We start from the raw sequence: 228,189 nt of genomic DNA on the forward strand, positions 1-228,189 counted from the left end.
AATCGACAATTACTTCCGGATGTTTCAGAAGCGCCGACTGAATTTTCTGCTCAACATCTTGACTTTGTTTCTTTTCCTCGTCTACCAAACCGCGTACTCCTATAAAAATCAAACAACTTGCTCATGAGCGAATCCCATTTGCGTTTTAAATGCCCGTCGACATCCGACGGGCGCCAGTGCAAGCACCTGCTTGCCAGAGAATTACAACCGACTTCTGATAAAAACACCACTATTTTTTAAACTTTTTTGACAGGACACCAGGGCACCGTAGTTACGTAGTTACGTAGTTACGTAGTTACGTAGCTAAAGCGTTAAAGCGTTAAAGCGTTAAAGCGTTAAAGCGTTAAAGCGTTAAAGCGTTAAAGCGTTAAAGCGTTAAAGCGTTAAAGCGTTAAAGCGTTAAAGCGTTAAAAGGTTATTTCATTATTTCGTTACGACGCCATCCACTAATCCGAATCAGCAAAAAACTAACGAAATTAAAATAGCGATTTGCCAATGATCAGAAATCAGCACTAAAGAAAAAATCAGGAGGCAAAAGCACTTTTCCCCCTCCCGCCAACGGGCATTAGGTGTTTTTTTTGTGCAAAAGGTCGACTGATGAAATACGCGGGCAAGGGCACCGTGACTGCGGCCTACGCCCTCATCTGGGTCATTTCAACATTTGGGATATTTGGAAAGGACTGGAAAGTCAGCCAAGAGAGATACCCGTTAAAACCAGGTGTATCCGATGACGCCATAGCCTTATATACCGCTTCCTCAGATGCGAAAACTTGCATATGAGGGCGTTTTGGATGTTGGACGGAGCCTACTCATCTAAGGAGTAATGCCCCGTGGCTTGAACCAACTGGACCACTACCGGACATTTTGACCAAACCGCTCCCCTATCAGGGAGAGCGCCTTATGATAGGTGTCCAAAAAGTGTCCATTTTAGGCGGATATATTGGTGAACATCGCAGCTCTAATCATCCTGAAAGCCCTGATTATATTGACCGTATCCAGCAAACACACGACCATAATGTGGACTCATAATCCCTTGGTCGTAGGTTCGAGTCCTACTGGGCCCACCACACAAAAAAAGCCGCGCATTGCGCGGCTTTTGCGTATCTGGCATCACGGTTCTTTCAGCCAGGCCAAGCCTGTACCATGCTTGCTCATTGCCCCCGCACTGGAGCCCCCCCCTTGCCCGCCCTAGACGAAATCGACCGCCAACTGATCGCCGCCCTGCAGCTCAACGCCCGTGAAAGCGTGGCCATGCTCGCCAGGCAGTTGGGCATCGCGCGCACCACCGTCACGTCGCGTCTGGCCCGCCTGGAGAAAACCCAGGTCATCACCGGTTACGGCGTGCGCCTGGGCCAGCGCGTTGCGGATGGGGGGTTGCAAGCTTATGTGGGCATTACCGTGCAACCCCGTTCGGGCAAAGAGGTGTTGCGCAGGCTGAGCGCCATGGCGCAAGTGCAGCAGTTGTGCGCGGTAAGTGGAGAGTTCGATTACGTGGCTTGGCTGCGCACCGATTCGCCAGAGCAACTGGACCAATTGCTGGACCAGATCGGCAGTGTTGACGGCGTGGAAAAAACCACCACCTCGATCATCCTCAGTAACAAATTGGATCGCGGACAACCAATCTGATCACTACCTTCGTCATATTGACTAAAACCAGTACAATCCGACGACACATTGCGTCTTATTAACGAGCGCAACGCCCCCTAAACTGGCTGCCATCTTTTCCTATACTCAACGGGCCCTCCTCCCGCCGAGCCGTCAGTAAGGTCAGCCATGAGCATTCCGTCCAGCACCCTCAGCAAGCCCAATCGCCACCCGGGCGACGGTAAGAAACCCATCACCATTTTCGGCCCGGACTTCCCGTTTGCCTTTGATGACTGGATCGAACACCCCGCCGGGCTGGGCAGTATTCCTGCGGCCAATCATGGCGCCGAAGTGGCGATCGTCGGCGCCGGGATCGCGGGCCTGGTTGCGGCCTACGAGCTGATGAAACTCGGGCTCAAGCCCGTTGTGTATGAAGCCTCGAAGATGGGTGGCCGCTTGCGCTCGCAGGCCTTTGAAGGCGCCGAAGGCATCATCGCCGAGTTGGGCGGCATGCGGTTCCCGGTATCGTCCACGGCGTTCTACCATTACGTGGACAAACTTGGACTGGAGACCAAGCCCTTTCCCAACCCGCTGACACCGGCGTCCGGCAGCACCGTGATCGATCTGGAAGGCCAGACTCACTATGCGCAAAAACTCTCCGATTTACCGGCACTGTTCCAGGAAGTCGCCGATGCCTGGGCCGACGCCTTGGAGGCCGGTTCGCAGTTCGGCGATATCCAGCAGGCAATCCGCGACCGCGACGTGCCACGGCTCAAGGAACTGTGGAACAAGCTCGTGCCGCTGTGGGATGACCGTACCTTCTACGACTTCGTCGCCACCTCCAAAGCCTTCGCCAAATTGTCCTTCCACCACCGCGAGGTGTTTGGCCAGGTCGGTTTCGGCACCGGCGGTTGGGACTCTGACTTTCCCAACTCCATGCTGGAAATCTTCCGTGTGGTAATGACCAACTGCGATGATCATCAACACCTGATCGTCGGTGGCGTGGCACAAGTGCCCATGGGCATCTGGCGCCATGTGCCAGAGCGCTGCGCCCATTGGCCGGCCGGCACCAGCCTGAGCTCGTTGCATAGAGGCGCACCACGGGCAGGCGTGAAGCGCATTGCCCACGCCGCCGATGGCCGCTTTGCTGTTACCGACAACTATGGCGACACGCGCGAATACGCGGCGGTGCTGACCACCTGCCAAAGTTGGCTGCTGACCACACAAATCGAATGCGACGAAACCCTGTTCTCACAAAAAATGTGGATGGCCCTGGATCGCACTCGCTACATGCAGTCATCGAAAACCTTCGTGATGGTTGATCGCCCATTCTGGAAAGACAAAGACCCGCAAACCGGCCGCGACCTGATGAGCATGACCCTCACCGACCGCCTGACCCGGGGCACCTACCTGTTCGATAACGGTGACGACAAGCCGGGGGTGATCTGCCTGTCCTACTCGTGGATGAGCGACGCACTGAAGATGCTGCCCCAGCCTATCGACAAGCGGGTGAAACTGGCCCTCGATGCGCTGAAGAAGATCTACCCCAACGTTGATATCAAGGCGCGCATCATCGGCGACCCGATCACCGTGTCCTGGGAGGCCGATCCGCATTTCCTCGGGGCCTTCAAAGGCGCCTTGCCCGGTCACTATCGCTATAACCAGCGGATGTATGCGCACTTCATGCAGAAGGATATGCCCGCCGAACAACGCGGGATCTTCATCGCGGGTGATGATGTATCGTGGACGCCCGCCTGGGTCGAAGGCGCGGTACAAACCTCGCTCAACGCGGTATGGGGCATCATGAATCACTTCGGTGGCAGCACCCACCCGGAGAACCCAGGCCCAGGCGACGTATTCGATGAAATAGGGCCAATCGCCCTGGCAGAATAAGGAGTTGAGCATGCGTGTCGCCCTGTACCAATGCCCGCCGCTGCCGCTGGATGTGGCCGCTAACCTGCAGCGCCTGCACCAGTTGGCCCATGAAGCACACGGCGCCGATGTGCTGGTGCTGCCAGAGATGTTTCTCAGCGGCTATAACATTGGCGCCGAAGCCGTTGGCGCACTGGCCGAGGCACAGGATGGGCCATCGGCGCAGGCGATTGCCCAACTGGCGCAAAGTGCCGGGCTGGCGATCCTGTATGGCTACCCGGAGCGGGCCGAAGACGGCCAGGTCTACAACGCCGTGCAGTTGATCGATGCCCAGGGCACGCGCCTGTGCAATTACCGCAAGACCCACTTGTTTGGCGATCTTGACCACTCAATGTTCAGCGCCGGCCCCGATGATTTCCCGGTGGTGGAATTGAACGGGTGGAAGGTGGGCATGCTGATTTGCTACGACCTGGAGTTTCCGGAAAACACCCGGCGCCTGGCCCTCGCCGGTGCCGAACTGATTCTGGTGCCCACCGCCAATATGGTGCCGTTCGACTTCGTTGCCGACGTCACCGTGCGGGCGCGAGCCTTTGAAAACCAATGCTTCGTGGCCTATGCCAACTATTGCGGGCACGAAGGCGAGATTCACTACTGCGGGCAAAGCAGCATTGCCGCGCCGGACGGCCAGCGAATTGCCCAGGCCGGCCTGGATGAAGCCTTGATCGTCGGCACCCTGGATCGCCAATCTATTGTCGACGCCCGCGCCGCCAACCACTACCTGCAAGACCGTCGCGCCGAACTCTACGGCGCACTGCACAAGCCCTGACCCATTGGGTTTGCTAGCATAGGCACTTCCCACGCCTCGGAAGTGCCCATGCCTGCGCCGGTTCACCCTCATCCCCTTCACCTGACTCTCGCTAATGGCCTGCGGGTTTGCCTGCGCCATGCGCCACGCTTGAAGCGCTGCGCCGCCGTTTTACACGTGGCTGCCGGCAGCCATGACGTGCCATTGGCCTGGCCTGGCCTGGCGCATTTTCTTGAGCACTTGTTGTTTCTCGGTACCGAACGTTTCCCAGTCGGCGAAGGGCTGATGGCCTACGTGCAGCGCCACGGTGGGCAGGTCAACGCCAGCACCCGTGAGCGCACCACCGAGTTCTTCTTTGAACTGCCGGTGCCGGCTTTTGCAGACGGGCTGGCGCGTTTGGCGGATATGCTGGCTCACCCGCGCCTGGCCCTCGACGATCAACAACGTGAACGCGAAGTGCTGGAGGCGGAGTTCATCGCCTGGTCCCAGGATGCCAAGGCCCAACAGCAAGTGGCGCTGCTGCAAGGCTTGGCGGCGGATCATCCTCTACGAGGTTTTCATGCCGGCAACCGCGACAGCCTGCCGGTGGAAAGCGACGAGTTTCAGCACGCCTTGCGAGGGTTCCACGCACGCTTTTATCAAAGCGGGCAGATGACCCTGAGCCTCGCCGGTCCACAATCGCTGGCCGACCTGCAGGCCTTGGCCCAGCAGTTCAGTGACCAACTGACGCCCGGCCCATTGCACCCGCAGGCCGCTCCACCGGCCTTGATGCATGGCCCGGCGCGCCGTTATCAGCACGTAGCCGGCCAACACCTGCATCAGGTCATTACGTGTAACGCGCCACGGGAAGCGCTGGCGTTTCTCTGCACCTGGCTCAACGCCTCGGCCCCCGGCGGGTTGCTCGCTGAACTGCAAGCGCGACGACTGGCCACCGCGCTGCAGGCGTCCGTGCTGTACCAATTCGCGGATCAAGCCGTGCTGGATATAGACTTCACCCTCGCCAGCGAACGCGAACCGGCTACGCAGATTGAAGAGTTGCTGCACGACTGGCTGGGTTTCTTCGCACACAGCGACTGGACAGCGTTACGCGAAGAGTTCGCCTTGCTCAATGCTCGCCAGCAACAGGTCCAAGGCGCCCTGGCGTTGGCGCGCAACGATGCCCAAGACCTGTCGGAACAAGGCGTCGTTGCCCTCAAGGCCATACTCGATTCACTGCACCTGCCCGCCTCCCGGCACCCTTGGCAACTGCCGCCCAATAACCCCTTGCTTCGTGCGCCCGCCAAGGAAGAACGCGCTGGCCTGATTCGTGGCCAAACCAGCGCCCACCGTGGCTTGCGCACCTTTGCCCAGGATCGCTCACGGGGCCGACGGGATCTGTCAGCGTTGACCTTCAGCCAGGCGTTGGCGGATGACACTGGCGAAGGCGCGCTGTACCTGCACTGGCGGTTTGACTCGGCGGTACCCAGCGGGCTGGAAAGTCTGTTGCGGCCGTTGCGCGAGCAGGCACGCCAGGCCGGCGTCGAGTTGTCTTGCGAAACCTGCGCCACGGATTGGCAGGTGAAGATGCACGGCCTCCACGAGCCCATGCCGGCGGTGCTCGAAGCGTTGGCGCGGTGTCTGAGTGACTCGGATGAACCTTTGCCACCGACCGCTCCCGTGCCGATGATCGCCATCCGGGAACTGCTCAAGGCGTTGCCCGCTTGCTGCGCGGGTGTTCAGCCCCAGCCTCAGGAGACGACAGCATCATGGGCTACCGCGCGCTGGCAGGCGCTGGGCGCAGGCCTGCCACCCGCCTGTGAAGCCGCGATCAAAGCCGCAGCGGCCCGGTTGCCTGGGCAACCGGCAACTATGCCTTTCACACTTAAGGCCCTTGACGGACAAAAGCGCTGGCACGCAGTCAGCACCGAATCCAGCGAAGCAGCGCTACTGCTATTTTGCCCAACGCCGACTCAATCTCTCGCCGATGAAGCCCACTGGCGGTTGCTCGGGCACGTGCTCCAGGGGCCGTTCTACCAGCGTTTGAGAGTCGAACTGCAAATCGGCTACGCCGTGTTCAGCGGCATCCGACAGATCAACGGCCAAACCGGCCTGCTGTTTGGGGTGCAATCGCCGAGCGCCTCCCTGGACGGCATCGTCCAACAGTTGCAGGCCTTCCTGGGGCAACTGCCGTCGTTGATCGAACGCAGCCCCGACTTGGGTAACCAGGCCCTCGCGCAGCAGTTCGCGGCCCAGACGCTGCCCATCAACGAAGCTGCCGACTTGCTGTGGCATGCGCACCTGGCAGGTCATTCGTCGGGTTATCTGGATCAGCTTCAACAGTTGATCCAAGCGTGCACACGCGAGGATGTGCAGCGCGCCGCGCAACAACTCAATGACGCGGCAGGCGGCTGGCAATGCGTGGCCAACGGGCCGCGTATCAGCGACGACTGGCAAGCAGCGCCGTGATCATTGCCAACCCTGCAACAGGCTTTCTCCACCGAGACAGCGCTAACTTGAATAAAATTGCGTAACATTGCGCAGCAATATCTGAACATCTCCAACAGGAGGTGGACTATATGTATTACTTGGTAGTGAACGTCCCATCCCTTGATAGGAGTAAGAATATGACCTGGTCCAAACCTGCTTACACTGATCTGCGTATTGGTTTCGAAGTCACCATGTACTTCGCCAGCCGTTGATTGGCTGAGTGATACAACGCCTCGGTTCGCCCGGGGCGTTTTTGTTTTGAGCTGTGCTTGATGGAGCGATCATGTTTGTCCAGATTCTAGGTTCCGCCGCCGGCGGTGGCTTCCCTCAGTGGAACTGCAACTGCGTGAACTGCGCAGGTTTTCGCGATGGCAGCCTGCGGGCCCACGCGCGTACCCAGTCGTCCATCGCGATCTCCGACGATGGCGTGAATTGGGTGCTCTGCAATGCCTCGCCGGATATCCGCGCGCAACTCCAGGGCTTTGCGCCCATGCAACCAGGCCGCGCCCTGCGCGATACCGGCATCAGCGCAATCATCCTGATGGACAGCCAGATCGACCACACCACTGGCCTGCTGAGCCTGCGCGAAGGCTGCCCGCACCAGGTGTGGTGCACCGACATGGTCCACGAAGACCTGAGCACCGGTTTCCCGTTGTTCACCATGCTGACCCACTGGAACGGTGGCCTGGCCTGGAACCGCATCGAGTTGGACGCTAGCTTCACCATCCCGGCCTGCCCCAACCTGCGCTTCACCCCGCTGCCGTTGCGCAGCGCCGCACCGCCCTATTCGCCGCACCGTTTCGACCCGCACCCCGGTGACAACATTGGCCTGATCGTCGAAGACCTGCGCACCGGCGGCAAATTGTTCTACGCCCCGGGCCTGGGCAAGGTCGACGCACCGCTGCTGGATATCATGGCCGGCAGTGACTGCCTGCTGGTGGACGGCACGATGTGGGACGACGATGAAATGCAGCGCCGTGGCGTCGGCACCCGCACCGGGCGTGAGATGGGCCACCTGGCACAGAACGGCCCCGGCGGCATGCTTGAAGTGCTCGAGCAACTGCCCAAACAGCGCAAAGTGCTTATCCACATCAACAACACCAACCCGATCCTCGATGAAGACTCCCCCGAGCGAGCGGAGCTGGTGCGGCGCAATGTCGAAGTGGCTTACGACGGCATGAGCATTGAATTGTAGGAGCGATCGAAATGACCGACACACCGTTGAGCAAGGCTGAGTTCGAAGCCGCCCTGCGCGCCAAGGGCGCCTTCTACCATATCCATCACCCCTACCATGTGGCGATGTACGAAGGCCGCGCCAGCCGTGAGCAGATCCAGGGCTGGGTCGCCAATCGCTTCTACTATCAAGTGAATATCCCGCTGAAAGACGCGGCGATCCTGGCCAACTGCCCAGACCGTGAAATCCGTCGCGAATGGATCCAGCGCCTGCTCGACCACGACGGCGCGCCCGGTGAAGACGGCGGTATCGAAGCCTGGCTGCGCCTGGGCCAGGCTGTGGGCCTGGACCCCGACCAACTGCGCTCCCAAGAGTTGGTGCTGCCCGGCGTACGCTTCGCCGTGGACGCCTATGTCAACTTCGCCCGCCGCGCCAGCTGGCAGGAAGCCGCCAGCAGCTCGCTGACCGAGCTGTTCGCGCCGCAAATCCACCAGTCGCGCCTCGATAGTTGGCCGCAGCACTACCCGTGGATCGACCCGGCCGGTTACGAGTACTTCCGCACCCGCCTGGGCCAGGCCCGGCGCGATGTGGAACACGGCTTGGCGATCACCCTGCAGCACTACACCACCCGCGAGGGGCAGGAGCGCATGCTGGACATTCTCCAGTTCAAACTGGACATCCTCTGGAGCATGCTGGACGCCATGAGCATGGCCTACGAACTCAAACGCCCGCCGTATCACAGCGTGACCGAACAGCGGGTATGGCATAAAGGGATTACCCTATGAGCTTTGATCGCAGCAAAAAACCGACCTGGCGCCAGGGCTATCGCTACCAGTACGAGCCTGCACAGAAAGGCCACGTGTTGCTCTACCCCGAAGGCATGATCAAGCTCAACGACAGCGCCGCATTGATCGGCGGCCTGATCGACGGCGAGCGCGACGTGGCGGCCATCATTGCCGAGCTGGACAAGCAGTTCCCCGGCGTACCGGAGCTGGGTGACGACATCGAGCAATTCATGGAGGTCGCCCGTGCTGAGCACTGGATCACCCTTGCCTGAAAAGCCAGCCATCGGCCTACCGCTGTGGCTGCTGGCCGAGCTGACCTATCGCTGCCCGTTGCAGTGCCCGTATTGCTCCAACCCGCTGGATTTCGCCGAGCAGGGCAAGGAGTTGAGCACCGAACAATGGATCAAGGTATTTCGCGAAGCCCGTGAAATGGGTGCTGCGCAGCTGGGGTTTTCCGGCGGTGAGCCGCTGGTGCGCCAGGACTTGGCCGAACTGATCGGCGAGGCTCGCAAGCTGGGTTTCTACACCAACCTGATCACCTCTGGCATCGGCCTCACCGAACAAAAAATCAGCGACTTCAAGAAAGCCGGCCTGGACCATATCCAGATCAGCTTCCAGGCCAGTGACGAACAGGTGAACAACCTGCTGGCCGGCTCCAAAAAAGCCTTCGCGCAAAAACTGGAAATGGCCCGAGCCGTGAAAGCCCACGGCTACCCGATGGTGCTGAACTTCGTCACCCATCGGCACAATATCGACAAGATCGACCGCATCATCGAGCTGTGCATTGCGCTGGAAGCAGATTTCGTCGAGCTCGCCACTTGCCAGTTCTACGGCTGGGCACAGCTCAATCGCGTGGGTTTGCTGCCCACACGCGAGCAGTTGGTGCGCGCCGAACGCATCACCAATGAGTACCGCGCCAAGCTGGAAGCCGAAGGCCACCCGTGCAAGCTGATCTTCGTGACACCGGATTATTACGAGGAGCGCCCCAAAGCGTGCATGAACGGCTGGGGCAGCATCTTCCTGACAGTCACACCCGACGGCACCGCCCTGCCTTGTCACGGCGCAAGGCAAATGCCCGTGCAGTTTCCCAATGTGCGCGACCACAGCATGCAGCACATCTGGTACGACTCGTTTGGCTTCAATCGCTTTCGTGGCTACGACTGGATGCCCGAGCCGTGCCGATCATGCGACGAAAAAGAAAAGGATTTCGGCGGCTGCCGTTGCCAGGCCTTCATGCTCACCGGTGACGCCAGCAACGCCGACCCGGTATGCAGCAAATCCGAGCAGCACGGCATCATCCTTCAGGCGCGGGAAGAAGCCGAACAGGCCACCCAGACCATCGAGCAACTGGCCTTTCGCAATGAGCGCAACTCAAGGCTCATTGCAAAAGGCTGAACGCCTCAACGCTTGGCGATGATGTACACCGCGTGGATGATGCCCGGGAAGTAACCGCACAGGGTCAGCAGGATATTCAGCCAGAAGGCACCGCCGAAACCTACTTGTAGGAACACACCCAATGGCGGCAGCAGAATGGCGATGATGATACGAATGATGTCCATGGGTCAGCTCCAGAAAATCGGCTCGTGTGAGCCGTGTAGCTAATCGACCTTGGCGGTTCGTGAGGGTTCAGTGGATTCTGGCATTGGGCCATCTCAGGCCAGAATCTGCAGGCCATGCTTTTGCACGATGCTCAATAATTTGAGCGCCATGCCGCTAGGCCGTTTCTCTCCCGACTCCCATTTTTTGACGGTGGACGCGCTGGTGTTCAGGTAGCGGGCGAACACAGGTTGGCTGACATGGCTGCTTTCACGTAGTTGCTTGATCTGTTCGGCAGGTATTTGGTCTGGCATGGATAAGCACGCCTCATCATATTCTCGCAGAGTGGTTTTGCTGATGGCGCCGACAGCATGAAGTGCCTTGGCTGACTGGTGAATGGACTCAAACGCCTCGCTTTTATACTTCTTGGTCATGATGTATCTCCACAAACTCCTTGAGATCCAGCATTTGCTGAATCTGTGCTTCGTTTAACCTTTCATAAGTTTTGGCCAGTGATCGAAACCAAACAAGTTCGCTCTGCGTAATGTTGCCTTGATCCTTCTTCGCGAACAGCAACTGATAAACCCAATAGTGCCTACCCTTGGCCAATATGATTGAACGATGTCGATTTTGATTGAGGCGTTTTTTCCAGACACCACCGCCCAGATTATCTGCCTGCCCCCTCAGCATTTCGCCAAACGCCTCCCTCAACTCCGAATCGCAGATCCAGGCTTTGTTGGCCGCCTCGGCAAATCGCCGTGTTTTAAACAACCTGAGCTTCATGGAGGTCCCTTCCCAAAAACATACCACCCAGTGGTATAGATTAAAAGTCGAGCACGCTGTGCCCCATCGGCGGTCCTTGCCGACGTCCGCTAAGAAACCACTGTTCCCAGGGAGGCTCAATCAACGTTTTCACACCAGAAATTACCCAGACAAAAAAACGCCCCCAGCCAAAAGAATCAGGCTGGAGGCGCCGCGTATGCCGCGAGACGGTTCAGGAAACTGGGGTCAAACGGCGATGCCCTTGCGGCATTGCACTTGAGCGGTGCGCACCCGAGAAAAGGCGCGGGCAAGCCGCAGCAGCATTTCGTCGATGTGGGTTTTGCTGATGTTCAGCGCAGGGGTAAAGCGCAGGCAGTCAGGTTGTGAGGCAGTGAGAATCAGGCCTTCGTGCAGCGCGGCCTTGACCACTGCTGCGGCGCAATCGTCCGACAGTGTCAGGCCCCAAAGCAGCCCGTTGCCGCGCAAGGGCCCATGGTCGTAACGGTAGGCCAGCCGGGCAAGGCCTTCTGCCAGGTACAAGCCAGATTCACGTAGGTGCTCGAGAAAGCCGTTCTCCAATAGAGCGTCGAGTACGGCGATACCCGCAGATGCCATCAGTGCATTGCCGTGATGTGTACCGTCCAGCTCGCCCGGTTCGAAGCAACAGGCATTACCACGCGCCACCAGCGCCGCCAAGGGCACACCGCCGCCCAGGCCTTTGCCCAGGGCAATGATGTCGGCGCGCACGCCGTATTGCTGTTCGGCGAGCAGGCTGCCGCAGCGGCCGATACCGGTTTGCACTTCGTCGAAGATCAGCAGGATCCCGAGCTCACGACACAGGCGTTCGACGCCTTTGAGGTAATGTTCTGTCGCAGGGACGACACCGCCGCCGCTTTGTATCGGCTCCAGCATGATGGCGACGGTCTGCGCATCGACCGCTGCATGCAGGGCCGGCAGATCGTTAAACGGCACCTGGCTGAAACCTGGCAGCTGCGGTTCGAACCGGTTTTCGCAGGCCATGGCCGACGCCGACATCGCCCCAAGGCTCCGGCCGTGGCAGCCATTGCTTACCGTGAGGATGTGGTAAGCGCCGCCACGATGCAGCTGGCCCCACTTGCGTGCCAACTTGATGGCCGCTTCACAGGCTTCGGCACCCGTGTTGAGCAAGTAGGCCTGATCACTGCCGGTGTGGTGGCACAGACGGTCGACGAGGTCCAGTTGCGCGCGGTTGTGCAAACCCAGGCCAGGGTTGATCACGGTGTGCATCTGTTCGGCAATGGCGTCGCGCACGGCCTGAGGACTGTGGCCCAGGCTGTTGGCGCCGCCGCCTTGACTGAAATCCAGATAGGCGCGGTCGTCAGCGTCCGAAAGCCAGGAGCCCTGCCCCTGCACAAACACCTGGGGCGGGCGCGCCACAGTGGGCATCAGGCACTGGCTGGAAACCTCTGCACGCGGGGCATGCACAAGCAGGTCATCCAGACTCGGCGCGAAGCGACGGAACAAGTTCACACTTCACCTCCGTTGGCAACCTGACCTTGGTCGATGCCGCCTGCCAATAAGGCCTTCAGATTTTTTGCGTTGCCTATGTAAACGCTATCAACAAAAACGCTGTTCATTGTCCGATCCGGCCCTGTAAGCCCTGCGAATAGGCGCTAGACTAGGCGCCTCGGGGGCCAGCGGCCATTTCGATTTTCCAGCTTTTTCGATAAGCAAACCTTATGGATTTCAAGCAGCTGCGTTATTTCGTCGCGGTGTATGAGGAAGGCCATGTAGGCCGTGCCGCGGAGCGTCTGTCGATCTCCCAGCCAGCGTTGTCGCAACAGATTCGCCAACTGGAACAGAACCTTGATGTAAGTCTGTTCGAACGTAGCAGCAAGCGTCTGCTGCCAACGCTGGCGGCGCACACTTTATACAACCACGCGTTGCCGCTCATTGATGGGATGCAGCAAGCCGTGGAGGCACTGCGCAACTTCAAGGGCCAGGCCATGCGCACCCTGGCCATCGGCGTGCTGCAAACCGTGCACACCAGCCTGGTACCGCAGATGCTTGAGCGCGTGCGCAAGGCCCAGCCCCATCTGGTGGTGCAGATCTACGAGCTGACCGGGCTTGAGATTGAGCGGCGGTTGCTCAATGGCTCACTCGATATCGGCATCAGCTACCTGCCACCCCGTCAGCCGGGCCTGCACGGCGTGTTGCTGTATGAAGACGAGCTGAAGGTGGTGATACCCGAAGATCATCCGTTGCGCGAGTTCAAGAAAGTCTCGCTCAAACAAGCCGCCGAATTACCGATGTTGCTGCTGGGGGAAGAGTTTCAGGTTCGGCAGATCTGGCAAGGCCAACTGTCCAACCTCGGGCGGCGTCCGCAAGTGCAGGCGGAACTCAATACCATGGTGGGCATTCTCGACAGCCTGCCTCACACCCGTTTGGCGACCGTGCTGCCTGGGCGGTCCCAGGATGAACACAACAGCAAGGCGCTGCTGTGGAAACCCTTGAGCGAGCCCAGGGTACCGCTGAAAGTAGGATTGGTATGCCGCGATGTGCAACGCCAGCAGGCGACGGTGGCGTTGCTGCGCACCCTGCTGGAAGACGTGATGAATGCCCCGTCGACAACCGCCTGACTTTTTCGCGGGCAAAAGAAAACCCCGCCGAAGCGGGGCTTTGCAGACTGTTTCCCTGACATCCATTTCACTCCGCCGTCCTGGCAGAATCCTACGTGTCCGTGTTGTTGCTTTGCGCTTCCTGCGCGACGTCCATGTGAAGTAGATTAGCCGTGGATCCAATGTGGCGATAGAGGACGATTAGCAGCACGTCATGTAAGAGAATGCTTACACGCCCTCCTCGCCCTTAAAACAGGGCTTCATCCATCAGGAACAGTGATTCGCTGCCGGCTTTTACCGATGCACTCAACGAGTGGATACGCGGCAACAGTCGGGCAAAGTAGAAACGCGCAGTTCCCAGTTTGCTGGCGTAGAAATCCTCTTCGCCTTCTTTGCCCAACGCCGCCTTGGCCATGCGCGCCCACATATAGGCATAGGCCATGTAGCCGAACGCATGCAGGTATTCCACCGAGGCCGCACCGATTTCATTGGCATTGCTCTTGGCGCGGTCCAGCACCCAGGCCGTCAACTCATCCAGGTTATCCACTGCCGCACTTAGCGGTTTGGTGAATTCGGCCAACTCAGGGCCCGATGCGGCGATGAACTGGCGGATCTCATCAGCGAACAAGGTATAGAACGCACCGCCGCTGCCAACGATCTTGCGGCCCATCAGATCCAGGGCCTGAATGCCGTTGGTGCCTTCGTAGATCTGAGTGATGCGCACGTCACGCACCAATTGCTCCTGGCCCCACTCGCGGATGTAACCGTGGCCACCAAACACCTGCTGGCCAAGTACGGTGGTTTCCAGGCCCAGGTCGGTGAGGAACGCCTTGGCCACCGGCGTCAGCAACGCCACCAGGTTATCGGCACGCTCGCGCGCCTGGGCATCGTCGCTGAACTTGGCGATGTCCAACTGCGTCGCCACGTAGGTGGAGAACGCCCGGCCGCCTTCGTTCGCCGCCTTCATGGTCAGCAACATGCGGCGGACATCCGGATGCACGATGATCGGGTCTGCCGGCTTGTCCTTGGCCTGCGCGCCCAGCGGGGAACGGCTCTGCAGACGGTCGCGGGCATATTCAATCGCGTTCTGATAGGACCGCTCACCAGAAGCCAAGCCCTGGATACCGACGCCCAGGCGCTCATAGTTCATCATGGTGAACATCGCAGCCAAGCCACGGTTGGGCTCACCGACCAGGTAACCCACGGCTTCGTCGAAGTTCATCACACAGGTAGCGGAGGCCTGGATGCCCATCTTGTGTTCAATGGAGCCGCAATTCACCGGGTTACGCGCGCCCAGGCTGCCATCGGCATTTACCAGGAACTTCGGCACCAGGAACAGCGAGATGCCCTTGGGCCCGGCCGGTGCGTCCGGCAGTTTGGCCAGCACCAGGTGGATGATATTTTCGGTGAGGTCGTGCTCGCCACCGGTGATGAAGATCTTGGTGCCGCTGACCTTGTAGGAGCCGTCCGCCTGAGGCTCGGCCTTGGTGCGGATCATGCCCAGGTCGGTACCGGCATGGGCTTCCGTCAGGCACATGGAACCGGCCCACTCACCGGAATACATCTTCGGCAGGTAGGTGGCCTTGAGTTCTTCACTGGCGTGGGTGTTGATCGATACACAGGCACCGGAGGTCAACATCGGGTACAGGCCGAAAGCCAGGCTCGACGAGTTGATCATCTCTTCAACCTGCGCCGACACCGCCTTGGGCATGCCCATGCCGCCGTAGGTCGGGTCGCCGCCCACGCCTACCCAGCCGCCTTCGGCGTAGGTGCTGTAGGCCTGGGGAAAACCGTCGGGAGTCGTCACGGCGCCGTCCGCCCAGTGGCAGCCTTGCTCATCGCCGCCGCGGCTGAGCGGGGCAATGGATTTGGCGGTGACTTTGCCGGCCTCTTCCAGGATCGCTTCGACGGTTTCGGCGTCAACGCTGTCTGCCAATGCCGGTAACTGGGCCCAAGTATCAGCGACCTCAAAAACTTCGTTGAGGACGAAGCGCATATCACGCAACGGCGCTTTGTAATCAGCCATGGCAAACCTCGTGAGAACGTGAAAAGTAATTCGATAGGATCGGTTTTACAGACCCCGAGTGTACCCGAACAACTTTTCAGACACATAGGGTCAGTTCATGACCGCTAAGTATTTATAAGTCACATAAACTCATTGTGGGAGCGGCCTTGGTCGCGAATGCGGCGTGCCAGTCGGTACATCTTTGACTGGATCAGCGCATTCGCGGGCAAGCCCGCTCCCACATTTTGCCCCGAGCAATCAGTGACCTCTAAAGTGCAAAGGCCTGCGCCGGTAAGCTCATCAGGCATTCGCTCCCCGCCTCCACCGCAGCACGGTGCATGGACGTACGCGGCAACAAGCGCTTGAAATAAAAGTCGCAGGTCGCAAGCTTCGCCTGGGCGAACCCTTCGTCATCCTGCGCGTGCGCCGCGATCGCCATGCGCAGCCACAGGTAGGCAAGGATGATGTAACCGCTGTACATCAGGTAATCCATCGCCGCCGCGCCCACTTCGTCAGGGTTTTTCATCGCTGCCGTGCCGACCTTCAGGGTCAGTTCGCCCCATTGCTGGTTCAGTTCATTGAGTTGCGCCACATGGGCCTTGAGTTGCGCATGCTCGGCATTGGCCGCGCAGAACTTATGCACAATCTTGGTAAACCCACGCAGCAACTTGCCCTGGCTGCCCAGGACCTTGCGCCCAAGCAGGTCGAGGGCCTGGATGCCGTTGGTGCCTTCATAGATCGGCGCAATCCGTGCGTCACGGGCCAGTTGCTCCATGCCCCACTCTCGAATATAGCCATGGCCACCGAATACCTGCATGCCGTGGTTGGTCACCTCCAGGCCGGTTTCGGTCATGAAGGCTTTACAGATCGGCGTGAGGAAGGCTAACAGGTCCTCGGCTTCCTGGCGTTGGCCAGCGTCGCTGCCCAGGTGCGCGGTATCGAGCAGTTGCGCGGTGAAATAGGTCAACGCGCGGTTGCCCTCGTTGAATGCTTTCATGGTCAGCAGCATGCGGCGTACATCGGCGTGCACGATGATCGGGTCGGCAGCTTTCTGCGGAGCCTTGGCGCCGGTGAGCGAACGCATTTGCAGGCGGTCGTTGGCATATTTGATCGCGCCCTGGAAGCTCGCCTCGCCGTTGCACAGGCCCTGCATGCCGGTGCCCAGGCGTGCGTGGTTCATCATGGTGAACATGCAGTTGAGGCCCTTGTTCGCCTCGCCAATCAAATAGCCTTTGGCGCCATCGAAGTTCAACACGCAGGTGGCCGAGGCCTTGATGCCCATCTTGTGTTCGATGGAGCCGCAGTGCACCGCATTGCGCTCGCCGGAGTCGGCATGGAACTTGGCCACGATAAACAACGAAATGCCCTTGGTGCCCGCCGGCGCATCCGGCAGTTTGGCCAGCACCAGGTGGATGATATTGGCGCTCATGTCGTGCTCGCCGGCCGAGATGAAGATCTTGCTGCCGGTGACCGCGTAACTGCCGTCTGCCTGCGGTACGGCGCGGGTCTTGATCAAGCCCAGGTCGGTGCCGCAGTGGGCTTCGGTCAGGCACATGGTGCCGGTCCATTCGCCGGCGGTGAGTTTGCTCAGGTAAGTGGCTTTCTGTTCGTCGGTGCCGTGGGCGTGGATGGCGGACATGGCACCGTGGGTCAGGCCAGGGTACATGCCCCAGGAGGTGTTGCTGGAACCGATCATCTCGCTCAGCACCAGGCCCAGGGAATGGGGCAGGCCCTGGCCACCGTAGGCTGGGTCTGCCGCCACGCCGTGCCAGCCGCCTTCCACATACTGGGCAAAGGCTTGCTTGAAGCCTTTGGGCGTGGTCACCACGCCATTATCGAAATGGCAGCCCTCTTCATCGCCGCTGCGATTGAGCGGCGCGAGTACGTTTTCGCAGAACCTGGCGCCTTCTTCGAGGATCGCACTGACCATGTCCGGGCTGGCATCCGTGGCGCCCAGGGCCGCGTAGTGGCCGTGGAAATCGAATACGTTGTCGATCAGAAAGCGCATGTCGCGCAGGGGAGCTTTGTACTCAGGCATGGCAATGTCTCCGGCAGCAGATAGGGTTAACCTACTGCCGGCCATGGCCGTGGACAATCACTGTAGCGCTGCTGAATACAGCGCCATTACTCAACCGGCAGCGCTCTCCATGCGCACCGCGCCACGGCGGGTTTGCCCGGCTGCGACCACACAGTTACGCCCCGCGCCCTTGGCGGTGTAAAGCGCCTGGTCGGCGGATTTGAGCACCTCGTCGGGGCTGCGTTGCTCGGCCTGGCGCTCGGCCACGCCGATGCTTACCGTCACCGACACACTGGACGCGCCGCTGCCCGCACGGCGCTGGCGGCCTTGATGATCGTCCTGGGGGCGGTCCGGGTTGCGCAACTTGATGTCGTAGCTGGCGATGATCTCGCGGATCTCCTCCAGGTGCGGCATGCACTCATCCAGGGTCTTGCCGGCAAACACCACGGCAAACTCTTCACCGCCGTAACGGTAGGCCCGCCCGCCTCCATTGACCTTGGACAACTTACTCGCCACCAGGCGCAGCACCTGGTCGCCCACGTCGTGGCCGTGGGTGTCATTGAAACGCTTGAAGTGATCGACGTCGCTCATCGCCAGCACATAGTTGCGACCTAGCCGCTGCATGCGCTCGTTGAGGGCACGGCGCCCCGGCAAGCCGGTGAGTTCATCACGGAACGCCATTTGATACGCCTCGTGCGCCACGCCCGCAGCGATCATCAGCATCACTTGGCTGCACATGATGTTGAGGGTGAACGGCAGGATGAAAGTTTGCGGCAACATCCAGAACATGCCCAGCAGCCCCACCAGTTGTGCGGCGTGCAGCGGGCGCGGCTGGTACCAGTATTGAGCGGCCAGGGTGAGAAAGCCGATCAGGAACATTGGGTACGAGAGTTGGATCAGGCTCATCCAGGCGCCATGCAGCATCGGCCAACGGATCTCCGCTAGCCAGCCCAGCAAGGCCTGGGGGAAGCTTTGTTCCAGGGCCAGCGCCACACTGCCCACCGCCAGCAGCACCGCGCAGCGGGCGACGAAGTCACGAAACAGATGGGTTTTTTCCTGCCACAGCGCATAAATGCTGAACAGCAAGGGCAACAGCAGGCAACACAGGTGGAACACCACCGCAGCGTCTTCACGCACGCGGCCATTGTCGCGGTAGAAGTCGGTCTGGGTGTCCAGCAGGAAATAGGCGACGTACACCGTGACCATCAGGAACAGTTCACGTTGGCGTCGATACACCGCGCAGTAAGCGCCACCGAGCAGCAGAACCAGGGTGGGCAGTACGTTGAACAGCGAGGTGAAGAAGACGCTGAGGTCCTTGACGTACGCAGCCGAGAGCCCGGCCAGCAACAGCAGCAGCGACGGTAGGAAATGGCTGAAACGTACAGCGGACACGCGTGACAAGGGTAAAACTCCGACCCGCAAACAAATAATGGCGCTGTGCTTCTAGGCGGTCAGTTAAGCACAACCGACCGGGCATGTATCACATTGCCATCACTGTAACGGCAGCTCATCGCAATCCCTGAGTGCATTGCTGTGGTTTTTTAGACTCGCGCCTACACACGTACAAAAAAACCGCCGCGTCCCGAAGGAGGCGGCGGTTTTCAGAAGGATCCGGTAAGGCTTAGTAAGCCAGGCCGAAATCTTCTTCTTTCATGTCCATCAGGTTGTTGGCGCCCGACAGCATGGTTGCCACGTGGGTGCGGGTACGCGGCAGGATGCGCTGGAAGTAGAAGCGCGCAGTCTGCAACTTGGCGGTGTAGAACGCCTCTTCGCTGGTGCCGGCGGCCAGTTTCTCGGCGGCCAGGCGTGCCATGTCGGCCCAGAAGTAAGCCAGGCAGGCGTAGCCGGAGTACATCAGGTAGTCCACCGAGGCAGCACCGACTTCTTCACGGTCTTTCATCGCGGCCATGCCGACCTTCATGGTCAACTCGCCCCACTCTTTGTTCAGTGCCGCCAGCGGTGCAACGAATTCTTTAACCGCGTCGTTACCTTCGTTGGCCTGGCAGAACTTGTGCACGATCTTGGTGAAGCCCTTGAGCGCTTCGCCTTGGGTCATCAGCACTTTACGGCCGAGCAGGTCCAGCGCCTGGATGCCGGTGGTGCCTTCGTACAGCATAGAAATGCGGCTGTCGCGAACGTTCTGCTCCATGCCCCACTCAGCGATAAAGCCGTGGCCACCGTAGATCTGCACGCCGTGGTTGGCCGATTCAAAACCGACTTCGGTCATGAACGCCTTGGCGATCGGGGTCATGAAGGCCAGCAGGGCATCTGCCTGTTTCTTGGCTTCGTCGTCGGTACCGTACTTGACGATGTCCACTTGCTTGGCAGTGAAGTACACCATCGCACGGTTACCTTCGGCGAAGGCTTTCATGGTCAGCAGCATGCGGCGTACGTCAGGGTGCACGATGATCGGGTCAGCAGCTTTATCTGGCGCTTTCGGGCCGGTCAGGGAGCGCATTTGCAGGCGATCACGCGCATATTTCAAGCCGCCCTGGAAGCCGATCTCGGCGTGAGCCAGGCCTTGCAGCGCGGTGCCCAGGCGAGCGGTGTTCATAAAGGTGAACATGCAGTTCAGGCCTTTGTTCGCCGGGCCGATCAGGAAACCGGTGGCCGCGTCGAAGTTCATCACGCAGGTGGCGTTGCCGTGGATGCCCATCTTGTGTTCCAGGGAACCACAGGTGACCGCGTTGCGCTCGCCCACCGAGCCATCGGCGTTGGGCAGGAACTTGGGCACGATAAACAGCGAGATGCCTTTGGTGCCAGCCGGTGCATCCGGCAGGCGGGCCAGTACGATGTGGACGATGTTGTCGGCCATGTCGTGTTCACCGGCCGAGATGAAGATCTTGGTACCGGAGACTTTGTAGGAACCGTCAGCCTGAGGCTCGGCCTTGGTGCGCAGCATGCCCAGGTCGGTGCCGCAGTGTGGCTCGGTCAGGCACATGGTGCCGGTCCATTCGCCCGACACCAGCTTGGTCAGGTAAGCGTCTTGCTGCTCGGGAGTGCCGTGCTCGGAAATGGTATTCATCGCGCCATGGGACAGGCCAGGGTACATGCCCCACGACCAGTTGGCCTCGCCGACCATTTCACTCACAGCCAGGCCCAGGGATTCCGGCAGGCCTTGGCCACCGTGCTCCACGTCGTGGGCCAGGCTTGGCCAGCCGCCTTCGACGAATTGTTTGTAGGCCTCTTTGAAACCCGCAGGGGTCTTAACGCCTGACTCACTCCAGGTACACCCTTCGATGTCGCCCACGCGGTTCAACGGTGCCAGTACTTGCTCACAGAACTTGGCGCCTTCTTCGAGGATGGCGTCGACCATGTCCGGGGTAGCGTCCTGGCAAGCCGGCAGGCTCTGATAGTGCGCTTCATAACCGAGCAGTTCGTCACGAACGAAGCGAATATCACGCAAGGGGGCCTTGTAGTCAGGCATAGCGATAAACCTCTGCTGATGTAACTGGGATGAACAACCGCGTGGATTTGTTATGGCGGTCAAACAGGTGTTTGAAACATACGTTTACCACCCAGGGTTGTCAAGCGTCGGCCAGATGCCGTTTGTCTTGACGCGGGTCAGCCAGGCACGGCGAGGCCTGCGGCGGGATGCCTCATGATTTAAGGAAAGCAGAATGTCGCGGAACGACTGTGGGAGCTGGCTTGCCTGCGATGCAGACGCCAGGGTGTATCTATCAGGCAGTATGCGTTGATGCTATCGCAGGCAAGCCAGCTCCCACAGAGAGGAGCGGGCAAGCGATAGAGAAGTTAAGCGTAGGTATCGATCAAGGTACCGAGCATTTCGTCCGAAGCCTTGGCGACTTTCGCCCCCAGCTCGACTTGAAACTTGCCCTGGGCCATTTCCACCATGTTGCTCGCCGAATTGGACGCTTGGGCGCGGTCATTGGCTTGCAGACGGTCGCTTTGCGCGGCCGATGGCTGGGTGGTTCCGGCGCTGGCAATCTTGCCGGCCGCCTGGTCGACACGGTTCTGCCCGGTCTGAATAGTGCTCAGGCCCGAATAAAACGCGCTGCTTCCAGAGATGTCCATGGCGTAAGCCTGCCTTTAGAGAATCGTGAAGCCCGATTGAACCAGACATCCTGGCAAAAGGCCCGTCAAAAACACTAATGGCATATTGCCTTAGCGATAGCCAAAATCAGTCAAGCAGATCCAGCTCCAAGTACTCGGCCACCGCGGCAGCCCCGGCATGCTTGAGTTTAGGCACTCGCCCCAGGCAAGGCGCGGGCAGGCGCTCAGCCAGGGTGGCGAGGTTTTCTTCCAGACGAGAGGTCTTGGGGTCGATGATATTTGCCACCCAGCCCACCAGCGGCAAGCCATCCCGTGCGATGGCTTCGGCGGTGAGCAACGCGTGGCTGATGCACCCAAGGCGCACGCCTACCACCAAGATCACCGGCAGCTTGAGCGCCATGGCCAGGTCCGACAGGTTGGCCTGGTCGGCCAAGGGCACGCGCCAACCGCCTGCCCCTTCGATCAAGGTGAAGTCCGCGCCCCGTGCCAGGATCTGCTGCATCGGCTTGAGCAGCGATTGCACCGTGAGCCCGACGCCCGCCTCGCGCGCTGCCAGATGCGGCGCGATAGCTGGCTCGAAGGCCACCGGGTTGACCTCGGCATAACTGAGCGGCACGGAACACTCGGCCAGCAACGCCAACGCATCGGCATTGCGCAGGCCCTGGGCCGTCAGTTGGCAGCCCGACGCCACCGGCTTTCCGGCGGCCGTGCTTTTGCCGCAAAGCCTGGCCGCATGCAACAGGCCGGCGGCGATGGTGGTCTTGCCAACATCGGTGTCTGTACCGGTGATGAAGTAAGCGGCGCTCATAACGGTTTCTCCAGTACGGCATACACCACCTGGTACGTGGCGGGCAGGCCCTGGGCCTGGCGGAACTGCTCGTAGGCCTCTACCAGCGCGACAATCCGCGCACGGCCCGTCAACCCTCCCGGGCGGCCTGGGTTGAGGTTATGGGCGCCCAGTGCCTTGAGTTCATGGGTCAGGCTGCGCACATCCGGGTAATGCAACACATGGGGCTTTCGCTCCAGGCTGATCACGCGCAAACCACTGGCCGCACACAGTTGCTGATAAGCCTCGAAGGTGCGGAAGCGATTGACGTGGACCAGGCCATCCGCCGCCCGCCAACTCTCGCGCAACTCATCCAGGGTGCCTACGCACAGGCTGGCAAAGGCCAGCACGCCACCTGGTCGCAGCACACGCGTGGCTTCACTGAGTACCGCATCAAAATGGGCACACCACTGCACCGCGAGGCTGGAGAAGAACAGCTCGAAGCTGTCAGCTGCAAGCGGCAAGCGTTCTGCATCGCCGGCTATAAAGTGCGCAGCGCCACCCAGCGGACGCGCGTGGTTGAGCATGCCCTCGGCAATGTCCAACGCCACACCTTGGCTGCCGGGCAAACGCTTGCCCAATACGCGGCTGAAGTAACCCGTGCCACAGCCCATGTCCAGCCAACGCTGGGGCACCAGGCCGTGCGGCAAGCGGCTGAGCAGTTCATGCCCGACCGCACGCTGCAACTCGGCCACGCTGTCGTAACTGGCCGCCGCACGGGAGAACGAGGCTGCGACCTGGCGCTTGTCCGGCAAGCCCCCAGGCAAGGGCGGGTGGGATAGGTCAGTCATCGACACACTCATGCAAAAAAGCCTGGATAGCCCCGGCCACTCCGTGAGGGTCTTCCAGAAGAAACGCGTGACCGGCCTGTTCAATCAGGCCGATTTCTACATCGGGGAGCAAGGCCAGCAGATCACTGGCGGCTTCGGCAGGCACCAACCCGTCCAGGCCGGCAAACAGGTGCAACTGCGGCCCGCGAAAAGCCTGCAAGGCCGCCCGCGTATCCAGTTGGGCCAGCAGCTCCAGGCCGGGCATCAAGACGCTGGGGGAGGTATTCGGCGCACCGCTGACCAACAACCGCGACAAGCCGCGCGGGTCTTCGGCACCCTTGGCGCACAACAGGCCAAAACGCTTGAGCGTGACCTGGGAGTCGGCGTGGCAGCCGGCCAGAAATGCATCGAAGGTTTCAGCAGGCATCCCATGGGGCCAGCCGTCATGGGCGACGAAACACGGGTTGCTCGCCAGGGTCAGCAAGCCGCAGCACCGCTCGCCACGGCGCGCCGCCAACTCGGACGCGAGCATGCCGCCCAGCGACCAGCCCCCGAGCCAGGCATTGTCCGGCAGCGTCGCATCGAGTTCATCGAGCCACTCACCGAGTTCGCTGGCTTGCAGCGCCGGCAAGGGTTCGATCTGTACCTGCAAATGCTCGTTCAGGCCGTGCAGCGCAGCGGCCAACGGCTCCAGCGGGGACACACCCAGGCCCCAGCCCGGTAGCAATATCAGTCGATTACGCATGGCCGGGCTCCGAGGCGTCTAACAAGCGAAAACACGCTTGCAACCCATCTAACAATAGCTGCACCTGCGCCTCGCTGTGGGCCGCCGTCAATGTCACCCGTAGACGGGCACTGCCGGCGGGCACGGTCGGTGGGCGAATGGCAGTCACCATCAAGCCACGCTCGCGCAGCATCTGCGACAGGCGCAGTGCCCGGGCGCTGTCGCCAATCAGGATCGGTTGGATCGGCGTAAAGCTGTCCATCAAGCCCAGGCCGATCTGCTCGGCGCCATGACGGAACTGGCGGATCAACGCGTTGAGGTGCTCGCGTCGCCAATGTTCGCTGCGCAGCAGTTCCAGGCTTTTGAGGGTGGCGCAGGCCAGTGCCGGTGGTTGGCTGGTGGTGTAGATATACGGGCGGGCGAATTGGATCAGGCTCTCGATCAAGTCCTCACTGCCGGCCACGAAGGCCCCGGCGGTGCCGAACGCTTTGCCCAAGGTGCCAACCAGCACGGGCACGTCGTCCTGGCTCAAGCCGAAATGCTCGACGATACCGCCGCCATTGGCGCCCAGCGGGCCGAAGCCATGGGCGTCATCCACCATCAGCCAGGCACCTTTGGCCCGGGTTTCACGGGCCAGCGCGGGCAGGTCGGCGAGGTCGCCATCCATGCTGAACACACCGTCGGTGACCACCAAGGTATTGCCGGTGGCTTTCTCCAGGCGCTTGGCCAGGCTGCCTGCGTCGTTATGCAGGTAGCGGTTGAAACGCGCACCGGACAGCAAACCAGCATCCAGCAAGGACGCGTGGTTAAGCCGGTCTTCCAATACCGTATCGCCCTGCCCCACCAGCGCCGTGACCGCGCCAAGGTTGGCCATGTAGCCGGTGGTGAACAGCAAGGCACGCGGGCGACCGGTCAAGTCAGCCAGACCTTCTTCCAGCTCATGGTGCGGTGTGGCGTGGCCCACCACCAAATGCGAAGCGCCACCGCCCACGCCCCAGCGGGACGCACCGGCGCGCCAGGCTTCGATCACTTGCGGGTGATTGGCAAGGCCCAGGTAATCGTTATTGCAGAAGGCCAACAACGGTTGCCCGTCCACCACCACATGCGGGCCTTGGGGGCTCTGCAGCAAGGGGCGCTGGCGGTAAAGATGGTCGGCACGGCGAACAGCGAGGCGCGCGGCGAGATCGAAAGACATGCTGGCCTCGATTTAACAGGTTCAACTCAATCCACTGGAGGAGCTGGAATGCATTCCAAAGGTGGTTACACCACAGCGTTGTAGAACTGCTCGCTGCTCTTTTGCTCCACCAACGCCTGCTCGATCGCCGCCTGGTGCACTTCATCGGCATGCTCTTCACGGGCTTCGGGCAGGATGCCCAGGCGTGCGAACAGTTGCATGTCCTTGTCAGCCTGGGGGTTAGCGGTGGTCAGCAGTTTGTCGCCGTAGAAGATCGAGTTGGCGCCGGCAAAAAACGCCAGGGCCTGCATCTGCTCGTTCATGGCTTCGCGGCCGGCCGACAGGCGCACATGGGACTGCGGCATCAGGATGCGCGCCACCGCCAGCATACGGATGAAATCGAAGGGGTCGATGTCATCGGCGTTTTCCAACGGCGTGCCCGCTACCTTCACCAGCATGTTGATCGGCACCGACTCCGGATGCTCCGGCAGGTTGGCCAGTTGGATCAGCAAGTTGGCACGGTCGTCGAGGGACTCGCCCATGCCGAGGATACCGCCCGAGCAGATCTTCATCCCCGAATCACGCACATAGGCCAGGGTTTGCAGGCGCTCGCTGTAGGTGCGGGTGGTGATGATCGAGCCGTAGAACTCCGGCGAGGTGTCGAGGTTGTGGTTGTAGTAGTCAAGGCCGGCCTGGGCCAGGGCTTCGGTCTGGTCCTGGTCGAGGCGACCGAGGGTCATGCAGGTTTCCAGGCCCATGGCCTTCACGCCTTTGACCATTTCCAGCACGTAGGGCATGTCTTTGGCCGACGGATGTTTCCATGCCGCACCCATGCAGAAACGCGTCGAACCGATGGCCTTGGCACGAGCGGCCTCCTCGAGGACCTTCTGCACCTCCATCAACTTCTCTTTTTCCAGGCCAGTGTTGTAGTGGCCCGACTGCGGACAATATTTGCAATCTTCCGGGCAGGCGCCGGTCTTGATCGACAGCAGGGTCGAGACCTGCACGCGGTTGGCGTCGAAATGCGCGCGGTGCACGGTCTGCGCCTGGAACAACAGGTCGTTGAAGGGCTGCACGAACAGGGCTTTGACTTCAGCTAAAGACCAATCGTGACGCAGGGTGGCAGAGGTGCTGGCGCTCATGGGCGATTCCTTGATTATGCTTTGGCAAGCGCTGTGGGAACGGCAATATCCACAGGCACGACACGGATGCTCGGCATATTTAAGGAAGATTCATGCACTGTCAACCTGAGCACAAACACCAAGTTTACATCTGGTTAAAAAGCATACAGGCCTGTTTGATTTGCGATGAGTGCACCGACTCGGCCGAGGACGTGTGCAACGCCTGCGAAACAGAATTGCCATGGCTGATGGAACAATGCGAGCGCTGCGCACTGCCCTTGCCCATGGATGGGTTGATCTGCGGCCAGTGCCAAAAACAGCCTCCGGCCTTTCACCAAGTGATCGCGCCATGGACCTATAGCTTTCCAGTGGACACCCTGATCAGCCGCTTCAAGCATCAGGCGCGTTGGCCGCTGGGGCATCTGTTGGCGCGCCTGCTGGGGCAGCATTTGCAGCATCGCTTCGATAACGCCGAACTGGAGCGCCCCGACTGCCTGCTGCCCGTGCCCATGGCGCGTAAACGCCTGCGCGAACGCGGCTTCAATCAAGCGTTGATGCTGGCCCGCTGGCTCAGTCACGCCCTTGACATTCCCTTTGATGAATACGCGCTATTACGCCCCCATGAAACCGTGGCGCAGCAAGACCTCGATGCCAAGACCCGCAAACGCAACCTGCTCAACGCCTTCGCACTGGCCCCCGGCATTCAGGTTGCCGGGCAACATCTGGCGCTGGTAGACGACGTCCTCACCACCGGCGCCACCGCCCACAGCCTGGCGCGCTTGTTGATAAACGCCGGCGCGCGCCAGGTGGACGTGTATTGCCTGGCCCGTACGCCCAAACCCGGCAGCTGACTTGACTCCCCTGCGCCAGCGCGGCAACGTCGGCGCATCTCACCCAAGCGTATCTGCCATGTCTGTGCCCAGCCCTCTCAGCCAACACATCATCCGCCGCCCCCAGCGTATTGCCTTGCTGGGGCATATCGCCGAGCAGGGCTCCATCACCCGTGCGGCCAAGAGTGCCGGGTTGAGTTACAAGGCCGCCTGGGACGCCATTGATGAGCTGAACAACCTGGCGCAAAAACCGCTGGTGCAACGCAGCGTCGGTGGCAAGGGCGGTGGCGGCGCCAAACTGACGCAGGAAGGGGAACGGGTCCTGCGCCTTTATCAGCGCCTGCAACTGCTTCAGGCCGAGATCCTTGGCTCGGACGAAGCGGCCAGCGACTTCAACCTGCTGGGCCGCTTGATGCTGCGCACCAGCGCGCGCAACCAATTGCACGGCCAGGTCAGCACCATAGAGAGCCATGGCCACAACGACATGATCCGCCTGCAATTGGCCGGCGGCCTGCACCTCGACGCACAGATCACCCACGACAGCACCCTGCGCCTGGAACTGCAGACCGGCGTGGAAGTAGTGGCCCTGATCAAGGCCGGGTGGCTTGAATTACTGGTGGACGGGCAAGCTGAAACACTTGGACACAATTGCCTGGAAGGCAGGATCGAGACCATTCTCGCCGCCGAAGACGGCCCCAGCGAGGTGCGTATTGCCCTGCCCAACGGCCAAGTGTTGTGCGCGCTGGCGCCGCCCGTCGCGCTCAAGGCCATTGATGCAGTGCAGGGCCAGCAGATCCGCGTGCAGTTTGCACCCAGCCATGTATTGCTTGGCACCCCGGTGTAACGGGCGCGCGTCTTCAAGCTGCAACAATTCGGTCACAAGCGCTGCTTAAGGTGTCTGCAAAAACCTTAAGGAGCCTGTGATGAGCCTATTAGAAGAAAACCAAGCCACCGACCTTGAACAGATGGTGGGCCTGACCCGCCGTCGCTTTATCGGCGCAGGCGCCCTGTGCGGCGCCGCGATGTTCCTCGGCGGCAACCTGCTGAGCCGCAGCGCCCTGGCCGTGAATGCCGCTACCGCCAGCCCGTTGCTGGGGTTCACCAGCATCGCCGCCGCCACCAGCGACACCATCACCCTGCCACCGGGCTACAGTGCTTCGGTGTTGATCAGTTGGGGCCAGCCCCTGCACAAGAACGCCCCGGCTTTCGACCCGTCCGGCCATGGCACCGCCAAGGCTCAGGAACAACAGTTCGGCGACAACAACGACGGCATGAGCCTGTTTCCATTCCCCGGTGACGACAACCGCGCGCTGATGGCGATCAACAACGAATACACCAACTATCGCTACCTCTACGCCCACGGCGGCGCGCCACAATCGGCCGAAGACGTGCGCAAGGCCCTGGCCAGCGAAGGCGTGTCGGTGATCGAAGTACGCCGCAAGGGCGACACCTGGCAATTCGTCCAGGATTCACGCTACAACCGGCGCATCCACGGCAATTCGCCGATCCGTTTGAGTGGCCCTGCCGCCGGCCATGACTGGCTGAAAACCACCGCCGACAAGACCGGCAAAAAAGTCCTCGGCACGTTCCAGAACTGCGCCAACGGCAAGACCCCGTGGGGCACCTACCTGACCTGCGAAGAAAACTTCACCGACTGCTTCGGCAGCAGCAACCCGCAGCAAACCTTCGACGCAGGGCAGAAGCGCTACGGCGTGGTGGCCGCGAGCAAGGACATCAACTGGCATCAGCACGACCCGCGCTTTGATATGGCCAAGAACCCCAACGAACTCAATCGCCATGGTTGGGTGGTGGAAATCGACCCGTTCGATCCGCAATCCACCCCGGTAAAACGCACGGCCTTGGGCCGCTTCAAGCACGAGAACGCGGCCCTCGCCGAAACCCGTGACGGCCGCGCCGTGGTGTACATGGGCGACGATGAACGCGGTGAATTCATCTACAAGTTCGTCAGCCGCGATCAGATCAACCACAACAACCCGAAGGCCAACAAAGACCTGCTCGACCACGGCACCTTGTACGTGGCGATCTTCGACGCGGGCGACGGCAACGCCGACCATCCCAAGGGCAAAGGCCAGTGGGTCGAACTCACCCATGGCAAAAACGGCATTGACGCCAGCAGCGGTTTCGCTAACCAGGCCGAGGTGCTGATTCATGCGCGCCTGGCCGCCAGCGTGGTGAAAGCCACACGCATGGACCGCCCGGAATGGATCGTGGTCAGCCCTACCGATGGCCAGGTCTATTGCACCCTGACCAACAACGCCAAGCGCGGCGAAGAGGGCCAGCCGGTGGGCGGCCCCAACCCACGGGAGAAAAACGTCTACGGCCAGATCCTGCGCTGGAAAGCCGACGCCGATAACCACGGTGCCACGGACTTCACCTGGGACCTGTTCGTGGTGGCCGGCAACCCCGGCGTGCATGCCGGTAACCCCAAGGGCGGCTCGTCCAACATCAACCCGCAAAACATGTTCAACAGCCCCGACGGCCTGGGCTTCGACAAAGCCGGGCGCCTGTGGATCCTGACCGATGGCGACTACAGCAACGCCGGCGACTTTGCGGGCATGGGCAATAACCAGATGCTGTGCGCCGACCCGAGCACGGGTGAAATCCGTCGCTTCATGGTGGGGCCGGTGGCGTGTGAAGTGACGGGGATCAGCTTTTCGCCGGACCAGAAAACCTTGTTCGTGGGCATTCAGCACCCAGGGGAAACCGGTGGTTCGACCTGGCCGGAACACCTGCCCAATGGCAAACCCCGGTCTTCGGTGATGGCGATTCGGCGGGATGATGGCGGGATCGTAGGCGCCTGATAGACCGCTATCGCAGGCAAGCCAGCACCCACATTTCGATGTGTAAATACATGCCACTGTGGGAGCTGGCTTGCCTGCGAAGGCGTCCGCACAACCACCGGCTATCTATGCTGTTACCATACCCGGCCGGACGCGGCGCCCTGCTGCGCGCAGGAGTTCGCATGGCCCACCCGTTTGAAACACTCACCCCAGACCTGGTGCTCGACGCCGTCGAAAGCATCGGTTTCCTCAGCGACGCGCGGGTTCTGGCGCTCAACAGCTACGAAAACCGCGTGTACCAAGTGGGCATCGAAGACGCCGAACCGCTGATCGCCAAGTTCTATCGCCCCCAGCGCTGGACCAACGAGGCGATCCTGGAAGAACACCGCTTCACCTTCGAACTGGCCGAGTGCGATGTACCGGTGGTCGCCCCCTTGGTCCACAACGGCGAGAGCCTGTTCGAACATGCAGGTTTCCGCTTCACCCTGTTCCCCCGCCGTGGCGGCCGGGCGCCGGAGCCAGGCAACCTCGATCAGCTTTACCGGCTCGGGCAACTGCTGGGGCGTTTGCACGCGGTGGGCTCCACCCGCCCGTTCGAACACCGCGAAGCCCTGGGGGTGAAGAATTTCGGTCACGACTCCCTCACCACCTTGCTTGAAGGCAACTTCATTCCCAAAAGCCTGTTGCCGGCCTACGAGTCCGTGGCCCGCGACCTGCTCAAGCGTGTGGAAGAGGTTTACAAGGCCACGCCGCACAAGAACATCCGTATGCACGGTGACTGCCACCCCGGCAACATGATGTGCCGCGACGAGATGTTCCATATCGTCGACCTGGATGACTGCCGCATGGGCCCAGCGGTGCAAGACCTGTGGATGATGCTGGCTGGTGACCGCCAGGAATGCCTCGGCCAGCTCTCGGAGCTGATGGACGGCTATCAGGAATTCCACGACTTCGACCCGCGCGAACTGGCGCTGATCGAGCCGCTGCGCGCCCTGCGCTTGATGCACTACAGTGCCTGGCTCGCACGACGCTGGGACGACCCGGCGTTTCCCCATAGCTTTCCGTGGTTTGGCAGCGAACGGTATTGGGGTGACCAGGTGCTGGCGTTGCGCGAGCAACTGTCGGCGCTCAATGAAGAACCGCTGAAGCTCTTCTGACCTGGCCCTGCCTCCTGTGGGAGCTGGCTGTCCATGCTCGCCCCCACGCTCTGCGTGGGCGCGCATCCTGTGACGCTCCGCGTCACGATTTAAGAGCAGACGCAGAGCGTCCAAGGCGGCGTTACCACGCAGAGCGTGGGAACGAGCGTTGTCTGACAAATATCCTTACAATTGCGCTTTGTTAGCTGCCTGAGCAAGGATTCTGCAATGCAAGCCGCCAACCCCCGCAAGGGGTACATCCTGGGCCTGAGCGCCTATGTCATCTGGGGTCTGTTCCCGCTCTACTTCAAAGCCATCGCCAGCGTGCCCGCCGCCGAGATCATCGTGCACCGCGTGTTGTGGTCGGCCCTGTTCGGTGGGCTGTTGCTGATGGTGTGGAAACATCCCGGCTGGTTTCGCGAACTGCGCGACAACCCCAAGCGCCTGGCGATCCTGGCCCTCAGCGGTTCGTTGATCGCCGCTAACTGGCTGACCTATGTGTGGTCGGTGAACACCGGGCGCATGCTTGAAGCGAGCCTGGGTTACTACATCAACCCGCTGGTGAATGTGCTGCTGGGCATGCTGATCCTCGGCGAGCGCTTGCGCCGTTTGCAATGGGTAGCGGTGGGGTTGGCAGCGATAGGTGTGGCGCAGCAGGTGTGGCAAGTCGGTAGCCTGCCGTGGGTGTCGCTGGCGCTGGCGCTGACGTTTGGCTTCTACGGTTTGATCCGCAAGCAGGCGCCGGTCAAGGCGCTGCCAGGGCTGGTGGTGGAAACCTGGATGCTGGTACCCGTTGCCGTCGCCTGGTTGTTGTTCAACCCGACCGCCCACAGCGCGCAACTGGCGTTCTGGAGCACCTCAGAGGCCTGGTGGCTGGTGGCCGCAGGCCCGGTGACGCTGATTCCCCTGGTGTGCTTCAACGCCGCTGCACGGCATTTGCCCTACACCGCCCTGGGCTTTTTGCAGTATGTGGCGCCGACGCTGGTGTTGCTCGAAGCCGTGCTGTTGTTCGGTGAACACCTGGCGCCGAGCACCTTGGTCGCCTTCGCCTTTATCTGGGCCGGGTTGGTGGTGTACAGCCTGGATGCCTGGCTGACCGTGCGTAAACGCTGATCAAATAACGTACAAACCTCTACAAGCCACGGCTTTCGTGGCTTGTAGCGTTCGACCCCAAGGTTATCCACAACCTGATCCCCGCCATTTGTGCACAAGCCCTTGAAACTGCTCGTTTTTTGCTCAACTTGCGCAGAAGGCCGGCGGACGTGGCCTGGCGTCGGGTCTCTACAGGTTATCCACAGGCCCATGCAAGATTTCCCTGCATAACCTTGCGGATCGTTATTCCTCCTGACGCAACTCCACCATCAAGTCATCGGCCAAGGTTTCCAAAGCCTCTTGCAGGGTTTCCAGCGATAGCGTGGCCGGCACTTGCAACAACGCCTCGGCGTTGAACAGCGGATCACCGCTCATGGGCGCCGGGCGCACATCGGTGCTCAGGCGTTCCAGGTTGACGCCCTGCTGGCTCAGCAGCGCGGTGATCTCACGCACGATGCCCGAGCGGTCATTGCCCACCAGGGTCATCAGGATCGGCTTGGACGCCGATGCCTGGCCGCTGCTGCCCTCACCCACCAACACGCGAATGCCATGGGTGGATAAATCCTCCAATGCCCCCACCAATGCCTGGCGCTGCTCGCTCGGCACGCTCACCCGCAGGATCCCGGCAAACTGCCCGGCCATGTGCGCCATGCGGCTTTCCAGCCAGTTACCACCATGACTGGCAATGTTCTGCGCGATGCGTTCAACCAGGCCGGGTTTGTCGGCGGCGATAATAGTGAGTACAAGATGGTCCATGGCGCAGTCCCTCGGTTGGTTGATCCTCGATTATAGACATGCCGCGTTTATCCAGAAGGGACGCGTGATCGTCAACGTCCATCGCAGGCAAGCCAGCTCCCCCAGACAAATCGTGTACCATTTTTATATTTATCTGGAACAATCCAATAGTTTTTTGAGAACATCTGGTTCTCCGCTGTGACCGTACGACCAAAGTGGGTCGCTAAACGACGTATTTAGTCTAATTTTCACAACCGCAAGTCATCATGTAGTATGCCCAACCGTGCACTACATAATGAAAATCTGATAAAGCGCATAAGCTCCGCAGAGTGAGGCAAGCAATGACTGAACACGTTCAAGTCGGTGGCCTGCAGGTCGCCAAAGTCCTGTTCGACTTCGTGAACAACGAAGCCATTCCCGGTACCGGCATCACTGCCGACCAGTTCTGGGCCGGTGCCGACAAGGTCATCCATGACCTGGCCCCGAAGAACAAAGCCCTACTCGCCAAACGCGACGACTTCCAGGCGCGGATCGATACCTGGCACCAGACCCACGCCGGCCAGGCCCATGACCCGGTGGCCTACAAAGCCTTCCTGCAAGACATCGGCTACCTGTTGCCAGAAGCCGCAGACTTTGAGGCCTCGACCCAAAACGTCGATGATGAGATCGCACGCATGGCCGGCCCACAGCTGGTCGTGCCGGTGATGAACGCCCGCTTCGCCCTCAATGCCTCGAATGCGCGCTGGGGCTCGCTGTACGACGCGCTCTATGGCACCGACGCCATCAGCGAAGCCAACGGCGCCGAGAAGGGCAAGGGCTATAACAAAGTGCGTGGCGACAAGGTGATTGCCTTCGCCCGCGCTTTCCTCGACGAGGCCGCACCGCTCAGCGCCGGCAGCCATGTCGATTCCACCGGCTACAAAATCGTCGATGGCAAGCTGATCGTCAGCCTCAAAGGCGGCAGCAACAGCGGCCTGCGTGACGATGCCCAGTTGATCGGTTTCCAGGGCCCTGCGGCCGAGCCGATTGCGATCCTGCTCAAGCACAATGGCCTGCACTTCGAAATCCAGATCGACGCCAGCACCCCAGTCGGCCAAACCGACGCCGCAGGCGTCAAAGACGTGCTGATGGAAGCCGCGCTGACCACCATCATGGACTGCGAAGACTCTGTGGCCGCCGTCGACGCCGATGACAAAGTGGTGATCTACCGCAACTGGCTCGGCCTGATGAAGGGCGACCTGGCCGAAGAAGTGGCCAAGGGCGGCCAGACCTTCACCCGCACCATGAACCCTGACCGCGTCTACACCGGCGTGGATGGCAGCGACGTGACCCTGCACGGCCGTTCGCTGTTGTTCGTGCGCAACGTTGGCCACTTGATGACCATCGACGCGATCCTCGATAAAGACGGCAACGAAGTACCCGAAGGCATCCTCGACGGCCTGATCACCAGCCTGGCGGCGATCCACAGCCTCAACGGCAACAACACCCGCAAGAACAGCCGTACCGGTTCTGTGTACATCGTGAAACCGAAGATGCACGGCCCGGAAGAAGCCGCGTTCACCAACGAACTGTTCGGTCGCATCGAAGAGGTGCTGAACCTGGCGCGCAATACCCTCAAGGTCGGGATCATGGACGAGGAGCGCCGCACCACGGTCAACCTCAAGGCCTGCATCAAGGCGGCCAGCGAGCGTGTGGTGTTTATCAACACCGGTTTCCTCGACCGTACCGGCGATGAAATCCACACCTCCATGGAAGCCGGCGCGATGGTGCGCAAGGCGGCCATGAAGGCGGAAAAATGGATCGGCGCCTATGAGAACTGGAACGTCGATATCGGCCTGAGCACCGGCCTGCAAGGTCGTGCACAGATCGGTAAAGGCATGTGGGCCATGCCCGACCTGATGGCTCTGATGCTTGAGCAGAAAATCGCCCATCCGTTGGCCGGTGCCAACACCGCCTGGGTACCGTCGCCGACCGCTGCGGCCCTGCATGCGTTGCACTACCACAAGGTTGATGTGTTTGCCCGCCAGGCCGAACTGGCCAAGCGCGAGCGCGCTTCGGTGGACGATATCCTCACCATTCCTCTGGCCAGCAACACCGATTGGTCCGAAGAAGAGATCCGCAACGAACTGGACAACAACGCCCAGGGCATCCTCGGCTATGTGGTGCGTTGGATCGACCAGGGTGTGGGCTGCTCCAAGGTGCCGGACATCAACGATGTCGGCCTGATGGAAGACCGCGCCACCCTGCGCATTTCCAGCCAGCACATCGCCAACTGGCTGCGCCACGGCATCGTCAACGAAGCTCAAGTGATGGACAGCCTCAAGCGCATGGCGCCGGTGGTGGACCGCCAGAATGCCGGGGATGCGTTGTACCGCCCACTGGCTCCGGACTTCGACAGCAACATCGCGTTCCAGGCAGCGGTGGAGTTGGTGATTGAAGGGACCAAGCAGCCCAATGGCTATACCGAGCCGGTGTTGCATCGCAGGCGTCGGGAGTTCAAGGCCAAGAACGGCCTGTAATGGAAAAAAGCCCTGATCGAAGATCGGGGCTTTTTTATCAGGTGTGTCAGTTAGACCGCGTTGCCTGAATCGCAGGCAAGCCAGCTCCCACAGGGGGATGCATTTCAAATGTGGGAGCCGGGCTTGCCCGCGAAGAGGCCAGGCCAGTCACCCCACACTCAGGGCACCATCCCCAACTCCCGCTTTACCAACTTCGCCAACTTCACGCTATCAATCGGCTTGAGCAAGAAATCCACCACGCTCAAATGCATCGCATCAATCACATCCGGCGCTTCCGCGTCTCCAGACATGATGATGATCGGCAACGCCGCACGGGTGGACTCACGCACCTGGCGGATCAATTCCAGGCCATTGCTGGGCGCCATGCGCAGGTCGGTGATCAGCAAACCGATGGAACTGCTCGTCTTCAACAAATCCCACGCAGCCTCGCCACTTTCGGCAGTCATGCAGCGAATACCATCGAGCCCAAGGATTTCCGCCAGCAATTCACGCGCGTCCTTGTCGTCGTCCACGATCAAAACGCGTTGGGGGGGTAAATCGGGCTCCAGCATCACGGCGCTCAGCGCCTCGCGCTCGGCATCACTCAAAATATCGTGGTCGGACATACGTTTCTCAGCAGTTCTCATCAATCTCCCAGCACACTCGTCAGACATCTGCGGAAGGGCGAACAATGTGCACTTCGTCGGAAAGTTTGCCTAGTGGGCTTTCTACGGGTTTTGGACGATTGTCATGTAAGGTTTTTCCCTAGTTTTGCGCGGTATTCCTCGACCTAGACTTACGTCCAATGGGCACCCACTGCGCAGGAGTCGACCATGCAGCACGATAACGACAAAAACACTGCGGTCACTGTTATGAGTAAAGCTGATGCATTCGCACAGGCGGGTAAAACCGCTGTGTTGCAGAACATCCACGGCACCCTGCAATTCCTGCAACGCTTCCCGCCGTTCAACCAGATGGAACAGGCGCACCTGGCTTTCCTGGTGGAACAGTGCCAACTGCGTTTCTACGGCCCCGGCGACAGCATCCTCAAACCGTCGGGCGGCCCGGTCGAGCACTTTTATATCGTCAAGCAGGGGCGGGTCGTGGGTGAGCGGCCAGACTCGGCAGACACCACCTTTGAAATCGCCACCGGCGAATGCTTCCCCCTCGCCGCCTTGCTGGGTGAGCGCGCGACCCGTACAGAACACAAAGCCGCTGAAGACACCTTTTGCCTGCAATTGAACAAACCGGCCTTTATCAAGCTGTTCGCCCTGTCCAGCCCGTTTCGTGATTTCGCCTTGCGCGGGGTCAGCAGCCTGCTCGACCAGGTCAACCAGCAGGTACAGCAAAAAGCCGTGGAAACCCTCGGCACCCAATATTCCTTGAATACCCGCCTGGGTGAATTGGCCATGCGCCACCCGGTCACCTGCAGCCCGCACACACCGTTGCGCGAAGCGGTGACCTTGATGCACGAACAGCAAGTCGGCAGCATTGTGATCGTCAACGAACACAAGGCGCCCCTGGGCATCTTCACCCTGCGCGATCTGCGCCAGGTGGTCGCCGATGGCACCAGCGACTTCAGCCAGAGCATTGCCGGGCACATGACCCAGGCGCCGTTTTACTTGAGCCCGGAGCACAGCGCGTTCGACGCGGCCATCGCCATGACCGAACGGCATATCGCCCATGTGTGCCTGGTGCAAGACCAGCGCCTGTGTGGCGTGGTCTCCGAGCGTGACTTGTTTTCCTTGCAGCGTGTGGACCTGGTGCACCTGGCCCGCACCATCCGCAACGCGCCCCGGGTGGAAAACCTGGTGGCGATTCGCGGTGAAATCGGCCAGTTGGTGGAGCGCATGCTCGCCCATGGCGCCTCATCCACCCAGATCACCCACATCATTACGCTGCTCAACGACCACACCGTGTGCCGGGTGATCGAGCTGACCCTCGCGGAAAAAGGCGACCCCGGCGTGCCCTTCAGTTGGCTGTGTTTTGGCAGCGAAGGCCGCCGCGAACAAACGCTGTACACCGACCAGGACAACGGCATCCTGTTCGAGGCCAAGGACGCCGTCGAAGCCGCCGACAGGCGTGAGCTCTTGCTACCGCTGGCGCAGCACATCAACCAAAGCCTGGCGCTGTGCGGCTTCAGCCTGTGCAAGGGCAATATCATGGCCGGCAACCCCGAGCTGTGCTTGTCCCGCGTGGAGTGGGCGCGGCGCTTCGGCGCGTTCATTCGTGAGGCGACGCCGGAAAACCTGCTGGGCTCAAGCATCTATTTTGACTTGCGCGTGGTGTGGGGCGAAGAGCGCGGTTGCGAGCAACTGCGCCAGGGCATTCTCGATCAGGTGGCGGATAACCGCTTGTTCCAACGCATGCTGGCCGAAAACGCGCTACTACGACGCCCGCCGGTAGGGCGTTTTCGCGAGTTCGTGCTGACCCGCAAAAATGGCGAAAAGGCCACCCTCGACCTCAAGGTGCAGGGCCTTACGCCTTTTGTAGATGGCGCGCGCCTGTTGGCCCTGGCCAATGGCATCCACGCCAACAACACCCTGGAACGCCTGCGCCAGTTGGTGGATAAGGCCGTGATCGAACCCCTGGATGGCGCCGCCTATGAAGAGGCCTACCACTTTATCCAGCAGACCCGCATGCAGCAGCACCAATTGCAGACCCGCGAGAACCTGCCCTATTCCAACCGCGTCGACCCCGACAGCCTCAACCACCTGGACCGGCGCATCCTGCGTGAGTCCCTGCGCCAGGCCCAACGCCTGCAAAGCAGCCTGAGCTTGCGGTATCAGCTATGAGTTTGTTTGGCTGGCTGCGCGCGAAAAAGCCCGGGCTCAACGCTGCGCAACAGCAGCGCCTGGAGCATTTACCCAAGCCCGCCGAACTGGGCAACGGCCCATTGCGCAGCCAGCGCTGGGTAGTGGTGGACCTGGAAACCAGCGGCCTGAACCTTCACCGCGACCAGGTGCTGTCCATCGGCGCCGTGGTCATCGAAGACGGTGCGGTGGATTTCTCCCAACTGTTCGAACGCACCCTGCAGCGCACCGACACCAAGCTCAGCCCCAGTGTGCTGATCCACGGGTTGGGGCCCAGTGCAATTGCCGCCGGCAGCGACCCGGCCGAGGCGTTGCTGGATTTCATGGCGTTCGTGGGCGACAGCCCTCTGCTGGCTTTTCATGCGCCGTTTGATCAACACATGCTGTGCCGGGCGCTCAAGGACAGCCTGGGGTATCGCCTGGCCCATCCATTCCTGGATGTGGCAGACCTGGCTCCGCTGTTGTGCCCTGAGGCGCATATCCGCGAGGCCGGGCTGGATGATTGGCTCAACCACTTCAGGCTACAGGCTGGCGAACGCCACCATGCCAGCGCCGATGCACTGGCGACGGCAGAGCTGATGCTGATCCTGTTCAGCCGTGCGCGGCAGCAACAGATAGACACGCCCCAGACGCTGCAAGAGCGTTTGGCCCAATGGAAACGGCGCAAACAGTCCCCTTCCCTTTAACGCTTCGCGCCCGACGCGGAGCATCGCGGGATGCATTCCCACGCCGAGCGTGGGAACGATCACCCGACAGACGCCAATTGCGCCCACCCCACGCCTCTGCGACAATCGCGAATAATTCTCGTTAGTTTAAACCTCTTGTTTATTCGGTGATGCCTTGTCGTCGGTCCAGACCCCACGCAGTGAGCTTGTTGGTGCGTTATATCGCGACCACCGTGGCTGGCTGTTGGCTTGGCTGCGACGCAACGTGGGGTGCCCAAGCCGCGCCGAAGACCTGAGCCAGGACACCTTCATGCGCCTGCTGGGCCGTGACGAGTTGCGCGAGCCCCGCGAACCGCGGGCGTTCCTGGTGGCCATCGCCAAGGGTTTGCTGTTCGACTATTTCCGACGTGCGGCCCTGGAACAGGCCTACCTCACCGAATTGATGCTGATCCCGGAAAGCGAACAGCCTTCGCCGGAAGCCCAGCAACTGATCCTCGAAGACCTCAAGGCCATCGACCGCCTGCTCGGCAAACTGTCGAGCAAGGCCCGCGCCGCGTTCCTCTATAACCGCCTCGACGGCCTGGGCCATGCCGAAATCGCCCAGCGCCTGGGCGTGTCGGTGCCCCGCGTGCGCCAATACCTGGCCCAGGGCATTCGCCAGTGCTACATCGCACTGTATGGCGAGCCGTCGTGACCGCGATCGGCTCCAAACCGGTGTCGTCGCGCGTGCTGGATGCCGCGATTGCCTGGCAGCTGTCCCTCGACTCGGGCGACGGCAGCGCGGTGGAACAGGAAGAGTTCAGCAAGTGGCTGGCCAGTGATGAGGAACACGCCCGCGCCTGGCGCCAGTTGGGCATGCTCGACCAGCGTTTCAGTGTGGCCTCGGGCCCGGCTCGGGCGGCGCTGCTGCAGTCGCGCCACGGCATTCGCCAGCGCGTGCGCAAACTGGGCCGGGGCTTGGCCAGTATCGTGCTGGTGTGCGGCCTGGCGCTGTTTGCCGGTGAGCGTTACGTGCCTATTCACTATTGGCTGGCCGACCAGCGCACCGCCACCGGTGAACAGCGCACGCTGAAGCTGGCGGATGGCACGCGGATCAACCTCAACACCCACAGCGCCATTGATGTGCGCTTCGACGAAACACGCCGCTTGATCGTGTTGCAGGCAGGCGAAATTCTTGTCGAAACCGGCCACGACGATTCACGCCCTTTCTACGTGCAAACCCGCGACGGCAGCCTGCGGGCGCTGGGTACTCGGTTTATCGTCAAGCGCGAAGACGACGCTACGCGCCTGAGTGTGCTGCAGTCAGCCGTGGCCGCCCAGCCCGAGGCGTTGCACCACGAACAGGTGTTCAAGGCGGGCCAGCAGGTGCTGATGCGCAGCGACGGCCTTGGCCCGTTGCTGGCCGTCACCCCGGCCACCGATGCCTGGACGCGCGGCATGCTGGTAGTGGACAACGCTCGGCTGGGGGATGTGATCGAGGAGTTGGCGCGCTATCGCACCGGCTACCTGGGGGTGGATAACAACGTGGCCGACCTGCGCATCACCGGCAGTTTCCCGCTGCATGACACCACGTTGGCATTAAATGCGCTGTTGCCGACTTTGCCGGTGCAGATCGAGCAGCACACGACGTGGTGGGTGACCGTCAAGGGTAAGCCTTAGGTCCTGCAGCGCCTGGGCGATTGCTATCGCAGGCAAGCCAGCTCCCACATTTCGAATTGCGAACACCTTCAACTGTGGGAGCTGGCTTGCCTGCGATGAGGCCCTCAAGCACACCTGCGAAAAATATTTTCACTCACCCCTATCACTTTTCGATTCTCGCTCGGCACCTAGGCAATTGAGAAATATTTCCATTCAGGAGCCGCCCTTATGTCCCGCACGCTAGACACCTTGTTGCGCCCCAGCCTGTTAGCCATGGCGATCGCCCTCAGCGCCCCGCTCGCCAGCACCCCGCTGATCGCCGCCGAACAAGCCTCCAGCGTGCGCGCCTATAACCTGCCCGCTGCGCCCCTGGCCACCACCCTGAACCAGATCGCCAGCCAGGCCGGCCTGGCGCTGACCCTCAACCCCGAACTCGCCGCCGGCAAGACCTCGGCACCGGTCAAAGGCCAGTTCGATGCGCAGGGCGCGTTGCGGGAAGCCTTGCGGGGGACGGGGTTGCAGTTGGAGCAGAGCAGTGCGGGCACTTACACCCTGATGCCGGTCCCGGAGGGCGTCGTTGCCTTGCCGACCACCAACATCACCGGCCAAGGCAGCTATGAAAGCGCTTGGGGGCCGGTGGAAGGATATGTAGCAAAGCGCACCGCCGCCGGCACCAAAACCGATACTGCGCTGGTCGAGGCACCACGCTCGATCTCGGTAGCCACCCGCGAGCAAATGCAGGACCGTAACGTGCAGAACCTCGACGATGCGGTCAAATACATGCCCGGTATTGTGTCTGCCAGCTACGGCAGCGACACCCGTTACGACTGGATGCGCGTACGCGGCTTCGAGCCGACGCAATTCCTCGATGGCCTGCCACTGCCCCGTGGCGTGTACGCCAACCCGAAAGCCGAAACCTGGAACCTCGACCGCCTCGCCCTGCTGCGCGGTCCGGCTTCATCGGTTTATGGTCAAACTCCACCTGGTGGCTTGCTGGACATGGTCAGCCGCCGTCCCAGCGCCGAACAGAGCAGTGCTATCCAGGTGCAATACGGCAGTGACAACCACCGCCAGATCAATTTCGAAAGCACTGGCAAGATCGATGATGAGGGCCAGTTTCTCTACAGCGTTGGCGGCGTGGTGCGCGATGCCGGTACCCAGGTCGATCACATCGACAACAAGCGGTACAACATCGCACCGAGCTTGACCTGGAATATCGACACCGATACCAAGCTGACCTTGCTGTCACAGTTCACCCGTGACGATACCGGGGCGACCAGCCAGTTCCTGCCGATAGTCGGCACCAAGATCAAATCGCCACTGGGTGACGTTTCGCATCATAAGAACCTGGGCGATCCGGACTACGAGTTCTACGACCGTACCTATTACGCACTCGGCTACGCATTCGAGCACCGCTTCAACGATACCTGGCAGTTCAAACAGAATCTGCGTTACACCAAATCAGAATTGTCGTTCCAACAATTGACCGTGGGCGCCTTTGGCTGGGCACCGGTCGACGCCGAAGGCAATATGGACCGTTCTTCGACCAATGTGGACGAGAACATCGGACAATTGGCGGTAGATAACAACTTTCAGGCCGACTTCTCCACCGGCGACGTCACCCACACCCTTCTACTCGGGCTTGACCACCAGCGTACCGATACCTCGTACTTGTCGATTTACGGGCAGGCCGGACGCGTCAACATCTTCAACCCGGTCAACACCACGCCAGTTGAACGCCCCGCCCGTTCCAGCGCTTTCTACGACTACAACCAGAAAACCATCCAGACCGGTCTCTACGTTCAGGACCAGATGGCTCTTGATAACTGGCGCCTGACCCTGGGGGGCCGTGAAGACTGGGTGCACCAGGGCACTACGTACTTCAACAAAAACGACGCGACCAATACTGACCGCAGCAAGAATTTCAGCGGTAACGCGGCACTGAGCTATGTGTTCGACTCGGGCTTCGTACCGTATATCTCCTACGCCGAATCTTTCCAGCCAGCGAGCAACGCCAGCGCCTCTCCTACAGAATCCTATAAACCCACCGAAGGCAAGCAGTGGGAATTGGGGATCAAGTACCAACCGCCGGGTTCGAACACGCTACTCAGTGCCGCGCTGTATGACCTGGCCCAGAAAAACGTTCTGGTCAGCAGCTTCCAGTCCGGTGGTGTGTCTGTCACCGACCAGACCGGCGAAGTGAAAGTCAAAGGCCTGGAGCTGGAAGCCGTATCTGACGTGACCGAAAACCTCAAAGTGATCGCCGCCTACACGTTGGCCAAATCCGAAGTGCAAAAAGGCGAATTCAAAGGCAACCGCCTGCAACTGATGCCTACCCAGCAAGCATCCTTGTGGACCGACTACACCTGGCACACCGGCGCCCTCGACGGTTTCGGTATCGGCTTCGGCGCCCGCTACACCGGCAACACCTACGGCGACCAGGCCAATACCTGGGCCGGCAAGGCCAACGCCTACACCGTCTTCGACGGCGCGGTGCACTACGACCTCGGCCGCCTGGACAACAGCCTCAAGGGCGCGTCGGTGAAAGTGAACGCGACCAACCTGTTTAACAAAGACTACATTTCCACCTGCGATGGCTCCTATTGCTACTTCGGCGACCAACGCAGCGTAGTCGCCAGCGCCACCTACCAGTGGTAATCAGCTGAGCTAACCACCAGGCCGCCCAACAGGGCGGCTTTGGTGCATCTGAAGGCTAGACAATGAAAAGCAAAACCATCCGCCGCTGGTCCTTCATCCACACCTGGACCAGCCTGATCTGCACCGTATTCCTGCTGCTGCTCGCCCTCACCGGCCTGCCGTTGGTGTTTCACCACGAGATCGACCACCTGCTGGGCAATGAACCCGAACTGGCGCAGATGCCTGCCGATACGCCCCGGCTCAACCTTGAGCAGCTTGTGGCTAAAGCCCAGGCCCATCGCCCCGGCGACGCCATGCAGTACCTTGCCTGGGACGAAGACGACAAGAACGGTGTGATCGCGATCATGGCCGCCACAGCCGGTACCGAGCCGAATTCGTCGCACACCTTCATGCTCGACGCCCGCACTGGCCAAGCCGTGGAAACCCCCGCAGCCAATGGCGGGCTGACCCTGTTCCTGCTGCGCCTGCATGTGGATATGTTTGCCGGGTTGCCGGGCAAGTTGTTGCTGGCGTTCATGGGCCTTCTGTTTGTGCTGGCGATTATCTCGGGCACGGTGTTGTACCTGCCGTTCATGCGTCGCTTGAAGTTCGCCACGGTGCGCCAGGACAAGTCCACTCGCCTGCGCTGGCTCGACCTGCACAACCTGATCGGCGTGGTCACTTTGACCTGGGCGTTGGTGGTGGGGGTAACCGGCGTGATCAGCGCCTGCGCCGACCTGATCATCGCCGCCTGGCGCCAGGACAGCCTCAGCGCCATGATCGAACCTTACAAGAACGCCCCGCCGCTGACCCAACGCGCGCCCGCCACCGAGTTGTTGAGCATTGCCGCCCAGGCCGCTCCGGGTATGGAGCCAGACTTTATCGCCTTCCCCGGCACGCGTTTTTCCAGCGAACATCACTACGCCGTGTTCATGAAGGGCAGCACCCACCTGACCTCCCATTTGCTGACCCCGGTCCTGATCGACGCCAGCACCCTGGCCGTCACCGCCATCGCCGAACGGCCTTGGTACATGGACGCCATGGGCATGTCCCAACCCCTGCATTTCGGTGATTACGGCGGCATGCCGATGAAGGTCCTGTGGGCGGTGCTGGATGTGTTGACCATCATCGTGCTGGTGAGCGGCATTTACTTATGGATCGTACGGCGCAAGGCGGCCAAGGTATGAAGCCGCGGCAGTCGAATGTCTGGAAGGTCTTTGCCATCCCGCTGGGGATCGGCCTGCTCAGTGCCGCCGGGTTGTTTGCGGCGTTGCTGGGCGATGGGTGGTGGGATTCGTTGAGTTGGATCGGGCTCGGGATACCGGCAATGATGGGGGTATGGGGGTTGGTTAAGCGGCGCGCCTGAGGTCGCTATCGCAGGCAGGCCAGCTCCCACATTTTGACCTGTGAACACAGTCCAATGTGGGAGCTGGCTTGCCTGCGATGAGGCCCGCAAAAACAACGCGGCCCCTCGCCAGGCACCGCACAACCCTCTAGGCTAGCCACACTTCACCTCGAGGAATGCCCATGTCCGCCCCCAGCATGACCTTGTTCCACAACCCCGCTTCGCCCTTCGTGCGTAAAGTGCGCGTGCTGCTGATCGAGACCGGCCAGCAGGATCGTGTGGCCCTGCACGCGTGCCTGCCCACTCCGGTCAACCCGGATGCCGAAGTGCTGCAAGGCAACCCCGTGGGCAAGATCCCGGCCCTGCGCCTGGCCGACGGCTCGGTATTGCACGACAGCCGGGTGATTCTCGATTACCTCGACCACCAGCATGTCGGCAACCCGCTGATCCCCCGCGACGGCTCGGCCCGCTGGCGGCGCCTGACCCTGGCCTCGATGGCTGACGGCATCATGGATGCCGCCGTGCTGGTACGTTACGAGACCGCCATGCGCCCGCCAGAAAAACACTGGGCTCCCTGGCTGGATGAACAGCGCAACAAGATCCGCCGCGCCCTCGCCGAGCTGGAGCGGGACGCCATTGCCGAACTGGCCAGCCACTTCGACGTCGCCGCCATCAGCGTGGCCTGTGCCCTGGGCTATATCGACTTTCGCCACCCGGATATTCAGTGGCGCTCGGACACTCCCAAGCTCGCCGCCTGGTACGCCGAAGTCAGCCAGCGGGCTTCGATGCAGCAGACCCAACCCCCGGTTTGACCAGCCCCCTGCAGGAGCGAGCTTGTTGTGGCGAGGGAGCTTGCTCCCGCTCGACAGCGCAGCTGGAGCCGGCTTTATCAGGGGCGCTTCGCACCCCAGCGCAAGCAAGCTTGCTCGCCACCACAAGCTCGCTCCTACAGTGAGAGGCGGTGTGATTGAGGAAGTTGACCATCCTCGCTTTCATCTGCTGATCTTCGCGCAGCCCGATCATTGCACTTCCCCCACCTTACGCTTGCCCACCCCATACCAATCCAGTTTGCGCGTCAGCACCATCACCGTACCCAGCAGGCCAAACAGCAGCAGCGAGCCCATCAACAGTGCGTAATCCTCGGCACTGAGCAAGCCGTACAGCAAGCCATACAACGCCGCCAACCCTGCCGAAAACCCCAGGCCGTGGGCGACGCTGCGCAGCACATGGCACACGTAGAAGCCGATCAACACCACACAGGCGCTGGCCGATATCAGATAGGCCAGGGCAAAGCCCAGATGCTCGGACAACGACAACAGCAACAGATAGAAGAACGCCAGCGCCACGCCCACCAAGGCGTACTGAATCGGGTGCACCGCCAGACTCTTGAGCACTTCGAACAGAAAGAAACCAGCGAAGGTCAGCGCGATAAACAACAGCGCGTATTTGATCGCCCGGTCGCTCTTGAGGTACTGGTCTACCGGGTCGATGAAGTTCACACCAAAGCTGCGGTTGCTGAAGTCCTCACAGCCTTGCCCGTCCAGGCAGTTCTGCAGGGCTTGTTCCAGGTTGGTGGAGAAGAAGGACGTCTGCCAGTTGGCGCTGAAGCCTTGGTCGGTAACTTCACGCTGAGCCGGCAGGAAGTTGCCGATAAAACTCGGGTGCGGCCAGTTGGACGCCAGTGATACCTGGCTGGTCTTGCCCACGGGCACCACTTGCAGTTGTTCGGTGCCTTGCAGGCGCAGGTCGAAGGCGAAGTCCAGCACGGCCGCTTTCTTGCCGTCTTGCGCAGGCAACGTCACATGTACGCCCTCACCCAGCCAGTCCACTTGCGAACCCGGCGAGAACTCCAGGCGCTGATCGCCCAGTTCCAGCTTCAACGCGTTTTCAATACCACGAATATCGCTGATCCCCACCGCCAGAAACGCTGGTTCAAAGCGGTAGTCGGCAAAGTCTTCGGTGATCCCCAACTGCGCCGGCAACTCGAAACGCCCGCTGATACGGTTGTCGGCATGGAACAGCCGCGCCTGGTAAATGCCCCGCGCACGCAGTTCGGTTTGCACTTTGCCGTCGAGCTCAAAACGGTCCGGCAGGAAATACAGACGGCCGCGTTCTTCACGGGTTTCTTCGTAGCGCTTGTTGAGCTTCTCATTGAGCTTCCACTCGCGCACCGTCTTGCGAAACGGCACCACCATCACCGGCCCGGTGAGGCGCTGGGCAAAGCTTGAGCTGCGGGCAATGTCCATCAGTACGCCGTCGCGCAGTTGCTGACGGTCGCTGATGATGCCGTTGATCATCAACAATGGAATCAGCAACAGCAGGATCAGCAGCGCAATCGCGCCCAATTTGAAAAGCAGGTTGCGGTTCATGGGTCTCTCCCTGTTTTGATGGGGAGAGTCTGCCCAGTCGGTATGGGGAATTTATGTGGGCAATGTGGAGACTGTGTGGAGATGCAGTACCGCTTGCACGCCGCCCGGTACGTTGCCGATCTGCAACGAGCCGCCGTGCAGCTTCATCACCTCCTCGACAAAGTTGAGCCCCAGGCCCGTACTTTTGCGCCCGCTGGCCGGGCGCGGCAGCGAGTAGAAACGCTCGCTCAGGCGCGGCAAGGCGTAGTCGGGAATCGCCTGCGCCTGGTTGAACAGGCTGACCTGCACCTCGTGATGCCGCACCAGCGCGCTGAACCTCAGCGTGCCGCCGGGTGGGGTGAAATCCAGAGCGTTGTCGAGCAGGTTGCCCAGGGCCTGGCGCAGCAGGAAAGGTTCGCCAAATACCCGCACATCGGCGGCGATGGCCTGCTCGACGTGCAAGCCGGCGCCTTCGACCCGCGCACATTGAGCCTTCAACACATCCTCAACCAGGGCTGCCAAAGAAATGCTCGACTGCTCTTCCAGACCTTGGCGCTGTTCCACCTGGGCCAGGTTCAACAGGCGCTCGATCAGCTGTTGCAGGCGCGCACTTTCGCTGTCGATATTGCCGACAAACCGCTGCTGCTGCTCACGGCTCATGTCGCCCTGCAACAGCTCCGCCGCACCTCGAATCGCCGCCAGCGGGCTCTTCAATTCATGGGTCAGCGTATGCACGTAGCGCTCTACGTAAGCCTTGCCTTCCAGCTGCGTGCGCATGTGTTCCACGGCGCTGGATAACTGCTTGAGCTCGCCGCCGCGATAATGCGGCAACTCGGCGCGGCGGCCCTCGCTCACGGCTTCGGCATAGGCGGTAAGGCGTCTGAGGGCCGCCGTCAGCCACCACGACAATAGCGCGCCCAACAGCAGCCCGAGGGTGACCAGCCCGGCGCCGTACCACAGCAGGCGCCGCTCGGTGCGATCCACGTAGGGTTGCAACGAGCTGTTGGGCTTGGCTACGGTGACCACGCCGATGATCTGCCCGTTGTCACGAATCGGCGCCCCCACGTGCATCACCGATGAGGTGGGGTCGTCTGCGTCGCTGCGGGTGGAGCGCGCACCGTATTCGCCGCGCAGGGTCAGGTACACGTCGTTCCATTTCGAATAGTCCTGGCCGACTGCTTCACCGCTGGAGTCGAGCAATACCCTGCCTGTGGCGTCGGTCACGTAGATGCGATGGTTGACCTGGTTTTTCGGCAGGCCCCAGATCGTCGCTCCTGGCTGGCGACTGCCATAAGCCTTGAGCAATTCGGGCCAATGGCTCTGGCCGAGGGTGCCGTTTTTAACGTCTGCACGCAGGATTTCAGCCAGCAGGTTGGCGGTGTCCACTAATGTTTCTTCGGTGGACTGGCGCACGCCGGGGCGGATTTCCTTCATCACGGTGTTGAGCACGAAGTAGCCGGTCAGGCCGATAAACAGCGCATACACCAGGAAAATCCGCAGCCCAAGGCGCATCAGCTGTGGCTCGGGCTGTAGCTGTAGCCGAGGCCGCGATGGGTCTGGATCGGCTCGGCATCCGCCGCCACACTCCTGAGCTTGCTGCGCAGGCTCTTGATATGGCTATCGATATTGCGCTCATAACCGGCATCAAAGGGTACGCCCACCGCATCCAGCAGTTGTTCGCGGCTGAACACGCGCTCGGGTTGGTCCAGCAGACTTTGCAGCAGGCGGAACTCATGACGCGTGAGGCTCAAGGGTTGGCCACGATAGAGAATCTGCATGCGTTCCAGATCCACTTGGAACAGGGTTGGCGCCACACCCGGGCCGACCCGCTTGAGTATCGCCCTGACCCGCGCCGCCACTTCCCGCGGGCTGAAAGGCTTGACCACATAATCGTCGGCACCGATCTCCAACCCCACCACCCGGTCGATCTCCGCATCCCGCGCACTGAGGAACATCACCGGCACTTCACTGAAGCGGCGCAATTGCTTGCAGGTTTCAAAGCCGGTGATGTCCGGCAGGCCGATGTCGAGAATGATCAGGTCAGCCGGGGTCTGGCGCTGATGCTCCAGCGCCGCCTGGCCGAGCGTCAGCCAGGTGGTGGTGAAGCCCTCGCCTTGCAGGGCAAAGATCAGCGTGTCGGCTATCGCCGCTTCGTCTTCGACAATCAGGATGTGCGGCATGGGTTCGATCAGCAGTCCGGTTTGTCGGCAGTGTAGCGACGTGCCGGGTTTACCGCAGCGCCAAATTCACGCAGGGCCTTGGCGCCGATCAGCAGCGGGTAGTTGAAGCTGCTGCGGTCGGTGAGGTTGACCTCGACGGTGCGCTTGACGTCGCCCAGGCACATCTCCAGATCGATCACCGGGCGCTTGGCCACGCTGGCTTCGTCCTTGTCATCGTCTTCGTCGGCGCGGCTCTTGATCTTGCTGATGCGCGACACCTTGTGCTCATAGACCTTGTTACCCGCGTCTTCACCGCCGAGGCGGAAGCGCACCCAGTCATCGCCGTCGCGCTGAAAGGTTTCGATGTCGCGCGCCGACAGCGAGGCGGTCAGCGCGCCGGTGTCCATCTTGGCCTTGAACGTCTGGCCGATCTCCGGCAACTGGATGTATTCGTAGCGACCGTAGAGGGTCGGTTCGGCGGCCATGACAGGCACAGCAACCAGGGCGAACGCGGCAAGGAGCAATTTCACGGCAGGATTTCCTCGAAAGAAGTGGGCGGAGTCTAGACCGCAAACACGGCACTTAGTTGGCTGAGCGAGCATATCGCGCACAGTGTGAAACATTCGTGCGGCATTTTGCGATTTGGCCTCTAGACTCACCTTGCTTATCATGGCCCGCCCACAGAATTCCAAGAGTTGCTTATGCGCCGCCTGCTCACCGGCTGTCTGGTTACACTGCTGCTGTTACTCAACACGCTGATCCTGATCGGCCCCTTGATGGTCTTCGCCTTGCTCAAGCTGGTGGCGCCGGGCCGCTCGCGTGACTATGCGTCCTGGGCGGTGATGTGGATCGCCGAGACCTGGGCCGAGATCGACAAGCTGATCTTCTCGCTGTGCATTCCAACCCAATGGGATATTCGCGGCGGTGAGGACCTGCGCAGGGACACCTCCTACCTCGTCATCAGCAACCATCAATCCTGGGTGGATATCCCGGCGCTGATCCAGGCGCTGAACCGGCGCACGCCGTTCTTCAAGTTCTTCCTGAAAAAAGAACTGATCTGGGTGCCCTTCCTCGGCCTGGCCTGGTGGGCGCTGGATTACCCCTTCATGAAGCGCTACACCAAGGCATTCCTGGCCAAGCACCCGGAGCTGGCGGGGCAGGATCTGAAAATCACCAAAGAGGCCTGCGAGCTGTTCAAGCGTCAGCCGGTGACGGTGGTCAATTACCTGGAAGGCACGCGGTTCAGCGAGGCCAAGCGTGCGCAGCAAAGTTCACCCTTTACTCGACTACTCAAGCCCAAGGCAGGCGGCGTGGCGTTTGTGCTGGCAGCAATGGGTGAACAGCTGGACGCGGTACTCGACGTGACCGTGGCCTACCCACAACAAAAGATTCCAGGGTTCTGGGACCTGATCAGCGGCGCGGTGCCGAAGGTGATCGTGGATATCCGCACCCGCGAGCTGGACCCGGCGTTGTGGCAAGGGGATTACGAGAACGATCCGGCGTTTCGCCAGACCCTCCAGAACTGGGTCAACCAGCTCTGGAGGGAAAAGGACCGTCGAATTCACGAACTGCTGGAAAACAGTGGGGAGCAACGATGACCGCCTGGCCCCGCAAGATGCTACGAAACCTGACTATAGACAGCGGAAAGCGTGCTTTCGGGCAAGGCCGTTGAACAGAGCTGTCGCTGACCAAGCATTATCAATTCCACCCAGCACAATAGAACGAAGCCCAGGCGACAGATCTTCGACATTTTTTTGAAGCGACTCGCCGATGCTGTGTAGCTGTCAGAGTGAATCCCCATCTCTTCCAGGCGCGAGCGCAACGCTTGATCATCAGCGCCACTGCGTGAAAGAGGAGGCGGACTGAAATAGTTTTTGATGTCTGGAGTTTGTGTCCCGTTGATATTCAAAACGCCACCACTCATAGGTCATTAATGAAACCTTCCAAGGTCGTCGTAAACGAGACCTTGGAAGGTACCTTTATTGTGGTGTCTTGCTTCTTACGGTTCCCTACAACCTTGTGATATTTACCGGTATGACATTTCAGTCTTGCTCGTTATAAAAACGACCTTTGCGCAGGTAACTAGCTACCGGTTCCCCAGGCTTGAGCCAATTTGCCCAATACGGAGCTGCTGGCGCCCTCGCCGCCGAGGTATTTCAGGATTACCGGGGCAAACTGGCCGATCATGCCGCTGTCCATGCCCAAGGCGCTGAAGGCGGTGTTCAAGTCATTGGTGCTTTTCACATTGCCCAATAGGCCGTCCAGGCCGCTGGTCTTGCTGCCGCCGGTTTGGCCGAGCATCCCGCTCAGGGCACCGAGGCTGCCCAATGCGTTATTACCTGACAACTTGTCGAGACCCGGCACAGTGCTGCTCAACTGCGAGAAGTCGTTGCCGCTGAGTTTGTTCTTGGCCAGGCCCAGCATGGCGCCCGTGCCGCCCACCGCTTGCTCGGGGGTGATGTTCAGTTGCGAGGTCAAGGCCGTCAGCAGGTCGGCCGTCTCCGACGTAGGCGCGGCGGCAGCGGCCTTGTTGTTGCCACCCTGCATGCCGGAAATGGCGTTGGCTGCATCGCCAAGGCTGAAACCTGCTGCGAACACCGGGCCAGCGGCCACGGTCAACAGGCAGGACAGGGCAAAACCGCGTGAAATCTTCATCGAAACAACCTCTGGGTATAGGGGTAAAAGCAGGCGTTGGACTGGGTAACCCGTCGGTTGTTCCGGAGCCCCTCAGGAACCCATCGAGGATAAGCGGGTCCATGAACTGACTATAGAATTTGTCGAGAAGAGACTTATGACTGCGATCCAACCCCCAGTGATTGAGCACAAGCCTGCGTTCTGGAGCCGCCCTCGCCTGTTCATCGGCGCCTGCGTGGTGGTGGTTGCCGGTATCGGCGGCGCGCTCTACACCCAGGACAGCGTCAAATCCGCGGCGACATTGGTGACCACGACCCAACAGCCGGCCGCACAGATCATGGCCCACAAGGACTACCTGGAAGTAGAACCGATTGCCTCCACGGCACCAGCACCGGACCAGAGCCTTGAACTCTGGGCGATTCCCAAAGACGGCACACCGGTGTCCCTTGGACTGTTGCCGGAGGATGGCAAAGGCATCATCGGCCTGAACCCACGCCAACAGGAAACCATCAGCAAGCCGGTGGAATTGATGGTGAGCTCGGAAACCAAGGGTGGTTCGGTGAGCAAGCAGCCAACAGGCCCGACCGTCTACCAGGGTGCATTGGCCACTCGCTGATCGGGCCGCACACTCGTTTCAAACTGTGGGAGCGGGCTTGCCCGCGATGGCGGTGGGTCAGCGACATAGGTGTCGACTGATTAGCCGCTATCGCAGACAAGCCCACATTCGCTCACCAGCGCATTGAAAATTGGCTCCCGGCAACGAATAAGGGCGACCCATGGGTCGCCCTTTTTCATTTGCCCAACGCTTTACGCCGCACTGAACAACTTGTGCGGATCAATCACAAACTTCTTCGGCACACCCGCATCGAACTCGCCATACCCGCGTGGCGCATCATCCAGGCTGATCACCTGCACACCGACGATTTCGGCGATGTTGATACGGTCCCACATGATCGCCTGCATCAGTTGACGGTTGTACTTCATCACGGGCGTCTGCCCGGTATGGAAGCTGTGGGATTTGGCCCAGCCCAGACCAAAGCGGATGCTCAGGCTGCCCATTTTCGCGGCGGCATCGACCGCACCTGGATCTTCAGTCACGTACAGACCTGGGATACCGATCTTGCCCGCCACGCGCACCACGCCCATCAGCGAGTTGAGCACCGTGGCCGGGGCTTCGGCCTTGACGCCGTCGTGGCCGTGGCCGCGTGCTTCAAAGCCCACGCAGTCCACGGCGCAGTCCACCTCCGGCTCGCCGAGCAACGCGGCGATCTGTTCGTGCAGCGGGGTGTCAGTGGACAGGTCGACCACTTCAAAACCCTGGGCCTTGGCGTGGGCCAGACGGATCGAGTTGACGTCGCCGATGATCACCACCGCTGCACCCAGCAAGCGAGCGGAGGCGGCAGCCGCCAGACCCACCGGGCCGGCACCGGCGATATAGACAGTGCTGCCTGGGCCGACGCCGGCAGTAACAGCGCCGTGGTAGCCGGTGGGCAGGATGTCGGAGAGGCAGGTCAGGTCACGGATTTTCTCCATGGCCTTGTCGCGATCCGGCAGTTTCAGCAGGTTGAAGTCGGCGTACGGCACCAGCACGTACTCGGCCTGGCCACCGGTCCAGTCGCCCATGTCGACGTAGCCATAGGCACCACCGGCACGGGCCGGGTTGACGGTCAGGCACACGCCGGTGTGTTGTTCCTTGCACGAGCGGCAGCGCCCGCAAGCAACGTTGAACGGCACGGAGACCAGGTCACCGATTTTCAGGTTCTCTACGTCGCTGCCCTTCTCGATCACTTCACCGGTGATTTCATGCCCCAGCACCAGGCCGGTCTGGGCCGTGGTGCGGCCGCGCACCATGTGTTGGTCGGAGCCGCAGATGTTGGTGGAGACCACGCGCAGGATGACGCCGTGCTCAATCTTCCTGCCGCGCGGGTCCTGCATTTTGGGATAGTCGATTTTCTGTACTTCGACCTTGCCGTTGCCGAGATACACGACACCACGATTACCAGACATGCTTTCACCTCGCTGTTGTTTTTATGGAACTGCGTTGCCCTTGGGGCAGCGCGTTAAGTGCTCGGGTACAGATGCTGTTTCTTGTGTTGCTTGTAAGGGCCTCATCGCAGGCAAGCCAGCTCCCACCGTGGATCGGGTTCACACATCCAGGAATGTGGGAGCTGGCTTGCCTGCGACAGCGATCTAGAGAACGACGGTGCGATTGGCATTCAGGAACACCCGCCGCTCGATGTGATACCCCACCGCCCGCGCCAATGTGAGCCCTTCGATATCCCGCCCCTTGGCAATCAAATCTTCGGGATAGTGGCTGTGATCCACCACCTCCACGCCTTGGGCGATGATCGGCCCTTCATCCAGATCGTTGTTGATGTAATGCGCCGTGGCGCCCACCAATTTCACGCCCTTGTTGTACGCCTGGTGATAGGGCTTGGCGCCCTTGAAGCCCGGCAGCAACGAGTGGTGAATGTTGATGGCCTTGCCGTCCAGCTTGCGGCACAGCTCTGGTGACAGCACTTGCATGTAGCGCGCAAGGATCACCAATTCGGCGCCGGTGTCTTCAATCACCTGCCACACCTGACGTTCCTGGGACGGTTTATCGTTGGGGTCCAGTGGGAAATGGTAGTAGGGAATCTGATGCCAGTCGGCCAACGGTTTGAGATCAGGGTGGTTGGACACCACCGCGACCACGTCCATCGACAATTGGCCGATGCGCTGGCGGTACAGCAGGTCGTTCAGGCAGTGATCGGCCTTGGAGACCATGATCACCACTTTGGGCCGGTAGTTCGGCGCCGTCAGTTCGAAGATCATGCCAAACGCTTCACCACGGGTCGCCAGACCTGCGCGAAAGGCTTGCTCGTCGAAACCGTCGGGCTGGCGGAACTCCACACGAATGAAAAACCGGCCAGAAAGGCGGTCATCGAACGAATGGTGCTCGGTGACGTAGCAGCCCTGCTCGAACAGGTAGCGGGTGACCGCGTCCACCGTGCCGAGCACGCTGGGGCAGTCGGCGGTCAAAATCCATGTATCGGGTGCGCGGCTCATGGGCGATTCCTCAGGCTTGAACGCTCAAACCGAATTCGGCCGAGGCATCCTGCAACCACAACCACCAGTAATCCGAGAAGCTGCGGCGGATCAGCAGTTCCCAGGTGTCTTCAGCCGTATGACGGATCACCAGTTGCGACTTGGCGAACACCGTACCCACGGCTTTGCCAACCGGAAAGTTGTTGGGGTGTACGTCGTAGCTGGTGGACTTCATCAGCACATCGCGCACGTTAGGGCCGCTCAGTTCAAGAATCTGCTGGCCGCCGCTGACGTTGACGATCTGGATATGCAGGTCGCCCAGGGCGGCACGCAGGTTCTGTTCGGCGGCGAATTCTTCACCGCTCGGCACGATCAACAGCCACTCGTCCGGGCCGAGCCACTGAAGGCTGGTTTCACCTTTGAAGACCACACTCAGCGGGCCGGGCAGTTCAATGCCGACGGCCTTGTGTACGCCAGCGGCGAAGGCGGCGTCGTGGCCATCGCCACGGATAGTCAGGTGGCCGAGGAGTTTCTTTTCACGCACGGTCACGCCGGCATTCTTGCGGCCCTTGCCGACCAGGCTGGCGAGATCGGCATGGTGCAGCGACGACTCGGCCTTGGCGCCGGTGGTGGGGCGTTGTTGGTAAACATTGGCTGCTGTCATAAAGCACCTGTTCTGAATTCTGTTGATCGTTCCCACGCTCTGCGTGGGAATGCCGCCATGGACGCTCTGCGTCCGCCCTTGGGGCGCAGAGCGCCCCGGAATGCATTCCCACGCAGAGCGTGGGAACGATCAGGTGTCAGACGTTCTGCCGATCACCTTTGGGGTCAAAGAACACCGAAGACACAATCTCGGCCTCGATCACGCTGCCATCCGCTTGCGGCGAGAACACCCGCTCACCGATGCGCTTCAAGCCGCCCTTCACCACACCCATGGCAAACGAATAGCCCAGGGAGTTATGCGCATAACTTGAGGTAACGTGACCCACCATCTTCATCGGAATCGTCTGCTTCGGATCGAACACCAACTGCGCGCCTTCCGGCAGCCACACGTTCGGGTCGATCGGCTTGAGCCCCACCAACTGCTTGCGCTCTTCACGCACGCAGTCTTCACGGTTCATCCCGCGCCAGCCGATCCACGAGAACGGCTTGGTCCGGCCAACGCACCAGCCCATGTTCAGGTCGTCCGGGGTCATCGAGCCGTCGGTGTCTTGCCCGACGATGATGAAGCCCTTCTCGGCGCGCAGTACGTGCATGGTCTCGGTGCCGTACGGGGTCAGGTTGTACTGTTTGCCGGCCTCGACGATTTTTTCCAGCACGCCCATGGCGTAGTCGGCCTGCACGTTGACCTCATACGACAACTCACCGGTAAACGAGATACGGAACACCCGTGCCGGCACGCCACCCACAAGGCCTTCCTTCCAGGTCATGAACGGGAAGCCGTCCTTGTCCAGGTCGATGTCGGTGACTTCACTGAGCAGCTTGCGGCTGTTGGGGCCCGACAGGGTCATGGTTGCCCAATGGTCGGTGACCGAGGTGAAGTACACCTTGAGGTCCGGCCATTCGGTCTGCTGGTAGATTTCCAGCCACTGCAGCACGCGGGCGGCGCCGCCGGTGGTGGTGGTCATCAGGAAGTGGTTGTCGGCCAGACAGGCAGTGACGCCGTCGTCGAAGACCATGCCGTCTTCCTTGCACATCAGGCCGTAGCGCGCCTTGCCCACGTCGAGCTTGGTCCAGGCGTTGGTGTAGATACGGTTGAGGAACTCGCGGGCATCCGGGCCCTGAATGTCAATCTTGCCGAGGGTGGACGCGTCCAGCAGGCCGACGCTGTCACGCACCGCCAGGCATTCGCGCTTCACCGCGGCGTGCAGGTCTTCACCGTTGCGTGGGAAATACCATGGGCGTTTCCACTGGCCGACGTCCTCAAACTCGGCGCCGTTCTTCACGTGCCAGGCCTGCAGGGCGGTGTAGCGTACCGGCTCGAAGATATGCCCACAGTGACGGCCCGCTACGGCGCCGAACGTCACCGGCGTGTAGTTGGGACGGAACATGGTGGTGCCCATCTGCGGGATAGTCACGTTCAACGAACGGGCCGCGATGGCCAGGCCGTTGACGTTACCCAGCTTGCCCTGGTCGGTGCCGAAGCCCAGCGCGGTGTAGCGTTTGACGTGTTCCACCGACTCGAAACCTTCGCGGGTCGCGAGTTCGATGGCGGCCGCGGTGACGTCATTCTGAAGGTCGACAAATTGCTTCGGCGCCCGTGCAGTGGCTTTTTCGTGGGGCACCTGGAACAGCGCCAGGGTCGGTTCTTCCAGACGGCTCAAGGCTTTTGGCAGCGTGCCTTCAACCGGGGCAAAACCGGCTTCGCTGGCTGCACGCACGCCGCCTTCAAAGCCATCGGCGAGGGAATCGCCAAGGCCGTAGACACCGTTGATGCCGCCCACGCACACCCGTTTTTGCGGTGCTTCACCGGGTACAAACCCGAGGATATCTTCACGCCAGGTCGGTTTGCCGCCCAGGTGCGAGGCCAGGTGCACCACCGGGCTGTAACCGCCGGAGCTGGCGACCAGGTCGCAGTCCAGCCACTCGCCGGGGCTGGTGACTTTATGCGCCTTGACGTCGATGGCTGCCACGCGGGCACCGGTCACGTGCTTACTGCCACGGGCCTCGATCACGGCGCTGCCGGTGAGGATGCGAATGCCTTTGGCGCGAGCTTCTTCAACCAGTGCCCCGCGTGGGTTGTGGCGCGCATCGGCCACCGCGACAACGGTGAGGCCCGCATCGAACCAATCCAGCGCAACGCGGTAGGCATGATCGTTGTTGGTCGACAGCAGCAGCTTTTTACCCGGTGCCACGCCGTAGCGACGCACGTAGGTAGACACCGCACCCGCGAGCATATTGCCCGGCACATCGTTGTTGCCATACACCAGCGGACGCTCGCACGCACCGGTGGCCAGCACCACACGCTTGGCACGCACACGGTGGATACGCTGACGCACCACGCCAATCGGCGCACGGTCCCCCAGGTGGTCGGTGAGACGCTCGTGAATGGTCAGAAAGTTGTGGTCGTGGTAACCGTTGACGGTGGCGCGGGGCAGCAGCACCACGTCCGGCAGGGCTTTCAATTCGGCAATGACGCCGGCAACCCATTCAGTGGCGGGCTTGCCGTCGAGGCTTTCGCGGGAATCGAGCAGCGAACCACCGAACTCTTCCTGCTCGTCGGCGATGATCACCCGAGCACCGCTGCGCGCAGCGGCCAGCGCAGCCGCAAGGCCCGCAGGGCCTGCGCCCACGACCAGCACGTCGCAATGACGGTTGAAGTTGTCGTAGGTGTCCGGGTCGTTCTCGGTAGGCGAGCGACCAAGGCCCGCCGCCTTGCGGATGTACTTCTCGTAGGTCATCCAGAACGATTGCGGGTACATGAAGGTTTTGTAGTAGAAACCCGGCGGCATCAGCTTGCCGCCGACCTTGCCGAGAATCCCCATCATGTCGTTGTTCACGCTCGGCCAGCCGTTGGTGCTGGTAGCAACCAAGCCCTGGTACAGCGCCTGTTGGGTGGCGCGCACGTTGGGGATCTGCGTGGCTTCGGTGGCGCCGATCTGCAGCACCGCGTTCGGCTCTTCGGCGCCCGCGGCAAAGATGCCCCGTGGGCGCGAATATTTGAAGCTGCGGCCAATGATGTCGACACCGTTGGCCAGCAGGGCTGCGGCCAGGGTGTCGCCTTCAAAGCCCTTGTAGCTCTGACCGTTGAACGTAAACGTCAGGACTTTATTACGGTCGATGCGGCCACCGTTGGACAGGCGATTGATCTGGCTCATACCTTCTCTCCAGAGGCCTTGGCGGTGAACTGAGGCTTCTCACCGATCTTGTAGGTTTCAAGAATTTCGTAGGTCACAGTGTCGCGGGTGGCGTTGAAATACTGGCGGCAACCGGCGGCATGGATCCACAGTTCGTGGTGCAGCCCACGCGGGTTATCGCGGAAGAACATGTAGTCGCCCCACTGCTCGTCGGTGCAGGCATTCGGGTCCAGCGGGCGCGGGATATGCGCTTGGCCGGACGCGTGGAATTCCTCTTCGGAGCGCAGTTCGCCACAGTGAGGACAGAAGATATGCAACATAGGGAATTTCTCCTGTTAGTGGGCGACGGCCGCAGCGCCGTGTTCGTCGATCAACGCACCGTTGTGGAAACGGTCGATGGAAAAAGGTGCGGCCAGTGGGTGCATTTCACCCTTGGCCAGGCTGGCGGCAAACACGTTGCCTGAGCCTGGGGTGGCCTTGAAGCCGCCTGTACCCCAACCGCAGTTGAAGAACATGTTCGGTACCGGGGTCTTGGAGATGATCGGGCAGGCATCCGGCGTGGTGTCGACGATGCCGCCCCACTGGCGGTTCATGCGCACCCGTGACAGCACCGGGAACATCTCGACGATGGCCTGGATGGTGTGCTCGATCACCGGGTACGAACCGCGCTGGCCGTAACCGTTGTAGCCGTCGATACCGGCGCCGATCACCAGGTCGCCCTTGTCGGATTGGCTGATGTAACCGTGCACGGCGTTGGACATGATCACGCTGTCGATAATCGGCTTGATCGGCTCCGACACCAGGGCTTGCAGCGGGTGGGATTCGATCGGCAGGCGGAAGCCCGCCAGCGAAGCCATGTGCCCGGAATTACCGGCAGTCACCACACCGACACGCTTGGCGCCGATAAAGCCCTTGTTGGTTTCCACGCCGATGCACACGCCGTTTTCCTTGCGGAACCCGATCACTTCGGTCTGCTGGATCAGGTCCACGCCCAAGGCATCGGCAGCACGGGCAAAGCCCCAGGCCACGGCATCGTGACGGGCCACGCCGCCGCGACGTTGCACGGTGGCGCCGAGCACCGGGTAGCGGGTGTTCTTCGAGCAATCCAGGTACGGAATCTCGTCGGCCACTTGCTGGGCATTCAGCAGCTCGCCGTCCACACCGTTGAGGCGGTTGGCACTCACGCGGCGCTCGGAATCACGGATGTCCTGCAGGGTGTGGCACAGGTTGTACACGCCACGCTGGGAGAACATCACGTTGTAGTTCAGGTCCTGGGACAAACCTTCCCAGAGTTTCATTGCATGTTCGTACAAGTGAGCCGACTCGTCCCACAGGTAGTTGGAACGCACGATGGTGGTGTTGCGCGCGGTGTTACCGCCGCCCAGCCAGCCTTTCTCGACCACCGCCACGTTGGTGATGCCGTGTTCCTTGGCCAGGTAGTAGGCGGTCGCCAGACCATGCCCGCCGCCGCCGACGATCACTACGTCGTAGACCTTTTTCGGGGTCGGCGTGCGCCACATCTTCTGCCAGTTTTCGTGATGGCTGAGGGAGTGCTTGAAGAGGCCGAAGCCTGAGTAGCGTTGCATAGTCATTACTCCAAAACCGCGCTCAGCGATAAACCGGGAAATCAGCGCACAGGGCAGACACGTGCTTGGCCACGTTGGCCTCGACATCGGCGTCGCCGAGGTTGTCGAGGATGTCGCAGATCCAGCCGGCCAGCTCGATGCATTGCGGCACTTTGAAGCCACGGGTGGTCACCGCCGGGGTGCCGATGCGCAGGCCCGAGGTCACGAACGGCGACTGCGGGTCATTGGGCACCGCATTTTTGTTGACGGTGATGTGGGCGCGACCCAGAGCGGCATCCGCCTCTTTGCCGGTGAGGCCTTGGCGGATCAGGCTGACCAGGAACAGGTGGTTGTCGGTGCCGCCGGAGACCACATCGTAGCCACGCTTGATGAACACTTCGGCCATGGCCTGAGCGTTATCGATCACTTGCTGCTGGTACGCCTTGAAGCCGGGCTCGAGCGCTTCCTTGAAGCACACGGCCTTGCCGGCGATCACGTGCATCAGCGGGCCGCCCTGGGCGCCGGGGAATACCGCAGCGTTGAGTTTCTTTTCGATTTCTTCGTTGGCCTTGGCCAGGATCAGGCCGCCCCGTGGACCGCGCAGGGTTTTGTGGGTGGTGGTGGTGACCACGTCGGCGTAAGGCAGCGGGTTCGGGTACAGGCCAGCGGCAACCAGGCCGGCGACGTGGGCCATGTCGACGAACAGCAGCGCGCCAACCTTGTCGGCGATCTGACGGAAGCGTGGGAAATCCAGGGTCTTGGAGTAGGCCGAAAACCCTGCCACGACCATCTTCGGCTTGTGTTCGACCGCCAGGCGCTCGACTTCGTCGTAGTCGATCAGGCCCGTGTCGGTATTGATGCCGTATTGCACCGCGTTGTACAGCTTGCCCGAGGACGACACTTTGGCGCCGTGGGTCAGGTGACCGCCGTGGGCCAGGCTCATGCCCAGGATGGTGTCGCCGGCATTGATCAGCGCCAGGTACACGGCGCTGTTGGCGGAGGAACCGGAGTGCGGTTGCACGTTGGCGTAATCGGCGCCGAACAGCTGCTTGGCGCGTTCGATGGCCAGGGCTTCGACCTTGTCCACATGTTCGCAGCCGCCGTAGTAGCGCTTGCCCGGGTAGCCTTCGGCGTATTTGTTGGTAAGGCCACTGCCTTGAGCTTCCATCACGCGCTTGCTGGTGTAGTTCTCCGACGCGATCAGCTCGATATGATCTTCCTGGCGCTGCTCCTCGGCATTCATCGCCGCCAGCAGTGCGTCGTCATATCCCTGGATCTGGTCTTGTTTGCTGAACATCGCGTCTCTCCCAGCCTTTCGTATTGTTGAGGCCCTCGCAGGGCCCTTTGATGCGATGGTAGGGCTGGCGCGTGCGGGCCAAATGCCTGCGCACGCCACGCAAAGGTGCGTTTACGACATGGACTGAAGAATGTGCAAACGCTTGTGTGGGAGCTGGCTTGCCTGCGATGGCATCGCTGCGGTGCAACTGGCAGACCAAGGTGTGTGCATCGCAGGCAAGCCAGCTCCCACAGGGGTTAGGCGATGATCTGGCGGATGAGTAGCAGCAGCAAGAAATGCAGTGGATATAAGGCATAGGCCCAACGCCGCATCGCTGGTGGCGAGACATTTTTGGCATGTCTCAACAAGACCAAACCCACCCATGGCGCAATCAGGCATGTTGCCAACCCCAACAGCGCTACCGGTGTGCCGCTATTCAGCAAAATCTGCCATTGGTTGGCGGCAACACAAACCAAGCCTGGAAGCACACTGAAATACCAAGGGCGACTGAACACCAGCAACATCGCCACAGGCAGCAACACACCGAAAAAACCGAACATCAAATGTGTCGCAAACGCCCCCGCGATACTGAGCGCTAACAGCGCTAATCCTCGATCAAAAAGCGCCTTTTGCTGCCAACCTCGGGCAACCAGCAAACCTAACACCAAAGTCGGCAGCACATTCAACGTATCGGCGTCCTCGATAAATAGCCGATACGGCACTTCGCTGATCACGCTGAACAACAGCAACCAACCCAGGTAGCGCCAATGGCCGGTCACTGGGACGTAACGGACACGATGCACATTGGCCGCAATCGCCAGGCAAAACCATGGAAACGCCAGACGCCCCGGCACGTATAGCCCATCCAGGCTCAGCCCCACATAGCGCAGGTGATCGAGCACCATACTCAACAGCGCCAGCCACTTGAGCAGATCCAAAGCGCCATCTCGGACAGGTCCGACAGGCAAGGTGTGAGTACCGTGCATAATTCCCCAACGACTTTGCATTTACAGTGCGTGCGTGCCCCCGGCAATCTTGGGTAAAGTGCGCACCAACATCGACCACAGGAACGGGCCATGACCGACAAGAGCCAACAATTTGCCAGCGACAACTATTCCGGCATCTGCCCGGAAGCCTGGGCCGCCATGGAACAAGCCAACCAGGGCCATCAACGCGCCTACGGCGATGATGAATGGACCCACCGCGCCGCCGACGGTTTCCGCAATCTGTTCGAGACCGACTGCGAGGTGTTCTTCGCCTTCAACGGTACGGCTGCCAACTCCCTGGCGCTGTCCTCGTTGTGCCAGAGCTACCATAGCGTGATTTGCTCGGAAACCGCCCACGTCGAAACCGACGAATGCGGCGCGCCGGAGTTTTTCTCCAACGGCTCCAAACTGCTGGTTGCCCGTACCGAGAACGGCAAGCTGACCCCGGAGTCGATCCGCGAAATCGCCCTCAAGCGCCAGGATATCCATTATCCCAAGCCGCGCGTCGTGACCCTGACCCAGGCCACCGAAGTCGGCAGCGTGTACACCCCGGAAGAAATCCGCGCCATCAGCGCCACCTGCAAGGAACTGGGACTGAACCTGCACATGGACGGCGCACGCTTCGCCAATGCTTGTGCATTCCTGGGCTGCTCACCGGCCGACCTGACCTGGAAAGCCGGCGTCGACGTGCTGTGCTTTGGTGGTACCAAAAACGGCATGGCGGTAGGTGAAGCCATCCTGTTCTTCAATCACAAACTGGCTGAAGACTTTGACTACCGCTGCAAACAGGCCGGTCAGTTGGCGTCGAAAATGCGCTTCCTTTCTGCGCCATGGGTGGGCCTGCTGGAAAATGACGCGTGGCTCAAGCATGCACGCCACGCCAACCATTGCGCGCAATTGCTCAGCAGCCTGGTGTCGGATATCCCCGGCGTGGAATTGATGTTCCCGGTACAGGCCAACGGCGTGTTCCTGCAACTCTCGGAACCCGCGATTGCAGCGCTGACCGCCAAGGGCTGGCGCTTCTACACCTTCATCGGCAAAGGCGGTGCGCGCTTCATGTGTGCGTGGGATACCGAGGAAGAGCGTGTGAGGGAATTGGCTGCCGATATTCGGGAAGTAATGAACGCTTAACGTACGAATTCGGCCAGTTGGTACTGGCCGATTGCCGAGACTGTTTTTTGATATTTCCGACCGCTACGTAGCTCGCTTTCATTGTCTAGCCTCTTGTTACCCGCAAGGAAAACGCAGCGATAACTGCCGCCTTTCGGGTTTCATCGCCAGCCGAATAATCGGCCGCAAAGGCACATCAATGGAGAGTTTTATCATGGAATATCAAAGTAATGGCAACACACTGCAAAGCGGCGGCGGCACTAGCACCACGGTCATAGACTGGGACGAGTTCAGGAAACACGCCAAGATCGGGGACACCATTCAGGAGCCCTCAAGGACGTTGACCATCTACGACAAAGCCTACGAATTGACAAACTCAGGCCAGCACTTCGTTGTTCATATCTATGCCCAATAACTGTTAACGCCTAAGCGCCGCGTCGCAGATTCATGGCCTGCGACGCGACGCTGAATCATGATCGTTCCCGCGCTCCGCGTGGGAATGCCTCCTCGGACGCTCCGCGTCCACCCGAAATCAAGGATGAACACGTGGGCAGAAGCCGCTATGTCATCACCGAACCCGAAAAACCCCACTTCCTCACCTGCACTGTCATGGAATGGCTCCCCCTCTTCACCTGCAACTACCTGGTGGACCATCTTCTGGATTGCTGGCGATATCAACAAAGCAACCACGCTTTAAACTTGTTTGGTTACGTCATCCTGGAAAATCACTTGCACTTTATTGCTCAAGCGCCAGATCTGGGAAAGTGCGTCAGCCAATTCAAATCCTTCACCGCCCGAACCATCATTGACGACCTGCAAAGCAAAGGCGCGGAGCGGGTATTGCAGCGCCTGCGTTTCTGCAAGCGTGCACACAAGACAGATCGTGTTTATCAACTGTGGCAGGAAGGTTCACATGCGGAGTTGGTTTACAGCGAGGCAGTCATGCGCCAGAAGCTTGATTACATCCATCACAACCCCATAAAGCGGGGCTATGTGGACCTGGCTGAACACTGGCGTTACTCCAGCGCGCGCAACTATGCAGGTATGCCAGGCCTGATCGACATCCAACCTTGGCTCTGAAGATCCGCGTGCCCCTTCCCTTACGACGGGACGCGGAGCGTCCCAGGTGGCGTTACCACGCAGAGCGTGGGAACGAGCATGTGCCTGCTGCCGGGAAGATCGCTCCCGCGCTCCGCGTGGGAATGCAGCCCGTGACGCTCCGCGTCACCCCTCAACTGCGGCGGGACGCGGAGCGTCCCAGGTGGCGTTACCACGCAGAGCGTGGGAACGAGCATGTGCCTGCTGCCGGGAAGATCGCTCCCGCGCTCCGCGTGGGAATGCAGCCCGTGACGCTCCGCGTCACACCCTCAACGCGGCCGGACGCGGAGCGTCCGGGCGGCGTTACCACGCAGAGCGTGGGAACGAGCATGTGCCTGCTGCCGGAAAGATCGTTCCCGCGCTCCGCGTGGGAATGCAGCCCGTGACGCTCCGCGTCACCCCTCAACTGCGGCGGGACGCGGAGCGTCCCAGGTGGCGTTACCACGCAGAGCGTGGAAACGAGCATGTGCCTGCTGCCGGGAAGATCGTTCCCGCGCTCCGCGTGGGAATGCAGCCCTTGACGCTCCGCGTCACACCCTCAACGCGCCCGGACGCGGAGCGTCCGGGCGGCGTTACCACGCAGAGCGTGGGAACGAGCATGTGCCTGCTGCCGGGAAGATCGCTCCCGCGCTCCGCGTGGGAATGCAGCCCGTGACGCTCCGCGTCACACCCTCAATGCGGCCGGACGCGGAGCGTCCTGGGCGGCGTTACCACGCAGAGCGTTGGGAACGAGCAGATCAGAATTCGATGCGTACATCACCCTTCGGCACACTGCAGCACGACAGGATGTAGCCTTCAGCCTCGTCTTCTTCGGTAATCCCGCCGTTGTGCTCCATCTCCACTTCGCCGCCCAGTTTCATCACCTTGCACGTACCGCAGATGCCCATGCCGCAGGCCTTGGGGATCAGCAGGCCGAGCTTGGCCGCTGCGGCATGCACCGTTTCCCCCGGTGCCACGCGAATGCTTTTGCCGGACGCGATAAATTCCACTTGATGCAGGTCTGCCAGATCGATCTCCGGCGCATCCGCCGCTTGCTCGGCCTGCTCCACCGCATCGGCACGGGCTTCGGGCGGCGTCGCGCCAAACGATTCCTCGTGATAACGCGTCATGTCGAAACCGGCAACTTCCAGCAAACGCTTCACCGCGTTCATGTACGGCGTAGGGCCGCAGCAGAACACTTCGCGCTCAAGGAAGTCCGGCACCATCAGCTCCAGCATCTTGTGGTTCAGATAGCCGCGATACCCGGCCCAGGGTTCGCCCAGGCCGTGTTTTTCGCAAATCAGGTGCAGGCTGAAGTTGTCGATCCGCGACGCCATGTGCTCCAGCTCGCGGTGATAGATGATGTCCTTGGGCGAGCGGGCGCTGTGGATAAACGTCATGTCGACGTTCGCGTTGGTGTCGTAAAACCAGCGCGCCATGGACATCACCGGCGTGATCCCAACGCCACCGCTGAGGTACAGCACTTTCGGGCTTGGGAAGTCGATGGCATTGAACAGCCCGACCGGGCCGTGCACCGCCAACTCCTGGCCTTCGTGCAAAGTGTCGTGCAGCCAATTGGAAACCCGGCCGCCCGGTACGCGCTTGATGGTCACCGAGAAGCTGTAAGGCACCGACGGTGAGCTGGAAATGGTGTACGAACGCATGATCGGCTGGCCTTCGATTTCCAGCTCCAGGGTGACGAACTGCCCCGGCTTGAAAAAGAACAGGATCGGCTGATCGGCCATAAAACAGAAGGTGCGCACATCCCAGGTTTCCTGGATGACTTTGACGCAGCGGACGATGTGCCGACCATTGGCCCAGGTCTGGGTGGTTACCGGATTCAGGAAATTATTGGACATGTTGTTCTCCACCGCCGACGTCGGCCTTATGGTGGCGATTCTGCGTAACGCGAGAACCACCCATTTACCTATCTGCGACATTCACATACTTACGGCGACCAGCCCCCAAAGACAGGGGCTTGCGCGTCGGGATCAGATTGGGCCATGTCGCCCATGGATAAGGTTCGACGTTACGCCGGGCCCACACTCGCTCCCAACAAAGACGCGTTCTTTACGCCTTGCACAGCACCAACCGTAGCCACTATTCGCCGGCCACACAGAATGGCCATGAGGACACACACGATGGACGTCACCGCAACCTTAAGCTTGGGCGATCCGCTGGAACCCGCACGCAAGGCCACCGCGCAAATGCTGCAAGAGCGCGAGCGCACTTTTTCGCTGCCGCAGCCGTTCTACTCTGATGAGCGGCTGTTCGATATCGACATGCAGGAGATCTTCCAGAAAGAGTGGTTGATCGCCGGCATGACCTGCGAAATTCCTACCAAGGGCAACTACCTGACCCTGCAAGTGGGCAAGAACCCAATCATCGTGATCCGGGGTGCCGATGGCGTGGTGCATGCGTTTCACAACGTGTGCCGCCACCGTGGTTCGCGCTTGTGCACCAGCGAAAAGGGCAAGGTCGCCAAGCTGGTTTGCCACTACCACCAGTGGACCTACGAGCTGGACGGCCGCCTGCTGTTCGCCGGCACCGAGATGGGCGCCGATTTCGACATGAAGCAGTACGGTTTGAAGCCGGTGAACGTGAAGACCGCTGGCGGCTATATCTTTATCAGCCTGGCCGAAAACCCGCCGGCCATCGATGACTTCCTGTCGACGCTCAGCCATTACATGGAGCCCTACGACATGGAGAACACCAAGGTGGCGATCCAGACCACCTTGTTCGAAAAAGCCAACTGGAAGCTGGTGCTGGAAAACAACCGCGAGTGCTACCACTGCAACGCCTCGCACCCGGAACTGCTGAAAACCCTGCTGGAATGGGACGACGTTACCGACCCACGTGCCGACCAGGCGTTCAAGGACCACGTAGCCGCCTCCGCCGCCGCCTGGGATGCCGAGAAGATCCCTTACGCCCACGCCAGCTTCGGCCTGCGTAACCGGATTGTGCGCATGCCGCTACTCAAGGGCACCGTGTCGATGACCCTGGATGGCAAACAAGGTTGTGCCAAGCTCATGGGCCGCATCAAGAACCCGGACCTGGGCTCGATGCGCATCCTGCACCTGCCGCACTCCTGGAACCACTGCATGGGCGACCACATCATTGTGTTCACCGTGTGGCCCATCAGCGCCCAGGAAACCATGGTTACCACCAAGTGGATCGTGCACAAGGACGCCGTGGAAGGCGTGGACTACGACGTGGAACGCATGCGCCAAGTGTGGGACGCCACCAACGACCAGGACCGCCGCCTGGCCGAAGAGAACCAGCGCGGGATCAACTCCACCGCTTACCAACCCGGCCCGTACTCCAAGACCTATGAATTTGGCGTGGTTAATTTTGTGGATTGGTACAGCGAGCGCATGCTGAGCAACCTGGGTGCGGCGCCGGCGCCTTATCTCAAAGGCGTAGCTGCTCACGAATAACGCTTGTTTGGGAGTGGGCTTGCCCGCGATGGCATGGTGTCTGTCAAAGTCTGTATTGGCTGATAGACCGCTATCGCAGGCAAGCCAGCTCCCACATTAGGACAGATTAGCTGTTCAAAATTCGATCAGCTCTGATACAGCCCTTTACCACCCTGCCCTCCAGCCTTTACCCAACAACTTATCCACAAAGCCACCCACAGCAATTGTGGGCAATTGCGTCGTGGACGAAAATTAAATCAAGAAAATCCGTGACTTATTCAAACTTCCGGGTTTCAGCTCAAGCTGATCATTTATTGATCAAACCTCCAAGAGCCTTGTTTGGCGTGGCTTGCAGCGGTAAGCGAACACCTTATCCACAGATGCGCCAACAGACTTTGGGGGCAACTTTGTCTGGGCTGTGGAAAACCACCTAAAGTCGCTATTTCCGCGGGTCATGAGACGTTTTAAGGGTTAAATACAGTGTTTTGGTGATTTTTTAACCAACCCTCTGTAGGCCTCGTATTACCTGGCCTACAACGGATAGCGAACATCTTATCCACAGATCCGCCAACAGACTTTGGGGGCAAGTTATAAAATCCGCTTAGCTTTATCCACAGCAAAACCCTAGAGAAAACCGCCACTTAGCCTGATCATTTTTCAGCCAATAGCGCACAGGCCCTTAAATACGTGCCCTGCGGACAAACACAAACACCTTATCCACAGGCACGTGCACAGCGATTGTGGGTAATTGCCCGCTTGTCCGTTCCTTGTGCGGAAACGCTCAAATTTAAACTTCATCTACACTCTTTCTTGCAGTTATATCCATTGGCCCAGGTGAGTACAGAAGTCCTTGGCGCAAAAGAGGAGATAGACCGGTGACGTGGCAGGGCAATCCCAGCCATCACCGCGCCAAAGGTTTTACGCTGATTGAATTACTACTGACGCTGGCCTCACTGGCCACGCTTTCGACAGTGGCTTATCCGCTGACGGCGCTGATGGGTCAACACATTCGGGAACTCGACTTGCAGCGTTCGCTGCGAGAAATTCGCTATGCCATCGATGCTTACAAAACGCTAACAACACACTGAGCGTTCCAGCAGTTCGGAACTTGTTTGTCTGAATTGAAGGTGGACTAGAGCATGAATAATTTACAGCAACATACGAACGTTCTCATCAAGTGGCTGCTGGCAGCGGTGCTTCTGGCCCCCCTGTTGGTCATGGCACACGGTGCCGTCGATGAGCCGGTATCACGCCAGGTTCATTGCAAAGCGCTTCCAGATTTCTGGTCGGGAAACCCCAGCGATCCAGGATGCGCGGCGTTAGCCAAAACAAGCGGACAGTATCCAGGCCAGCAATGGAATGAAGTTGCCCATTTAATTGCTGCCCCGGGGTATAACGACCCGGAAATCGTTAAAAAAGCAGTTCCAGATGGGCAGCTATGTTCAGCAGGTGACAAGAAGAAAGACGGCCTTAACTTGGTGTCAAATGATTGGTACCGGACGGACGTCACGCCTCACGACGGTAAAATGAACGTTCGCATCATCGGTACGGCCCCTCACGTCCCCAGTTTTGCAAAGGTATTCCTGACAAAACCTGGCTTTGATCCGACCACAGCACCGCTGACCTGGAATGATTTGGTCCTTATCCATACCGAGCAACTGACAGTCGCTCAAACCGACTGGGGCACCAGGCCGCCTGCCATTTCGTCTTCGGGGTACTTCAGATTTCCAGTGCCTATCCCTGCAGAACAATTCGGCAACGCGACCCTCTTCGTGCAATGGCAACGAATTGACCCGGCCGGGGAAGGATTCTACAACTGCAGTGATATCAATATTATCGGGGCAGGCGTTCCCGAGCGGTGGTTTGATCTGGGGCAATTCATCGATGCCGTCATGAAAGACCTCACCCCAGGAAACGCCGTTCACTTCCGTATTCTGGACAACACGCCACAAGCGAAAGAGGTCGTAGACATTACCATGCCCATTGACGCAAACAATCTGGACGCGAAGATATGGGGCCCGCAACTGGCCAATCAAATCCCTTCAAGCATCGCCAAAGTAGGGGAAAAAGACGGCAATGACATTGTGTTCAACACGGCTGATCCGCAGGTCAATTCGGTATTCGTACAGGTCAAGGGTTACTCCAAGGCCATGGCGATAGTCGAAGCGGGCGGTGGGGAATACCCCGCGTACGTGCCGAACAAGAGCCCCCCTTACAAGCCAGGTGACGTTGTATCTAACAAGGGCGCCAATTATGTGTGCAAACCCTACCCAAATAGCGGCTGGTGCTCGCAATCACCCAGCTATTACGAACCTGGTGTAGGCAGCCAATGGAACGATGCGTGGGATAAGAAAGACTGAGAAGTAAAATGTCTGTTGCGAGACAAACGCTGTGGTGTATACAGCGTTTGCCTCGCTATCTTTTCAGAAGAGCTTAGCGAACCACGCCTTCCTCTATCAGCAACTTGAGAATCGCCTGCGCGCCCTCTTCGGCGCTGACGCCCTTGAGCACCTGCCCCCCACCCCCACTGGCCTTGGCTGTGGCAGCTTTCATACGATCGGCGCCGCTCTTGGCCTTGATCACCTTGAGGCGCTTGGGCCGCGGTTTGGCCGGTTGCAGCAGTGCGTCTGTGAATAACTCATCCTGTTCAATCTCGACGTCATGGGCTGCCAACTCACCCCGTTGCGCCGGGCCGTAGGCGCTCTGGCGTGGTTTGGGCGCGGCGTTATCCACAGTGGCAAGAAACGGCAGGCGCACCTTCAAGCGCCGCCGCTGGCCGCGAGGCAGCGCCTGCAGCACCAGGGCTACGCCGGCGTCGATGGACTCCACCTGCGCCAGCCCCACAATCAGCGGCCAGCCCAGTTGTTCGGCCAACAGGAACGGCAGCATCCCCGAACCTTCGCCGGTTTCTGCCTGGCTTCCGGTCAGCACCACTTGGGCGCCCGCGTCGCGCAGATACTCGCTGAGCACCGGCAACGCATCGGCGCCCGCCGGCTGTTCGAGTACCTGCAGTTGCGGCAGGCCCATGCCCAGGTAGCTGCGCAGGGTCGGCTCGCTGACATCACCCGCGTGCAGCACCTGCAACTTATCCCCAGCCAGTTGCAGCCCCAACTCTACCGCGCGCGCGTCCTGCTCGGCACGGCGTGGGCGCCCGGAGGTGGGGTGAGCGCCGATGGACACCAGGCTGAATACAGTGTTGGTCATGGTCATATCCTCAGGCTGCATCGCGCTTGGCGCCGTTGCGGTAGGTCTCGACCGCCGCGATCAAGGCGTGCAGTATCGCGGCGCTTTCGCCGATCACCGACAGGTCGGCACGCTTGATCATGTCGCACCCTGGGTCGAGGTTGATCGCCACCACCTTGTCGCAGGCACCGATGCCTTGCAGGTGCTGGATCGCCCCGGAAATCCCGACGGCCACGTACACCCGCGCAGTGACCCAGGTGCCGCTGGCGCCGACCTGGCGATCGCGCGCCATGAAGCCATCGTCCACTGCCACCCGCGAGGCGCCTTCGGTGGCGCCCAGGGCCGCGGCGGTCTGGTGGAATAGCGCCCAGTCCTTTACGCCGTTGCCACCGGAGAAAATGAACTCTGCCTCGGCCATCGGAATCGCGGCCGGGTCGACCGCCACCGCGCCGAGATCTTCGATACGCGGCAAACTGCGCGCCAGGCCTGTGGATAACTCCACGGGCAAGACTTCGTGGCGGGTTTCGCTGACCGGATCGGCACATTCGGCGGCGGCGAGGATCAGACGGGGCAACGGTCGCGCCAGGTCTTCCTGGCCGGCACCGGCACGGCCGATGCACTCCTCGCCCTTGATCTGCCACACCCGCGTCGCCGGGCGTTCCTTGAGGCTGGCGGCAAAGCGTCGCCCCAGTTCGCCACCACCGCTGCGGCTATCTGGCAGCAACCAGTGGCGCGGGCTGAATTGGTTATCCACAGCGCGCAGGCCCTGCACCCGTTGCTCCGGTGCATAACCCTCGAACTCATGCCCTTCCAGCACCAGCAGACGGTCGACGCCGGCCGTGGCAAAGGCGCTTTCCTTGTGTTCACCGAATACCACCGCCAATACCGCGCCGTCACTGCCAGCCAACTGGCGCGCCAGGCCAAGCAGGTCACGGTCGTGGCTGCTCAGACGGCCACCAACCATGTCCGGCACCACGTTGATATAGAACGCCGGGGTCGGCACCTGATGCAGCGGCAATTGCACTTGCACTGCCGCGCTGCGCTTGGCCGCGCCGCCCTGCTGGGCACCGCTGCGGTCGATGCGCTTGATGCCGTTGGGCCCGATAAAACCGACACCATGCACGTTTTTGCGAATGATACCGTTGGGCCCCATCCAGCTGTGTTGCACCGGCTGCATCGCCGCGTGCAACGGGTGCAGGCGGTTACGGGCGATCCATTCGGCCCGGGGGTCGCGGCGGATAATATCGCTCATCAGTGCACCTCCGCAGGTTCACGCTTGAGGGGGACTTTGGCCGGCGCGGCGTCTTCAAGCAACGCGTCGGCTACCAGTTCGGCGATGTCTTTGATCAACGGGCGCGGTTCGACCACGCCTTCAAGCATCGCGGTGCATTGCGGGCAACCCACGGCCACCAGTTCGGCACCGGTCTCGCGGATGTCGTCCATGCGCATATCGGGGATACGTTGCTTGCCGGGGATGTCTGTGATCGGCGCGCCGCCACCGCCACCGCAGCAGCGTGAACGGAAGCCCGAGCGTTGCATTTCCTTGACCTCGATACCCAACGCCCGCAGCACTTGGCGCGGCGCCTCGTATTCACCGTTGTAGCGGCCCAGGTAGCAGGGGTCGTGGTAGGTCACGCTGTTGCCTTTGTGCTGGCCCAGGTTCAGCGCGCCCTCGCCAATCAGCTCGGCCATGAAGGTGCTGTGGTGCTGCACCCGGTAGTTGCCGTTGAAGGCACCGTATTCGTTTTTCAGCACATGGAAACTGTGCGGGTCGCAGGTGACGATGCGCTTGAAGCTGTACTTGGCCAGGGTCTGAATATTGCGCGTGGCCAGCAGCTGGAATGTCGCCTCATCGCCGAGGCGCCGCGCCACGTCACCGCTGTCGCGTTCTTCCAGGCCAAGCACGGCGAAGTCGACCTTGGCGGCCTTGAGCACTTTGACGAAGGCGCGCAGGGTACGTTGGTTACGCATGTCGAAGGCGCCATCGCCGACCCAGAACAGCACATCGCAACTGCCTTTGTCGCTGAGCAACGGCAAGTTCAGGTCTGCCGCCCAGTTCAGACGACCACCGGGTGCGAAACCGCCGGGGTTGTCGGTAGCGATCAGGTTTTCCAGGACTTCGGCGCCCTTGTTCGGCGTAGCGCCTTTTTCCAGGGTGAGATGACGGCGCATGTCGACGATGGCGTCCACGTGCTCGATCATCATCGGGCACTCTTCCACGCAGGCGCGGCAGGTGGTGCACGACCACAGGGTCTCGGCGTCCACCAGGCCGTTGACGATCGGCTGGTGCGGGTTGCCGCCGTGTTCGCCCACTGGTTTGCCGGGGTACGGGCTGCCGGCGAACTTGGCATCGGTGCCACCCGCCAGGCCGACCACCATGTCCTGGATGAGTTTTTTCGGGTTCAATGGCTGGCCGGCGGCAAACGCCGGGCACGCCGCTTCGCACTTGCCGCACTGCACGCAGGCGTCGAAGCCGAGCAGTTGGTTCCAGGTGAAGTCCTTGGGTTTTTCCACGCCCAGCGGTGCGGTTTTATCGCTCAGATCCAACGGTTTCAACCCGGTGGAGCGGCCACCGCCAAAGCGCTCGGCGCGACGGTGCCAGGCCAGATGCAGGGCACCGGCGAAGGCGTGTTTCATCGGCCCGCCCCAAGTCATGCCGAAGAACATTTCGGACACGCCCCACAGCACGCCCACGCTCAGCAAAGCCGCGAGCAGCCAGCCGCCGAAATCGGCGGGCAGAATCCCGGCCACCGGCAAGGTCACCAGGAAGAAGCTCACCGAGAACGCCATCAGGCTTTTCGGCAGGCGCATCCACGGGCCTTTGGACAAGCGGGCAGGCGGATTGCGGCGGCGCAGGTACATGAAGATCGCGCCGACAAACATCAATGTCGATGCCAGCAGCAGCGCATAGCCAAGAATGCGGCTCTGCAGGCCGAAGCCGTGCACCAGGATCGCCAGCAGCGCCGACAGCACAAAGCCGAGCGCCGTGGCTACGTGGGTGTTGGCGATGTATTTGTCACGGGCGACCACGTGGTGCAGGTCGACCATGTAGCGCTTGGGCATGGCCAAAAGGCCGCCCAGCAGGTCGACTTTGGACGAGCGGCCACGGCGCCACATGTTCACCCGGCGCAAGGCGCCGAGGACGGCGAGGCCCAGGGCGGCAAAAAGCAGGATGGGAAGAAGGGTATTCAGCATGGTGAAGCTCCCACTAAGATCGTTCCCACGCTCTGCGTGGGCATGCATCCTGTGACGCTCTGCGTCACGACCTTAAAAGCAGACGCGGAGCGTCCAGGGCGGCATTCCCACGCAGAGCGTGGGAACGATCAGGTGCGTCAGAAATCCTTGCACAAGCGCAGGGCGTCATAGATGGCGGCGTGGGTATTGCGCTGGGCCACACAGTCACCAATGCGGAACAGCAAGTACCCCTCGCCCGCCTCGCTCAAGCATGGCTGCGGCTTGATCGCAAACAGCGCTTCAACGTCGATCTGGCCCTTGTTGCGCGAACCTTCCTTGAGCCCGTAATAAATGGCCTCGTCCGGACGCACGCCGTTCTCCACCACCACCTGGTCGACCACCCGCTCCTCTTTGGCGCCGGTGTATTCGTTTTCCAGCACGGCCACCAGCTTGTCGCCCTCGCGGTAGACCTTTTCCAGCATCATGTCGCCGGTCATGATCACTTCCTTGGGGTACATGCTGCGGTAGTACGTGGGGAACGACGTACCGCCGATTGCCACGCCTGGCTTGATGTCGTCGGTGACGATCTCCACCTGGCTGCCTTTGTCGGCCAGGAAGTCGGCCACCGACATCCCGGTGAATTCACAGATGGTGTCGTACACCAGCACGTTCTTGCCCGGCGCAACCTTGCCGTCGAGCACGTCCCAACTGCTCACTACCAAGCCTTCGGCGGCGCCCCAGTGTTCGTTCTGCTCGATGAACGGGTGCCCGCCCACCGCCAGCACCACCACGTCCGGACGCACGTCCAGGATGGTCTCGGCATCGGCTGCAACACCCAGGCGCAGGTCGACTTTCAAACGCGCCAGCTCCAGTTGATACCAACGAGTGATACCGGCGATCTGGTCACGTTGCGGCGCTTTCGATGCCGTGGTGATTTGCCCGCCGATAAACTCCTTTTTCTCGAACAGCGTCACGTCGTGGCCACGTTCAGCCGCCACGCGCGCGGCTTCCATCCCGGCCGGGCCGGCCCCCACCACAACCACCTTGCGCTTGGGCCCGGTGGACTTCTCGATGATGTGCGGCACGCCCATGTATTCACGGGAGGTCGCAGCGTTCTGGATGCACAGCACATCCAGGCCCTGGTACTGGCGGTCGATGCAGTAGTTGGCGCCCACGCACTGCTTGATCTGGTCGATCTGGCCCATCTTGATCTTGGCGATCAGGTGCGGGTCGGCGATGTGCGCACGGGTCATGCCGACCATGTCCACATAGCCGCCTTCCAGAATACGCGTGGCCTGGTTCGGGTCCTTGATGTTCTGCGCGTGCAGCACCGGAACCTTGACCACTTCCTTGATGCCGGCCGCCAGGTGCAGGAACGGTTCCGGCGGGTAGCTCATGTTCGGGATGACGTTGGCCAGGGTGTTGTGGGTATCGCAACCCGAGCCCACCACGCCGATGAAATCGAGCATGCCGGTGTCATCGTAGTACTTGGCGATTTGCTTCATGTCCTCGTGGGACAAGCCGTCCGGGTGGAACTCGTCACCGCACAGGCGCATGCCCACGCAGAAGTCATCCCCCACTTCGGCACGCACGGCCTTCAACACTTCCAGGCCGAACTTCATGCGGCCCTCGAAGCTGCCGCCCCATTCGTCGGTACGCTTGTTGACCCGCGGGCTCCAGAACTGGTCGATCATGTGCTGGTGCACAGCCGACAACTCCACCCCGTCCAGGCCACCGGCCTTGGCCCGACGCGCAGCCTGGGCGTAGTTGCCAATCACACGCCAGATTTCTTCCGGCTCGATGGTCTTGCAGGTGGCACGGTGCACCGGCTCACGCACGCCGGACGGCGACATCAGGGTCGGCCAGTTGAAGCCGTCCCAACGCGAACGCCGGCCCATGTGGGTAATCTGGATCATGATCTTGGCGCCATGCTTGTGCATGGCATCGGCCAGATTCTGGAAGTGCGGGATGATGCGGTCGGTGGACAGGTTCACCGACGCCCACCATTCCTGCGGGCTGTCGATGGCCACCACGGAGGAGCCACCGCAGATCGCCAGGCCAATACCGCCCTTGGCTTTCTCTTCGTAGTACTTCACATAGCGGTCGGTGGTCATGCCGCCGTCGGTGGCATACACCTCGGCATGCGCAGTGCTGAGCACGCGGTTGCGGATGGTCAGTTTGCCGATCTGGATCGGCTGGAACATTGCTTCGAAAGCCATGGCACGGTCCTCGGCTTACAACGGTTTGACGGTGAACAGGCCATCGTCGTGGCCCTCTTCGGAGCCTCCGTAGACTTGTTCGGCGACAGTGCGGATCTTGCTGCCACGGGCCTCAAGAATCTGGTCCATGGCGCCGGCAAACCAGCCAGTGAACATGTAGTCCACCTTGCGGCCGACCTTGCCGTACACATAGACGAACGCCGAGTGTTCCAGCTTGACGCTGGCGGTGCCTTTGTCCAAGTCGATGTCCTGGATTTTGAACAGGCCCCAGCCGCGTTGCGACAGGCGTTTCATGTAGTGTTCGAACACCGCGACGCCTTCCAGGCCGTGGCATTCGGCTTCTTTTTCACACCAGTGCCAGGCGGATTTGTAGCCGGCCTTGTAAAGGATCTCGGCGTAGGCATCAGCGCCCAGCACTTCTTCGATACCCATGTGGTTGTTGACGAAGAAGTGGCGTGGCACATACAGCATCGGCAGGGCGTCGGAGGTCCAGACACCGGTTTCGCTGTCGACTTCAATTGGCAATTGCGGGGCGATCTTGGCCATGGAAACTTAACTCCAGAAAATTCGTTTTGATGCCCGCCACGCGGATGGCGGCGGGTGAAGGATTAAGCGAGCAGTGGCTTATTCGCCCCAGACGTCTTTCAAGACGTTGACCCAGTTCTCGCCCATGATCTTGCGCACCACGCGCTCGCTGTGGCCGCGCTTGAGCAGGGTCTCGGTGAGGTTGGGGAACTCACCCACGGTGCGGATGCCAAGCGGGTTGATGATCTTGCCGAAGCTGGTCAAGCGGCGGGCGTAGCCCTTGTCATGGGTGAGCATTTCGAAGAAATCCTGGCCATGGCCCTGGGTGAAGTCGGTGCCAATGCCGATGGCGTCTTCACCGACGATATTCATGGTGTATTCGATGGCTTCGGCGTAGTCGTCGATGGTCGAATCGATGCCCTTGGCCAGGAACGGCGCAAACATGGTCACGCCGACAAAACCGCCATGGTCGGCGATGAACTTCAGCTCTTCATCGGACTTGTTGCGCGGGTGCTCTTTAAGCCCGGACGGCAGGCAGTGCGAGTAGCACACTGGCTTTTTCGATTCGAGGATGACCTCTTCGCTGGTCTTGGAGCCCACGTGGGACAGGTCGCACATGATGCCGACGCGGTTCATCTCGCCGACAATCTCACGACCGAAACCCGACAGGCCGCCATCGCGCTCATAGCAACCGGTGCCCACCAGATTCTGGGTGTTGTAGCACATCTGCACCACGCCAACGCCGAGCTGCTTGAAGATCTCGACATAGCCGAGCTGGTCCTCAAAGGCATGGGCATTCTGGAAACCGAAGATGATGCCAGTCTTGCCCTGCTCCTTGGCGCGGCGGATGTCAGCGGTGGTTTTCACCGGGATCACCAGATCGCTGTTCTCACGGATCAGGGTCTGGCTGGCAACGATGTTATTGATCGTGGCCTGGAAGCCTTCCCACACCGACACCGTGCAGTTGGCGGCGGTGAGGCCACCTTTGCGCATGTCTTCGAACAGGTCGCGGTTCCACTTGGCAATAATCAGACCGTCGATAACGATGCTGTCGGCGTGCAACTCGGCTGGGCTCATCAGGCGTCCCCTTATTGGCGATTCATGCGCCGAATCGTCTGCCGGCGCTTTGGGGCCAGCATATGCCCAGGGACCGACGGAGCCGGGTGCAAAAACGACAGGGGAATTGCCGAAAGCGTCAATCCGCGACAAAGCCTGCGAAGACAGGCCCCACGGTCGGCTGTTCTTTGTCTTACGCTTGAGCCAGAATTGCGCATCACGTGATATGAGACGGCGCAATGAAATCGATTTTCCTGGCTTTGGCACTCATCGCAACCACCGCCCACGCGGCCGAAGACACCGACAGCACGCCGTGCGACGGCATCGAGAACGACCAGCAAACCCTGGAATGCGCCACCTATAACAAAACCACCGCCGAGCAATTGCTCAAGGATAACTATCAGGGGTTGCTGGAGCGCATGGGTTCGACCTACGGCAGCGACAAGACCAAACTGGCGGACATTACCGCCCGTCTGAAGGACGCGCAGCAGAAATGGGAAAAACTGCGTGACGCCGATTGTGCGGTGGACACCTTCCCGGCAGTGACCGGCACCAAGGCCTATGCGATTGCGCACAACGACTGCCTGGCGCGGATGAGTGATGAGCGGTCGGAGTTTTTGGAGTCGATTGGGCAGGAGTAAACACCCTTCACGCGACCAGGCCGCGCAAAGGGCTGCGCCACGCTCAAGCCATGAAAGGTGACTTGAACGGCCTTTTGGTCAAGGGTGAGGCTGGCTCGTAGGCATACCCCAGCTCGGTGATATCCATCACCTCACGGATACGACGAGTCCAGGGTTTGATCACATCATCGTAATTATGCCCGGTGGGGCCATCCTGCATCGGGCAGTAATGAGGCGCCAGTGCGGGCTTATCCAGCATCATTTGCGCCTGCCAGTCGGCCCAGATTTTGTCGATGAAACAATGATGCAGAAAAAATACTGGATCTTCGGGCGAGGTCATCGCCAGCATGTTGCCGCCAATCCATAAATGGACGCGGTTGTGCAATTGAGAACCAGGGGTGGTGACTTGCGGGTCGCCCTTCTGAGTGATCCAGCCTTCGAGTCGGTTTCTAAAGCCTCTATTGAACGGACTCGACGTGTAGTTCGGCTCGTCATACAGCTCTTCATTCATTGCCATCTGCAAGTCCGCGGCCGTCGGCAGCGAGTTGACCAAACGTGAGAACTGGCGCTTTAACCCCGCCCCCGGCAGCCCATCTTCCGGATAGGCAGGCACCGGCCAATTGCCGTATCGGTACGCGAAGGGTCCATCCTGCACCCTGAATTCATCGGCAGCGTCACCGTCACCCCCCAGCAGGCTTTGCTCCCACACCGGCGAATTCGTCGGGTCTGCCGCGTCCAATGTCCAATCCCAGTAAGGCAGCGTGATACCGGGCGTGATGGCCTGAAGGTCGGCTTCCAACTGCAACAACATTTCACGATGCCAGGGTAAAAAAGCCGGCCCCAAGTGGGCGCCATTACGATAGTCGGGATCTTGGGGTTCATCAGGGTGAACGGTAGGTACCATCACTGCGTGATGCCAATGCACATACTTGTCGTATCCGCCATTACCCTTAAGGGCCAACAGCGTATTGGTAAACGCTAGCCGTTCAGGCCCGCTCAGTTTTCGAATTTCCTTGCGAATATTCATTGCCCGCCCGCCTCGTCGCAAAAACATGGGACCGCGTACCGGCCCCTGCTGCGAATCTAGTTGGGGAACCCATCAAGATCTACTGTCAGATCTGACAGTATCAGCACTATCTCCGACGGATGGTCAGCTCCTCTCGAACGAACCGAGCCTGTTACCATCCGTGCCCTCTTTTCCTGCTCAAGGCAACGCCATGATTATTTGCGGCATCGAAATCAAAGGCAGCGAAGCCATCATCGCCCTCGCCGCCCTGGACAACCAGGCGCTGACCCACGTCGCCCTGGCGACCAAGAAAATCGCCCTCGACGATGACGATGAAGCGGCCAACGTCAAAGCCTTCGCCGCTCAGGTGAAAGCGTTTGTGCAGGACAACGCCATCACTCGCATCGCCATCAAGAAGCGCAGCAAAAAAGGTGAATTCGCCGGTGGCCCAACGACGTTCAAGATTGAAGGGGTGCTTCAACTGCTGGAGGGGGTGGAGGTGACGCTGTTGTCGCCGCAGACCATCAATGCGCAGAACAAAAAGCACACCTTTGATCTGCCAGCGACGCTTAACAAGTATCAGCATGAAGCCTACAAGGCGGCATGCTCGGCCCTGGTAAAGAAATAAACCACCTCCGCTCTCGTTAGAAGCCGGCCTTTTAGCGCGGTGTAAGGCTCTTGTGTTGCAGCCAGTCACCGAAGGTGTTGTCCTCCAGGGCATAGCCGCCTCGGCTCGACTTCCACACCAGTTCCTTGTCGCGCAGGGCATCGATGCAGGCTTGGATGGTCTGGGTACCCGGCACCACGTCGCTACCCATCTTTTCCAGCGCCTTGCTGACCGCCGTGAGGGTGCTATCGGTGAATGGCGCGAAGGGTTCGTTGTTTTGAGAACGCTCCACCATCACCTCCAGCACGGCGCGCTGCGGGATGGTCAGGGCGTTCCAGGCGCTTTCGAACTCGGTCCATACACCCGCGCGCAGCAATTCTGCGCGACTGTGCAGCAGTTGGCCAAGATTGCTCGCCTCGCCCAACTCCAATGCGACTTCACCGATGATCGTGCGCAACATCTCGGGACGCCGACCTACCCGCTCAAACGCCTCATCAATATCAGCCGCGTTGAATTGGTTGTTCTGGGCCAGGTGCGCGTTGAGGTGCACGGTGTAGGCCTGGGTGAACGCTTTGCCCAGCAGCGGAAACGGCGTGATGCTGGAACCGAAGAATGGCTGGCTTTTACCCAATACCAAATGGGCGAGTTTGTCGCGATTGGATCCGGTAAACACCAGGCGCAAACCGCTGCCCTCCTCGTCACGGCCTTGGTTGAGCTGATCCCGGGCAGCCTTCAACGCGAACATCGCATTGATACCTGACTCGGTGGTTAATGCGTGCTGTGCTTCGTCAATCACCAGTACAACGGGTTTTTCTGCAGCCCTATGGAGCAATTCCAACGCTTGGGTCAGCGTCGCACCGACAGGCAATTGTGGCTTGGTAAAGTCCCAGGAAAGCGTACGCAGAAAGCTTAGTTTCTCGATGCCAATGTTTTTTGCCAGTTTGCGAATACCCTTTTCAAACGGCACCAATGCCCCCGCAATGGCACTCGCGATCAGCTCGGCGGGGTCTTTTTCCTTGTCGGCCCACAGGTCGACATACACCGCCAGCCAGCCCCGCAGCTGACATTCCGGAATCAGGTCTTCGCGCAGAAAAGTGCTTTTGCCCGTGCGTCGGGGCGCCGCGAGAAACAGGCCGGAGGTGAAATCCTGAATACCGGCCCCCACCAGGCCATCGGCAATACTGCTTGCCAGGGTGGGGCGGCGAAACACAAAGCCGCTGTGCTTGGACATGGTTTTATACTCAATTATGGAAATGACTATAAATTATAGCCAAGAGTATAATTGACTATAATTGTCCGTCAAACCACCTCCCGTCGCCGATCCTCCCGCGGGCATTTGGCAAACCTTGCGCGATAGCTCCTGGTGAAATACGACGGTGACTCAAACCCGCACGCAATACTCACTTCCAGCACGCTCATGTCGCTCTGGCGCAGCAGTTTTCGGGCTTTTTCCAGGCGCAGGCCCAGGTAGAAATTACTGGGGGTGTCATTCAGGTGCAGGCGAAACAGCCGCTCCAGTTGGCGTCGGGTGACCTTGATCGTTTCGGCCAGGGCCAAGGTGCTCAGGGGCGGTTCGGTGTGCTGTTCCATTTCGCCGATCACCTGCACCAGTTTCTTGTTATTGATGCCGTAGCGCGTGGCGATCTGCATGCGCTGGTGGTCCTTGCGGGGGCGGATGCGGCCAAGTACGAATTGCTCGGAAACCTGGATCGCCAGCTCCGGGCCGTGGGCCTGGGCGATGAGATCGAGCATCAAGTCGATGGACGCGGTCCCGCCGGCGCAGGTGATGCGGCGCCGGTCGATTTCGAACAGTTCCTGGGTCACGCTCAGGTGCGGATAGGCCTCCTTGAAGGCGTCGATGGCTTCCCAGTGCAAGGTCAGGCGGTGGCCGTCAAGCAGGCCCGCTTCGGCCAACACGCAGGCGCCGGTGTCGATGGCACCAAGAGTCACACTCTCATGGTCGAGGCGGCGCAGCCAATGCTCCAGGGCGGGCGTGGCGAACTGCAGGGGTTCGAAGCCAGCCACCACCAGTAAAGTCGCGCCTTTTTTCAATGGTTCAAGCGCGGCGTCGGCGTTGACCGACATGCCGTTGCTCGCCAGTACCGCGCCGCCATCGGCACTCAAGATGTGCCAGCGGTACAGCTCGCCGCGAAAGCGATTGGCCACGCGTAACGGTTCCAGCGCGGAGATAAAACCGAGGGCCGAGAACCCCGGCATCAGCAAGAAATAGACATCCTGGGACATGGTGGCGCTCTCGTCGGACGGGCAGCGTGGTCACTGTGATACGCCAGTTCAACCGGCCATTCAAGAGCACAGGTCGCTGCAGTGCAAGAGCGGGTCGCCGCCGTGCGCTTTGCGGAGCGCCAAGCTGCGTAACGTGATCCCACGGCGCACAAAGACGCCGGCACCCACAATAACGACCTGCCGAGGGCTCCACCCATGAACCGACTGATCAGCCGCTGCGCACTCGCACTCAGCGCCAGCGCCATCTTGAGTAACACCGTCATGGCAGCGGACGCCGCTTCTTGCCAGAACGTGCGCATGGGCGTGGTGAACTGGACTGACGTCATCGCCACCAGCGCCATGGCTCAAGTACTGCTCGACGGCCTGGGCTACAAAACCAAACAAACCAGCGCGTCCCAGCAAATCATCTTTGCCGGTATACGTGATCAGCGCCTGGACCTGTTCCTTGGCTACTGGAACCCGCTGATGACCCAGACCATCACACCGTTCGTCGACGCCAAGCAAGTCAAGGTCCTCGAAAAACCCAGCCTGCAAGACGCCCGCGCCACCCTGGCAGTACCCACCTACCTGGCGGACAAGGGCCTGAAAACCTTTGCCGACATCGCCAAGTTCGAGAAAGAGCTGGGCGGCAAGATTTATGGCATCGAGCCGGGCTCGGGCGCCAATACGCAGATCAAGGCGATGATCGCCAAGAACCAGTTCGGCCTGGGCAAGTTCCAGTTGGTGGAGTCCAGCGAAGCCGGCATGTTGGCGGCCGTGGACCGTGCCGTGCGCCGCAAGGAAGCCGTGGTGTTCTTTGGTTGGGCGCCGCACCCGATGAACGTGAATGTGGCGATGACTTACCTCACCGGCAGCGAAGATGCCCTGGGCCCGAACGAAGGCATGGCCACCGTATGGACCGTGACCGCGCCGGCCTACGCCGAGCAGTGCCCCAACGTGCATAAGTTGCTGACCAACCTGACGTTCACCGCCGCCGACGAGAGCCGCATGATGCAACCGCTGCTGGATCACAAGGACGCCATCGAGTCCGCCAAGCAGTGGCTCAAGGATCACCCACAAGACCAGGCGCGCTGGCTGGAGGGTGTGACCACCTTCGACGGCAAGCCGGCTGCTGCCAACCTGCAACTGACCCGCAAATAACCCTATTTGGACCACCGTGTCGCAGCCGCTCCAGGCCGCGACACGGCGCCCTGCGCCTTGAAATCACCCGCCTGTAAGGAACCGCCTCATGAACCACGACGTCATCATCACCTGCGCACTCACCGGTGCTGGCGACACGACCGCCAGAAGCCCCCACGTGCCGGTCACACCCAAACAAATCGCAGCCGCTGCCGTGGAGGCCGCCAAGGCCGGCGCCACGGTCGTGCATTGCCACGTACGCGACCCCGAGACCGGCAAGTTCAGTCGCGACGTCGCGCTGTACCGCGAAGTGATGGAGCGCATCCGCGAGGCCGACATCGACATCATCGTCAACCTCACCGCCGGCATGGGTGGCGACCTGGAGATCGGTGGCGGCGAGAATCCCATGGAGTTCGGGCCCAATACCGACCTGGTCGGCCCGCTGACCCGCCTGGCCCATGTTGAAGAACTGCTGCCGGAAATCTGCACCCTGGACTGCGGCACGCTGAACTTCGGCGATGGCGACACCATTTACGTGTCCACCCCGGCGCAACTGCGGGCTGGCGCCAGACGTATCCAGGAATTGGGCGTAAAGGCTGAGCTGGAAATTTTCGATACCGGCCACCTGTGGTTCGCCAAGCAGATGATCAAGGAAGGACTGCTGGATAACCCGCTGTTCCAACTGTGCCTGGGCATTCCCTGGGGCGCACCGGCCGACACCACCACCATGAAAGCCATGGTCGACAACCTGCCCGCCGACGCGGTGTGGGCAGGGTTCGGGATTGGTCGCATGCAAATGCCAATGGCCGCGCAAGCCGTGCTGTTGGGGGGCAACGTACGGGTGGGCCTGGAGGATAACCTGTGGCTGGACAAGGGCGTGCTCGCCACCAATGGCCAACTGGTGGAACGCGCCAGTGAAATTCTCAGCCGGTTGGGCGCACGGGTCCTGACCCCAGCCGAAGGCCGCATCAAGATGGGCCTGACCCCACGCGGCTAACACAGACACCACACAACCCTGTGGGAGCAAGCCCGGCTCCCACAAGGAATTACCGAACTTTTCAGGAATGTCGCCATGCGCTTTATCACCGAAATCAAAACCTTTGCTGCGTTGGGCAGCGGTGTCATCGGCAGCGGCTGGGTATCCCGTGCTCTTGCCCATGGCCTGGATGTAGTGGCCTGGGACCCCGCCCCCGGTGCCGAGGCGGCCTTGCGTAAACGCGTCGCCAACGCCTGGGGCGCCCTTGAACAACAGGGCCTGGCGCCCGGCGCCTCCCAGGACCGCCTGAGCTTTGTCGCTACCATCGAAGACTGCGTAAAAGACGCCGACTTCATCCAGGAAAGCGCTCCCGAACGCCTGGAGTTGAAGCTGCAATTGCACAGCCAGATCAGCGCCGCGGCCAAGCCGAATGCCTTGATTGGTTCGAGCACCTCTGGGCTGTTGCCCAGCGAGTTCTATGAGGGCTCTACCCACCCGGAACGCTGCGTGGTCGGCCACCCCTTTAACCCGGTCTACCTGTTGCCGTTGGTAGAGGTAGTGGGCGGTAAAAACACCGCGCCAGAGGCGATCCAGGCAGCAATCAGCGTGTATGAATCCCTCGGCATGCGCCCGCTGCATGTACGCAAGGAAGTGCCTGGGTTTATTGCTGACCGCCTGCTGGAAGCGCTGTGGCGAGAGGCGCTGCACCTGGTCAATGACGGGGTGGCGACCACCGGCGAAATCGACGATGCCATTCGTTTTGGTGCCGGGTTGCGCTGGTCGTTCATGGGCACCTTCCTCACTTACACGCTGGCGGGCGGCGATGCTGGCATGCGCCACTTCATGGCCCAGTTCGGCCCGGCGTTGCAGTTGCCGTGGACTTATCTACCGGCGCCTGAATTGACTGAAAAGCTGATTGATGATGTGGTCGATGGCACCGCTGAGCAGTTGGGTAACCGCAGCATCTCGGCGCTGGAGCGCTATCGTGATGACTGCCTGCTGGCGGTGCTGGAAGCCGTAAAAACAACCAAGGCCAAGCACGGCATGAGCTTCGCCGAATAACCCTGTGGGAGCTGGCTTGCCTGCGATGGCGTTGGCCTCACCCTTGTTATCGCAGGCAAGCCAGCTCCCACATTTGACCGCATACCAAATTGGATTCATGCCATGCCCGCACTGACCACCTACACCACCAAAATCCTGCCCGACTGGGTTGACTACAACGGCCATCTGCGTGACGCGTTCTACCTGCTGATCTTCAGCTACGCCACCGATGCGCTGATGGACACCCTGGGGCTGGACAGCGAAAACCGCGAAGCCAGCGGCCACTCGCTGTTCACCCTGGAGTTGCACCTGAACTATCTGCATGAGGTAAAGCTCGGCGCCGAGGTTGAGGTGCATACCCAACTGATCGCCCACGACGCCAAGCGCCTGCACCTCTATCACAGCCTGCACCTTGTGGGCGAAGAGCGCGAGTTGGCGGGTAACGAACAGATGCTGCTGCATGTCGATCTGGCCGGGCCGCAGTCGGCGCCGTTTGCCGGCGCGACCCTGGAAAAACTCATCGCTCTCAGCCAGGCACACGCCGATCTACCCCGGCCAGCCCTACTCGGCCGGGTGATCGGGCTGCCCGCGCAAAAAAAAGCCCCGATCCAGCCGTGACGGGATCGGGGCAGAGTGCTTTGTGTGAGCCGTGCATTTCGAGGGTGACCAAACCTTCAAGCTGCGTGCCTGGGTTCAGTGTGCCCGTTACGGGCCGGGTCAAGCACCTCGAAAACGACCTGTTCATAGCCATCCGAGCCATCGGTGGATTCTGCCCTTGCCGCCAGTCCTGGGGCCTACCAGAATCCAAGTCATTCCCGCTCCCTACACCAGGATGACCGTCATGATGCACGCGGATTTGATTGACCAGGATGACCTGCTGAGCCAACTGCGCTCCCTGGGTTTTGACGTGTCCAGCGGCGCTACCGCCGAGCAGGCCTGCGAATGTGCGGTGCGCGGGTTGAGCGAAGCGCGGGCCAAGGCGCTCAAGGGCATGGTGGAACAGATGTACAGCGGCAGCGCGACGATTTTGCCAGCGGTGAGGCAGGCGATCGACAAGCAGTTGCTGCCGGCGCTGATGCAGTTCAAACAAAGCTCTGGCGCCTGAAATACCGCTATCGCAGGCAAGCCAGCTGCCACAGGGGAACGCATTCCAAGGTGGGAACTGGCTTGCCTGCGATGCAGACGGCTCGGTCTAGAGCCTTACACTGGCAAAGGTCGACTCATTGCGCGCCTGGCTCAACGCCGACATCGGCCCCGACAACGGTGACAACACCAGTGCCGGCGGAATCGGCATCATCGCCACTTGCTGGGTGGTGTTGGAGCCTACGCGTTCATCCCGTGGCGGAATGCCGAAGTATTCGCGGTAGCACTTGGAAAAGTGCGGCGTGGACACAAACCCGCACACCGACGCGACTTCGATGATCGACATGGGGGTCTGCTTGAGCAGCTGCCGTGCACGAATCAGGCGCAGCTTGAGGTAATAACGCGACGGCGAGCAGTGCAGGTATTTCTGGAACAGCCGCTCCAACTGCCGGCGCGACACGGCGACATACACCGCCAGTTCGTCCAGGTCGATCGGCTCTTCGAGGTTGGCTTCCATCAGCGCGACGATTTCCTGCAGCTTCGGCTGGTTGGTGCCAAGCATGTGCTTGAGCGGCACACGCTGGTGATCCTGTTCGTTGCGGATGCGTTCGTACACGAACATCTCGGAGATGGCGGCCGACAATTCACGGCCGTGGTCGCGGCTGATCAGGTGCAACATCATGTCCAGGGGCGCGGTGCCACCGGAGCTGGTGAAGCGGTTGCGATCGAGGGTGAACAGACGCGTGCTCATGGCCACCCGCGGGAAGGCTTCCTGCATCGACGCCAGGCATTCCCAGTGCACGCTGCAATCAAAGCCATCGAGCAAGCCGGCGCAGGCCAGGGCCCAGCTGCCGGTGCACACCGCGCCAAGGCGACGAGACTGGCGTGCCTGGCTTTGCAGCCACGACACATGTTCACGGGTGACGGTGCGCTGGATACCGACGCCGCCGCACACGATGACCGTGTCCAGGACGGGGGCTTTGTGCATGGAGGCATCGGGTGTGATTTGCAGGCCATCACTGGCCCACACCTGGTTGCCGTCGACACTCAGGGTTGTCCAGCGATACAGCTCGCGGCCGGACAGCTGGTTGGCCATGCGCAGTGGCTCCACGGCTGACGCCAGGGAAATCAGCGTGAAATTGTCCAGCAGCAAAAAGCCGATGGATTGAGGCGCACGGTTCTGGGGTTGGGCCCCGGAGTTGGTCGACGTCATCGCGGTATCTCCTCACATCACACAAAGCGGGTGGTGGCCTCAGGCGAGGCTCTTGTTATTGCACTCGTCCTGGAAAGGCGAGGCTTTGAAATTGATAGAGCAAATGCCATGCCTAAAATTGAATGGCTATTCAAGAACTCCTGAAAACGACCTGTTTATGCGTCTATATGAGCCCACGCGTGAAGTGCGGGATATGACGCATAACGGGCGGGGTTCAAGGGGTGTGAGCAGATCGGTAGCACTTGTGGGAAGGCGCTTTGCGGGCGTAGGAGAAGTCTGTCACCCAAAGCACATCAGGCGTGTGATCGTGGAGGAATTCGTTCGGAAGCTACTTATCTATTTGCGACGCGCTAAAAGGTGGCGATTTTGGCTGAGGGTGTTCACTTTGTGAGCAATTGTGTCAGCACTACGGCTCGTTCCCACGCTCTGCGTGGGCATGCATCCTGTGACGCTCTGCGTCACCCCTGGGACGCGGAGCGTCCGGGGCGGCATTCCCACGCGGAGCGTGGGAACGATCATGTCACTGACTCAACATTCAACCGCACTCACCGCCAACCCACCCCGCGATGTCTCTTTGTACTTGTCATGCATATCGGCCCCCGTGTCACGCATGGTGCGGATCACCCGGTCCAACGAGATGAAGTGCTGGCCATCGCCCCGCAACGCCATTTGCGCCGCATTGATCGCCTTCACCGCCGCAATTGCATTGCGCTCGATACACGGCACTTGCACCAGGCCGCCCACCGGGTCGCAGGTCAGGCCAAGGTTATGTTCCAAACCGATTTCAGCGGCGTTGCACAGTTGCTCCGGCGTGGCGCCGAGGATTTCAGCCAACCCGGCTGCTGCCATGGCGCACGCGGAACCGACCTCGCCCTGGCAACCGACTTCGGCACCGGAAATCGAGGCGTTCTTTTTACACAGGATGCCCACCGCCGCCGCGCCCAGCAGGTAGTCGACCACGTTGGCTTCGGTGACTTCTTCGCTGAACTTCATAAAGTAGTGCAGCACCGCCGGGATGATTCCCGCCGCGCCGTTGGTGGGCGCCGTGACCATGCGCCCACCGGCGGCGTTTTCTTCGTTGACCGCCAGGGCGAACAGGTTGACCCATTCCATGGCGCTCAAGGTCGAGCCGATCACATTGGGCTTGTTCAGCTCCTGCAAGCTGCGGTGTAACTTGGCAGCGCGACGGCGCACGTTCAAGCCGCCGGGCAGGATACCTTCGTGCTTGAGGCCCTGCTCCACGCAATCTTGCATGGCGCGCCAGAGTTTCATCAGGCCGCTGCGGATTTCTTCTTCGCTGCGCCAGGTTTTTTCATTCGCCAGCATCAGTTCGGCAACGCGCAGGTTGTGGGTCTTGCACAGCTGCAACAGCTCCACGGCACTGGAAAAATCATAGGGCAGCTCGGTACGGTCCATGTCCGCCACACCGCTTTGGGCCTGGGCTTCATCCACCACGAAACCGCCACCCACCGAGTAATAGGTGTCGCGGTGCAGCTCGCCGTTTTCGCCAAACACCACCAGGGTCATGGCGTTGGGATGGAACGGCAGGTTTTCGTCGAGCAAGCGCATGTCCCGCGCCCACACAAAGGGCACCGGCAAACGCCCGTCCAGCAGCAGCGTGTCGGTTTCGCGCAGGGTGTGAATGCGGGCGCCGATTTGCGTGGGGTCGATTGCGTCTGGCCATTCGCCCATCAGGCCCATGATGGTGGCGGTGTCGCTGCCGTGGCCGATGCCGGTGGCCGACAGCGAGCCGTACAGTTGCACTTCGACACGCTGCACCTGTTCCAGCCACCCACGCTCACGCAACCCTTGAACGAACAACGCCGCGGCGCGCATGGGCCCCACGGTGTGCGAACTCGAAGGCCCGATGCCGATCTTGAACAGGTCGAAAACGCTGATAGCCATTGACGTGAAACTCCTCGATAAGCACGGGCCGGGCTTGAACGAGGTGCTACGCTCAGATCGCCCAGATGGCGGCATCATCAAGCTTTTATTCGTCATCACGGCGTCTCACACCGACGCACTCATGCTCACCAGCGGCGCTCGCGTGCGAACGCCAGTTTTGGCCGTTTTTTGCGGTGCAGACGGGTAAAAACAGCAGTTTTACCTTAGGAAAAACCTGTAAGCGACGTCATCGGTACTGGATGCGACCCTCCCTGTACTGGATACGACGCCCCCTGTAGGCGTCAGATTTTCACTGGTACATGATCAGTCTCGACTCGTTTGCAAGGCACCGCGCCAGAGCTGTTGTCGCACGCTCCAACCGCAACACTTATAAAGCGCGGCGAATGCCGCCAGAAAAGACACAGGAGTCTACCCACATGAAAGGTTCACCCTCGTTGTTGTTGGCCGCCATGCTGAGTCTGCCAGTCGTGGCATACGCCGCAGAACCGGAACAGTGCAAGACCGTCAACTTCTCCGATGTCGGCTGGACCGACATCACCGTCACCACCGCGACCACCAGCGAGATCCTCAAGGGCCTGGGCTACAAGCCGCGCACCACGATGATTTCGGTACCTGTGACTTACAAGTCCCTGGCCGACGGCAAGAACATGGACATTTTCCTCGGCAACTGGATGCCGACCATGGAAAACGACATCAAGCAGTACCGTGATGCCGGCACCGTGGAAACCGTGCGCGCCAACCTGGAGAACGCCAAGTACACCCTGGCGGTCCCAGAGGCGCTGTATGAGAAGGGCCTGAAAGACTTCGCCGACATCGCCAAATTCAAGGATGAGCTGGGCGGCAAGATCTACGGCATCGAGCCGGGCAACGATGGCAACCGCACCATCCAGACACTGATCGACAAAGATGCCTTCGGCCTGAAAACCGCCGGCTTCAAGGTGGTCGAATCCAGCGAAGCCGGCATGCTCTCCCAGGTTGAACGCGCTTCCAAGCGCAACCAGGCCATCGTGTTCCTCGGCTGGGAACCGCACCCGATGAACACCCGCTTCAAGATGAAGTACCTGACCGGTGGTGACGACTCGTTCGGCCCCAATTACGGCCAGGCCACCATCTACACCAACACCCGCAAAGGCTACACCCAGGAATGCAGCAACGTCGGCCAGTTGCTGAAAAACCTGGTGTTCACCCTCGACATGGAAAGCACCCTGATGGGGAACGTCCTGGACGACAAGATGAAGGCCGACGCTGCCGCCAAGGCCTGGTTGCAGAAGAACCCGCAAGTGCTCGACACCTGGCTCGCCGGTGTCACCACCGTTGATGGCAAACCAGGGCTCGATGCCGTTAAAGCTTACCTCGCCAAATAGCACCCGCTGACCCCAGGCCGGTGCGCTGGCCTGGGATGTTTTCCCCTTCGCATGTGGACATTCACTACCATGCTGACTGAACAGAAAATCCCACTAGGCCAGTACATCGCTGCCTTCGTCGACTGGTTGACCCAACACGGTGCCAACTACTTCGACGCAATCGCATCGACACTGGAAACGATGATCCACGGCGTGACGTTTGCGCTGACCTGGTTCAATCCACTGGCATTGATCGGTCTGATTGCGCTGCTGGCTCACTTTATTCAACGTAAATGGGGACTGACTGTTTTTGTCATCGCCTCCTTCCTGCTGATCCTCAACCTGGGGTACTGGCAGGAAACCATGGAAACCCTCGCACAGGTGCTGTTCGCCACCCTGGTCTGCGTGGTCATCGGTGTGCCGCTGGGCATTGTTGCCGCGCATAAACCAATGTTCTACACCATGATGCGGCCGGTACTCGATCTGATGCAGACCGTGCCGACCTTCGTCTACCTCATCCCTACCCTGACCCTCTTCGGGCTGGGTGTGGTGCCTGGGTTGATTTCCACGGTGGTGTTCGCGATTGCCGCGCCGATCCGCCTGACCTACCTGGGTATCCGCGACGTCCCGCAAGAATTGATGGACGCCGGCAAGGCCTTTGGCTGCTCGCGCCGCCAGTTGCTCTCGCGCATTGAACTGCCCCACGCCATGCCGAGCATCGCCGCCGGCATTACCCAATGCATCATGCTGTCGTTGTCGATGGTGGTGATCGCGGCCCTGGTAGGCGCCGACGGCCTCGGCAAGCCGGTGGTCAACGCACTCAACACCGCCGATATTGCCCTGGGCTTTGAAGCGGGCCTGGCCATTGTGTTGCTCGCCATCATGCTCGACCGTATCTGCAAACAACCCGACGCTAAAGTAGGGGGTGATGCATGAGCATTATCCGATTCGACAAAGTCGACGTGATCTTTTCCAAAGACCCACGCGAAGCGCTCAAGCTGCTGGACCAGGGCATGAGCCGTAACGAAATCCTGAAGAAGACCGGGCAGATCGTCGGCGTCGAGAACGCCAGCCTGGATATCGAGAAAGGCGAGATCTGTGTGCTGATGGGCCTCTCGGGCTCAGGCAAATCCAGTTTGCTGCGCTGCATCAACGGCCTCAATACCGTCAGCCGTGGCCAGCTGTTTGTGGAGCATGAAGGGCGTCAGATCGACATCGCCTCCTGCACCCCCGCCGAACTGAAAATGATGCGCACCAAACGCATCGCCATGGTGTTCCAGAAGTTCGCCCTGATGCCTTGGTTGACGGTGCGCGAGAACATCAGCTTCGGCCTGGAAATGCAGGGCCGACCGGAGAAAGAACGGCGCACGCTGGTGGACGAGAAACTCGAACTGGTGGGCCTGAGCCAATGGCGCAACAAGAAGCCCGACGAGTTGTCCGGCGGCATGCAGCAGCGCGTCGGCCTGGCCCGCGCCCTGGCGATGGACGCCGATATCCTGCTGATGGACGAACCCTTCTCGGCCCTCGACCCGCTGATCCGCCAAGGCTTGCAAGATGAACTGCTGGAACTGCAACGCAAGTTGAGCAAGACCATCGTGTTCGTCAGCCACGACCTGGATGAAGCGCTGAAACTGGGCAGCCGTATCGCGATCATGAAAGACGGCAAGATCATCCAGTACAGCGTGCCGGAAGAAATCGTACTGAACCCGGCAGACGACTATGTGCGCACCTTCGTCGCGCATACCAACCCGCTGAACGTGCTGTGCGGACGCAGCCTGATGCGCACGCTGGACAACTGCAAGCGCGTGAACGGTTCGGTGTGTCTTGATCCGGGTGGCGACTCCTGGCTGGACCTGGCCGAAGGCAACACCATCCAGGGCGCACGCCAGAATGGCGTGGCGATGAACCTGCAAAACTGGGCGCCAGGGCAGGCTGTGGAAGGCTTGGGCCGCGTACCGACGCTGGTGGACTCGAACATCGGTATGCGCGATGCACTGCAGATTCGCTACCAGACAGGCAACAAGCTGGTGCTGCACGACAACAACAAGGTGGTGGGGATACTGGGGGACAGTGAGCTCTACCATGCCCTCTTAGGCAAGAACTTGGGCTAAGGCCCCAACTGAAGGAATGCGGTCAATGTGGGAGCTGGCTTGCCTGCGATAGCTATGCTGGATTCACCCTTGCTATCGCAGGCAAGCCAGCTCCCACATTCGACCGCATTCAATGCTTGCAACAGCGGCGCCAGTGAGGGCGCCGCCAGCTCAATTATCAGCTATAGACCCGGCCAAGGAGCTGCCGATGGCTTTCAAACTGATCGAGCACATCCCGGGTGATCTGTTCCTGGGTGAAGCCCATCAGGTCATACTCCTGCGGCCCGTTGTGCAGGTACACCTCGGCACGGTAGTAACGGGTGCGCTCTTCTTCAGGCAGGTCAGCCGGCGCCGCCGAGTAGCCATCCAGGCTCACTTCGTAGACAAACGGGTTACCCTCGTCCATCTCGATCCGCACGCCGATGCAGCGTTTGGATTTGCCCAGCAGGGTCTGCACTTCCAGGCCCTGATCACGCAACGCACTCGCGGCTTCTTCCAACGCCGGCGTTACGTGCTTGTCCATAAAGCGCTGCACGGTGGCCTGGCTCGGTTGCAGGTCCAGGGCGCTCAAGCGCTCGCTGAAACCACGACGCCCGCGTTCAGCCAATTGCGCCTGCTCCTGTTCGATGGCCACGTCCTGGCGCATGGCCTTGTGCAAACCGAACATAAAGAACACCAGCACCACCGAGAACGGCAGCCCCGCCAGCACCACCATGGTTTGCATGGCTTCGAAGTTACCGGCAAACAGCAGACCGATGGTCACCAGGGTGATCACCGCCGACCAGAAGATACGCAACCAGTGCGGCGCATCTTCATCCACGTTGCCGCCCTTGCAGGACAGGTTGGCCATCATCACCGCGCCGGAATCCGCCGGGGTCAGGAACAGCACAAAGCCCACGAAGATCGACACGCCGATCACCACTTTCGACGCCGGGTAATGCTCAAGCAGTTGGTAGATGGCCATGGACGGTTGTTCCAGCGCCGTCTTGCCCAACTCCACCGCCCCATGGTTCAACACCAGGTCCAGGGCCGAGTTGCCGAAGATCGACAGCCACGCCAGGGTAAAGCCCAGCGGGATCAGCAATACGCCAGCCACCAGCTCGCGCACGGTACGACCACGGGAAATACGCGCGATGAACATGCCCACAAATGGCGCCCAGGAAATCCACCAGGCCCAGTAGAACAGAGTCCACAGACCCATCCAGCGTTCGGTCTTGGCACCGTCGCCTTCGTACACATACAGGTCGAAGGTTTTCAGCACGATACCGTTGAGGTAATCACCGGTGTTCTGCACCAGGCCATTGAGCAGGTGCAAGGTAGGGCCGAACAACAGCACGAAGATCAGCAAACCGCTGAACAGCACGATGTTGAGGTTGGACAGGCGGCGAATACCGTTTTCCACACCCGACACGGCGGCAATGGTCGCCACGGTGCTCATCACGATGATCACGATCAGCAGGTTGGTATTGCTGTGCTCCATGCCGAACAGGTTTTCCAGCCCCGACGACACCTGCATCGAGCCGATCCCCAGGTTGGTCACCAGGCCCAGCAGGGTCACGAACATGCCGAAACCGTCTACCGCGTGGCCGGCCGCGCCCTTCACCCAACGCTCGCCCACCAGCGGGTACAGCGCCGAACGCAGTGCCAGCGGTTGGTTGTGACGGTACGCAAAGTACGCCACGGCCAGGCCGACCAGCGCATAGATCGCCCAGCCGTGCAGGCCCCAGTGCAGGAAGGTCAGTTGCAGCGCCTGGCGTGCCGCGCCATTGCTGGCGGCAGCGCCTTCGGGCGGGTTGAAGTAGTGGTCCAACGGCTCGGACGCACCGAAATACAACAGCGAGATGCCGATACCGGACGAGAACAACATGCCGGCCCAGGCGCCATAGCTGAAGTCTGGGGTATCGTCCTTCGCACCCAGCTTAAGTTTCCCATAGGACGAAAACGCCAGGCCGACCACAAACACCAGGTAGGCGGCGATGACCACCATGTAGTACCAGCCAAAGCTTTTCGACAGCCAGGCCTGTGCGACACCGAGCAGGCGCCCGGCCTCCTGCGGGGCGACGATCAGAATGGCGGTCAACAACAAAATCAGCGCGGTGGAGGTGTAGAACACCCAACCGTTGACCCGGACCTTTTCCGGTGGGGTCTTTATAAGAGAGGCAGAACTCATGGCGCAGATGCTCCAGGCAGTGCGAGAGAGAAACACAAGGCAACGGTTATCCCGGGACATCGATTTTTCGGCAGTCGACGGACGGGTGTTATAAAGACACCCCAAAATTCTTGAGCCCGCCTAAGCGGTGATCAGGCTCTGAAGTGGCCTGTTTCAAGGGTTTTTGCAGGTGTCGAAGGTTGCAGCTCGCAGGTAGGAAACATCTGTAGGCAGCGACCATTTGTCGCAGATCTTATTCTTTGTTGATTGAACGTTCAATCAAAACAAAATAGACTGGCCCTCAAGCCGACGGACGTGGATCGCCCATCGGCAGGCCTAAGGAGAGGTGCTACATGCCCAAGGTCGGTATGCAACCCATACGCCGCCAGCAGTTGATCGAAGCCACGTTGACGGCCATCGATCGGGTCGGGATGGGAGATGCCAGCATTGCGCTGATCGCCCGTCTGGCCGGCGTCTCGAACGGCATCATCAGCCACTACTTTCAGGACAAGAACGGCCTGATCGCAGCGACGATGCGCTACCTGATGAATGCGCTGATCGAGAACGTGCAAGAACGCAGGCGTGCCTTGAAGGATGACAGCCCACGGGCGCACCTTCAGGTGATCATCGAAGGCAACTTCGACGCCAGCCAGGTCAACGGCCCGGCAATGAAAACCTGGCTGGCCTTCTGGGCCACCAGCATGCACCACCCGTCATTGCACAGGTTGCAGCGGATCAACGATCAACGTCTGTATTCCAACCTGTGCTGCCAGTTCCGCCGAGTGCTGCCGCTGCCGCACGCACGCAAAGCAGCCCGAGGCCTGGCGGCCCTGATCGACGGTTTGTGGTTGCGCGGCGCCCTGTCGGGAGACGCTTTCGACACGGAGCAGGCGCAACGGATCGCTTACGAATACATGGATTTCCAATTGGCCAAGCAGGTGAGTTAGAGCACACATAACCGCTCAACCCCTGAACGTCCGCCGCTCAGTGTTGCCACACCCCCATGGCCCACTGTTCGGCGGGTAACGCCAACCACTTATGCACTTGCGAGGACTTTATGGCCCGTTTCGACCTGCAAAAACTCTACATTGACGGCGGCTACAGCGACGCTGGCAGCGATGCCACCTTCGAAGCCATCAACCCGGCTAACGGTGAAGTTCTCGCCCAAGTGCAACGCGCCACCAAAGATGACGTTGAACGTGCCGTGGTCAGCGCTGAAAAAGGCCAGAAAATCTGGGCCGCCATGACCGCCATGGAGCGTTCGCGCATCCTGCGTCGTGCCGTGGACATCCTGCGCGAGCGCAACGATGAACTGGCTGCCCTGGAAACCCTGGACACCGGTAAAGCCTTCTCGGAAACCAAGTACGTCGACATCGTCACTGGCGCTGACGTGCTGGAATACTACGCCGGCCTGGTACCTGCCATCGAAGGTGAGCAGATCCCACTGCGCGATACCTCGTTTGTCTACACCCGCCGCGAGCCACTGGGCGTGGTTGCCGGTATTGGCGCGTGGAACTACCCGATCCAGATCGCCCTGTGGAAATCCGCACCGGCCCTGGCCGCCGGTAACGCGATGATCTTCAAGCCAAGCGAAGTCACCTCGCTGACCACTCTGAAACTGGCCGAGATCTACACCGAGGCTGGCGTTCCAGCGGGCGTGTTCAACGTACTGACCGGCAGCGGCCGTGAAGTCGGCACCTGGCTGACCGAGCACCCACGCATCGAAAAAGTCTCCTTCACCGGCGGTACCGACACCGGCAAGAAAGTCATGGCCAGCGCGTCGAGTTCCTCGCTCAAGGACGTGACCATGGAGCTGGGCGGCAAGTCCCCGCTGATCATTTTCGACGATGCCGACCTCGACCGCGCCGCCGACACCGCCATGATGGCCAACTTCTACAGCTCCGGTCAGGTCTGCACCAACGGCACCCGCGTGTTCGTGCCCAAGCACCTGCAAGCCGCGTTCGAAGCCAAGATCGTCGAGCGTGTGGCGCGTATTCGCATCGGCAACCCGGAAGACGAAAACACCAACTTCGGCCCGCTGGTCAGCTTCGCCCACATGGAAAGCGTGCTGGGCTACATCGCCAAAGGCAAAGAGCAAGGCGCACGCCTGCTGTGCGGCGGCGACCGCCTCACCGAAGGCGACTTCGCCAAAGGCGCCTTCGTGGCCCCGACCGTGTTCACCGACTGCACCGATGACATGGTGATCGTGCGTGAAGAAATCTTCGGCCCGGTGATGAGCATCCTCACCTACGAAACCGAAGAAGAAGTGATCCGCCGCGCCAACGACACGGACTTCGGCCTGGCCGCTGGCCTGGTCACCAAGGACCTGAACCGCGCCCACCGCGTGATTCATCAACTGGAAGCCGGTATCTGCTGGATCAACGCCTGGGGCGAGTCCGACGCGAAAATGCCGGTCGGTGGCTACAAGCAGTCGGGTGTGGGCCGTGAGAACGGCATCAGCTCGCTGAACAACTTCACCCGCATCAAATCGGTACAGGTTGAATTGGGCGATTACGCCTCGGTGTTCTAACACCCGAGCCTTGTATTGCCCGTGAGGCCATCGCGGGCAAGCCCGGCTCCCACATTTGTTCTGTGTGAACCCGATCAAATGTGGGAGCTGGTTTGCCTGCGATCGAGTGCTAAGCACTCGCCAGACCTGACCACACTTCAAAGAGGGTACATTCATGTCCCAAGAATACGATTACATCATTGTGGGTGCCGGCTCTGCCGGTAACACCCTGGCGACCCGTCTGACCGAAGACGAAGGCGTCACCGTTTTGCTGCTGGAAGCCGGTGGCCCCGACTACCGCCTCGACTTCCGCACCCAGATGCCAGCCGCCCTGGCCTTCCCGCTGCAAGGCCGCCGCTACAACTGGGCCTACGAAACCGATCCAGAGCCACACATGGACGGCCGCCGGATGGAATGCGGGCGCGGCAAGGGCCTGGGTGGCTCTTCCCTGATCAACGGCATGTGCTACATCCGCGGCAACGCCATGGACTACGACAATTGGTCGAAGCTGCCGGGCCTGGAAGACTGGACCTACCTGGACTGCCTGCCGTATTTCCGCAAAGCCGAAACCCGCGACATCGGCCCCAACGATTGGCACGGTGGCGACGGCCCGGTCAGCGTGACCACGCCGAAAGCGGGCAACAACCCGCTGTTCCACGCCATGGTTGAAGCCGGCGTACAGGCCGGTTACCCACGTACCGAAGACTTGAACGGCTACCAGCAAGAAGGCTTCGGCCCGATGGACCGTACCGTTACGCCGAACGGCCGTCGCGCCAGCACCGCACGCGGTTACCTGGACACGGCTAAAAAGCGTTCGACCCTGACCATCGTCACCCATGCCCTCACCGACAAAGTGTTGTTCGAAGGCAAGCGTGCAGTGGGCGTGCGTTACCTGATCGGCGCCGCCGAAGAGCGTGTTGAAGCCCGTGCGCGCAAAGAAGTGCTGGTGTGCAGCGGCGCAATCGCTTCGCCGCAACTGCTGCAACGCTCCGGTGTCGGCCCGGCCAAACTGCTGGAAAGCCTCGATATCCCGGTGGTCCACGACCTGCCGGGCGTGGGTGAAAACCTGCAGGACCACCTTGAGCTGTACCTGCAATACGCGTGCACCCAGCCAGTGTCGCTGTACCCGTCGCTGCTCTGGTACAACCAGCCGGCAATTGGTGCCGAATGGCTGTTCAACGGCACCGGCATCGGCGCCAGCAACCAGTTCGAAGCGGGCGGTTTCATTCGTACCCGCGAAGAGTTCGAGTGGCCGAACATCCAGTACCACTTCCTGCCGGTGGCGATTAACTACAACGGCAGCAACGGTGTGAAAGAGCACGGTTTCCAGGCGCACATGGGCTCCATGCGTTCGCCAAGCCGTGGCCGTATCCAGCTGAAGTCGAAGAACCCACGGGACTACCCGAGCATCCTCTTCAACTACATGGCCACCGAGCAGGACTGGCAGGAGTTCCGCGACGGCATCCGCCTGACCCGTGAAATCATGCAGCAGCCGGCACTGGACCCGTACCGTGGCCGCGAAATCAGCCCGGGTATCGAAGTGCAAACCGATGAGCAGTTGGACAAGTTCATCCGCGAGCACGCCGAGACCGCGTTCCACCCGTCCTGCTCGTGCAAGATGGGCACCGACGAGATGGCCGTAGTCGATGGCGAAGGCCGCGTACATGGTATGCAGGGCTTGCGGGTGGTCGATGCCTCGATCATGCCGATCATCACCACCGGCAACCTGAACGCGCCAACGATCATGATCGCCGAGAAAATCGCCGACAAGATCCGTGGCCGCCAGCCACTGCCGCGCAGCACTGCGGATTACTACGTGGCAGGCGATGCGCCGGTGCGTGGCAAGCCGTTGCGTGAAGTGGGGCCGTTGGCGCAGTAACTCCAGCACCGCGGCGCCTGCATCGCAGGCAAGCCAGCTCCCACAGTTGACCGAGTTCGCCTGAACAACTCGGTCAACTGTGGGAGCCGGGCTTGCCCGCGATGAGGCCCGACCAGACACCGCAAAATTACCCGCCGACACTTTCCTTGATCAGCTCCTCGCCCAGGCCTACTCTGTTTGCCTGCCCGCGCGAGCCGCCCACAAGGAAGGCCCCATGTTCGAACACCACGCCACGCTCAAGAAACACTTCGGTGCCCTGCGCACCACCGCCGAATTTTTCTCCCTGCGCTACGTGCGCGAATCCGGCCAGTACCTGTCGGTACGCAAGAACGTCGCCGAGCCGCCTCACCTGGGCCATGATGAAGGCGCCATGCTCACCGTGCGTCTCAACGGCGTGGAAGCCTACGCCGCGACCAACGATATTTCCCTTGCCGGCCTGCAGGCCGCCCTTGAGCGCGCTGAGCAACAAGCCAGGCTTATCAAGCCCCACGCCCTGCTCGCCCTGCACCAGCAACCGGTGTCCAGCGACGTCGCCGACTACCTGTCGCCCGACCTCGACCAGCCCTTCCCGTCCCTGAGCGACTGCTACCAATTGCTCGGCGATGAGTCCGCCGCCGTGCCCAAGGATGAGCGCCTGGTGAGCTGGGAAGTCAGCCTGGGGACCACGCGGGTTGAACAGATCTACCTCAACAGCGCCGGCGCCCAATTGCGTCAGGCCCAGCGCTTTGTCTTTCCGGGCCTGAGTGTGACCGCCTTCGACGGCAACGACAGCCAGACCCGTACCCTAGGCGGTACCAACTTCGGCCAGCAAGGCAGTGCCGGGGTGATCCAGCGTTTTGGCCTGGTGGGCGCCGCCCACAAGGTGGCCGACGAAGCCCTGCAATTGCTGCTCGCACCGAATACGCCGCACGGCCCGCGTGACCTGCTGCTGATGCCCGACCAGATGATCCTGCAGATCCACGAGTCCATCGGCCATCCGCTGGAGCTGGATCGCATCCTCGGTGACGAGCGCAATTACGCCGGCACCAGTTTTGTGAAAGCCAGCGATTTCGGCCACCTGCAATATGGCTCGCCGCTGCTCAACGTCACCTTCGACCCGGACATCCCCGAACAGCTTGCCAGCTACGCTCATGACGACGACGGCACGCCTGCCAGCAAGCAATTTCTGATTCGCGAGGGCCTGCTGCTCAAGCCCTTGGGCGGGGCCTTATCGCAATTTCGCGCCAACCTGCCAGGCGTCGCCAACAGCCGCGCTTGCGGCTGGAACCGTGCACCCATCGACCGCATGGCCAACCTGAATATCGAGCCTGGGGATAAAAGCCTCGCGCAATTGGTGGGCGGCATTGAGAGCGGCATCCTGATGTCGACCAACCGCTCGTGGTCCATCGACGATGCGCGCAACAAGTTCCAGTTCGGCTGCGAGTGGGGCCAGTTGATCGAAAACGGCGAACTCAAGGGCGTGGTGAAGAACCCCAACTACCGGGCGATTTCCGCGCAGTTCTGGCGCAAGCTCAGCGCGGTGGGCGACGCCAGCACCTTCAAGGTCTTGGGCACACCGAACTGCGGCAAGGGCGAACCCAACCAGGTGATCCGTGTCGGCCATGCGTCGCCGGCCTGTGTATTCAGCAATGTGGATGTATTTGGGGGCGATGCCTGATGAACCATTTCAAGGCACTGGTGGACTGGCTCAAGCAGGCGGTCACCGATCAAGAACACTTTCACCTCGGCTACGCGGATGAAGCGTCCGAGTTCGTGCGCTTCAACCACGCGCAGGTACGCCAGGCCGGGCAGGTACAGCAGGCCAGCCTGAACCTCAAGCTGATCAACGATGGGCGCCACGCCGACCTGGGTATCACCCTGTCCGGCGAGGCGCAGCTGGATCGCCAGCGCCTGGCCGACGGCCTGCAACAACTGCGCGAAACCTTGCCGCTGTTGCCGCCTGATCCGTACCTGCTGCTGAACCCCGACGCCTGGCACAACCATAACGAACAGCTGCGCCCGCTGCCGGAACTGGCACAAGTGCTGGACGATATCAGCCGGGCCGCCGATGGCGTGGACCTGGTTGGCTTCTACGCCGCCGGCCCGATCAGCCGCGGTTTCGCCAGCTCATCGGGGGCGTTCGGCTGGCACCGGGCTAACAGCTTCAATTTCGACTTCAGCCTGTTCCACGCCAATGGCGAAGCGGTAAAAGCCAGCTACGCCGGGCACACCTGGAACAGCGCCGAATTCGCCGCCCGTTTCCAACAGGCCCGTGAGCAACTGGCGTTTCTCGGTCGCCCGCTCCACACCCTGGCACCCGGCCAATACCGCGCCTACCTGGCGCCGGCAGCGCTGGAAGAAATCATCAGCATCATCACCTGGGGTGGTTTTTCGGCCCAGGCCATCGCGAGCAAAGGCAGTTCGTTGCAACGCCTGTACGCGGGTGATCAGTCACTGAGCCCGCTGGTGACGGTGGATGAGCAGATCAGCGGCTCCCTGAGCCAGGCGTTTTCCACTGAAGGCTACCCGCGCAAGGATGTCACCCTGATCAACGCAGGCAAGGCCGAGGGCCAGTTGATCAACTCTCGCAGCGCCGCCGAATACGGCTTGAGCACCAACGGCGCCAGCAGCGACGAGTCGCCCAGCGCCTTGCAAATGGCCGCAGGCAACCTGGCCCAGGCCGATATTCTCAAGCAGTTGGGCACAGGGCTGTATATCAGCAACCTCTGGTACCTGAACTACTCCGACCTGCCGGCAGCGCGCCTGACCGGCATGACGCGCTTTGCGACCTTCTGGGTGGAGAATGGCGAAATCAAGGCACCGGTCAGCACCATGCGCTTTGATGACAGTGTTTACAGCCTGCTTGGCTCACAGCTTGAAGCGTTGACCACTGATCGAGAACTGCTGCTGTCGCCCAGTACCTACAGCCAGCGTAATACTGCCTCCAATCTATTGCCGGGAGCCTTGATCAAGCGTTTGACCCTGACCTTATAAATCTTGCCACCCGCCCACGTGCCTGCACGTGATGCATGACCTTGCCTGGACTGGGCAAGCTGGAGTCTTGAGATGAACCATGGAAGTTTCGTCATAGAAAAACTGTTCAAGCAATACAACGTTCACGTGGAGCAACTGGGTAACGCCCCACATAGAAAAACCGTACTGATGGTCAATGGCGCGTTATCCACCACGCGCTCCTTTGCCCGTACCAGCAAATGCCTGGCCGAGCACTTCAATGTGCTGCTGTTCGACTTGCCCTTCTCTGGCTTGTCACGCGGGCACAACACCGAACTCGACCTGGTCACCAAGGACGACGAGGTGCAAATCCTGCGTGCCTTGGTGGATCGCTTTGAGGTCAACCATCTAGTCTCGGCCTCCTGGGGCGGCATCTCCACGCTGTTGACCCTGGCGCATAACCCGCCCTCCATCGAAAGCTCGGTGGTGATGGCCCTGGCGCCCAACCTCAACCAGGCGATGCTGGAATATGTCGAGCGCGTGCGTGTGCTGATCGAGGCTGATGACAAGTCGGCGGTCGGCCATCTGCTCAACGAAACGGTGGGCAAATACCTGTCGCCGCGCCTCAAACGCAATAACCATCGGCACCTGTCGACCATGGCCACCACCGAGTACCGCCAGGCGCGCTTTCATATTCATCAGGTGCTGGGCTTGGGCGATGGCAACTACCTGCCGGCGCTCAAGCAGATTGAAACACCGGTGCACTTTCTCAACGGCGCACTGGACGAATACACGCCGGCTGACGAGGCCCAGCTGTTCAAACACTACGTAGGCCGCAGCAGCTTTGCGGTGGCCGAACACACCGGCCATCTGCTCGACCTGGAGTCCCGCGAATCCGCGCTGGCAGTGCATCGGGCGTTGCTGGATTTCCTGGTGGGCGAACATGTGACATTGTCAGCTATAGACGAACCGCCAGTGGGAAAAGGCGCGACGGATGGCGCATAATCGCCGACACATAGCCTGCTAATTAAAAGGGATCCCATGCCGAATCGTGCCCCTCTCGATGCCAAGACTGCCCGCTGGCTCCCCTGGGTGGTAGCGATTGCCTTCTTCATGCAGTCGCTGGACGGGACGATTCTCAACACCGCGCTGCCGGCCATGGCGCAGGACCTCGCGGAAAACCCGCTGCGCATGCAAGGGGTGGTGATCGCCTACATGCTCACCGTTGCCTTGCTGATTCCGGCATCGGGCTGGATCGCTGACCGCTTTGGCACCAAGAAGATTTTCTTTGGCGCGATCATGCTGTTCAGCATCGGGTCGCTGCTGTGTGCGCTGTCCAGTAGCTTGAGCATGCTGGTGGGCGCACGGGTGATCCAGGGCCTGGGCGGTGCGCTGATGCTGCCGGTCGGGCGGCTGGTGGTACTGCGCGCTTATCCGCGCTCCGAGCTGGTGCGGATCATGGGCTTCATCACCATTCCCGGCCTGCTCGGCCCCTTGCTTGGCCCGACCATGGGCGGCTGGATGGTGCAATACCTGACCTGGCACTGGATCTTCCTGATCAACCTGCCGGTGGGCATGATCGGCTGCTACGCCGTGTGGAAATTCATCCCCGACCTGCGCGGCAGCGAGCGCACGCGCTTCGACGGCCTGGGCTTTCTGCTGTTCGGCGCGGCGATGGTGTTGATCACCATCGCCATGGAAGGCCTGGGCGAACTGCACCTGCCGCATCTGCGCGTGATATTGCTGCTGTTCGGCGGGTTCGCCTGCCTGGCGGCGTACTGGCTGCGCGCCGGGCATATCGATAACCCGCTGTTCTCGCCGGTGCTGTTCAAGACGCGCACCTTTGCCGTGGGGATCCTGGGCAATCTGTTTGCGCGCCTGGGCAGCGGCGCACTGCCCTTCCTGGTGCCGCTGCTGTTGCAAGTGGCGCTGGGCTATTCGCCGTCGGAAGCCGGGATGAGCATGTTGCCGCTGGCGGCGGCGGCGATGTTCGCCAAGTCCATCGCACGCCCGCTTATCGAGCGCCTCGGCTACCGCATCGTCCTGACCGGCAACACCCTGGCCCTGGGCCTGATGCTGGCGAGCATGGGCCTGGTCAGCGAACAAACGCCCTACCCGCTGCTGTTGGCCATGCTGGCGGTACTGGGGGCCATCAACTCCCTGCAATTTACCGCGATGAACACCGTCACCCTGATCGACCTCGACGACGCCCAGGCCAGCAGCGGCAACAGCTTGCTGTCGGTGGTGGCGCAGCTGTCCCTCAGCCTCGGCGTGGCCTGTGCCGGCGCGTTGCTTGGCGGGTTTACTGCCGAGGCCGGCAATGACGGTGTGGAAAGTGTCCTCGGCGCGTTCCAGCTGACCTTCCTCACCGTGGGCATCATGGCGATGCTGGCGGCGGCGATCTTCCTGCAACTGTCGCCTAAAGACGGCAAACGGGTGGTCAGCCGCGAGCACGATATCGAGCACTAACGGGCGTCTCGTCGAGAACTTGCGAGGAAAATCCCACGAGACTGGTACACTGCGCGACATTTTGTTTTGCAGAGCCAGTCCCGTGACTACCATCGCCACCGCTTTTAATACTTTGCCCCTGTCCGCCGCCATGCTGGCTAACCTCGACTCGCTGGGTTACGTCGAGATGACGCAGATCCAGGCGCAAAGCTTGCCGGTGATCCTCAAAGGGCTGGACCTCATTGCCCAGGCCAAGACCGGCAGCGGCAAGACTGCCGCATTCGGCATCGGCCTGCTGAACCCGATCAACCCGCGCTACTTCGGTTGCCAGGCGCTGGTGATGTGCCCGACCCGTGAGCTGGCCGACCAGGTCGCCAAGGAAATCCGCCGCCTGGCCCGTGCCGAAGACAACATCAAGGTACTGACCCTGTGCGGCGGCGTGTCCCTCGGCCCGCAGATCGCCTCCCTGGAGCATGGCGCCCACGTTATCGTCGGCACCCCGGGACGCATCCAGCAGCACCTGCGTAAAGGTTCTCTGGTGCTGGACGGCTTGAACACCCTGATTCTCGACGAAGCCGACCGCATGCTCGACATGGGCTTCTACGACGCCATCGAAGACATCATCAGCAAGACCCCACCGCGCCGCCAGACCCTGCTGTTCTCGGCCACCTACCCGGTGAGCATCAAGCAACTGGCCTCCAAGTTCATGCGTGCGCCTCAGCAAGTGAAAGCCGAAGCGTTCCACTCCGACGACCAGATCGAACAACGCTTCTACGAGATCTCCCCGGAAGAGCGCATGGACGCCGTGACCAAGGTGCTGGCGCACTTCCGCCCGGCCTCCTGCGTGGCGTTCTGCTTTACCAAGCAGCAAGTGCAGGAAACCGTCGACCACCTGACGTCCAAGGGCATTTCCGCTGTTGGACTGCATGGTGACCTGGAACAGCGCGACCGTGACCAGGTACTGGCGATGTTTGCCAACCGCAGCACCTCGGTGCTGGTGGCCACCGACGTCGCCGCTCGAGGCCTGGACATCGACGCCCTGGACATGGTGATCAACGTCGAACTGGCCCGCGACTCGGAAATTCACATCCACCGTGTAGGCCGTACCGGCCGTGCCGGTGAGACCGGCATCGCCATCAGCCTGGTGGCGCCGTCCGAAGCCCACCGCGCCCAGGCCATCGAGCAACTGCAGAAGTCGCCGCTGAACTGGGACCAACTGGACAACCTCAAGCCGCAAAGCGGTGGCCCGCTGTTGCCGCAGATGAGCACCCTGTGCATCGCTGCCGGGCGTAAGGACAAGGTTCGCCCAGGCGACATCCTCGGCGCATTGACCGGTGAAGCCGGCATTCCGGGTGCCCAGGTCGGCAAGATCGCTATCTTTGATTTCCAGGCCTTCGTGGCCGTGGAACGCGGCATCGCCAAGCAGGCGTTGCAGCGTTTGAATGACGGCAAGATCAAAGGCCGTTCGCTGCGCGTGCGCATTTTGTAATAACACCGAGTTCCCATTACAGGAACCGAATGAATGTGGGAGCTGGCTTGCCTGCGATAGCGACGGTGAATCCACTACCGCTATCGCAGGCAAGCCAGCTCCCACAGGGTTGATGGCATTTCAAATCAATAGTTTTGTGAGGACATGGCTGTGCGCTCGACCGAAGTTGTGATCATTGGCGCCGGCGCCGCAGGCTTGATGTGCGCGCTGACCGCCGCCGGGCGTGGGCGCAAGGTGATGTTGATCGACCACGCCAACAAGGCCGGCAAGAAAATCCTGATGTCCGGTGGCGGCCGCTGCAACTTCACCAACATGTACACCGAGCCGGCCAACTTCCTCTCGCACAACGCGCACTTCTGCAAATCGGCCCTGGCCCGTTATACACAGTGGGATTTTATCGGGCTGGTGGCCAAGCACGGCGTGCCGTACCACGAGAAGAAACTCGGCCAGCTGTTCTGCGACAACAAGTCCAGCGACATCCTCGGCATGCTGCTCGACGAGTGCATCCAGACCGGCGTGAGCCTACACCTGGACACCTCCATCGAGGCAATCGCCAAGCTCGAAAGCGGCTATCAACTGCAAACCACCCTGGGTGAACTGCGCTGTGAATCCCTGGTGATCGCCACGGGCGGTTTGTCGATCCCGACGCTGGGCGCCACCGGTTTCGGTTACCAAGTGGCCAGGCAATTCGGCCATGAACTGCTGCCGACCCGCGCCGGGCTCGTGCCGTTCACCATCACCGACCAGCTCAAGGAGTTGTGCGGCGAGTTGTCCGGCACCTCGGTCGACTGCCTGGTGAGCTGCAACGGCCAGAGTTTTCGCGAGAACATCCTGTTCACCCATCGCGGCCTGAGCGGGCCGGCGATCTTGCAGATTTCCTCGTATTGGCACCCCGGCGACACGGTGGAAATCAACCTGCTGCCCGACCACGACGCCCATGCCTGGCTGCAACAGCAACAGGCCGAACACCCCAACAGCGAGTTGAAAACCCTGCTGGGCGAGATCTTCACCAAGAAGATGGCCAACCTGCTGGCCCAAAGCTGGTTCGAATCCAAGCCGATGAAGCAGTACACCCACGCTGAAATGGCCGATATCGCGCAAAAGCTGGGGAGCTGGCAACTGGTACCGGCCGGCACCGAGGGTTATCGCACTGCCGAGGTGACATTGGGCGGGGTGGATACGCGGGAAGTGTCGTCCAAGACCATGGAATCGCTGAAAAGCCCCGGCCTGTACTTTATCGGCGAAGTGCTGGATGTGACCGGCCACCTGGGCGGGTTCAATTTCCAGTGGGCCTGGGCCTCGGGTTACGCGGCCGCGCAATACGCCTGATGTGCACCTTGAGATGCAATCCCCCTGTGGGAGCTGGCTTGCCTGCGATAGCGGCAGTGAATCCCACATCGTTATCGCAGGCAAGCCAGCTCCCACATTGGTTTTGCAGTGATCCTGAAAATTTTGCTGTCCGATGTGATCGCCACGCTTGCCGTGGCGTCATTACTGGCTCAATTTAGCGACAACGTCCCGGAAGACTCCAGACTTCATGTCATCGACCTCGTTCAAGCAGTCCATGCGGCGCCTGTGGGCGCTGGATAAATTCAGCTACAGCGTACGGGTGTTCATCGCCCTCACCGGCAGCATGGCATTGTGTTGGTACCAGGATGAAATGACGCTGCTGATCCCGCTGTTCCTGGGGATTATCGCCAGCGCCCTGGCCGAGACCGATGACAGCTGGCAAGGCCGCCTCAACGCGCTGGCGGTGACACTGGTGTGTTTCAGCATCGCCGCGCTGTCGGTAGAACTGCTGTTCCCCTACCCCTGGATATTTGCCGTCGCCCTGGCCGTGGCCAGTTTCGGCCTGACCATGCTCGGCGCACTGGGCGAACGCTATGGCGCGATTGCCTCGGCCACCTTGATTCTGTCGGTCTACACCATGATCGGCGTGGACCAGCGCGGCGGCGCCGTCACGGATTTCTGGCATGAGCCGTTGCTGCTGGTCGCCGGTGCCGCCTGGTACGGCGTGCTGTCCGTGCTGTGGCAGGCGCTGTTTTCCAACCAGCCGGTGCAGCAGAGCCTGGCGCGGTTGTTCCGCGAGCTGGGGCGTTACCTCAAGCTCAAGTCATCGTTGTTCGAACCGATCCGGCAGTTGGATGTGGAAGCGCGACGCCTGGAATTGGCCCAGCAAAATGGCCGAGTAGTGGCTGCACTGAATGCCGCGAAGGAAATCATCCTGCACCGCGTCGGCAATGGCCGACCGGGCTCGAAGGTCAGCCGCTACCTGAAACTGTACTTCCTGGCCCAGGACATCCACGAGCGCGCCAGTTCCTCCCACTACCCCTACAACGCCCTCACTGAAGCCTTCTTCCATAGCGATGTGCTGTTTCGCTGCCAGCGCTTGCTGCGCCAGCAAGGCAAGGCCTGCCAGACCCTGGCTGAGTCGATCCAACTGCGCCAACCGTTCATCTATGACGACAGCTTTGCCCAAGCCCTGGGCGACCTCAACGCGTCCTTGGAGCACCTGCGCATCCAGAGCAACCCAGCCTGGCGTGGCCTGCTGCGTTCACTTCGAGCCTTGGCGGCCAACCTGTCCACCCTCGACCGCCTGCTGGGCGACGCCAGCAACCCCGATGCCCTGGCGGACGCCACCGACAGTAACCTGCTGGACCGCGCCCCGCGCAACCTCAAGGAAATGTGGACGCGCCTGCGCACCCAACTGACGCCCACCTCGCTGCTGTTTCGCCACGCCCTGCGCCTGTCCCTGGCGTTGACCGTCGGCTACGCCACCCTGCACGCCATTCACGCGTCTCAGGGTTACTGGATCATCCTCACCACCCTGTTCGTGTGCCAACCGAGCTACGGCGCCACCCGGCGCAAGCTCGGCCAGCGGATTATCGGCACCGCCATCGGCCTCACCGTGGCCTGGGCGCTGTTTGATCTGTTCCCCAACCCGGTGGTGCAGTCGATGTTCGCTATCGCCGCGGGCCTGGTGTTCTTTATCAACCGCACCACCCGCTACACACTGGCGACGGCGGCGATCACCCTGATGGTGCTGTTCTGCTTCAACCAGGTGGGCGATGGCTACGGGCTGTTCCTGCCGCGCCTGTTCGATACCTTGCTCGGCAGCCTGATCGCGGGCCTGGCGGTGTTCCTGTTTTTGCCGGACTGGCAAGGCCGACGCTTGAACAAAGTGCTGGCCAACACCCTGACCTGCAACAGCATCTACCTGCGCCAGATCATGCAGCAATACGCCGCCGGCAAGAGTGACGACCTGGCTTACCGCCTGGCCCGCCGCAACGCCCACAACGCCGATGCCGCGTTGTCCACCACCCTGGCGAATATGCTGATGGAGCCGGGGCACTTCCGTAAGGAAGCCGACGTGGGCTTCCGCTTCCTGGTGCTGTCTCACACCTTGCTCAGCTACTTATCCGGATTGGGTGCACACCGCGATACTCAGCTACCGACCGACGTACGCGAGCACTTGATCGAAGGCGCGGGCAACAGCCTGGCGACGAGCATCGATGAGATCGCCACCGGCCTGGCCAATAAACAGCCGATTGCGATCCAGAGTGATGCCGAGGAAGGGTTGGCGGCCGAGCTGGAGCAAATGCCCGATGAGATCGATGAGGCGCAGCGGTTGGTGCAGACGCAGTTGGCGTTGATTTGCCGGCAGTTGGGGCCGTTGCGTACGTTGGCGGCGCATCTGATCAAGGAGACCGGCGCGGCTTAGACCGCTATCGCAGGCAAGCCAGCTCCCACATTTGACCGAGTTCCAATATAAGAAGGCGGGCAAAATGTGGGAGCCGGGCTGGCCCGGGATGAGGCCCGCAAGCACGCTACATCCCATGCGCCTTCATCAAGCGCGCATAACTGCCATCAGCCTTCATCCTGGCAATCTCCCGATCAAAGCTGGCAACGATTTGCGCATGCTCGGGGTTCTTCAAACTGACCAGAATATGCAGGCTGTTCTCGCTCAACGGCTTGCCCACAAACGCCACGGCATTGCGCACCCGCGGCGACTCCCGAGCCAGGTAATAGCGCGCTACGTATTCGTCTTCCAGCGTCAACCGCACACGCCGCGCCGCGAGCATGCGCACCGCCATGGCGAAGTTGTGCACCGGTACTTTCTGTAGCTGGGTGTCTTGATCGAACGCAGCCGAGTAAGCGTAACCGCGTACCACGGCGATGGTCTCGTCGTGCAGTCGGGCCAGGTTCTGATAAACGATGTCATCGTCGCTGCGCTTGAGAAAGCGCACACGGTTAAGCAGGTACTCAGCAGAAAATTGGCCAAACTGCGTGCGGGCCTCGTCGTACCAGGCGTTGATCAGCACATCGTAGCGCCCATCGCCCACGCCCTTGAGCGCACGAGCCCAAGGCACCTGTTCAAAATCACTCGCGTACCCCGCACGGGCCAGGGCCGTGCTGACGATATCCGTGGCCAAGCCGCCATTGATCAAGGTGGCATCGGTGAATGGCGGCCAGCCATCCGCCACCAGACGCAGACGCTGTGCCAGCACTGGTTGGGCCAGTAGCAGCACTGCGATCAAAGCAACGGCACGAGTCAATCGCGGCATGCTCAAAGTCCTTGGCGGGCAGGCGGTGGCCTGATAACAGTAGCTCATCAATAAGCTTGCATTGCAGATTACACAAAGAAGCCAACGGCGCACGCACTGAATGATGGCAAATTGACGCCATTCACACATTTGTCAATTTTAGACAGCGGCGCCCGTCACGCTTACTATCCAGGCACGTCTTTATAAGAGCACACATCATGACGGTTGATTGGGTTTGCAAACATCACGACGACTTGGGCAAGGACCAGCTGTATGCCGTCCTGCGCTTGCGCAGCGAGGTATTCGTCGTCGAGCAGAAATGCGCGTATCAGGACATCGACGGGCAGGACCTGGCGGGGGACACCCACCACCTGATGGCCTGGAATGATAACGAGCTGGTGGCTTACCTGCGGCTGCTGGACCCGGAGACCCAGGGCGGCGATGTGGTGATTGGCCGCGTCATCGTTTCGCCAGCGGCACGGGGCACCGGGCTGGGGCATCAAATGCTGGAAGAGGCGCTTGAGCGTATTGAGGATATCTGGCCGCAAACGCCGATTTTTCTCTCGGCCCAGGCGCACTTGCAGGGGTATTACGGGCGGTATGGGTTTGTGGTGGCGGGTGAGGAATACCTGGAAGATGATATTCCACATATTGGTATGCGGCGCCTCTGAGCGCGCCATCGCAGGCAAGCCAGCTCCCACATTGGAACGCATTCAACTGTGGGAGCCGGGCTTGCCCGCGATAGCGTCAGTCCTGCCAAAGCCGACCTTCAGGGATAGCCCAACACCTGCTTGATCGACGCCAGATTAGCCTCGATCCACCCCCGATCAATCGCCCCCCAATCCCGAATCCGATAGCGCCCGGCATGGTGACGCGCACCGTCCTCCTGCTCGAACTCACACACAATATCCAGGTCGGCCAACGCCGCAATGGTGTCTTGGGCGGTACGCCGAGGCATGCCGGTGGCCTCGGTCAGCGCCGGGACGCTGCTGGCCAGTTGGCTGTCGATCAAGTACGCCACGTACAGGCGGCGGTAGAAGCTGCTTTTGGTCTTGCTCACATCCATGGTCAGTCGCCTTGGGGTTAGGGCTTGCCCTGCAAATCGCGCCAGGTGAGGTACACACGCAGGTCGAACTCCACCTGATGGTAGCCCGGCATCATGTATTGACAGAGTTTATAGAACGCCTTGTTGTGGTCCGACTCCTTGAAGTGCGCCAACTCGTGTACCACGATCATGCGCAGAAACTCCGGAGCCGCCTCCTTGAACAGCGAAGCGATGCGAATCTCTTTCTTGGATTTGAGATTACCGCCCTGCACCCGGGAAATCGTGGTGTGCAAACCCAAGGCACGATGGGTCAGGTCCAGGCGGTTGTCGAACAGCACCTTGTCGATAGACGGCGCGTTACGCAGGTGCTCCTGCTTCAAGGCCAGGGCATAGGCGTACAGGGCCTTGTCGCTCTGCACCCCATGGCGTTCGGGGTAGCGCTGTTCCAGGTAAGCCCCCAACTGGTCCTTGGCGATCAGTTGGCGCACTTGCTCCTGGAGCGCGGCGGGATAGGCCTGGAGGTATTTCAACGCGGTCATGGGCTCTGCAACGCAATTGGGACGGGCGCCAGTGTAGCGAATTCAAAGCGCGCGAGGGTAAGACCAGCCGGCAACGTCTTCGGCCATCAACGGCAGCGCCGCCCACGGCCCCTGGATATACGCGCAGCCATTGGCCTTTAGCCACTGTGTTTGCTCAAGGGTCTCCACGCCTTCGGCGATCACCAGCACACCAAAATGCTCACACAGTTGGATGATGCTGCGCGCCATCGCCCCATCCCGCGCCGAGCCAGGCAGGCGCGCCACTAATTGAGGGTCAAGCTTGAGGGTATCGAATGCCAGGTCGCGCAAATGGGCCAGGGAGCACTGGCCGCAGCCAAAATCGTCCAGGGCAATCCGCACCCCGATCCGGCGCAGTAACTGGAGTTGCTTGGTAGACTCGGCAAGATTACTCATCAAGCAGTCCTCGCCGATTTCCACCTCCAGTTGCCGCGCCTGTAATCCATGCCGCTCCAGCATCTGCTGCAGTTGGTTGGCCAGGTTGGGCATGTTGAACTGGCTGCTGCTCAGGCTCACGCTCAACACCAGTTCGGGGTCGAAGGTGGCTTGCCAGGCCTGGCGCTGGGCAGCGACTTGCTGGTAGATCCAGGCACTCAACTGGTTGATCAACCGCGCCTCTTCCAGCAGCGGCAAGAACAGGCCCGGCGGCACATCGCCGACGCTGGGATGCTGCCAGCGCAACAGCGCTTCGACGCCGCGCAAACGCCCGTCTTCCAGGCAAACCTGAGGCTGGTACACCAAGGTGAAGTCCTTGTTGGCAATGGCGGTACGCACACTGTCTTCCAGCATCAACCGCGAGCGGGCGCGGCCGTTCATTTCCTGGTCGTAGTAACGATACTGCTGACGGCCGGCGCGCTTGGCTTCGTACATGGCAATATCCGCCGCCCGCAGCAGGCCGCTCAAGTCCGAGCCGCAATCCGGGAAGGTCGCGATGCCGATACTGACCCCAAGCATCACCTCCAGCCCATCGACCTGCTGGCACACAGAAACCCGCTCGATGAGCTTTTCCGCGATCTTCGCCGCCTGTTCGGGAAACTCCAGCTCCAGCAACGCGGTGAACTCATCCCCGCCCATGCGCCCCAGAATGTCGTAGGAACGCAGGCACGCCTGCATTTGCTCCGAAACCCAACGCAGCACGCGATCCCCGGCGTCATGGCCCAACGTATCGTTGACCCGCTTGAAGCCATCCAGGTCCAGGTACAGCAATACCAGCGCCTGCTCGCTACGTTCGCTGCGCAGCAACGTATTCTCCATCGCCTGATGGAAACCGCGCCGGTTCAGCAGCCCGGTCAACGGGTCGGTCACGGCCTGGAACTCCAGTTGCTGGTGCAGATGCCGTACTTCGGACATGTCCAGCACCGTCACCACCATCGCCTTCTGCTCCACAGGCAAGGGCGCGCAGGACAACGCTACCGGCACCTGCTGGCCCCGACCGGTGCGCAAAATGGCGTCGTGTTGGCGCCACGTCTCGCCCCGGCGATACGCCTCGTACATGGGGAAGCCCAACCAGGCTGGCACATGGGGCTTTTGCAGGAAACTGAGGAAACTCTCGCCCTGCAACTCAGCCATCGTCGCATTCAACAGCCGGGAAATGGCCGGGTTGGCGTACTCGATCACACTGTTTTCGCTCACCACTAAAATGCCCTCGGCGGCGTTATCCAGCACCGAGGCATTAAAAGCGCGGGCCAACTCCAGGTCATGGCTCAGGCGCTGCAAGGCACGGCGATTGCGCTGGTGCTCGAGCAACGCCTGCACCTTGGGCTTGAGGATGTGCGGGTCAAAGGGCTTGAACAGATAGTCGATCGCCCCACTGGCGTAGCCTTCAAGCACCGCGTCGGGCGAATGGGCGGTGGCGGTCAGAAAGATAATCGGCGTCATGCGCGTGCGCTGGCTGCCCCGCATCAGGCGCGCGACCTCAAAGCCGTCCATGCCCGGCATGCGCACGTCCAGCAGCACCAAGTCGACGTCATGGGCCAGCAGTAACTCCAAGGCTTCCAGGCCAGACGCAGCAGTGATCACCCGCCAGTCGTCACGCTGCAACAGCGCACGCATGCTGACGAGGTTTTCCGGGTAGTCATCGACCACCAACAGAACCGAAATTGCATCGTCGTGTTGCGGAGCGCCATCCATGCTACGTCTCTTCCTTAGGGAGCTGCACCGGTCACTTTTGCTACCAAGGCCGGATAAACACTGAGGGCTCACTCTAGCCGCGCGGCCAAAAAAGCAGAAGTGACGTGGGTGCCCTCATTGTGCCAAAGACCAGGAAGCCGACTAACGGTAAGGCCCTGTAGCCCGCGGTTCACGGGCAACATGGCTTTTTGGCATTCCTCTGACGCCAATAAATTGCCAGCAATTGTTTAACAATCTCACCCGCACCGCCTATAAAGAACCTGGAAGGCCCTTTGGGCCAATGCCTACACCCTCTGTAAAAAGGCCAACACCATGATCGACCTTTCCACCTGGAACCTGAGCATCCCGGTCGGCTCCCCACCCACGACCATTGAAACGCCAAGGCTGATGAGCGGCTTCAACGATCAATACTTCCAGGCCGAAGGCAGCGATGTGCAGTTCTGGACGCCTGTGACGGGCTCGCGAACCGAAAATGCCATCTACCCACGCAGCGAATTGCGTGAAACCTACGCCGACGGCCGCCTGCGTAACTGGACCTACCCCGAAGCCGACAACTTCCTGCGCGCAACCCTCACCGTCAACCAGGTGCCCTCCTCCGGCAAGATCGTGATCGGCCAGATCCACGCCTACGACAGCCAGAAACCGTTGATCAAGCTGGAGTACCAATTCAAGGAGAAAGCCCAGACCGGCAACATCGTCGCCAAAGTGCGCATGCGCCCGGACGAAGCCGAAAGCCAGGTGATCATCGTCGCCTCCAATGTGCCACTGCAGAAGAGCTTCACCTACGTGATCAACCTCAACAAAGCCGGGCTGCTGAGCGTGTATGCCGCCGACAGTGAGTGGAATGAACGCATAGGCGCGGCCTGGGGTGACAAGCCGTTGTACTTCAAGGCGGGGGTGTACGTGCAGGACAATTCGGGCGACACCAATGAGGGCGCGCGGGTGACGTTTGCGAAGTTGGATATTGATCATGAGTGAATCGTCCCGTGAGACACCGGATTTTTCCCAGATAAATCCAAAGTTTTAAACACACCGCCGCCCCCTGTGGGAGCCGGGCTTGCCCGCGATGGCGGCACATCAGCCACTATCCTAGGCGCCTGACACACCGCCATCGCGGGCAAGCCCGGCTCCCACATTGACCGTGCATCGGCTTCAAGGTCCGGTGTGAGTCCTACAGCACCGTTGCGGCCAGCCACATCGCCGCTTATAGTTCGCCCCGTCGCTGGCATTGATCGGCGATAGGGTTTCGCAGCCCTACAGAGTTAAAACCGCACCCGTCAAAACAACCCCGGTACCCTTGCCGAAGGTCGTCTTTGTTATGGCGGCTGTGCGTGGGAGACCTTCGGGTCTGCCGGGTCTTAACTCCTCGGTCTGCGAACCCGCGTACAGCTGCCACCCAACTTGTTTCGCAGCAAACGGTGGTCATTCTTCTCTCGAGTTAAGGATTCACCATGACCCAGCAACTACCACCTCGTCGCTTCACCCCTTGCACAGAAACCGCCACCGACTACCCCGTGCTGCTGATCGACAGCGAAGCCCCACTGCTCGACCTCCACGCCTGCCTGCGCGAACGCCTCAACGCCGCTCTGGAACACCTCAACCTGATGGCTTGCTCCAGCCTGCCGGATTTTGCCGAGCGCGACCTGAACAACGTGGCCAATGCCGCACGCATTCTGGTGCAGGATGTAAGTGATGTGTTTCGAGTCATTGAACACCGTGGTTTCGGCGCATCATCTGCAAGTTGATTAAATGGTGTCCATAAAAAAGCCCGCATCGCTGCGGGCTTTTTATTAACACTTGAGGCTCAGTTCACCTTAGCGTTCAACTCACCTTTCAAATACCGCTGGTACATCGCTTCCAGTGAGATCGGCTTGATCTTCGAAGCATTACCCGCCGTACCAAACGCTTCATAACGTGCGATACACACATCACGCATCGCCGTCACGGTGGCGCCGAAGAATTTACGCGGGTCGAACTCGCTCGGGTTGGTGGCCATCAGGCGACGCATCGCACCGGTGGAGGCCAGGCGCAGGTCGGTGTCGATGTTGACCTTGCGCACGCCGTACTTGATGCCTTCGACGATTTCTTCAACCGGTACGCCGTAGGTTTCTTTGATGTCGCCGCCGTACTGGTTGATGATCGCCAGCCACTCTTGCGGTACCGAGGAAGAACCGTGCATCACCAGGTGGGTATTAGGGATGCGCTTGTGGATTTCCTTGATGCGGTCGATGGCCAGCACGTCGCCGGTAGGCGGCTTGGTGAACTTGTAGGCGCCGTGGCTGGTGCCGATGGCGATGGCGAGGGCGTCGACCTGGGTCTTCTTGACGAAGTCGGCCGCTTCTTCCGGGTCGGTCAGCATCTGGCTGTGATCCAGCACGCCTTCGGCGCCGATGCCGTCTTCTTCGCCGGCCATGCCGGTTTCAAGCGAACCCAGGCAGCCTAGCTCGCCTTCAACCGAAACGCCGCAGGCGTGGGCCATGGCCACGGTTTGTTGGGTCACGCGTACGTTGTACTCGTAGTCGGTTGGGGTCTTGCCGTCCTCACCGAGGGAGCCGTCCATCATCACCGAGCTGAAGCCCAGTTGGATCGAGCGCTGGCACACGTCAGGGCTGGTGCCGTGGTCCTGGTGCATGCACACCGGGATGTGCGGGAATTCTTCGATGGCAGCGAGGATCAGGTGACGCAGGAACGGGGCGCCAGCGTATTTGCGCGCACCGGCCGAAGCCTGGACGATCACTGGGGAGTCGGTCTTGTCAGCGGCTTCCATGATGGCGCGCATCTGCTCAAGGTTGTTGACGTTAAAGGCTGGGACGCCGTAGCCGAACTCGGCTGCGTGGTCCAGCATTTGACGCATGCTGATAAGTGCCATTGTGTTGTCTCTCCCGGTCGAGGGTCGTTAATCGTGCAAGCCTGCCGTAGCGGCGGCTGCTATTCAAGTTATTGCAGATCAAGGGGTTGAGCCTTGTGCTGCTGAATCGTTATTGCTGTTGGGTTCAGTTGGCTTTGCAGCCGCGCCCAATCAAATCATCCGTCGCCACCCAGTACACCAGGCCTTCCTCACCTTTGGTGTGAAACGCCAACTGGCCGTCGCTGTACAGCACGCCGGAGGCGGCTACCTCTTGCTTGAGACGGTAAACCTGGTCCGAACCGCCGAGGCGTACATCCACTTCGGAACGGGCCTGGTTGGCAAAGCGCCAGTTGACCTCGGCCTTGCTGTCGCAGGTCCAGGTGGTCCATTTGTCGGCTGGCTCTGCCTTGTTGAACAGGTTCATGCTGCTGCAGCCGGCCAACAGGGCCAGAGCTGCCAGGGCGAAAACGCCTTTCATTGCCAATCCTCGCAGGGAGGCCTATGGGCCGCCGTTGCTGTCGGTTAGTGGATCAGACCCGTCATGGGCAACCCTGTTCCTGACCGTTGGGCGCGGAGTCGTATTTCTCCAGCCGTTCGTTGCCGATGCGCTTGTTGATCACCGGCATGGTCTCGGCTTGCCAGTCAGCCTGGTAACAGCTTTTTCTCAACGGTGCCTTGGCATTATCCGCCTCGGGCGCCGCGCTGGGTGTGCTGCCGCAGCCGGCCAACAGGCCCGCTGCGATCACCAGTGCCAACGACTTGATCATGGGAACGCTCCTTTTCCTGATCACGCGAGCCTTAACCTTTGGCTCGGGTTTCCAGCACTTCCACGGCTGGCAACACCTTGCCCTCGACGAACTCGAGGAAAGCGCCACCACCGGTAGAAATGTAGGAGATCTGATCAGCCACACCATATTTATCGATTGCCGCCAGGGTATCGCCACCGCCAGCGATGGAGAACGCCGAGCTTTCAGCGATCGCTTTAGCCAGCACTTTGGTGCCGTTGCCGAATTGGTCGAACTCGAATACGCCCACCGGGCCATTCCACAGGATAGTCTGGGATGCCTTGAGCAGCTCGGCGAAGTTGGCTGCCGTTTGCGGGCCGATGTCCAGGATCATGTCGTCGTCGGCCACGTCAGCGATGAGCTTGACGGTCGCCGCGGCGCTTTCCGCGAATTCCTTCGCAACCACCACGTCCACCGGCAACGGCACGCTGACCTTGAAAGCGATGGCGCGGGCGGTGTCGAGCAGGTCTGGCTCGTACAGGGACTTGCCCACCGGGTGGCCGGCAGCAGCCAGGAAGGTGTTGGCAATGCCGCCGCCGACGATCAGTTGGTTGCAGATCTGGCTCAGGCTGTTGAGCACGTCCAGCTTGGTGGACACCTTGGAGCCGGCAACAATGGCCGCCATCGGTTGGGCCGGAGCGCCCAGGGCCTTGCCCAGCGCATCCAGCTCGGCAGCCAACAACGGGCCCGCCGCGGCGACCTTGGCGAACTTGGCCACGCCGTGGGTCGAACCTTCGGCGCGGTGGGCGGTGCCGAACGCGTCCATCACAAACACGTCGCACAGGGCGGCGTATTGCTGGGCCAGTTCGTCGCTGTTCTTTTTCTCGCCCTTGTTGAAGCGCACGTTTTCGAACAGCACGATATCGCCGGCTTTCACGTCCACGCCGCCCAGGTAGTCTGCGACCAATGGCACGTCACGGCCCAGGGCCTTGCTCAGGTACTCGGCGACCGGCTTGAGGCTGTTTTCGGCAGAGAACTCACCTTCGGTCGGGCGACCCAGGTGGGAGCAGACCATCACGGCCGCGCCTTTTTCCAGGGCCAGCTTGATGGTCGGCAGCGAGGCCAGGATTCGCGCATCGCTGGTGACAACACCGTCCTTGACGGGGACGTTGAGGTCTTCGCGGATCAGTACGCGCTTACCTTGCAGATCGAGGTCGGTCATCTTCAACACGGTCATGGGTCGCAGTTCCTGAATTACTGTTGAGGTTGTTTAGAAGCGATGTGCAGATAGTGTTCGGCAACATCCAGCATGCGGTTGGCAAAGCCCCATTCGTTGTCGAACCAGGCCAGAATGTTCACAAGCCTGGGGCCGGAAACGCGGGTCTGGCTGGCATCGACAATCGCCGAATGCGGGTCATGGTTGAAATCGCAACTGGCGTGGGGCAGCTCGGTGTAGGCCAACAGACCTTTGAGCGGGCCGCTGGTGGCGGCGTCGCGCAGGATCCGGTTGACTTCGGCCGCGTCAGTGTCACTGACGGTTTGCATGGTGATATCCAGGCAAGACACATTCACCGTCGGCACCCGTACGGCTTTGGCCTGGATTCGCCCGGCAAGTTCCGGCAGCAGTCGCTCGATGCCACGCGCCAGGCCGGTGGACACCGGAATCACTGACTGGAACGCCGAACGCGTGCGCCGCAGGTCTTCGTGGTGATAGGCGTCGATGACCGGCTGGTCGTTCATCGCCGAGTGAATCGTGGTGATCGACACGTAATCCAGGCCGATCGCCTGGTCCAGCAGGCGCAGCAACGGCACGCTGCAGTTGGTGGTACACGACGCGTTGGACACCAGCAGCTCATCGCCGGTCAGGCAGTCCTGGTTGATGCCGTAGACGATGGTGGCGTCGACATCCGCCTCGCTGGCCATCGGCTGGGAAAACAGCACACGCGGTGCGCCGGCGTCGAGAAAACGCTGGCCATCGGCACGGGTGTGATAAACACCGGAGCATTCCAGCACTAGGTCGACGCCCAGTGCTTTCCAGTCGATGCCTTCGGGGGTGGCACTGCGCAACACTTGCACGCAGTTGCCATTGATATGCAGACAATCGCCTTCAACCCGCACTTCGCCAGGGAAACGGCCGTGGGTGGAGTCAAAGCGTGTCAGGTATTCGATGCTGGCCATGTCGGCCAGATCATTGATCGCGACAATTTCAAACCCGGCCGCCGCCCCTCGCTCGAACAGAGCACGCAAGACGCAACGACCAATGCGGCCGTAGCCGTTGAGTGCAACTTTGTAGGGACGCGGTTGGGGCATGGGGTTCTCGATCAAGGTTAGTTCAGTGATGAATGTACTGGCGCCATCGCGGGCAAGCCCGCTCCCACAGTGGACCGCGATCCAAATGTGGGAGCGGGCTTGCCCGCGATGGCGCCAGTACAGACAACGCAGACTGACTTAGTCTTCCAGCAACTCTTCAGCCTGACCCAGGATGTTTTCCAGGGTGAAACCGAACTCTTCGAACAACGCTGGCGCCGGCGCCGACTCACCGTAGGTGGTCATGCCGATCACACGGCCTTCCAGGCCCACGTACTTGTACCAGTAGTCGGCGTGAGCCGCTTCGATGGCGATACGCGCACTGACCTGCAACGGCAATACCGATTGCTTGTAACCGGCGTCCTGGGCTTCGAACACGCTGGTGCAGGGCATGGACACAACGCGCACGTTGCGGCCTTGCTCGGTCAGCTTGTCGTACGCCTGAACGGTCAGGCCCACTTCGGAACCGGTGGAGATCAGGATCAGCTCCGGCTCGCCGATGCAGTCCTTGAGCACATAACCGCCACGGCTGATGTCGGCGATCTGCGCGTCGGTACGCACCTGGTGTTGCAGGTTCTGACGCGAGAAGATCAGCGCCGAAGGGCCGTCCTTGCGCTCGATGGCGTGCTTCCAGGCCACAGCGGATTCCACCGCGTCGGCTGGGCGCCAGCAATCGAGGTTCGGCGTGGTACGCAGGCTGGTCAGTTGCTCGACCGGCTGGTGCGTCGGGCCGTCTTCGCCCAGGCCGATGGAGTCGTGGGTGTAGACGTGGATCACGCGCTTCTTCATCAGCGCCGCCATACGTACGGCGTTACGTGCGTATTCCATGAACATCAGGAAGGTCGCGCCGTAAGGCACCAGGCCACCGTGCAGGGACACGCCGTTCATGATGGCGCTCATGCCGAACTCGCGCACGCCGTAGTACATGTAGTTGCCGCTGGCGTCTTCGGCAGAGACACCTTTGCACCCCTTCCACAGGGTCAAGTTGGAACCGGCCAGGTCAGCCGAACCGCCGAGGAACTCAGGCAGCAACGGGCCAAAGGCGTTCAGGGTGTTCTGGCTGGCTTTACGGCTGGCGATGGTCTCGCCCTTGGCCGCGACTTCAGCGATGTAGGCCGAGGCCTTTTCCGAGAAGTCGGCAGGCAGGTCACCGGCCAGGCGGCGTACCAGCTCGTTGGCCAATTCCGGGAATTCGGCGGAGTACGCAGCGAAACGCTGGTCCCACTCGGATTCAGCCGCCAGGCCTTTTTCCTTGGCATCCCATTCGGCGTAGATATCGGCCGGGATTTCGAACGGGCCGTGGTTCCACTTCAGTGCTTCGCGGGTCAGGGCGATTTCCGCGTCACCCAGTGGGGCGCCGTGGCAGTCTTCTTTACCCTGTTTGTTCGGCGAGCCGAAACCGATGGTGGTCTTGCAGCAGATCAGGGTTGGCTGCGCGCTCTTGCGAGCGGTGTCGATGGCGGTCTTGATCTCTTCCGGATCGTGGCCGTCGACGTTGCGGATCACTTGCCAGTTGTAGGCTTCGAAACGCTTAGGCGTGTCGTCAGTGAACCAGCCTTCGACTTCGCCGTCGATGGAGATGCCGTTGTCATCGTAGAAGGCAATCAGCTTGCCCAGGCCCAGGGTGCCGGCCAGGGAGGCGACTTCGTGAGAAATGCCTTCCATCATGCAGCCATCACCCAGGAATACGTAGGTGTGGTGGTCAACGATGTCGTGGCCAGGGCGGTTGAACTGCGCGCCCAGGACTTTTTCCGCCAGGGCGAAACCAACCGCATTGGCCAGGCCTTGGCCCAGGGGGCCGGTGGTGGTTTCCACGCCTGGGGTGTAGCCGAATTCCGGGTGGCCCGGGGTACGGCTGTGCAGCTGACGGAAGCTCTTGAGGTCGTCAATGGTGACATCGTAGCCGGTCAGGTGCAGCAGCGAATAAATCAGCATCGAGCCGTGGCCGTTGGACAGCACAAAGCGGTCACGGTCGGCGAACGACGGGTTGCTCGGGTTGTGTTTCAGGTAGTCACGCCAAAGTACCTCGGCGATATCCGCCATGCCCATCGGGGCACCGGGATGGCCGCTGTTGGCTTTTTGCACGGCATCCATGCTGAGGGCACGAATGGCGTTGGCACGCTCACGACGGCTGGGCATCGCTGATCTCCTGGAGTTTGCTTATAAAGAAACGGAAAAAAGGACCGGCATTTTCCCTCAGCCACCGCCTGCGGGCAATGACAGATAGTTACTTGTGGGCGTTTTTCCTGTGCTTTGGGCACCAATCCCTTGCAGAAACCTTTAACCGGTTCGTCTAAAGGTTATAGCGACGGCTTATAACCGCCACTTATCGATCAATATCAAAACTTTTTGATATTGGCCTTGCGGGGATCTACACCCGTCACTAGACTGCTGGCCTTATGAACCTACCCGTGCCCTCCCTGCGTCCTGATGACGGCGATGAACTGGCTGCCTTGTGCAAGGCCGCTGGCGATCCGTTGCGCTTGAACGTACTGCGCGCACTGGCCAACGATTCTTTCGGGGTACTGGAGCTGGCGCAGATCTTCGCCATCGGCCAGTCCGGCATGAGCCACCATTTGAAGGTGCTGGCCCAGGCCGACCTGGTGGCTACCCGTCGCGAAGGCAATGCGATTTTCTACCGGCGTGCCCTGCCCCATACCGAACTGCTTGGCGGCAAATTGCACGCTGCCCTGCTCGACGAAGTGGATAACTTGTGCCTGCCCGGCGATGTGCAATCGCGCATCGGCCAGGTGCACGGACAACGCGCCGCCGCCAGCCAGGATTTTTTCTCACGGGTGGCCGACAAGTTTCGCGCCCAGCAGGATCTGATCGCCGGCTTGGCCCAGTACCGCGAAAGTGTACTGGCGCTGCTGGACAAGCTGAGCTTCAGTGAAGAGGCCACGGCCTTGGAAGTCGGCCCTGGCGACGGCGGTTTCCTGCCCGAACTGGCGCGTCGCTTCGAGCAGGTCACCGCGCTGGATAACAGCCCGGCGATGCTTGAACTGGCGCGCCAACTCTGTGAGCGCGAAGCCTTGGGCAATGTGCGCCTGCAGTTGGCCGACGCCCTGAGTGACACCGGCCTGCGAGCCGATTGCGTGGTGCTGAACATGGTCTTGCACCATTTCGCCGCCCCGGCAGAAGCTCTCAAGCAAATGGCCGGGTTGCTGCACCCCGGCGGTAGCCTGCTGGTTACGGATTTATGCAGCCACAACCAGAATTGGGCCAAGGAGGCCTGCGGTGATCTCTGGCTGGGTTTTGAACAGGACGATCTGGCCCGTTGGGCCACCGCTGCGGGACTCGTTCCCGGGGAAAGCCTCTATGTAGGTTTACGTAATGGTTTCCAGATTCAGGTCCGCCATTTTCAGCGACCGGCTGGCGACACTCACCATCGGTAAATATCAGGAAAACATCGAGATGAGCGAATACTCCCTTTTCACCTCCGAGTCCGTGTCTGAAGGGCATCCGGACAAAATCGCCGACCAGATTTCTGATGCGGTGCTGGACGCTATCATCGCTGAAGACAAGTTCGCCCGTGTGGCGTGCGAGACGCTGGTGAAAACGGGCGTGGCGATCATCGCCGGCGAAGTTACCACCACTGCCTGGGTCGACCTGGAGCAGATCGTGCGTGACGTGATCACCGACATTGGCTACAACAGCTCCGACGTCGGCTTTGACGGCGCAACCTGCGGCGTGATGAACATCATCGGCAAGCAGTCCCCAGACATCAACCAGGGCGTTGACCGGGCCAAACCTGAAGACCAGGGCGCCGGCGACCAGGGCCTGATGTTCGGCTACGCCAGCAACGAAACCGACGTACTGATGCCCGCGCCGATCACCTTCTCGCACCAGCTGGTACAACGCCAGGCCGAGGCGCGCAAATCCGGCGTACTGCCATGGCTGCGCCCGGACGCCAAGTCCCAGGTGACCTGCCGCTACGAAGGCGGCAAAGTGGTGGGCATCGACGCCGTCGTACTGTCGACCCAGCACAACCCGGATGTGTCCTACGCCGACCTGCGTGAAGGCGTGATGGAACTGATCGTCAAGCACGTGTTGCCTGCCGAGCTGCTGACCAAGGACACCCAGTTCCACATCAACCCGACCGGCCAGTTCATCATCGGTGGCCCCGTGGGCGACTGCGGCCTGACCGGCCGCAAGATCATCGTCGACAGCTACGGCGGCATGGCCCGTCACGGCGGTGGTGCATTCTCCGGCAAGGACCCGTCCAAGGTTGACCGCTCTGCGGCTTACGCCGGTCGTTATGTGGCCAAGAACATCGTGGCTGCCGGCCTGGCCGAGCGCTGCGAAATCCAGGTTTCCTACGCCATTGGCGTCGCCCAGCCTACGTCGATCTCGCTGAACACCTTCGGCACCGGCAAGATCAGCGATGACAAGATCGTCAAACTGGTGCGTGAGATCTTCGACCTGCGCCCTTACGCGATCACCACCATGCTCGACCTGCTGCACCCGATGTACCAGGAAACCGCAGCCTACGGCCACTTCGGCCGCACCCCGGCGCAGAAGACTGTGGGTGATGACACCTTCAGTACCTTCACCTGGGAAAAAACCGACCGCGCCAACGACCTGCGTACCGCCGCCGGCCTGTAATCGTTCGCGGTAAATAGAGCCCCGCCAGGTCTGCCTGGCGGGGCTTTTTGTTGCCAGCAGGGCCTCTTCGGGCTTTTTTGGATCCAAGGCTTGCAGGCAAAATGATGGCCCACTAGAATCCGCGCCCTCTCGGGCCCTTCACCTTATTTGGATATTGCACTGCGCCCGCCCGGGATGGATAAGCGCGCAGGCAATCGAACATTGAGGTTTTCATGCGCATTTCCACGCTCGCCCCTGCCGCCCTTCTGCTAAGCCTGTTCACCCTGTCGGCCCAGGCCGCTGACCTGAACGCGCTGAGCGGCGCCCTGAGTGCCCAGCTCGGTGGCGGCAACGCCGGCGACTGCCAGCAGCAACCCAAAGACCTGCAAGCCAAGATCGACGCGGCCAATGCCAAGAACGATCTGTTGAAAGTGCGGGCATATGAGGCTGCGCTGGAGCAGGTCAACAAAGCTTGCAACAAACTCGCCGACAGCCAGGCAAAAGTCGACGCCAAGCAGCAAAAACAGCAGGCCAAGGCTGAAAACAACGACGCTGTGAAGGCCTTGGGCGGCCTGTTCAAGTAAACAGAAATACCCGGTAAAAAGCCCCGCTCGGTCGGGGCTTTTTTGTGGGCGCGTGGATCACTTAGGCTGGGCGCCCTTTTCGAGCAAGGATGCTCATGATGCACGTATTACTGGCTGCTCTCATAAGCGCCCTGCCAGCCTGGGCCTGGGCCGAAGCCTGTCCGGATAACGTTCACTTGCAGTTGGAAACCCTGTCCAGGCAAATCCAGCAGTGGGACGACAGCTACCATCGGCAGGGCCAATCCCTGATCAGCGATGAACTTTACGACCAGGCCCGCAAGCGCCTCGCGCATTGGCAAGAATGCGCCCGCCAGCAGCCCCCCAAGGCTGATAACCCGCTAGCCAGTGCGCGCGGCACCCTACGTCACCCGGTCGCGCACACCGGTCTGCAAAAGCTGCCGGGCGAGCCTGCCGTCAGTGACTGGCTTAGCACACGCCAGGATGTATGGGTCCAACCCAAGGTCGATGGCGTCGCGGTGACCCTGGTGTATCGCCAAGGCCGCTTGCACCAGCTCATCAGTCGGGGCGACGGCCTGCTGGGGCACGACTGGTCAGCCTCCGCCGCCAAGATCCCCGGCATTGTCCAACAGTTGCCCGACGCCGTTGACGTGGTGCTGCAAGGCGAACTCTATTGGCGCCTCAATCACCATGTGCAAGCGCTCAAGGGCGGGCTCAATGCACGCAGTAAAGTGGCTGGCCTGATGAACCGTCGCCAATTGAGCGACGCCGAGGCGGCAGGGATCGGCCTGTTCGTCTGGGCATGGCCCGACGGCCCGAAGGACTTCACCGAACGCCTGGCCACCCTGGCGCGCTGGGGGTTTAGCGACAGCCAGCAGTACAGCCAACCCGTCGCTTCCATTAGCGAAGCTGCGCATTGGCGCACGCACTGGTACAACGCGGCATTGCCTTTCGCCAGCGATGGCGTGGTTCTGCACCAGGCTGCGCGAGCGCCCGCCGAGCGCTGGCAAGCCAGTGCGCCGTATTGGTCGGTTGCCTGGAAGTACCCTGCCATCAAGGCCCTGGCCCTGGTACGCAATGTCCAGTTCAGGGTGGGGCGCACCGGGCGCATTACTCCAATCCTCGAACTGGAACCCGTGCGGCTGGATGATCGGCAGATCAGCCGGGTCAGTGCCAGCTCCCTGAAACGCTGGCAAGCCCTGGATATCCGCCCCGGCGATCATGTGTCGATCAGCCTGGCGGGCCAGGTGATACCGCGACTGGACGAGGTGATCCTGCGCAACGAGACGCGCGTGGACCTGCAGGTACCCGACCCTCAAGACTTCCACGCTTTGAGCTGCTGGCAACTGGACCCCGGCTGCGAAGATCAGTTGCTCGCCCGCCTCACCTGGCTGAGCGGCAAACACGGCTTGGCCTTACCCCATATGGGCCGTGAAACCTGGAACGTATTGATTCAGGCCGGTCTAATCGCAGGCTTTCTCGATTGGTTGACCCTGGATGCGGCCGAGCTTGCTACCATTGAGGGCTTAGGCGAGCGGACCCGTGCGCGGGTGCTCGACAGTATTCAAAGCGCCCGGCAACGCCCTTTTTTACAATGGCTCCGCGCCTTGGGCATACCGCCAGCGGCGCGCAACAACTTGGAAGGTAACTGGCAGACGCTGGTCGCCAAAGACCCCCAAGCCTGGCTGGCCTCAGACGGCATTGGCCCGGGACGCGCGGCGCAACTCAGCGCTTTTTTTCGCGACCCGCAGGTACAAGCCTTGGCTGAAACATTACGCGTAGCCGGGATAGATGGGTTTTGAACACCCCCGGCCACCTGATTGCGAACTTGGAGCTTTATATGAAATTTCTCGCCCCCTTTGCCTTGCTGACCGTCGCAAGCTTCATGGCCACGCCGCTGTTGGCCGCCGAAGACGTACAACCCCTCACCGGCTGCGCCGCCAAGCGCCAGGCCATCAGCAGCCAGATCGAACAGGCCAAGGCCCACGGTAACCGCGCCCAGCAGGCCGGTCTGGAAAAAGCCTTGGACGAAGTCACTACCCACTGCACCGATGCCGGCTTGAAGAAAGAACGTGAAAACAAAGTGCTCGACGCCAAGCACGAAGTCAGCCGCCGTCAGGCCGACCTCGACAAGGCTATGAAAAAAGGCGACCCGGACAAGATCAACAAGCGTAAGGAGAAGCTGGCCGACTCGCGCAAAGAGCTGCAAGACGCGGTGGAAGAACTTGACCAGTAAAACCGGTCAATGATCGCGGAACTGTTTATGGCAGGCGCTGCAGGCATCTTCAACTTTTTGCACCGCAGGTTGCAGGCTGCTGGCCTTGTAGGGCTGCACTTGGCTGGCGATCACCAATTCACCGGTGGCCGCCTCAAGATCGCGGGCCAATTGTTGGAACTGCGCCTGTTTTTGCCACACATCATCTTTGGCACTGGTGTGGTCTTCTTCGCGCACGCTCGGGAAATGCTTCCACGGCTCATGGGACAACGCATCCAGTTTGACCGCACCCTCGGCGAACTTGGCGCCGTCAAATGGGATACGCCCGCGCAGCATCCCGCCCAGATCTTCACCAGTCTTGAGCATCTGCTTGAAGATCGCCTTGCGCTGGCCCAGGGGGGAATTGGGATCAACACCGCCACAGGCAGACACTGCCAGGCAGGCCAGCAATACAACGGTCAATTTTTTTAACATCATCATGGCTTCAAGGTCACGGGAAACGGCGGCCAGTATCCTCGCACCGCCCGCAAAGACCAATAGCCCTATTAATAATAAGGGTTGCCCGAATGCAGTGAAGCACGGGCAATCGTTTCAGGAATTGCTTGCATGAATGTCACCTTCAAACCCTGGGGCCGGCGCCTGGCGTGGGCTCTGCCAATGTTCGCGCTACTGGCCGGCTGCGATGCCGGTAAAGACGCCGGCAAAGAAGCTGCCCAGGAACCCACCAAACCTCACGCCGTTGCCACCTACGTGAGCGCACCGTGGGAAGCCTTGCCGAGCGTTTCCGACAGCGACTTGCTCGCCGGCTTCGAATCCTGGCGCAGCGCCTGCCAGCGCCTCAAGGCCGACCCGATCTGGGGCCCGACCTGCGCGGCAGCGACCAGCGTTCCGGGCGATGCCGTGGCGGTTCGTGGCTTTCTCAAGGAACACCTGGATGTCTTCGGCCTGCGTTCGGCGGACAACACGCCAAACGGCTTGATCACAGGTTATTACGAGCCGGTCTACCCCGGCAGCCTGACCAAGACCGCCACCGCCCACGTGCCGGTATACGGCGTGCCGGACGACCTGATCATCGTCAACCTCGACAGCATCTACCCGGAACTCAAGGGCAAGCGCCTGCGCGGGCGCCTGGAAGGTCGTGTGCTCAAGCCGTATGACGACGCCAGCACCCTCAACAGCCAAGGCTCCACCGCCAAGCCGATCGCCTGGCTGACCGACCCGATGGACCTGCAATTTCTGCAGATCCAGGGCTCGGGGCGTATTCAACTGGCCGGTGGGCGCCAACTGCGTGTGGGTTACGGCGACCAGAACGGCTACCCGTACCGCCCCATAGGCCGTTGGCTGGTGGAACAAGGCGAACTGAAAAAAGAAGACGTGACCATGGCCGCCATCAGCGCCTGGGCCAAGGCCCACCCGCAGCGCATTCCAGAACTGTTGGCGAGCAACCCCAGCTACGTATTCTTCAGCGCCCGCCCCGACAGTAACGAAGGCCCGCGCGGTTCGCTGAACGTGCCATTGACCGCCGGCTACAGCGTGGCGGTGGATCGCAAGGTGATTCCGCTGGGCAGCCTGTTGTGGTTGTCGACCACCAAGCCGGACGGCACGCCACTGGCACGCCCGGTCGCCGCGCAGGACACCGGCGGCGCAATCACCGGCGAAGTGCGCGCAGATCTGTTCTGGGGCACAGGCAATGCCGCAGGCGAGTTGGCGGGAAATATGAAACAGCAAGGGCAGATCTGGATGCTGTGGCCCAAAGGCGCGGCGTTGCCCCAGGTGCCGGATGCGCCTGCCGGCACCTGAAAAAGGCTGATAATCAATGTGAGAGGGGCGTGCCCTGAACCCAGTCAGCTATCGCAAATCCCCTGTGGGAGCGGGCTTGCCCGCGAAGGCAGCGTGTCAGTCACTGCATCTGTTACGGCACGACCGCTTTCGCAGGCAAGCCAGCTCCCACATTTAATTGATCAACAGCAGGGCTTGCTCCCTCCCGCATAGCGACGGCGTCATCCCTCAGATCGAGACGAAGAAGAAACTCGCAATCAACGCCATACCCACGGCCCACACCAGCGAACGCAAGATCGCCCAGTCCGCCAGGTAGCAAATGATGTACAGCAGGCGGCTGGTGATAAACAGCACTGCCAGCACGTTGATCGTCACCAGTTCGGCGTTGCCGGCCAGGTGCGCAATGATGACGGCGGCGGCAAACGCCGGGGTCACTTCGAAACTGTTGAGTTGCGCGCTATGAGCACGCTTGGCGACGCCTTCCAGGCTCTCGAGGAAGGCACGCGGGTCGTGGTTATCCCGTGGCCCGAACTTGCCTGTACTGAACTTGGCCACACCGGTGCAGATGTACGGCAAAAAGATTGCGATCAACACACACCATAAAGCGACTGTCATCACCGATTCCTTTTAGTTTTATCCGACGGTTAGAGTTTCATCACCAACATGCCAATCAACACCAACCCACAGGCTATGAGCCGTGGACGGCCAAAAGGTTCTTTCAAGTAACGCATACCGAACAGCACCACCAGAATCACACTGACTTCGCGCAGCGCGGCGGCTTCGGCAATCGAGCCCAACTGCATGGCCCAAAGTACCAAAGCGTAGCTCAACAACACGCATAACCCCACGCTCAACCCCAACCGCCACTGGGTGCGCCAGAACAGGCTGAAGGCTGCACGCTTGCGCACCAGCGCCAGCAGCGGAAACGGCCAGGCGCTGATCAGCGTCAACCACACCAGGTAATCCAGCGGGTGCGACCAGCGCCGCAACGCCTGCCCGTCCAAAAAGGTGTAACAGCCAATGCACAGGCCGATCAGCAACACCACGGGTAGCATCGACCAGGGCAACCGGTCACCGCCGCCGCCCTGCCACAACAGGCACACCATACCGAACGGGATCAGCAGAATCCCCAGGATTTGCTGGTTACTCAGCACTTCGCCGGCAAACACCAGGGTCAGCACCAGCACCACCAGCGGCGACAAACCGCGCATCAACGGATATACCAGGCCCAGGTCACCCACCCGATAGGCCTGAATCAACAAATAGCGATAGAGCAATTCAAACAGCGCCGAGGCAACGAGCCACGGCCAGAGTTCCAGCGGCGGCAAAGACACGAACCCCACCGCCAATACCACGAACAGCAGCGCCACACTGTCCATGCAAGCGATGACTAAAAGGCGCTCGCCACTGAACTTGATCAAGGTGTTCCACGTCGCATGCAACAGCGCCGCTACCAGCACCAGGGCTGTCGCTACCACCAGAACCTCCTTAATTGATACGTCATGTAACAGCACCTGTTTATACTAAACCCCGATTCGACGCACCCCGTGCGCCTATATTTCCCTGCTCCAAGGACCCCGGATGCTTGAACTTGTCGCCGCTTTCATCTGCCTCACCACCCTGCTCACTTATGTGAACTTCCGTTTTATCGGCCTGCCGCCCACCATCGGCGTGATGGTCACCGCACTGCTGTTCTCGCTGATCCTGCAAGGCCTGAGCGTGCTCGGCTACCCAGGCTTAGAGGAACGCGTCCAACAGCTGATCGGCCAGATCGACTTCGGCGATTTGCTGATGAACTGGATGCTGTCGTTCCTGCTGTTCGCCGGCGCCTTGCACGTCAACTTGAACGACTTGCGCAGCTACCGCTGGCCCATCGGCCTGCTGGCAACCTTTGGCGTGTTGATCGCCACCGTGGTGATCGGCAGCCTGGCGTACTACATCTTCGCCCTGTTTGGCTGGCACGTGAGCTTCCTTTACTGCTTGCTGTTCGGCGCGCTGATTTCCCCCACCGACCCCATTGCGGTGCTCGGCGTGCTGCGGACCGCCAATGCCTCCAAACCGCTGAAAACCACCATCGTCGGCGAGTCGCTGTTCAATGACGGCACCGCCGTGGTGGTGTTTACCGTGCTGCTGGGCATCGCGCAGTTGGGTGAAACACCCACCGTGGGCGCCACGGCCATGCTGTTTGCCCACGAAGCCATTGGCGGCGTGCTGTTTGGCGGGCTGATCGGCTACCTCGTGTACCTGATGATCAAGAGCATCGAACAGCACCAGATCGAAGTCATGCTGACCCTCGCCCTGGTGATCGGCGGCTCGGCCATGGCTTCGGAGCTGCATGTGTCCGCACCGATTGCGATGGTGGTCGCGGGGCTGATCATCGGTAACCTGGGACGCAAGCTGGCGATGAACGACATGACGCGTCGCTACCTGGATGGTTTCTGGGAATTGCTCGATGACATGCTCAACGCGCTGCTGTTTGCACTGATCGGCATGGAGCTGCTGCTATTGCCATTCAATTGGCTGCACGTGTTCGCGGCCAGCCTGCTGGCGGTAGCGATCCTGCTCTCGCGCCTGCTGACCGTGGCCCCGGCGATCCTGTTGCTGCGCCGTTGGCGCTCGGTACCACGCGGCACTATCCGCATCCTCACCTGGGGCGGCCTGCGCGGCGGCGTCTCGGTGGCATTGGCCCTGGCCCTGCCCCTGGGCCCTGAACGTGACTTGTTGCTGAGCATCACCTATATCGTGGTGCTGTCTTCGATCCTGTTGCAGGGGTTGACGATCGGTCGCGTTGTCAGCCGCGTTACTGGGCCGCAGTAACCGCGCCGCGCAACACTTCAAGTAGGTGCCGCATCGCCAGTGGACGGCGCGGTGTCGAGCCGTACATGACTACCAGCTCGCGCGCATAGCACTGCGGGTTGCCGGCCGGTAACACACTGATGCCGTTGGAGGGCATGCCCGCCCACTGCGGCACCAGCGAAACCCCCATCCCTTGGGCGACCAGCATCAGGATAGTTTCCAGCGCATCCAGCTCACATAGCACCTCTGGGTCGAAGGACTGTTCATCCAGAAAGCGCTGGGCAATCTGACCGCCCCAGGAGCGTGCGTCATAGCGGATGAATGGGCGTTCACGTAACAAGGCAGCCAGCGCCTGCGCACCCCACTGGGCGGGCGCAACCAGAATCAAGGGTTCGGCACGCAGCAAGGCCATCGACAAGGCTTTGGGCGGTTGAAACGGCGGCCGTACCAGTATCGCCGCATCCAACTCCTGGTTGAGTAACTTCTCATAAAGGCTTCTGGAGTCGCCGGGTGTGATCTTCAGCCTCAGCTTGGGTGCTGACATTGTCAGACGCTCGATCACCCCCGGCAAGACGCCGGTCAGCGCCGTGGAAATGGCCCCGATTTTAATTTCCCCCGATAACTCGTCCTGGCTCAGATGCTCCTGCAGCTGGCGCGCCTGTTCAATAACTGCCTGGATTCTGGGCAAGAGCAGCAAGCATTGATCCGAAGGCCAAGCGGCATGTGCCGTGCGCGTGAGCAGCGTGCAACCCAGCGTGCGCTCAAGCGCCTTGACCCGCAGGCTGATCGCCGCGGCACTACGATTTTCACGGCGCGCAGCGGCGGCTATCGACCCGGTTTCAATGACAGCGACCAGGCTCCTCAGGAATCGAACATCCATAAGTTTTCCTTTCGCTCAGACCAAGGCAAACCCGTTTTACCCTGGCGGCATCGCCTGTTTAACCTGACAGTTCCCCATCTGGAGAACCAGCCATGAACAGACCCTTTCACGCTGCATACCATGTTTATGACTTAGACGAGGCGCGCATTTTTTATCGAGATGTTTTGGGTTGCACCGAGGGCCGGTGCAGCGAGACCTGGATCGACTTCGACTTTTTCGGCAATCAACTTTCACTGCACCTCGGTACGCCCTTCCCAACCACACGCACCGGCCTGGTCGGTGAGCACCAGGTACTGATGCCGCACCTGGGGGTGGTGCTGCCACTTGATGAGTGGCTGACGCTTGCCGAGCGCCTCACCCGCCTGGGCACGCGCTTCGAGATTCCACCCGTGACCCGCTTTGCTGGCGAACCGGGCGAGCAGCGCACGATGTTTTTTCTCGACCCCAGCGGCAACCCCATCGAAGTGAAAGGGTTCAAGCACTTCGAAGGGTTGTTCGCCCCGTAAATCCCTGACACTCACAACAATAAGGGACACCCCCATGACCACTAGAAAACCCACCAGTCTTATCACTCGCATCATGATCGGCCTGGCTGCCGGGATAATCGTCGGCCTCCTGCTCAATCAATTCCCCGAGCAAAAAACCTGGTTCATCGACAATCTGCTGCAACCGGCTGGCGACCTGTTTATCAAGCTGATGAAGATGATCGTCGTTCCCCTGGTATTTGCCTGCATGACCGTCGGCATCGCCGGCATGGGCAACCCGTCTGCCCTGGGTCGCGTCGGCCTGAAGACCTTCGTGTACTTCTTCACCATCACCAGCATTGCCATCGTCTTCGGGCTGTTGGTTGGCAATGTGGTGCAGCCCGGCTCGGGCGCCGAATTCGGCAGCACGCTGCAGGCACCGGCGACGGGACTGGCCTCCAGTGGCACCCCACAGAACCTGGGCCAGGTACTGCTGGCGATCGTGCCGGATAACATCGTCCTGGCCATGTCACAGGGCAAACTGCTGTCGGTGCTGTTCTTCGCGATCCTGTTCGGTTGTGCCTTATCGTTGTTGCCCGAGGAGCGCAAAGCGCCCTTGATCAATGTGATGCAAGGCGTCTCCGACACCATGTTCAAAGTCACCCACTTGGTCATGCATTACTCGCCGATAGGTATTTTCGGCCTGATCGCGGTCACCGTCGCCAGCTTTGGCCTCAGTGCGTTGTTGCCGCTGGCCAAACTGATCGGCACGACCTATGTCGCGGTGCTCTTATTTGCCCTGTGTGTATTGGGTGCAGTGGCACGCTTGGCCGGCGTCGGCTTTTTTCACCTGGTGCGGGAAATACGCAGTGAACTGCTGCTGGCCTTCAGCAGTGCCGCCTCGGCGACGGTCATGCCTCAACTGATCGAGAAGATGGAGCGCTATGGCGCGCCACGGCCCATTACCAGCATGGTGATCCCACTGGGGTACTCGTTCAATCTGGATGGTGCATCGCTGTTTGCCGCACTCGGCACGCTGTTCATCGCCCAAGCGTATGGCATCGACTTGAGCCTGGCGGATCAAGGCATGCTGGTCTTGATCATGGTGCTGACATCAAAGGGCGCGGCGGGCGTGCCAGGCTTCATGTTTATCATCCTGACCGCGACGTTGACCGCGGCCGGGCTTCCCGTGGAGGGTGTGGCAATCATCGCGGGCATCTATCGGCTGATGGATATGCCCGTCACAGCCCTGAATGTACTGGGCAACGCATTGGCCCCGCTGGTAATTGCTCGCTGGGAAGGTCAGCTCAAGGCACCCGACAGCACGCTGGCCTGCGAACCTCCCAGCGTGCCCTTCAAGGCCTGACGCGTCAGCCAGGGTACTGTCAGACTTTGCCCTTATCCTGACGGGGCTTCGCCTGTGTGTGAGATTGAGCAACAGCAGGCATGGACGCCTCGCTGCGAACCTGCGCATGGCTGATCAACGCAAAGATGAAGCTACCCCCGATGATGTTGCCGGCCAGGGTCGGCCCGGCGAAGACCAGCCAGAAATCCTTCCACGGCAACTCGCCGGCAAACACCAGGTAGGACACTTCCGCTGAACCGACGACGATATGGGTGAAGTCGCCCAGTGCCATGAAGTAGGTGATCAGGATGATAATCCACAGCTTGGCACTCTCCATCGACGGAATCATCCAGACCATGGTGGCGATCATCCAACCGGAGACGATGCCCTTGGCGAACATCTGCGCGGGGTCGTTCTCCATGACCTTGCGCCCGATCTCGAGGAAGGCCAGGTCGGTCTTGGTATCGAAGATCGGTAGGTGCAGCATCACGTAGGCCACCAGCAAGGTGCCGCACAGGTTGCCCACCAGCACCACCGTCCACAGCCGTAACAAGCGCCCGGCGTTGGCCAGAGTCGGTTTGCTCATCACCGGCAGCACGGCGGTCAGGGTGTTTTCGGTAAACAACTGCTGACGAGCAAGAATCACCGCGAGAAAGCCTGCGCAATAGCCAAAGCTGGCAATGACCTTGAATTCATCACCGTCCGGCAGGCGTGAATTGAGCAGGCCCATGCCCATTAGCGACAAGCCCATGGTCAGGCCAGCGGCCAGCGCCGACCACCACAACGCTGCCACACTGCGCTCTAGCTCCTGATCGCCCTGGGTGCGGATAATTTCGTGTAATACAGCCGCGCGAGGCGGCTGGTTCTCGTCAACGTTTTGCTGCTCTTCCTGCGACAGGTTGGGGGTCTTGCCGTCTGCTTGAGTGGCCATGATGTACCTGAGTCCAAGGGGTGCCTGTAGCTACGACACGCCGCGACGATGGCTGTTCAGTGGCACCGCAACTAAACCGGAATACGCCAGGCCTTGGCCTGCTCCACGGTGGTAGAGCTGAAGGGTTTACTCCAGGGTTTATTGCGCGCTCGGTAATGTTTGACGATGCCATCAAGCACACGGTTGAACTCCGCTGGCGTCGTCGCCTCGCCCAAATCCCGCACCGCACGTTGCAATAACTCAACGTTGGCAGCCGGTTGGCCAGGACGGTATAGCGAGGGGTAAATGACTTCGCGGATAAAATTCTCTGCCTTCACGCCGATATCGCGTTTTTGCATTTCCGCGACGGCGCTGGTCAACACTTTGGACAGGCCTGAGCCATTGCTCGACGCCTGCTTGGTGCCCACCTGCAGCAGTTGCTGGAAATTACGCTGGCCTGGCGCATTCAGGCGCTTGCCCAGCCACTCGATATCCTCGGGTCTACGGGCGAGCGCATCCAGATTGCGCAGCGCCGAGGCTAATTTCGGCGTGATCACCAGCGACGTGCTGGTTTGATTCGCCTCGGCAATCGCAGTGTCCAACGCCTGTAACGCTTGCTGCGCGTCTTTGCGAAAGCGCAACGCCTCGGCGCCGGCCGCATCGTTTTGCAGGTCAACTTGCACGCTGGCGAGCATTTGATCATCCATCGCCATCACGGCATCGTTCAGCGAGGGGAACTCATGACGCTCACGCTCCAGCTCACGCTGTTGCAGATGCCCTGACACCGTCTGGCGAGCCTGGGCCTGCAAATGCTGTTTCTGCTCGGGGGTCATGGTGAAGTTGACGGTACCACCGAGCAGGCCGCGAAAGTCGCCTTTGTCCGAGTTCAGCGGCAACGTGACCGTTTGTTCCGAGAACGCCTGGAGCCGGTCATTCTGGTAGCTTTCAGCGGCGGTGTGTGGCGTGCCGGTGAACGTGTCGGCCAGAAAGCTGAAAAAACCACCGCTCTTGGGCGGCGCTGATGCCTTGTCAGACTCGAACTTGACGATCAGCGCTTCGTCCTTGCCCAGGGGGCTTTCCGGGAACGAGCGCTCGATGACACCTGGCGCAGGGGTATTGAGCAGCAACCCGCCGTCCTGAAACGCCGTGACCTGCGACGCCGCCTGGAACCCGTGACCCTGCTCGGCGGGGCTCTTGAACAGCCCAGGCAGGGCGCCCGAAATAAGCGCGGCGCGGCCGATATCCATATCCGGTGTCAGGTTGGCATTGAACACCACCAACTGCGGGCGGCCATCGAACATGCCCGTGCCGGTGATGTTCAGTTGCTTGATCGCCGGAATATGCCGGCTCAACACTTCAAAGTCGCGAAAAGTCGCCCCACCACCAGCGCTGAGCCGTTCGGCAATTGCTGTAACTTCCGGGGGGCGGTTGGCTGGGGGCATACCGGCGATATGGGCGAGAATCGATTGACGCGATTCGTTGCGGATCAAGTCCTCCAGCGGCTGCCCCTCGGTTTGCAGGCGCGGCAGCAACGTCAGCAGCAGTTGAGAGATATTTCCAACCGGCCCGGGCAGACTTCTGACGAGCTTGCCGAGCTCGGAACTGGCTTCCTGCAACCAAGCCGTGACAGGGTCTTTGCTGTTGAGCAAGCGGGGCAGGTCTAGGTTATTCGACAGTTGCGTAAAGGCCTTGGCATCCATGCCGCTGGCGAGCAGTGCTGCGCAAATCGCACCGGCAGATGAGCCGGAAACCACTTTTACGCCTTTGAGTTTGTCGGCCTCTTCAAGCGCTTGCACCATGCCTGGAAAGGCGATGCCCTTGGCGCCACCACCACTGAGCACCAGGTGAGCGGGCGGCGGCGGTGACACCACCACCTCCACACGCCCATCGCTGTGACGATAAATACTCAGGTTGCGCTCGCCCACACCTTTGACCAAGGGCACCTTGGCGCCCTGGTCGCTGATTTGCGGCGATGGGGGGTGATTCTCTACAACAGAACTGGAGACTTTCATACACAAGGCTCTCTCTACAGGATGTAGGCCTGAGTGATGAGAGAGCCTCAGATAGATCCACGCGGAATGATTTGGTAAAGCAAATCAGGCCGCGGGGTTGTTACTCGGGAAGACTGTCGTCCTTGAACTGGTCCTTCACGTACTTGATTTCGGTACGGCCGTGGGGCGCCGGCAAACCGTCTTCGCCCAGGTTGACGAAGACCATTTTTTCCACGGTCAGGATGCTTTTGCGCGTGATCTTGTTGCGCACTTCACAGGTCAGGGTGATGGAGGTGCGGCCGAACTCGGTGGCAGTGATGCCCAGTTCGATGATGTCGCCCTGGCGTGAAGCGCTGACAAAGTTGATTTCCGAGATGTACTTGGTGACCACGCGCTGGTTGCCGAGCTGGACAATCGCGTAGATGGCCGCTTCTTCGTCGATCCAGCGCAGCAAGCTACCGCCGAACAGAGTGCCGTTGGGGTTGAGGTCTTCGGGTTTTACCCATTTGCGGGTGTGGAAGTTCATGGTCACTCCAAAGCGTCTTGCGAAATGATGGGCAACATCATGGCAGAGCCCAGGCCCAAGCTCTATGAGCCATTGCCTATCAACCCCATGCGCGATCTTCATTGCCACCGACAGAAAGGCTTGGGAAGTGCCACATACACGGCTATAATCGCCTCCGTTTCAAAACGGTCATCTTCGATTGATACCGTTCTCCCGCCACCTGTCCGAGGGGCGCTGCAGCAGGTTAAACCTGTCAGGCTCGGATGGGGCGTTGTCCGGCCTGGTTGCCTTGGCCTGATACTAAACGCACAACGGCGCCCATTCGCACACTACGAATGGAGGCTCTCTATGAGCGCTGTAATGACGCCTGCTGATTTCAATGACTACAAAGTCGCCGATATGTCCCTCGCTGCCTGGGGCCGTCGCGAAACCTTTATCGCCGAATCCGAAATGCCGGCCCTGATGGGCCTGCGTCGCAAGTACGCCGCTGAGCAGCCGCTCAAGGGCGCCAAGATTCTCGGCTGCATCCACATGACCATCCAGACTGCCGTGCTGATCGAAACCCTGGTTGCCCTGGGTGCCGAAGTGCGTTGGTCGTCGTGCAACATCTTCTCGACTCAGGACCAGGCCGCTGCCGCTATCGCTGCTGCCGGTATCCCGGTATTCGCCTGGAAAGGCGAGACTGAAGAAGAGTACGAGTGGTGCCTGGAGCAAACCATCCTCAAAGATGGCGCGCCTTGGGATGCCAACATGATCCTGGACGACGGCGGCGACCTCACCGAGTTGCTGCACAAGAAATACCCGCAGATCCTCGACCGTGTCCACGGCGTGACCGAAGAGACCACCACCGGCGTACACCGCCTGCTGGACATGCTGGCCAAGGGCGAGCTGAAAATCCCGGCCATCAACGTCAACGACTCGGTGACCAAGAGCAAGAACGACAACAAGTACGGCTGCCGTCACAGCCTGAACGATGCGATCAAGCGCGGCACCGACCACCTGCTGTCGGGCAAGCAAGCCCTGGTGATCGGCTACGGTGACGTGGGCAAGGGTTCGTCCCAGTCCCTGCGTCAGGAAGGCATGATCGTCAAGGTCTCCGAAGTTGACCCGATCTGCGCCATGCAAGCCTGCATGGACGGTTTCGAAGTGGTTTCGCCGTTCATCAACGGCCAGAACGACGGCACCTCCGCCTGCATCGACGCAGCCCTGCTGGGCAAGATCGACCTGATCGTCACCACCACCGGTAACGTGAATGTGTGCGATGCGAACATGCTCAAGGCCCTGAAGAAGCGCGCCGTTGTCTGCAACATCGGTCACTTCGACAATGAAATCGACACCGCTTTCATGCGTAAGAACTGGGCATGGGAAGAAGTGAAGCCGCAGGTACACAAGGTTCACCGTACCGGCGCTGGTGATTTCGACCCACAGAACGACGACTACCTGATCCTGCTGGCCGAAGGCCGCCTGGTGAACCTGGGCAACGCCACTGGTCACCCAAGCCGCATCATGGATGGCTCGTTCGCCAACCAGGTGCTGGCGCAGATCTTCCTGTTCGAACAGAAGTACGCCGACCTGTCGCCCGCCCAGAAAGCCGAGCGCCTGACCGTGGAAGTACTGCCCAAGAAACTCGACGAAGAAGTGGCCCTGGAAATGGTCCGCGGCTTCGGCGGCGTCGTGACTCAACTGACCAAGACCCAGGCCGACTACATCGGCGTGACGGTTGAAGGTCCGTTCAAGCCGCACGCTTACCGCTACTGATCGGCCTTGCTGGCGCCGGCTCTTCTGTGGGAGCCGGGCTTGCCCGCGATGCAGACGCCTCGGTGTTCCAGTAACACCGAGCTGATGCTATCGCAGGCAAGCCAGCTCCCACAGAAAGCCAGGCACCCGCATCGATTGCGTATGCCTTCCAGGCTTTCGAGTTTCCAAGGGTATTACCATGTCCCAAGACCGTCGCTACAGCTTCGAGTTCTTCCCGACCAAGACCGATGCTGGACATGAAAAACTGATGGCCACTGCCAAGCAGTTGGCCAGCTTCAACCCTGACTTCTTCTCCTGCACCTACGGCGCTGGCGGTTCGACCCGTGATCGCACGATCAACACCGTGTTGCAGCTGGAAAGTGAAGTCAAAGTTCCCGCCGCTCCGCATCTGTCCTGCGTGGGCGACAGCAAGGCCGACCTGCGTAGCCTGCTGACCCAATACAAAGCCGCCGGCATCAAGCGCATCGTTGCCCTGCGTGGCGACCTGCCATCGGGTATGGGCATGGCCAGCGGTGAGCTGCGCTACGCCAACGACCTGGTGAGCTTCATCCGCGAAGAAAGTGGCGATCACTTCCATGTCGAAGTAGCCGCTTACCCGGAGATGCACCCCCAGGCGCGCAATTTCGAAGACGATTTGCAGAATTTCGTGCGCAAGGCCAATGCCGGTGCCGACAGCGCAATCACCCAGTATTTCTTCAACGCCGACAGCTACTTCTACTTTGTCGAGCGAGTACGGGCGATGGGCGTGAACATCCCAATCGTGCCGGGCATCATGCCGATCACCAATTACAGCAAGTTGGCGCGCTTCTCCGACGCCTGCGGCGCCGAGATCCCACGCTGGGTGCGCAAGCAACTGGAAGCCTATGGCGATGACGTCAAAAGCATCCAGGCGTTCGGCGAGCAGGTTATCACCGAGATGTGTGAGCAATTGTTGCAAGGTGGTGCGCCAGGGTTGCATTTCTATACCCTGAACCAGGCTGAACCCAGCCTTGCCATCTGGAACAACCTCAAGCTGCCACGTTAACGCTTGACCGGTTGTACCAAGGCCCTCGTTCTGACGAGGGCCTTTGTCGTTTTACGTTACCCACGGAACCCCGCAGTCCATGAATACAGTGCCCCCGACGTCCCGCCCGCAACTGGTTTACCTGGTCTTCGGCGCCGACACCTACCATCAGGAAGCGGTATTCAGCATCGCCAGCGCACTGGCGTTCCTGCAGGACACACCGGATGCGAACATCGACATCCAGGTATTCAGCGACAACCCCGAGCCCTATCGCTTGCTGCCGGTGCGCGTGCGCCCACTGGACGAAGCCACCCGCAAACGCTGGAGCGAGCCCCACGGTTATCACTTTCGCACCAAGCACGTGGTGCTGCGCCAAGTCCTGCAAGAATCCCCCGTGGCGCTGCTGATCGACACTGACACCTTCTTCCATCATTCGCCCAAGGCCCTGTTCGAACGCGTAGAGCCCGGCACCCTGCTGTGCAACGCCTTTTACACCAAGTACGGCGACAACCACGAAAGCATCCTCTACACCGCCCTGCGTCAGCGCCTGCTGGACATGGGCGTGGCCGACGATGACATGATGACCCTCAACTCCGGCGTCATGGGCCTGACCCAACAGGATGCGCACATCCTCGACCGCTCCATCGAGTTGATGGATGAACTGTTCCCCCATGCCCAAGGCGCCTACACCCTGGAAGAGTTCTGCCTGTCGATCGCCGCCTACCGTACCGTAAAGGTGCGCGAGTGCCCGGACCTGATCCACCATTACTGGAGCCGCAAACAGCTGTTCCGGGCCAAGGTCAAGGCGTGGATCGCCAAGCACGCGAGCGCCCCCACCAGTGCGCAGGCCCTGGCCGATACGCGTCAGGTCTCCTCGCACCTGCCGCGCCCGCCGCGTTTGCAACGCTTGATGTACAAGCTGATCACCCTGCTGCTGCCCAAGCACCAGCAACAATTCATCCGCGAAATCCTTTACGGCTGCTACGAACACGAAAACGAGTTCGACCAGGCCTGCGGTCCGGTCTGGTGGGACAAGGCCCGACAAAACCAGGAAGAACGCCAGAAGCGCCCGCTTGATGCACACCAGTTGGAACACTGGTTTGCCAACCCCCTGGTGCGCCTGATTCTGGGCGAGCGCCGCGCCGCGATCCACGAACACCTGCTGAACGCTCCCGCGAAGTAAGACCGCCCGCCAATGCGCGTGCCAGAGCTTCTCTTTCTTCGGGGAGCGTCGTAACCTCAGGCTATGCCCGTCCTCTTCAAGCTGTTGACCGCTGTGTTTTTTTCTTGCCTGAGCCTAGCCGCTCATGGCGAGAAACTGCGCATTGTCACCGAACCCTGGGCGCCCTATGTCTACGAAGACAACGGCACCATGGCCGGCCTGGATTATGAAACCACAGTGATCGTGTTCCAGCGCCTGGGGGTGGAGGTGCAATGGCAGTTCCTGCCCTGGAAGCGCTGCCTGGCGATGCTCGACCAGGGCCACGCCGACGGCGCGCTGGATATCTTTCACAGCCAGGAGCGCGACGCGTTGCTGCTCTATCCCAGCGAGCCGTTGTCGGAAGTCGAATTCGTTTTGTTCTATGCCAACGAACGCCCTCACCCCGCCGCCACGCTCGACGACCTGCGCGGCCTGACGGTTGGCGTTTCACCTGGTTACCTTTATGGCGACGCGTTCAGTGAGGCCAACACCTTCCAGCGCGAACCCGCCCCCAGCCATGAAGCCAACTTTGGCAAACTCATGCTGGGGCGCGTCGATATGGTGGTGACTGACCGGCGCGTGGGGCACCACGTGCTCAAGGCCCTGGGCCTGGAAGGTAAAGTCAGCCAGGCATCGGTGGTGGTCAGCCGCCAGCAGCAATTTCTTGCGGTACGCCGTGGCGCAGGCATGGACCTGCTGGTGCAACGCTTTGCCGCCGAGCTCAAGCGCTTCAAGCAAGAGCCCGCCTATGCCACATTGAGCGCCAAATATGGGCGGATGCACGAGCAAACAGCCCCCATACCAGCCCCCGAACACGCCGTTGAGCAGCAGGAAAGCAGCGCGCGGTGATTGCTCTGTTATACTGCGGCCTTTCCGCCAGGCTTACGCCCGGCCGCTCGGGTCTTGAAAACGGCACCCAACCCAGCTACTGCGCAGCTTTGCAGCCCGCGCGAGCCGATGGAGTGCCCGCCAGACACAGCAGGACCGGACGGGGTTGCGCTCCCCTAAGCGCCATTCACGCCCGGCAAGATTATCCCTTTGGGCCAAGCCCTAACTAAAACAGGATTACTCATGTCCTTTGCTTCCCTCGGTCTCTCCGAGGCTTTAGTCCGCGCCATCGAGGCAGCGGGCTATACCGAGCCTACTCCGGTGCAACAGCGGGCCATTCCCGCCGTGTTGCAAGGTCGCGACCTGATGGTTGCGGCTCAGACAGGTACTGGTAAAACCGGCGGTTTCGCCCTCCCGATCCTGGAGCGGTTGTTTCCCAATGGTCACCCGGACAAATCCCAACGTCACGGCCCGCGCCAACCGCGCGTACTGGTCCTGACCCCAACCCGCGAACTCGCAGCCCAAGTGCACGACAGCTTCAAGCTGTATGCCCGCGACTTGAAGTTCGTCAGCGCCTGCATCTTCGGCGGCGTCGGCATGAACCCACAGGTTCAGGCCATGTCCCGTGGTGTCGACGTGCTCGTAGCCTGCCCGGGTCGCTTGCTCGACCTGTGCGGCCAAGGCAGCGTCGATTTGTCCCACGTGGAAATCCTCGTGCTGGACGAAGCCGACCGCATGCTCGACATGGGCTTTGTCCATGACGTGAAAAAAGTCCTCGCCCGCCTACCGGCCAAACGGCAGAACCTGCTGTTCTCGGCAACGTTCTCCCAGGACATCACCGCCCTGGCCGGCAAGCTGCTGCATAACCCGGAACGCATCGAAGTCACGCCGCCGAACACCACGGTCGAGCGTATCGAGCAACGCGTGTTCCGCCTGGCCGCCAGCCACAAGCGCTCGCTGCTGGCGCACCTGATCACCCACGGCGCGTGGGAACAGGTGCTGGTGTTCACCCGTACCAAGCACGGCGCCAACCGCCTGGCCGAGTACCTGGACAAGCACGGCCTCACCGCCGTCGCCATCCACGGCAACAAGAGCCAGAACGCACGCACCAAAGCCCTGGCCGACTTCAAGGCCGGCAGCGTGCGTATCCTGGTGGCCACCGATATCGCCGCACGCGGCCTGGATATCGACCAGTTGCCACACGTGGTCAACTTCGAGCTGCCAAACGTCGATGAAGACTATGTGCACCGTATCGGCCGTACCGGCCGTGCCGGTCGTTCGGGCGAGGCCATTTCGTTGGTCGCGCCGGATGAAGAAAAGCTGCTGAAAAGCATCGAACGCATGACCAAGCAGAAAATCGCCGATGGCGACCTGATGGGCTTTGATGCCAGCGCCGTGGAGGCCGAGAAGCCAGAAGCGCGCGAGCGTCCAGACGTGCGCAACCCGCGCAACCCACGTGGTCCGAAGGGCGATGGCCCGAACGGCGGCGGTGGTGGCGGTGGTCGTCGCGACAAAGGCAAGGACAAGGGCAAGGAAAAAACCGCGAGCAGCAGCCGTGGCGAACGCCCGGCCCGTGAGCAGAAGCCCCGTGAAGGCACCCCGGCCCGCGAACAGCGCCAGCCGAGCCAGCCACCACGCGCCGCGGCCGACCGCGCCCCGGACGAGTTCCTTGACGACGATATCGATAACTTCGGTAACCGCGTCGACTACGTGCCCCAGGCCAAACCGGCCCAGGGCCGTGGCCGTCGTCCAGGGGCTCCTGCCCAGGGCGCAGGCGCTCCACGTAGCGGCCAGCCACAGGGCGGTCGCCAGAACGCCCCGCGCAACAGCAGCGGCGGCACCACTGGCACCCCGCCTGCCAAGCGCAGCGGCCCGCGTAATGGCGCACCGCGTGACGGCCAGGCCCGTCGCGAAGATTCACGCAGCAACAACCGCCGCCCTGCCCGTGACGATCAGCCTCGCTCGTCCGAGCCTGCAGTACAAAACCCACGGGGTGGCCCGGCGCCGAAGATCATCCACAAGGAGTCGAAAGCGGATCGCTTCCCGACACCTGAGCAGTTGGATCAACTGCCAGGCCGCCCTCGTGGTGAGAAACCAGCGCTGCTGACTCGCAACCGCGAAGCATAAAAAAAACCCGTATCGTGAGATACGGGTTTTTTTTGCCTGTAGGAGCTAGCTCGCGAAGGTCGTCAACGATAACGCGGGCATCCTGGTTTAACGCGGTGTCCTTGCGGCCTTCGCGAGCAAGCTCGCTCCTACATACGAAGCATTACTTCGCTTTCACACCTTCAAACGTGATGTACAACTGCACGTTGTCAGACTGTGGACCTACGTCCATGCCGTCCTTGTTGAATTCCTTGCGGCTGATGTTGGTGGTGCCTTCGAAGCCGGCACGGTAGCCGCCCCATGGATCCTTGCCTTCGCCCAGGAACGTGGCTTTGACCAGGATCGGCTTGGTCACGCCGTGGAAGGTCAGGTCCCCGGTCACATCAGCAGTCAGCTTGCCATCAGCATTTTTGCCAGTTGGCTTGACGCCGGTGGAAACGAACTTGGCATCAGGGAATTTGCCCGACTCCAGGAAGTCCTTGCTGTTAACGTGCTTGTCGCGCTCGGCGTGGTTGGAGAACACGCTGGCAGTACGCACGTTGACTTCAATCTTGGCGTCTTCGGGCTTGGCGGCGTCAAAGCTGAACTTTCCATCCAGGTCCTTGAAGGTACCGGTGATGTAGCTGTAGCCCAGGTGGCTGATTTTGAAATCGACGAAGGCGTGCTGGCCTTCCTTGTCGATCACGTAGTCAGCGGCCATCGCCGAACCTGCGGACAGCAGGGCAGAACCGATTGCCAGCGCAGCGAGTGTTTTTTTCAACATGCTTTCTATTCCTTGTGAGTCGAGGTTGAACATCAGGCTTTGCGTCCCAGCATTCGCGCAAGGGTCGCATCACGATCGATAAAATGGTGTTTCAGGGCCGCCACGCCGTGCAAGCCGGCGAAGACCACCAACACCCAGGCCAGGTACAGGTGCACCCAACCCGCGGTATCTGCCTGGTCCGGTAGACCGGAAACCACGGCAGGAATTTCAAACAGGCCAAACACCGGGATACCGACACCGTCTGCGGTGGAAATCAGGTAACCGGCAATCATCACGGCAAACAGCCCGACATAAAGGAACGCGTGCCCAAACGCGGCGCCGATCCGCGTCATGCGGCTATAGCTGGCCAGTGGTGGCGGCGGCGGGCTGACCAGGCGCCAGACGATCCGCACCAGCATGATGGCGAACAGCGTGATGCCAATGCTCTTGTGCAAGTCGGGCGCATCTTTGCGCCAGGCGCTGTAGTAATCGAGACCGACCATCCACAAGCCCAGGGCAAATAAACCGAACACCACCAGGGCTACGCCCCAGTGCAGAACCATGCTGACCCAACCATAGCGGGCCGGCGAATTACGTAGCTGCATGTACTTAATCCCGTAAGAACTGTGCCCAAGACTAGCGCTTTACCTATCGAATTAAAGCGGAAAATTTTGCTTTGAAATATCGAGAAATACGATAAAGAGGCTAGGCATCATAAATTAACAAGGGATTAAGACTATCCCTGGGAAACGTGACAGACCGTCCTGCATTTACTCCGAATTTCCCCACAATGGCTTGTGACCCGAGCCACCATTGCATAGGCTTGCGCGATTGTTTCGCCTGTGCCCGCCGCAGGACCGCTTCGAGGAGATCACCGATGGGCTTGAACAACCAGTGGATGCAACGCGACCTCGCGGTGCTGTGGCATCCCTGCACCCAGATGAAAGACCACCAGCAACTGCCGCTGGTGCCCATCAAGCGCGGTGAAGGCGTATGGCTGGAAGACTTCGAAGGCAAGCGCTACCTCGATGCCGTCAGTTCCTGGTGGGTCAACGTATTCGGCCACGCCAACCCACGGATCAACCAGCGTATCAAGGATCAGGTCGATCAGCTGGAGCACGTGATCCTCGCCGGTTTCAGCCATCAACCGGTGATCGAGCTGTCCGAACGCCTGGTCGCGATGACGCCCGAAGGGCTGACCCGCTGCTTCTACGCCGATAACGGTTCGTCCTGCATCGAAGTGGCGCTGAAGATGAGCTTCCACTACTGGCTCAACCGCGGCCAGCCGAACAAAAAGCGCTTCGTCACCCTCACCAACAGCTACCACGGCGAAACCATCGCCGCGATGTCGGTGGGCGACGTGCCGTTGTTTACCGAGACCTACAAGGCGCTGCTGCTCGACACTATCAAGGTGCCGAGCCCGGACTGCTACCTGCGCCCCGAAGGCATGAGCTGGGAAGAACACTCGCGCACCATGTTCCTGGCGATGGAACAGACCCTGGCCGACCATCACGACACCGTTGCCGCCGTCATTGTCGAACCGCTGATCCAGGGCGCCGGTGGCATGCGCATGTACCACCCGGTGTACCTCAAGCTGCTGCGCGAAGCCTGCGACCGCTACGGCGTGCACCTGATCCACGACGAAATCGCCGTGGGCTTCGGCCGCACCGGCAGTATGTTTGCCTGTGAACAAGCCGGCATCCGCCCGGACTTCCTGTGCTTGTCCAAGGCCCTTACCGGCGGTTACCTGCCGCTGGCCGCGGTGGTTACCACGGAAGACGTCTACAGCGCGTTCTACGATGACTACCCCACACTGCGCGCCTTCCTGCACTCCCACAGCTACACCGGCAACCCGCTGGCCTGTGCGGCGGCGTTGGCAACGCTGGATATCTTTGAAGAAGACAACATCATCGAGAACAACAAGGCCCTGGCCCAGCGTATGGCCACCGCCACCGCGCACCTGGTGGACCATCCTCACGTGTCGGAAGTGCGCCAGACCGGCATGGTGCTGGCCATCGAGATGGTGCAGGACAAAGCCACCAAGGCCGCCTACCCGTGGCAGGAGCGCCGTGGCCTGAAGGTCTTCGAGCACGCGCTGGAGCGCGGTGCGCTGCTGCGGCCGTTGGGCAGCGTGGTGTATTTCCTGCCGCCTTATGTAATTACCCCCGAGCAGATCGACTTTCTGGCCGAGGTGGCCAGCGAGGGGATCGATATCGCCACCAACAGCAAGGTCAGTGTGGCGGTGCCGAAAGATTTCCATCCAGGCTTCCGTGATCCGGGTTGATTGCCTAAATCCTTGTAGGAGCGAGCTTGCTCGCGAAGGCATTCCAGGCGCGCCGCTGCGCCTACATAAACTTCTTCAGAGAACAGAAATGAGACTGTCCCGCTTTTTCACCGACACCCCGCTGAGCCTCGGCGATCACGAACTGCCCGAAGCCCAGGCGCATTACATCAGCCGTGTGTTGCGCATGGGTGAAGGCGATGCCGTGCAACTGTTCGACGGCTCTGGCCAGGAGTTTAGTGGCACCTTGCTGGAAGTCGGTAAAAAACGCGTCACCGTGCAACTCACCGATAGCTTTGCCGGCCAAGCCGAATCGCCCCTGCATATTCACCTCGGCCAGGGCCTGTCCCGGGGCGAGCGCATGGACTGGGCGATCCAGAAGGCCACTGAATTGGGCGTCAACGCGATCACACCGATCTTCAGCGACCGCTGCGAGGTACGCCTCAAGGACGAACGCGCCGACAAGCGCTTGCTGCACTGGCGCCAGGTGGCAATCAGCGCGTGCGAGCAATGTGGGCGCTCAACGGTGCCGGTGATTCACCCTCCGCTCTTGCTGGCAGACTGGCTCAAGCAAACCGAGGCGGACTTGAAGCTGGTGCTGCACCCGGTGGCAGAGCCGATGATCAGCCACGCCAAGCCATCGAGCCTGGCGTTCTTGATCGGTCCCGAAGGGGGGCTCACCGATAATGAAGTCGCGACCGCCCAAGACGCCGGCTACCACGCCGCTCGCCTCGGCCCGCGGGTGTTGCGTACCGAGACCGCCCCCGTCGTCGCACTCTCCGTCGCCCAACAACTCTGGGGCGACTTCTAACCTCCCCCTGTAAACCCAATCAACTGTGGGAGCTGGCTTGCCTGCGATAGCGGTGTTTCAGGCAGTTAATTTACAACTGACAGACCGCTATCGCAGGCAAGCCAGCTCCTACAGTTTTATCGGGTTACCCAAGGCTTACTCCACTGGGTCACTCACCGGCTTGGCGATGATCGCTTTCAACTCGCTGGTCATCGGGAACTCCAGGTTCAAGCCCTTGGGCGGAATCGGCTGCTCGAACCAGCGCTGGTAAATCCCGTTGATCTCTCCCGAGCGGTACAGCTCGCCCAGGGTTTCGTTGACCACCGCGAGAAACTGCGGGTCATCCTTGCGCACCATGCAGCTGTAGATCTCCCGCGACTGCTCCTCGCCGACCACCACCCAGTGATGCGGGTCCTTGGCCTTGGCACGCTCGCCGTAGAGCAACGCGTCGTCCATATAGAACGCTACGGCCCGGCCAGTCTCGAGCATCTTGAACGCTTCGCCATGGTCCTTGGCGCTGATCACGAACATATTGGCTTTGTGTTCAGCGTTATAACTTTTGAGGAAGCGCTCATTGGTGGTGCCGGCAGTGGTCACCACATTTTTGCCCGCTAGGTCGGCAAAGCCTTTGATCCCGCTGTCCTTGGCCGTCAGCAACTGGCCTTTTACGTAGATAAACCCGTAGGAGAACGCCACTTGCTTCTGCCGTTCAGCCGTCACGCCGGTTGAGCCGCATTCCAGATCGACAGTGCCGTTCTGCACCAGCGGGATGCGGGTTTGGGACGTCACCAGGTTGTATTTCACCTTGAGGTCGCCCACTGAGGTTTTCTGCTGGATACGCTCGACAATCTTGTTTGCCAGGTCCACCGAGTAGCCCATCGGTTTACCACTGCTATCCCCCACGTAGGAAAACGGCACCGACGCATCGCGGTAGCCCAGGGTGATGGACTTGGCGCTGGCGATCTTGCTCAAAGTGCCCGCCAGCGGCGCTTCGGTTGCATGCGCCTGCGCGCCCCACAAAAGGCCCAGGGTGCAGCCGGTCAACAGGATCTTTTTCATTGTTATTCTCCGTTGGTCTTTGAGGTTATTTACGTACTGCAATCACGCTGATTTCCACCAGCACACTCGGCCGCGCCAGCTCTGCTTGCAAGGTAGTGCGCGTGGGCGCCATGCCTGGCGAGAGCCATGCGGACCAGACATCATTCATCGGTGCAAAACCGGCACCGATGTCCTTCAGGTAAATCGTGGCGTTGAGTAAGTGATCCTTATCGCTGCCCGCCTCGGCCAACAGCGCGTCGATCCTGGCCAGCACTTGCCGGGTCTGAGTAGCCACATCCAGGCCGTCGCCCGGTACCTGGCCCGAAAGGAACACCAGGTCCTTGAACGTCACGGCGCCGCTGAGTCGTTCGTTGCTATTGATTCGGGTAATGGTCATGGCTGCATCCTCAAGCGGCGCGGGGCGTCAGGCCCTGCATATCAATGGAAGGGGGGCGCTGGTCGATCAGCTCGGCCAGCAGTTGGCCGCTGCCGCAGGCCAGGGTGAAGCCCAGTGCGCCATGCCCCAGGTTCAGCCACAGGTTGCGGTAGGCGCTGGCACCGATCAATGGCACGCCCGTCGGTGTTGCCGGGCGCATACCGGCCCATTCGACCGCCTGGGTGTAGTCACCGGCCAAAGGAAACGTTTCCAGCGCCTGACGCTTTATCAACGCCAGGCGCTTGGGCTCAAGACGCGCATCAAAGCCGACAATATCCACCATGGCCGCGATCCGCAGTTGCTCACCTATGCGTGCATAGACGATCTTGCGGTCGTAGTCGGTGATGCTTACGTTCGGTGCTTTGTGCTGCTCGCCGATCGGCACGCTCAGGCTGTAGCCCTTGAGCGGATACAGCGCCAGCGACAAGCGCGGCAATGGCAGCTCGGCACTGCGATGCCCGGCAGCCAATACCAGTTGATCGACCGGCATCACTTCATGGCCCAACTCGATGGCCTGCACCGCACCGTCGGCGTGACGAACCCCGGTAACCTTGCGCCCCAGCAAAAATGTGCAACGCCCGGACGCTTCCAACCTGGCGGCCAGGCGTTGGCAAAAGGCATGACAGTCCGCAACTTCTTCACTGGGCGTATAGATGCCTCCGACAAAATCCCGCGCCGCCAAGGAAGGTTCCAGGCGCTGGCAGTCGGCCATCGACAGTACCTGCTGCTGCAGGATGTCTGTGACGTTGGCGCGCGCACGCTCAAAGGTCCCGGCATTACGGAAGGTCACCAGCTTGCCGTTGCACCGCCAGTCGAAGCCGTCCAGCCGATCGTCGACACGCCATTGCTGCAAGGTGCCTTGGCTCAGGCTCGCCAGCCGCAGCAAGTGGGCAGCGTTGCGCTTGTTCACCGAGCCCCGGCATGCGCCGACGAATGCAGCCATCCAGCGCCATTGCCGGGGGTCGAGGCGAGGGCGCAGTTTGAGCGGAGAGTCCCCACGCAACAGCCACCCCATCGCCTGCAGCGGCACGCCCGCGTCGGCCAGCGGTGCAACATAGCGATAGGACAGCTGCCCACCGTTGGCGAAACTGGTTTCGCTCCCCAGGGTGTCACGGGCGTCTATCACCGTGACCTCGTGGCCTGCCCGCACCAGTGCGTAAGCACTGGCCAGGCCGATGACCCCACCACCGATGATGCAAACCTGCCTCGCCATCCCAGCCCCCGACCGTTGATTAACTGAAGGCCAAGCGTAGGCGCAGGTGACAGGCCACCGACAATGAATAAAGATGGGTCACCTATAAACAAAGGTTATGGACCTGCCATGCGCTTGCGTCATATCGAAATCTTCCAGGCCATTCGCCAGACTGGCTCGATCAGTGCCGCCGCGCAGTTGCTGCACGTCTCACAACCGGCGGTGACCAAAGTGTTGCAGCACGCCGAATTGCAGCTGGGCTTTGCGCTGTTTCTGCGTGTACGCGGCAAATTGCAACCCACGCCGGAAGCCCTGGCGCTGGAACGCGAAGTCGAGAAAGTCACCGAGAGCTTGCAAGGTGTACGGCGCCTGGCCAAGAGCCTGCGCCGCGCCCCAGGGCAAAGCGTACGCATTGGTGCGATACCCGCGCTGGCCCTGTCGCTGCTGCCTCCAGCGATTCTGGAATGGAAGCGCGAATACCCCGACATGGCTTGCGAGCTGTCCAGCGACCATAGCCGTGAGCTGGTCCAGAAGCTGTTAATGCGCGAAATCGACCTGGCGCTGACCCTCAATTTTTCCGGACATCCGGGGTTGACCACACAGGTGCTGGCCAATGGCGTGCTGGTTGCATTGGCGTCCAAGGGCTATTGGTCGGCGGCTGAAATCAACCGGCCATTGCCACTGAGCGAACTGGCGGGCGCGCCATTGATCGGGCTCTCCAGTGCCGATCCGCTGGCGACCAAGCTGGACAGCTACCTGGAGAACGTTGATCCACCGCCACGGGTGACCATCTCGGTGCAAACCTATTCCCTGGCCCGGGCGATGGTGGAGTCCGGCGCCGGCTTGACGGTGATCGACCCCTTTACCGCCCTCGGCGCATCGACGGCCACCACCTGTATCCGCACCCTCACGCCCCCCCTGCCGATCACCCTCTACGCCCTGACCCGCGGCGATGAGCCACCGCCGCATATGCTGGCCAAGCTGCTGCAGATTTTCGGCAATCGTGCCCGTGAGTTGCTCGAGCGCCTTTAAAGAGCAGCCACCAGCATTCACAGCACGTAATGCATGATCGCCACAAAATGCAGGAGGCTGCCGCCAATCACAAACAAATGCCAGATGCCATGGGAATGACGCAGGCGATCTTCCAGGGCAAAAAAGATGATGCCCACGGTGTACAACACCCCACCCGCGGCCAACCAGATAAACCCTGCCGTGCCCAGCGCCGCGATCAGCGGCTTGACCGCCACCAGCACGATCCAGCCCATTACCGCGTAGATCACGATGGACAGAATCCGAGCCTCCGAGCGCGGCTTGATCTCTTGCAGGATGCCAATCACCGCCAGCCCCCACACGATCCCGAACAGCGTCCAGCCCCACAGCCCGCGCAGGCTTACCAGGCAGAACGGTGTGTAGCTGCCGGCGATCAACAGGTAGATCGAGAAGTGATCGACCTTCTGCATGATCTCTTTTCGCCGCCCCCGCACGCTGTGGTACACCGTCGACGCGCTGTACAGCACCATCAGGGTAAAACCATAAATCGCCACGCTGACGATTTTCCAGGGGCTGCCGTCCAGGCTCGCCACCACCAACATCCACACGGCGCCAATACACGCCGCGACTGCACCGAGCAAATGGCTCCAGGCGTTGAACCGTTCCCCGTGATACATCTATCGTTGACCTCCCCTCACCGTTGACGACTGTCGGCAAGCCTCCAGCCTTGCGTATCAGAGTGCAAGCGGCGTGTGACGTTCCAGCGACGAGGGCCGCGTTTGCAGGCACAATCGAGCGCAATCGAACAAGAGCCCAAGGCCATGCTGATCGACGAAGAATTCACCCTCAAGAAGCTGGAGATCTTCCTGGCGTTCATGCGCACCGGCAACCTGGCCCGCGCGGCCGCCGAGTTGCAAACCAGCAATGTCAGCGTGCACCGCGCCATTCACTCCCTGGAAAGTGCCCTGCGCTGCCCGCTGTTCAAACACGAGGGGCGCAACCTCACCCCGCTGGAAAGCGCCTACGTGCTCGAAGAGCGTGCGCAGAAACTGGTGGCTGATGTGGTCGACAGCGTGCGCCTGACCCGCGAAGCCGCCGGGTTCTCGGCCGAACGCTTCAAGCTCGGCTCGCTGTATTCGCTGACGGTCAAGACCGTGCCGCAGTTGATCATGGGTCTGAAAATCAGGCGCAGCGAACTCAATATCGACCTGATCCTGGGCTCCAACTTCGACCTGCTCTACAAGCTCAAGAACATGGAGGTGGACGCGATCCTCATCTCTCTCGACGAACACGCCCACGACCCCGACTGCGAGCAAATCGCGCTGTTCAGCGATGACATCTTCCTCGCCACCCCGGCCGATTCGCCCCTGGACCGAGATCAGGAAATCGACCTGGCCGACGTGCGCGATGCCACCTTCATCACCCTCACGCAGGGCTTCGCCACGCATCAGGACGGCAACCGGGTGTTCCATCAGGCCGGGTTCGAGCCGAAGGTTGCGATGCAGGTGAACGATATCTTCACCTTGCTGAGCATGGTCAGCTCGGGGGTGGGTTATGCACTGCTGCCGGGGCGAATTGCAGCGGTGTATGAGAACCGCGTGAAGCTGATACCGCTGCAACCCAGGTATCGGTTGCAGCAGCAGATCGGTGTGGTGTTTTTGAAAGCCAAGGAGCGCGACCCGAACCTGCTGGCGTTGTTGGCAGAGTGTCGGATGTATGCCAATCGCCAGGTTTGAGGCCGCCATCGCAGGCAAGCCAGCTCCCACAGGTGATCTCGGTCCCCTGTGGGAGCTGGCTTGCCTGCGATGAGGCCCGACCTGTCAGCCCACCAACCCACGCATCAGCAAAAACAACAACGACGGCCCCAACAAACACCCCAGCGCCGTATAGAACGCCGCCGTCAAACACCCATAAGGCACCAGCTTCGGATCAGTCGCCGCCAGGCCGCCCGCCACACCGCTGGAGGTGCCCATCAAGCCACCGAAGATCACCGCACTGCGTGGGTTGTTCAGCCCGATCAGCGGCGCTACGAACGGCGTCATCACCATCACCAGAATGGCCTTGATCAACCCCGCGGCAATGGACAGCGCCATCACCTCGGAGCTGGCCCCAATCGCCGCACCGGTCACCGGGCCGACGATATAGGTCACGGCCCCGGCACCGATGGTGGTGAGGCTCACCGCATCGGTGTACCCGAACGCCATCGCCACCCCGACCCCTGCAACGAACGACGAGCCCACGCCGACAAACAGCGCCAGTACACCCACGTAGCCGGCGCGTTTGAGCTCATCGACACTCACACCAAACGCCGTGGCGACAATGGCAAAGTCCCGCAACATCGCACCACCGAGCAGGCCGATGCCTGACAACAATGGAATATCCACCACGCCCTTGGAACCACCGGTAAACGCACCGCCCACATACGACAGCGCCAACCCCAGCAGAATGGCAATAGCCGAACCATGCAGGCGGCCCTTGGTGAAGGTATCGGAGATCCAATAAGACACCCACATGGTCAGGCCGATCACGGCAAAACCACTGATCAAGCCGTAGCCGGTGATCACTTTCATCATCGATTCGTACATGGCGATCACCCGGCTTCTTTGGTGGGAACAGGAGCAACCGGCTCGCGGTTACCGATACGCACCAGCACGGGCACCAGGGCAAAGCCGAGCACCACGGCGAGGGTCCCGGCCAGAATCGCCATAGGCCCACCGCTGATGGCGCCATACACGTTTTGCTGGGCAGCCATCGCCACCACAATCGGGATATACACCGCCGCCCAGAAACTCACGCCTTGCTCTGACTTGCCGGTAAACAGGCCGCGTTTGCTCAGGTAGCTGCCCAGGCCGATCAACAGCAGCATGGCAATACCCACCCCGCCGACGTTGGCCGGGATACCCAACAGCTTGCCCAGCAGTTCACCCACCAACAGCCCTGCCAACGTGCAGAACGCCAAAAAAGCCACACCGTAGATAATCATGGTTGTTGTCCTCAAAGTGCTCGTTCGAAATTGTTGTTTTTGTGCTTCGAAAGCCTCGGGTACTGCGTTATCGGTGGCGGCGCTCCTCCTCTTGCAGCAGGGCCTGCAAGGTGTCCAGGCGGGCGCCTTCGCAGGCGATCACCGTGCCTTGTTCAAAAACACGGCGTGACAGACCGGTGAGCACCGCGCCCGGAGGCAGTTCGATTTGCAGTCGCACACCGCGCTCGTAGGCGCTCTGCACCGTGCCGCGCCAATCGACAACGCGGCACATATTGAAGGCCAGGTCGTCACGCAGTTGTTCGGGGTTGTGGATAGGTCGCGCGCGGGTGCTGCTCAGGTAAGTGATGCGCGGCGCCTTGAGTGGGACGAAGGCTTGGAACAGCGCCTGGGCGGGTTGCTCCAGCAACGGGCAGTGAGACGGCACGCTGACCGCCAAGCGCTTGGCGACACCGTTGCCTTTGATGCGCTCGGCAACCCGCTTCATCCCCTCGTTGCTGCCGGCGATGACGGTCTGGTTATCGGCATTGATATTGGCCAGGTACACCGGCGTTTGCGCGTTGTGGATATCCGCCAGCAGCGCTTCGACACTGGAGAGATCAGGGCCGATCAGCGCCGTCATGCCATAGCCCTGTGGATAAGCCTGCTGCATCAACTCGCCACGCAGGCTGACCAGTTTTATCGCATCAGCAAAACCCAGGGAGCCGGCGATCACCGCAGCCGGGTAGGCGCCGATGGACAGGCCCGCCACGTAATCCGGCGTGCACGCCAATTGCCGGGCATGGGCCACGCCGGCGATCAACAGGCACAGTTGCACAGCCCGCGTCGATTCCAGCGCCTGCGCCGAGTCGAGCAGACGAACGTCTTCACCCAGGGCATCACTGGCCTCTTGCAGAATGTCGGCCGGCAGCCCCTGGAGCATGCCGCTGCGTTGGGCGCCCTGCCCCGGAAACACCAGAAGGCTGCTCATGCCACGGTCTGCCAAGGGTCGAGCACAAGGTGCGCACCGCTGACGGTCTTGAGCAGTACACGGCGTGAGGGCCCGGCCCATTCGCGCAAGGCGACGGCGCCGAACGGGGTTTGCAGTTGCAGGTCGACGGCGCAGGGCGCGGTGTCCAGGATCGCCAACAACGCTTGCGCCTCGCTACGACCTAAAGGATTGGGCGTGCACAGAATCAAATCCAGGTCACTGTTGGCATGCAGCGCTTCAATGCCACTGGCCAATTCAAACCCGGCACTGCCGCTGACGCCCCAGTCTTGCTGCGCCAGCACCGGCCGCAGTTGATCGAGGGCCCGCAGCGCCGGTAAATCCCGTGGTGAGAGCACCTCGCGCAAGGCTTGCGGTACCACCCGCCGATGCACCGCCGCCACGGGCATCCGGGCGGCAAAACGCTGCTCACGCAAACGCCCACGCACACCGACCGCCACATGGTCCGGCTCGGCGATGGCACGCCGCACCACCACCGGATGCCCGGCACGGATCGCCTCCCGCACCCAGACCGGGGCATCGGCAGGCAGATGCGCCAGGGTCATGCCCCAGAGCAAGTCGTGGGCGTTCACCATTGCTCCCGCAACAGCTGGCGCACATGGCTGGAGGCGGCTCGGTTGGTGGCGCCGAGGCGTGAACTCAAGTCGGTACTGCCGATATCCTTGACCGCCTGCACCAGGCAATCGCTGACCCGCGCCACGTCATCCGCCGTGGGTTGTTCAATCCGGGTGACTGACAACGTCTCCCACAGCAATCCCAGGCTGGCATAGCTGTCGATGTCATAGGCCATCGGCGGCACGCTGGCGGCCAGGGTTTCCAATTCTTCGACGCTGCGCAAGGTCACCCGGGCGGCCGAGGCTTTGCCCATGGCATGCACCATCACGCCGGGGTCGCGCAGGGCAATCAGGCGATTGGCCTGGTAGCCGTGGGCGAGGAACGCCCCCGACATGGCCTTGCCCACCAGCAGGGCGATCACCGGGTGGCCGGCAAGCCGAGCGCGTGCGTAGCTGTCAGCCGCGGCGGCCAGGGCCTGATGAATGCCCAGGGCTTCTTCGCGGCGGCCATAGGCTTGGCTGGGTACGTCGACGATAGCGATGATAGGACGCTTGTCACCCCGGGCGATGGCTTCGTCCACCACCTTGGCCAAGCCCCAGCCTTCCAGCAGGCCGACTTCGCCATTGCGGGCGCGGGGGAAGCGGTTGTGCGGGTCGGGAACCACGGCGATATAGCGCACCGCCTGTTCACCCAATACTCCATCCGCCACTTTCAATGAGCCCGGCAAACCTTCCACCGGCGTTGCGTTGGCGCTCAACGCGTTGAACCACTGCAAGCCTCTCATGAGCGTTCTCCCTCATACAGCGCGCGAACAGTGGCCGGCTCGATTTGCGCGCTCGCGTCCAGTTCGGCCAGGCGTGCCAGGTAAAAATCAGCGCGCCGGCTACGCGGTTGTGCGGGTACACCTTGCTGCAACAGTGTGCTGACGGTCTGCTGGATCTGCGCCACATCGTCCGCCACATAACGGTCGGCCAAGCCGCTGTTGAAGCGTTGCTCGCCACCGGTAAGGCTCCAGATAAAGGGGCGGTCACGGGAGTCGTATTCCTCCAGGCCAGCCTCCTGCTCAATCACCTGCGGGCCATTCAAGCCCAGGCGTGCTTCGCGAGTGACCACCAGGTAGCTGCACAAGCCAGCCGCAATGGACATGCCCCCAAAGCAACCGACACTGCCGGCCACCACGCCGATCACTGGCTGATACTGGCGCAGGTCGACAATCGCCGCGTGAATGTCGGCAATGGCGGCCAGGCCCAGGTTGGCTTCCTGCAAGCGCACCCCACCGGTTTCCAACAGCAACACGGCGCAGGTGGGGATGCCGTTGCGGTTGTCTTCGGCGGCCAGCTCCAAGGCGCCCGCGATTTTCGCACCGCCAACTTCACCCAGGCTGCCGCCCTGGAAATTACCTTCGATCGCGGCAATCACCACAGGCTTGGCGCCGATGCTGCCCTTGGCGATCACCACACCGTCATCGGCCTGGGGCACCACGCCTTGGCGGCTGAGCCACGGCGACATGACCCGCTGGAACGGGTCGATCAACTCGCGGAAGGTGCCTGCATCCAACAGCGCCTTGGCGCGCTGGCGGGCACCGAGTTCCACAAAGCTGTGTTTAGCGAGTAGGTCAGTCATGGCCGATCTCCTCGAAACCTTGCTCCAGGCGCAAGCGCACCACACCGGGTGTGGCACCGAAGTCGTGGATATCAATGTTCAGGGCCGGTGGCGTCTGCTCCTGGAAGATGCGTTCGAACAGGTGCTGCCAGCGTTGCTGCGCGCCATTGACCGAGGTTTGCACCTGGATGGTCAAGGTGCCGGGCGTGCCCGGCTCCAGCAGCACTTCCAGGTCGCCCGAGCCGACGCAACCCACCAGCGCACGGCCTTTGGGGGGCTGCCCGGCGGGGAATTCAAAGGACAAGGTTTCCATCACAACGCTCCGTCGAGGCGGTCGATAAACAGGCAGGCGGCCAACAGGTCGGCGGCGCCACCGGGGGAGGCATTCAAGGCCAGCAGTTGCAGGTCCAGCTCATGCAGTTGGCGGCGTCCGGCCAGGGTTGCGCTGCCACCGGCGTCGAGCACGGCCTGGGCGCCCTGTTGCATGGTGGCCAGGCCTTCGGTACCGGCGCGGTAGAGCACGCAGGTGTCTGCCAGGTCCGTCATGATCGCCAGCAAAGCATCCAGGCGGGCGTTCTGCTCACCGGCGTTTTCGCGGCGGCTCTTGTGCAGTTGCGGCAGGCCGCGTTGAATCACCGAAGGGAAGCCGAGCTGGGCTTCTTCACGGGCACCGCGTGCGCCGTAGCGCTGCGCAACCTGGGCCCCATGGCTCATGGGCTGCGGGGCGAAGCGGTCGTTGAGCAGGGCCAGCTTGGCGGCGGTCAGGGTTATGGCACGGGGCTCCAAGGCCGCCGCAGCGGCGAGCAACCCCAGCGCCCAGATCGCACCGCGATGGGTGTTCACGCCCTGGGTAGTGGCGAGCATGGCCTGCTCGCCTTCCCGGCCAATACGCCCGAGCGCCTCGCGCAGGGGCAGGCCGACTTCGCCGATGTCGAGCGCGGCCTCGGCCATTTCCTTGAACATCGGCCACAGCGACAGCGCCGAGGCGTGCATCAGCCCCAGGTGCAAATCGCTGTGGGCGCCGTTGCCGCGCCGGTCTACCAGAGCGGGTTTGGGCGACAAATCCGCTTCGTCGATCAGCGCATCCACGGCCATATCCGCCAGGCGATCGGTCAGGCTCAGTTCATGCTGTTTGAGCGCGCGCATTTACCAGCTCCTGAATTTGGCGGGCGGGTTGTAGAGGCCACCAGACCAGTCCACCAGGTCGGCCACGCTCTTGGCGGCCAACAACTCGCGGGTGGCGTCGGTGCGGCGAATACCCAAGTCTTCGGGCAAGGCAATCAAGCCTTCGCGGCGCATACGCGCAGTGTCCTTGGGGTTGTGGCGCATACCGATGGCGGTCACCCCGGCGACGGCGGCGATCATTGCCTGGCGTTCTTCCAGGGAGCGCGCCTTGTACAGGTAGGCGATGCCTTCTTCGGTGAGCAAGTGGGTGACGTCGTCGCCGTAGATCATGATGGGCGCCAGGGGCATGCCGCTTTTGCGGGCCACTTCCACTGCGTCCAAGGTGTCGACAAAGGTCGGTTTGCCGCCTTCCTGGAAGGTCTCGACCATTTGCACCACGAGTTTTTTGCCGCGTTCAAGCAAGGCTTCGGGGGCATCGTCGTGGCGCATATCCAGCCAGGCCGGTGTGCCATGACGGCGGCCGCGTGGGTCGTGGCCCATGTTCGGCGCGCCACCGAAACCGGCGAGGCGGCCACGGGTCACGGTGCTGGAATGCCCGTCGCCATCCACTTGCAGGGTGGCGCCGATAAACAGGTCCACGGCGTATTGGCCGGCGAGTTGGCAGAACATGCGGTTGGAGCGCATGGAGCCATCGCGGCCGGTGAAGAACACATCCGGGCGTGCGGCAATGTAGTTTTCCATGCCCAGTTCGGTGCCGAAGCAATGCACACTCTCCACCCAACCGCTTTCAATCGCCGGGATCAATGTGGGGTGCGGGTTGAGGGTCCAGTTGCGGCAGATCTTGCCTTTCAGACCCAGGGATTCGCCGTAGGTGGGCAGGATCAATTCGATGGCAGCAGTGTTGAAGCCGATGCCATGGTTGAGCGACTGCACATTGTGTTTTTCGTAGATGCCACGGATCGCCATCATCGCCATCAACACATGCACCGGCTTGATATGGCGCGGGTCGCGGGTGAACAGCGGCTCGATGTAGAACGGCTTGTCGGCCACCACCACGAAATCCACCCAACTGGCGGGAATGTCGACGCGAGGCAAGTCGGTAACGTCGTCCACCAACTGGTTGACCTGCACGATGACGATGCCATCGCTGAAGGCAGCGGGTTCGATCAGCGCCGGGGTGTCTTCGGTGCTGGCGCCGGTGTAGATATTGCCGGCGCGGTCAGCCATGAAGCCGGCAGAAAGCACCACGTTGGGGATCAGGTCCACCACCAGCCGGGCGTAAAGTTCGATGTAGGTGTGGATCGCGCCGATTTCCAGCAGGCCGTCTTCCAGCAACTGGCTGATGCGCAGGGATTGGGTGCCGGCGAAGGAGAAATCGAGCTTGCGAGCGATGCCCTTTTCAAACAGGTCCAAGTGCTCGGAACGCCCGACGCTGGGCATGATCATGTGCAAATCGTGGAGCTTGGCCGGGTCGGCCTTGGCCAGGGAGCGCGAAAGGAAGTCGGCCTGCTTCTGGTTGTTGCCCTCCAGCACCACGCGGTCGCCGGGAAGGATCAAGGCTTCAAGGGCCTCGACGATCTTGTCACTGGGCAACACCGCCCCGTCTGCATACTGTTTGACCAGCCCGAGCCGCCGCTGCTTCTCGTCGCGCCGCCGCGTCCAGCGCGAGTCGGGGGTGATGGTTGTTGTCATGGTCGCTCCACGGGGGGTTGCTGTCGTGGGGCTAACCTTAGGAGTGAAGCGCAAAGGCATCAATCAAGCTGGAGGACGAACCGTTACGCCTGGAGTAACGAAGATCAAACTGTGGGAGCTGGCTTGCCTGCGATAGCTGTAGGTCAGCTACTGAGATGTTGACTGACAGGCCGCTATCGCAGGCAAGCCAGCTCCCACATGGGTCGGTGGTGTTGGTTAGATAGCGGTCCCTGATTGGGGCCGTTTCAAGAAGCTGGGGACGGGCTGACTTGCTCCAATGCGCTCTCGATCAGCAACTGCCCCAACTCGGCCATTTGCTGGATCCCCAGCATGATGGCGCGCTGGGAAGTGTCCAGGTCGAAGGCCAGGTTGCAGGTGAGCGCATTGAGCGAGGACAGGGTTTCGCTGGCATTGACCAGCAGGGTTTCGTTGTCTTGGTGGGGGTTTACGGTGAAAAGGGGTGGATTGGGCGTAGGTTTGACCATGACTTACAGCTCCGATATGTGATGGAGCTACCCTCTTCCGCTTGCACGCGACTCAAGGTGGCAGCTGTACGCAGGTGTGCAAGACCGGGCATATCGGACCCCGGCAGACTCCGAAGAATCTCCCACGCACAGCCGCCATAACGAGTACAGCAGGCATAAAAAACGCCCGTTGAATGGCTATGGGCGTTGGTGCGCCGACATGTAACCGGACCTGCACGTCCGTGTCAGCGTTTTTTGCGATGACGGGACGAAGACTAGGCGTGCGGACCTCTCACCACTAGTTCATGCACGGCCCAAAATCTTGCAGGAAAAATCCGAAGCCTTTTATGTCGAAGGGCATGCAGGAAGTTTCATACAGCGTTTTGGGGTTGTTGCTTGGAACTGGTCCTTCTAGCCTTCGCGGTTGAATGCCCATAGTCGAAGGACGCACCAACATGCCGATGCACAACCCACCTCACCCAGGTGAAATTTTACTTGAGGACGTTATCCCAGCCTTGGGTATCACCATTACCGAGATGGCGCGACGCCTTGGTTTCGCCCGTCAGACTTTTTCAAGGATCCTGCATGGCCACGCCCCGGTCAGCCCGGACCTTGCCGTTCGGTTGGAACGGGCTGGCGTGAGTAAAGCCCAGTTATGGTTGTCGATGCAAAGTGCCTACGACTTATGGCAGGCCGAGCACCGGGAGCAGCCAGTGATTGAACGGTTTGCGCGGATTGATTGAGACCTGGAGATGAGCGCAGCTCAGTGTGGGAGCTGGCTTGCCTGCGATGGCGGTGGGTCAGTGCTTGATGCAGTGACAGAAACACCGCTATCGCAGGCAAGCCAGCTCCCACAGTAGATCTTCATAGGGCTCAGGATCAGGCCAGGCCGGACTCTACCAGCAGCGCTTCAAGCCCCATCAAGTCCGGCACCTTCGCCACCTGCTCGCCCACTTGCACCGCCGCCAGTTCCAGCGGGCACAGGGGCACGTCCACGTAGCTCAATTCGCTATCGAGCTTGTACGAGCGGGGAATGCCCTGGATCACCAGAGCAATGAACTTCAAGGTCGGCCGCCCGCCCAGTGCATTCAACACCACGATGCGCGAGCGTTCGCCCGTCATGCTGGCTTCGCCGCAGGCCGCTTCAAAGCTGATCAGCGGAATCTGTCGATCGCGCCACGTGACCTGCCGCAGATACCACGGCGGCGCATCGCTGGCCGGTTCGCCGCGCTGGAAGTCGATCAGCTCGGCGACGGCGACGTTGGGCAGCACCAGGTGGCGGTCGGCCAGGGGCAGCAGCAGGCCGGTGAGTTGGCTGGTGCGGTGCTCAAGCATGGGACTTGCTCCAGTAGGCGATGCTCTCCAGCAGCACCGACTCTTGGTACGGCTTGCCGAGGTAGTCGTTGACGCCAATGGCCATGGCGCGGTCGCGGTGTTTCTGGCCGGTGCGTGAGGTGATCATGATGATCGGCAAGCGCATCAGGCGTGGGTCGTTGCGTATTTGAATGGCCACTTCGAAGCCGTCCATGCGCGGCATTTCGATGTCGAGCAGCATCAGGTCCGGGGTGTGTTCTTCCAGGATGGCGAGGGCGTCGATACCGTCCTTGGCGGTGAGCACGTTCATGCCGTTGCGCTCCAGCAGGCGGCTGGTGACTTTGCGCACGGTGACCGAGTCGTCCACCACCAGCACCAGCAGCGGGCGTTTTTTCAGTGGGTCGTTGAGGACCAGCGGCGCATCCACTGCCTGGGCCGGCAAGGCAGGTTGCCGAGCGCGGATGTGCGCCAGCAGGTCGATGATCAGCACCACATGGCCGTCGCCCAGGATGGTCGCGCCGGTCACGCCCTGCACCCCGGAGAATTGCGGCCCCAAGCCCTTGACCACGATCTCGCGGGTACCGGCCATGGCATCCACGTGCACCGCCACGCGGCGTTCATTGCAATGCACCAGCAGCACCGGCACAGGCTGGTACTGGCCCAGCAGTTTCGGGCGGCTGGCGGTGTGCAGCAGGTCGCCGAGGTAGAACAACTCGTAGCGCTGGCCGCCATATTCATAGTGCGCCGGGTCTTGCTGGTAGTGCCCCGCCAACTCGTGGGGCAGCACGCGCACCAGGCCTTCGATGGTGTTGAGGGGAATCGCGTATTGGTCGTCCGCGCAGTGCACCATCAGCGCACGATTGACCGACACGGTAAACGGCAGGCGAATGCGAAAATGCACGCCCATGCCCGGCGTCGAGTCGATCACCATGGAGCCGCCGAGCTGGCGCACTTCTTCATGCACCACGTCCATGCCCACGCCGCGCCCGGAAATCTGGGTGATTTTTTCGGCGGTGGAAAAGCCCGGCTGCAGGATGAACTGCAACACGTCACGGTCGCTGATCTCTTGATGGGGCGCGAGCAGGCCGCGCTTGATCGCCTTGCGTCGCACCGCTTCAAGGGGCACGCCGGCGCCGTCGTCGCGCATGTCGAAGACGATGTCGCCGCCTTCGTGGGTCAGATCCAGGGTGATGCGGCCCTTCTCCGGTTTGCCCGCCGCCAGCCGCACTTCGCGCGACTCCAGGCCGTGGTCGACGGCGTTGCGCAGCATATGCTCCAAGGGTGCCGCCATGCGCTCCAGCACATTGCGGTCCATCTCGCCTTCGGCATTGCCGACGATAAACTCCACGTCCTTGCCCAACTCGCCCGCCACTTGCCGCACGATGCGCTTGAGGCGTGGCAACATGCGCTCGAAAGGCACCATGCGCGTGCGCATCAGGCCTTCCTGCAACTCGGTGTTGATACGCGCCTGTTGCTGCAGCAGGTTGTGGGCATCCTGGTTGCGGCGCTCAAGGGTGTCCTTGAGGTCGAGCAGGTCGGAGGCAGATTCGGACAGCGCACGGGCCAGCTGTTGCAGCTGCGAATGGCGGTCCATTTCCAGCGGATCGAATTCTTCGTAGCCCAGGCGTTCGGCCTCGGCTTGCTGGCGGCTCAGGAGGCGGCCCTGGGTTTCGCTGTCGAGCCGGCGCAGCTGGTCGCGCATGCGCTCGATGGTGGTTTCCATCTCACTCAAGGCAATGCGCGCATCCTTGACTTGCTGCTCGATCCGCCCACGGAAGATCGAGGTTTCGCCGGCGAGGTTGACCAGGTCATCGAGCAAGTCGGCAGAGATTTTCACCATGTCGGCAGCCGGATCGGCGACCGCTTCGGCCTTGCCAGCCGGCAGCGCCACCGGTGTGACCGGCTCATCACTGGGGTGCACCAGGCTCTTGATGCGCTCGATGAGTTTATCCACCGAACCCACCGGCAGACCCTCGGCCACGGCGTCGATCATCTGCGCCAGGCGGTCATGGCAGCCTTGCAGCAGTGCGAACAACTCAGGGGTCGGCGCGAGCAAACCGGCGGACAGCCCTTCGTAAAGAAATTCCAGCTCATGGGCCAGATCGCCGATTGGCCCGATCTCGACCATACGCGCACCGCCCTTGAGGGTGTGCAGGTCCCGCAGCAGGGTTTCCACTTCTTGGCGATTGCCCGGCTCGCCCTGCCAGCGCACTAACGCGCTGCCTGAGCTGTCGAGGATATCGGTGGCTTCTTCGAGGAAGATATCCAGCAATTCCGGGTCGGCACCCGAGGCGGCTGCCACCGCAGCCGGCGCTGCCGGGCTGCTGGCCTGGCGCAACTCCCGCAACCTTTCGACCAGCTCGACGCCGTCACTCAAGGGTTGCTGCTGTTGCAGTTCGTCCAACTGTTGGGCCAAGCGTTCGTGGCTGGCCATCAGTGCCTGGGACAGCTCCACGCAATAACTGTAGCGGCGATCCACCAGCCCCTCATAAACGCATTCGAGCTCATGGGCCAAGTCGCCCACCGGGTCGATTTCGGCCATGCGTGCGCCGCCCTTGAGGGTGTGCAGGTCCCGCTGCAACGAGGACAAGGGCGCGGCGTTTTCGGGTTCCAGCAACCAGCGCTTGAGCGACTGCCCGGCGCTGTCGAGGATGTCTACGGCCTCTTCAAGAAAGATCTCGACAATCTCGTCGTCCATCGCGGTGGCGTGATCCAACTGCGCAGTAGCCGCGCCCAACTCGGAGATACTCAGGGCGCGGCTGCCGTCGCTTTTGATCAGGCCCGTGGCGGACGGGTCCAAGGCTTCGTCCAGCAACTCGCGCAACGCCTGCAGCCGTGCGGGCGCGGGGCTGACTTCCTGGCCGGCGGCCAACTGGTCGAGCATGTTGATCAGCGCGTCGTGGGCCTGTTCGGCCTCGTGGAAGAACCGGGCGCTGACCGCCAGGCTGCTTTCTTCTACCGCGCCATACAGGTCGAGCAAGGCCTCGCACAACGCGTCGATAGGGTGCAGGTCGGCAAGGTGAGCGCCCTCGCCCAACGTAGTCAGCTCGTCCAGCAATGCCGTGAGCTCCTGACGGTCGCCGGGGTGCTGCTGCCAGCGGCGCAGCAGGCTTTCGGCGTCGAGCAGGATGTCCATGCCCTGGGCCAGGAAGTTGGTGATCAAGTGCAGGTCACGCTTGACGCGCAGGCCGGTCGTGGGCGCGTCGAGCAAGGCGGCAAGTTGATGCTCCAGCAGGTGTTGGGTGCGGCTGATCACGCTGGCCGCACCGTGGATCGGTGCCAGGGGATTGTTGTCCAGGTCACGCACCCCGCGCTGGAACAGCCCCTGTGCCTCAAGCAACAACGCCACTTCGTCCTTGTCCAGCGGCAGGCGGTGGGCCTTGTACTCACGGGTGAGGTGATCCAGCGGGCGCGCCAGTTCGGCGATGGGCAACACGCCAGCCATGTAGGCGCTGCCCTTGAGGGTGTGCAAGGCGCGTTGCAGTTCATCGCTGACCTGCAGCGGCACCTGCTCGGCGGCCTGTTGCAGGAAGTGGCCGAGGCTGTCCAGATGGCCCTGGGCTTCGTTGCGGAAGATCTCCAGCAGCATTGGGTCATGGGGCTCGGTGGTCGACGTTGCAGCGCCACTGGCCAGGGCATGGGCACGGGCGGCCAAGGCGTCGGCTTCATCGCGCTGGCGTTGATCGTCGCTGGCAAAATCGGCGATCAGCTCCGGCAGCAGGGCCACGGTCTCATCCAACACCTGCTGCACCTCAGGGCCAAGGACTAAGCTGCGTTCCAGCACGCGATTGAGCAGGTTCTCCACGGCCCAGGCCAGCTCGGCCAGCACCAGGGCGCGCACCATGCGGCCGCTACCCTTGAGGGTATGGAAGGCGCGGCGCATTTCGCCCTGGGCGGCTTTGTCCGCGCTGTCGGGCAGGTAGCGATGCAACACGTCGAGGACTTCATCGGTTTCTTCAAGGAAGACTTCGCGCAATTCATCGTCAATCGGTTCCTCGCCGGCCGGCGGCGGCAACAGGCTGCCTGGACGCTGCAAGGCCGGAGGGTTGAGACGTGATGCAGGGCTGGCCAAGGCATCGAATTGGGATTGGTTTGATACGGCCTCGGAGGACAGTGCCCCCTCGGGCGCGACCAGGGCCTGACGCCAGGGTTTTTCCACCGGCAGGTAGCCCAATGCATTCAAGCCCTGGGTGGCCAACTCCAGCACTTTTTCCCCTGCCGCGTCAGGGTCTTGAAGCATGCGTTCGAGGTAGTACTCCAGGCTACTGACCACCTCGGCAAAATGCGCCAGTTGTGTCGCCGAAGGGGCGGCTTCATTGACCATCAACTGCTCATCGACGTAGTCGGTGCAACCGCGCATCAGGCTCGCCGCACGCGGCAAGGGAATCATCGCCAGGGCACCACGTACCTGGCTCAGCAGCTCGGGCAAGGACTCCAGGCGCTGACGATCCCAATCAGCCTCAATGCAGTCGATCACCAGCTCCTTGGCTTGGCGCAGGCACTGGCACGACTCACGAATCACCAACTGATGGATCTGAGTCAGGTCGGTGGTGGGCAAGCGGCTGTCTTCACGGCTTTGCGGTTCGACGGTGCCGATCATCCCGGCCAACGTCGCTTCGACATACAACAACGCGCCGGCCACATCCATCAACACCGCGTCATTGGGTTCGCGCTGCCCCTGGACCAGGCTCAACACCACAGCGAGTTGGTCGATGATCACTTTGCGCGGCTGGCCGAAACCCAGTACCGCAAGGGTATCGGCGATCTGCCGCAGCGGCGCCAGCAAGGGGTCGAGGTCCTGGGTGTGCTGGCGATCACTGCGCACGAACAGATCCAGGCGCTCCTTGACCCGCACCAGCTCCTCACACAACGCGCCGAGCACCGAGCCCATGGCATTGCGATCCGGCCCGGCCAGCCGTGCACGTTCAGCGTCGACCACGGCGCTGTCGGGCAAGGCTTCGTCCAAGCCGTAGCGTTCCTTCAGGCTTTGCATGCGCGGCGTCGGCCGGGTGACTTTGGCGACGTAGAACAACAGGCTCTTGAGCAACTCGTCCGGCGCCGGCTGGTTGATACCATTGATGCCTTGAACCAGCAAGCGCTTGAGTTGCTTGTCGCTGGCCTTGAGCAGGCTGCGCAGCGCCGGGCTGTTGGCGACCACGCCGGTGAGCATGCCTTCGACCAGCGCCGAGGTGACCTGCCACAACGGCAGCAGCGGCGCACCCTGGCACAGCGCTTCAAGGCGTGCGAACACCCGCGCCATGTCTTCCAGGTTGCTGGGGCCGTGGTCTTCACGCAGCAACCCGGCGAGGGCTTGTTGCAGCAGGTGGCGCCATTGGCGCAACTGCTCATGCAGATCCGGCGTGGCCCGTTGGGCCAGGGCTTGCTCAGGCAACGGCTCGATCGACAGCAGTTGCGGGCTGAACAGGCTGGTTTCCGATAGCAGGCTTTCACCACGGGCGCTGCGCAGGTCGTTGAGCAGCGGCAGCACCACCAGTGGCAGGTCGCGGCGGGCACTGTGCACGCGGTCGAGGTACAGCGGCAATTGGCCGAGGGCTTGTTGCAGCAGGCGGATACTTTCATCGCGCTGGCCGACGTGCCCGGCCTGGAGCGCAAGGGCCAGTTCTTCGATCTCTTCGGCCAGCAGCGCCGCGCCGTAGAACTCGACCATTTGCAGCGCGCCATGCACCTGGTGGATACCGGCCAGGCATTGGTTGAGGGCGTCGTCGTCAAGGGTTTCAACGTACGCGTCCAGCGCCGACCGGGCCTGTTTCAGGGTTTCGGCAATATCGCCCTTGACCCATTCGAGGGCCACGTAGTCGTGCCGATCAACCATAACTGCTCCGCTTAGAATTCATGAGTTGCTGGTATCTCACAAACAATGGAGATTCGATGTGGGAGCTGGCTTGCCTGCGATAGCGGTGGGTCAGCACTATATCTGTATCTGACAGACCGCTATCGCAGGCAAGCCAGCTCCCACAGTTGGACTGTGGTGTTCTTCAGGTCGTATTTCAATCATCGACCTGCTTGGGCGGCGGCAAGGTGAAACCCGATACTGACCTGCGCAACTGGCTGGCCATCTTCGCCAGGTTACCAATGCTTTCGGCGGTGGCGGTGGAACCCGACGACGTCTGGGTGGTGATCTGCTGGATCACGTTCATGGTCAGGGAAATCTGCCCCGCCGATGAGGTCTGTTGCTGCGCCGCGTTGGAAATACTCTGGATCAGCGCCGCCAGGGTTTTGGACACGCCTTCGATCTCTTCCAGCGCCACCCCGGCGTCCTGGGCCAGGCGCGCGCCGCGCACCACTTCCGTGGTGGTCTGTTCCATGGAGATCACCGCTTCGTTGGTGTCGGCCTGGATGGTGCGCACCAGGGTTTCGATCTGCCGGGTGGCCGCCGAGGAGCGTTCGGCCAACCGTTGCACTTCATCGGCCACCACCGCAAAACCGCGCCCGGCGTCACCGGCCATGCTGGCCTGGATCGCGGCATTGAGGGCGAGGATATTGGTCTGGTCGGCGATATCGTCGATCAGGCTGATGATGTCGCCAATTTCCTGGGACGACTCGCCCAAACGCTTGATGCGCTTGGCGGTGTCCTGGATCTGCTCGCGAATGTTGTCCATGCCGTGGATGGTGTTGTGCACCACCTCGTTGCCTTTGTTGGCGATCTCTACCGAACGTTCAGCTACCGCCGAGGATTCGGCCGCGTTGGCCGATACCTGGTCAATGGACTGCGCCATCTGGTTGATCGCCGTGGACGCTTCGGCAATCTGCTGGGCCTGATGCTCCGATGCCTGGGCCAGGTGCATGGCGGTGGCCTGGGTGTCCTGCACCGCACCGGCGACCTGCCCGGCAGTGAGGTTGATGGTGGCGACCAGGTCGCGCAGTTGGTCCACGGAATAGTTGATGGAGTCTGCGATGGTGCCAGTGAAGTCTTCGGTGACCGAGGCGGTGACGGTAAGGTCGCCGTCGGCCAGGTCTTCGATTTCATCCAGCAGGCGCATGATCGCGTTCTGGTTGCGCTCGTTCTTCTGCGCGGTTTCATGCAGTTGGCGGTTGGTCTCGCGCACCATGACCAGGCCGATCAGGATGATCGAGGCCAGCGCCAGCAAGCCCAGCACGTAACCACCGATGGTGTCGAAGCTGCGCCCGCTGGCGAGGTTTTCAAAACCCGTGGCCAGGTGCGAGGCTTCATCGAGCAAGGTTTGCGACAGGTTAAAAATATTGCTCGCCGAGGCGCGCACCTGGAACAACTGTGGCGAGGTCTCGAGAATTTCATCCACTGAGCCGGAGACAAATTCGAACAGCTCGGCGATGTCCGCCAGCCGCGCACGGGCGTCCGGGTCTTCGACCTGGGTGATACGCAGGCCCGGGTTGCCGTTAAGCATGCCATTGAGCACCACGCCAAAACGGTTGGCATCGCGGCCAAAGGCATCGGCGGCCTGCACGGCGGTTTCATCCCCCGCCAGCACCGTGTTGACCGCCCCCAGGATACGTTCGGCCAGCAGCGACTGGCGTTGGGCCAAGGCAACTTGGCTGGCCGGGGCGCCGCGTTGCAGCAGGATATCCACGACCTTTTCCGACTCGATCTGCAGTTGCGGCACGGTTTCGGCCAGGGTCGCCGCCACCTGGTGCAACGACAATACGGTCTGCTCGCTGGCCAGGATGGCGTCGGTGTTTTTGAGCAGCGCCTCCCAGTCGGTCTGCACCGCCCGCATTTCGGCGCGCACCGCACTGGGCGCCGCCGGCAAGCCAGTTTGCGGGTCACCTTTTTTCAGGTAACCCCAGCGCTGGGCAAAATCGTTGCGCGCATCGCCCAGCAGCTTGAACGCCGCCGCTTTCCCGGCAGCGGCCTCGGTGGCGTTCTTGGCAATGCGCTGGGACAGCACGCGCAGCTCACCGGCGTGGCCGATGTACTGTTTATCGTAGGTGGACTGGGTGTTGAGGTACGCGAAGTTGGCGAACAGCAACATGATGAACACGATCAAGGCGATAAACAGCACGATGATCTGCGAACGGCTGCGCGAAGCGGCCTGGGGTTTGGGCGCGGTAGCGGTACTCATGCGGCAACATCCATGAAGCCAGGGGCCTGGGCCAGGGCGAAGGGGCTGAAGACTTGCCATTGCGGCTCGCCGTCGAACTGGCCCTGGATAAACGGGGCGCTCGAGGCGGTGCTCGCCACCCAGGCGTCCAATGGGAAATGCTGCATGCCTACCACCTCGTCTACCAGCAGCCCGACAAACAGGTCGTTGAACTCCACCACCAGCACCCGCCGTTGCTTGCGCGCCCTGGACAACTCAAGGCCCAGGAAACCGCCCAGGTCCATCACCGGCAGCAAGCGCCCGCGCAGGTTGGCCACGCCCTTGACCCAGGGTTTGACCCCCGGCATCAAGGTGCAGCGCGGCTCATGCAACACCTCGGCGACTTCGCCCATGGGCGCCACGTAGGCGTTTGGCCCTACGCGGAAGGCGATGCCGCTCCAGCGTTGCAGGCGCGTTTCCTGGGACGGCAGGTCCGCGGCCAGCAAGCGGCAGCGGCGGTCGATGTCCAGCAACAGCTCAAAGGCGGTTTGCGACTCGGTCATGATCGCAAGCCTTAGCCGGCCAGCACCTTGTTCAGGGTGGCAATCAGGGTCTCTTCATCCACAGGCTTGGTCAGGTAATCCTTGGCGCCCTGGCGTGCGCCCCAGATCTTGTCGGTTTCCTGGTCCTTGGTGGTGATGATGATAATCGGGATACCGTTGGTTTCTGGCTCCTTGGACAACTGGCGCGTGGCCTGGAAGCCGTTGAGGCCGGGCATCACGATATCCATCAGCACCGCGTCGGGCTTTTCCTGACGGGCCAGGGCCACGCCGTCCGCGCCGTTTTCGGCCTTGAGCACCTGGTGGCCATGCTTTTCCAGCATGCCGGTGAGTTTGTACATTTCAGTCGGCGAATCGTCGACGATCAGAACACGTGCCATGGTTTTCCCCGCTACATTGGTCGGCGCCGGCCCTCGTGAGGCGGCGTCAGTGTGCTTGTTCTACTGCGGCGAACCCAGGCACATAGGCCTTGATCGCCCCCCAGCAGTTCTTCCTTGCTGAAAGGCTTGGTCAAAAATTGATCGACACCCACGATGCGCCCCTTGGCCTTGTCGAACAGGCCGTCCTTGGAGGACAGCATGATCACCGGGATCGACTTGAACGCCGGGTTGTTCTTCACCAGGGCGCAGGTCTGGTAGCCATCCAGGCGCGGCATCATGATGTCGACAAAGATAATGTGCGGGTGATGATCGACAATACGAGCCAGGGCGTCGAAACCGTCGATCGCCGTGATGACCTCGCACCCCATGTTCTTCAACAGCGTCTCGGCGGTGCGGCGGATCGTTTTCGAATCGTCGATCACCATCACCTTCAAGGCGTTGGAATGCTGTTCCATATCTGCTCTACCATCGCCACAGCGAATCGGTTTTCGGTGTGTACTGCCTGATGTTGCACAGGATGAACGCCGCAAGCCTTGGAATTCAAGGGCTGCTGCGCCGTGCCAGCCTTTTTAGCACAGTCTCCAAGCGCAATCTATCGAGGCACCCACCCAGTGGTTTTTCCTTGACCCACAACAGCCGCAGCGCCACTCTGACGCCACTTTTATGCGCCCCAATTTGCTAGAGGAAATCCCCCATGAGCGTTCGCGTCGGCATTGTCATGGACCCTATCGCCAGCATTTCCTATAAAAAGGACAGTTCGCTGGCTATGCTCCTGGCCGCCCAGGCCCGCGGCTGGACCTTGTTCTATATGGAGCAGCGCGACCTTTACCAGGGTGAAGGCGAGGCCCGCGCACGCATGCGCCCGCTGCAGGTGTTCGCCAACCCCGAGAAGTGGTTCGAGCTTTCTGACGAAATCGACAGCCCCCTTAGCGACCTCGACGTGATCCTGATGCGTAAGGATCCGCCGTTCGACATGGAATTTGTGTACTCCACCTACCTGCTGGAGCAAGCCGAACGGGCCGGCGTGTTGATCGTCAACAAGCCGCAAAGCCTGCGTGACTGCAATGAAAAGCTGTTCGCCACCCTGTTCCCGCAGTGCACACCACCGACCGTGGTCAGCCGCCGCGCCGATGTACTGCGTGAATTCGCCGCCAAGCATGGCGACGTGATCCTCAAGCCGCTGGACGGCATGGGCGGCACCTCGATCTTCCGTCACCGCGCCGGCGACCCGAACCTGTCGGTGATCCTCGAAACCCTGACCGCCCTGGGCACCCAGCAGATCATGGGCCAGGCCTACCTGCCGGCGATCAAGGACGGTGACAAGCGCATCCTGATGATCGACGGCGAGCCGGTGGATTACTGCCTGGCGCGCATCCCGGCAGCCGGCGAGACCCGTGGCAACCTGGCCGCCGGTGGTCGCGGTGAAGCGCGGCCGTTGTCGGACAAGGACCGCTGGATCGCCGCTCAAGTCGGTCCGACCCTGCGGGAAAAAGGCCTGCTGTTTGTCGGACTGGACGTAATTGGTGAGAACCTCACTGAAATCAACGTCACCAGCCCGACCTGTATTCGCGAGATCGACAATGCATTTGGTACGAACATCGGCGAAATGCTGATGGCCGCCATTGAGCGCAAGCTAAAAGCCAAGTGACATAGAACAGCCGGACACATACCAACATTGCGTTATCATGCGCCACCTGTGAAACGCGCGATGTTGGTTTTCTTGTCATGACACTCCCGTCCGATCTGCCCCCCGAATTCACCCATAGCGGCGTGCGCCCGGCTGATCGTCTCGGTTTTACCCTGTTTCTCGCTGCGCTGATTCACCTCGCCCTGCTCCTGGGCGTGGGGTTCACCCTGGTGGAACCCAAGCAGATCACCAAGACCCTGGAAATCACACTTGCTACGTTCAAGAGCGAAAAGAAGCCCGAAAAGGCTGACTTTCTCGCCCAGGAAAACCAGCAAGGCAGCGGCACCCTCGACAAGAGAGCCGTGCCCAAGACCACCGAAGTGGCGCCCTTCCACGACAACCAGGTCAAGAAGGTCACCCCACCGCCGGCGCCAAAGCCCGAGGTCAAGCAGGCCACGCCCAAGGCTGCGGTAGCCACCGTCGCGCCCAAGCCGCAAAAAGCCCCGACCCAGCGCGAAAAGGCCAAGACCGAACCCAAGCCCGAGCCAGTGAAACCTGCGCCGACGTTCGACAGTTCGACGCTGTCCGACGAAATTTCCAGCCTCGAAGCCGAACTGGCCCATGAACAACAGCTGTATGCCAAGCGCCCGCGCATCTACCGCCTGAACGCGGCCTCGACCATGCGCGACAAAGGCGCCTGGTATAAGGACGAGTGGCGCAAGAAGGTCGAACGCATCGGCAACCTCAACTACCCGGACGAGGCACGGCGCCAGCAGATTTATGGCAACTTGCGCTTGCTGGTGTCGATCAACCGTGACGGCTCGCTGTATGAAGTGCAGGTGCTGGAGTCCTCCGGCCAGCCGCTGCTGGACCAGGCCGCGCAACGCATCGTGCGCCTGGCCGCGCCCTTTGCGCCGTTCAGCGGCGACTTGAACGACGTGGACCGCCTGGAAATCATCCGCACCTGGCGGTTCGCCAAGGGCGACCGGTTGTCCAGCAACTGATCGCACAGATCGTTCCCACGCTCCGCGTGGGAATGCCGCCATGGACGCTCTGCGTCTGCTCTTGGGACGCGGAGCGCCCCGGGATGCGTTCCCACGCGGAGCGTGGGAACGATCAGCGACCAGGCTCGCGCCCGCACTTGTCAGTTCGTCCCTCCAACGCCACACTAGCGGACATGAAAAACGTCAGCCCGACTTACCTCAAGCACCAATTCCTGATCGCCATGCCCCATATGGCCGACCCGAACTTTGCGCAGACCTTGACCTACATCGTCGAGCACACGGCCAATGGTGCCATGGGGTTGGTGGTCAACCGCCCGCAGGAGCTGAACCTGGCCGATATCCTTGAGCAACTGCGCCCGGAAATCGACCCGCCAGCGCGCTGCCAGGGCGTACCGATCTACTTCGGCGGGCCGGTGCAGACCGATCGCGGTTTTGTACTGCACCCCACCGGGCCGACGTTCCAGGCCACGGTAGACCTTGATGGGGTGTCACTGTCCACATCCCAGGATGTGCTGTTCGCCATCGCCGACGGCATCGGCCCCGAGCAGAGTGTGATCACCCTGGGCTACGCCGGTTGGGAAGCCGGGCAACTGGAGGCCGAACTGGCCAGCAATGCCTGGCTGACCTGCCCGTTCGACGCTGATATTTTGTTCAACACCGCCAGCGAATTGCGCCTGGAAGCGGCAGCAGCCAAGCTGCGGGTCAACCTCAGCCTGCTGACCAGCCAGGCGGGGCACGCCTGATGGCTTTGCGTCTGATCCTCGGTTTTGACTACGGCACCAAACAGATCGGCGTAGCGGTTGGCCAGGTCATCACCGGCCAGGCCCGCGAGCTGTGCACCCTCAAGGCCCAGAATGGCGTGCCGGACTGGAACCAGGTCGAAGCCCTGATTAAAGAGTGGAAGCCTGACGCGGTGGTGGTCGGCCTGCCCCTGAACATGGATGGCACCCCCAGTGACATGTGCCTGCGCGCCGAGAAGTTCGCGCGCCGCCTCAATGGCCGCTACAACCTGCCGTTCTATACCCACGACGAACGCCTCACCACCTTCGAAGCCAAGGGAGAGCGCCGCGACCGTGGCGGGCAAAAGGGCAGTTACCGCGACAACCCGGTAGACGCTATCGCCGCGGCCTTGCTGTTGCAGGGCTGGCTGGATGAAAACACCGCTTTATTTGAATCCTGACCCGCCGCGATCCTGTAGGAGCGGGCTTGCCCGCGAAGAACGTTAACGATACCGCGAGAAGGCTGGATGAACGCGGTGCCCATGAGTTTTTCGCGAGCAAGCTCGCTCCTACACACTTGATAAGGAGCCACTATGAGCTTGCCGAACCCTGCCGAACTGATCAGCCAGATGGCGATACGCCTCAAGGCGCACCTGGAACACCGTGCCATCAGCGAACCGCGTTTTATCGGCATACGCACCGGTGGCGTGTGGGTAGCCCAGGCATTGCTGGAAGCACTGGGCAGCGATTCGCCTCTGGGCACCCTGGACGTGTCCTTCTACCGCGACGACTTCAGCCAGAACGGCCTGCATCCACAAGTGCGCCCATCGGCCCTGCCCTTCGAGATCGAAGGCCAGCACCTGGTATTGATCGACGACGTGCTGATGAGCGGCCGCACCATCCGCGCCGCCATGAACGAATTGTTCGACTATGGCCGCCCTGCCAGCGTGACCCTGGTGTGCCTGCTGGACCTGGATGCTGGCGAACTGCCGATCAGCCCGGACGTCGTGGGTGCAACCCTGTCGCTTGCACCCCAGCAGCGGGTAAAATTGTCCGGTCCTACGCCGCTCGAACTCGAACTGCAAGACCTTGCCCTTTAAACCGCCTTGTAAAGAGTCCCCGCGATGACGCCTCTAGATGCCAAGCGCCCGCTGCAGCTCAATGCTCAGGGCCAGTTGCAACACTTCTTGTCCCTCGACGGTTTGCCCCGCGAACTGCTCACCGAAATCCTCGACACCGCCGACTCGTTCCTGGAAGTCGGTGGCCGGGCAGTGAAGAAAGTCCCGCTGTTGCGCGGCAAAACCATCTGCAACGTGTTCTTCGAAAACTCCACCCGCACCCGCACCACCTTTGAACTGGCGGCCCAGCGGCTGTCGGCCGATGTGATCACGCTGAACGTGTCCACCTCGTCGGCGAGCAAGGGCGAAACCCTGCTCGATACCCTGCGCAACCTGGAAGCCATGGCCGCCGACATGTTCGTGGTACGCCACGGCGACTCCGGCGCTGCGCATTTCATCGCCGAGCATGTGTGCCCGAACGTGGCGATCATCAATGGCGGCGACGGCCGTCACGCGCACCCGACCCAGGGCATGCTCGACATGCTCACCATTCGTCGGCACAAGGGCAGCTTTGAAAACCTCTCGGTAGCCATCGTCGGCGACATCCTGCATTCGCGGGTGGCACGTTCGAACATGCTGGCTCTCAAGGCCCTGGGTTGCCCGGATATCCGCGTGATCGCGCCCAAGACCCTATTGCCCATCGGCATCGAACAGTATGGCGTGAAGGTCTACACCGACATGGCCGAAGGCCTCAAGGATGTGGACGTGGTGATCATGCTGCGCCTGCAACGCGAGCGCATGGCCGGGGGCTTGTTGCCCAGCGAAGGTGAGTTCTACCGCCTGTTCGGCCTGACCACCGCACGCCTGGCCAAGGCCAAGCCGGATGCCATCGTGATGCACCCGGGGCCAATCAACCGCGGCGTGGAAATTGAGTCGGCGGTGGCCGACGGCCCACAATCAGTGATTCTCAACCAAGTGACCTACGGCATCGCCGTGCGCATGGCCGTGCTGTCCATGGCCATGAGCGGGCAAACCGCGCAACGTCAATTCGAGCAGGAGCAGGCCCAGTGAAGCTCAGCATTCTCGGCGCCCGAGTCATCGACCCGGCCAGCGGCCTGGACCAAGTTACCGATCTACACCTGGACGCCGGCAAGATCGTCGCCATCGGCGCCGCCCCCGCCGGCTTCAACGCCGGCCAGAGCATTGACGCCAAGGGCCTGGTGGCCGCACCTGGGCTGGTGGACTTGAATGTCGCCCTGCGTGAACCGGGCTACAGTCGCAAAGGCAACATCGCCAGCGAAACCCAGGCCGCGGCAGCCGGTGGCGTGACCAGCCTGTGTTGCCCGCCCAATACCAAGCCGGTACTGGACACTTCTGCTGTGACCGAGCTGATCCTCGACCGCGCCCGCGAAGCCGGCAATTGCAAAGTGTTTCCCATTGGCGCCTTGAGCAAGGGCCTGGATGGCGAACAACTCGCCGAATTGATCGCCCTGCGTGACGCCGGTTGCGTGGCCTTCGGCAATGGCCTGGAAAGCTTTCGCAGCACGCGCACCTTGTGCCGCGCCCTGGAATACGCGGCCACGTTCGACTTGACGGTGATCTTCCATTCCCAAGACCGCGACCTGGCCGAAGGCGGCCTGGCCCATGAAGGCGCAGTGGCGAGCTTCCTCGGCCTGCCGGGCATTCCGGAAACCGCAGAAACCGTGGCCCTCGCCCGTGACCTGTTGCTGGTGGAACAAAGCGGCGTGCGTGCGCATTTCAGCCAGTTGACCAGCGCCCGGGGCGTGGCTCTGATCGCCCAGGCCCAGGCCCGTGGCTTGCGGGTAACTGCGGATGTCGCCCTGTACCAGCTGATCCTGACGGATGAGGCGCTGATCGACTTCTCCAGCCTTTACCACGTACAGCCCCCGCTGCGCACCAAGGCAGACCGTGACGGTTTGCGTGCGGCGGTGAAGTCGGGTGTGGTGTCGGCGATTTCCAGCCATCACCAACCTCACGAGCGAGACGCCAAGCTGGCACCGTTTGGCGCGACCGAGCCGGGCATCAGCAGCGTGGAGTTGTTGCTGCCATTGGCGATGACGCTGGTGGAAGACGGCTTGCTGGACTTGCCGACACTACTGTCGCGCCTGAGCGCCGGCCCGGCCGAGGCCCTGCGCTTGCCAGCGGGCCAGTTGGCGGTGGGTTCACCGGCGGACCTGGTGCTGTTCGACCTGGCAAGCTCGACGGTGGCTGGTGAGCGTTGGTTGTCCAAGGGCGAAAACTGCCCGTTCATCGGCCACAGCCTGCCGGCGACGGTGCGGTACACCTTGATGGATGGGCGGATCAGCTACCAGGCTTGACGCGCAAGCTCGTTCCCACGCTCTGCGTGGGAACGATCAGTGCTCAGCAGCCGCTGTTGCGCTCGGCATTGCGGATCGAGATCTGCGTGTTCAGCGTCCAGAAGTCATACAGCACCCCGATCAGGAACAAACCGCCGGTCAGCAGGTAGATCAGGCCGGTGATCCATTTGCCCTGATACATACGGTGCACACCAAACACCCCCAGGAACGCCAACAGAATCCAGGCCACGTTGTATTCAATGGGCCCAGCGGTAAAACGCAGGTCGGCTTCACGGTCCATGGCCGGGATCAGGAACAAGTCGATCAGCCAGCCAATACCCAGCAAGCCGAAGGTGAAAAACCAGATCGTACCGGTCACCGGCTTGCCGTAATAGAAGCGATGAGCCCCGGTAAAACCGAAAATCCACAGTAGGTAACCAATCGCCTTACTGTGGGTGTCGTGCTGCTGACCAACCTGTTGATAGGTGTTCATGAAGGACCTCTTTTGCGTCGATAGATAAATTTTTTCATTTTCTTTGTGACTTTTTTACGGGCGCCCGACGTACGGTAAATGGTATCTTCCTGCCCTCAAAGCCTTGTACCGCCTGCCTTGTGTAGGACAATTGCGGCGAATCGTCGCGTTTTTCCTGAATTTGACCCCAAGGTTCAGTCGACAAACGGCCTGAGAACAGCACAAAAAGCTGTTATAAAGTTGCGCGCAAACCCATAAGAGCCACGCCTAATGCGACCATTTTTCAAGACATGGCTAACCATTTGCCTATTAATGCCACTGGCCGCCCACGCCACCAATCGTGAGCAACGACTTCCGAACGTTAACGGTTTCACCCCTAAAGTCCATAGCACGCCCAGCACTGCCAAAGCGGCAAAGCCGACCGTCAGCCGCCCGACTCAACTGAGCAAGGCCCACGGCAAAGTGCTTTCCACCCAGCTGGCCGTGAACACCAAGCAAAGCAGCAACGTCTTGAGCCGTGCCGTCAACGTGCTCGGTACACCTTATCGTTGGGGCGGCAGCAGCCCAAGTAAAGGGTTCGACTGCAGCGGGCTGGTGAAATATGCATTTAACGATGTAAAAGCGGTGGACCTGCCACGCACCTCCAACGCCATGGCGGCCGGCCATGGGTTGAAGGTTGACCGCAAAGACCTGAAGCCGGGCGATCTGTTGTTCTTCAAGTTGAAGAGCCGCCAGGTGAACCACGTTGCCATCTACCTGGGCAATGACCGCTTTATTCACGCACCGCGCCGTGGCAAGTCGGTGAGCATCGACACGCTGAAAAAGCCGTTCTGGGACAAGAACTACGTGATTGCCAAGCGGGTACTGCCTAAAGAGCAGAACAGCAACCTGCGGATCGTGCAGCGCTAAGCCAGGCACCACTGAAGCTCCCCCTTTGAAATGCAATCAAATGTGGGAGCTGGCTTGCCTGCGATGACGGTGTGTCAGTTGGCAGAGAGAGTGCCTGACAGTCCGCTATCGCAGGCAAGCCAGCTCCCACATTGTGTATCTGTGCGTTTTAGATATCTGCCGGCACCCTCGCCTTCTCCCGCGCCTCTTCCCGACTGACCAGGCCCGCGCCCACCAACGCCTTCAAACTCATATCCAGGGTCTTCATCCCCAACGCCCCACCGGTCTGAATTGCCGAAACCATCTGCGCCACCTTGTCCTCACGGATCAAGTTACGAATCGCCGGCGTACCCAGCATGATTTCATGGGCGGCCACACGCCCACCGCCCACCTTCTTCACCAACACCTGAGAGACCACCGCCTGCAACGACTCCGACAGCATCGAGCGGACCATGGCCTTTTCCCCGGCCGGGAAGACGTCCACCAGCCGGTCTATCGTCTTTGCCGCCGACGAGGTGTGCAGAGTGCCGAACACCAGGTGCCCGGTCTCTGCCGCCGTCAGCGCAAGGCGGATGGTTTCCAGATCGCGCAATTCACCCACCAGGATCACATCCGGGTCTTCTCGCAGGGCTGAACGCAGGGCCACCGAGAAACTGTGGGTGTCACGATGCACCTGGCGCTGGTTGACCAGCGCCAGTTTCGGCCTGTGGATAAACTCGATGGGGTCTTCCAGCGTGAGGATATGCTGGCGTCGATGCCGGTTGAGGTCGTCGATCATCGCCGCCAGGGTCGTGGACTTGCCAGAACCGGTGGGCCCGGTCACCAGCACCAGGCCGCGAGGAAGGCGGGCGATACGCTGGAACACCTCGCCCAATCCCAGCGCCTCCAGGCTCTGGACCTCAGTCGCAATAGCCCGGAACACTGCACCCACGCCGCGATCCTGGCGGAACACGTTCGCCCGGAACCGGGCGACGCCTGGCAATTCGAAGGCAAAATCCGTTTCAAGAGATGTTTCGAAATCCTTTTGTTGATGTTTATTCAGCAACGGGCTCAATAAGTCGACCACTTGGGTAGCGTCCAGCGCTGGCCCATCCAGCGGCCAAACCTCGCCATCAATGCGCAGCATCGGTGCCAGGCCGGCTGACAGATGCAGGTCTGAGGCGCCTCGGCTTACGCTGGCCGTCAGCAATTGCGTGATATCCATAGGGCTTTCCATTTCCAGTAGAATGCCGCGGACTCCATATCCACGGGCGCATCTTGAATGTCGACGATAGCAGACAACATCGGCCTGGTTAGCCAGCGCATCCGCGCCGCAGCCGACGCCGTGCAACGTGACGCAAGCAGCATCCACCTGCTGGCCGTGAGCAAGACCAAACCCGCGCAGGCAGTGCGCGAAGCCTATGCCGCCGGGCTGCGCGACTTTGGCGAAAACTACCTGCAGGAAGCCCTGGGCAAACAGGCGGATTTAACCGACCTGCCCTTGAGTTGGCACTTCATCGGCCCCATTCAATCGAACAAGACTCGCGCTATCGCCGAGCACTTCGCTTGGGTGCATTCCGTGGACCGCCTGAAAATCGCACAACGCCTGTCCGAACAACGCCCGGCCGACCTGCCGCCGCTCAATATCTGCATTCAGGTCAATGTCAGTGGCGAAGCCAGCAAGTCCGGCTGCACACCCGCCGACCTGCCGGCCCTGGCCACGGCGATCAGCGCCCTGCCGCGCTTGAAGCTGCGGGGCTTGATGGCGATTCCCGAGCCGACTGAAGATCGGGCAGAGCAGGATGCGGCGTTTGCCACGGTGCGCGACCTGCAAGCCAGCTTGAACCTGGCGCTGGACACACTTTCCATGGGCATGAGCCACGACCTTGAGTCGGCCATTGCCCAAGGCGCCACCTGGGTGCGGATCGGTACCGCGCTGTTTGGCGCCCGCGACTACGGCCAGCCGTGAAATGGCTGACATCCCTCGAAAATAAGGACCTGTCATGAGCAACACGCGTATTGCCTTTATCGGCGCCGGTAACATGGCGGCCAGCCTGATCGGTGGCCTGCGGGCCAAGGGCCTGGACGCCGAGCAGATCCGCGCCAGCGACCCGGGCGCCGAGACCCGCGAGCGCGTCAGCGCCGAACACGGCATCCAGACCTTCGCTGATAATGCCGAGGCCATCCACGGCGTCGATGTGATCGTGCTGGCGGTCAAGCCCCAGGCCATGAAGGCTGTGTGCGAGAGCCTGCGCCCGAGTCTGCAACCTCACCAACTGGTGGTGTCGATTGCCGCTGGCATCACCTGCGCCAGCATGACCAACTGGCTCGGCGCCCAGCCCATCGTGCGCTGCATGCCCAACACCCCGGCGCTGCTGCGCCAGGGCGTCAGCGGTTTGTATGCCACCGGCGAAGTCACCGCGCAGCAACGTGACCAGGCCCAGGAACTGCTGTCTGCGGTGGGCATCGCCGTGTGGCTGGAGCAGGAACAGCAACTGGATGCGGTTACCGCCGTTTCCGGTAGTGGCCCGGCCTACTTCTTCCTGCTGATCGAGGCCATGACCGCCGCCGGTGTCAAGCTGGGCCTGCCCCACGACGTGGCCGAGCAACTGGCGGAGCAAACCGCCCTGGGCGCCGCGAAAATGGCGGTCGGCAGCGAGGTGGATGCCGCCGAACTGCGCCGTCGCGTCACCTCGCCAGGTGGCACCACACAAGCGGCTATCGAGTCGTTCCAGGCCGGGGGCTTTGAAGCCCTGGTGGAAACAGCACTGGGTGCCGCCGCACATCGTTCAGCCGAGATGGCTGAGCAACTGGGCAAATAGTCGTCCCTTACCAAGGTAATCAAACATGCTCGGAATCAATGACGCTGCCATTTTCATCATCCAGACCCTGGGCAGCTTGTACCTGCTGATCGTGCTGATGCGCTTTATCCTGCAACTGGTGCGGGCAAACTTCTACAACCCGCTGTGCCAGTTCGTGGTGAAGGCCACCCAACCACTGCTCAAGCCGCTGCGCCGAGTGATCCCGAGCCTGTTCGGCCTGGACATGTCGTCGCTGGTGCTGGCGTTGTTGCTGCAGATTTTGCTGTTCGTGGTGATCCTGATGCTCAATGGCTACCAGGCCTTCACCGTCCTGCTGCTGCCATGGGGCCTGATCGGGATTTTCTCGCTGTTCCTGAAGATCATTTTCTGGTCGATGATCATCAGCGTGATCCTCTCCTGGGTCGCACCGGGCAGCCGTAGCCCAGGTGCCGAATTGGTGGCTCAGATCACCGAGCCCGTGCTGGCACCCTTCCGTCGCCTGATTCCGAACCTGGGTGGCCTGGATATCTCGCCGATCTTCGCGTTTATCGTGATTCAGTTGCTGCAAAGCTGGGTGATTCCGCGCCTGGCCTACTTTGCTTACATGCCAAAAGAGTTGTTTGGCCTGATCTGAATGCCGTAGCCCCTATGGGAGCTGGCTTGCCTGCGATAGCATGGCTTGTGCTGATCGTTCCCACGCTCTGCGTGGGAATGCAGCCGTGACGCTCCGCGTCACCAGGGCAGGACGCAGAGCGTCCCAAGAGGCATTCCCACGCGGAGCGTGGGAACGATCACGCTAACCCCCGACCATTGCTTGCCGCTAGGGTCCCCGCTCTTTAGACTTACGCCTCATTTAAACGAGAGCAGGGTCGATGCCAGCTGCCTTCCCCCCCGATTCTGTTGGACTGGTCGTGCCACAAGTGGCGCATTTCAGCGAACCCCTGGCCCTGGCCTGCGGCCGTTCGTTGCCAGCCTACGACCTGATCTACGAAACCTATGGCCAACTGAACGCCACGGCGAGCAACGCCGTGCTGATCTGCCATGCCTTATCCGGCCATCATCACGCCGCCGGCTTCCATAGCGTTGACGACCGCAAGCCCGGCTGGTGGGACAGTTGCATCGGCCCCGGCAAGCCCATCGACACCAATAAGTTCTTTGTGGTCAGCCTGAACAACCTCGGCGGCTGCAACGGCTCCACCGGCCCCAGCAGCCTCAACCCGGAAACCGGCAAACCGTTCGGCGCCGACTTCCCAGTGCTGACGGTAGAGGACTGGGTGCACAGCCAGGCACGCCTCGCCGACCTGCTGGGCATCAGCCAGTGGGCCGCCGTGATTGGTGGCAGCCTGGGCGGCATGCAGGCCCTGCAATGGACCATCACTTACCCAGACCGCGTGCGTCATTGCCTGGCCATCGCCTCGGCGCCCAAGTTGTCGGCGCAGAACATCGCCTTCAACGAAGTGGCGCGCCAGGCGATCCTCACCGACCCCGAGTTCCACGGCGGTTCGTTCCAGGAAGCGGGCGTGATCCCCAAGCGCGGCTTGATGCTGGCGCGGATGGTCGGCCACATTACCTACCTGTCCGACGATTCCATGGGCGAGAAATTCGGCCGAGGCCTCAAGAGCGAGAAGCTCAACTACGACTTCCACAGCGTCGAGTTCCAGGTGGAAAGCTACCTGCGTTATCAGGGCGAGGAATTCTCGGGGCGCTTTGACGCCAACACCTACCTACTGATGACCAAGGCTCTGGACTACTTCGACCCGGCCGCCAACCACGATGACGACCTGGCAAAAACCTTCGAGCACGCCACGGCCCAGTTCTGCGTGATGTCGTTCACCACCGACTGGCGCTTTTCGCCGGCACGCTCCCGTGAGCTGGTGGATGCCCTGATGGCCGCCAAGAAAGACGTCTGCTACCTGGAGATCGATGCACCGCAAGGCCACGACGCCTTCCTGATTCCGATCCCGCGTTACCTGCAGGCCTTTAGCAACTACATGAACCGAATCGCACTGTGAGAACGCCATGAGAGCCGACCTGGAAATCATCCAAGACTGGATCCCCGCCGGCAGCCGCGTGCTCGACCTGGGCTGCGGCGATGGCGAATTGCTGAGCTGGCTGCGTGACCACAAGCAAGTCACCGGCTACGGCCTGGAAAACGACCCGGATAACATCGCCCAGTGCGTGGCCAAGGGCATCAACGTGATCGAGCAGGACCTGGACAAGGGCCTGGGCAACTTTGCCAGCAACAGCTTCGATATCGTGGTGATGACCCAAGCCCTGCAAGCCGTGCACTACCCGGACCGCATCCTTGACGAAATGCTGCGCGTGGGCCGCCAATGCATCATCACCTTTCCCAACTTTGGCCACTGGCGCTGCCGCTGGTACCTGGCCACCAAGGGGCGCATGCCGGTCTCCGACTTCCTGCCGTACACTTGGTACAACACGCCGAACATCCACTTCTGCACCTTCGAAGACTTCGAAGCCCTGTGTGGCGAGCGTGAAGCCAAGGTGATCAACCGCCTTGCCGTCGATCAACAGCACCGCCACGGCTGGGCGAGTAAGCTATGGCCCAACCTGTTGGGCGAAATTGGTATCTACCGGGTCAGCAGCCCTGGCCTGACCGACCACAAAGTTGCCGTCTAATCATCTTCAAGAGGGACGTTCATGAGTCGTTTGGCTATTTTTCTATTGACCGCATGCCTGGGCGCCAGCGCCATGGCCGCCGACGCTATCGACGCTAATCGCAAAAAAGACTTCGGCGATATCACCGTTCATTACAACACCTTCACTTCAAGCTTCCTGCCCGCTGAGACCGCCCAAAAAGTCGGTGTGGTGCGCAGCAAGGAGAAGGGGTTGATCAACGTGACCGTGATCAAGGGCGTAAGCCCGGTGGCCGCGCAAGTCACTGGCACGGTCAAGGATTTGGGCGGCAAGAGCGAGATCCTGACGTTCAAGCAGATCGAAGAGAAAAGCGGCATCAGCTACCTCGCGCCCTACTCGGTGACCCAGCGGGAATACAAGACGTTTACCATCAACGTTGAAACCGGCGGCAAGGCCCACGGTTTCCAATTCAACCAAGAACTGTTCCCGGCCGAATGATGAACCTTACCCAACTCGTACTCGCCAGCCACAACGCCGGCAAACTCAAAGAACTGCAAGCCATGCTCGGTGAGTCTGTGCACCTGCGTTCGATTGGCGAGTTCAGCCAGGTCGAACCGGAAGAGACCGGCCTGTCGTTCGTCGAGAATGCCATCCTCAAGGCCCGCAATGCCGCGCGTATCTCTGGCCTGCCGGCCCTAGCGGATGATTCGGGCCTGGCCGTGGACTTCCTCGGCGGCGCCCCTGGTATCTACTCCGCCCGTTACGCCGACGGCAAGGGCGACGCAGCCAACAACGCCAAGCTGCTCGACGCCCTCAAGGACGTGCCGGAGGCCGAGCGTGGTGCGCAGTTCGTCTGCGTGCTGGCCCTGGTGCGGCATGCCGATGACCCGTTGCCGATTCTGTGCGAAGGCCTGTGGCACGGGCGCATCCTGCAAGCCGCCAGCGGTGAGCATGGGTTTGGCTATGACCCGCTGTTCTGGGTGCCGGAGCGCAATGTCTCCAGCGCCGAACTGAGCCCGGCCGACAAGAACCAGATCAGCCACCGCGCCCGCGCCATGGCGTTGCTGCGCCAGCGCCTGGGCTTGAAATGACCCAGAACACCTCTGCGCAGCCGCTGATCCACGGTGGCGCGCAAACACCACGGGCGGCCCTGCCCCATCTGCCGCCCCTGGCGCTGTACATCCATATCCCGTGGTGCGTGCGCAAATGCCCGTATTGCGACTTCAACTCCCACACCGCCAGCAAAGTGCTGCCGGAAGAAGAGTATGTGGACGCCCTGCTGGCGGACCTGGACCAAGACCTGCACGCCGTGTATGGCCGTAAACTGAGTTCGATCTTCTTTGGCGGCGGCACGCCCAGCCTGTTCAGCGCTGCTGCACTGGGCCGCCTGCTCAAGGGCGTTCAAACGCGTATCCCGTTTGCCGACGATATCGAGATCACCCTGGAAGCCAACCCCGGGACGTTCGAACAAGAGAAGTTCGTGGCGTACCGCAAACTGGGGATCAATCGCCTGTCCATCGGCATTCAGAGCTTCCAGCAAGAGAAGCTCGAAGCCCTGGGCCGCATCCACAATGGCGATGAAGCCGTGCGCGCAGCCGGCATGGCGCGCCAGGCCGGGTTCGATAACTTCAACCTGGACTTGATGCACGGCTTGCCCAACCAGTCCCTGGAGGACGCCTTGGGCGACCTGCGCCAGGCCATTGCACTCAAGCCCACGCACCTGTCCTGGTACCAACTGACACTGGAACCCAATACCGTGTTCTGGAACCAGCCACCCGCGCTGCCGGAAGACGACACGCTGTGGGATATCCAGGAAGCCGGCCAGGCACTGCTCGCCGAACACGGTTACGCACAATATGAAGTCTCGGCCTACGCCCAACCGGGGCGGCCGGCGCGGCATAACCTCAATTACTGGAGCTTTGGCGACTTTATCGGCATAGGCGCCGGCGCCCACGGCAAGCTCAGCCACCCGGACGGGCGCATCATCCGCACCTGGAAAACTCGTGCACCGAAGGACTACCTCAACCCGGCCAAAAGCTTCCAGGCCGGCGCGAAAGAACTGACCAACGATGAACTGCCGTTCGAGTTCCTGATGAACGCGCTGCGCCTCACCGAAGGGGTTGATGCCAAGCTCTACGCCGAGCGCACCGGCCTTGACCTGGCGAGCCTCGACGAAGGCCGCCGCGACGCAGAACAAAGTGGATTAATGCAGGTCGAACCGTCACGCCTGGCGGCCACCGACCGCGGGCAACTCTTTCTCAATGACCTGTTGCAGAAGTTTTTGAGCTGATAGCTCTTAAGGAAATCGAATGGATCTGGTACTCGACCTGCTCGCCACCGTATCCCGCTGGAGCCGTAGCAACCTGTCGGAAATCTCGTTGGCCCTTGTGGGCTGTTTGCTGGTGCTGTTCGGCGCCGACATCAAGGGCTGGGTCGAAGCGCGCCTGGGCAGCATCGCCGGTGCCTTGCGCGTACCCTTGATGGCCCTGCTGTGCCTGATCGGCAGTGGTGCGGCGTTGATCTACGCTACGCCGTGGATTGTGCGGGGATTGAGCCAGTTCAATAACTACAGCCTGGCGCCGGTGTTGATCGTGGTGCTGGTGTTGATTGGCGTGGTAGCAGACCGCCGCTGACCCAGCAGGCACTACAAAACACATGTGGGAGCTGGCTTGCCTGCGATACAGACACTTCGGTGTATCAGTGATACCGAGGTGATGTTATCGCAGGCAAGCCAGCTCCCACATTTGATTGCGTTTCAAGCGGATGACTGTTTAAGCCAGCTTCTCGAACTTCAAATCCCACACCCCATGCCCCAACCGCTCGCCACGGCGTTCGAACTTGGTGATCGGCCGCTCGGCCGGGCGTGGCACGCATTTGCCGTCTTCGGCCAGGTTGCGGTAGCCGGGGGCGACGTTCATCACTTCCAGCATGTATTCCGCGTACGGTTCCCAGTCGGTGGCCATGTGCAGGATGCCGCCCACTTTCAGCTTGCTGCGCACCAGTTCCGCGAAGGACGCCTGGACGATGCGGCGCTTGTGGTGACGGGCCTTGTGCCAAGGGTCGGGGAAGAACAGCATCAGGCGGTCGAGGCTGTTGTCGGCGATGCAGCGGTTGAGCACTTCAATCGCATCGCAGTCGTAGACCCGCAGGTTTTTCAGGCCTTGGGTCAGCACACCGTTGAGCAGTGCGCCGACGCCTGGGCGGTGCACTTCCACACCGATGAAATCCTGCTCCGGCGCGGCTGCGGCCATTTCCAGCAGGGAATGGCCCATGCCGAAACCGATTTCCAGGGAGCGCGGGGCCGAACGGCCGAACACTTGGTCATAGTCCACCGGCGCATCGGCCAGGGGCAGTACGAACAGCGGCGTGCCCTGTTCCAGGCCCTTTTGCTGGCCTTCGGTCATGCGGCCGGCGCGCATCACAAAACTCTTGATGCGGCGGTGCTTGGACTCGTCGCCCTCTTCCACGGTGTTCGGCGTTTCGTTTGATTCAGTCATCAATAGCTCTTACTTGATCAGACCATCCAGCGGCGAAGAGGCGCTGGCATAGAGTTTTTTCGGCATGCGCCCGGCGAGGTAGGCCAGGCGGCCCGCGACGATGGCGTGGTTCATGGCTTGGGCCATCATGATTGGTTGCTGGGCATGGGCAATGGCCGAGTTCATCAGCACCGCGTCGCAGCCCAGTTCCATGGCGATGGTCGCGTCGGAGGCAGTGCCCACACCCGCATCCACCAATACCGGGATCTTGGCTTCTTCGAGGATGATCTGCAGGTTATACGGATTGCAGATGCCCAGGCCGGAACCGATCAGACCAGCCAGCGGCATCACCGCGATGCAGCCGATTTCTGCCAACTGACGGGCGATGATCGGGTCATCGCTGGTGTAGACCATCACGTCGAAGCCTTCCTTGACCAAGGTCTCGGCGGCCTTGAGGGTTTCGATCACATTGGGGAACAGGGTTTTCTGGTCGGCCAGCACTTCCAGCTTCACCAGGTTGTGGCCGTCGAGCAGCTCACGGGCCAGGCGGCAGGTGCGCACGGCTTCGATGGCGTCGTAGCAGCCAGCAGTGTTTGGCAAAAAGGTGTAGCGCTCCGGCGACAGCACTTCGAGCAAGTTCGGCTCGCCCTCGATCTGGCCGAGGTTGGTGCGGCGTACGGCGAAGGTGACGATCTCGGCACCCGAGGCTTCGATGGCCAGGCGGGTTTCTTCCATGTCGCGGTACTTGCCGGTGCCGACCAGCAGACGGGACTGGTAGGTACGACCGGCCAGGACGAAAGGCTTGTCGCTACGAACGATGCTCATGGGAAATCCTCTGGTTGGATGAGGTTCTGCAGAATGCGTTGCGGCCGTGGCGGGCTAGCCGCCGCCGATGGCGTGGACCACTTCGATCTGGTCACCTTCGGTGAGCACAGTCTCGGCGTGCTGGCTACGCGGGACGATATCCAGGTTGAGCTCCACTGCGACGCGACGCCCGGTCAGGTCCAGACGGGTCAGCAGGGCCGCAACGGTTTCGCCGTCGGGCAGTTCAAAGGGTTCGCCGTTCAACTGAATGCGCATGCCACGGGCCGCCATCGTTTTTAGGGGCCCGCATTCTAGCGCGATTGGAACCTGAAGGTCAGCTCCAAGCGTCAAGCGGTCAAAGCTGCAAACGCCACGCCGCCAGGCCCAGGAAGAACCAGCCGAGCAGGAACGCCAGCCCGCCAAACGGCGTGATGATCCCCAGTTTACTGATGCCGGTCATCGTCAGCACATACAGGCTGCCCGAGAACAGCAGGATACCGACGGTAAACGAAATACCCGCCCAGGTGACCAACCGGCCCGGAATATGCGCCGCCAGCAAGGCCACGCCGAACAGTGCCAGGGCATGCACCAACTGGTAGGTCACGCCGGTATGGAAGATCGCCAGGTAGTCGGCGCTCAGGCGGTTTTTCAGGCCGTGGGCGGCGAAAGCGCCCAGCGCAACGCCGGTAAAGCCGAAAAAGGCAGCCAGCATCAGAAAGCTACGCAGCATGGGGAACTCCAGTCAGACTCATCGGGCAGGGTCTGTATAATGGCCCGCTCAACGGGTTCGGCCAAGCCATCTCTATGCTGCGTGTCCTCTTCAAACGCTTTCTCAACGTCGTGAAATGGTTTGCCATCGGCAGTGTGTTGCTGGTGCTGCTGTTTCGTGTGGTGCCGCCACCGTTCACTGCGCTGATGGTGGAGCGCAAGGTCGAGTCCTGGGTTGACGGTGAGCCTATCGACCTGCAACGCAGCTGGGTGCCGTGGGATGAAATCTCCGACGACCTTAAAGTGGCGGTGATGGCCGGTGAAGACCAGCGCTTCCCGCAACATTGGGGTTTTGATTTCGGCGCGATCCAGGCGGCGATTCTGCACAACGAACGCGGCGGCTCGATTCGCGGTGCCAGCACCTTGAGCCAACAGGTGTCGAAAAACCTGTTCCTGTGGGCCGGGCGCAGCTATTTGCGCAAAGGCCTGGAGGCGTGGTTTACCGGTTTGATCGAAGTGTTATGGCCCAAGCAGCGGATTCTTGAGGTGTACCTCAACAGTGTGGAATGGGATGAAGGTGTGTTTGGCGCAGAAGCGGCGGCGCGGCACCATTTTGGCGTGAGTGCCAAGGGGCTTTCGCGGCAGCAGGCCAGTTACCTGGCGGCGGTGTTGCCCAATCCACGGGTGTGGAGTGCCAGTCATCCGACCGCCTATGTGGCACGGCGAGCGGCGTGGATTCGCCAGCAGATGAGCCAGTTGGGCGGGGAGGGTTACCTGGTGGAGCTGAACAACTCTCGAAAGGCACCCTGGTCCGACTGACACAATACGAGACCTGTGGGAGCTGGCTTGCCTGCGATAGCGGTGGGTCAGTAACCCATGCTTCATCTGACACGGCCTCATCGCAGGCAAGCCAGCTCCCACATTAAACCGAGTTGTACTTGAGACTTTTCGAACACATACAAAAATGCCCCGATCTTTCGACAGGGGCATTTTTTGTTCGCTGCGTTTTAAGCGGCGATCGACAACTTCAGCTTGTTCATCGCGCTTTTCTCAAGCTGACGAATCCGCTCTGCCGACACGTTGTACTTTTGCGCCAGGTCGTGCAGCGTGGCTTTTTCTTCTGCCAGCCAACGCTGGTAGAGAATGTCACGGCTGCGGTCGTCCAGCACTTCCAGCGCTTCGTGCAGGTTGTGGTTGGAGTTGTCGCTCCAGTCGGCGTCCTCCAGTTGACGCGCCGGATCGTACCGGTGGTCTTCCAGATAGTTGGCCGGCGATTGGAAGGCGCTGTCGTCATCCGCTTCGGCGGCTGGGTCGAAGGCCATGTCATGGCCGGTCAGGCGGCTTTCCATCTCGCGCACTTCACGGGGCTCCACACCGAGGCTTTCGGCCACGCGGTGGACTTCTTCGTTGTTCAGCCACGCCAGGCGTTTTTTTCTGGCTGCGCAGGTTGAAGAACAGCTTGCGCTGGGCCTTGGTGGTGGCCACTTTCACGATGCGCCAGTTGCGCAGGATGAACTCGTGGATTTCCGCCTTGATCCAGTGCACGGCAAACGACACCAGGCGCACGCCCATTTCAGGGTTGAAACGCTTCACAGCCTTCATCAGGCCTACGTTGCCTTCCTGAATCAGGTCGGCCTGGGCCAGACCGTAGCCGCTATAGCTACGGGCGATATGTACGACAAAACGCAGGTGGGCGAGCACCATCTGCCGAGCCGCCCCCAAATCCTGCTCATAGTAGAGACTCTCGGCCAGTTCACGCTCCTGCTCGGGCGTCAGCAATGGAATGCTGTTGACCGTGTGCACATAGGCTTCCAGGTTCGCACCCGGGACCAAGGCATAAGCAGGTTGCAAAGAAGTGGTCATACGAAAAAACCTCCGACTCACATAACTCGTGCAGTTCAGCACTGCGAAAATTGACCTGGGAACCGTAGGACAAGTTCCCTAAACCGCTGATACGGTCAATACAAACGAAACCACATTAATCTGGCATTAACTACTTCGGCGCCAGTTCACGTAAATGCCGTGCCACCGCAATCCACGCACCGATATACCCCAACAACACCGCGCCAAGCAAGAGACTCAGACCATCGGCTACCGGCACACCGGCCAACGCGAAATCACTGCCGTAGAGCCCCGCCAGGCCGACAACCGCGTCGTTCAACCAATCCAGGCCAAACGCCAGTACGCCCCAGGACAAGATCCCCGCACCCAGGCCATACAGCGCGCCCATGTACAGGAAAGGCCGACGCACATAGCTGTCTGTGCCGCCCACCAGTTTAATCACTTCTATCTCGGTGCGACGGTTTTCAATATGAAGACGAATGGTATTACCTATCACCAAAAGTAATGCAGACACTAATAACACCGTCAGGCCGAACACAAAGCGGTCGCCCAGCTTGAGGATCGCGGCCAGGCGCTCTACCCAGACTAGATCAAGTTGGGCCTGTTGCACCTTCGGCATCCCTGCGAGTTTTTGTCGCAGGGCTTCCAGCGCCGGCTTGTCGACCTCGTTCGGCGTTACCAGCACCACGCCCGGCAGCGGGTTCTGCGGCAGCTCCTTGAGCGCCTCGCCCAGGCCCGATTGCTGCTGGAACTCTTCAAGGGCCTGGTCGCGGCTGATGTACTCGGCCTCGGCTACCCCCGGGATGTTCTTGATATCGTCACGCAGCGCTTCGCCTTCCTTGCTGCTGGTGTCCAGGTTCAGGTACAGCGAAATCTGCGCCGCCCGCTGCCAGGAACCGCCCAGGCGCTCCACGTTATTAAGCAACAGCGACAAGCCCATCGGCAGGCTCAAGGCCACGGCCATGACCAGGCAAGTGAAAAAGCTGCCGATCGGCTGCTTGCCCAGGCGCCGCAGGCTGTCCAGCAGGCTGGCGCGGTGGCTTTCGATCCAGGCGTGCACCAGCGTGCCGAAGTCCGGGCCGTCGTCTTCGTCGTGTTTTTTCTTTTTCGGTTGCGGGTCGGCCGGCTTCGGAGCCACCCGTTCGGATACTTTAGGGCTGCGTGTAGCACTCATACGCCAGCCTCCCCGTCGCCGATCAGGCGGCCGCGTTGCAGGGTCAGCATGCGATGGCGCATACGGGCAATCAGGGCCAGGTCGTGGCTGGCGATCAAGACGCTGGTGCCCAGGCGGTTGATGTCTTCGAACACCCCCATGATCTCGGCCGCCAGGCGCGGGTCGAGGTTACCGGTGGGTTCGTCCGCCAGCAGCAAAGCCGGGCGATGGACGATGGCGCGGGCGATACCGACACGCTGTTGCTGGCCAGTGGACAGGTCGCCGGGAAAGAGGTCGGTCTTGTCCGACAACGCCACGCGCTCCAGGGCCGAGTCCACGCGCTTGACGATCTCGGCCTTGGACAACCCGAGGATCTGCAACGGCAGGGCCACGTTGTTGAACACCGTACGGTCGAACAGCAACTGGTGGTTCTGGAACACCACGCCGATCTGGCGGCGCAGGAATGGAATTTGCGCATTGCTGATAGTGGCCAGGTCCTGGCCCGCCAGCAGCAACTTGCCGGTCGTCGGGCGTTCCATGGCCAGCAGCAGGCGCAACAGCGTACTTTTGCCCGCGCCCGAATGGCCGGTGACAAACAAGAATTCGCCGCGACGCACTCGAAAGCTCAGCTCATGCAAGCCCACATGCCCGTTGGCATAGCGTTTACCGACCTGTTCGAATCGAATCATGAACGCTCCCGCTCGGCAAACAGTGCCTGTACAAAGGGTTCGGCTTCAAAGGTGCGCAGGTCGTCGATGCCTTCACCGACGCCGATATAGCGAATCGGCAACCCGAACTGTTTGGCCAGGGCGAAAATCACACCGCCCTTGGCCGTGCCGTCGAGCTTAGTCAATGCCAGGCCGGTCAGCTGCACCGTCTGGTTGAATTGCTTGGCCTGGCTGACGGCGTTCTGGCCGGTACCGGCGTCGAGCACCAGCAGGACTTCATGGGGTGCATCGGCGTCGAGCTTGCCGATCACGCGGCGCACTTTCTTCAGCTCTTCCATCAAATTGTCTTTGGTGTGCAGGCGGCCGGCTGTATCAGCGATCAGCACATCGATGTTGCGCGCCTTGGCGGCTTGCACAGCATCGAAGATCACCGAAGCAGAGTCGGCACCGGTGTGCTGGGCGATCACCGGGATCTTGTTGCGCTCACCCCACACCTGCAACTGCTCGACGGCCGCGGCACGGAAGGTGTCACCGGCGGCGAGCATGACTTTCTTGCCTTCACCCTGCAGCTTCTTGGCCAGCTTGCCGATGGTGGTGGTCTTGCCAGCGCCGTTTACGCCTACCACGAGGATGACGAAAGGCTTTTTCGGCGTGATCACCAGCGGCGCCTCAACCGGCTTGAGCATGGCGGCCAGCTCAGCCTGCAGGGATTTGTACAGCGCATCGGCGTCGGTCAACTGCTTGCGCGCGACCTTCTGCGTCAGGCTCTGGATGATCACGGCGGTGGCTTCGACGCCCACGTCGGCGGTTAGCAGGCGGGTCTCGATGTCTTCCAGCAACTCGTCATCAATGACTTTCTTGCCCAGGAACAGGCTGGCCATGCCTTCGCCAATACTGGCGCTGGTCTTGCTCAGGCCCTGCTTGAGGCGGGCAAAGAATCCGGTTTTGCTGGTTTCGGTTACGGCAGCGGCGGGTTCTGGCTCGATAACGGCAGGTGCAGCGACAACCGGTGCAGGCACTTCGACGACGGGCGGTACTTCAGCCACAACCTCTACCGGCGCCGGCTCAGCCACTGCCGGAATCGGCGGCACGACGTGCTCGGCCTGAACATCCTCCACCAACGCCACGGGCTCTTCGGCCACGGGCAGCTCCAACCAGGGCTTGTGCTCGGGCTCAGGCTCAGGTTCCGGCGCGGCCTCGGCGACCGGCTGCAACACCGGCTCAGCCATCGGCAACACCACCGGAACTGGCGTCTCGGCAACCGGTTCGGCTTCTATTACGGGTTCAGGGGTCGGTTCAGCGTGAACCTGTGGCTGTTCGACGACGGTTTCCTGCGGCTTTTTGCGCAGCCATCCGAACAGGCCTTTCTTCTCGCCAGCCGCAGCTGGGGTCTTCTTGTCGTCGTTGGAACCAAACATGGAGACGGCTATCTCAAGGTAGCGACGCGCCACAGGGCGCGCCGGTAAATAAAATTCGATGCGTAACAGACTGTTTTTTAGCCAGCTCGTTCATGCGCAACATTTTGTAAGGCCTAAATAGGGCCTTCACAAGACAGCCGCAGTGGCCGTCCTTAAGTCGGACCAGTATCCTAGCACCTCCTCGCCCGCCGACGCTAAGACCAAGCGGGCAGCCCAACAGGTTTAAAAACGAATGAATGCTCTAGCCCGCCGCGCCGCAGGCCTGCTGTTCAGCACAGTTTGTCTGCCTCTCTCAGCTTTGGCTGCCGATCCACAACCCACCCATGAATTCACCCTCGATAACGGCCTTAAAGTGGTCGTGCGCGAAGATCATCGCGCGCCGGTGGTGGTTTCCCAGGTCTGGTACAAGGTTGGCTCAAGCTACGAAACCCCGGGCCAGACCGGTTTGTCCCACGCCCTGGAACACATGATGTTCAAGGGCAGCGCCAAGGTCGGCCCCGGCGAAGCCTCGCTGATCCTGCGCGACCTGGGCGCCGAAGAAAATGCGTTCACCAGCGACGACTACACCGCGTATTACCAGGTATTGGCCCGTGACCGCCTGGGCGTAGCCTTTGAGCTGGAAGCCGACCGCATGGCCAGCCTGCGCCTGCCGGCCGACGAGTTCAGCCGTGAAATCGAGGTAATCAAAGAAGAACGCCGCCTGCGCACCGACGATAACCCCATGTCCAAGGCGTTCGAGCGCTTCAAGGCCATGGCGTTCCCGGCCAGTGGCTACCACACGCCGACCATTGGCTGGATGGCCGACCTGGACCGCATGAAGGTCGAGGAACTGCGCCACTGGTACCAATCCTGGTACGTGCCGAACAACGCCACCCTGGTGGTGGTCGGCGACGTGACCCCGGACGAGGTGAAAAACCTCGCCCAACGTTACTTCGGCCCGATCCCCAAGCGTGACGTGCCGCCGGCAAAAATCCCGATGGAACTGGCCGAGCCCGGCGAGCGCCTGCTGACCCTGCACGTGCAGACCCAACTTCCGAGTGTGATCCTGGGCTTCAACGTGCCCGGCCTGGCCACCGCTGAAGACAAACGTTCGGTGCAGGCCCTGCGCCTGATCTCGGCCCTGCTGGACGGCGGCTACAGTGCACGGATCTCCGAGCAACTGGAACGCGGTGAGGAACTGGTGTCCGCGGCTTCCACCAACTACGACGCCTACACCCGTGGCGACAGCCTGTTTACCCTCTCGGCCACGCCGAACCAGCAGAAGAAGAAAACCGTGGCCCAGGCCGAAGCCGGCCTGTGGCGCCTGCTCGATGAGTTGAAGGCCAAGCCGCCGACCGCCGAAGAACTGGAGCGCATCCGTGCCCAGGTGATTGCCGGCCTGGTGTACCAGCGTGATTCCATCACCAGCCAGGCCACGGCCATCGGCTCCCTGGAAACGGTCGGCCTGTCCTGGAAACTCATGGACACCGAGCTTGCCGACCTGCAAAGCGTGACCCCGGAAGACATCCAGAAGGCCGCACGCACTTATTTCACCCGCGAACGTCTGAGCGTCGCCCATGTTTTGCCTGAGGAGACCGCTCATGAGTGATCGCAAAAACAGCCGCCTGATCCTGCCCGGCCTGATCGCCGTCACCCTGATGGCGGCCAGCGCCGTTTACTTCTTGCGCCCCAGCGAGTCGGTCGCCAGCCAGGCCCTGGACAAGGCTCAAACGGCCAGCACCCTGCAATCCCTGGCGGAACTGGATGGCAAGGCACCGACCAACCGCAAGCTCGACGTACAAACCTGGACCACCACCGAAGGCGCCAAGGTGCTGTTCGTCGAAGCCCATGAACTGCCGATGTTCGACATGCGCCTGCTGTTCGCCGCCGGCAGCAGCCAGGATGGCGACGTGCCAGGCCTGGCACTGATGACCAACGCCATGCTCAACGAAGGCGTGCCGGGCAAGGATGTCAGCCAGATCGCCAGCGGGTTCGAAGGCCTGGGGGCCGACTTTGGCAACGGCGCCTACCGCGACATGGCGCTGGTGACCCTGCGCAGCCTGAGCGACAGCGCCAAGCGCGACGCCGCCCTGTCACTGTTCAACCAGGTGATCGGCCAGCCGACATTCCCGGCAGACTCGCTGGCACGCATCAAGAACCAGATCCTGGCCGGTTTCGAGTACCAGAAGCAGAACCCCGGCAAACTGGCGAGCATCGAGCTGTTCAAGCGCCTGTACGGCGACCACCCTTACGCCCACCCGAGCGAAGGCACCCCCGAGAGCGTGCCGAAGATTACCCTGGCGCAGTTGCAGGCGTTCCACGCCAAGGCATATGCGGCGGGTAACGCGGTGATTGCGGTGGTGGGCGACCTGACCCGCGCCGAAGCCGAAGCCATGACGGCCAAGGTGTCCGCCTCGCTGCCCAAGGGGCCGGCCATGGCCAAGATCGCCCAGCCGACCGAGCCAAAAGCCGGCCTGAGCCGTATCGAGTTCCCGTCCAAGCAAACCCACCTGCTGTTTGCGCAGTTGGGCATCGACCGTGCCGACCCGGATTACGCAGCCTTGTCCCTGGGTAACCAGATCCTCGGCGGCGGTGGCTTCGGCACTCGCTTGATGAGCGAAGTGCGTGAAAAGCGCGGCCTGACCTACGGCGTGTATTCCGGTTTCTCACCGATGCAGGTGCGCGGCCCGTTCATGATCAACCTGCAGACCCGCGCCGAAATGAGCGGTGGCACCTTGCGCCTGGTGGAGGACGTATTGGCTGACTACCTCAAGACCGGCCCGACGCAAAAGGAACTGGATGACGCCAAGCGCGAGCTGGCCGGCAGCTTCCCGCTGTCCACCGCCAGCAACGCCGATATCGTCGGGCAGTTGGGCGCCATGGGTTTCTACAACCTGCCGCTGAGCTATCTGGAAGATTTCATGAAACAATCCCAGGCCCTGACCGTCGATCAGGTCAAGGCTGCAATGAACAAACACTTGAGCGCCGACAAGATGGTCATCGTGACCGCCGGCCCGACGATTGCGCAAAAGCCACTACCGCCCCCCACTGATAGACCTGCCGAGCAGCCGCTCGGGGTTCCGGAGCATTAATGGCCAGTTCATCTCGCCCGAAAAAACCTGTCCACAACGTGCATAACGGTGTGGGCCAACTGCGCATCATTGGCGGTGAATGGGGCAGCCGCAAGCTGAGCTTCCCCGACGTTGTGGGCCTGCGCCCGACGCCTGATCGCGTGCGTGAAACCCTGTTCAACTGGCTCGCGCCGTACATAGGCGGGGCCAAAGTGCTGGACCCGTTCGCCGGCAGCGGCGCGCTGTTCCTGGAGGCGCTGTCCCGTGGCGCGGCCCAGGGCCAGGCGCTGGACGCCAGCAATGTGGCGGTGTCCAGCCTCAAGGAGCACCTGGGCACGCTGCGTTGCACCACCGGCCAGGTGCAGACGGCCGACGCGCTGCGCTACCTGGAAACCCAGGCGGCGACTGAATACGATGTAGTGTTCCTCGACCCACCGTTCAACCAGAACCTGCTACCGGCCGTCTGCACTCTGCTGGAAGAACGCCAGTGGCTGGCACCGGATGCCTGGATCTACACTGAGAGCGAGACCGCGCCCTCCACGCTCGGCCTGCCAAGTGGCTGGCGCCTGCACCGGGAGCAGAAGTCCGGGCGGGTGTATTACGCGTTGTGGCATCGTTTGGTCGAAAACGCCGCTTAACCTGTGGCTGGGGAGCTTGCCACGGCGAGCTCACTGGCTACCGAGAGTTTCATGACCCCCTCTTCCGATTTATTCAAACCCGCCTTCGGCCTCGGCAACCCCCACTTGCAGACACTGTGGGGGCCGCTGTGGCGGCCGACCACCCACATCGAGCGTCAGCGTGAGCGCCTGTGGCTGGAGGATGGCGACTTCCTCGATCTCGACTGGCATGGCCCCCATGACGTGCAAGCGCCCTTGGTGCTGGTGCTGCATGGGCTGACCGGTTCGTCCAATTCACCCTATGTGGCCGGCCTGCAAAAAGTCCTCGCGACCCAAGGCTGGGCCAGTGCCGCGTTGAACTGGCGCGGCTGCTCGGGCGAGCCCAACCTGCTGGCTCGTAGTTATCACTCCGGCGCCAGCGAAGACCTGGCGGCGGCGATTGCTCATCTGCGCGCCAAGCGGCCGTTGGCGCCCTTGTATGCGGTGGGTTATTCCCTGGGTGGCAATGTGTTGCTCAAGCATCTGGGGGAAACCGGCAAGGCCTCGGGTCTGCAGGGCGCGGCGGCGGTATCGGTGCCGTTTCGCCTGGATCAATGCGCCGATCGCATCGGCCTGGGGTTCTCGCGGGTGTATCAGAAGCACTTCATGCGCGAGATGCTGGCGTACATCCGCGTCAAGCAACGCCAGTTCCTGCAGGACGGTCGTGAGGATGGGCTCAAAACCCTGGAGGCCCTTGGTTCCCTGGAAAAGATGCGCACATTCTGGGACTTCGACGGGCGGGTAACCGCGCCGCTGCATGGTTTCTTGAGTGCCGAGGATTACTATCGCCGCGCCTCCAGTCGCTATTACCTGGGCGGTATCCGCACGCCGACGCTGATTATCCAGGCGGCTGATGATCCGTTTGTGTTTGCGCACAGCTTGCCTGACTCCAGTGAGCTGTCGGCCTGCACCGAGTTCGAGTTGCTGGCCAAGGGCGGGCATGTGGGGTTTGTGGAGGGTTCGCTGAAGCGTCCTGGTTACTATTTGGAGCGCCGGATCCCGCAATGGCTCCAGACCCAATACGGTCAATAGTGTGGGAGCTGGCTTGCCTGCGATAGCGGTGGGCCAGCCAACGTTGAGGTGGCTGACACTCTGCTATCGCAGGCAAGCCAGCTCCCACACTTTGATGAAGTGCTCACACCTATCGTTTAATCGCCCTGCGCAATTTCCCGGGCTGGATCGGTAATCCACTCACTCCACGACCCCGCATACAACTTGCCCAACGGGTACCCCGCCAGGCTCAACGCAAACAGGTTATGGCACGCCGTCACCCCAGACCCGCAATACGCCACCAGCTCCTGAGCCGGGCGCCCTTGCAACTGCGCGGCAAAGCGTTGCTTGAGCTGATCAGCCGGCAAGAAACGACCATCACTGCCCAGGTTTTCACTGAACGCCGCACATTGCGCACCAGGGATATGCCCGGCAATCGGATCGATGGGCTCCACTTCGCCACGAAAGCGCGGCTGGGCGCGGGCGTCGATCAAGGTCAGGCCAGGTTGGCCCAGGCGTTTTTGCAGGTGTTCGGCATCCAGCAACAGACGATTATCCGGCGTACCGTCGAAGGTACCTGGCGCAACCACAGGCGCGTCCAGGCTCAAGGGGAAACCGGCGGCATGCCAGGCCTTGAGGCCACCATCCAGAATAAACACGCCATCACGCTTGCCCAGCCAGGCCAGCAGCCACCAGGCACGGGCGGCGTAGGCACCGGGGCCGTCGTCATACAGCACGACATCGGTGTCGGCACTGATGCCCCAGGCCCGCAGTTGCCTGGCGAACGTGTCCGCCGCCGGCAAAGGATGACGACCGGTCACGCCCTTGGTCACCGGGCCGCTCAGGTGGCGCTCAAGGTCGGCGTATTGCGCGCCCTCGATATGCCCTTCGGCGTAACTGCACAAGCCGTAGTCCGGGTCTTCCAGGGCAAAGCGGCAATCCAGGATCACCCACCCGCTCGACTGTTGGCGCTCGGCCAATTGCGGGGGGCTGATCAGTTGGGCAAGCGGCATGACTGACTCCTGTGCATACAAAGGGGAAAGGTCTTACTTCACTTCTTCCAGTGCCTGATTCAACGGCACGTAAAACTCTTTGAACAAGGCGTCCACCGCCTCTTTGGCCTGTGGCGTGACAAACCCCGCCTCCAGCACCAGCACCTGATAGACCCCACGCTTGATCGCCTCGGCGCTCAGGTGGGTGGATTTTTCATTGGTGGTACACAAAAAGCGCACCCACGAGGTGAGGATGATCCACGCATTCAGGGTCAGGGCTTCTGTTTGCACCGGGTCCATATTGAGAATGCCGGCATCGACAAAGCCCTGGTAGATCGCGCCGCCCTGGATCAGGCAACGCTGGGAAAAAACGCCGGTAGCCGGTCGCCAGTTCCGGGTCGCTCTCCAGCAGGTGTTCGAGGTCGCGATGCAGGAAGCGATAACGCCACATGCCGGCCAATACGGCTTGCAGGTAAAAGCGTTTATCCTCCACCACCATCGTGCGTCCCTGGGGTGGGCGCAGGAAACTGTCTACCAACGCTTCATATTCGCGGAACAGCACGGCGATGATCGCCTGCTTGTTAGGGAAGTGGTAGTACAGGTTGCCCGGGGAAATTTCCATGTGGGCGGCAATGTGGTTGGTACTGACACTGCGCTCGCCCTGCTGGTTAAAAAGCTCCAGGCTGGTTTGCACAATGCGCTCGCTGGTCTTTACTCGTGGTGCCATAGGGGATCAGCTTCTATACACGGGATGGGGCATCTTACGGCCTAACCCGGCCAGGATAAATCTGGATGTTACTGCAATGTTATTTGACAATTTAGAGCAATGACTCTAAAAATCCAGGCAGACCAATAACAATCGGTGCCGCGCCATGTCTGCCAACGTTGCCTACCTGCAAGATTCCCAGGCGCTGGATCAACTCCAGGACCTGTTCGACGCCCAACGCCGCGCCTATGCCGCCAACCCGATGCCGCCGGCCGGGCAGCGCCAGCAATGGCTCAAGGCTCTGCGGGATCTGTTGAGCGACGAACGCCAGGCGCTGATCAATGCGATCAGCCAGGATTTCAGCCATCGCAGCGCCGACGAAACCCTTTTTGCCGAATTGATGCCTAGCCTGCATGGCATTCACTACGCGAGCAAACACCTCAAGGGCTGGATGAAACCTTCCCGCCGCGCTGTAGGCATTGCCTTCCAGCCCGCCTCAGCCAAAGTCATTTACCAGCCACTGGGCGTCGTCGGCGTCATCGTGCCGTGGAACTACCCGCTATACCTGGCCATCGGCCCACTGGTTGGGGCATTGGCTGCCGGTAACCGAGTGATGCTCAAGCTCAGCGAGTCCACGCCGGCCACCGGTGAGCTGCTCAAGGCGTTGCTGGCCAAGATCTTCCCCGAGGACCTGGTGTGCGTCGTGCTGGGCGAAGCTGACGTGGGCATGGCGTTTTCCAAGTTGCGCTTCGATCACCTGCTGTTCACCGGCGCTACCAGCATAGGCAAGCACGTGATGCGTGCGGCGGCCGAAAACCTCACGCCGGTGACTCTGGAGCTAGGCGGCAAATCGCCAGCCATTGTCTCGGCCGATGTGCCACTCAAGGACGCCGCCGAACGCATCGCCTTCGGCAAAACCTTGAACGCCGGGCAAACCTGCGTGGCGCCAGATTATGTGCTAGTACCCGAAGATCGCGTGGAAGGCTTTGTCGAGGCCTATTCCAAAGCCGTGCGCGGGTTTTATCCGACGCTGGTCGACAACCCGGACTACACCGCCATCATCAACGAGCGCCAACTGGCCCGGCTCAATGCCTACGCCAAGGACGCCACCGACAAAGGCGCCACTTTGATCCCACTGTACGAGCAGGGCCAGGCGCGGCGAATGGTCCACAGCCTGCTGTTGAATGTCAGCGACGACATGACCGTGATGCAGGACGAAATCTTCGGCCCGCTCCTGCCCATCGTGCCGTATCGCGGCCTTGACCAAGCCTTTGCCTACATCAACCAGCGACCTCGCCCACTGGCCTTGTATTACTTCGGCTACAACAAAGGCGAACAAGCGCGGGTGCTCCACGAAACCCACTCCGGTGGCGTGTGCCTGAACGATACCTTGCTGCACGTCGCTCAGGACGATATGCCGTTCGGTGGCATCGGCCCGTCAGGCATGGGCCATTACCACGGTCACGAAGGTTTCCTGACGTTCAGCAAGGCCAAGGGTGTGCTGGTCAAACAGCGCCTGAACGCAGCGAAGTTGATCTACCCGCCTTATGGCAAGTCGATCCAGAAGCTGATCCAGAAGCTGTTTATCCGCTGATAACCGCCACCTTCGGGACTATAAAAACAATGAACCCCAGCCTGACTGATTCACCCGCGCTGTCACGGCGCGGCGTCTTGAAAATCGGCCTGTGTGCCAGCGCCTTCCTCGCCACCGCCGGGTTGGGCGCCAGCCTCAGCGGTTGCTCCAGCAGTACGCCGGCCAGCGGCTTTGCGATGTTGCGCACCAGCGACTTGCCATTCTTGCGGGCGGTAATCCCGGTGCTGCTGGAAGGCGCGGCCAGTGCTGAACAAGTGCTTGCCGGTATTGAGGGCACCCTGAAAAAGCTCGATTACAGCCTGCAGCACTTGTCCCCCGAGATGTTCAAGCTCACCCAGCAATTATTCGACGTACTGGGCATGGGCATTACCCGCGGCCCGCTGACCGGTATCTGGGGCAGTTGGGAAAACGCCAGCAGCGAACAGATCCGCAATTTTCTGCACCGCTGGGAAAACAGTTACCTGAACCTTTTGCGCATGGGCCAGGGCTCGTTGCTCAAGCTAGTGATCATGGCCTGGTACTTCCGGCCCGAGTCCTGGGCCCATTGCGGCTACCCCGGCCCGCCCAAGATCTAGCCTGGGCCATCCCCCAAGATTGCATCTTCCTACAAGAATAAGAGAGCACACCTATGCCCGTACCCGATCTGTTCCGCGACGGCCTGGCCCGTGGCTGGAAAACCCACAATGGCGCCGCCCTGGATAACGACCTGACCCTGGAAGCGGATGTCGCCATCATCGGCAGCGGCGCCGGGGGCGGTACCACGGCTGAAATCCTCAGCGCCGCCGGCTACAAAGTGTTGCTGATCGAAGAAGGCCCGCTCAAGACCAGTAGTGATTTCAAACTGCTGGAAGACGAAGCCTACGCCAGCCTTTACCAGGAAGGCATCGGGCGGATGAGTAAGGACGGCGCTATCACCATCCTGCAGGGCCGGGCTGTGGGCGGTACCACCTTGATCAACTGGACCTCCAGCTTTCGCACCCCTGACGCTACCCTCGCGCATTGGGCCAGCGAATATGCGGTCAAAGGCCACAGCAGCGCCGAAATGGCGCCCTGGTTCGAAAAAATGGAGCAGCGCCTGGGCATCGCGCCGTGGGCGCTGCCGCCGAATGCCAACAACGATGTGATCCGCAAAGGCTGCGAAAAGCTCGGCTACAGCTGGCATGTGATCCCGCGCAATGTGCGCGGTTGCTTCAACCTGGGGTATTGCGGCATGGGCTGCCCGGTCAACGCCAAGCAGTCAATGCTGGTGACCACCATCCCGTCCACTCTGGAAAAAGGTGGCGAACTGCTTTACCTGGCCCGCGCCGAACGGCTGAAATACAGCGGCGACACCATCAGCAGCCTCGAATGCGTGGCCATGGACGAACGCTGCGTAGCGCCCACCGGGCGCAAGATCAGCGTGAAAGCCAAGCACTATGTGCTGGCGGGCGGCGGCATCAACAGCCCGGCCCTGATGATGCGCTCCGACGCGCCCGACCCACACTCGCGGCTGGGCAAGCGCACCTTCCTGCACCTGGTCAACTTCTCCGCCGGGCTGTTCGACGAGGTGATCAACCCCTTCTACGGTGCGCCGCAATCCATCTACTCCGACCACTTCCAATGGCAGGACGGCACTACCGGCAAAATGTCCTACAAACTGGAAGCACCGCCCCTGCATCCAGGCCTGGCGAGCACCCTGTTTGGTGGCTATGGCAACCAGAACGCCCTGGACATGAACCAATTACCCCACACACACGCCATGCTCGCCCTGCTGCGCGACGGCTTTCACCCCGACAGCCCAGGCGGCACGGTGGAGTTACGCGGTGACGGCACCCCAGTGCTCGACTATCAGGTCTCGCCCTACGCCTGGGACGGCCTGCGCCGGGCCTTCCACAGCATGGCCGAGATTCAGTTCGCGGCGGGGGCCAAATCGGTCAAGCCCCTGCATCACGACGCGCGCTTTGTGAACAACTTGGCCGAAGCCCGCAGCGTGATCGACGGTCTGAACCTGGAACTGCATCGCACCACCCTGGGCAGCGCTCACGTGATGGGCGGTTGCGCCATGGGTGAAGACCCAAAAAATGCCGTTGCCGACAGCCTGGGTCGCCATCATCAGTTGCGCAACCTGTCGATCCACGATGGCTCGCTGTTCCCCACCAGCATTGGCGCCAACCCGCAATTGTCGGTGTACGGACTGACCGCGCAACTGGCGAGCGCATTGGCCGAACGTCTGAAAACGGCATGAAAAGACAGGGTATTCACGGTATCTATCTACATAAGTCGACTTGGCCCACCGGTAATGCTGCGATACCATCCGGTTCCCCAACGGACTCCGCCAGGACGACGCGATGAACCGAGTGTTGTACCCAGGTACCTTCGACCCGATTACCAAAGGCCATGGCGATCTGGTCGAACGCGCCTCTCGCCTGTTCGACCATGTGATCATCGCGGTCGCGGCCAGCCCCAAGAAAAACCCGCTGTTTCCCCTGGAACAACGTGTGGAGCTGGCGCAAGAGGTCACCAAGCACCTGCCGAATGTGGAAGTAGTGGGCTTTTCGACATTGCTGGCGCATTTCGCCAAGGAGCAGAACGCCAATGTGTTCCTGCGTGGCCTGCGTGCGGTGTCGGACTTCGAATACGAATTCCAGCTGGCCAACATGAACCGCCAATTGGCGCCGGACGTGGAAAGCCTGTTCCTGACGCCGTCGGAGCGTTATTCGTTCATTTCCTCGACGTTGGTTCGTGAAATCGCCGCTTTGGGCGGAGATATCACCAAGTTCGTGCATCCAGCGGTGGCCGATGCGCTGACGCTGCGCTTCAAGAAGTAAGGCTGCTCGGTCGGTGCCTGCTCGCACTGCGGGCGTCAATGCGGCACAATTGCGCGCATTAGTTTTCAGATGCCTTGGCAGAGTGCCCTGGCAGGAGTTTCCATGTCCCTGATCATCACCGACGATTGCATCAACTGCGACGTCTGCGAACCCGAGTGCCCGAACGCCGCCATTTCCCAGGGCGAAGAGATCTACGTGATCGACCCTAACCTGTGCACCCAGTGCGTCGGTCACTACGACGAACCGCAGTGCCAGCAGGTATGCCCGGTGGATTGCATTCCGCTGGACGAGGCACACCCTGAGACGGAAGAGCAGTTGATGGAGAAGTACCGCAAGATTACCGGTAAGGCCTAAACCTCTTCATTGCCCCTAAGGGCCTCATCGCAGGCAAGCCAGCTCCCACACTTGGATATATGAATACATTCAAATGTGGGAGCTGGCTTGCCTGCGATAGCAATATCAGCCTTCACCCAGCAATCAGCTCTGACACCTGGGGCAAAACACACTCGCCCGCTGCCCCAGCACCACATTGCGCAGCTCAGTGCCGCAGACCTTGCATGCCTCGCCGCCCCGGCCATACACGAACAGTTCCTGCTGGAAATACCCCGGCTGCCCATCGCCGCCGATAAAGTCCCGCAACGTGGTGCCGCCCCGCTCGATGGCAGCAGCCAGCACCCGCTTGATTTCAATCGCCAGCTTCAGATAACGCCCGCGTGAAATACCCCCGGCGGCGCGGCGTGGGTCAATCCCAGCTGCAAACAGCGCCTCGGTCGCATAGATATTGCCCACGCCCACCACCACCGCGTTGTCCATGATGAACGGCTTCACCGCCATGGACTTACCGCGAGACAGCTGGAACAAGCGCTCGCCATCAAACAGGTCGGTCAACGGCTCCGGCCCCAGCCGCATCAGCAGCTCATGGTTGTGCGGGTCGAGGCTCCAGAGCATCGCACCGAAGCGCCGCGGGTCGGTGTAGCGCAGGGCCATGCCCGATTCCAGCTCGATATCCACGTGCTCATGCTTGGCCGCGGGCATGCCGACTTCCACCAGGCGCAAGTTGCCCGACATGCCCAGGTGGCTGATCAAGGTGCCCACTTCGGCATTGATCAACAGGTATTTGGCCCGGCGCTCCACCAGCACGATGCGCTGCCCTGACAGGCGCACATCCAGATCTTCCGGAATCGGCCAGCGCAGGCGCCGCTCACGCACCACCACGCGGCTGACGCGCTGGCCTTCCAGGTGCGGGGCAATGCCGCGTCGGGTGGTTTCGACTTCTGGTAACTCGGGCATATGTACCTCTTGAATGACGGGTCAGTGCGCGCCCAGTTCGCGGATCGACAACTTCAGGCTCTCGAAGTCGTAGTCCGACAGGCCCACGTAATCCAGCACCAGATGGCCGATGGCGTTCCACTCATGATCCACTGGCTGATTGCCCAGTACGCGATAGGACGAACAGATATGCTCGGCCATCTTCAAAATGGCCAGCAGGTTCTTGAGCTGTGGGTTGCGCGACGTCTCATCGCTGAAAATCGCCAGGGCGTTATGGTGATTGGCGATGGCGTCGGTGACATGCTCCGGCAGGCGCCAGGACTTGGCGGTGTAGTAGCCGACTACCGCATGGTTGGTGTGGAACGCTTTGTTTTCGGTGTCGACCACGCGGCAATCCGGGGCGGCATTGGCGTAGGCCTCTTCCAGCACCGCCATGTAATTGGGAAAGCGCTTGAGCATCAGCGGCACGCCACAATCATGGAACAGGCCCAAGGCATAGGCTTCGTCCACGGCCTGGGAACCGGTGCGCTTGGCCAGGGTGAGGCAGGTCATGGCCACATCCTGGGCGGTGTCCCAGAAGCGGTTGAGGGTGACGATGGTGTCGTCGCACATCTCACCCTTGATCGACTGCGCGTTGATCAAATTGATGATCGAACGGCTGCCCAGCAGGTTCACCGCACGCTGGATCGAAGCGATTTTGTTGCTCAGGCCGTAATACGGCGAATTGACGATCTTGAGCAGCGCGCCGGACAAGCCCGGGTCCTGGGAGATCAGCCGCGCAATCACTTCCAGGTCCGGATCGGGCATGTACTGCTCCATCTGCAAATCCACCATGATTTGCGGTTGAGGCGGCACGCTGATGCCTTGCAGGGCCTGTTGGATCTGCTCGGGGGAAAGCTCTTGGGACATAAGTACACACTCTGGGCTAGGCGCGAATTCTACCCCTTATGCCGATGTGGCCGACACCCAAAAACCCAAGTGAAACCCGATCGAATGTGGGAGCTGGCTTGCCTGCGATAGCATCACCACCGTACGTCTGATACACCGCGCCGCCCGCATCGCAGGCAAGCCAGCTCCCACATGAAAGAGTGCGCAAAGGGTATACTCCCGCTCTTTTTTCCGGAGCGACGTCATGTCCCTGCCAAGCCTGCGTCTCAAAGCCAACGCCGATCGTCGTTTGCGCAACGGCCACCTGTGGGTCTACAGCAACGAAATCGACGTGGCCGCCACCCCACTCCACGGCTTCCAGGCAGGCGACCAGGCTATCCTGGAAGCGGCCGGCGGCAAGACCCTGGGCATCGTGGCCATGAGCCCGAACAACCTGATCTGCGCCCGCCTGCTGTCGCGCGACATCAAGTTGCCGCTGGACAAGTCGCTGCTGGTGCACCGCCTCAACGTCGCGCTGTCCCTGCGTGACCGCCTGTTCGACAAGCCGTTCTACCGCCTGGTCTACGGTGATTCCGACCTGCTGCCGGGCCTGGTGGTCGACCGTTTCGGCGACATCCTGGTGGTACAGATCGCCTCGGCGACCATGGAAGCGCATAAAGAAGATGTGATCGCCGCGCTGACCCAAGTGCTCAAGCCCAGCGGCATCCTGTTCAAGAACGACTCCGCCGCGCGCGACGCCGAAGGCCTCAACCGCTACGTCGAAACCGTGTTCGGCCTGGTGCCGGAGTGGGTGGCGCTGGAAGAGAACGGCGTCAAGTTCGAAGCCCCGGTGATCCAGGGCCAGAAAACCGGCTGGTTCTACGACCACCGCATGAACCGCGCCCGCCTGGCCCCGTATGCCAAGGGCAAGCGTGTACTGGACCTGTACAGCTACATCGGCGGCTGGGGCGTGCAAGCTGCAGCCTTTGGCGCCAGTGAAGTGTTCTGCGTCGACGCTTCGGCCTTCGCCCTCGACGGCGTAGAGCGCAACGCCGCGCTGAACGGCTTTGCCGAGAAGATGACCTGCATCGAAGGCGACGTCTTTGAGGCGTTGAAAGAACTGAAAGCCAGCGAAGAGCGCTTCGACGTGATCGTCGCCGACCCACCGGCCTTCATCAAGCGCAAAAAAGACATGAAAAACGGCGAAGGCGCCTACCGCCGCCTCAACGAGCAAGCCATGCGCCTGCTCAGCAAAGACGGCATCCTCGTCAGCGCCTCGTGCTCCATGCACCTGCCGGAAGACGACCTGCAAAACATCCTGCTCACCAGCGCCCGCCATCTGGACCGCAACATCCAGATGCTCGAACGCGGCGGCCAAGGCCCGGACCACCCGGTGCACCCGGCGATTGTCGAGACGCGCTACATCAAGAGCATTACCTGCCGGTTGCTACCCAATAGCTGATGCTTTTCCCCTGTAGGGACTTGCGGGTTCCTACAGGTTTTTAGGAAATGTCGTACTGCCCCAGGCTTTGACTTTCCGTAGCGCAGACTCGATCCTCGCCCCTCTCATGGAACCGAGGCTCGCGTATGTCGAAGGCAATTACACAGGCTGAAAAACCGCTCTTGGTTTTCTGGCTGATGACCATGACTTTGCTGGGCGTCTTCCCCCTTGACGTCGTACTGCCCTCCTTTCCCGCCCTGGCTGAACACTTCCATACCTCGACCACCCATATCGCTCGATCCGTCAGCCTGTTCGCCATTGGATTTTCCTGCTCAATGCTGCTGATCGGCCCGCTGTCCGACAGAATCGGTCGCAAGAAGCTACTCCTGGCCAGTATGGTAGTAGCCATCCTGGGTGCAGTCGGGTGTCTGGCCGCCAGAAACACGCCCCAATTCCTGTTCTTTCGAGTCATTCAGGCCATAGGCTGCGGTGGTTTCATACTGTCCCAAGCGCTGGTGCAGGACCTTTTTTTCGGCAGGGAACAGGAGCGGTTGCGCATAGCAATGGCCACGGCCGGAGGCATTTTCATCTCGATTTCCCCAGTGCTGGGCGCATGGCTGCAATTGCACTGGGGATGGAAAGCCAGCTTCTACGCGTTTATCGCCCTCTGTGCTGCAACGTGGATTATGGCTCACCGATTACTGCATGGCGGCTTCCCTCCAACCGCGCCAAGCGAGCGGGGTATTTTCAGGGCCTACGCCAAGGTTTTCGCCAACAGACATTTCGCCAGCTACGCCACGATCTCCTCGATCACCTTCGCCTGTCATTTCTCATTCATCGTTGTGTCACCGCTCATTTTCATGGACCAGTTAAAGCTGTCACCCCATGAGTACTCATTGACCTTGCTTCTCTACGGCGCCGCCTACGTAGTGGGAGGCCTCTGTGCCGGCGTCCTGCACAAACGGCTGGCGGCGGCTACCCAGATGGCAGTCGGGCTGGTTCTGATCGCTATCTCTGGCGTGGTCATGCTGCTGTTGGCCTACCTGTTCGGCTTATCAACCCCGACAGTGTTGGTGCCCATGCTGCTCTGCACGGCGGGCACCACCATCACCCGGCCCATTTCCAACTCCAAGGCCATGAGCCTGTTTCCAGACAATGCGGGAGCCGCAGCTTCCGCCGTTGCGGCAGTGCTGTTCATTGCTGGCGGCTGTATCAGTGCGTTTATCAGCACCTTTACCCACCAGTTGAGTACTGCGCTTGGCTTGTGTTTTCTGATCCTGAGCCTTGCCGCCCTTGCGTTGAACTCATGGGCACGGCGGCGCCCGCACGTCCTGTAGCGGCTAACTTCAAGGTTGCGCCCATTCCCTCCAGCCGCCAGCGGTGTAGAATCGGCCCTATTCATCGCCAGTCATCCCCCGGCGGGTTTATGAGCTCGAGGCCCAAGCACGCGGCGATCCCGCGACGCGAGTGGCAACTTCCGGACACACGGCCATTTTCTGAGTGTTCCAGTCGTCAATTAGAAGCTCACTCCCCTTTAGTACTTGATTAGCCGCCCGGAGTGCTCCAATGCCTGATTACCGCTCGAAAACATCCACCCACGGCCGCAACATGGCCGGCGCGCGCGCACTGTGGCGTGCCACGGGGATGAAAGATGACGACTTCAAGAAGCCGATCATCGCGATTGCCAACTCGTTCACCCAGTTCGTGCCGGGCCATGTCCATCTCAAGGACCTGGGCCAACTGGTCGCCCGCGAGATCGAACGCGCCGGTGGCGTGGCTAAAGAATTCAACACCATCGCCGTGGACGACGGCATCGCCATGGGCCATGACGGCATGCTGTATTCCCTGCCGAGCCGCGAGATCATCGCTGACTCCGTGGAGTACATGGTCAACGCCCACTGCGCCGACGCCATTGTGTGCATCTCCAACTGCGACAAGATCACCCCCGGCATGTTGATGGCTGCCTTGCGCCTGAACATCCCGGTGATCTTCGTCTCCGGCGGGCCGATGGAAGCCGGCAAGACCAAACTCGCCTCCCACGGCCTCGACCTCGTCGACGCCATGGTAATCGCCGCCGATTCCAGCGCTTCTGACGAGAAGGTCGCCGAATACGAGCGCAGCGCCTGCCCGACCTGCGGTTCGTGCTCCGGCATGTTCACCGCCAACTCGATGAACTGCCTGGTGGAAGCCCTGGGCCTCGCCTTGCCGGGCAACGGTTCCACATTGGCCACTCACAGCGACCGCGAGCAGTTGTTCCTGCAGGCCGGCCGTACCATCGTCGAGCTGTGCAAGCGCTACTACGGCGAGAACGATGAGTCGGTGTTGCCGCGCAATATCGCCAACTTCAAGGCGTTCGAAAACGCCATGACCCTGGACATCGCCATGGGCGGTTCCACCAACACCATTCTGCATTTGCTGGCTGCCGCCCAGGAAGCCGAGATCGACTTTGACCTGCGCGACATCGACCGCCTGTCCCGTCACGTGCCACAGCTGTGCAAGGTCGCGCCGAACATCCAGAAGTACCACATGGAAGACGTGCACCGCGCCGGCGGGATCTTCTCGATCCTCGGCTCCCTGGCCCGTGGCGGCCTGCTGCACACCGACCTGCCAACCGTGCACAGCAAGTCCATCGCCGAAGGCATCGCCAAGTGGGACATCACCCAGACCGACGACGAAGCCGTGCACACCTTCTTCAAGGCCGGCCCGGCCGGTATCCCGACGCAGACGGCGTTCAGTCAGTCGACCCGTTGGGACACCCTGGATGACGACCGTGAAAACGGCTGCATCCGCAGTGTCGAGCACGCCTACTCGCAAGAAGGCGGCCTGGCCGTGCTGTACGGCAACATCGCCCTCGACGGCTGTGTGGTCAAAACGGCAGGCGTGGATGAGTCCATCCACGTCTTCGAAGGCCGCGCCAAGATCTACGAAAGCCAGGACAGCTCGGTACGCGGCATCCTCGCGGACGAAGTCAAGGAAGGCGATATCGTGATCATCCGCTACGAAGGCCCTAAAGGCGGCCCGGGTATGCAGGAGATGCTTTACCCCACGTCCTACCTGAAATCCAAAGGCCTGGGCAAAGCCTGCGCCCTGCTGACCGACGGCCGTTTCTCCGGCGGCACGTCGGGCCTGTCCATCGGCCACGCTTCGCCGGAAGCTGCTGCCGGTGGCGCGATTGGCCTGGTGCAGGATGGCGACAAGGTGCTGATCGACATTCCGAACCGCTCGATCAACCTGTTGATCAGCGATGAAGAACTGGCGGCACGCCGGGTTGAGCAGGACAAGAAAGGCTGGAAGCCAGTGGAGAAGCGCCCGCGTAAAGTCACCACCGCATTGAAGGCCTACGCGTTGTTGGCCACCAGTGCCGACAAGGGTGCGGTGCGCAACAAAGCCATGCTCGACGGCCTGTAAGCCCCGCGCATAAAAAAGCCCCGCCAGGTGCGGGGCTTTTTTTGTCTGCAGAAATTCCCCAAGACATTGGAGATCAAATGTGGGAGCTGGCTTGCCTGCGATTGCATCACCTCGGAGTACATGAAGTACCGAGGTGTCTGCATCGCAGGCAAGCCAGCTCCCACAGTGACTGCACTTCGACTTAAGGCTCTTTACTGAATCTCCTCCGGTTTCACGATCACCCAGTTCTTGTCCGCCGTCACCGGCAGCCCTTCCTTGGCTTGCGCCGCCGCGTGCTTGGCGATCATGCCGTTGAGTTGGGTCATGTACTTGTCTTTGCGGTTGATCCACAGGTGGATGCCGCCCTTGGCCAGGTCCACATCGTGGAACAGCATGTAGCCATCGCTGGTCGGTGTGTCACCGCCGACAATCACTGGTTTTTTCCATTCGTCGATGTAGGTGAGGATCGCCGCGTGCTTGCCGGCCATCCAGGTCGCCGGGGTCCACAGGTAGGGGGTCAGTTCCAGGCCGAGGTTGCTATTCTCGTCATACTTGCCGGCAGTGATCTGTTTGCGTGCGGTGGTCAGCTCGCCGGTCTTGCGGTCCTTGAGCATCGTGGTCACGCCGATGACGTTCTCGGGTTTGACGTTGTAGCCGTACTTCGGATCAGCCGCGACCATGCGCACCAGCTCCTCGGACGCGGCGGTCATCACATAGACCTCGATGCCGTTTTCCATCAACTTGTTGTACAGCTCGGCCTGGCCGGTGAAGACTTTTGGCGGCTGTACCTCGGATTTTTTCACCACGTCGCCTTCGAAATAGCTGACCGGCACGGGCTTGCCGGAGGCCATCAGCTCGTCGACCTGCACTTTGAGTTCCTTGAGGGTGAAGCCGGAAAAAATCTGCGCAACCCAGGGGTAGCAGACCATGTCGTCGACTTCGCACAGGCGATAGTAGTAGCTGAACAGACTTTCCTTATGGTCGGCGGTGTCTTTGAAGGGGATAAGCTTGAGCGAAGGGTCCATGGTTTCGCGGGTGATCAGGCCCTTGTTTTCCATGAACGGCAGCAGCGACTCTTCAAGGTCATAGCGGTAGCTGGTGTTGTCCATGTCGAACACCGCGTAGTTACCCTTGTTGGCATTGGCGGCGATCATTTCGTTGAGTTGTTTGGCGGCAGGTGCCGGCCAGTGTTTCAACTCGGTGGCGGCAAACGCCTGGCTGGCGAGCCCGAGGCAAAAGGCGGCGGATACCAATAGTTTCGGCGCGAGCTTCATAGGCGTTGTCTCCCTCAAGTGAAAGACATCGACGCTAACAAATCCGTATGACAGTTATCGCCCGAGCGCGACCGCTGACGTCGCGATTGCGCCAAGGGCATACGCCTGGGCGTCAAACGCTTATTCCAAAAACGACAGTCGCCATTCCATATTGGTATTAAATCAATATATTTCAAGCTGTTAGGCTTCCCGGTTCGCAATCGCAGGCTCACGCGATTGGCTGCCTTCTCAACGGAGCTTCAATGAATCTGCCCCTGATTCTCAATTTATTGGTGTTCGTGGCCCTGTTGCTGGGCCTGGCACAAACTCGCCGTACTAACTGGAGCCTGGCCAAGAAGGTGCTGTTCGCCCTGGTGCTGGGCGTGCTGTTCGGCGCGGCGTTGCACACGATCTATGGCGACGGCAACCCGGTGCTCAAAGCCTCCATCGGCTGGTTTGACCTGGTCGGCAACGGCTATGTGCAGCTGCTGCAAATGATCGTGATCCCGCTGGTGTTCGCCTCGATCCTCAGTGCCGTGGCGCGCCTGCACAACGCCTCGTCCCTGGGCAAGATCAGCTTCCTGACCATCGGCACGCTGCTGTTCACCACGGCCATCGCGGCGCTGATCGGCATCGGCCTGACCAACCTGTTCGGCCTCACCGCCGAAGGCCTGGTGGCCGGCACCCAGGAAATGGCGCGCCTGCAAGTGATCCAGAGTGATTACGCTGGCAAGGTTGCCGACCTGAATATCCCGCAGTTGCTGCTGTCGTTCGTGCCGGCCAACCCGTTCGCCGACCTGGCCCGGGCCAAGCCGACGTCGATCATCAGCGTGGTGATTTTCGCCGCGTTCCTTGGAGTTGCCGCGCTGCAACTGCTCAAGGACGACGTGGAAAAAGGCCAGAAAGTCCTTAACGCCATCGACACCCTGCAAGCCTGGGTGATGCGCCTGGTGCGCCTGGTGATGAAGCTGACCCCCTACGGCGTGCTGGCGCTGATGACCAAAGTGGTCGCTGGTTCCAACCTGCAAGACATCATCAAGCTGGGCAGTTTCGTGGTGGTGTCGTACCTGGCCCTGGGCCTGATGTTCGTGGTGCATGGCCTGCTGCTGTCCCTGGCCGGGATCAACCCGCTACGCTTCTTCCGCAAGGTGTGGCCGGTACTGACCTTTGCCTTTACCAGCCGCTCCAGCGCTGCAAGCATCCCGCTGAGCATTGAAGCGCAGACCCGTCGCCTGGGCATTCCGCAATCCATCGCCGGTTTCGCCGCCTCGTTTGGCGCGACCATCGGCCAGAACGGCTGCGCCGGTCTTTACCCTGCCATGTTGGCGGTGATGGTCGCGCCGACCGTGGGCATCAACCCGCTGGACCCGCTGTGGATCGCAACCCTGGTGGCGATTGTGACCTTGAGTTCGGCGGGCGTTGCCGGCGTAGGCGGCGGTGCGACCTTTGCCGCGCTGATCGTGCTGCCCGCCATGGGCTTGCCGGTGTCACTGGTGGCGCTGTTGATTTCCGTGGAACCGCTGATCGACATGGGCCGCACGGCGTTGAACGTCAATGGTTCGATGACGGCGGGGGCGATTACCAGCCAGATCATGGGGCAGACGGATAAAGCGCTGCTGGATGCCGATGAGCATGCCGAGTTAGCGCAGGTCTGATAGACCGCTATCGCAGGCAAGCCAGCTCCCACATTTGAATGTATTCACACATCAAACTGTGGGCGCTGGCTTGCCTGCGATATTTTTAGGCTTTTTCCCACACTTCGAAGTTGTAGGCCGGCTTATCACCTTCGGCCGGATTCTCGACATTCGACACCAGCTTCCACTGGTTCATATCAAACTCTGGAAACCACGCATCCCCTTCCGGGCTCAGCGCCACGCGGGTCAGGTACAAGCGATCGGCCTGTTCCAGCCCCTGTGCATACAACTGCGCGCCGCCGATCAGCATCAGCTCGTCCACGCCTTGCGCCTTGGCCCATTCCTCAGCCCGCTCTACCGCCGCGTCCAGTGACGGAAACACTTGCGCACCTTCCAACACAAGATCGGTCTGACGGCTGACCACCAGGTTCAAGCGCCCCGGCAGCGGTCGGCCCAGGGAGTCCCAGGTCTTGCGCCCCATGATGATCGGCTTGCCGAGCGTGGTGGCCTTGAAATATTTGAAATCCCCCGGCAAATGCCAGGGCATGCTGTTGTCGACGCCGATCACACGGTTTTCACCGAGGGCTGCGATCAGGCTTAAAGGGAGTGTTTTTTTCATGGCGACGAGAATACCAGAGCGGCGAGCCAGCGGTTATGCTCCAACCTCATCAACTCGACAGGACGGCGCGTGACTGCACTGAACCCGCTGCACAGACTTTGGCTGACAGAAACCGTGCGCCTGCGCGAAGAACACGCCGGCCCCCTGGAAGACCTGGAAGCCAACCGCCTGGCCCGCACCGCCGGGGGCGACCTACCCTCGCGCATCCAGCAGCGTGCGCTGCACCTGGCCGAGCGCGATGGTCTGGCCGCCGCGCTCAGCCGCTGGCTGCAAGGCGCACGCCTGGCCCTGGTGTTACTGGCGGTGGTCGCCGTCATCAGTGGCGCCGGTTTGGCGTTCGCCGCGCTGGGCAATGGCCTGGCCCCGGTGAATGTGTTTTGGGCCTTGGGCAGCCTGCTCGGCCTGAACCTGATCTTGCTGATCAGTTGGGCCCTGGGCCTGCTGTTTGCCGGTGAACACAGCGCCAGCCTTGGCCGGCTGTGGTTGTGGCTCAGCGAGAAACTGGCGCGTGACGCCAAGGCCGCGCAACTGGCCCCAGCATTGTTGCTGTTGCTGCAACGGCAAAAACTCAATCGCTGGGCGGTGGGTGTGCTGGTCAACAGCTTGTGGTTGCTGGCCTTGCTCAGCGCCCTGGTGATCCTGCTGACCCTGCTTGCCACCCGCCGCTACGGGTTTGTGTGGGAAACCACCATTCTCGGCGCCGATACCTTTGTCGCCGTGACCCAGGCCCTTGGCACACTCCCGGCGCTGCTCGGTTTCAATGTGCCCACCGTGGAGATGATCCGCGCCAGCGGCGACTCCGCGCTGAATATCGAAAGCGCCCGCCAGGCCTGGGCGGCCTGGCTGGTGGGCGTGTTGCTGGTCTACGGCCTGCTGCCGCGGTTGATCCTTGCCTTGCTGTGCCTGTGGCGATGGAAACGCGGGCGCGCAGCGTTGCGCCTGGACCTCAACCTGCCCGGCTACGCCCAACTGCGCGAACGCCTGATGCCCAGCAGCGAGCGCCTGGGGGTCAACGATGTGGCGCCCGAACACCTGCACCTGATCAGCGGCGGCGCAAGTGAGCTGCAGAGTGATGGCGCCTTGCTGGTCGCCATCGAACTCGACGACCAACACCCTTGGCCCCCCAAACTGCCTACCAACGTCAAGAACGCCGGCATCCTCGACAGCCGCGAATCACGCCACAAACTGCTGGAGCAACTCAGCCGTTTCCCACCCGCGCGCCTGGCCATCGCCTGTGACCCGCGCCGCTCGCCCGACCGTGGCAGCCTGGCGCTGATCGCCGAGCTGGCACGCAGCGCCACCGACACCCGCGTATGGCTGCTGCAGGCACCACCGGGCCAGGCGCTGGACGCCGAGCGCCTGGGCGACTGGCATGCCGCGTTGCGACAGCTTGAAGTGTCTTTTGCCGATTGTGCGCCGCTGAGCTGGCTGGAGACCGGTCATGACTAAACCGCTGAAACTCGCCGTGGTCGGCCATACCAACGTGGGCAAAACCTCACTGTTGCGCACCCTCACCCGCGATGTCGGCTTTGGCGAAGTGTCCCACCGCCCCAGTACCACGCGACATGTGGAAGGTGCGCGCCTATCGGTAGATGGCGAAGCCTTGCTGGAGCTGTACGACACCCCCGGCCTGGAAGACGCCATCGCCCTGCTCGATTACCTGGAGCGCCTCGACCGCCCCGGCGAACGCCTGGATGGCCCTGCGCGGCTGGCGCGTTTCCTGGAAGGCAGCGAGGCGCGCCAGCGTTTCGAACAGGAAGCCAAGGTGTTGCGCCAGTTGCTGGCCTCCGATGCCGGCTTGTACGTGATCGACGCTCGCGAGCCGGTGCTGGCCAAGTACCGTGACGAGCTGCAAGTGCTGGCCAGTTGTGGCAAACCGTTGTTGCCGGTGCTCAACTTTGTCAGCAGCAGCGACCACCGCGAACCGGACTGGCGCGAAGCCCTGGCCCGCCTCGGCCTGCATGCGCTGGTGCGTTTCGACAGCGTGGCACCGCCCGAAGACGGCGAACGCCGGCTGTATGAAAGCCTGGCCCTGCTGCTGGAAAACTCACGGCCGCAGTTGGAACGCCTGATCCTCGATCAAGAAGCCCAGCGCCAGGCTCGCCAGCAAAGCGCCGCCCGCTTGATCGCCGAACTGTTGATCGACTGCGCGGCCTGCCGTCGCAGTGTCCTCACCGAAGATGAACAGCAAGCCATCGGCGATCTGCGCAAAGCGGTGCGCCAACGGGAACAAAAGTGTGTTGATGCCCTGCTCAAGCTGTACGGCTTTCGCCCACAGGACGCGGCGGCCAGCGACCTGCCGCTACTGGATGGGCGCTGGGGCGACGACCTGTTCAACCCCGAAACCCTCAAGCAACTGGGCGTGCGGGTGGGTGGCGGGATCGCCGCCGGCGCAGCCGCCGGTGCGGGCGTGGACCTCCTGGTCGGCGGCCTGACGCTGGGCGCTGCTGCCCTGGCGGGCGCGATTGCCGGCGGTGCGCTGCAAACCGCGCGCAGCTACGGCAGCCGCCTGATGGGCAAGATCAAGGGCCAACGCGAACTCACCGTCGATGACAGCGTGCTGCGCCTGCTCGCCCTGCGCCAGCGCCAGTTGCTCAAGGCCCTGAACCTGCGCGGCCATGCGGCAATGCACAGCATCAAGGTCGACACACCCCAGGACAAAACCTGGCGCGAGGGCAAACTGCCCGACGCCTTGAACAAGGCCCGCGCCTATCCGCAATGGTCGTCCCTCAATCCCCACGCCAAACTAAGCCAGGCCGAGCGTCAAGAACAGGTCGAAGCCCTTGCCATGCGCCTCGACGAGACCTAAGCAGTCATCAGCACCTGCCGGGCCTTGGCCTTAAGCACCTCAAGGTCCAGCACCGGCACCTGCATTTGCTTGGCCTGCTCGTCCCAGTGGCGCATACGCAAGCTCACGGCATACAACGGGTCTTGCTCAAAGGTCCGAGCCTCTTCTGCGCTCATGACGCCGCCTTGGTAAGCCAGAGTGCGACGGCTGGCTTCGCTCAAGCGGGCGAAATAGTCCGGTTGGCTGAAGGTCAGGTAACGCTTGGCCTGGACGTGGTATTCCACCAGCCTGGCCAGGCGTTCGCTGAAGCCTGCCCGGCGCAGGTAATCGGCGCCCAGCCGCTCGTGGCTGACCACGCCATAACCGCCCATGTTCGCGCCGCCCTGGCCGCAGAGATGGCCGATGTCGTGGAAAAACGCCGCCAGCACCACCTCGTCGTCAAAACCTTCGGCCATGGCCAATTGCGCGGCCTGGGACATGTGCTCGATTTGCGACACCGGCTCGCCGATGTAGTCAGCCGTGCCATGTTGCTCGTACAAGCCAAACACCTGGGCAATCGCCTGTTCCGGGCTCATCGCGTCGCGCCCCACAGTGTGCTGATATTACGCTCGGCCATCGCCGGCCCCACGCTCATCCCTACGCCGGTGTGCATCAAGGCAGCGCTGACGCCAGGTGCCGCCTGCACAAACGAAAACGGCCCAGGCCCGCGGGAACCGTAGACGCCCTGCCAGCGCTCCACCACTTGGACCTTGCAACCCAGGGTCTGTTGCGCCAGTTCGATCAGCCAGTCATCCACCTGCTCGGCGTTGAAGGGCGACGGATCGCTGTCGTAATGGTGGGAGTCACCGATGATCAACTCGCCATGGGGCGTAGGGCTGATCAACAGGTGAATGCCGTGCTCGTGCAGGTACGGCGTTTCGCGCAAGATCTGCGCCTGCACGGCGGCCGCTTCCGGCAGGTCGGCAAAGGCGCCGTAGTGCACGCAGCTCAAGCCGGTGAGCAAGGCATGTTGCAGGTTCAGGTTGAGCACTGGCCGGGCGCGCAGCATTTGCAGGCGACAGGTTTGCGGGTTGAGCGCGGCGATGGCGTCGGCCAGCAGGGTTTGATAGTCGTGGCCGGAGCAAACAATGATCTGCTCGCCGCGAAAGCGGCCTGCCGTGCTGTGCAACTGGCCCGGTTCAACCTCGCGCACCAGGGTAGAGAAGTGAAACTCCACGTTAAGCGCCTGGCTCAGGTAATGGATCAGCGCCGGGATGGCCTCGCGGGAATACAGTTGCTGGTCGTCCTTGCCATGCAGTGCGGCGCGGTGATGGCGGAACTGGCCGGCGTACAGGTCGTTCATGACAGCGCCCTGCAGCAGCTCGACGTTGTAGCCGTGCTCCCGCGCGCGCCCGGCGCAGAAGGCTTCGAGCAGATGCTCTTCGGCTTCGGTGCGGGCGAACAGGTACGAGCCATTGCGTTTGAGCGCCAGGCCCGCCGCTTGCGCCCACTGGCCCCATATTTCGCGGCTTTCCCGCGCCAGGTCGAGCATTGGCCCTGGTGGTTGACCGGTGACCAGCGCCTGGCCGAAGTTGCGCACTGAGGCGCCCAATGGCGTGGCGCTTCGCTCGAACACCTTGACCTTGAGGCCGCGCCTGGCGGCGGCATAGGCGTGGGAGAGACCGAGGATGCCGGCGCCGACGACTAACAGATCACTACTCATACTGTCCTCTGGTTCCCGCGCTCCGCGTGGGAATTCATCCGGTGACGCTCCGCGTCACGACCTTTAAAAGCGGACGCGGAGCGTCCAGAGCGGCGTTACCACGCGGAGCGTGGGAACGATCGGTTACTGTTTTTCCGACTTGCCGTCATAACGCTTACGCCATTCGGCCAAGATGCTGTCACGGTTCTTGGAAGCCCAGACAAAGTCGTTCTTGATCAACCGTTGCTCATAGTCGGCCGGCAATTCGGTCTGTGGCTTGGCGATTCCCGGTTGGGCGAGCACGGCGAAGTTGTCCTTGTACAGATCCATCGCCGCGGTGCTGGCGGAGAAGTCAGCGAGTTTTTTCGCCGCCTCGGCATGGGCCGTGCCTTTGATCACGGCGGTGGCTTCGATGTCCCAGCCCAGGCCTTCCTTGGGCAGGATGATGTCCAGCGGCGCGCCCTGGCGCTTGAGCTGAACCGCCGGGTATTCGAAGGAAATACCAATCGGAAACTCACCGGACGCCGCCAACTTGCACGGCTTGGAGCCGGAGTGAACGTACTGGCCGATGTTCTGGTGCAAGTCGTCCATGTACTGCCAGCCTTGCTTCTCGCCGAAGGTCTGGAGCCAGGCGCTGACATCCAGGAAGCCGGTGCCTGAAGACGCCGGGTTAGGCATCACGATCTTGCCCTTGTATTCAGGCTTGGTCAGGTCCTGCCAGCTCACCGGTTTGGTGAGGCCCTGCTTCTCGGCTTCGACGGTGTTGAAGCAGAGGGTGGCGGCCCACACGTCCATGCCGACCCAGGCCGGAGGGTTGGCGGCGTCGCGGTAGTTTTTGCCGATCTTGTCCAAGTCCTTGGGCGCGTAGTTGTCGAGCATGCCTTGCTGATCGAGGATCGCCAGGCTGGAGGCGGCCAGGCCCCACACCACGTCAGCCTGGGGGCGGTCTTTCTCGGCCAGCAGTTTGGCGGTGATGATGCCGGTGGAGTCGCGCACCCACTTGATCTCGACGTCGGGGTTGGCCTGTTCGAAAGCTTTTTTGTAGGTCTTCAATTGCTCGGCTTCAAGGGCCGTGTACACCGTCAACTCGGTCTTGGCCAAAGCATTCAGGCTGAATGCCGTGAGGACTGCAGCGACCAGCGCCAGGGGCTTGAACATGGAGCACCTCCTTCAGGGATGTTTATTGGCCAGGTGCGCGCTGGCGCCAGGCTTGGGAGCGGCGCAGCGCGCCACGTGAAGCCCACGCCAGCAGCAGCGAGACGCTGGCCGAGGTGAACAGGATCAGGGTCGACATGGCCGCCGCGCCGCCCACATTGCCGGCGTCGTCCATGTTCAGCACCGCGACCGCGGCGAGGATGGTGTCGGGGCTGTAGAGGAAAATCGCGGCGGACACGGTGGTCATCGCCGAGACAAACAGGTAGCGCAGGATGTCCAGCAGCGCCGGCAGACAGATCGGCACCGTGACGCGCAGATAATGGCGGTACAACGGTGCCTTGAGGGACAACGCGGCGGCTTCGAACTCGGCGTCCAACTGGCGCAAGGCGGTGGTTGCAGTCATCTGCGCGGTGGTCAGGTAGTGCGCAATGGTGCACACCACCAGCAACGCCATGCTGCCGTACAACACATGCAGCGGGTTGCCGTTGAGGTTGAAGAAGAACACGTAGCCCAGCCCCAGGACCAGGCCCGGCACGGCCATCGGCACGAAGCTGAGCATGCGCAGCGCCAGGTTGAGGTTCTTCTGGCCCTTGGTCTTTTCCATCAGGTAGGCGCCGGTGAAAATCAGCACGCTGCCGATCAACGCGGTGCACAGCGCCATGGTCAGGCTGTTGCGATAGGCCAACCAGCCGCCGCCGGCGGTGTCTTCGAACTGGTAGTGGTTGAGCGACAGCGACAGGTTGTACGGCCAGAATTTCACCAGCGAGGAGTACACCGCCATGCCGAACACCAGCAGCAACGCCGCGCAGATCAGCAGCACGATGGCCAGGTAGCAGCCGTCGCGCAGCCGCGATGGCGCTGGCTGGAACACCTGGGCGCGGCCGCTCATCGCGTCGCCATGCCGACGGCGCAACCACGCATCCACGCCAAAGCTGAACAGCGCCGGCAGCAGCAACACCATGCCGATCAACGCGCCGCGACCGAACTGTTGCTGGCCCACCACGGCCTTGTAGGCCTCCAGCGCCAGCACCTGGTAATCGCCGCCCACCACCACCGGTACCCCGAAGTCGGTGATGGTCAGGGTGAACACCAGGCAAAACGCGGCGAACACCGCCTGGCGCGTGGCCGGCCAGGTAATGCTGCGAAACGCCCGGGCCGGGCTGGCGCCCATGCTCGAAGCGGCGTCGAACAAACGCGCATCCGCCAGGGACAACGCCGACAGCAAAATCATCAAGGCATGGGGAAAGGTGTAGATCACCTCACCGAGCACAATGCCCCAGAACCCATAGATATTCTCCGAGAACAAGCCGCGCAGGAGGCCCTGGTTGCCGAACAAATAGACCAGGGCAATGCCCGGCAACATCGACGGCGCCATCAACGGCAGCAAGGACAGGCCGCGCCAGATGGACTTGCCGGGGATCAGCGTGCGTTGCAGGGCATAGGCAAACAAGTAGGCCAGCGGCACGACGATGGCCGCCACGCTGAGGGAAACTTTCAGGCTATTACCCAGCAACCAGTGGAAGTTGGCGCTACTCAGTAGTTCGCGTGCTGCCACCAGCCCACCGCCCTGCCCGGCTTCGCTGCTGAAGCCGCGCCAGAAGATCGCCAACAGCGGCAACAGCACCGCCACCACCAACAGGCCCAGCCAGAGCCATTTGCCGCCGACCACAAAGAGGCGGTCGCCCCACTCGGCGCGGGACACCTGGCGCGGTACCGGCAATGTCATCACCGCCCCCATCTCAGGCAAACACCTGCAGGCTGCGCGGCGGCAACGCCACCCAGATATCCTGTGCACCCAGGCGCGGCATGGCTTCCGGCGCCAGTTCAGCCAGCAACGGATGGCCTGGCAACTGCTCCAGCTCAAAGCTCATGCGGCAGCGGTTGCCGAGGAAGGTGATCTCGCGAACCTTGGCCGGGAACAGGTTTTCTTCATGCACCGGCGGGTTGACGCAGATCGCTTCCGGGCGGCAGAACAAGCGGCCCGATTGGGCGACACCCGCGTCCTCAGCCAGGCGCATGTTCAACCCACCCACCTGGGCATGGCTGGCGCTGTTACGGCTGAACGGCAACCAGTTGCCCTGGCCGACAAACTCCGCCACGAACGGCGTGGCCGGGCGGTCGTAGATTTCCTGGGGCGTGGCGTACTGCTCGACCTTACCGTTGTTCATCACGGCAATGCGGTCGGCCATCAACATGGCTTCGTCCTGGTTGTGGGTCACCATCAAGGTGGTGATGCCCAGGCGCCGCTGCAGTTGGCGCAGTTCGGTGCACAGGTGCTCGCGCACGCGGGCATCGAGGGCCGACATCGGCTCATCCAACAGCAATAACGACGGCGCCGGCGCCAGTGCGCGGGCCAGGGCGACGCGCTGTTGCTGGCCGCCGGAGAGTTGGCCGGGGTACTTCTTTTCGCTGCCCACCAGGCCCACCAGCTCAAGCATCTGCGCGACCCGCTTGCGCACTTCATCGCGGCCGCTGCCCGTAAGGCCGTAGCCGATGTTCGCTTCAACGCTGAGGTTGGGAAACAACGCATAGGACTGGAACAGGATGCCGTAGTCCCGCGCCTGGGGTGGCAGCAGGGACACGTCCCGCTCGCCCAGGTAAAGCTCACCGCTGTCCTGGCGCTCCAGGCCGGCGATGCAGCGCAGCAGCGTGGTCTTGCCACAGCCGGACGGGCCCAGCAGGCACACCAGCTCGCCGGCGGCGACGTCCAGGGAGACGTTGTCCAGCGCGGTGAAGGCGCCAAAGCGTTTCTGGATTGCGCGCACTTTCATCGGTGCGCCGGGTTGGGTCAGGGCTGTGTGCATGGTGGCACCTCATCGAACGGATGAAGGCCATGCTAGAGAGGGAATGCGTAGCGGGTGTGGCAGGAAGGCAAAAGGAGGTGATAGTGGTATTGGTGGATTTGTGTAGGACTCATGATCGTTCCCACGCTCTGCGTGGGAATGTCTCTAGTGACGCTCCGCGTCACGGACGCGGAGTGTCCTGGGCGGCGTTCCCACGCGGAGCGTGGGAACGATCAGAGGGGTGACATTTCCTGGGCCAGGCCAAGGAAAGCCGCCGGCAGGCGCGCACCTTTGCGCTCCTTGAGGCAATACAGATACTCCGGAATCTGCGGTGCATCCTCGATGGTCAGCACGCGCAACTGCGGGTCATGGGGCACTTCCTGGCGGGCGATGATGCTAATGCCGATGTTGCGCAGCACCGCCTCGCGAATCGACTCACGGCTGCCAATCTCCAGCAACGGCCCGTACCCCACGCCGGCGTTCTTCAACATCTCTTCCGTCAGCCGGCGGGTGGTGGAGCCCGCTTCACGCATCAGCAAGGTGTGCCCGATAAGCGCGCTCAACGGTACGTGATCGAGCTTGGCCAACGGGTGATTGCGGTGCACCGCCAGCACCAGCGGGTCCGTGCCCAGCACGCGGCGGATCAGACGGGCATCTTCCAGCAATTGCGATGAGGCCGCGACATCGACGCGGTAATCGTCCAACGCCTCAAGCACCTGTTGGGAATTGCCGATTTCCACCGAGACTTCCACCTGGGGCAGTCGCTCACGAAAAGCTTTGACCAGATCGAGGATGTAATACGGCGCCGTTGCTGCAATTCTCAGCGCACCCTGGACCTGGCCGTTGTTGCGCAGGAAAAACTCGATATCCGCTTCCTGCTGCAACAGCGCCTTGACCATCGGCAACAGCCGCGCGCCTTCGTCGCTGACGGTGAGGCGGCGGCCGCCACGGTAGAACAACTCGACGCCGTAGTGGCCTTCGAGGTTGCGAATCTGGGTGGTCACCGTGGGCTGGCTCAAGCCGAGTTTCTTCGCCGCCTGGGTAATGCTGCCCAGGCGGGCGACCATGAAAAACGCCTTTAACTCAGCACTCAGCACACCACCCTCTCATCCGCTATTTGCGCACCAGGCGCAGGCCATTGAACACCACCAGCAGGCTCACGCCCATGTCGGCGAAGACCGCCATCCACATGGTCGCCATGCCCATGAACGTGACGGCCAGGAAGATCGCCTTGATCACCAGCGCCAGGGCGATGTTCTGCTTGAGGATACTCGACGTTTGCCGCGACAACCGAATGAAAGCCGGAATCTTGCGCAAATCATCGTCCATCAGCGCCACGTCGGCGGTCTCGATAGCGGTGTCGGTGCCCGCCGCGGCCATGGCGAAGCCGATCTCGGCACGGGCCAGGGCCGGGGCGTCGTTGATACCGTCACCGACCATGCCCACCCGACGGCCCTGGCTGTAGAGGGTTTCGATGGCTTGCAGTTTGTCGGTGGGCAACAGGTCGCCCTGGGCCTGGTCGATACCCACCTGGGCCGCAATGGCCTTGGCAGTGTGGGTGTTGTCGCCGGTGAGCATCAGGGTCTTGATGCCCAGGTCGTGCAACTGCTGAATAGCTTCGCGGCTGCTCTCCTTGACCGTGTCGGCCACGGCAAACAGCGCCAGCGGGCCAGACTTGTCCAACAGCAACACCACGGACTTGCCTTGTTTTTCCAGGGCGAAGAGTTTTTCTTCCAACGCCTCTGAGCACAAGCCCAGGTCTTCCACCAGGCGGTGGTTACCCAGGTGATAGGTCTGGCCGTTGATATCACCCCGCACACCGCGCCCGGCCAGGGCCTCGAAGTTATCCACAGCGTGAGTCGACAGGTTTTTATCCACAGCTGCGTTGGCAATCGCCAGGGACACCGGGTGATCGGAGCGCGATGCCAAGCTGGCCGCCAGGGCCGGCGCGCTGTCTTCGATGTTCGGGAACAGCGGCAGGTAGTCGGTTTGCACCGGTTTGCCGTGGGTGATGGTGCCGGTCTTGTCGAGGGCCAGGTAGTCGAGCTTGTAGCCGCCCTCCAGGTACACGCCGCCCTTGATCAGGATGCCTTTGCGCGCCGCTGCCGCCAGGCCGCTGACAATGGTCACCGGGGTGGAGATCACCAA

Annotated in this window: 209 protein-coding genes, 1 tRNA gene, 3 pseudogenes and 1 riboswitch (2 of these 214 running past the window's edge); of the genes and pseudogenes, 108 read left to right on the forward strand and 105 right to left on the reverse strand. The window is 61.2% G+C overall.

The window, feature by feature from the left end:
* Positions 1-88 carry the 5' portion of an RES family NAD+ phosphorylase gene (locus tag AB9N64_RS15080; protein ID WP_060766699.1) on the reverse strand. 578 nt of this gene lie to the left of the window's left edge, so the window shows 88 of its 666 coding nt (coding positions 1-88); it begins with the start codon at positions 86-88; its stop codon lies off the left edge, out of view.
* A gap of 845 nt (positions 89-933) precedes the next feature.
* Between AB9N64_RS15080 and AB9N64_RS15085 the strand changes: the two genes are divergently transcribed.
* From AB9N64_RS15085 to pqqE, 10 genes are all read left to right on the forward strand, one after another.
* A tRNA-Ser gene (locus tag AB9N64_RS15085) sits at positions 934-1,067 on the forward strand.
* 112 nt (positions 1,068-1,179) lie between these two features.
* Positions 1,180-1,626, forward strand: a complete 447-nt coding sequence (locus AB9N64_RS15090; RefSeq protein ID WP_003194755.1) for an Lrp/AsnC family transcriptional regulator — start codon at positions 1,180-1,182, stop codon at positions 1,624-1,626.
* A 147-nt stretch (positions 1,627-1,773) separates the two neighbouring features.
* Positions 1,774-3,477 (forward strand): NAD(P)/FAD-dependent oxidoreductase, encoded by a 1,704-nt coding sequence (locus tag AB9N64_RS15095; protein WP_014720191.1) that lies wholly within the window; start codon positions 1,774-1,776, stop codon positions 3,475-3,477.
* Between the two features lie 10 nt (positions 3,478-3,487).
* Entirely contained in the window at positions 3,488-4,282 is a 795-nt protein-coding gene (locus AB9N64_RS15100; protein WP_371359500.1) for a carbon-nitrogen hydrolase family protein, read from the forward strand.
* A 48-nt stretch (positions 4,283-4,330) separates the two neighbouring features.
* The gene (gene pqqF / locus AB9N64_RS15105) at positions 4,331-6,706 is read left to right on the forward strand and encodes a pyrroloquinoline quinone biosynthesis protein PqqF (RefSeq protein ID WP_371359501.1); all 2,376 of its coding nucleotides are present in this window, start codon (positions 4,331-4,333) and stop codon (positions 6,704-6,706) included.
* A gap of 158 nt (positions 6,707-6,864) precedes the next feature.
* Positions 6,865-6,939, forward strand: a complete 75-nt coding sequence (pqqA, locus tag AB9N64_RS15110; RefSeq protein WP_003194766.1) for a pyrroloquinoline quinone precursor peptide PqqA — start codon at positions 6,865-6,867, stop codon at positions 6,937-6,939.
* A 71-nt stretch (positions 6,940-7,010) separates the two neighbouring features.
* Positions 7,011-7,922 (forward strand): pyrroloquinoline quinone biosynthesis protein PqqB, encoded by a 912-nt coding sequence (gene pqqB, locus AB9N64_RS15115; RefSeq protein ID WP_014720194.1) that lies wholly within the window; start codon positions 7,011-7,013, stop codon positions 7,920-7,922.
* An 11-nt stretch (positions 7,923-7,933) separates the two neighbouring features.
* Positions 7,934-8,686 (forward strand): pyrroloquinoline-quinone synthase PqqC, encoded by a 753-nt coding sequence (gene pqqC / locus AB9N64_RS15120; RefSeq protein ID WP_019817401.1) that lies wholly within the window; start codon positions 7,934-7,936, stop codon positions 8,684-8,686.
* Entirely contained in the window at positions 8,683-8,958 is a 276-nt protein-coding gene (gene pqqD / locus AB9N64_RS15125) for a pyrroloquinoline quinone biosynthesis peptide chaperone PqqD (protein WP_003194772.1), read from the forward strand. Before pqqC ends, pqqD begins: the two co-directional genes overlap by 4 nt.
* On the forward strand, positions 8,951-10,081 hold the full coding sequence (pqqE, locus tag AB9N64_RS15130; protein ID WP_019817403.1) for a pyrroloquinoline quinone biosynthesis protein PqqE: 1,131 nt from the start codon (positions 8,951-8,953) through the stop codon (positions 10,079-10,081). The genes pqqD and pqqE overlap by 8 nt, the downstream gene beginning before the upstream one ends.
* Before the next feature lie 5 nt (positions 10,082-10,086).
* Here pqqE and AB9N64_RS15135 read toward each other — a convergent pair whose 3' ends face one another.
* The 4 genes from AB9N64_RS15135 to AB9N64_RS15150 form a co-directional block, all read right to left on the reverse strand.
* Positions 10,087-10,245: a YqaE/Pmp3 family membrane protein gene (locus AB9N64_RS15135; protein ID WP_003194776.1), complete on the reverse strand. Its 159-nt coding sequence runs from the start codon at positions 10,243-10,245 to the stop codon at positions 10,087-10,089.
* Between the two features lie 93 nt (positions 10,246-10,338).
* A complete protein-coding gene (locus AB9N64_RS15140) occupies positions 10,339-10,656 on the reverse strand; it encodes a DNA-binding transcriptional regulator (protein WP_014720197.1) in 318 nt (105 codons plus the stop codon).
* Complete coding sequence (locus AB9N64_RS15145) at positions 10,640-11,005, reverse strand: type II toxin-antitoxin system RelE/ParE family toxin (protein ID WP_014720198.1); 366 nt, start codon at positions 11,003-11,005, stop codon at positions 10,640-10,642. The genes AB9N64_RS15140 and AB9N64_RS15145 overlap by 17 nt, the downstream gene beginning before the upstream one ends.
* Before the next feature lie 225 nt (positions 11,006-11,230).
* Entirely contained in the window at positions 11,231-12,493 is a 1,263-nt protein-coding gene (locus AB9N64_RS15150) for an aspartate aminotransferase family protein (RefSeq protein WP_014720199.1), read from the reverse strand.
* Between the two features lie 209 nt (positions 12,494-12,702).
* On the opposite strand from AB9N64_RS15150, the gene AB9N64_RS15155 reads away from it, so the two are divergent.
* Complete coding sequence (locus AB9N64_RS15155) at positions 12,703-13,602, forward strand: LysR family transcriptional regulator (RefSeq protein ID WP_014720200.1); 900 nt, start codon at positions 12,703-12,705, stop codon at positions 13,600-13,602.
* A 226-nt stretch (positions 13,603-13,828) separates the two neighbouring features.
* On the opposite strand, the gene AB9N64_RS15160 is transcribed toward AB9N64_RS15155, so the two are convergent.
* From AB9N64_RS15160 to bioB, 10 genes are all read right to left on the reverse strand, one after another.
* Positions 13,829-15,607: an acyl-CoA dehydrogenase C-terminal domain-containing protein gene (locus tag AB9N64_RS15160; RefSeq protein ID WP_069868798.1), complete on the reverse strand. Its 1,779-nt coding sequence runs from the start codon at positions 15,605-15,607 to the stop codon at positions 13,829-13,831.
* Between the two features lie 247 nt (positions 15,608-15,854).
* Positions 15,855-17,624 (reverse strand): acyl-CoA dehydrogenase C-terminal domain-containing protein, encoded by a 1,770-nt coding sequence (locus tag AB9N64_RS15165; protein ID WP_371359502.1) that lies wholly within the window; start codon positions 17,622-17,624, stop codon positions 15,855-15,857.
* 90 nt (positions 17,625-17,714) lie between these two features.
* Positions 17,715-19,004, reverse strand: a complete 1,290-nt coding sequence (locus AB9N64_RS15170) for a diguanylate cyclase (RefSeq protein WP_014720203.1) — start codon at positions 19,002-19,004, stop codon at positions 17,715-17,717.
* Between the two features lie 220 nt (positions 19,005-19,224).
* Complete coding sequence (locus tag AB9N64_RS15175; protein ID WP_014720204.1) at positions 19,225-21,030, reverse strand: phenylacyl-CoA dehydrogenase; 1,806 nt, start codon at positions 21,028-21,030, stop codon at positions 19,225-19,227.
* Between the two features lie 326 nt (positions 21,031-21,356).
* The gene (locus AB9N64_RS15180) at positions 21,357-21,638 is read right to left on the reverse strand and encodes a hypothetical protein (protein WP_003194792.1); all 282 of its coding nucleotides are present in this window, start codon (positions 21,636-21,638) and stop codon (positions 21,357-21,359) included.
* Between the two features lie 106 nt (positions 21,639-21,744).
* Positions 21,745-22,425, reverse strand: coding sequence for a dethiobiotin synthase (gene bioD, locus AB9N64_RS15185; RefSeq protein WP_371359503.1), 681 nt, complete (start codon positions 22,423-22,425; stop codon positions 21,745-21,747).
* On the reverse strand, positions 22,422-23,234 hold the full coding sequence (gene bioC, locus AB9N64_RS15190; protein WP_014720206.1) for a malonyl-ACP O-methyltransferase BioC: 813 nt from the start codon (positions 23,232-23,234) through the stop codon (positions 22,422-22,424). Before bioC ends, bioD begins: the two co-directional genes overlap by 4 nt.
* Complete coding sequence (locus tag AB9N64_RS15195; protein ID WP_014720207.1) at positions 23,227-23,958, reverse strand: alpha/beta fold hydrolase; 732 nt, start codon at positions 23,956-23,958, stop codon at positions 23,227-23,229. The genes bioC and AB9N64_RS15195 overlap by 8 nt, the downstream gene beginning before the upstream one ends.
* Positions 23,951-25,132, reverse strand: coding sequence for an 8-amino-7-oxononanoate synthase (bioF, locus tag AB9N64_RS15200; RefSeq protein ID WP_020302160.1), 1,182 nt, complete (start codon positions 25,130-25,132; stop codon positions 23,951-23,953). Before bioF ends, AB9N64_RS15195 begins: the two co-directional genes overlap by 8 nt.
* Positions 25,133-25,197: 65 nt before the next feature.
* On the reverse strand, positions 25,198-26,253 hold the full coding sequence (bioB, locus tag AB9N64_RS15205; RefSeq protein WP_014720209.1) for a biotin synthase BioB: 1,056 nt from the start codon (positions 26,251-26,253) through the stop codon (positions 25,198-25,200).
* 92 nt (positions 26,254-26,345) lie between these two features.
* On the opposite strand from bioB, the gene AB9N64_RS15210 reads away from it, so the two are divergent.
* The 5 genes from AB9N64_RS15210 (at position 26,346) to rarD (ending at position 32,112) form a co-directional block, all read left to right on the forward strand.
* Complete coding sequence (locus AB9N64_RS15210; RefSeq protein ID WP_371359504.1) at positions 26,346-27,083, forward strand: ComF family protein; 738 nt, start codon at positions 26,346-26,348, stop codon at positions 27,081-27,083.
* Between the two features lie 58 nt (positions 27,084-27,141).
* Positions 27,142-27,906, forward strand: coding sequence for a TOBE domain-containing protein (locus AB9N64_RS15215; protein WP_371359505.1), 765 nt, complete (start codon positions 27,142-27,144; stop codon positions 27,904-27,906).
* A 79-nt stretch (positions 27,907-27,985) separates the two neighbouring features.
* Positions 27,986-29,884: a PhoX family phosphatase gene (locus AB9N64_RS15220; protein WP_371359506.1), complete on the forward strand. Its 1,899-nt coding sequence runs from the start codon at positions 27,986-27,988 to the stop codon at positions 29,882-29,884.
* A 161-nt stretch (positions 29,885-30,045) separates the two neighbouring features.
* A complete protein-coding gene (locus tag AB9N64_RS15225; protein ID WP_003194811.1) occupies positions 30,046-31,020 on the forward strand; it encodes a serine/threonine protein kinase in 975 nt (324 codons plus the stop codon).
* Positions 31,021-31,227: 207 nt separating this feature from the next.
* Positions 31,228-32,112: an EamA family transporter RarD gene (gene rarD / locus AB9N64_RS15230; RefSeq protein ID WP_166405718.1), complete on the forward strand. Its 885-nt coding sequence runs from the start codon at positions 31,228-31,230 to the stop codon at positions 32,110-32,112.
* Positions 32,113-32,334: 222 nt separating this feature from the next.
* On the opposite strand, the gene AB9N64_RS15235 is transcribed toward rarD, so the two are convergent.
* On the reverse strand, positions 32,335-32,847 hold the full coding sequence (locus AB9N64_RS15235) for a glycine cleavage system protein R (protein ID WP_003194815.1): 513 nt from the start codon (positions 32,845-32,847) through the stop codon (positions 32,335-32,337).
* 320 nt (positions 32,848-33,167) lie between these two features.
* Between AB9N64_RS15235 and AB9N64_RS15240 the strand changes: the two genes are divergently transcribed.
* Positions 33,168-35,345: a malate synthase G gene (locus AB9N64_RS15240; RefSeq protein WP_019817415.1), complete on the forward strand. Its 2,178-nt coding sequence runs from the start codon at positions 33,168-33,170 to the stop codon at positions 35,343-35,345.
* A gap of 158 nt (positions 35,346-35,503) precedes the next feature.
* Here AB9N64_RS15240 and AB9N64_RS15245 read toward each other — a convergent pair whose 3' ends face one another.
* Complete coding sequence (locus AB9N64_RS15245) at positions 35,504-35,950, reverse strand: response regulator (RefSeq protein ID WP_019817416.1); 447 nt, start codon at positions 35,948-35,950, stop codon at positions 35,504-35,506.
* 246 nt (positions 35,951-36,196) lie between these two features.
* Here AB9N64_RS15245 and AB9N64_RS15250 point away from each other — a divergent pair, with 246 nt between their 5' ends.
* The 8 genes from AB9N64_RS15250 (at position 36,197) to AB9N64_RS15285 (ending at position 45,234) form a co-directional block, all read left to right on the forward strand.
* Positions 36,197-38,119 (forward strand): putative nucleotidyltransferase substrate binding domain-containing protein, encoded by a 1,923-nt coding sequence (locus AB9N64_RS15250; RefSeq protein WP_038452263.1) that lies wholly within the window; start codon positions 36,197-36,199, stop codon positions 38,117-38,119.
* Positions 38,116-38,823, forward strand: coding sequence for a PolC-type DNA polymerase III (locus tag AB9N64_RS15255; RefSeq protein WP_014720216.1), 708 nt, complete (start codon positions 38,116-38,118; stop codon positions 38,821-38,823). Before AB9N64_RS15250 ends, AB9N64_RS15255 begins: the two co-directional genes overlap by 4 nt.
* A gap of 154 nt (positions 38,824-38,977) precedes the next feature.
* Positions 38,978-39,496, forward strand: coding sequence for an RNA polymerase sigma factor (locus AB9N64_RS15260; RefSeq protein WP_019817419.1), 519 nt, complete (start codon positions 38,978-38,980; stop codon positions 39,494-39,496).
* Positions 39,493-40,461, forward strand: coding sequence for a FecR domain-containing protein (locus AB9N64_RS15265; protein ID WP_019817420.1), 969 nt, complete (start codon positions 39,493-39,495; stop codon positions 40,459-40,461). Before AB9N64_RS15260 ends, AB9N64_RS15265 begins: the two co-directional genes overlap by 4 nt.
* A 207-nt stretch (positions 40,462-40,668) precedes the next feature.
* Positions 40,669-43,098, forward strand: a complete 2,430-nt coding sequence (locus AB9N64_RS15270; protein WP_371359507.1) for a TonB-dependent siderophore receptor — start codon at positions 40,669-40,671, stop codon at positions 43,096-43,098.
* A gap of 62 nt (positions 43,099-43,160) precedes the next feature.
* A complete protein-coding gene (locus AB9N64_RS15275) occupies positions 43,161-44,264 on the forward strand; it encodes a PepSY-associated TM helix domain-containing protein (RefSeq protein WP_371359508.1) in 1,104 nt (367 codons plus the stop codon).
* On the forward strand, positions 44,261-44,443 hold the full coding sequence (locus tag AB9N64_RS15280) for a hypothetical protein (RefSeq protein ID WP_014720221.1): 183 nt from the start codon (positions 44,261-44,263) through the stop codon (positions 44,441-44,443). The genes AB9N64_RS15275 and AB9N64_RS15280 overlap by 4 nt, the downstream gene beginning before the upstream one ends.
* Positions 44,444-44,604: 161 nt before the next feature.
* Positions 44,605-45,234: a glutathione S-transferase gene (locus AB9N64_RS15285; RefSeq protein WP_020302151.1), complete on the forward strand. Its 630-nt coding sequence runs from the start codon at positions 44,605-44,607 to the stop codon at positions 45,232-45,234.
* A gap of 207 nt (positions 45,235-45,441) precedes the next feature.
* Here the strand turns inward: AB9N64_RS15285 and creD are convergent, their stop codons facing one another.
* The 4 genes from creD to AB9N64_RS15305 are packed head-to-tail and all read right to left on the reverse strand — an operon-like array spanning position 45,442 to position 49,459.
* Positions 45,442-46,791, reverse strand: coding sequence for a cell envelope integrity protein CreD (gene creD, locus AB9N64_RS15290; RefSeq protein ID WP_032902314.1), 1,350 nt, complete (start codon positions 46,789-46,791; stop codon positions 45,442-45,444).
* A 51-nt stretch (positions 46,792-46,842) separates the two neighbouring features.
* Positions 46,843-48,282 carry a two-component system sensor histidine kinase CreC gene (gene creC / locus AB9N64_RS15295; RefSeq protein WP_019817424.1) on the reverse strand — a complete coding sequence of 480 codons (1,440 nt, stop codon included), beginning with the start codon at positions 48,280-48,282 and terminating at the stop codon, positions 46,843-46,845.
* Positions 48,282-48,950: a two-component system response regulator CreB gene (creB, locus tag AB9N64_RS15300; protein WP_019817425.1), complete on the reverse strand. Its 669-nt coding sequence runs from the start codon at positions 48,948-48,950 to the stop codon at positions 48,282-48,284. The genes creC and creB overlap by 1 nt, the downstream gene beginning before the upstream one ends.
* Before the next feature lie 8 nt (positions 48,951-48,958).
* On the reverse strand, positions 48,959-49,459 hold the full coding sequence (locus AB9N64_RS15305) for an ATP-dependent zinc protease (RefSeq protein WP_014720226.1): 501 nt from the start codon (positions 49,457-49,459) through the stop codon (positions 48,959-48,961).
* A 171-nt stretch (positions 49,460-49,630) separates the two neighbouring features.
* Between AB9N64_RS15305 and AB9N64_RS15310 the strand changes: the two genes are divergently transcribed.
* Positions 49,631-50,527 (forward strand): acyltransferase, encoded by an 897-nt coding sequence (locus AB9N64_RS15310; RefSeq protein WP_020302148.1) that lies wholly within the window; start codon positions 49,631-49,633, stop codon positions 50,525-50,527.
* 484 nt (positions 50,528-51,011) lie between these two features.
* On the opposite strand, the gene AB9N64_RS15315 is transcribed toward AB9N64_RS15310, so the two are convergent.
* Complete coding sequence (locus AB9N64_RS15315) at positions 51,012-51,584, reverse strand: DUF2780 domain-containing protein (protein ID WP_020302147.1); 573 nt, start codon at positions 51,582-51,584, stop codon at positions 51,012-51,014.
* 136 nt (positions 51,585-51,720) lie between these two features.
* On the opposite strand from AB9N64_RS15315, the gene AB9N64_RS15320 reads away from it, so the two are divergent.
* Positions 51,721-52,179 (forward strand): anti-sigma factor domain-containing protein, encoded by a 459-nt coding sequence (locus AB9N64_RS15320; protein ID WP_019817428.1) that lies wholly within the window; start codon positions 51,721-51,723, stop codon positions 52,177-52,179.
* Between the two features lie 191 nt (positions 52,180-52,370).
* On the opposite strand, the gene fdhA is transcribed toward AB9N64_RS15320, so the two are convergent.
* The 8 genes from fdhA to AB9N64_RS15360 form a co-directional block, all read right to left on the reverse strand.
* Entirely contained in the window at positions 52,371-53,570 is a 1,200-nt protein-coding gene (gene fdhA / locus AB9N64_RS15325; RefSeq protein ID WP_014720230.1) for a formaldehyde dehydrogenase, glutathione-independent, read from the reverse strand.
* Between the two features lie 183 nt (positions 53,571-53,753).
* Entirely contained in the window at positions 53,754-54,611 is an 858-nt protein-coding gene (gene purU, locus AB9N64_RS15330) for a formyltetrahydrofolate deformylase (RefSeq protein WP_014720231.1), read from the reverse strand.
* Between the two features lie 10 nt (positions 54,612-54,621).
* Positions 54,622-55,254 carry a sarcosine oxidase subunit gamma gene (locus AB9N64_RS15335; protein ID WP_003194852.1) on the reverse strand — a complete coding sequence of 211 codons (633 nt, stop codon included), beginning with the start codon at positions 55,252-55,254 and terminating at the stop codon, positions 54,622-54,624.
* A gap of 136 nt (positions 55,255-55,390) precedes the next feature.
* On the reverse strand, positions 55,391-58,408 hold the full coding sequence (locus tag AB9N64_RS15340; RefSeq protein ID WP_019817431.1) for a sarcosine oxidase subunit alpha: 3,018 nt from the start codon (positions 58,406-58,408) through the stop codon (positions 55,391-55,393).
* A complete protein-coding gene (locus tag AB9N64_RS15345) occupies positions 58,405-58,707 on the reverse strand; it encodes a sarcosine oxidase subunit delta (RefSeq protein WP_003194855.1) in 303 nt (100 codons plus the stop codon). Before AB9N64_RS15345 ends, AB9N64_RS15340 begins: the two co-directional genes overlap by 4 nt.
* A gap of 15 nt (positions 58,708-58,722) precedes the next feature.
* Positions 58,723-59,973 carry a sarcosine oxidase subunit beta gene (locus AB9N64_RS15350; RefSeq protein WP_003176546.1) on the reverse strand — a complete coding sequence of 417 codons (1,251 nt, stop codon included), beginning with the start codon at positions 59,971-59,973 and terminating at the stop codon, positions 58,723-58,725.
* A gap of 22 nt (positions 59,974-59,995) precedes the next feature.
* Complete coding sequence (gene glyA / locus AB9N64_RS15355) at positions 59,996-61,249, reverse strand: serine hydroxymethyltransferase (protein WP_017738444.1); 1,254 nt, start codon at positions 61,247-61,249, stop codon at positions 59,996-59,998.
* Between the two features lie 236 nt (positions 61,250-61,485).
* On the reverse strand, positions 61,486-62,214 hold the full coding sequence (locus tag AB9N64_RS15360) for a TraX family protein (RefSeq protein ID WP_014720234.1): 729 nt from the start codon (positions 62,212-62,214) through the stop codon (positions 61,486-61,488).
* Between the two features lie 90 nt (positions 62,215-62,304).
* Here AB9N64_RS15360 and AB9N64_RS15365 point away from each other — a divergent pair, with 90 nt between their 5' ends.
* The 3 genes from AB9N64_RS15365 (at position 62,305) to AB9N64_RS15375 (ending at position 64,404) form a co-directional block, all read left to right on the forward strand.
* Positions 62,305-63,345, forward strand: a complete 1,041-nt coding sequence (locus AB9N64_RS15365) for a low specificity L-threonine aldolase (RefSeq protein WP_014720235.1) — start codon at positions 62,305-62,307, stop codon at positions 63,343-63,345.
* Positions 63,346-63,538: 193 nt separating this feature from the next.
* Positions 63,539-63,739 (forward strand): hypothetical protein, encoded by a 201-nt coding sequence (locus AB9N64_RS15370; protein WP_014720236.1) that lies wholly within the window; start codon positions 63,539-63,541, stop codon positions 63,737-63,739.
* A gap of 131 nt (positions 63,740-63,870) precedes the next feature.
* Positions 63,871-64,404, forward strand: a complete 534-nt coding sequence (locus tag AB9N64_RS15375; RefSeq protein ID WP_020302143.1) for a hypothetical protein — start codon at positions 63,871-63,873, stop codon at positions 64,402-64,404.
* Between the two features lie 755 nt (positions 64,405-65,159).
* On the opposite strand, the gene gbcB is transcribed toward AB9N64_RS15375, so the two are convergent.
* Positions 65,160-66,260 carry a glycine-betaine demethylase subunit GbcB gene (gbcB, locus tag AB9N64_RS15380; RefSeq protein ID WP_014720237.1) on the reverse strand — a complete coding sequence of 367 codons (1,101 nt, stop codon included), beginning with the start codon at positions 66,258-66,260 and terminating at the stop codon, positions 65,160-65,162.
* A 282-nt stretch (positions 66,261-66,542) separates the two neighbouring features.
* Here gbcB and gbcA point away from each other — a divergent pair, with 282 nt between their 5' ends.
* The 3 genes from gbcA (at position 66,543) to AB9N64_RS15395 (ending at position 70,177) form a co-directional block, all read left to right on the forward strand.
* Positions 66,543-67,838 carry a glycine-betaine demethylase subunit GbcA gene (gbcA, locus tag AB9N64_RS15385; RefSeq protein WP_014720238.1) on the forward strand — a complete coding sequence of 432 codons (1,296 nt, stop codon included), beginning with the start codon at positions 66,543-66,545 and terminating at the stop codon, positions 67,836-67,838.
* 854 nt (positions 67,839-68,692) lie between these two features.
* Positions 68,693-68,905 carry a prepilin-type N-terminal cleavage/methylation domain-containing protein gene (locus AB9N64_RS15390; RefSeq protein WP_019817447.1) on the forward strand — a complete coding sequence of 71 codons (213 nt, stop codon included), beginning with the start codon at positions 68,693-68,695 and terminating at the stop codon, positions 68,903-68,905.
* Between the two features lie 51 nt (positions 68,906-68,956).
* Positions 68,957-70,177, forward strand: a complete 1,221-nt coding sequence (locus AB9N64_RS15395; protein ID WP_371359509.1) for a lytic polysaccharide monooxygenase — start codon at positions 68,957-68,959, stop codon at positions 70,175-70,177.
* A 73-nt stretch (positions 70,178-70,250) separates the two neighbouring features.
* Here AB9N64_RS15395 and AB9N64_RS15400 read toward each other — a convergent pair whose 3' ends face one another.
* From AB9N64_RS15400 to AB9N64_RS15425, 6 genes are all read right to left on the reverse strand, one after another.
* Positions 70,251-71,027, reverse strand: a complete 777-nt coding sequence (locus AB9N64_RS15400) for an electron transfer flavoprotein subunit beta (protein ID WP_165901703.1) — start codon at positions 71,025-71,027, stop codon at positions 70,251-70,253.
* Positions 71,028-71,031: 4 nt separating this feature from the next.
* Positions 71,032-72,252, reverse strand: coding sequence for an electron transfer flavoprotein subunit alpha/FixB family protein (locus AB9N64_RS15405; protein WP_014720242.1), 1,221 nt, complete (start codon positions 72,250-72,252; stop codon positions 71,032-71,034).
* Complete coding sequence (dgcB, locus tag AB9N64_RS15410) at positions 72,252-74,195, reverse strand: dimethylglycine demethylation protein DgcB (protein ID WP_019817451.1); 1,944 nt, start codon at positions 74,193-74,195, stop codon at positions 72,252-72,254. The genes AB9N64_RS15405 and dgcB overlap by 1 nt, the downstream gene beginning before the upstream one ends.
* Before the next feature lie 137 nt (positions 74,196-74,332).
* Positions 74,333-76,393 carry a dimethylglycine demethylation protein DgcA gene (gene dgcA / locus AB9N64_RS15415; protein WP_014720244.1) on the reverse strand — a complete coding sequence of 687 codons (2,061 nt, stop codon included), beginning with the start codon at positions 76,391-76,393 and terminating at the stop codon, positions 74,333-74,335.
* Between the two features lie 15 nt (positions 76,394-76,408).
* Positions 76,409-76,939 carry a DUF5943 domain-containing protein gene (locus AB9N64_RS15420; RefSeq protein WP_005792152.1) on the reverse strand — a complete coding sequence of 177 codons (531 nt, stop codon included), beginning with the start codon at positions 76,937-76,939 and terminating at the stop codon, positions 76,409-76,411.
* A gap of 78 nt (positions 76,940-77,017) precedes the next feature.
* The gene (locus tag AB9N64_RS15425) at positions 77,018-77,995 is read right to left on the reverse strand and encodes a dipeptidase (RefSeq protein ID WP_014720245.1); all 978 of its coding nucleotides are present in this window, start codon (positions 77,993-77,995) and stop codon (positions 77,018-77,020) included.
* Positions 77,996-78,213: 218 nt separating this feature from the next.
* On the opposite strand from AB9N64_RS15425, the gene AB9N64_RS15430 reads away from it, so the two are divergent.
* Positions 78,214-78,615, forward strand: coding sequence for a lysozyme inhibitor LprI family protein (locus AB9N64_RS15430; protein ID WP_014720247.1), 402 nt, complete (start codon positions 78,214-78,216; stop codon positions 78,613-78,615).
* Positions 78,616-78,658: 43 nt separating this feature from the next.
* On the opposite strand, the gene AB9N64_RS15435 is transcribed toward AB9N64_RS15430, so the two are convergent.
* A complete protein-coding gene (locus AB9N64_RS15435; protein WP_014720248.1) occupies positions 78,659-79,621 on the reverse strand; it encodes a tyrosinase family protein in 963 nt (320 codons plus the stop codon).
* A 190-nt stretch (positions 79,622-79,811) separates the two neighbouring features.
* Between AB9N64_RS15435 and AB9N64_RS15440 the strand changes: the two genes are divergently transcribed.
* Positions 79,812-80,228 carry a DUF3010 family protein gene (locus tag AB9N64_RS15440; protein WP_014720249.1) on the forward strand — a complete coding sequence of 139 codons (417 nt, stop codon included), beginning with the start codon at positions 79,812-79,814 and terminating at the stop codon, positions 80,226-80,228.
* 31 nt (positions 80,229-80,259) lie between these two features.
* Here AB9N64_RS15440 and AB9N64_RS15445 read toward each other — a convergent pair whose 3' ends face one another.
* Positions 80,260-81,438, reverse strand: a complete 1,179-nt coding sequence (locus AB9N64_RS15445; RefSeq protein ID WP_038451791.1) for an AAA family ATPase — start codon at positions 81,436-81,438, stop codon at positions 80,260-80,262.
* 68 nt (positions 81,439-81,506) lie between these two features.
* Positions 81,507-82,451 (reverse strand): GlxA family transcriptional regulator, encoded by a 945-nt coding sequence (locus tag AB9N64_RS15450; RefSeq protein WP_166406143.1) that lies wholly within the window; start codon positions 82,449-82,451, stop codon positions 81,507-81,509.
* A 195-nt stretch (positions 82,452-82,646) separates the two neighbouring features.
* Between AB9N64_RS15450 and AB9N64_RS15455 the strand changes: the two genes are divergently transcribed.
* From AB9N64_RS15455 to AB9N64_RS15475, 5 genes are all read left to right on the forward strand, one after another.
* A complete protein-coding gene (locus AB9N64_RS15455; protein ID WP_032902304.1) occupies positions 82,647-83,591 on the forward strand; it encodes a choline ABC transporter substrate-binding protein in 945 nt (314 codons plus the stop codon).
* Between the two features lie 88 nt (positions 83,592-83,679).
* Positions 83,680-84,567 (forward strand): 3-keto-5-aminohexanoate cleavage protein, encoded by an 888-nt coding sequence (locus tag AB9N64_RS15460; protein WP_058410796.1) that lies wholly within the window; start codon positions 83,680-83,682, stop codon positions 84,565-84,567.
* 75 nt (positions 84,568-84,642) lie between these two features.
* Complete coding sequence (locus AB9N64_RS15465) at positions 84,643-85,608, forward strand: L-carnitine dehydrogenase (protein WP_102665905.1); 966 nt, start codon at positions 84,643-84,645, stop codon at positions 85,606-85,608.
* 102 nt (positions 85,609-85,710) lie between these two features.
* Positions 85,711-86,205: a thioesterase family protein gene (locus tag AB9N64_RS15470; protein WP_014720255.1), complete on the forward strand. Its 495-nt coding sequence runs from the start codon at positions 85,711-85,713 to the stop codon at positions 86,203-86,205.
* 223 nt (positions 86,206-86,428) lie between these two features.
* On the forward strand, positions 86,429-86,692 hold the full coding sequence (locus AB9N64_RS15475) for a hypothetical protein (protein ID WP_060766814.1): 264 nt from the start codon (positions 86,429-86,431) through the stop codon (positions 86,690-86,692).
* Between the two features lie 87 nt (positions 86,693-86,779).
* On the opposite strand, the gene AB9N64_RS15480 is transcribed toward AB9N64_RS15475, so the two are convergent.
* Both AB9N64_RS15480 and AB9N64_RS15485 read right to left on the reverse strand, forming a co-directional pair.
* Positions 86,780-87,883 carry a GlxA family transcriptional regulator gene (locus AB9N64_RS15480; protein WP_003194907.1) on the reverse strand — a complete coding sequence of 368 codons (1,104 nt, stop codon included), beginning with the start codon at positions 87,881-87,883 and terminating at the stop codon, positions 86,780-86,782.
* A gap of 528 nt (positions 87,884-88,411) precedes the next feature.
* The gene (locus AB9N64_RS15485; protein ID WP_014720257.1) at positions 88,412-89,788 is read right to left on the reverse strand and encodes an L-serine ammonia-lyase; all 1,377 of its coding nucleotides are present in this window, start codon (positions 89,786-89,788) and stop codon (positions 88,412-88,414) included.
* Between the two features lie 416 nt (positions 89,789-90,204).
* Between AB9N64_RS15485 and AB9N64_RS15490 the strand changes: the two genes are divergently transcribed.
* From AB9N64_RS15490 to choV, 3 genes are all read left to right on the forward strand, one after another.
* On the forward strand, positions 90,205-91,152 hold the full coding sequence (locus AB9N64_RS15490) for a choline ABC transporter substrate-binding protein (protein ID WP_019817457.1): 948 nt from the start codon (positions 90,205-90,207) through the stop codon (positions 91,150-91,152).
* A 69-nt stretch (positions 91,153-91,221) separates the two neighbouring features.
* The gene (gene choW / locus AB9N64_RS15495) at positions 91,222-92,067 is read left to right on the forward strand and encodes a choline ABC transporter permease subunit (RefSeq protein ID WP_003194913.1); all 846 of its coding nucleotides are present in this window, start codon (positions 91,222-91,224) and stop codon (positions 92,065-92,067) included.
* On the forward strand, positions 92,064-93,242 hold the full coding sequence (choV, locus tag AB9N64_RS15500) for a choline ABC transporter ATP-binding protein (RefSeq protein ID WP_014720259.1): 1,179 nt from the start codon (positions 92,064-92,066) through the stop codon (positions 93,240-93,242). Before choW ends, choV begins: the two co-directional genes overlap by 4 nt.
* 157 nt (positions 93,243-93,399) lie before the next feature.
* On the opposite strand, the gene AB9N64_RS15505 is transcribed toward choV, so the two are convergent.
* Positions 93,400-95,334, reverse strand: coding sequence for a BCCT family transporter (locus AB9N64_RS15505; RefSeq protein ID WP_224796996.1), 1,935 nt, complete (start codon positions 95,332-95,334; stop codon positions 93,400-93,402).
* A gap of 389 nt (positions 95,335-95,723) precedes the next feature.
* Here AB9N64_RS15505 and betI point away from each other — a divergent pair, with 389 nt between their 5' ends.
* From betI to yccS, 10 genes are all read left to right on the forward strand, one after another.
* Entirely contained in the window at positions 95,724-96,317 is a 594-nt protein-coding gene (gene betI, locus AB9N64_RS15510) for a transcriptional regulator BetI (RefSeq protein WP_003194919.1), read from the forward strand.
* 110 nt (positions 96,318-96,427) lie between these two features.
* Complete coding sequence (betB, locus tag AB9N64_RS15515; RefSeq protein ID WP_014720261.1) at positions 96,428-97,900, forward strand: betaine-aldehyde dehydrogenase; 1,473 nt, start codon at positions 96,428-96,430, stop codon at positions 97,898-97,900.
* 154 nt (positions 97,901-98,054) lie between these two features.
* The gene (betA, locus tag AB9N64_RS15520) at positions 98,055-99,758 is read left to right on the forward strand and encodes a choline dehydrogenase (protein WP_060766815.1); all 1,704 of its coding nucleotides are present in this window, start codon (positions 98,055-98,057) and stop codon (positions 99,756-99,758) included.
* A gap of 214 nt (positions 99,759-99,972) precedes the next feature.
* Complete coding sequence (locus AB9N64_RS15525; RefSeq protein ID WP_371359510.1) at positions 99,973-101,415, forward strand: TldD/PmbA family protein; 1,443 nt, start codon at positions 99,973-99,975, stop codon at positions 101,413-101,415.
* Positions 101,415-102,731, forward strand: a complete 1,317-nt coding sequence (locus tag AB9N64_RS15530) for a TldD/PmbA family protein (RefSeq protein WP_032902299.1) — start codon at positions 101,415-101,417, stop codon at positions 102,729-102,731. The genes AB9N64_RS15525 and AB9N64_RS15530 overlap by 1 nt, the downstream gene beginning before the upstream one ends.
* Before the next feature lie 72 nt (positions 102,732-102,803).
* The gene (locus tag AB9N64_RS15535) at positions 102,804-103,694 is read left to right on the forward strand and encodes an alpha/beta fold hydrolase (protein ID WP_371359511.1); all 891 of its coding nucleotides are present in this window, start codon (positions 102,804-102,806) and stop codon (positions 103,692-103,694) included.
* Between the two features lie 36 nt (positions 103,695-103,730).
* Positions 103,731-105,158: a multidrug transporter subunit MdtD gene (gene mdtD / locus AB9N64_RS15540; protein WP_014720266.1), complete on the forward strand. Its 1,428-nt coding sequence runs from the start codon at positions 103,731-103,733 to the stop codon at positions 105,156-105,158.
* A gap of 130 nt (positions 105,159-105,288) precedes the next feature.
* A complete protein-coding gene (dbpA, locus tag AB9N64_RS15545; RefSeq protein ID WP_229999345.1) occupies positions 105,289-106,626 on the forward strand; it encodes an ATP-dependent RNA helicase DbpA in 1,338 nt (445 codons plus the stop codon).
* A gap of 150 nt (positions 106,627-106,776) precedes the next feature.
* Positions 106,777-107,955, forward strand: a complete 1,179-nt coding sequence (locus AB9N64_RS15550; RefSeq protein WP_014720268.1) for an NAD(P)/FAD-dependent oxidoreductase — start codon at positions 106,777-106,779, stop codon at positions 107,953-107,955.
* A 208-nt stretch (positions 107,956-108,163) separates the two neighbouring features.
* Positions 108,164-110,347 (forward strand): YccS family putative transporter, encoded by a 2,184-nt coding sequence (gene yccS / locus AB9N64_RS15555; RefSeq protein WP_019817463.1) that lies wholly within the window; start codon positions 108,164-108,166, stop codon positions 110,345-110,347.
* A gap of 106 nt (positions 110,348-110,453) precedes the next feature.
* Here yccS and AB9N64_RS15560 read toward each other — a convergent pair whose 3' ends face one another.
* On the reverse strand, positions 110,454-111,191 hold the full coding sequence (locus AB9N64_RS15560; protein ID WP_014720270.1) for an ABC transporter substrate-binding protein: 738 nt from the start codon (positions 111,189-111,191) through the stop codon (positions 110,454-110,456).
* A gap of 197 nt (positions 111,192-111,388) precedes the next feature.
* Between AB9N64_RS15560 and AB9N64_RS15565 the strand changes: the two genes are divergently transcribed.
* Positions 111,389-111,841, forward strand: coding sequence for a GNAT family N-acetyltransferase (locus AB9N64_RS15565; RefSeq protein ID WP_014720271.1), 453 nt, complete (start codon positions 111,389-111,391; stop codon positions 111,839-111,841).
* A 98-nt stretch (positions 111,842-111,939) separates the two neighbouring features.
* Here the strand turns inward: AB9N64_RS15565 and AB9N64_RS15570 are convergent, their stop codons facing one another.
* The 3 genes from AB9N64_RS15570 to AB9N64_RS15580 are packed head-to-tail and all read right to left on the reverse strand — an operon-like array spanning position 111,940 to position 114,902.
* A complete protein-coding gene (locus tag AB9N64_RS15570; protein ID WP_014720272.1) occupies positions 111,940-112,236 on the reverse strand; it encodes a helix-turn-helix domain-containing protein in 297 nt (98 codons plus the stop codon).
* A gap of 17 nt (positions 112,237-112,253) precedes the next feature.
* Entirely contained in the window at positions 112,254-112,754 is a 501-nt protein-coding gene (locus tag AB9N64_RS15575) for a M48 family metallopeptidase (protein WP_014720273.1), read from the reverse strand.
* Between the two features lie 42 nt (positions 112,755-112,796).
* A complete protein-coding gene (locus tag AB9N64_RS15580) occupies positions 112,797-114,902 on the reverse strand; it encodes a bifunctional diguanylate cyclase/phosphodiesterase (RefSeq protein ID WP_020302128.1) in 2,106 nt (701 codons plus the stop codon).
* A gap of 312 nt (positions 114,903-115,214) precedes the next feature.
* Between AB9N64_RS15580 and AB9N64_RS15585 the strand changes: the two genes are divergently transcribed.
* Together AB9N64_RS15585 and AB9N64_RS15590 are read left to right on the forward strand one after the other, a co-directional pair.
* Complete coding sequence (locus AB9N64_RS15585) at positions 115,215-115,880, forward strand: polysaccharide lyase family 7 protein (protein ID WP_058410801.1); 666 nt, start codon at positions 115,215-115,217, stop codon at positions 115,878-115,880.
* Positions 115,881-116,353: 473 nt separating this feature from the next.
* Complete coding sequence (locus AB9N64_RS15590) at positions 116,354-116,647, forward strand: fructose-bisphosphate aldolase (RefSeq protein ID WP_102665902.1); 294 nt, start codon at positions 116,354-116,356, stop codon at positions 116,645-116,647.
* A 59-nt stretch (positions 116,648-116,706) separates the two neighbouring features.
* On the opposite strand, the gene fba is transcribed toward AB9N64_RS15590, so the two are convergent.
* The 6 genes from fba to tkt all read right to left on the reverse strand — a co-directional run bounded on the left by fba (position 116,707) and on the right by tkt (position 122,921).
* Positions 116,707-117,771 carry a class II fructose-bisphosphate aldolase gene (fba, locus tag AB9N64_RS15595; RefSeq protein ID WP_003177554.1) on the reverse strand — a complete coding sequence of 355 codons (1,065 nt, stop codon included), beginning with the start codon at positions 117,769-117,771 and terminating at the stop codon, positions 116,707-116,709.
* Positions 117,772-117,895: 124 nt separating this feature from the next.
* The gene (locus tag AB9N64_RS15600) at positions 117,896-118,228 is read right to left on the reverse strand and encodes an MliC family protein (RefSeq protein ID WP_014720277.1); all 333 of its coding nucleotides are present in this window, start codon (positions 118,226-118,228) and stop codon (positions 117,896-117,898) included.
* Between the two features lie 61 nt (positions 118,229-118,289).
* Entirely contained in the window at positions 118,290-118,517 is a 228-nt protein-coding gene (locus tag AB9N64_RS15605) for a hypothetical protein (protein WP_003194953.1), read from the reverse strand.
* A gap of 31 nt (positions 118,518-118,548) precedes the next feature.
* A complete protein-coding gene (locus AB9N64_RS15610; protein WP_122300965.1) occupies positions 118,549-119,712 on the reverse strand; it encodes a phosphoglycerate kinase in 1,164 nt (387 codons plus the stop codon).
* 17 nt (positions 119,713-119,729) lie between these two features.
* The gene (gene epd, locus AB9N64_RS15615) at positions 119,730-120,785 is read right to left on the reverse strand and encodes an erythrose-4-phosphate dehydrogenase (RefSeq protein WP_003194958.1); all 1,056 of its coding nucleotides are present in this window, start codon (positions 120,783-120,785) and stop codon (positions 119,730-119,732) included.
* Between the two features lie 138 nt (positions 120,786-120,923).
* Entirely contained in the window at positions 120,924-122,921 is a 1,998-nt protein-coding gene (tkt, locus tag AB9N64_RS15620; protein ID WP_019817446.1) for a transketolase, read from the reverse strand.
* 260 nt (positions 122,922-123,181) lie between these two features.
* Here tkt and AB9N64_RS15625 point away from each other — a divergent pair, with 260 nt between their 5' ends.
* From AB9N64_RS15625 to AB9N64_RS15645, 5 genes are all read left to right on the forward strand, one after another.
* The gene (locus tag AB9N64_RS15625; RefSeq protein WP_003194962.1) at positions 123,182-124,177 is read left to right on the forward strand and encodes a metalloregulator ArsR/SmtB family transcription factor; all 996 of its coding nucleotides are present in this window, start codon (positions 123,182-123,184) and stop codon (positions 124,175-124,177) included.
* A gap of 19 nt (positions 124,178-124,196) precedes the next feature.
* A complete protein-coding gene (metK, locus tag AB9N64_RS15630) occupies positions 124,197-125,387 on the forward strand; it encodes a methionine adenosyltransferase (protein ID WP_003194964.1) in 1,191 nt (396 codons plus the stop codon).
* Between the two features lie 212 nt (positions 125,388-125,599).
* Positions 125,600-125,950, forward strand: a complete 351-nt coding sequence (locus tag AB9N64_RS15635; RefSeq protein WP_014720281.1) for a DUF1090 family protein — start codon at positions 125,600-125,602, stop codon at positions 125,948-125,950.
* A gap of 95 nt (positions 125,951-126,045) precedes the next feature.
* Positions 126,046-127,710 carry an NAD-dependent DNA ligase LigB gene (gene ligB, locus AB9N64_RS15640; RefSeq protein ID WP_058410805.1) on the forward strand — a complete coding sequence of 555 codons (1,665 nt, stop codon included), beginning with the start codon at positions 126,046-126,048 and terminating at the stop codon, positions 127,708-127,710.
* A 38-nt stretch (positions 127,711-127,748) separates the two neighbouring features.
* Complete coding sequence (locus AB9N64_RS15645; RefSeq protein ID WP_014720283.1) at positions 127,749-128,144, forward strand: DUF1090 domain-containing protein; 396 nt, start codon at positions 127,749-127,751, stop codon at positions 128,142-128,144.
* A 6-nt stretch (positions 128,145-128,150) separates the two neighbouring features.
* On the opposite strand, the gene AB9N64_RS15650 is transcribed toward AB9N64_RS15645, so the two are convergent.
* Positions 128,151-128,600: a cytochrome c gene (locus tag AB9N64_RS15650; RefSeq protein ID WP_019817443.1), complete on the reverse strand. Its 450-nt coding sequence runs from the start codon at positions 128,598-128,600 to the stop codon at positions 128,151-128,153.
* Between the two features lie 129 nt (positions 128,601-128,729).
* Here AB9N64_RS15650 and AB9N64_RS15655 point away from each other — a divergent pair, with 129 nt between their 5' ends.
* Positions 128,730-129,923 carry a murein transglycosylase A gene (locus AB9N64_RS15655; RefSeq protein ID WP_133633518.1) on the forward strand — a complete coding sequence of 398 codons (1,194 nt, stop codon included), beginning with the start codon at positions 128,730-128,732 and terminating at the stop codon, positions 129,921-129,923.
* 207 nt (positions 129,924-130,130) lie between these two features.
* Here AB9N64_RS15655 and AB9N64_RS15660 read toward each other — a convergent pair whose 3' ends face one another.
* Both AB9N64_RS15660 and AB9N64_RS15665 read right to left on the reverse strand, forming a co-directional pair.
* Positions 130,131-130,517, reverse strand: a complete 387-nt coding sequence (locus AB9N64_RS15660; RefSeq protein WP_014720286.1) for an MAPEG family protein — start codon at positions 130,515-130,517, stop codon at positions 130,131-130,133.
* 29 nt (positions 130,518-130,546) lie between these two features.
* On the reverse strand, positions 130,547-131,380 hold the full coding sequence (locus AB9N64_RS15665; protein ID WP_019817441.1) for an EamA family transporter: 834 nt from the start codon (positions 131,378-131,380) through the stop codon (positions 130,547-130,549).
* Between the two features lie 103 nt (positions 131,381-131,483).
* Here AB9N64_RS15665 and AB9N64_RS15670 point away from each other — a divergent pair, with 103 nt between their 5' ends.
* Positions 131,484-132,719: a sodium:proton antiporter gene (locus AB9N64_RS15670; protein WP_014720288.1), complete on the forward strand. Its 1,236-nt coding sequence runs from the start codon at positions 131,484-131,486 to the stop codon at positions 132,717-132,719.
* Here the strand turns inward: AB9N64_RS15670 and AB9N64_RS15675 are convergent.
* Positions 132,703-133,578, reverse strand: a complete 876-nt coding sequence (locus tag AB9N64_RS15675; RefSeq protein ID WP_020301866.1) for a LysR substrate-binding domain-containing protein — start codon at positions 133,576-133,578, stop codon at positions 132,703-132,705. The two genes, AB9N64_RS15670 and AB9N64_RS15675, sit on opposite strands and share 17 nt — an antisense overlap.
* Positions 133,579-133,670: 92 nt before the next feature.
* Between AB9N64_RS15675 and AB9N64_RS15680 the strand changes: the two genes are divergently transcribed.
* Positions 133,671-134,084, forward strand: coding sequence for a VOC family protein (locus AB9N64_RS15680; protein WP_014720290.1), 414 nt, complete (start codon positions 133,671-133,673; stop codon positions 134,082-134,084).
* Positions 134,085-134,118: 34 nt separating this feature from the next.
* Positions 134,119-135,408: a cation:dicarboxylate symporter family transporter gene (locus AB9N64_RS15685; RefSeq protein ID WP_236598433.1), complete on the forward strand. Its 1,290-nt coding sequence runs from the start codon at positions 134,119-134,121 to the stop codon at positions 135,406-135,408.
* A 19-nt stretch (positions 135,409-135,427) separates the two neighbouring features.
* Here AB9N64_RS15685 and AB9N64_RS15690 read toward each other — a convergent pair whose 3' ends face one another.
* The 3 genes from AB9N64_RS15690 to AB9N64_RS15700 all read right to left on the reverse strand — a co-directional run bounded on the left by AB9N64_RS15690 (position 135,428) and on the right by AB9N64_RS15700 (position 138,814).
* Positions 135,428-136,318, reverse strand: a complete 891-nt coding sequence (locus AB9N64_RS15690; RefSeq protein WP_014720292.1) for a formate/nitrite transporter family protein — start codon at positions 136,316-136,318, stop codon at positions 135,428-135,430.
* Positions 136,319-136,389: 71 nt separating this feature from the next.
* Positions 136,390-138,309 carry a patatin-like phospholipase family protein gene (locus tag AB9N64_RS15695; protein ID WP_282398606.1) on the reverse strand — a complete coding sequence of 640 codons (1,920 nt, stop codon included), beginning with the start codon at positions 138,307-138,309 and terminating at the stop codon, positions 136,390-136,392.
* Positions 138,310-138,409: 100 nt separating this feature from the next.
* Positions 138,410-138,814, reverse strand: a complete 405-nt coding sequence (locus AB9N64_RS15700) for an acyl-CoA thioesterase (RefSeq protein WP_003194988.1) — start codon at positions 138,812-138,814, stop codon at positions 138,410-138,412.
* Between the two features lie 199 nt (positions 138,815-139,013).
* Positions 139,014-139,120, forward strand: a riboswitch (S-adenosyl-L-homocysteine riboswitch).
* A gap of 21 nt (positions 139,121-139,141) precedes the next feature.
* Between AB9N64_RS15700 and ahcY the strand changes: the two genes are divergently transcribed.
* From ahcY to AB9N64_RS15725, 5 genes are all read left to right on the forward strand, one after another.
* The gene (ahcY, locus tag AB9N64_RS15705) at positions 139,142-140,551 is read left to right on the forward strand and encodes an adenosylhomocysteinase (protein ID WP_003194990.1); all 1,410 of its coding nucleotides are present in this window, start codon (positions 139,142-139,144) and stop codon (positions 140,549-140,551) included.
* A 178-nt stretch (positions 140,552-140,729) separates the two neighbouring features.
* Entirely contained in the window at positions 140,730-141,575 is an 846-nt protein-coding gene (gene metF / locus AB9N64_RS15710; RefSeq protein ID WP_014720294.1) for a methylenetetrahydrofolate reductase [NAD(P)H], read from the forward strand.
* 79 nt (positions 141,576-141,654) lie between these two features.
* Positions 141,655-142,737, forward strand: coding sequence for a hypothetical protein (locus AB9N64_RS15715; protein ID WP_073451789.1), 1,083 nt, complete (start codon positions 141,655-141,657; stop codon positions 142,735-142,737).
* Positions 142,738-142,800: 63 nt separating this feature from the next.
* Positions 142,801-143,604 carry an ABC transporter substrate-binding protein gene (locus AB9N64_RS15720; RefSeq protein ID WP_014720296.1) on the forward strand — a complete coding sequence of 268 codons (804 nt, stop codon included), beginning with the start codon at positions 142,801-142,803 and terminating at the stop codon, positions 143,602-143,604.
* 222 nt (positions 143,605-143,826) lie between these two features.
* Positions 143,827-145,710, forward strand: coding sequence for a DEAD/DEAH box helicase (locus AB9N64_RS15725; protein WP_014720297.1), 1,884 nt, complete (start codon positions 143,827-143,829; stop codon positions 145,708-145,710).
* Between the two features lie 142 nt (positions 145,711-145,852).
* Here AB9N64_RS15725 and AB9N64_RS15730 read toward each other — a convergent pair whose 3' ends face one another.
* The gene (locus tag AB9N64_RS15730; protein ID WP_371359512.1) at positions 145,853-146,452 is read right to left on the reverse strand and encodes a YceI family protein; all 600 of its coding nucleotides are present in this window, start codon (positions 146,450-146,452) and stop codon (positions 145,853-145,855) included.
* 32 nt (positions 146,453-146,484) lie between these two features.
* Complete coding sequence (locus AB9N64_RS15735) at positions 146,485-147,036, reverse strand: cytochrome b (RefSeq protein ID WP_014720299.1); 552 nt, start codon at positions 147,034-147,036, stop codon at positions 146,485-146,487.
* A 272-nt stretch (positions 147,037-147,308) separates the two neighbouring features.
* Here AB9N64_RS15735 and AB9N64_RS15740 point away from each other — a divergent pair, with 272 nt between their 5' ends.
* A complete protein-coding gene (locus AB9N64_RS15740) occupies positions 147,309-148,715 on the forward strand; it encodes an adenosylmethionine--8-amino-7-oxononanoate transaminase (RefSeq protein ID WP_275968174.1) in 1,407 nt (468 codons plus the stop codon).
* An 88-nt stretch (positions 148,716-148,803) separates the two neighbouring features.
* Positions 148,804-149,523, forward strand: a complete 720-nt coding sequence (locus AB9N64_RS15745) for a 16S rRNA (uracil(1498)-N(3))-methyltransferase (RefSeq protein ID WP_014720301.1) — start codon at positions 148,804-148,806, stop codon at positions 149,521-149,523.
* A gap of 135 nt (positions 149,524-149,658) precedes the next feature.
* On the opposite strand, the gene AB9N64_RS15750 is transcribed toward AB9N64_RS15745, so the two are convergent.
* Genes AB9N64_RS15750 through AB9N64_RS15760 form a run of 3 tightly spaced genes read right to left on the reverse strand, consistent with a single transcriptional unit; the run spans position 149,659 to position 152,189 of the window.
* Positions 149,659-150,561: a transporter substrate-binding domain-containing protein gene (locus AB9N64_RS15750; RefSeq protein ID WP_020301902.1), complete on the reverse strand. Its 903-nt coding sequence runs from the start codon at positions 150,559-150,561 to the stop codon at positions 149,659-149,661.
* Positions 150,562-150,586: 25 nt separating this feature from the next.
* Complete coding sequence (locus tag AB9N64_RS15755; RefSeq protein ID WP_014720303.1) at positions 150,587-150,937, reverse strand: RidA family protein; 351 nt, start codon at positions 150,935-150,937, stop codon at positions 150,587-150,589.
* 10 nt (positions 150,938-150,947) lie between these two features.
* The gene (locus AB9N64_RS15760) at positions 150,948-152,189 is read right to left on the reverse strand and encodes a D-amino acid dehydrogenase (protein WP_191949074.1); all 1,242 of its coding nucleotides are present in this window, start codon (positions 152,187-152,189) and stop codon (positions 150,948-150,950) included.
* 108 nt (positions 152,190-152,297) lie between these two features.
* Between AB9N64_RS15760 and AB9N64_RS15765 the strand changes: the two genes are divergently transcribed.
* Positions 152,298-153,200, forward strand: a complete 903-nt coding sequence (locus AB9N64_RS15765) for a LysR family transcriptional regulator (RefSeq protein WP_058410812.1) — start codon at positions 152,298-152,300, stop codon at positions 153,198-153,200.
* Positions 153,201-153,217: 17 nt separating this feature from the next.
* On the opposite strand, the gene AB9N64_RS15770 is transcribed toward AB9N64_RS15765, so the two are convergent.
* Positions 153,218-153,835 carry a hemolysin III family protein gene (locus AB9N64_RS15770; protein WP_014720306.1) on the reverse strand — a complete coding sequence of 206 codons (618 nt, stop codon included), beginning with the start codon at positions 153,833-153,835 and terminating at the stop codon, positions 153,218-153,220.
* A 144-nt stretch (positions 153,836-153,979) separates the two neighbouring features.
* Here AB9N64_RS15770 and AB9N64_RS15775 point away from each other — a divergent pair, with 144 nt between their 5' ends.
* Positions 153,980-154,894 carry a LysR substrate-binding domain-containing protein gene (locus AB9N64_RS15775; RefSeq protein WP_020301906.1) on the forward strand — a complete coding sequence of 305 codons (915 nt, stop codon included), beginning with the start codon at positions 153,980-153,982 and terminating at the stop codon, positions 154,892-154,894.
* Positions 154,895-154,978: 84 nt separating this feature from the next.
* Here the strand turns inward: AB9N64_RS15775 and madM are convergent, their stop codons facing one another.
* The 10 genes from madM to AB9N64_RS15825 form a co-directional block, all read right to left on the reverse strand.
* Positions 154,979-155,743, reverse strand: a complete 765-nt coding sequence (madM, locus tag AB9N64_RS15780; RefSeq protein ID WP_003195023.1) for a malonate transporter subunit MadM — start codon at positions 155,741-155,743, stop codon at positions 154,979-154,981.
* Positions 155,744-155,748: 5 nt separating this feature from the next.
* A complete protein-coding gene (gene madL / locus AB9N64_RS15785; protein WP_019817741.1) occupies positions 155,749-156,141 on the reverse strand; it encodes a malonate transporter subunit MadL in 393 nt (130 codons plus the stop codon).
* Positions 156,142-156,208: 67 nt separating this feature from the next.
* Positions 156,209-157,108 (reverse strand): malonate decarboxylase subunit epsilon, encoded by a 900-nt coding sequence (gene mdcH, locus AB9N64_RS15790; RefSeq protein ID WP_058410813.1) that lies wholly within the window; start codon positions 157,106-157,108, stop codon positions 156,209-156,211.
* Positions 157,105-157,701, reverse strand: a complete 597-nt coding sequence (locus AB9N64_RS15795) for a malonate decarboxylase holo-ACP synthase (RefSeq protein ID WP_019817743.1) — start codon at positions 157,699-157,701, stop codon at positions 157,105-157,107. Before AB9N64_RS15795 ends, mdcH begins: the two co-directional genes overlap by 4 nt.
* Positions 157,695-158,465, reverse strand: a complete 771-nt coding sequence (gene mdcE, locus AB9N64_RS15800) for a biotin-independent malonate decarboxylase subunit gamma (protein ID WP_038451835.1) — start codon at positions 158,463-158,465, stop codon at positions 157,695-157,697. The genes AB9N64_RS15795 and mdcE overlap by 7 nt, the downstream gene beginning before the upstream one ends.
* Positions 158,462-159,304, reverse strand: coding sequence for a biotin-independent malonate decarboxylase subunit beta (locus tag AB9N64_RS15805; RefSeq protein ID WP_371359513.1), 843 nt, complete (start codon positions 159,302-159,304; stop codon positions 158,462-158,464). The genes mdcE and AB9N64_RS15805 overlap by 4 nt, the downstream gene beginning before the upstream one ends.
* Positions 159,297-159,596 carry a malonate decarboxylase subunit delta gene (locus tag AB9N64_RS15810; protein WP_014720312.1) on the reverse strand — a complete coding sequence of 100 codons (300 nt, stop codon included), beginning with the start codon at positions 159,594-159,596 and terminating at the stop codon, positions 159,297-159,299. The genes AB9N64_RS15805 and AB9N64_RS15810 overlap by 8 nt, the downstream gene beginning before the upstream one ends.
* Positions 159,596-160,429: a triphosphoribosyl-dephospho-CoA synthase gene (locus tag AB9N64_RS15815; protein WP_014720313.1), complete on the reverse strand. Its 834-nt coding sequence runs from the start codon at positions 160,427-160,429 to the stop codon at positions 159,596-159,598. Before AB9N64_RS15815 ends, AB9N64_RS15810 begins: the two co-directional genes overlap by 1 nt.
* Complete coding sequence (mdcA, locus tag AB9N64_RS15820; protein ID WP_019817746.1) at positions 160,430-162,100, reverse strand: malonate decarboxylase subunit alpha; 1,671 nt, start codon at positions 162,098-162,100, stop codon at positions 160,430-160,432.
* 245 nt (positions 162,101-162,345) lie between these two features.
* Positions 162,346-162,585: a DUF6124 family protein gene (locus AB9N64_RS15825; protein ID WP_014720315.1), complete on the reverse strand. Its 240-nt coding sequence runs from the start codon at positions 162,583-162,585 to the stop codon at positions 162,346-162,348.
* Positions 162,586-163,019: 434 nt separating this feature from the next.
* On the opposite strand from AB9N64_RS15825, the gene AB9N64_RS15830 reads away from it, so the two are divergent.
* Positions 163,020-163,307: a HigA family addiction module antitoxin gene (locus AB9N64_RS15830; protein WP_014720316.1), complete on the forward strand. Its 288-nt coding sequence runs from the start codon at positions 163,020-163,022 to the stop codon at positions 163,305-163,307.
* A 136-nt stretch (positions 163,308-163,443) separates the two neighbouring features.
* Here the strand turns inward: AB9N64_RS15830 and AB9N64_RS15835 are convergent, their stop codons facing one another.
* The 6 genes and pseudogenes from AB9N64_RS15835 to pilG all read right to left on the reverse strand — a co-directional run bounded on the left by AB9N64_RS15835 (position 163,444) and on the right by pilG (position 173,291).
* On the reverse strand, positions 163,444-163,899 hold the full coding sequence (locus tag AB9N64_RS15835; RefSeq protein ID WP_003195048.1) for a chemotaxis protein CheW: 456 nt from the start codon (positions 163,897-163,899) through the stop codon (positions 163,444-163,446).
* Positions 163,892-169,711, reverse strand: coding sequence for an Hpt domain-containing protein (locus AB9N64_RS15840; protein ID WP_371359514.1), 5,820 nt, complete (start codon positions 169,709-169,711; stop codon positions 163,892-163,894). Before AB9N64_RS15840 ends, AB9N64_RS15835 begins: the two co-directional genes overlap by 8 nt.
* Before the next feature lie 175 nt (positions 169,712-169,886).
* Positions 169,887-171,938 carry a methyl-accepting chemotaxis protein gene (locus tag AB9N64_RS15845; protein WP_020301916.1) on the reverse strand — a complete coding sequence of 684 codons (2,052 nt, stop codon included), beginning with the start codon at positions 171,936-171,938 and terminating at the stop codon, positions 169,887-169,889.
* Positions 171,935-172,459 carry a chemotaxis protein CheW gene (locus AB9N64_RS15850; RefSeq protein ID WP_020301917.1) on the reverse strand — a complete coding sequence of 175 codons (525 nt, stop codon included), beginning with the start codon at positions 172,457-172,459 and terminating at the stop codon, positions 171,935-171,937. Before AB9N64_RS15850 ends, AB9N64_RS15845 begins: the two co-directional genes overlap by 4 nt.
* Positions 172,460-172,470: 11 nt before the next feature.
* Positions 172,471-172,836, reverse strand: coding sequence for a twitching motility response regulator PilH (gene pilH / locus AB9N64_RS15855; RefSeq protein WP_014720320.1), 366 nt, complete (start codon positions 172,834-172,836; stop codon positions 172,471-172,473).
* Between the two features lie 46 nt (positions 172,837-172,882).
* Positions 172,883-173,291 (reverse strand): annotated as a pseudogene (gene pilG / locus AB9N64_RS15860) (twitching motility response regulator PilG).
* 239 nt (positions 173,292-173,530) lie between these two features.
* Between pilG and gshB the strand changes: the two are divergent.
* The 7 genes from gshB (at position 173,531) to AB9N64_RS15895 (ending at position 179,583) form a co-directional block, all read left to right on the forward strand.
* On the forward strand, positions 173,531-174,484 hold the full coding sequence (gene gshB, locus AB9N64_RS15865; protein WP_020301918.1) for a glutathione synthase: 954 nt from the start codon (positions 173,531-173,533) through the stop codon (positions 174,482-174,484).
* Positions 174,485-174,561: 77 nt separating this feature from the next.
* Positions 174,562-175,467 (forward strand): TonB family protein, encoded by a 906-nt coding sequence (locus AB9N64_RS15870; RefSeq protein ID WP_371359515.1) that lies wholly within the window; start codon positions 174,562-174,564, stop codon positions 175,465-175,467.
* A 173-nt stretch (positions 175,468-175,640) separates the two neighbouring features.
* Positions 175,641-176,210, forward strand: a complete 570-nt coding sequence (locus AB9N64_RS15875; protein ID WP_019817750.1) for a YqgE/AlgH family protein — start codon at positions 175,641-175,643, stop codon at positions 176,208-176,210.
* Positions 176,210-176,647, forward strand: a complete 438-nt coding sequence (gene ruvX / locus AB9N64_RS15880) for a Holliday junction resolvase RuvX (RefSeq protein WP_003195067.1) — start codon at positions 176,210-176,212, stop codon at positions 176,645-176,647. Before AB9N64_RS15875 ends, ruvX begins: the two co-directional genes overlap by 1 nt.
* A 132-nt stretch (positions 176,648-176,779) precedes the next feature.
* Entirely contained in the window at positions 176,780-177,286 is a 507-nt protein-coding gene (gene pyrR / locus AB9N64_RS15885; RefSeq protein ID WP_019817751.1) for a bifunctional pyr operon transcriptional regulator/uracil phosphoribosyltransferase PyrR, read from the forward strand.
* A gap of 24 nt (positions 177,287-177,310) precedes the next feature.
* Positions 177,311-178,315 (forward strand): aspartate carbamoyltransferase catalytic subunit, encoded by a 1,005-nt coding sequence (locus tag AB9N64_RS15890; RefSeq protein WP_014720325.1) that lies wholly within the window; start codon positions 177,311-177,313, stop codon positions 178,313-178,315.
* Positions 178,312-179,583, forward strand: a complete 1,272-nt coding sequence (locus AB9N64_RS15895; protein WP_014720326.1) for a dihydroorotase — start codon at positions 178,312-178,314, stop codon at positions 179,581-179,583. Before AB9N64_RS15890 ends, AB9N64_RS15895 begins: the two co-directional genes overlap by 4 nt.
* Before the next feature lie 43 nt (positions 179,584-179,626).
* Here the strand turns inward: AB9N64_RS15895 and AB9N64_RS15900 are convergent, their stop codons facing one another.
* On the reverse strand, positions 179,627-180,055 hold the full coding sequence (locus AB9N64_RS15900; RefSeq protein WP_371359516.1) for an NINE protein: 429 nt from the start codon (positions 180,053-180,055) through the stop codon (positions 179,627-179,629).
* Between the two features lie 249 nt (positions 180,056-180,304).
* Here AB9N64_RS15900 and AB9N64_RS15905 point away from each other — a divergent pair, with 249 nt between their 5' ends.
* Entirely contained in the window at positions 180,305-180,943 is a 639-nt protein-coding gene (locus tag AB9N64_RS15905; RefSeq protein WP_003195078.1) for a C40 family peptidase, read from the forward strand.
* 148 nt (positions 180,944-181,091) lie between these two features.
* On the opposite strand, the gene AB9N64_RS15910 is transcribed toward AB9N64_RS15905, so the two are convergent.
* Positions 181,092-182,126: a type IV pilus twitching motility protein PilT gene (locus tag AB9N64_RS15910; RefSeq protein WP_014720327.1), complete on the reverse strand. Its 1,035-nt coding sequence runs from the start codon at positions 182,124-182,126 to the stop codon at positions 181,092-181,094.
* A gap of 57 nt (positions 182,127-182,183) precedes the next feature.
* Here AB9N64_RS15910 and AB9N64_RS15915 point away from each other — a divergent pair, with 57 nt between their 5' ends.
* The 9 genes from AB9N64_RS15915 (at position 182,184) to AB9N64_RS15955 (ending at position 188,933) form a co-directional block, all read left to right on the forward strand.
* Positions 182,184-182,870 (forward strand): YggS family pyridoxal phosphate-dependent enzyme, encoded by a 687-nt coding sequence (locus AB9N64_RS15915; RefSeq protein ID WP_014720328.1) that lies wholly within the window; start codon positions 182,184-182,186, stop codon positions 182,868-182,870.
* Between the two features lie 34 nt (positions 182,871-182,904).
* Positions 182,905-183,723 carry a pyrroline-5-carboxylate reductase gene (proC, locus tag AB9N64_RS15920; protein WP_032902278.1) on the forward strand — a complete coding sequence of 273 codons (819 nt, stop codon included), beginning with the start codon at positions 182,905-182,907 and terminating at the stop codon, positions 183,721-183,723.
* A gap of 25 nt (positions 183,724-183,748) precedes the next feature.
* A complete protein-coding gene (locus tag AB9N64_RS15925) occupies positions 183,749-184,336 on the forward strand; it encodes a YggT family protein (RefSeq protein WP_003195087.1) in 588 nt (195 codons plus the stop codon).
* A 238-nt stretch (positions 184,337-184,574) separates the two neighbouring features.
* On the forward strand, positions 184,575-185,714 hold the full coding sequence (locus AB9N64_RS15930) for a homoserine O-acetyltransferase (protein ID WP_020301923.1): 1,140 nt from the start codon (positions 184,575-184,577) through the stop codon (positions 185,712-185,714).
* 7 nt (positions 185,715-185,721) lie between these two features.
* Entirely contained in the window at positions 185,722-186,342 is a 621-nt protein-coding gene (gene metW, locus AB9N64_RS15935) for a methionine biosynthesis protein MetW (protein WP_003195091.1), read from the forward strand.
* 21 nt (positions 186,343-186,363) lie between these two features.
* Positions 186,364-186,798 (forward strand): DUF4426 domain-containing protein, encoded by a 435-nt coding sequence (locus AB9N64_RS15940; RefSeq protein WP_014720331.1) that lies wholly within the window; start codon positions 186,364-186,366, stop codon positions 186,796-186,798.
* Positions 186,795-187,391 carry an RdgB/HAM1 family non-canonical purine NTP pyrophosphatase gene (rdgB, locus tag AB9N64_RS15945; protein WP_003195095.1) on the forward strand — a complete coding sequence of 199 codons (597 nt, stop codon included), beginning with the start codon at positions 186,795-186,797 and terminating at the stop codon, positions 187,389-187,391. Before AB9N64_RS15940 ends, rdgB begins: the two co-directional genes overlap by 4 nt.
* Entirely contained in the window at positions 187,388-188,590 is a 1,203-nt protein-coding gene (gene hemW, locus AB9N64_RS15950; RefSeq protein ID WP_058410817.1) for a radical SAM family heme chaperone HemW, read from the forward strand. Before rdgB ends, hemW begins: the two co-directional genes overlap by 4 nt.
* A 19-nt stretch (positions 188,591-188,609) precedes the next feature.
* On the forward strand, positions 188,610-188,933 hold the full coding sequence (locus AB9N64_RS15955; RefSeq protein WP_003195099.1) for a DUF3392 domain-containing protein: 324 nt from the start codon (positions 188,610-188,612) through the stop codon (positions 188,931-188,933).
* Between the two features lie 138 nt (positions 188,934-189,071).
* On the opposite strand, the gene trmB is transcribed toward AB9N64_RS15955, so the two are convergent.
* From trmB to AB9N64_RS15975, 4 genes are all read right to left on the reverse strand, one after another.
* Positions 189,072-189,797 (reverse strand): tRNA (guanosine(46)-N7)-methyltransferase TrmB, encoded by a 726-nt coding sequence (gene trmB / locus AB9N64_RS15960; RefSeq protein ID WP_003195101.1) that lies wholly within the window; start codon positions 189,795-189,797, stop codon positions 189,072-189,074.
* 9 nt (positions 189,798-189,806) lie between these two features.
* A complete protein-coding gene (locus tag AB9N64_RS15965) occupies positions 189,807-190,601 on the reverse strand; it encodes a thiazole synthase (RefSeq protein WP_014720334.1) in 795 nt (264 codons plus the stop codon).
* Positions 190,602-190,655: 54 nt separating this feature from the next.
* Positions 190,656-190,856, reverse strand: coding sequence for a sulfur carrier protein ThiS (gene thiS, locus AB9N64_RS15970; protein WP_019817757.1), 201 nt, complete (start codon positions 190,854-190,856; stop codon positions 190,656-190,658).
* 79 nt (positions 190,857-190,935) lie between these two features.
* Positions 190,936-191,310 carry a DUF423 domain-containing protein gene (locus tag AB9N64_RS15975; RefSeq protein WP_014720336.1) on the reverse strand — a complete coding sequence of 125 codons (375 nt, stop codon included), beginning with the start codon at positions 191,308-191,310 and terminating at the stop codon, positions 190,936-190,938.
* A 74-nt stretch (positions 191,311-191,384) separates the two neighbouring features.
* On the opposite strand from AB9N64_RS15975, the gene mtgA reads away from it, so the two are divergent.
* The gene (gene mtgA / locus AB9N64_RS15980; protein ID WP_014720337.1) at positions 191,385-192,107 is read left to right on the forward strand and encodes a monofunctional biosynthetic peptidoglycan transglycosylase; all 723 of its coding nucleotides are present in this window, start codon (positions 191,385-191,387) and stop codon (positions 192,105-192,107) included.
* Positions 192,108-192,295: 188 nt separating this feature from the next.
* Here mtgA and rpoH read toward each other — a convergent pair.
* The 4 genes and pseudogenes from rpoH to ftsY form a co-directional block, all read right to left on the reverse strand.
* Positions 192,296-193,151: pseudogene (rpoH, locus tag AB9N64_RS15985) on the reverse strand (RNA polymerase sigma factor RpoH).
* A gap of 130 nt (positions 193,152-193,281) precedes the next feature.
* Entirely contained in the window at positions 193,282-194,304 is a 1,023-nt protein-coding gene (gene ftsX, locus AB9N64_RS15990) for a permease-like cell division protein FtsX (protein ID WP_060766840.1), read from the reverse strand.
* Positions 194,301-194,972 carry a cell division ATP-binding protein FtsE gene (gene ftsE / locus AB9N64_RS15995; protein WP_003195112.1) on the reverse strand — a complete coding sequence of 224 codons (672 nt, stop codon included), beginning with the start codon at positions 194,970-194,972 and terminating at the stop codon, positions 194,301-194,303. The genes ftsX and ftsE overlap by 4 nt, the downstream gene beginning before the upstream one ends.
* Complete coding sequence (ftsY, locus tag AB9N64_RS16000; RefSeq protein WP_371359517.1) at positions 194,969-196,369, reverse strand: signal recognition particle-docking protein FtsY; 1,401 nt, start codon at positions 196,367-196,369, stop codon at positions 194,969-194,971. Before ftsY ends, ftsE begins: the two co-directional genes overlap by 4 nt.
* Positions 196,370-196,601: 232 nt before the next feature.
* Between ftsY and AB9N64_RS16005 the strand changes: the two genes are divergently transcribed.
* From AB9N64_RS16005 to AB9N64_RS16020, 4 genes are read left to right on the forward strand one after another with little or no spacing between them, the layout of a single operon-like run.
* Positions 196,602-197,957, forward strand: a complete 1,356-nt coding sequence (locus AB9N64_RS16005; protein WP_014720340.1) for a pitrilysin family protein — start codon at positions 196,602-196,604, stop codon at positions 197,955-197,957.
* The gene (locus AB9N64_RS16010) at positions 197,950-199,440 is read left to right on the forward strand and encodes a M16 family metallopeptidase (RefSeq protein ID WP_371359518.1); all 1,491 of its coding nucleotides are present in this window, start codon (positions 197,950-197,952) and stop codon (positions 199,438-199,440) included. Before AB9N64_RS16005 ends, AB9N64_RS16010 begins: the two co-directional genes overlap by 8 nt.
* Complete coding sequence (rsmD, locus tag AB9N64_RS16015) at positions 199,440-200,057, forward strand: 16S rRNA (guanine(966)-N(2))-methyltransferase RsmD (protein WP_014720342.1); 618 nt, start codon at positions 199,440-199,442, stop codon at positions 200,055-200,057. The genes AB9N64_RS16010 and rsmD overlap by 1 nt, the downstream gene beginning before the upstream one ends.
* A gap of 51 nt (positions 200,058-200,108) precedes the next feature.
* A complete protein-coding gene (locus tag AB9N64_RS16020) occupies positions 200,109-201,107 on the forward strand; it encodes a hydrolase (RefSeq protein WP_333959068.1) in 999 nt (332 codons plus the stop codon).
* 116 nt (positions 201,108-201,223) lie between these two features.
* On the opposite strand, the gene AB9N64_RS16025 is transcribed toward AB9N64_RS16020, so the two are convergent.
* Together AB9N64_RS16025 and AB9N64_RS16030 are read right to left on the reverse strand one after the other, a co-directional pair.
* Complete coding sequence (locus AB9N64_RS16025) at positions 201,224-202,078, reverse strand: sulfurtransferase (protein WP_014720344.1); 855 nt, start codon at positions 202,076-202,078, stop codon at positions 201,224-201,226.
* A gap of 33 nt (positions 202,079-202,111) precedes the next feature.
* Positions 202,112-202,784 (reverse strand): annotated as a pseudogene (locus AB9N64_RS16030) (TetR/AcrR family transcriptional regulator).
* A 145-nt stretch (positions 202,785-202,929) separates the two neighbouring features.
* On the opposite strand from AB9N64_RS16030, the gene AB9N64_RS16035 reads away from it, so the two are divergent.
* The 5 genes from AB9N64_RS16035 (at position 202,930) to AB9N64_RS16055 (ending at position 207,518) form a co-directional block, all read left to right on the forward strand.
* Positions 202,930-204,357 (forward strand): coniferyl aldehyde dehydrogenase, encoded by a 1,428-nt coding sequence (locus AB9N64_RS16035; protein ID WP_371359519.1) that lies wholly within the window; start codon positions 202,930-202,932, stop codon positions 204,355-204,357.
* A 29-nt stretch (positions 204,358-204,386) separates the two neighbouring features.
* The gene (locus AB9N64_RS16040) at positions 204,387-204,932 is read left to right on the forward strand and encodes a hypothetical protein (protein WP_020301931.1); all 546 of its coding nucleotides are present in this window, start codon (positions 204,387-204,389) and stop codon (positions 204,930-204,932) included.
* A gap of 53 nt (positions 204,933-204,985) precedes the next feature.
* Positions 204,986-206,581, forward strand: a complete 1,596-nt coding sequence (locus tag AB9N64_RS16045; RefSeq protein WP_198832950.1) for a GMC family oxidoreductase — start codon at positions 204,986-204,988, stop codon at positions 206,579-206,581.
* Between the two features lie 103 nt (positions 206,582-206,684).
* On the forward strand, positions 206,685-207,164 hold the full coding sequence (gene coaD, locus AB9N64_RS16050; RefSeq protein ID WP_003195136.1) for a pantetheine-phosphate adenylyltransferase: 480 nt from the start codon (positions 206,685-206,687) through the stop codon (positions 207,162-207,164).
* Positions 207,165-207,266: 102 nt separating this feature from the next.
* Positions 207,267-207,518 (forward strand): YfhL family 4Fe-4S dicluster ferredoxin, encoded by a 252-nt coding sequence (locus AB9N64_RS16055; RefSeq protein ID WP_003195146.1) that lies wholly within the window; start codon positions 207,267-207,269, stop codon positions 207,516-207,518.
* A 123-nt stretch (positions 207,519-207,641) separates the two neighbouring features.
* Here AB9N64_RS16055 and mutM read toward each other — a convergent pair whose 3' ends face one another.
* Entirely contained in the window at positions 207,642-208,454 is an 813-nt protein-coding gene (gene mutM / locus AB9N64_RS16060; protein ID WP_003195148.1) for a bifunctional DNA-formamidopyrimidine glycosylase/DNA-(apurinic or apyrimidinic site) lyase, read from the reverse strand.
* Between the two features lie 21 nt (positions 208,455-208,475).
* Positions 208,476-209,288: an HDOD domain-containing protein gene (locus AB9N64_RS16065; RefSeq protein ID WP_172832678.1), complete on the reverse strand. Its 813-nt coding sequence runs from the start codon at positions 209,286-209,288 to the stop codon at positions 208,476-208,478.
* A 277-nt stretch (positions 209,289-209,565) separates the two neighbouring features.
* Here AB9N64_RS16065 and AB9N64_RS16070 point away from each other — a divergent pair, with 277 nt between their 5' ends.
* The 3 genes from AB9N64_RS16070 to ilvD all read left to right on the forward strand — a co-directional run bounded on the left by AB9N64_RS16070 (position 209,566) and on the right by ilvD (position 214,149).
* Positions 209,566-210,762, forward strand: a complete 1,197-nt coding sequence (locus AB9N64_RS16070) for a class I SAM-dependent rRNA methyltransferase (protein ID WP_005792302.1) — start codon at positions 209,566-209,568, stop codon at positions 210,760-210,762.
* A gap of 125 nt (positions 210,763-210,887) precedes the next feature.
* Positions 210,888-212,078: an MFS transporter gene (locus tag AB9N64_RS16075; RefSeq protein WP_371359520.1), complete on the forward strand. Its 1,191-nt coding sequence runs from the start codon at positions 210,888-210,890 to the stop codon at positions 212,076-212,078.
* Between the two features lie 229 nt (positions 212,079-212,307).
* Complete coding sequence (ilvD, locus tag AB9N64_RS16080; protein ID WP_003195159.1) at positions 212,308-214,149, forward strand: dihydroxy-acid dehydratase; 1,842 nt, start codon at positions 212,308-212,310, stop codon at positions 214,147-214,149.
* A gap of 191 nt (positions 214,150-214,340) precedes the next feature.
* Here ilvD and AB9N64_RS16085 read toward each other — a convergent pair whose 3' ends face one another.
* Positions 214,341-215,402, reverse strand: coding sequence for a haloacid dehalogenase-like hydrolase (locus AB9N64_RS16085; RefSeq protein ID WP_371359521.1), 1,062 nt, complete (start codon positions 215,400-215,402; stop codon positions 214,341-214,343).
* 242 nt (positions 215,403-215,644) lie between these two features.
* Here AB9N64_RS16085 and AB9N64_RS16090 point away from each other — a divergent pair, with 242 nt between their 5' ends.
* A complete protein-coding gene (locus AB9N64_RS16090; protein ID WP_014720352.1) occupies positions 215,645-217,036 on the forward strand; it encodes an L-cystine transporter in 1,392 nt (463 codons plus the stop codon).
* A gap of 85 nt (positions 217,037-217,121) precedes the next feature.
* Here AB9N64_RS16090 and AB9N64_RS16095 read toward each other — a convergent pair whose 3' ends face one another.
* Positions 217,122-217,634, reverse strand: coding sequence for a dihydrofolate reductase (locus AB9N64_RS16095; protein ID WP_019817767.1), 513 nt, complete (start codon positions 217,632-217,634; stop codon positions 217,122-217,124).
* A 69-nt stretch (positions 217,635-217,703) separates the two neighbouring features.
* Between AB9N64_RS16095 and AB9N64_RS16100 the strand changes: the two genes are divergently transcribed.
* Both AB9N64_RS16100 and AB9N64_RS16105 read left to right on the forward strand, forming a co-directional pair.
* Positions 217,704-219,083 carry a DUF2868 domain-containing protein gene (locus AB9N64_RS16100; protein WP_201914044.1) on the forward strand — a complete coding sequence of 460 codons (1,380 nt, stop codon included), beginning with the start codon at positions 217,704-217,706 and terminating at the stop codon, positions 219,081-219,083.
* Complete coding sequence (locus tag AB9N64_RS16105) at positions 219,076-220,443, forward strand: DUF3482 domain-containing protein (protein WP_019817769.1); 1,368 nt, start codon at positions 219,076-219,078, stop codon at positions 220,441-220,443. Before AB9N64_RS16100 ends, AB9N64_RS16105 begins: the two co-directional genes overlap by 8 nt.
* Here AB9N64_RS16105 and AB9N64_RS16110 read toward each other — a convergent pair.
* The 7 genes from AB9N64_RS16110 to AB9N64_RS16140 form a co-directional block, all read right to left on the reverse strand.
* On the reverse strand, positions 220,440-220,997 hold the full coding sequence (locus AB9N64_RS16110) for a phosphonate degradation HD-domain oxygenase (RefSeq protein WP_032902268.1): 558 nt from the start codon (positions 220,995-220,997) through the stop codon (positions 220,440-220,442). The genes AB9N64_RS16105 and AB9N64_RS16110 overlap by 4 nt on opposite strands.
* A complete protein-coding gene (locus AB9N64_RS16115; RefSeq protein WP_032902267.1) occupies positions 220,994-222,124 on the reverse strand; it encodes a TIGR03364 family FAD-dependent oxidoreductase in 1,131 nt (376 codons plus the stop codon). The genes AB9N64_RS16110 and AB9N64_RS16115 overlap by 4 nt, the downstream gene beginning before the upstream one ends.
* 123 nt (positions 222,125-222,247) lie before the next feature.
* On the reverse strand, positions 222,248-223,261 hold the full coding sequence (locus AB9N64_RS16120) for a putative 2-aminoethylphosphonate ABC transporter substrate-binding protein (RefSeq protein ID WP_073843836.1): 1,014 nt from the start codon (positions 223,259-223,261) through the stop codon (positions 222,248-222,250).
* 22 nt (positions 223,262-223,283) lie between these two features.
* Positions 223,284-224,996 carry a putative 2-aminoethylphosphonate ABC transporter permease subunit gene (locus tag AB9N64_RS16125; RefSeq protein ID WP_014720359.1) on the reverse strand — a complete coding sequence of 571 codons (1,713 nt, stop codon included), beginning with the start codon at positions 224,994-224,996 and terminating at the stop codon, positions 223,284-223,286.
* Between the two features lies 1 nt (position 224,997).
* Complete coding sequence (locus AB9N64_RS16130) at positions 224,998-226,062, reverse strand: putative 2-aminoethylphosphonate ABC transporter ATP-binding protein (RefSeq protein ID WP_003195180.1); 1,065 nt, start codon at positions 226,060-226,062, stop codon at positions 224,998-225,000.
* Positions 226,063-226,274: 212 nt separating this feature from the next.
* Complete coding sequence (locus tag AB9N64_RS16135; RefSeq protein WP_058410822.1) at positions 226,275-227,138, reverse strand: LysR family transcriptional regulator; 864 nt, start codon at positions 227,136-227,138, stop codon at positions 226,275-226,277.
* 16 nt (positions 227,139-227,154) lie between these two features.
* Positions 227,155-228,189 carry the 3' portion of a heavy metal translocating P-type ATPase gene (locus AB9N64_RS16140; RefSeq protein ID WP_371359522.1) on the reverse strand. It continues 1,266 nt past the right edge of the window, so 1,035 of the gene's 2,301 nt are visible here — the last part of the coding sequence; its start codon lies off the right edge, out of view; the stop codon is at positions 227,155-227,157.

The organism is Pseudomonas sp. KT_2_4 (genome assembly GCF_041410225.1).
In the GTDB taxonomy this organism is placed as follows: Bacteria; Pseudomonadota; Gammaproteobacteria; order Pseudomonadales; family Pseudomonadaceae; genus Aquipseudomonas; species Aquipseudomonas paracarnis.

Excerpts from the sequence above, each read along its gene's own strand:
- AB9N64_RS15095 (WP_014720191.1), top strand. The coding sequence starts at position 1,774 with ATGAGCATTCCGTCCAGCACCCTCAGCAAGCCCAATCGCCACCCGGGC.
- AB9N64_RS15100 (WP_371359500.1), top strand. The coding sequence starts at position 3,488 with ATGCGTGTCGCCCTGTACCAATGCCCGCCGCTGCCGCTGGATGTGGCC.
- pqqF (WP_371359501.1), top strand. The coding sequence starts at position 4,331 with ATGCCTGCGCCGGTTCACCCTCATCCCCTTCACCTGACTCTCGCTAAT.
- pqqB (WP_014720194.1), top strand. The coding sequence starts at position 7,011 with ATGTTTGTCCAGATTCTAGGTTCCGCCGCCGGCGGTGGCTTCCCTCAG.
- pqqC (WP_019817401.1), top strand. The coding sequence starts at position 7,934 with ATGACCGACACACCGTTGAGCAAGGCTGAGTTCGAAGCCGCCCTGCGC.
- pqqD (WP_003194772.1), top strand. The coding sequence starts at position 8,683 with ATGAGCTTTGATCGCAGCAAAAAACCGACCTGGCGCCAGGGCTATCGC.
- AB9N64_RS15135 (WP_003194776.1), bottom strand. The coding sequence starts at position 10,245 with ATGGACATCATTCGTATCATCATCGCCATTCTGCTGCCGCCATTGGGT.
- AB9N64_RS15140 (WP_014720197.1), bottom strand. The coding sequence starts at position 10,656 with ATGACCAAGAAGTATAAAAGCGAGGCGTTTGAGTCCATTCACCAGTCA.
- AB9N64_RS15145 (WP_014720198.1), bottom strand. The coding sequence starts at position 11,005 with ATGAAGCTCAGGTTGTTTAAAACACGGCGATTTGCCGAGGCGGCCAAC.
- AB9N64_RS15155 (WP_014720200.1), top strand. The coding sequence starts at position 12,703 with ATGGATTTCAAGCAGCTGCGTTATTTCGTCGCGGTGTATGAGGAAGGC.
- AB9N64_RS15160 (WP_069868798.1), bottom strand. The coding sequence starts at position 15,607 with ATGGCTGATTACAAAGCGCCGTTGCGTGATATGCGCTTCGTCCTCAAC.
- AB9N64_RS15165 (WP_371359502.1), bottom strand. The coding sequence starts at position 17,624 with ATGCCTGAGTACAAAGCTCCCCTGCGCGACATGCGCTTTCTGATCGAC.
- AB9N64_RS15175 (WP_014720204.1), bottom strand. The coding sequence starts at position 21,030 with ATGCCTGACTACAAGGCCCCCTTGCGTGATATTCGCTTCGTTCGTGAC.
- AB9N64_RS15180 (WP_003194792.1), bottom strand. The coding sequence starts at position 21,638 with ATGGACATCTCTGGAAGCAGCGCGTTTTATTCGGGCCTGAGCACTATT.
- bioD (WP_371359503.1), bottom strand. The coding sequence starts at position 22,425 with ATGAGCGCCGCTTACTTCATCACCGGTACAGACACCGATGTTGGCAAG.
- bioC (WP_014720206.1), bottom strand. The coding sequence starts at position 23,234 with ATGACTGACCTATCCCACCCGCCCTTGCCTGGGGGCTTGCCGGACAAG.
- AB9N64_RS15195 (WP_014720207.1), bottom strand. The coding sequence starts at position 23,958 with ATGCGTAATCGACTGATATTGCTACCGGGCTGGGGCCTGGGTGTGTCC.
- bioF (WP_020302160.1), bottom strand. The coding sequence starts at position 25,132 with ATGTCTTTCGATCTCGCCGCGCGCCTCGCTGTTCGCCGTGCCGACCAT.
- bioB (WP_014720209.1), bottom strand. The coding sequence starts at position 26,253 with ATGAGCGCCAGCACCTCTGCCACCCTGCGTCACGATTGGTCTTTAGCT.
- AB9N64_RS15210 (WP_371359504.1), top strand. The coding sequence starts at position 26,346 with ATGCACTGTCAACCTGAGCACAAACACCAAGTTTACATCTGGTTAAAA.
- AB9N64_RS15215 (WP_371359505.1), top strand. The coding sequence starts at position 27,142 with ATGTCTGTGCCCAGCCCTCTCAGCCAACACATCATCCGCCGCCCCCAG.
- AB9N64_RS15220 (WP_371359506.1), top strand. The coding sequence starts at position 27,986 with ATGAGCCTATTAGAAGAAAACCAAGCCACCGACCTTGAACAGATGGTG.
- AB9N64_RS15225 (WP_003194811.1), top strand. The coding sequence starts at position 30,046 with ATGGCCCACCCGTTTGAAACACTCACCCCAGACCTGGTGCTCGACGCC.
- rarD (WP_166405718.1), top strand. The coding sequence starts at position 31,228 with ATGCAAGCCGCCAACCCCCGCAAGGGGTACATCCTGGGCCTGAGCGCC.
- AB9N64_RS15235 (WP_003194815.1), bottom strand. The coding sequence starts at position 32,847 with ATGGACCATCTTGTACTCACTATTATCGCCGCCGACAAACCCGGCCTG.
- AB9N64_RS15240 (WP_019817415.1), top strand. The coding sequence starts at position 33,168 with ATGACTGAACACGTTCAAGTCGGTGGCCTGCAGGTCGCCAAAGTCCTG.
- AB9N64_RS15245 (WP_019817416.1), bottom strand. The coding sequence starts at position 35,950 with ATGTCCGACCACGATATTTTGAGTGATGCCGAGCGCGAGGCGCTGAGC.
- AB9N64_RS15250 (WP_038452263.1), top strand. The coding sequence starts at position 36,197 with ATGAGTAAAGCTGATGCATTCGCACAGGCGGGTAAAACCGCTGTGTTG.
- AB9N64_RS15255 (WP_014720216.1), top strand. The coding sequence starts at position 38,116 with ATGAGTTTGTTTGGCTGGCTGCGCGCGAAAAAGCCCGGGCTCAACGCT.
- AB9N64_RS15270 (WP_371359507.1), top strand. The coding sequence starts at position 40,669 with ATGTCCCGCACGCTAGACACCTTGTTGCGCCCCAGCCTGTTAGCCATG.
- AB9N64_RS15275 (WP_371359508.1), top strand. The coding sequence starts at position 43,161 with ATGAAAAGCAAAACCATCCGCCGCTGGTCCTTCATCCACACCTGGACC.
- AB9N64_RS15280 (WP_014720221.1), top strand. The coding sequence starts at position 44,261 with ATGAAGCCGCGGCAGTCGAATGTCTGGAAGGTCTTTGCCATCCCGCTG.
- AB9N64_RS15285 (WP_020302151.1), top strand. The coding sequence starts at position 44,605 with ATGTCCGCCCCCAGCATGACCTTGTTCCACAACCCCGCTTCGCCCTTC.
- creD (WP_032902314.1), bottom strand. The coding sequence starts at position 46,791 with ATGAACCGCAACCTGCTTTTCAAATTGGGCGCGATTGCGCTGCTGATC.
- creC (WP_019817424.1), bottom strand. The coding sequence starts at position 48,282 with ATGCGCCTTGGGCTGCGGATTTTCCTGGTGTATGCGCTGTTTATCGGC.
- creB (WP_019817425.1), bottom strand. The coding sequence starts at position 48,950 with ATGCCGCACATCCTGATTGTCGAAGACGAAGCGGCGATAGCCGACACG.
- AB9N64_RS15310 (WP_020302148.1), top strand. The coding sequence starts at position 49,631 with ATGCGCCGCCTGCTCACCGGCTGTCTGGTTACACTGCTGCTGTTACTC.
- AB9N64_RS15315 (WP_020302147.1), bottom strand. The coding sequence starts at position 51,584 with ATGAAGATTTCACGCGGTTTTGCCCTGTCCTGCCTGTTGACCGTGGCC.
- AB9N64_RS15320 (WP_019817428.1), top strand. The coding sequence starts at position 51,721 with ATGACTGCGATCCAACCCCCAGTGATTGAGCACAAGCCTGCGTTCTGG.
- fdhA (WP_014720230.1), bottom strand. The coding sequence starts at position 53,570 with ATGTCTGGTAATCGTGGTGTCGTGTATCTCGGCAACGGCAAGGTCGAA.
- purU (WP_014720231.1), bottom strand. The coding sequence starts at position 54,611 with ATGAGCCGCGCACCCGATACATGGATTTTGACCGCCGACTGCCCCAGC.
- AB9N64_RS15335 (WP_003194852.1), bottom strand. The coding sequence starts at position 55,254 with ATGACAGCAGCCAATGTTTACCAACAACGCCCCACCACCGGCGCCAAG.
- AB9N64_RS15340 (WP_019817431.1), bottom strand. The coding sequence starts at position 58,408 with ATGAGCCAGATCAATCGCCTGTCCAACGGTGGCCGCATCGACCGTAAT.
- AB9N64_RS15345 (WP_003194855.1), bottom strand. The coding sequence starts at position 58,707 with ATGTTGCATATCTTCTGTCCTCACTGTGGCGAACTGCGCTCCGAAGAG.
- AB9N64_RS15350 (WP_003176546.1), bottom strand. The coding sequence starts at position 59,973 with ATGCAACGCTACTCAGGCTTCGGCCTCTTCAAGCACTCCCTCAGCCAT.
- glyA (WP_017738444.1), bottom strand. The coding sequence starts at position 61,249 with ATGTTCAGCAAACAAGACCAGATCCAGGGATATGACGACGCACTGCTG.
- AB9N64_RS15360 (WP_014720234.1), bottom strand. The coding sequence starts at position 62,214 with ATGCACGGTACTCACACCTTGCCTGTCGGACCTGTCCGAGATGGCGCT.
- AB9N64_RS15365 (WP_014720235.1), top strand. The coding sequence starts at position 62,305 with ATGACCGACAAGAGCCAACAATTTGCCAGCGACAACTATTCCGGCATC.
- AB9N64_RS15370 (WP_014720236.1), top strand. The coding sequence starts at position 63,539 with ATGGAATATCAAAGTAATGGCAACACACTGCAAAGCGGCGGCGGCACT.
- gbcB (WP_014720237.1), bottom strand. The coding sequence starts at position 66,260 with ATGTCCAATAATTTCCTGAATCCGGTAACCACCCAGACCTGGGCCAAT.
- gbcA (WP_014720238.1), top strand. The coding sequence starts at position 66,543 with ATGGACGTCACCGCAACCTTAAGCTTGGGCGATCCGCTGGAACCCGCA.
- AB9N64_RS15395 (WP_371359509.1), top strand. The coding sequence starts at position 68,957 with ATGAATAATTTACAGCAACATACGAACGTTCTCATCAAGTGGCTGCTG.
- AB9N64_RS15400 (WP_165901703.1), bottom strand. The coding sequence starts at position 71,027 with ATGACCATGACCAACACTGTATTCAGCCTGGTGTCCATCGGCGCTCAC.
- AB9N64_RS15405 (WP_014720242.1), bottom strand. The coding sequence starts at position 72,252 with ATGAGCGATATTATCCGCCGCGACCCCCGGGCCGAATGGATCGCCCGT.
- dgcB (WP_019817451.1), bottom strand. The coding sequence starts at position 74,195 with ATGCTGAATACCCTTCTTCCCATCCTGCTTTTTGCCGCCCTGGGCCTC.
- dgcA (WP_014720244.1), bottom strand. The coding sequence starts at position 76,393 with ATGGCTTTCGAAGCAATGTTCCAGCCGATCCAGATCGGCAAACTGACC.
- AB9N64_RS15420 (WP_005792152.1), bottom strand. The coding sequence starts at position 76,939 with ATGGCCAAGATCGCCCCGCAATTGCCAATTGAAGTCGACAGCGAAACC.
- AB9N64_RS15425 (WP_014720245.1), bottom strand. The coding sequence starts at position 77,995 with ATGAGCCCAGCCGAGTTGCACGCCGACAGCATCGTTATCGACGGTCTG.
- AB9N64_RS15430 (WP_014720247.1), top strand. The coding sequence starts at position 78,214 with ATGAAATCGATTTTCCTGGCTTTGGCACTCATCGCAACCACCGCCCAC.
- AB9N64_RS15435 (WP_014720248.1), bottom strand. The coding sequence starts at position 79,621 with ATGAATATTCGCAAGGAAATTCGAAAACTGAGCGGGCCTGAACGGCTA.
- AB9N64_RS15440 (WP_014720249.1), top strand. The coding sequence starts at position 79,812 with ATGATTATTTGCGGCATCGAAATCAAAGGCAGCGAAGCCATCATCGCC.
- AB9N64_RS15445 (WP_038451791.1), bottom strand. The coding sequence starts at position 81,438 with ATGTCCAAGCACAGCGGCTTTGTGTTTCGCCGCCCCACCCTGGCAAGC.
- AB9N64_RS15450 (WP_166406143.1), bottom strand. The coding sequence starts at position 82,451 with ATGTCCCAGGATGTCTATTTCTTGCTGATGCCGGGGTTCTCGGCCCTC.
- AB9N64_RS15455 (WP_032902304.1), top strand. The coding sequence starts at position 82,647 with ATGAACCGACTGATCAGCCGCTGCGCACTCGCACTCAGCGCCAGCGCC.
- AB9N64_RS15460 (WP_058410796.1), top strand. The coding sequence starts at position 83,680 with ATGAACCACGACGTCATCATCACCTGCGCACTCACCGGTGCTGGCGAC.
- AB9N64_RS15465 (WP_102665905.1), top strand. The coding sequence starts at position 84,643 with ATGCGCTTTATCACCGAAATCAAAACCTTTGCTGCGTTGGGCAGCGGT.
- AB9N64_RS15470 (WP_014720255.1), top strand. The coding sequence starts at position 85,711 with ATGCCCGCACTGACCACCTACACCACCAAAATCCTGCCCGACTGGGTT.
- AB9N64_RS15475 (WP_060766814.1), top strand. The coding sequence starts at position 86,429 with ATGATGCACGCGGATTTGATTGACCAGGATGACCTGCTGAGCCAACTG.
- AB9N64_RS15480 (WP_003194907.1), bottom strand. The coding sequence starts at position 87,883 with ATGACGTCGACCAACTCCGGGGCCCAACCCCAGAACCGTGCGCCTCAA.
- AB9N64_RS15485 (WP_014720257.1), bottom strand. The coding sequence starts at position 89,788 with ATGGCTATCAGCGTTTTCGACCTGTTCAAGATCGGCATCGGGCCTTCG.
- AB9N64_RS15490 (WP_019817457.1), top strand. The coding sequence starts at position 90,205 with ATGAAAGGTTCACCCTCGTTGTTGTTGGCCGCCATGCTGAGTCTGCCA.
- choW (WP_003194913.1), top strand. The coding sequence starts at position 91,222 with ATGCTGACTGAACAGAAAATCCCACTAGGCCAGTACATCGCTGCCTTC.
- choV (WP_014720259.1), top strand. The coding sequence starts at position 92,064 with ATGAGCATTATCCGATTCGACAAAGTCGACGTGATCTTTTCCAAAGAC.
- betI (WP_003194919.1), top strand. The coding sequence starts at position 95,724 with ATGCCCAAGGTCGGTATGCAACCCATACGCCGCCAGCAGTTGATCGAA.
- betB (WP_014720261.1), top strand. The coding sequence starts at position 96,428 with ATGGCCCGTTTCGACCTGCAAAAACTCTACATTGACGGCGGCTACAGC.
- betA (WP_060766815.1), top strand. The coding sequence starts at position 98,055 with ATGTCCCAAGAATACGATTACATCATTGTGGGTGCCGGCTCTGCCGGT.
- AB9N64_RS15525 (WP_371359510.1), top strand. The coding sequence starts at position 99,973 with ATGTTCGAACACCACGCCACGCTCAAGAAACACTTCGGTGCCCTGCGC.
- AB9N64_RS15530 (WP_032902299.1), top strand. The coding sequence starts at position 101,415 with ATGAACCATTTCAAGGCACTGGTGGACTGGCTCAAGCAGGCGGTCACC.
- AB9N64_RS15535 (WP_371359511.1), top strand. The coding sequence starts at position 102,804 with ATGAACCATGGAAGTTTCGTCATAGAAAAACTGTTCAAGCAATACAAC.
- mdtD (WP_014720266.1), top strand. The coding sequence starts at position 103,731 with ATGCCGAATCGTGCCCCTCTCGATGCCAAGACTGCCCGCTGGCTCCCC.
- dbpA (WP_229999345.1), top strand. The coding sequence starts at position 105,289 with ATGCTGGCTAACCTCGACTCGCTGGGTTACGTCGAGATGACGCAGATC.
- yccS (WP_019817463.1), top strand. The coding sequence starts at position 108,164 with ATGTCATCGACCTCGTTCAAGCAGTCCATGCGGCGCCTGTGGGCGCTG.
- AB9N64_RS15560 (WP_014720270.1), bottom strand. The coding sequence starts at position 111,191 with ATGCCGCGATTGACTCGTGCCGTTGCTTTGATCGCAGTGCTGCTACTG.
- AB9N64_RS15565 (WP_014720271.1), top strand. The coding sequence starts at position 111,389 with ATGACGGTTGATTGGGTTTGCAAACATCACGACGACTTGGGCAAGGAC.
- AB9N64_RS15570 (WP_014720272.1), bottom strand. The coding sequence starts at position 112,236 with ATGGATGTGAGCAAGACCAAAAGCAGCTTCTACCGCCGCCTGTACGTG.
- AB9N64_RS15575 (WP_014720273.1), bottom strand. The coding sequence starts at position 112,754 with ATGACCGCGTTGAAATACCTCCAGGCCTATCCCGCCGCGCTCCAGGAG.
- AB9N64_RS15580 (WP_020302128.1), bottom strand. The coding sequence starts at position 114,902 with ATGGATGGCGCTCCGCAACACGACGATGCAATTTCGGTTCTGTTGGTG.
- AB9N64_RS15585 (WP_058410801.1), top strand. The coding sequence starts at position 115,215 with ATGATCGACCTTTCCACCTGGAACCTGAGCATCCCGGTCGGCTCCCCA.
- AB9N64_RS15590 (WP_102665902.1), top strand. The coding sequence starts at position 116,354 with ATGACCCAGCAACTACCACCTCGTCGCTTCACCCCTTGCACAGAAACC.
- fba (WP_003177554.1), bottom strand. The coding sequence starts at position 117,771 with ATGGCACTTATCAGCATGCGTCAAATGCTGGACCACGCAGCCGAGTTC.
- AB9N64_RS15600 (WP_014720277.1), bottom strand. The coding sequence starts at position 118,228 with ATGAAAGGCGTTTTCGCCCTGGCAGCTCTGGCCCTGTTGGCCGGCTGC.
- AB9N64_RS15605 (WP_003194953.1), bottom strand. The coding sequence starts at position 118,517 with ATGATCAAGTCGTTGGCACTGGTGATCGCAGCGGGCCTGTTGGCCGGC.
- AB9N64_RS15610 (WP_122300965.1), bottom strand. The coding sequence starts at position 119,712 with ATGACCGTGTTGAAGATGACCGACCTCGATCTGCAAGGTAAGCGCGTA.
- epd (WP_003194958.1), bottom strand. The coding sequence starts at position 120,785 with ATGCCCCAACCGCGTCCCTACAAAGTTGCACTCAACGGCTACGGCCGC.
- tkt (WP_019817446.1), bottom strand. The coding sequence starts at position 122,921 with ATGCCCAGCCGTCGTGAGCGTGCCAACGCCATTCGTGCCCTCAGCATG.
- AB9N64_RS15625 (WP_003194962.1), top strand. The coding sequence starts at position 123,182 with ATGAACCTACCCGTGCCCTCCCTGCGTCCTGATGACGGCGATGAACTG.
- metK (WP_003194964.1), top strand. The coding sequence starts at position 124,197 with ATGAGCGAATACTCCCTTTTCACCTCCGAGTCCGTGTCTGAAGGGCAT.
- AB9N64_RS15635 (WP_014720281.1), top strand. The coding sequence starts at position 125,600 with ATGCGCATTTCCACGCTCGCCCCTGCCGCCCTTCTGCTAAGCCTGTTC.
- ligB (WP_058410805.1), top strand. The coding sequence starts at position 126,046 with ATGATGCACGTATTACTGGCTGCTCTCATAAGCGCCCTGCCAGCCTGG.
- AB9N64_RS15645 (WP_014720283.1), top strand. The coding sequence starts at position 127,749 with ATGAAATTTCTCGCCCCCTTTGCCTTGCTGACCGTCGCAAGCTTCATG.
- AB9N64_RS15650 (WP_019817443.1), bottom strand. The coding sequence starts at position 128,600 with ATGATGTTAAAAAAATTGACCGTTGTATTGCTGGCCTGCCTGGCAGTG.
- AB9N64_RS15655 (WP_133633518.1), top strand. The coding sequence starts at position 128,730 with ATGAATGTCACCTTCAAACCCTGGGGCCGGCGCCTGGCGTGGGCTCTG.
- AB9N64_RS15660 (WP_014720286.1), bottom strand. The coding sequence starts at position 130,517 with ATGACAGTCGCTTTATGGTGTGTGTTGATCGCAATCTTTTTGCCGTAC.
- AB9N64_RS15670 (WP_014720288.1), top strand. The coding sequence starts at position 131,484 with ATGCTTGAACTTGTCGCCGCTTTCATCTGCCTCACCACCCTGCTCACT.
- AB9N64_RS15675 (WP_020301866.1), bottom strand. The coding sequence starts at position 133,578 with ATGGATGTTCGATTCCTGAGGAGCCTGGTCGCTGTCATTGAAACCGGG.
- AB9N64_RS15680 (WP_014720290.1), top strand. The coding sequence starts at position 133,671 with ATGAACAGACCCTTTCACGCTGCATACCATGTTTATGACTTAGACGAG.
- AB9N64_RS15685 (WP_236598433.1), top strand. The coding sequence starts at position 134,119 with ATGACCACTAGAAAACCCACCAGTCTTATCACTCGCATCATGATCGGC.
- AB9N64_RS15690 (WP_014720292.1), bottom strand. The coding sequence starts at position 136,318 with ATGGCCACTCAAGCAGACGGCAAGACCCCCAACCTGTCGCAGGAAGAG.
- AB9N64_RS15695 (WP_282398606.1), bottom strand. The coding sequence starts at position 138,309 with ATGAAAGTCTCCAGTTCTGTTGTAGAGAATCACCCCCCATCGCCGCAA.
- AB9N64_RS15700 (WP_003194988.1), bottom strand. The coding sequence starts at position 138,814 with ATGAACTTCCACACCCGCAAATGGGTAAAACCCGAAGACCTCAACCCC.
- ahcY (WP_003194990.1), top strand. The coding sequence starts at position 139,142 with ATGAGCGCTGTAATGACGCCTGCTGATTTCAATGACTACAAAGTCGCC.
- metF (WP_014720294.1), top strand. The coding sequence starts at position 140,730 with ATGTCCCAAGACCGTCGCTACAGCTTCGAGTTCTTCCCGACCAAGACC.
- AB9N64_RS15715 (WP_073451789.1), top strand. The coding sequence starts at position 141,655 with ATGAATACAGTGCCCCCGACGTCCCGCCCGCAACTGGTTTACCTGGTC.
- AB9N64_RS15720 (WP_014720296.1), top strand. The coding sequence starts at position 142,801 with ATGCCCGTCCTCTTCAAGCTGTTGACCGCTGTGTTTTTTTCTTGCCTG.
- AB9N64_RS15725 (WP_014720297.1), top strand. The coding sequence starts at position 143,827 with ATGTCCTTTGCTTCCCTCGGTCTCTCCGAGGCTTTAGTCCGCGCCATC.
- AB9N64_RS15730 (WP_371359512.1), bottom strand. The coding sequence starts at position 146,452 with ATGTTGAAAAAAACACTCGCTGCGCTGGCAATCGGTTCTGCCCTGCTG.
- AB9N64_RS15735 (WP_014720299.1), bottom strand. The coding sequence starts at position 147,036 with ATGCAGCTACGTAATTCGCCGGCCCGCTATGGTTGGGTCAGCATGGTT.
- AB9N64_RS15740 (WP_275968174.1), top strand. The coding sequence starts at position 147,309 with ATGGGCTTGAACAACCAGTGGATGCAACGCGACCTCGCGGTGCTGTGG.
- AB9N64_RS15745 (WP_014720301.1), top strand. The coding sequence starts at position 148,804 with ATGAGACTGTCCCGCTTTTTCACCGACACCCCGCTGAGCCTCGGCGAT.
- AB9N64_RS15750 (WP_020301902.1), bottom strand. The coding sequence starts at position 150,561 with ATGAAAAAGATCCTGTTGACCGGCTGCACCCTGGGCCTTTTGTGGGGC.
- AB9N64_RS15755 (WP_014720303.1), bottom strand. The coding sequence starts at position 150,937 with ATGACCATTACCCGAATCAATAGCAACGAACGACTCAGCGGCGCCGTG.
- AB9N64_RS15760 (WP_191949074.1), bottom strand. The coding sequence starts at position 152,189 with ATGGCGAGGCAGGTTTGCATCATCGGTGGTGGGGTCATCGGCCTGGCC.
- AB9N64_RS15765 (WP_058410812.1), top strand. The coding sequence starts at position 152,298 with ATGCGCTTGCGTCATATCGAAATCTTCCAGGCCATTCGCCAGACTGGC.
- AB9N64_RS15770 (WP_014720306.1), bottom strand. The coding sequence starts at position 153,835 with ATGTATCACGGGGAACGGTTCAACGCCTGGAGCCATTTGCTCGGTGCA.
- AB9N64_RS15775 (WP_020301906.1), top strand. The coding sequence starts at position 153,980 with ATGCTGATCGACGAAGAATTCACCCTCAAGAAGCTGGAGATCTTCCTG.
- madM (WP_003195023.1), bottom strand. The coding sequence starts at position 155,743 with ATGTACGAATCGATGATGAAAGTGATCACCGGCTACGGCTTGATCAGT.
- madL (WP_019817741.1), bottom strand. The coding sequence starts at position 156,141 with ATGATTATCTACGGTGTGGCTTTTTTGGCGTTCTGCACGTTGGCAGGG.
- mdcH (WP_058410813.1), bottom strand. The coding sequence starts at position 157,108 with ATGAGCAGCCTTCTGGTGTTTCCGGGGCAGGGCGCCCAACGCAGCGGC.
- AB9N64_RS15795 (WP_019817743.1), bottom strand. The coding sequence starts at position 157,701 with ATGGTGAACGCCCACGACTTGCTCTGGGGCATGACCCTGGCGCATCTG.
- mdcE (WP_038451835.1), bottom strand. The coding sequence starts at position 158,465 with ATGAGAGGCTTGCAGTGGTTCAACGCGTTGAGCGCCAACGCAACGCCG.
- AB9N64_RS15805 (WP_371359513.1), bottom strand. The coding sequence starts at position 159,304 with ATGACTGACCTACTCGCTAAACACAGCTTTGTGGAACTCGGTGCCCGC.
- AB9N64_RS15810 (WP_014720312.1), bottom strand. The coding sequence starts at position 159,596 with ATGGAAACCTTGTCCTTTGAATTCCCCGCCGGGCAGCCCCCCAAAGGC.
- AB9N64_RS15815 (WP_014720313.1), bottom strand. The coding sequence starts at position 160,429 with ATGCGCGCGCTCAAACAGCATGAACTGAGCCTGACCGATCGCCTGGCG.
- mdcA (WP_019817746.1), bottom strand. The coding sequence starts at position 162,100 with ATGACAACAACCATCACCCCCGACTCGCGCTGGACGCGGCGGCGCGAC.
- AB9N64_RS15825 (WP_014720315.1), bottom strand. The coding sequence starts at position 162,585 with ATGGTCAAACCTACGCCCAATCCACCCCTTTTCACCGTAAACCCCCAC.
- AB9N64_RS15830 (WP_014720316.1), top strand. The coding sequence starts at position 163,020 with ATGCCGATGCACAACCCACCTCACCCAGGTGAAATTTTACTTGAGGAC.
- AB9N64_RS15835 (WP_003195048.1), bottom strand. The coding sequence starts at position 163,899 with ATGCTTGAGCACCGCACCAGCCAACTCACCGGCCTGCTGCTGCCCCTG.
- AB9N64_RS15840 (WP_371359514.1), bottom strand. The coding sequence starts at position 169,711 with ATGGTTGATCGGCACGACTACGTGGCCCTCGAATGGGTCAAGGGCGAT.
- AB9N64_RS15845 (WP_020301916.1), bottom strand. The coding sequence starts at position 171,938 with ATGAGTACCGCTACCGCGCCCAAACCCCAGGCCGCTTCGCGCAGCCGT.
- AB9N64_RS15850 (WP_020301917.1), bottom strand. The coding sequence starts at position 172,459 with ATGACCGAGTCGCAAACCGCCTTTGAGCTGTTGCTGGACATCGACCGC.
- pilH (WP_014720320.1), bottom strand. The coding sequence starts at position 172,836 with ATGGCACGTGTTCTGATCGTCGACGATTCGCCGACTGAAATGTACAAA.
- gshB (WP_020301918.1), top strand. The coding sequence starts at position 173,531 with ATGAGCGTTCGCGTCGGCATTGTCATGGACCCTATCGCCAGCATTTCC.
- AB9N64_RS15870 (WP_371359515.1), top strand. The coding sequence starts at position 174,562 with ATGACACTCCCGTCCGATCTGCCCCCCGAATTCACCCATAGCGGCGTG.
- AB9N64_RS15875 (WP_019817750.1), top strand. The coding sequence starts at position 175,641 with ATGAAAAACGTCAGCCCGACTTACCTCAAGCACCAATTCCTGATCGCC.
- ruvX (WP_003195067.1), top strand. The coding sequence starts at position 176,210 with ATGGCTTTGCGTCTGATCCTCGGTTTTGACTACGGCACCAAACAGATC.
- pyrR (WP_019817751.1), top strand. The coding sequence starts at position 176,780 with ATGAGCTTGCCGAACCCTGCCGAACTGATCAGCCAGATGGCGATACGC.
- AB9N64_RS15890 (WP_014720325.1), top strand. The coding sequence starts at position 177,311 with ATGACGCCTCTAGATGCCAAGCGCCCGCTGCAGCTCAATGCTCAGGGC.
- AB9N64_RS15900 (WP_371359516.1), bottom strand. The coding sequence starts at position 180,055 with ATGAACACCTATCAACAGGTTGGTCAGCAGCACGACACCCACAGTAAG.
- AB9N64_RS15905 (WP_003195078.1), top strand. The coding sequence starts at position 180,305 with ATGCGACCATTTTTCAAGACATGGCTAACCATTTGCCTATTAATGCCA.
- AB9N64_RS15910 (WP_014720327.1), bottom strand. The coding sequence starts at position 182,126 with ATGGATATCACGCAATTGCTGACGGCCAGCGTAAGCCGAGGCGCCTCA.
- AB9N64_RS15915 (WP_014720328.1), top strand. The coding sequence starts at position 182,184 with ATGTCGACGATAGCAGACAACATCGGCCTGGTTAGCCAGCGCATCCGC.
- proC (WP_032902278.1), top strand. The coding sequence starts at position 182,905 with ATGAGCAACACGCGTATTGCCTTTATCGGCGCCGGTAACATGGCGGCC.
- AB9N64_RS15925 (WP_003195087.1), top strand. The coding sequence starts at position 183,749 with ATGCTCGGAATCAATGACGCTGCCATTTTCATCATCCAGACCCTGGGC.
- AB9N64_RS15930 (WP_020301923.1), top strand. The coding sequence starts at position 184,575 with ATGCCAGCTGCCTTCCCCCCCGATTCTGTTGGACTGGTCGTGCCACAA.
- metW (WP_003195091.1), top strand. The coding sequence starts at position 185,722 with ATGAGAGCCGACCTGGAAATCATCCAAGACTGGATCCCCGCCGGCAGC.
- AB9N64_RS15940 (WP_014720331.1), top strand. The coding sequence starts at position 186,364 with ATGAGTCGTTTGGCTATTTTTCTATTGACCGCATGCCTGGGCGCCAGC.
- rdgB (WP_003195095.1), top strand. The coding sequence starts at position 186,795 with ATGATGAACCTTACCCAACTCGTACTCGCCAGCCACAACGCCGGCAAA.
- hemW (WP_058410817.1), top strand. The coding sequence starts at position 187,388 with ATGACCCAGAACACCTCTGCGCAGCCGCTGATCCACGGTGGCGCGCAA.
- AB9N64_RS15955 (WP_003195099.1), top strand. The coding sequence starts at position 188,610 with ATGGATCTGGTACTCGACCTGCTCGCCACCGTATCCCGCTGGAGCCGT.
- trmB (WP_003195101.1), bottom strand. The coding sequence starts at position 189,797 with ATGACTGAATCAAACGAAACGCCGAACACCGTGGAAGAGGGCGACGAG.
- AB9N64_RS15965 (WP_014720334.1), bottom strand. The coding sequence starts at position 190,601 with ATGAGCATCGTTCGTAGCGACAAGCCTTTCGTCCTGGCCGGTCGTACC.
- thiS (WP_019817757.1), bottom strand. The coding sequence starts at position 190,856 with ATGCGCATTCAGTTGAACGGCGAACCCTTTGAACTGCCCGACGGCGAA.
- AB9N64_RS15975 (WP_014720336.1), bottom strand. The coding sequence starts at position 191,310 with ATGCTGCGTAGCTTTCTGATGCTGGCTGCCTTTTTCGGCTTTACCGGC.
- mtgA (WP_014720337.1), top strand. The coding sequence starts at position 191,385 with ATGCTGCGTGTCCTCTTCAAACGCTTTCTCAACGTCGTGAAATGGTTT.
- ftsX (WP_060766840.1), bottom strand. The coding sequence starts at position 194,304 with ATGAGTGCTACACGCAGCCCTAAAGTATCCGAACGGGTGGCTCCGAAG.
- ftsE (WP_003195112.1), bottom strand. The coding sequence starts at position 194,972 with ATGATTCGATTCGAACAGGTCGGTAAACGCTATGCCAACGGGCATGTG.
- ftsY (WP_371359517.1), bottom strand. The coding sequence starts at position 196,369 with ATGTTTGGTTCCAACGACGACAAGAAGACCCCAGCTGCGGCTGGCGAG.
- AB9N64_RS16005 (WP_014720340.1), top strand. The coding sequence starts at position 196,602 with ATGAATGCTCTAGCCCGCCGCGCCGCAGGCCTGCTGTTCAGCACAGTT.
- AB9N64_RS16010 (WP_371359518.1), top strand. The coding sequence starts at position 197,950 with ATGAGTGATCGCAAAAACAGCCGCCTGATCCTGCCCGGCCTGATCGCC.
- rsmD (WP_014720342.1), top strand. The coding sequence starts at position 199,440 with ATGGCCAGTTCATCTCGCCCGAAAAAACCTGTCCACAACGTGCATAAC.
- AB9N64_RS16020 (WP_333959068.1), top strand. The coding sequence starts at position 200,109 with ATGACCCCCTCTTCCGATTTATTCAAACCCGCCTTCGGCCTCGGCAAC.
- AB9N64_RS16025 (WP_014720344.1), bottom strand. The coding sequence starts at position 202,078 with ATGCCGCTTGCCCAACTGATCAGCCCCCCGCAATTGGCCGAGCGCCAA.
- AB9N64_RS16035 (WP_371359519.1), top strand. The coding sequence starts at position 202,930 with ATGTCTGCCAACGTTGCCTACCTGCAAGATTCCCAGGCGCTGGATCAA.
- AB9N64_RS16040 (WP_020301931.1), top strand. The coding sequence starts at position 204,387 with ATGAACCCCAGCCTGACTGATTCACCCGCGCTGTCACGGCGCGGCGTC.
- AB9N64_RS16045 (WP_198832950.1), top strand. The coding sequence starts at position 204,986 with ATGCCCGTACCCGATCTGTTCCGCGACGGCCTGGCCCGTGGCTGGAAA.
- coaD (WP_003195136.1), top strand. The coding sequence starts at position 206,685 with ATGAACCGAGTGTTGTACCCAGGTACCTTCGACCCGATTACCAAAGGC.
- AB9N64_RS16055 (WP_003195146.1), top strand. The coding sequence starts at position 207,267 with ATGTCCCTGATCATCACCGACGATTGCATCAACTGCGACGTCTGCGAA.
- mutM (WP_003195148.1), bottom strand. The coding sequence starts at position 208,454 with ATGCCCGAGTTACCAGAAGTCGAAACCACCCGACGCGGCATTGCCCCG.
- AB9N64_RS16070 (WP_005792302.1), top strand. The coding sequence starts at position 209,566 with ATGTCCCTGCCAAGCCTGCGTCTCAAAGCCAACGCCGATCGTCGTTTG.
- AB9N64_RS16075 (WP_371359520.1), top strand. The coding sequence starts at position 210,888 with ATGTCGAAGGCAATTACACAGGCTGAAAAACCGCTCTTGGTTTTCTGG.
- ilvD (WP_003195159.1), top strand. The coding sequence starts at position 212,308 with ATGCCTGATTACCGCTCGAAAACATCCACCCACGGCCGCAACATGGCC.
- AB9N64_RS16085 (WP_371359521.1), bottom strand. The coding sequence starts at position 215,402 with ATGAAGCTCGCGCCGAAACTATTGGTATCCGCCGCCTTTTGCCTCGGG.
- AB9N64_RS16090 (WP_014720352.1), top strand. The coding sequence starts at position 215,645 with ATGAATCTGCCCCTGATTCTCAATTTATTGGTGTTCGTGGCCCTGTTG.
- AB9N64_RS16095 (WP_019817767.1), bottom strand. The coding sequence starts at position 217,634 with ATGAAAAAAACACTCCCTTTAAGCCTGATCGCAGCCCTCGGTGAAAAC.
- AB9N64_RS16105 (WP_019817769.1), top strand. The coding sequence starts at position 219,076 with ATGACTAAACCGCTGAAACTCGCCGTGGTCGGCCATACCAACGTGGGC.
- AB9N64_RS16110 (WP_032902268.1), bottom strand. The coding sequence starts at position 220,997 with ATGAGCCCGGAACAGGCGATTGCCCAGGTGTTTGGCTTGTACGAGCAA.
- AB9N64_RS16115 (WP_032902267.1), bottom strand. The coding sequence starts at position 222,124 with ATGAGTAGTGATCTGTTAGTCGTCGGCGCCGGCATCCTCGGTCTCTCC.
- AB9N64_RS16120 (WP_073843836.1), bottom strand. The coding sequence starts at position 223,261 with ATGTTCAAGCCCCTGGCGCTGGTCGCTGCAGTCCTCACGGCATTCAGC.
- AB9N64_RS16125 (WP_014720359.1), bottom strand. The coding sequence starts at position 224,996 with ATGGGGGCGGTGATGACATTGCCGGTACCGCGCCAGGTGTCCCGCGCC.
- AB9N64_RS16130 (WP_003195180.1), bottom strand. The coding sequence starts at position 226,062 with ATGCACACAGCCCTGACCCAACCCGGCGCACCGATGAAAGTGCGCGCA.